The sequence below is a fragment of the Roseovarius sp. genome, assembly GCF_030373445.1.
Taxonomy (GTDB): domain Bacteria; phylum Pseudomonadota; class Alphaproteobacteria; order Rhodobacterales; family Rhodobacteraceae; genus Roseovarius.
The window spans coordinates 285,996-450,483 of record NZ_JAUCYU010000003.1; the positions used below are offsets into that span (position 1 = coordinate 285,996).

Genomic DNA, 164,488 nt, shown 5'->3' on the forward strand with positions numbered 1-164,488 from the left:
CCCGGTGTGCGCAAGATCGGGTCTTCGGGCATCGCCTATGGCTGCGAGGTGGCGATACAGGACGAGGCCGGGAAAGCCATGGCGGCGGAGGCCGAGGGCGAGATCGTGGTGCGGGGGCCGAACGTGATGCTTGGGTATTTGAAGAACCCGGAGGCCACGGCGGAGAGTTTCCGGGGCGACTGGTTCCGGACGGGCGATTTGGCCCGGATGGATGGGGAGGGGTATGTCTTCGTCACCGGGCGGCTGAAGGAGCTGATCATCAAGGGCGGCGAGAACATCGCCCCGCGCGAGGTGGACGAGGCGCTTTATGCGCATCCCGACGTTGTGGAGGCGGCGGCGTTTGCCCGGCGCTGTGCAAAATATGGCGAGACGGTGGAGGCGGCGGTTGCCGTGCGGGAGGGATCGACGCTGGGGGCGGAAGAGCTGCTGGAGCTGTGCCGCGGGAAGCTGGGGGCGTTCAAGACGCCGGATGCGATTCACTTCCTCGACGAGCTGCCGAAGGGGCCGTCGGGGAAGATCCAGAGGCTGAAGCTGGCGGATATCCTGGGGCTGTAGGGGGCCGCGCCGTGGCGCCCCCCTGGCCGGCTCAAGGCCGGGGCGGCATGACGCAGGAGGCGTCGGACTGGCCCGGGTGATGCGGCGTGCCTTCGTCCCAGGGCAGGAAGACCATGGCGTCGGGGATGCCGAGATCCTGGAGTTGCCAGGGCGTGCCGCCACGGAATTCGAGATGGCCGCGGCCGATGATGCCGATGACGAGCGGCGCGTCGTCCTGGGCGGCGCGGTCGGCGATGCGGCAGGCGAAGGCGCGGTCCCAAGTCTGCTGGGCGCGGACGAACCGGTCGAAGGCGGGGTCTTCGGAGGACTTGGCCTGACGGTCGGGGCGGGCGCCGCCGGTGACCTCGAACAGGTAGCGGCGGTAATCGGGCGAGGCGTCGCGGGACGGGGTGAGGCCTTCGCGGGCCTCCTCGCCGATCTCGTCCCAGCCGAGCTTGCCCACTTCGCTGACCAGCCCGCGGCGGCAGTTGAGGCCGATCATCTCGGTTCCGGTGTCGCGGCAGAAGCGGAAGATCGGCAGGTATAGCTCGGGCGGGAAATTCCAGACCTCGCCCCATTCGGCGCGCTCGAGGAAAGTCTCGTCGTCGAGCTGGCCTGCCACCCATTCCGCCAGCACCGGGTTGAGCCGGGCCGGGAACATCTCGAAGCCCAGCACGACCGGGCGGCCATGGGCCAGCAGCGCTGCCGAGACGTGCATCTGCCAGCGGTGGATATCGGCGCGGTCATGGGTTTCGCCAAGCAGGACCGCCGGGGCACGGGAGGCCCGGGCGATCAGGTCGGCATAGGCCAGCGGCGTGCCGGTGCCGGGTTCGAACCAGTCACCCGCCTTCATGCCGGGGTTACCCGCAGGCCGGTGGGCGCGCCATCCGTGTCGAGGGCGCGGTGGCCGTCGGCATCGGTTTCCCAGCCCGCGACGCTGCCGCCGGCGAGGTGGAGGTGGAAGCCCTTGGTCATCACGTTGATATATCCGCCCATCGGAACGATCTTCTCGATCGTACCCTGCCAGTTTTGGGCGAGGCCGGAAAGCTCGGCGGTGATGGTGACGGGCTGGGCGCTTTCCTGCAGCTTTTCGAGGAGGGCGAGGCCGGGGTCGGCAGGGTCGATCTCGGCCGGTTCGGCGGTGTCGTCGCGGGGCGCGGGCGGATTGGCGGGCAGCGCGGTGCGGGCAAGGCCGTCGAGTGCTGTTTCCATGGGTGCGGCCCCTTCGAGCCCGGTGACGGAGAAGATGCGGTCGCCCGAGGCGTCGAGGAATTCAAGCCGGGGGTAGAGCTTGTCGCGCATGATCGTGCTGATGTCGAGCACGACAGAGGCGAAGGCGTCGGCCGGCAGGTCGGCGGACTGTTCGGGGCCGGTGATCCGGATGCGGCCGCCTTCGACGGTGACGCTGTCGACCGTGCCGAGCCGTTCATGCATGAAATTGTCGAGACGGATGGCGAGCATAACCCTGTCCATCGCCGGCAGGCGTTGCAGGATGGCGGCGGGGTCGGCCCCGTCGAGGCGCCAGCGGCCCATGGCGGTTTCAACGGTGTCTTGCGCGGTTTGGGTCATGCGGTGTTCCTTTGTTGGGTTTGGTCCTGATGCGGCAGGCCGATCTGCCACATCGAATAGGGGGCGAGCGGGAACGGATCCCGGTGCGAGACGCAGAGGATCGCGGTGTCGGGAAGCGAGCGGTTGATCAGCGACAGGATCTCGGCCTCGGCGGTGGCATCGAGGCTGCTGGTGGCCTCGTCAAGCGCGACCCAGTCGGGGCGGAGCAGCAGCACGCGGGCCAGGGCGAGGCGCTGGCGTTCGCCCATCGACAGCCCTTCGAGCGCGCCGGGGCCGTCATCGTCAAGGGTCGGCAGGCGGTGTTCGAGGCCAAGCTGGGTCAGAACCTGGCGGATGCGATCCGGCGGGAAATCGGCGGGATCCTCGGGGTAGCAGGCGGCGGCGGCGAGCCCCTCGCCGAAGAGGTGCGGTTTCTGCGGCAGGTAGAGGATTCGGTTCGCGGGGCGGTCGATCTGGCCCTCACCATAGGGCCAGACGCCCGAGATGGCCGCGAGCAGCGTGCTTTTCCCCTGCCCCGAGGCACCGGCGATCCAGACCCGTTCGCCGGGGTGGATGGTGCGGTCGGGCACGGGGAAGAGCGCCCTGCCCTGCGGCGTGACCAGGCGCAGGCTGCGCACGTGCAGCGCGTCGTCGGAGGCGGTGGTGCGGATGATGTCGCGGGCCGCGCCGGGCATCGGCGGCGGCCGGTCGGCGCTGGCGAAGAGGTCGTCGAGCCGTTCGGCGACGGCGGCGAACTCGGCCAGGTCGCGGTAGGAGAAGATGAACCAGCTGAGCGTCTGCGTCACGCGGCCGAAGGCGCTGGAAAGCTGCATCAGCCCGCCCAGCGTGACCGCGCCGGCGAAATAGGCGGGCAGCGAGAAGAAGAGCGGGATGCGCAGGATCGACTGGTAATAGGGCCGGGTGAAGAGGCCGAGGATGAACTCGCGCCCGATGAGGCGATACCAGTTGTGGCGGATGCCGTCGAAGCGCTGTGCGAGGCGGCGGCGCTCGGCCGGCTCGCCCGCGGATTGCGCGACCTCGCCGGCGTTGTCGCGCAGTTGCACGAGCGCGTAGCGGAAATCGGCCTCGCGCCGTTCCTGCCGGAAGACGAGCGATTTCAGCGGGCGGCCCATCAGGTGGGTGAAGAGGCTGGAGACCGCCACGTAGAGGAAGGCCAGCCAGACGAGGTAATGGGGAATGGCGAATTCGCGCCCGAAGACCGGCAGGCGCAGGACGAAGTCGGAGAGGTTCCAGAGGATCACCACGTAGGAGACCAGCGCCACGATGCGGCCGATCAGGTCGAGCGTTTCCTGTAGCAGAAGCTCGATGTAGAGGCGGCAATCCTGGGCGATCCGCTGGTCGGGGTTGTCGACGGACTTGGGCGAGAGGCCCGGGCGCAGGTGCCAGTAGGCGTGCCCGTTCGTCCATGCATCGAGGGCGCGGTCGGTGAGTTGCGCCCGCCAGAGCAGGAGCAGCCGCTTGCGGATGTAGTCGCCCAGCAGGAAGATCATGGACGACAGGAGGACAATGGCGCCGAAGACCCAGAGCTCGCGGATCGCGGCGGCCGCGTCGAGGTTTTCCAGCGCGTCGTAGAACCGCTTGTACCAGGCGATCATCTGCACATCGACCCAGATGTCGGCAAATTGCAGGCCGAGCACCGAACCGAACATGGTGAGCCCGACCCAGGCCCGCGGCCCGGAGGCCGCGAGGCGGGTCAGGCGATAGATGCGCTGGAATACGGCGCGCATCTAGAAGGTCTTGTCGAAGCTGACCATGAAGGTCCGGCCCGGCCCGGTCTGCAGCTCGATCGGGTTGGTGTTTGCCACCGAGGTGCTGGCCGTCATCCCGTAGGTGGCGGCGTTGGGCACGAAGTAGCGCTTGTCGAACACGTTCTGCACGCCGAACTTGATGAAGCCGTTATCGACGACCTCCCACTTGGCGTAGAGATCGAGCAGCGCGTAGCCGTCCGGTTTGAAGTCGGTCGGACTTTCGGTTTCCTGCACGTCCGCGGCGAAGGTGGCCACGCCTTCGAGGGTGAGGTTGCGCGACGGGATCTCGTGCGTGAGCGCCACGGTCGCGGTGAGCGGCGGCAGGGTGTGCGGCGTCTCGACCGCCGTGGGCGAGACCTTCTGCCGGCCCTTCTGCCACGCGGCGGAGACATCTACGCCGGTGCGGTCGGTGAATTGCCACGCGCCCGACGCCTCGATGCCCCAGATGTCGACCTTGGAGATGTTGCGGTAGGTGTAGTCGCTGGTGCCCGGCGGGTTGTAGAAGCTCTGGATGAAGTCGTCATACTGCGCGTAGAAGCCGTTGATGGCGAAGAAACCGAGGGGCTTCTCGAAGCGGAGGCCGAGCTCGTAGCTTTTGACCTCTTCCGGGCGCAGGTTGGGCGCGGGGATCAGGTTGAAGAAGGCGCCCGGCAGCGAGGTGTAGAGCTGTTGCGCGGTGGGCATCTTGAAGCCCTCGCCGTACTTGCCCCAGACGGACCAGGTGTCGTCGAACCGGTAGATCGCGCCGAGGCTGGCGAGCAGGCGTTCCTGTTCGCGCTTGCGCGGCTCCTTGCCCGGCACCGGCATGTAGTTGGCGTCGGGGCGCGGGTCGATCTTGTAGGTGGCGAAGCGTAGGCCCGGCGTCAGCTCGAACGCGCCGCCCGCGAAGGTGACCTGGTCCTGCACGTAGATGTCGGCGCGGGTGGTGGTAGCGTTGGCGAAGTTGAAGCCGCCCGCGCGGGTGTCGGTGACCGCGCCGGTGGTCAGGTTGGTTTCGATGTCTCGGCGTTCGTAGTCGGTGCGGGCGATGTCGCCGTCGAAGCCCATGATCAGCTCGTGCTCGGTCTGGCCCAGCATGAAGTCGAACGTGGCCTGGACGTCGAGCTCGTAGAAATCCTCGGAATAGCCGAGGAAATCCCGGGTGACGATGCTGTCGCCCGAGGCCGAGGTCGAGGCCTCGAAGCCGGTGCGGGTGTAACCGTTGGGGGTGTAGGCGAAGGTGGTGCGCAGTTCCCGCATCACGCCGCCGGGGGTGAAGCTGTGTTCGATCGCGTAGCGTTCGCGGTAGAGGTCGAGGAAGCGGTCTTTCTGGTTGATGACCTCGCCCGTGGGGGCGCCGGTGATGGTGGAGGTGACCGGCCCCAGCGTCGAGAGCTGGCGGACATCGGTTTCACGGCCGGTGATGTCGGCGCTGAATTCGAAGCGGTGGTTTTCGCCGGGCGTCCAGACCAGCTTCGCCAGCGTGCGGGTGGATTCGGTGCTCATCGGGTCGAACTCGCCACAGGTGGTGGCGCCGAAACCGATGTTGCGGAAACAGCCGTAGATGCCGCCATCGTCGCGGGCATTGGTCAGTTCCGGCTCGTTGGCGGTGGCGCGCTTGATCCCGACGAGGATCGAAAGGTCGTCGGTGAAGCGCTGTCCGAAGGTGAGCGATACGTCGGTGCCGTTGTCGAAGCTGTCGAACCCGCCCTTCATGTTGAGCGCCCGGTCGCGGCCCTGGAGCAGGTCTTCGGGGTCGAGCGTTTCGAGGGCCACGAGCCCGCCCAGCGCGTCGGCGCCCCAGAGCACCGAGGCCGGGCCACGGACGATCTCGGCCTGCTTGGTGAAGCTGAAATCGAGGTAGTCGCGGGTGCCGTCGATGATACGTTCGGGCACGCGCGAGCCGTCGACCTGCATGGCCACGCGGTTGCCGCCGACACCGCGGATGACGAAGCCGCCGAAGGTGCTGAACGGGTCGGTGCCGGTGGTCTGGCGCGGGGCGGTGACGCCGGGCACGTTGCGGACCAGCTCTTCCATGTCGGTGATGTGGCGGTCGTCGATCTCGTCGTCGTCGATGACAGTAACGTTGGCGGGCACGTCGAGCACCTGCCCCCCGGCCCTGTCGGTGTTCAGCGTGATGGTGCCGAGTTCGATATGGCCGTCCTGCGCGGAGACCAGCGAGGCCGGGCATACGCCCAGCAGGAAGCACGCCGCAAGGCGCACCGTGACTTTCAATGGCTTGGACATGATCCATCCCCCAAGTGCGTTTCTCGTTCGATAGCGGGCGCACGGAGGGGCTGGCTTGAATTATGGGTATCGCCTTACTTAATCTGATAATTTAAGTCAACTTAATCCGGCGCCGACGAACCGGGATTCGTGAACGCGCCGTACCCGGCCCCGAAACAGGGGTCAGGTCCGGGCCGGGGCGCCTTGTTTTTCGGCATTTTCGGGTGGCGGGGGCGGCGCGCGGGATGTCGGCCGGCACGGTCTCGCCCCCTTGTTCGGACCGGTTCAGAAATTCACCCGGTCGCCGCCCTTGAGCGCGAGCATCTCGCGCGCCTCGTCGGGGGTGGCGACCTGAAGGCCGAGCCCCTCGACCAGGCGGCGCGCCTTCTCGACCTGCTGGGCATTGGTTTCCGCCAGCTTGCCGCGTTCGATCCAGATGCTGTCTTCCAGCCCGACCCGGATGTTGCCGCCCATCGAGACGGCCTGGGTGGCGATGCGGAACTGGTCCTTGCCGGCGCCGAGGACGGACCAGCGGAAGTCGTCGCCGAACAGCCGGTCGGCGGTGCGCTTCATGTGCATCACGTCCTCGGGGTGAGTGCCGATGCCGCCGAGCAGGCCGAAGACCGACTGGATGAAGAAGGGCGGCTTCACCAGCCCGCGATCGGCGAAATGGGCGAGGTTGTAGAGATGCGAGATGTCGTAGCATTCGAACTCGAACCGGGTGCCGTTGCCGTAGCAGGTTTCGAGCACGTACTTGATATCCTTGAAGGAATTGCGGAAGACGAGGTCGCGGGAGTTCTCGAGATATTCGCGTTCCCAGTCGTGCTTGAATTCCTTGTACTTGGCCAGCAGCGGGAAGAAGCCGAAATTCATCGAGCCCATGTTGAGCGAGGCGACCTCGGGCTGCCAGTAGGCGGCGGGGGCGGCGCGTTCGTCGACCTTCATGTAGGGCGAGCCGCCGGTGGTGATGTTCACCACGGCACCGGTGGCCTGCTTGATGCGCGGCAGGAAGCCGGCGAAGGCCTCGACCGACTGGTCGGGCCTGCCGGTTTCGGGATCGCGGGCGTGCAGGTGGAGAATGGCGGCACCGGCCTCGGCGGCGCCGATGGCGGACTCGGCGATCTCGTCGGGGGTGATCGGCAGGTGCGGGGTCATGGTGGGGGTGTGGATGGCGCCGGTTATGGCGCACGAGATGATGACCTTGTCGGGGGTCGGCATGTTCAGTCTCCTCTATCCATTGTGGCGCCGGCCCCGCGGGCCGCGAACGCCGTGAATCGCCTTTCGGGCCGCGCCCGGCGGTGGGCGGATGATCCCGGATACCGCGCGGCGGCATCGAGGTCGATGGCCATGCATGCAGCGGGGATGGTCATCCGAGGGTCTCGAGGTTGCCGTCGACGGGGAAGGATTGCCCCGACAGGTTCCGCCCGGCGTCGGAAATCAGGAAAGCCACGATATCGGCCACGTCCTCGGGCGGGGTCATGCGGCGGAGCGAGATGCGCGATATGTACTCGGCCTTCATGTCGTCATGGCTCACGCCTTTCTGCGTGGCACGGTCGGCGATGACCTTTTCCATGCGCGGCCCTTCGATGATGCCGGGCAGGATGGCGTTGACGCGGATGTCATGCGGCCCGAGCTCCTTGGCGAGGCTTTGGGTGAGGCCGATGACGCCCCACTTGGCCGAGGCATAGGGCGTGCGGAAGGCATAGCCGAAGCGGCCGGCGGAGGAGGACATGTTGACGATGGCCCCGCCGCCCGCCTGCCTGAGCAGGGGCACGGCGAAATGGGCGCAGAGGAACTGGCCCGTCAGGCAGACATCGAGGCAACGGCGCCAGTCGGCGGGGGTGATCTCCTCGACCCCGCCGGTGGGGCCGGCGATGCCGGCGTTGTTGACCAGCGCGTCGAGCCCGCCGAGCGTGTCGGCGACGTGGCGGAAGAAATCTTCCATCTGCGACTCGTCGGAGACGTCGGCGGGGATGGCCAGTTCGGCGCCCAGCTCCGATTTCGCCCGGTCGAGCGCGGCCGCGTCGACATCGCAGATGACGAGACGCGCGCCTTGCGCCTTCAGTTGCCGGGCGATGCAGAGGCCGATGCCCGCCGCCCCGGCGGTGACGACGATGCGCTGGCCGGCGATGCCGGGAAGGGTCATGGTGGCGGGGGGTGGCACTGTGGTCTCCTGTGCTTGCGAGGGGTCGCCCCCGTGACGGTTATTGCCCCATCTGTCGGCGGGGCGCCTTGCCCCTGACGGTGCAGCTTATCGATGACCGGCCGCGCATCAACCCGCTTCTCCGGCCGGCACTGCGGCACTCTTTCGGGCGGGCCGGCCTGCGCATGTTTCTGCCGGAAGTTGCAGATTGCCATATTCCTTCCACATTCGGATGAGAGGCATGAGACAGTAACGATGACTCGCCGCACTCCGGCGGTGCCCGACAGAAATGGAGGACACGTGGTTCAGTACAGCCCAGTACCGGCCTTCCTGCTTGCCGCAGCGATTGCCCTGCCGATCCAGCCTGCAATGGCGGAAACCAGCGTTTCGATAGAGGTGGTCCGGGAAGTGGAGACCGCCGAGGGCGACAGGGAGCTTCAGCCGGTCGAGACCGCCGTGCCCGGCGAGCCGCTGATCTACCGCATCGAACTTGAGAATACCGATCCGGAGCCTGCCACGTCTGTCGGGTTGTCGCTGCCGCTGGACGAAAGCCTTGCCATCGACCCCGAGTCGGTCTCGGCGGGGATGGATATCGGCGTGGTCTTCTCGGCCGATGGCGGGGAGAGTTTCGCGGCATTCTCGGAGCTGTCCGTCGAAGAGGGCGGCACCGAGCGCCAGGCGCAGGCCACCGACCTTACGCATATGCGCATCGAGATAGAAGAGATCGCCGCCGAAAGCTCGGTGGCCGTCGAATACGACGCCGTCGTCCGCTGATACGGCCCGGCCCCGCGCCCGCCTGCAAACGAGCCCAGGAACCGAACATGCCATTCACTCACCTCGCCAGAGCGTTCGCCGCAGCGGCGCTTCTCTCCCTCACCGCCGGTGGCGCACTGGCCGCCGGCACCGAACCCGGCACCAGCGTGTCGAGCACCGTCAGCATCTCTTATTCGAGCGGCGGCACGACGATCACCCAGGACGATGCGGCCAGCGTCGAGTTCGTGGTCGACCGGAAGGTCGACTTCAGCTTCCAGGGGCAGGATGCGGGCGGCACCGTGCTGGCCGACCAGGGCGCCGACGAGCAGGTGATGGTGTTCCGGCTGGAGAACGAGGGCAATGACAGTTCGGGCTATGACATCGACGTGGCGAGCGCCGGGGATATCGGGCTGACCCACGACCCCGCAGGGGGTGGCGAGCCGGGGACCTACTCGGTTTATGTCGGCACCGAGTCGGAACTGGCCGCGGAGGATGCGGTCTATGACCATGACGGCACCACCACGATCGGCGACCTGCCGGCCGATGCTGTGCGCTTCGTCAAGATCGTGGCGCATGTGCCGGGCGACGTGGACGATGCGGCGACCGATACGTTCGACGTGACCGCGACGGCGCTCAACGCCGGCACCAACACCGTCACGACCGAGGTTACCGGACAGGGCCTTCAGGGCGTCGACACGATCTTCACCGATCCCGGCGAGGACGGCACGGAACAGGCGACCGAAAGCTACGTGATCCAGGCCCCGCAACTGAGCGCCGACAAGACCGCCGCCGTGGTGTCGGAGAACCTGTCGGGCGATTTCGACTGTGGCGGGGGCGCTGCCGAAGCCGGGGCCGAGGCCGCCGTGCCGGGCGCCTGCGTCGAATACGTGATCAGCGTCAGCAACGCCGAGGAGGCCAGCACCGACGCCGTCAACGTGACCATCACAGACGAGTTGCCCGAGGGCATCACCTTTGCCGGGATCGCCGCGAATACCGGGTTCGACGCGGTCAACGAGGCCAGCGGCACGGTCACGGCCGAGCTGGCCGCCCTGCCCCCCGGCGCGACCGCGAGCGTGCGCATCCGCGCAACCGTCAACTGAACCCCGCCTGACTGAACCGCCGACCAGACCGAAGAACAGCCGGAGGACCCCATGCCACGCGACACCCGCTTTCTGCTTTCGGCGGCCGCGATCCTGAGTGCCCTTGCCCAGCCCGCCCTTGCCGCCGGTGCCCCGCCGGGCGAGATCGTATCGAACAGCATGACGCTGAGCTACGACACCGGCGGCGACACGATCACGCAGGAGGAGGCCGCCGAGGCGAGCTTCACGGTGGACCAGCGGTTGTCGTTCACCTTCGCCTCGCTCGAGGATGGCGGGACGGTGAATGTCGAACCGGGCGCGGCGGCGCAGGAGATCCGGCTGATCCTGACCAACACCGGCAACGCGGCGGTGCCGTTCAACATCGATGTCGCGGCGGTGGCGGACCAGCTTGGCCTGAGCCTCGATCCGGCCGGTGGCGGCGAGGAGGGCACCTACTCGGTGTTCCTGCTGGACGCGCCCGGCGGCACGCCGGTGGCCTATGACCCGAGCGGCGTGGTCTCGACCGGGCCGATCCCGCCGGACGGGTCGCGGATCGTGGTGATCCGGGCGACCATCCCGCGCGCGGCCGGGGATGGCGCGCTGACCTCGTTCGAGGTGAGTGCCGCGCCGCTGACGCCAAATGGCAGCGGGGCGCAGGGCGCCGTGCGCGGACAGGGGCTGGGCGCGGTGGATATCGTCTATGCCGACGATGGCGAGGACGGCACCGTGCTGAGCGAGACGAGCTACCAGGTGCTGGCGCCGCAGCTGACGGCGGCGAAGGACGTGGTCGTGGTATCGGAGAACCGCTCGGGCGAGTTCTCCTGTTCCGGTGGCACGCCCGAGCCGGAGGCCGAGGCGTTCATCCCGGGCGCCTGCATCGAGTACACGATCACGCTGAGCAATGCGCCCGAGGCCAGCAGCCCGGCCACCTTCCTGCAGTTCAACGACACCCTGCCCGAGGGGGTGACCTTCGACAGCGTCGCGGTCAACAACGGGTTCGACGAGCTTGACGTCGAGGGGGCGATGATCAGCGGGGCGGTGGCCACGCTGGCGCCGGGCAGCTCGGCCTTCGTGCGGATACGCGCCACCGTGGATTGACATGCCGAGATGCCACGCACCGTTCCGGATAGCGGCGACGGCCCTTCTGTTGCTTGCGGGCGCCCCGCAGGCCCAGACGCCTGAACAGACCCCGGCCGGGGGCGAGATCACCAACCGCGCGGTGATCGAGTTCGGCACGGGCGGCATTCCCCCGATCGAGGCGGTAAGCACCATCGTGGTGGTCGCGCCCGACGTGCCGGGGGAATTGTCGGCCTACCGTGTTTCGGCCGCCGAGGCCGGTGCCGTGGAGATGGAGATCGCGGCCCCGGAGTACTCCACCACCGCCCGGGCGGATGGCCCGTTCCAGCCGGTTCCGGATGCCGCCGTGCCGGGGCCGGCAGACCCGGTCAGCAGCAGGCTGGCCAGGACCGGCCGGGTGCGCGCCGGCGAGCAGGTGTTCTTCGTGCTTGACGATCCGCTGGTCAACGGCGACCCGGGCCGGCGCGACACCGCCCTGCTGGAGGTGCAGGATTCGGTGAGCGGCGATACCGAGGTGCTGCGGATCCACGAGACCGGCCCGGACACCGGTATCTTTGCCGGGGGCCTGTGCGCCTGCCCCGACCTGGGCCGGCAGGCCGACGGGCGGCTGGCGACGCGCGCGAACTCGAGGCTGATCGCGCGCTCCTCCAACGAGCGGTTTCCCGAGCGGCGGTTCGAGAACAGTGTCACGGTCGGGCCGGTCTCGCCCACCGGGCGGGTGTTCGACAGCCGCAGCGGCACGGCGCTGGACGGGGCGCGGATCACCATCGTGAATGCCGAGACCGGGGCGGTGGCGGATGTCTATGGCGAGGACCTGGTCTCGCCCTTCCCGTCGACCGTGACCAGCGGCGGGCGGCCCAGCGACGCCTCGGGGCAGAGCTATGATTTTGCGCCGGGCGGTTACCGGTTTCCCTATGTGGAGCCCGGGCGCTACCTGTTCGTTCTGGAGCCGCCGGACGGCTACGTCGCGCCCAGCCGGCTGACGCCAGAGCAGATCGGCAACACGGTAAGCGCCGGGGCGCAGGTGACAGGGGCGTCCTACCTGGAGCCGTTCGACATCGCGCCGGGGCAGACGCTGCTGTATGACATCCCGCTCGACGGGGCGGCGATGCTGGATCTTTCGCGGACAGGCTCGACCGACGAGGCCGAGGCGGGCGAGGCGCTGCGGTTCACGGTGACGGTGGGCGCGTCGGTGCCGGGGGACACGGAGATCGACCTGGAGGACCGTCTGCCGCAGGGGCTGAACCTGGTGCGGGGGTCGTTCCGGATCGACGGGCAGCGGGCGCCGGGGCGGCTGGACATCTCGGCGGACGGGCGGGAACTGCGGGTCGAGGACCTGACGCTGTTGCAGGGCGAGCGGCGGCGCGTCACTTACCTTGCGCGGATCACGGCCGCCGCGCCCGACCGGGGCATCCTGACCTCGCGCTCGACCGCGGCGGGGGAGGATTTCGCCACGCTCTCGGCCTCGCACCGGCTGGAGATCGTGCCGGCCTTCGAGCGGGACGAGAGCGCCGTGCTGGGCCATGTGCAGGTGGGCTGTGGCCCGCCGCGCCGGGCGGAGCGGGATCTTTCGGGCATCCGGGTGATGTTGGCCAACGGGCGGTTTGCCGAAACGGATGCGCGCGGGCGGTTCACCTTTCGGGGGATCGTGCAGGGCACGCATGTGCTGGCGGTCGATCCGCTGACCCTGCCGCGCGGGTACGCGCCGGTTCTGTGCCGCAACAACACGCGGCGGGCGGGGTCGGCGGAATCGATCTTCGTCGAGACGCGGGAAGGGTTCGTGCGGAACGTGCGGTTCTACATCCGCGAGACCGGGATCGCCGAGCCGCCGGAGCCCGAGATCGCCATGCCGCCGGGGATCGAGGCCTATGACGCGGACTGGCTGGATGCGGCACCGCGGCGGGTGGGGATCGCCTTTCCGCCGGACAATCACCTGCCGCCGACGCGCAGCCTGTCGGCGGCGATCGTGCGGGGCAAGGGGCAGCGGACGGAGCTGATCCTCAACGGCGAGCCGGTGCCGGAGTTGTACCGGCGCCCGGCGATTGCCGGGGCGGATGGCGAGACATTCCTGGAAATCTGGCGCGGGGCCGAGCTGAAAGGCGGGGTAAACCGGCTGCGGCTGGTGCTGAAGGATGCGAACGGCAACGTGGTGAAGGAGGAGACGCGGCGCATCCGTTTTGCCGACACGCCCGCCGGGCTTGAGGTGGTGGAGGAGATGTCGGACCTGACGACGGACGGGCGCAGCCGGCCGAGGGTGGTGTTCCGGGCGACGGATGCGGAGGGCACGCCGCTGCATCCCGGCGCGATCGTCACGGTGTCGGTCGCCCGCCCCTTCGCCTTTGCGGCCGACGAGCGGATGCATGACGCGCGGCAGGGGGCCGAGCCGATGCAGCGGACGACCGCGACGGTGGATGCCGACGGGTATTTCCGGATGCGGCTGGCGCCGAGCCGGCGGTCGGGGCTGGCGCGGTTCGCCATCGAGGGGGCCGAGGAGCGACCCACCGCGACGGCGCGCATCTCGGCGGCAGAGCGGCCCTGGACGGTGGTTGGGCTGGCCGAGGGGACGCTGGCGGGGGACCGGGTGGCCGATGCCATGGCCGACCCCGGCGACCGGCGAATCCTGTCCTTCGGCGACGTCGCCATCGACGGGCGGGCGGCGATCTATGCCGAGGGGGTGGTGCGCGACGACTGGCTTCTGACCCTGCGATATGACAGCGCCATCGACCCCGACGAGCGGGATTTCTTCGCCGAGGATCCCGACCGCGACTACATCGTCTATGGCGACGAGAGCCGCGAGGGCGATGCCGCCAGCAGCCGGAGCCCGCTGTACTTTCACCTCGAGCGCGAGGGGGTCGACCTGCTGTACGGCGATTTCGACACCGGGGTCGGGCGTGACCGGCTGGCCGAGTATACCCGACGCCTGACCGGCGGGCGGGCGATCTTCGAGGACGAGCGGCAGCGGCTGACGCTGTTTGCCGCCGAGACCAGCCTCGGCTTTGCCGAGGACCGGTTCGCCGCCGACGGCACGTCGGGGCCGTTCGACCTGCGCCGGTCGGATATCCTGCCGAACTCGGAAACCATCGTGATCGAGACCACGGCCCGGAACGACCCGTCGCGGGTGATCAACCGGGTCGAGCTGCGTCGAGGGTCGGATTACACGATCGATTACGTGGACGGGCGGATCTTCTTTTCCGCCCCGATCCTGTCGCGCACGCCGGAGCTGGACCCCAACACCATCGTCGTGACCTACGAGACCGAAACCGACCGGAGGAGCGGGTTCATCTTGGGCGGGCGGTACGACGTGCGGGTGAACGACCGGCTGCGGGCGGGGCTGACGCTGGTGCACGAGGATGACATTGCCGATACCGATGGGGCGGGCCGGCTGGTGGGGGTCGATGCCGAGTACCGGGTGAGCGATACACTGACTTTCGGGGCCGAGGTGGCGATGTCGCAGCAGGACGCGTCGAACGTGCTGGAGGCCGGGCGCGAGGCCCATGCCGCCGAGGTGACGCTGCGCTATGACGACGGGGCAAGCGTGGTCGATGCCTATGTCCGCACGGAAAGCACCGGCTTCGGGATCGAGAATATCGTCGAGGGGCCGCAGACGATCAACAGCGCCGGGCTGACCGCCAGCGTGGTGCTGGCCGACCGCAGCGAGGTGAACGAGGACGGCGAGACCCGGACCGATATCCTGCGTTTCGAGGCGAGCGCGCGGACCGAGCACAATGTCGACACGCGCGAGACGCTGACGCTGGCCGAGGGGCTGGTGCTGCGGGAGGAGAACCGGCGGACGCGTGGCATCGGGCTGCGCTTTGCCGAGCGGCGGAACGCGCCGGATGGTCCGGACGGGCGGGTGCTGAAAGCCATTGGCCGGGCGACATACGAGAGCGAGGACGGACGGTTCCAGATGGCGGTGGGACAGGAGGTGAGCCTGTGGGAGGAAGGCGGGCTGGCCGAGGCGGACCGGGGCACGCTGACGCTGCATTACGACGTGACGGACAGGCTTTCGCTGTGGGGCACGAACGAGGTGGCGCTGGGGCGGGATTTCCGGGTGGATATCCTTGCCGCGGGCGCCGATTACGAGGTCTGGGAGGGCGCGGTACTGACGGGCGGGCTGGTCAACGCCATGACCCGTAGGAACGCGCAGACGGTGGGGCATCTGGGCCTCCGGCAGGATCTGGACATGAGCGAATATGCCACCGCCTATCTCGGCGTCGAGGCGCAGGATTCGCTGGCCGGCAACCTCGAGGATAGCGGGCCGTTGCAGCGGGCCGGGCTGACCAACCCGCGCCTGTCGGAGGGGTTCGTGGTCTATCGCGCCGGGTTCGAGCGGGTGACGGAGGCATGGAAGGCCTCGGTCGATACAGAACTGGGCTATACCGACGAGAACGACCATTTCCGCCTTCAGGCGCGGGCGACGACGCCGCTGACCGCGAACCTGTCGATCGGGGCCTATGCGAATTTCTACCGCGCGGTGCGGGAGGACGGCACGCACGAGCTGGATCACGAGGTGCGGTTCAGCTCGGCTTGGCGGCCGGACGACCGGCCGATCGTGGTGCTGGAGCAGTTCGAGGTGATCCGCGAGCGCGACGAGATCGTCGACGAGACGCGGGTGGTCAATTCGCTGCTTTACACCGAGGAGCTTGACGAGCGGAACGAGGTGACCGCGCGGCATGGGCTGAAATATATCGAGCAGTCCTTCGACGGCGAGACGGTGACGGATTTCTTGATGTTGGTCGGTGGCGAGTACCGGCATGACCTGACCGAGAAGTTCGATATCGGCCTGCATGGCGCGGCGCTGTGGTCGGCGGAGAGCGAGACCAGCGACTTCTCGGCCGGGGTTTCGGTGGGGCTGACGCCGTTCAAGAATGGCTGGCTGTCGATCGGCTACAACTTCACCGGCTTCCGCGACGAGGATTTCAGCGAGAACGGATACACCAACGAGGGGGCGTTCGTGCAGTTCCGGTTCAAGATCGACCAGGAGAATTTCAATGAGATTTTCTGAGGCGGTGCAGGGGCTGGTCCTGGTGGCGGCGCTCGCCCTGCCCGCCGGGGCGCTGGCGCAGGCCTGTGGCGCTGGGGGCGAGGCGCTGCGGGTGGACTGGTCGGGCGCGGGTTGGAAACGGGGGAGCCTGTCGGGCACTGTGGAGGCGGGCCGGGTGGATGCGACGGGCGACGGGCCGACCGAGCCGGTACAGGTCAGCGTCACCGGGTCGACCAACCGGCTGGAAAGCGGGTATCCGGCGGTCAGTTCCGAGTATACCGGCGGCCGGGGCGGCGGGCAGGAGACGCTGGCGGTGCAGGCCGATTTCGGCAGCAACAACCAGTCGGTGACCGTGACGTTCGACTTCGCCGTGCCGGTGGACGGGCTGTCCTTCGATATCTTCGACGTGGATTTCCTGCCCTACCTGGTCTTCCAAAGGGGCTATCGCGACGGTGTGACCGTCACCGGCGTCGCCGAGGATGGGGGTACGGTGACGCCCACGCTGCGCTCGCCACATGTGCCGGCGGGGCAGAACACCTCGTCGCGGGCGACGGTGTACCTGGGCGCGCCGCTGGCCGCGAACCAGGTGGTGGGCTACGGCGAGAATGCGGAGGCGGGGTCGGACGCGGGCAACGTGATGGTGCGGTTCGGCGCACCGGTGACGTCGGTGCGGGTGGAATACACGAACGGTCTCTATGCCCCCTCCCCCAACCCGCAGGCGCAGGCGATTGCCCTGTCGGATATCGATTTCTGCGTGGCGATGGCTGCCAACCTGGAGGCCACCAAGACGCAGGAGGTGATCTCGGAGACGCCGCAGGCCTGTGGCGATTTCGGATCGTCCGCCGCGGGCGGGTCGGAGGTCGCCGTTCCCGGAGCGTGCATCGAGTACCGGATCCGGGTGACGAATACCGGCGGCGGCACGGCGGATGACCTGACGCTGTCGGACGAGCTGGACGACAATCTCGTCTTTCGGGCGGCAAGGATGGAGGGGTTCGCATCCGGGGGGCCTGGGTTCGGCCTGACGATGCCGGCGGCCGGGCAAGGCTGTGGCGGGGGGCAGTGCCGGGTCAGCCTGGCCGATGCCGCCCTGCCGGCAGGCGCCACGGGCGAGGTGGTCATCCGGGCGACGGTCGAGTAGCCGCGTCAGGCGAGGAAGCCGGGAAGATCGTCCATCGCCACGACGTGGCAGTAGATCATGTTGATGATCTCGAGCTCGCGTTCGTGCAGGTCGTCGGTGGCGGCGGCGCAGGCGTCGTGGACCACCAGCACCTCGAAGCTTTCGTCGGCCAGCGAGCGGACGGTGGAACTGACGCACTGGTCGGTGAAGATGCCGGCGACGATAACGTGGCGGATGCCGATATTGTGCAGCATCAGCCGCAGGTTGGTGCCGGTGAGCGCGCTGTCGGTGGTCTTGGTGACGACGATCTCGTCGCCCTGGGGCGCGAGGGCATCGACGAGCTGGCTGTCCTCGCGGTCCTTGGGCAGGAGGAGGTAGTTGAAGCCCGGCTTCTTCTGGCTGAGCGAGCGGTCGCGGCCGTCCTGTGTCTGGCAGGCGATGCGGGCAAACATGACCTCGAGCCCTTCCTTGCGCGCCCAGCCGATGAGCCGCGCGTTGTTGGGGATGACAATGTCGTTCATCCGGTCGAAGAAGGGCTGCCAGCGGCGGGCCTCGGCGTCGTCCTCGGGCGGCTCCAGATAGGTGTTCTGGATGTCGATCACGAGGAGCGCGGTGCTGGCCGGGTCGAGGGTGATGTCATCCGGTTCCTCGGCGGTTTCGTAGTAGAAGCTGCGGAAGGCGGTTTTCCAGTTCCAGTCGCTCATTTCCGGCCCTTTCCCGGTTGGTTACGCGCCGATCTTGTCCATGTAGGCCTGGCCCAGCCGCGCGGTGGTGGCGGCGAAGCCGGGGGCCAGTTCCTGGGGTTCGGGCGCCTCGATATGGCTGCCGATCCAGGCCAGGAGGGCCATGCGGCGGAGCATGATGAAGGTGTCGATCTCGGCCTCTTCCGCCTCGCTCATTGGGCGGACGGAGCGGTAGCCGCGCACCCAGGCGTCGCGCATGGCGGGGATGCGGGGATCATCCTCGATGAAGCTGATGGCGGCGGCGAAGTCGTAGAGGAACCAGCCCCAGCCGCAATCGTCGAAGTCGATCAGTCGGGTGCCGTTGGCATCGACCAGAAGGTTGGCGAGGCGCATGTCGGCATGGATAAGGTTGAAGCGGTCGGGGGCCTTGCCGAAGGCGTCGAGCCGGTCGCAGATGGTCTTTTGCACCTTTTCGAGCACCTCGGCCACCTCGGGCGTGACCTCTGGCGCGTCGCGCCAGTCGCCCCAGGTGGCGTTGGGCCCGAAGACGGCGGCGGCATCCCATGTCAGGCGTTCGAACCCGTCGGGCTTCTGCCAGTTCAGCACGTGGTCATGGCAGCGCGCGGCGATCGTGCCCAGCTCCTCGAACCCGTCGGTCATGTCGCCGCTTTCATCCGGTTCGGAGCCTTCGACGAAATGGAAGAGCACCATGTAGCGTGGGTCGGCCAGCCCCTCGGTGCGGCCCTGCTGGATGGGGTCGCCGTTCTTGCCGACGTAATAGCCGGGCGTCGTGACCACGCCGTCACGGTCGAGTGCCTCGAGCCAGGCCAGTTCGCATTCGATGGCGCGGTGGGAGTGGTAGTTCTCGCGGTGGATGCGCAGGACGAACTTGTAGCCGCCCGGCGCTTCCACGAGGTAGGTCGCGTTCTCGGAGACGTTGATCAGCCGGGCCGTGGCGCCCTCGGGGACGTCCCACAGCGGCAGCGACTCCTGCGCCAGTTTTTCGAGATGGCGCAGCAATTCCTCCAGCGGCATGTCCGATCCTGACATCGCGATCCTCCTTCGGCTGTCGTGGTGGTCAGATTTCTTCCATCGCCTCGAGGGATTCAGGCAGGATCTGGCCGCCGTCAATGACGATCTGCTGTCCGGTGATGTAGGCGGCCTCGTCCGAGGCGAAGAACAGGGCGGCGTTGCCGATGTCTTCCACGTCGCCCAGCCGTTTGAGCGGGATCGAGGCGGCCATGGTGTCGAGGTAGTCCTGCCCGAGGTCCTGAAGCCCTTCGGTATAGATGTTGCCCGGCATGACGGCGTTGATCGTGGTGTTGTAGCGCGACAGTTCCATCGCGGCGGTCTTGATGAAACCGAGCTGGCCCGACTTGGAAGCGCCGTAATGCGACCAGCCGGGGAAGCCCGTGTGCGGCCCGGTGATCGAGGAGGTGATGACGACGCGGCCCTTGCCGGCCTTCTCGAAATGCGGGATCGCCGCCTTCACGCAGAGGAAGGAGGAGCGCAGGTTGGTGGCCATCACTTGGTCCCATTCGGAGGGGTCCATGTCGACCATCTTGGTCTGGGGGAAGGCGCCGGCATTGGCGCAGAGCACGTGCAGGCCGCCCTGGGCCTCGGCGGTGCTGTCGATCATCTTTTTCACCGAGTCCCAGTCGGAGACGTCGCAGACCTCGTAGCGCACGTCGCCCTCGATCTCGCTTGCCGCCTTCTTCAGGTCGGCCTCGTTCCGGGCGGCGAGGGTGACCTTCGCGCCCTGGCGCGCGAACACCGTGGCGATGCCGCGGCCGATGCCCTTGGAGCCGCCGGTGACGATGACGCTTTTGCCCTTGAGTGACGTAAGCATGGTTTTTCCTCCGTGTTGGTTCTTCTCTTGTTTCAGTCCTGTGCCGTCCTGGCCTCTTTGTTTGCCCGCATCAGCCAGACCACCGCGACCGCGAAGAGGATGAGCAGGAAGGAGCCGACGACCGACATGATGCCAAGCGTGGGCACCAGCGGCGAGTAGCCCGAGACCATCTTGGCATAGAGCCATTCCGGCAGGGTCGAGTCGGCCCCGGTGGTGAAGAGCGACAGCGGGAAGTTGCCCCAGCTGAGCAGGAAGGCGAAGAGGCCGGCCGAGACGATGCCGGGCATGAGCAGCGGCAGGGTGATCTCGCGCAGGACGGTGAAGGTGCCGGCGCCCATGTCGCGGGCCGCTTCCTCGAGCGCGGGGTCGAAGCTGTAGGCGCGGATGGCGACGATCAGCGTGGCGATCGGCGTGATCCAGATGAGGTGGGCGACGACGGCGGTCTTCCACGTGGGGATGATGCCCAGCGAGTTGAACCACATCAGCAGCGCCAGCCCCAGAACCGTCTGCGGGAAGAAGATGGGCAGCAGGATCAGCTTCTGGAAGGTGTTCCGGAAGCGCCATTGGTAGCGGGCGAAGGCCAGCGCGCCGAAGAAGGCGAAGACCAGCGCGATCACGGTGACGAGAAGCGCGACCGACAGCGAGGTCAGGAGCAGCTCGCTGACCGTGCTGCTTTCCAGCGCCTCGCCGTACCACTTGGTGGAATAGCGCTTGATCGGGAAGCTGAGGTAGCGCGATTGCGAGACCGAGGCGAAGCCCACCGACACCAGCGGCAGGTAGAGGAAGGCGATCATCGCGATGCCGTAGATGAACAGGACGGTGCGGGTCAGGCGGCTGGCGTTCATCAGCGTTTCCTTCCCATGATGGCGTCGAGGTCGACCTTGGAGACGCCGAACAGCGCCAGCGTGCCGATGATGACGATGAGGATCATCGAGAGCGCCGAGCCGAGCGGCCAGTTCTGGCCGAAGGTGAAGGCGGTTTCGATGTCGTCGGCGATGGCGATGACCGCCTGACCGCCGAGGATTTTCGACTCCGCCAGCGCCCCCGCCGCGAGCACGAAGCTGAGCAGGGAACCGACGACGATGCCGGGCGCGGCGAGCGGGATCTCGATCTGCCAGAGCACCTGCCAGCGGGTCGCGCCCAGGTCGTAGGCGGCTTGCCTCGTGTCATCGGGGACCATGGAGATGCCCTGTGCCAGCGGGAACAGCATGAAGGGCAGGTAGACGTAGACCAGCCCGAAGACGATAATCGGCACGCCGTAGAGCGGGCTGTCGAAACCGATGCCGGTGAGCGCGCGGAAATGCCCCTCGATCAGCCCGCCTTTCATCAGCGTGAGCACCCAGCCGAAAAGGCGGATGTTTTCCGAGACGAACAGGCTCATGACGATGGCGATGGTCAGGACCAGCGTGAAGCGCTTGAAGATCTTGGCCATGGCGTAGGCGAGCGGCCAGCAGACCACCAGCAGGATCACGGTGGAGGCCAGCGCCATGCCGAGCGACCACAGGAGCGACTTGTAGTAGCCCTGCTTGAAGAACACCGCGTAGGCCGAGAAATCGGGCGTGTTGGCCAGCGAGAAGACCTTGGGCGGCATGATAGAGAAGATCGCCACCACGACCAGCGGCGCGAGGAAGGCCAGCACCATCAGCAGGGTCACCGGCAGGGCCGACAGGAGCCCCAGTCTGCGGTCGAGGGTCTTCATGCGGCCTCGTCGATGAAATGGGTGTTGCGGGCGTTGAAGCCGACGGTGAGCTGTTCGCCCTCGGCGACGGCGCGGCGGTCCTCGCGCAGCTTCTCGACGGTGACCATGCCGGCGGCGGTTTCGATCTCGTACTGGATGCGGGAACCCAGCGCGTATTCGCCGTGCAGGGTTCCACTGAGGGTGAAGTCGTAGCTGTCGCCGTCATCGGCGAAGCGGACGTATTCGGGGCGGACCATCAGCAGGCCGCGTGCGCCCGCCGGCGCCTTGGCCAGCGTGGCGCCGGGCCGGACTGTGAGCACGTCGCTGGTGACTGTGCCGTCGCCGCCGGTGGTCACGCCGAAGAGGTTCACCTCGCCCATGAACTCGGCCACGAAGCGGCTGACCGGGGCGCCGTAGATCTCGTCGGCCTCTGAGATCTGTTCGATCCGGCCTTCCTTCATGATGGCGATGCGGTCGGACATGACCATCGCCTCTTCCAGCGAGTGGGTGATGTAGACGAAGGTCTTGCCGGTGCGGGCGTGCAGGTCTTTCAGTTCTTTCTCGAGCGTCTTGCGCAGGCGGTAGTCGAGCGCCGAGAGGGGTTCGTCGAAGAACAGGATCTCGGGGTCGAAGGCCAGCGCACGGGCCAGCGCCACGCGCTGTTTCTCTCCGCCGGAGCATTGCGAGATGCGCTTGTCGTAGTAGCTTTGCGGGAGGCGCAGGAGGTCGAGCAGTTCGAGCGCGCGGGCCTTGCGGCGGTCGGGCGCCTCCTTGCGGAGCTTGAGCGGGAACTCGATGTTCTGGCCCACGGTCATGTGCGGGAAGAGCGCCAGCGACTGGAACACCATGCAGGTCGGCCGCAGGTTGGCCGGGGTGTCGTCGATGCGCTTGTCGCGCAGGCGGATTTCGCCGTCGGTCAGGTCGTCCATGCCCACCAGCAGGCGGATCAGGGTCGACTTGCCGCTGCCCGAGGGGCCGACGATCGTGAAGAATTCGCCCTCGTTGATATCGAGGTCGATACGGTCGAGTGCGGTAAACGTTCCGAATGATTTCACGACGCCACGCAGGCGCAGGAATGGCGAGGAATCCATGCTCTACCCTTGGAAACTGGAAATTCTGGCGGATGGCCCCGGCACCAGTGGCGCCGGGACCCGCCGGATCACGACCGACGTTCTTCGGTGTAGATGTCGATCAGCGTGTCGTAGGAAGCGACGACCTGGTAGTCGAGCGAGCGCTCCATCTCCTCGGCGAGGGTGTCCATCTGGATCGCGTCCAGCTCTTCCTCGTCGAAGAGGGACATGACCGCCTCGTCGCCCATCTGGCTGACCGGGTTGTAGGTGCCCTCGGTGAAGGCGACGGCCTTGGAGATTTCCGGCTGCTGCACGAATTCGAGGAATTCCTGCGCCAGGTCGCTGGGATCCGGGTTGTTGACCAGCGAGGTCAGCTCGATCCAGACCACGCCGCCCTTGCCGTCGACCGGGCCCGAGCGGGGCGTGATGCCGCGCACGTTGGTGGCGCCGTCGTAGCGCGCCGGGGACGCGGTGTAGGTGCCGCCGGTGAAGTAGGCGTCGATCTCGCCGTTGATCAGGGCGGTGTTCATCGCCACCAGGTCGTCGGTCATCAGCTTGGCGCCGCCGAAGATCGTCTTGGCGGTTTCGCGGAACTTCTCGACATCCTCGCCCTCGATCGGCTCGAACGGGTTGAGGCCGGCGGTCAGGCACATGTGCATGACGTTCCAGTTGTCGTAGGTCAGAACGCCGTAGCGACCCTGCATGTCCGGGTCGAGGAACAGGTTCCAGCCCTGGTCTTCGGCGGTTTCCTGGCTAATGACATCGGTGTTGACCACGAAGCTGAACGGGCCATAGCGCTGGGGCATGCCGATCAGCTCGCCATCGTCGGCGAAGGACAGCTCGTAGGGCGGGTTCTTGAAGGACGGCAGCATCTTGTCGAAATACGGCATGAAGCGGTCCTTATCGAGCGGCTTGATCAGCCCCTCGGGATAGAGCCGGTCGCGCGCCCAGGGCTGGTTGACGTTGATCAGGTCCCAGACCGAGGTTTCCCCGGCGCGGAGCTTGTTGATCATGTCCGGGTCGGAGGTGCCGCTTTCGGCGCGGACGGTGGCATCGGGGTGCGCCTCGCGGAACGGGCCGAGCACCTCGTCGGAGTTGTAGCCTTCCCAGCACAGGATGTTCATGCGGTCGCTGCGGGCCGCGAAGGCGGGGCTCAGCGGGCCCGCGGCGGCGAGGCCTGCAAGGGCGGCGGAGCGGCCGACGAATTGTCTTCTGGAAAATCTGTTGGTCATTTTCAGTTACCTCCGGTTGGTTGGTTTGGTTGTTGCGCCCCGTTCAGGCGGGGCGGCCTTTTATTTTTTCTAGCGTCTGGGTGATCTTGTCTCTAGCCGTTTGCATGTCCTCAACGGTGCCGGACATGAAGATTCGCCCCGTGGCGCCCATCATTTGAACATCGTTGATCACCGCCCCGGGCGCGGCCTTCTCGGCCTCGTTGGCGGCGACGCAGGCGAAAAGCGCCGGCGTCATCTCGTAGATCAGGAGCGCCACGCCCGGCACGAGGATCGATCCGTCGCGCGAACGGTTGAGGATGATCGCGTGCTGGTCGGAGAGATCCTCGATGATGTCGTGGTAGAGGATCTTCGGCGCGAGCTGGTCGCTGGCCTTGGCGCCGATGCCCTTGAGGATCGCCTTGCCGGCGGCGTCGAGGTCCTTCATGTCGTCGGCGTGCAGCTCCAGCAGGCCGAACTGGCGCTCGGTGAAGAGGATGCCCGGCTCCATGTCGGGCGCTTCCTTGAGCGCGAGGTCGGCGATGCGGTGGATGCTGAGCGCCGGGGCGACCTCGATGATCAGCGAGTTCTGGCCGCGGAACGGCGGGTAGGCCCGCGCCCGCAGGGGGGAGGAGAGATAGGCCGCGAATTGCGGCTGCAGATCTTCGATCGGAAGATATACGCGAAGCTCTGTCATGATCCGGTCCGGTCCCCCTGCGGTGGTGCGGTTACTTGGAGACGGCCGCGGCCGAGAAATGCTTGCCGAGATCGGCATGCGGGCGCGGGATGACGTGGACCGCGGTGACTTCGCCGACCTGGCTTGCGGCTTCGGCGCCGGCTTCGGTCGCGGCCTTGACGGCGCCCACGTCGCCCTTGACGACGACGGAGACGAGACCGCCGCCGACTTCGTTGCGGGCGACGATTTCGACGTTCGCGGCCTTGACCATGGCGTCGGCCGCGGAAAGCGCGGGCACGTAGCCTTTGGTTTCGATCATTCCGATTGCGAGATTAGCCATGGGTGTGTTCCTTCATGGTTGACTGTTACTTCGTTTCGTCGATGGAGCCGATGATCAGCGCGTCCACGGGCACGGTCTGGCCCTGGAAGTAGCCGGCGGCGACCGATCCTTGGGTGACCAGCACGGTTTCGCCCGTGTCGCAGCCCAGCGGATCGAAGGCGATCAGCTTGCCGCCGCCGTCGGTCTCGACCTCGAGCAGCGCCCCGCGCGGCAGCGAGGGCACGCGGCGGGTCGACCAGACCTTTCCTGTGACACGGCCTAGTATCATGTCTTATCCCTTTCGATCCGGATGCCGCGGCGGCGCGCCTCGTCCCGCGCCAGCGGGGTGAGCCGACTGGCCGGCCCGATGCGCAGGCTGCGGGCGGAGGGGGCGAGCGCATTGATGTCGCGCTCGGTGATCAGCGATTTCTCGAGCCGGTCCGGGGCTTTGCGGGCCGGGCCGGTGACCAATGGCATGGAGGGTGCCGATGGTGTCGGCGCGGGCGTGGTCAATTCGAAGACCAGTTCGCCCCGCGCCACCCGGTCGGCGAAGCCCGGCTCGGAGGCGCGTTGCAGCAGGTCTTGAGCAAAGCGCGTCAGGTCGGCGCCCGAGGTGATGCGCACCTGTTCCGTGGCCGGCGCGCCCTGCCCCGCCTCGGCGCGCAGCGCAGCGATTTCCTCGCGCAGGATGGCGCGGATCTCGTCCCGGAGGGCTGACATCACGACGCTCCTGCATCACGTAACGCGCCTTCGGCCGCGTTTCTGGCGTTGCGCACGTCGGCCTCGGTTCCGGCCATGTAGAGCCGGCCGTTGGCGCCGATCATCCGCATGTCGATGAGCTTGACGTCGGCTTCCTTCTCGGCCTCGTTGCAGGCGAGGATGGCATAGGCCGCGGACTGGCATTCGAGCAGGTAGATGCTGTCGCCGCCCAGCACCATCGAGCCCAGCTTGTTGCGGTTCATCAGGAACGCGTGCTGGTCGTCGACATTGGTGACGAGCTTGGAGGCGAGGATCTTGGGCGGGGCCACGTCGTTCGCGGTCTTGCCCAGCGCCTCGAGGATGGCGGCGGCACCGGAATGAACCTCGGCGGTGGAGCGGGAGTGGAATTGCAGCGTGCCGAACTGGCGTTCCACCACCAGGAGGCCCGCGTGGACATCGGCGCTTTTGAGCACGGTGTCGGTCAGGGCTTCCACATCCAGTCCCGGTGCGATCTCGACAATCTGGGCGGCCATGCGCAGGCGCGGCAGGGTGCCGCGCATCCAGGTGGAGATGTAGGCCAGCGTCTGCGGCTGAAGCTGGTCGATGAAGATCGAGGCGCGAAGTTCGGTCATGCCTCGCCCCCCTTCAGGCTGCGGAGTTCTTCGAGGATCAGGCGGCGGAGTTCGTCGCGGCTGACATCGCCGGAGGATTGGGCCGGTTCGGGCGGCGGGGCGGCGGGCTTGGGGGCCGCGCGGCCGGAGGAGACGGCCGAGAGGTCGACGCCGGCGAGGTTGGCGGGCAGATCCCTAGCGTAGGCGATGCGGGTCCATTGCACGAGGTGCTGGGGCCCGAGATTCTCGCCGATGGAGGAGCGGCCGGCGAAGCCGGTGCCAATGGTGAAGGAGGGCGGCAGGTGGGTGGCGAAGCCCGCGGCGCCTTGCGAACAGGGTGCATTGACCACGACGCGGTAGACCGGGACGCCCTGGGAAAAGGCGACGAGGCGGTCGTTGTCCTCGCCATGGAAGGCGGCGGAGTGCCCTGCCCCGCGCTTCGCGGTGTGCTTGGCGAAGGTCAGCGCCTGCTGGAAATCGGTGGCCGCGGTCAGGGTCAGCACCGGGCAGAGTTTCTCGCGGAATAGGAGGTCATCCTGCCCCGGGGTGGCGACGACGGGCACCAGAACCTTGGTCGAGGGATTGACGCGCAGGCCCGCGCGTTCGGCGATCCAGGTGGCGCTTTTGCCGATGGCCTCGAGGTTGAAGCCCTTGTCGGTAAAGAGATACTCGCGCAGGCGGTCGGTGTCGGCCTCGTTGCAGACATGGGCACCCGCCGAGCGCAGGGCGCGTTCCATGTTGCCGCGGTTGGACTCGAGCGTCAGCGCCACGCTTTCGTTGGTGCAGAGCACCGAGTTGTCGAACGCCTTGCTTTCGACGAGGCAGCGGGCGGCGGCGTCGACCTTGGCGGAGGGGTCGATATAGGCGACCGCGTTGCCCGGCCCCACGCCCATCGCCGGGTTGCCCGAGGAATAGGCCGCGCGGACCATGGCGGTGCCGCCGGTGGCGAGGATGACGTTGATGCGGTCGGAACTCATGATGTCCTGCACCAGCGGGATCGAGGGATCCTCGACGCACTGGATGAGGCCCGCGGGGGCGCCCGCCGCTTCGGCCGCCTGTGCGAGGTGTTGGGCGGCGGCGGCGGAGACTTTCCTGGCCGCCGGGTGCGGGCTGAGGACGATGGCGTTGCGGCTGAGGATGGCCAGCATCGCCTTGTAATACACGGTGGCGACCGGGTTGGTGGCAGGGGCCAGCGCGAAGACCACGCCCGCCGGTTTGGGCAGCTCGATGATCTTGGCGGCCTCGTTCACGCGGGGGGTGACGAGGTCGAGGTCGCGGTAGTAGTCGAGCAGCTCGTGGGTGCAGAGCTTGTTCTTGATGGTCTTGTGTTCGACCACGCCGAAGCCGGTTTCCGACACGGCCTCGTCGGCGAATTGCGCGGCCTTGTCGTGGCCGGCTTTCGCGACCGCCTCGGCGATGGCCATCACGGCCTCGCGGCTGAAATCCTTGTAGTAGCGGGCGGCCCAGGCGGCGCGGCCCACTTTCATGCGGGCGCGGGAGAGCTCCCTGTCGGGGACCGCGAGGCGGGGGGCGTCAAACGTCGCGTGTTCGGTCATGCCGCGCGCCTCATGGTCTTGAGAAGTTGCCGGGCGCGGGGCATGGCGGCGTCGAACCGGTCCATGATTTCCTGGCAGGTGTCGACGTCGAGCACGACGCCGGGCTTGAATTGCAGCACCCGCTTGTCGAGCGAGGAGAAGATCGCCCAGACGCCGTTTTCATAAAGCGCGCGGGAGACGGCGACGGCGCCCTCGGGGTGGTCGAATTCCAGCCCCAGCACCACGCCGCGCTGGCGGACGCCGACGAAGATGTCGCTGTGGCGTTCCATCATCTCGGCCATGGCCTGCGAGAAGAACTCGGCGACGAAATGGACGTTCGAGACGACCTCGGGGCGTTGCAGCATCTCCATCACGTGATGGCCGACGAGGCAGCCGAGTTCGGCACCGCCGGAGGTGCTGATATGGGCCGCGCCGTCCTCGACCAGCCACTGGCCGCATTCCTCGGTCGTGAGGCAGGCGCTGATCGGGTAGATGCCGCCGCCCAGCCCCTTGCCGCAGACGAACATGTCGGGGGTGACGCCGTAGCCCTGCCAGCCCCACATGACGCCGGTGCGCATCAGGCCGGTCTGGACCTCGTCGGCGATGAACTTGGTGCCGTACTTGCGGCAGAGATCCTGGCAGGCCTTGAGGTAGCCGTCATCGGGCATGGGAAAGCCGTAGGTGGCGGGGATGGTTTCGACGATGAAGCCGGCGACGTCGCGGTTCTTGAGCACCTGTTCGAGCGCGTCGATGTCGTTGAAGGGGACCTGCAGGAACTCGTCGGGCTTGTCGGAGAGGAATATCTTGGAGAAGCGTTCGTCGCCGGTGGCGACGGAGAGGCCGGAATGGCCGTGATAGCCCTTGATGATGGACACGATCTTGCGCCGCTTGGTGGCGTAACGTGCTGTTTTCAGGGCAATTTCCACGGCCTCGGCGCCGCCCGACCCGAAGATCGCGTATTTCATGTGGGGCGCGGTATTGACCAGTTTCTCGGCAAAGGCCGCGCGGGCGACGGAGGGGAACCAGTGGTTGCCCATGTCGAAATAATCGAGCCCGGATTTCAGCACCTCGACCAGTTCCGGGTGGCGGTGGCCGAAATTGTAGGTGCCGCCGTTGAGGTGCAGGTCGATCAGGCGCTTACCGGACATGTCGTAGAGGAAATACCCCTCGCGACGGTCGATGACCATCGGCGTGCCGGCCTCCGTCCAGAAGCTGACCTTGCCGGGATTCCAGTATTCCGCGGCCTTTTCCAGGAGATCTTCCTTCGAGTCGAAGGAGAAGTAACCGTAGTTGAACACGCGATTCCCCTTTGCAGATCACCCGGAGATTAGCAGGAAATTAACGTGTCACAACATTTTTTGACCGACTTCGGTCATTTTATCTTAGATTTTTGAGGCAACTCCCGTATATTGCCCATGATCAACAGGGCGCACGACCGCGAAATGTCTAAGAAAACACAAAGACATGACCAGATTCTCAGCATCCTCGAGGTGAACCCCTCGATCCGGGTGGCGGAGATGGCCGACGAGCTGGGCGTGTCGAGCGAAACGGTGCGGCGCGACCTGAGCGAGTTGGACGAGACCGGGCGGATCAAGCGGACCTATGGCGGCGCCGTGCGCACCAAGACCTTCGAGCCGGCGCTGGCCGAGCGGCTGCAGCTTCACGTCAAGGCGCGTGAGCAGATCGCCCAGCGCGCGCTGGAGCGGGTGGGCGATGCCGGGAGCCTGTTCATCGGCGGCGGGGCGACGACGCTGCATTTCGCGCGGGCGTTGCGGGGGATCGACCGGCAGCTGACGGTACTGACCCCGGCCTTCAGCATCGCGACCGAGCTTTCGGTGAACCCGCTGATCCAGGTGATGTCGCTGCCCGGCGTGGTCGAGCCGCGCGAGGGGCTGGTTTACGGCGCCGAGACGATCAAGTGCATTAAGCAGTTCCGCACGCCGCTGGCGGTGACCGGCGCCTCGGGCGTCGACGAGGAAGGGATGAGCGAGGCGCTGCTGCATGCCGGTCAGGTCTACTCTGCAATGATCGAGGCGGCCGACGAGGCGCTGATCCTGGCCGATGCGTCGAAGTTCGGGCATCGGTCGCTTCAGCGGATCATCGACTGGCAGCCCGGCGTGACGCTGATCACCGACGAGCGGCCGCCGCCGCCGCTGTGGGATGCGATCCGTCAGGCCGAGGCAGATATAATCGCCGGCTGAACGATTTCTTAAGGCACAGGGAGGTGCCGCGGACGATGAGCAACAGCTACGACGCCAACCGATGGAAACGGTTCGACGACTGGGATGCGCGCCCGCTGCGGCATGACCAGTTCGCGGTGGAGGACCCGGAGAACGGGTTTTCCGCCTTTGCCGGGGCCGCCGACCCCAAGCCCGGCCTGACGGTCGGGAACGGGCGGGTCGCGTCGATGGACGGAATCCCGGCGGCCGAGTTCGACATGATCGATGCCTTCATTGCCGCCCATCACCTCGACATGGACGTGGCGGAGGAGGCGATGGCCATTCCGTCGGAGCGGCTGGCGCGGATGCTGGTGGACATGAACGTGCCGCGGGAGGAGCTGGTGCGGCTGGCGCGCGGGCTGACGCCGGCGAAGCTGGCCGAGGCGGTGGCGCAGCTTAACGCGATGGAAATCGCCTTCGCCTATTCCAAGATGCGGGCGCGGAAAACGCCGGGAAACCAGGCGCATGTGACCAATGCGAAGGATGATCCGCTGCAACTGGCGGCGGATGCGGCGGTTGCCGTGGCGCTGGGGTTCGACGAGATCGAGACGACGATGCGGGTGGCGCGGAACTCGTGGTCGAACGCGCTGGCCTGTTGCGTGGGCTCGGTCGTCGGGCGGGCGGGGACGCTGTTCCAGTGCTCGAGCGAGGAGGCCGAGGAGCTGGAGATCGGCATGGCGGGGTTCACCTCCTATGCCGAGACGGTGTCGGTTTATGGCACGGAAAGCGCCTTTGTCGACGGGGACGATACGCCGTGGTCGAAGGCGTGGCTGGCCGCGGCCTATGCGTCGCGGGGGATCAAGATGCGCTGTACCTCGGGGGCGGCGTCGGAGCTGCTGATGGGGTATCACGAGGCGAAATCGCTTCTGTATCTCGAGGCGCGGTGCCTGTGCCTGCAGCGCGGCATGGGCTCTCAAGGAACGCAGAACGGCGGGATCGACGGGGCGCCGCTGGCGTCGTCCATTCCCGGCGGGGTGCGGGAGATCTGGGCGGAGAACCTGCTGGCGGTGTGGCTGGACCTTGAATGCGCCTCGGGCAACGACGCGCGGCACTCGGAATCGGAGATGCGGGTGGCGGCGAAGGTGCTGCCCTTCCTGATCGGGGGGTCGGACCTGATCTGTTCGGGGTTCGGGAGCATTCTGAAATACGACAACTCGTTCAACCCGTCCTCTTTCAACGGCGAGGAGCTGGAGGAATTCCTTGTTCTGCAACGGGATTTCGAGGCGGATGGCGGGCTGACCCCGATCGAGGATGCCAGCGCGCTTGGCCTGCGGCGGCGGGCGGTGGATGCGCTGAGCCACGTGCTGAAGGACCTGGGGCTGGCGGAGCCGACGGAGGTGATGAAACGCTCGGTGGCGGTGGCCTCGGGGTCGAACGACACGGAAAGCTTTGCGCCGCGCGACGTGGCGGTGATCAGCGACCGGATCAGCAGCCGGGGGATCACGGTGATCGACGTGATCCGCTCGCTGTATGGTGGCGGGTTCCGGGAGGAGGCGGAGAACCTGCTTTTCCTCGTGAAACTGCGGGTGTCGGGGGATTATTTGCAGACCTCGGCGATCATCCGCGACGGGCACGTGATCAGCGCGATCAACGATCCGAACGACTATACCGGCCCCGGCACAGGCTATCGCGTGAGCGAGGCGCGGCGGGCGGAGCTGGCGGCGATCCGCAACGTGCTGGACCGCGAGGAGGTGCTGCGGCGGGAGGCGGCGAGCGAGGCCGGAGAGGCGCGCGCGGTGGAGTATCGGACGATGGGGCCGGCGGAGCGCGGCGCCGATCCGGGCGAGGTGGTGGTGGGCGTAAGCCCCGGTTTTGGCACGAAGATTTTCCGGACGCTGGCCGGGCATCCGTTGAGCGCGGTGTTGCGGGCGTTGAGGGACGGGATCGAGGCCGGTGGCGGGCGGATGCGGGTGCTGCGCATCCGGCATACGGCGGATACGTCCTTCCTGGGGCTGAGCGCGGCAAGGCTGTCGGGGTCGGGGATCGGGATCGGCATCCAGTCGAAGGGGACGGCGGTGATCCACCAGAAGGACCGGCTGCCGCATAACAACCTCGAGCTTTTCTCGAACGCGCCGGTGACGACGCTGGCGCATTACCGGGCGCTGGGGGAGAACGCGGCGGGCTATGCGAAGGGCGATATGCCGGCGCCGGTGGTGGTGCCCACGCAGGGCGAGGCGCTGGGGGCAAGGTTTCATGCGCGGGTCGCGCTGACCTATGCGATCGAGACGAAGATGTGCGAGAACAACGCCTCGCCCGAGGCGTTGGAGATCCATTTCGCGGAGGGGGCCGATGGGGGATAAACCACTAAGCGTGAAGGATTATCCGCTGGCCGAGACCTGCCCCGAGCGGGTGACGGGCCATCGTGGCAAGGCGCTGGATGCGCTGACCATCGAGGCGGTTCTGAGCGGTGAATTGCAGATGGAGGACCTGCGGATCACGGCGGAGGCGCTGCGACGACAGGCGGAGATCGCGCGGGATGCCGGGCGTGCGGCGCTGGGGCGGAATTTCGAGCGGGCGGCGGAGATGACGAAGGTGCCGCAGGCGGTGGTGATGGAGGTGTACGAGCTGCTGCGGCCGGGGCGGGCGCCGTCGAAAGACGCGCTTTTGCAGGCGGCGCAGGGGCTTCGGGAGGAGTACGGGGCGGAGGCGCTGGCCGGGCTCGTGGAGGAGGCGGCGGAGGTCTACGAGAAACGGGGGCTGTTCCGGACGCGGTATTGAGGGGCGGCGATTCGTTGGTTAACGGCGTTGTTTCGAAGGGGTTTCAACGTCGGTATCACGTCGGTATTTCGTCGGTATCGCGTCGGTTCCGGGGTCTGTGACGGCGGGGGTTGATGTATCGCCCCGCGCGCAACACGCGAGATGTGGGGGGTGGCGCAACGGGGTGGCGCAGGGTGACAGAGGTGTGAGGCGTGGCGCACGGGGCCGAGTGAGCGGGCGTTGCAATATCCGGCCCAGCACTTAGACTGCCCCGGGACCGCGCGCATGGGGGATAGGGCATGAGTGAAGCTATCGACCTCCGGCGAAATGTGGAACTGTGCCTCGAAGCCCTTGAAGCGATCGTGCCGCTGGCTGACGCTGCCGGCATTGAGACCGGTTATGACGACGCTTACGACGAGTGGGAAGAAATCGTCGAAGCGCTGTACCTGTCTTTCGTCGTCAGTCCGGTTTGCGACGGATCGCCCGACCAGGATATCCGGCAGTTTCACCGGCCCGGCTTCGAGACGGGTGGAGAGGCAAGAGCGGCGGTTCTGGTCGATGTCGACGCTCGCGCATATTTCATCTTCGACATCGCCAAGGGTGACGGCAACCGGATGCGGCTGGTTCTTCGTCCGGTGGACGGGGTGGGTGAAGGTGTTCTTGCCTGTGCCGAAGATTGCGTGAACTTTCGGGTCGGTGTGCTTGGCAAAGGTTGAACCTGGCTGAACCCCTTGCGGTGTGGCGGAGGGAGCCTTTCATCCTGACGGTGAGACGCCGCGCATCGGCGGGCCGTGGTGCGGCGAGCCGACGGGGGGTAGCTGGCACTTTATGGCTGCGGCGTACATCCATCCCTCGAGCCTGGCACTAAGGCTGCCAAATCGCCGTGCCGTCGGGGCGGCCCACCTCTCGGCGATTGCCTTGCAATCGCCTGCCGGCCAGCGGTCGATGCGCGGCGGGCTGAAGCCCTTTGTTCCGCGCGGGGGCTAGCTTCACCCCCCTGCCCTTACCCCTGATCCGTCAGCACCAGATCCGCCGCCTTCTCTGCCAGCATCACGACCGGCGCGTTGGTGTTGCCGGAGGTGAGCGTGGGGAAGACCGAGGCGTCGGCGACGCGCAGACCGTCGATGCCGTAAACCCGGAGGCGGGCGTCGACCACGTCGGTGGACGGGTCGGGCCCCATGCGGCAGGTGCTGACCGGGTGGAAGATGGTGGAGACGCGGCGGCGGATGTCGTCGATGAACTGCTCGTCGGTCTGCACCTGCGGGCCCGGCGTGATCTCGGACTCGATCAGGCGGGAAAGCGCCGGGGTTTCGGCGAAGCGGCGCATGAGCTTGGAGCCTTCGAGCATGTCCTGCACGTCGTAATCGGTGGCGAGGTAGTTGGGGAAGATGCGCGGCGCGTCGAACGGGTCGGGCGAGCGCAGGGTGATGTGGCCGCGGCTGGTGGGGCGCGTGGGCTGGGCGCCGAGGAGGAAGCCGGGGAAGGCGTCGGGGTTCATCAGGGCGCGCTTGCCGGGGACGGCCTTGGTGTAGCTGACCGGTGAGAAGAAGAGCTGCATGTTGGGTTTCGAAAGGCCCGGCCGGGTGCGGACGAAGCCGCCCGCCTGGTTGACGCCGAGCGAGAGCGGGCCGCGCCTTGTGAGGATGTAGCGGGCGCCGTGCCAGAGCTTGCCGTACCATGGCCCGAGCTGCTGGTTGAGCGTGGGCACGCGGGAGCGGAAGAGGTAGTCGATGCCGAGATGGTCCTGCAGGTGCTGGCCGACGCCTGGGCTGTCATGGACCACCTCGATGCCGTGGGATTGCAGGTCGGCGCCGGGGCCGATGCCGGAGAGCTGGAGAAGCTGGGGCGAGTTGACCGCGCCGGCGGCGACGATGACCTCGCGGCGGGCGCGGGCCTCTTTCATCGTGCCGCGCTGGCTGTAGGCGACGCCGGTGGCGCGGGTGCCGTCGAAGAGGAGCTTCGTGGCGTGGGCATGGGTTTCGACGCGCAGGTTCGGGCGGTGCCGGGCCGGGCGGATATAGGCGCGGGCGGTGGACATGCGCATGCCGTCACGGGCGGTGTTCTGGTAGGTGCCGACGCCCTCCTGCCTTGCGCCGTTGAAATCGCGATTATGGGGGAATTGCAGTTCCTCCCCCGCCTTGATGAAATCGTCGCATAGCGGGTGCAGGTCGCGATCCATGGTGCAGACATGCAGGGGACCGTCGCCGCCGCGCCATTCGTCGGCGCCGCGGTCGTTGGTCTCGGCCTTGCGGAAATAGGGCAGCACGTCGTCCCAGCCCCAGCCGGGGTTGCCCATGGCGCGCCATTCCTCGAAATCCTCGGGCTGGCCGCGGACATACACCATGGCGTTGATCGAGCTGGAGCCGCCCATCACCTTGCCGCGCGGCCAGTAGGAGACGCGGCCGCCGGTGCCGGGATCGGGTTCGGTCTGGTACATCCAGTTGACGGACTTGCGGTAGAAGGTCTTGCCGTAGCCGATCGGCATCCAGATCCAGAAGTTGAGATCGCTGCCGCCCGCTTCGAGCAGGAGGACGCTGTACTTGCCGTTTTCGCTGAGACGGTTGGCCAGCACGCAGCCCGCCGAGCCGGCGCCGACGACGATGAAGTCATGGTCTGACATGGGGTGTGCGGGCCTTCAGATATCGGGAGAGGCGCTGATGACGTAGAGCTTGCGCATGTGTTCGTGGATGACCCATTCGCCTGTCCAGCCCTGCGGCAGGATCAGCAGGTCGCCCGGGCCGATATCGCGGCTTTCGCCCTGCCCGCCCGGGCCCGAGACGGTCGCCCGGCCCGAGATGATGTGGCAGTATTCGCCCGCCGCCGTGCGGTCGGCGGTAAAGTGGCCGGGGGTGCATTCCCAGACGCCGATCTTGGTGTGCCCGTCGGCGGAGGTCCAGAGGAGGCTGGAGGCTTCCTGCTGCCCCTCGGTCAGGGTGGTGGGCTTGGCGGCGAAATCGCCGAGCGGCTGGTCGGCGAGGTTTTCGAAGGTCTTGAGGTCGATCATCGGGGGCTCCGGGGTTGAATGAAGGACGGGGCGGGAGGCCGATGCCCCCTGCCCCTTTTGGCGGTTTGGCGCGGGTTCAGGGTTTTCTCTGCTGTCCGAAGACCTGGGCCAGCACCATCATGACCGTGGTGACGAAAATCATCAGGGTCGAGATAGAGGCGATGGTCGGGTCGATCTGGTCTCGCAGGGCGTTGAACATGTTGCGGGTGAGCGTCGGGTTGTCGCCGCCGGAGATGAACATGGCCACGACCACCTCGTCGAAGGAGGTCAGGAAGGCCAGCAGCGCGCTGGTGACCACGGCGAAGCGGATCTGCGGCAGGGTGACGGTGAAGAACGCCTTCCAGCGCGGCGCGCCGAGGCTGCGGGCGGCCTGTTCCTGGCTCATGTCGTAGCCCTTGAGCGCCGAGCCGGACACGATGACGACGAGCGGCAGGGCCAGCACGGTATGGGCCAGCACGAGGCCGGTGACGGTGTAGAGGATGTTGAGCTGGACATAGGCGTAGAAGGCGCCGATGGCGACCAGCACGAGGGGCACCATCATCGGGGTGATCATCATCACGAAGGCCATCCGCACGAAGGGCACGTTGGAGGTGTGCAGCCCGTAGGCCGCGGCGACGCCCACCGGCGTGGCGACCAGCATGGTCAGGAACGCCGTCTGCAGCGAGGTGCGCATCGCCTGCATCCATTCGTCGGAGCCGAAGAAATTGTCGTACCAGCGGGTCGACCATGTCTCGGGCGGGAACTCGAGATACTGGCTGTCGGAGAAGGACATCGGCATCACGATCAGCGTGGGCAGCACCAGCAGGATCATGGTGATGACCGCGAAGACGTAGAGCCAGAGGCGCTGGCCGTGGGTGACCTGGGTTTCCGAGGCGGGGGATTTGAACCAGCTGGCCATCAGTGCCCTCCCGAGGTGATCTGGTCGAGGCGGAGGAAGCGGGAGGCGATCCAGAGGATCACGAGGGTCATGATCAGCAGGACCACGCCCATGGCGCTGGCCGCGCCCCAGTTCACGAAAAGCTCGATGTTGGAGACGATCTTCATCGACACCATGATGACCTTGCCGCCGCCCAGCACCGCAGGGGTGACGAAGAAGCCGAGGCAGAGGATGAAGACCATCAGCGCGCCGGCGAAGAGCCCGGGCGTGGTGAGCGGGAAGAACACCGTCCAGAAGGCCGTGCGGGGGTTGGCGCCGAGGTTTGAGGCGGCCTTGAGATAGTCGCGGTCGATCGCCTTCATCGCCCCGTAGACCGGCAGGATCAGGAAGGGCAGCATGATATGGACCATGCCGATCAGGGTGCCGGTCATGTTGTGGACGATCTTGAGCGGTTCGTCCCAGAGGCCGAGGTTCATGGCCCACTGGTTCACCAGCCCCTGTTTCTGCAGCAGCACAAGCCAGGCGTAGGTGCGCACCAGGAGCGAGGTCCAGAACGGCAGGAGCACCGTGATCAGGCAGAGATTGGCCAGCCGGTTGGGAAGCTGCGACATGAAATAGGCCAATGGATAGCCGATCAGGATGCAGAGGCCCGTGGTCAGCACGCTGACCTGGAAGGTGGTGATGAAGATGCGGACGTAGGATTTCCGCTTGATCATCCGCTCGTAGTTTTCCAGCGAGAATTCCCCGCTGGCGCCGATGAAGGAGACGTAGAAGAGCCAGCCCACGGGGATCACGAGGATCACGAGGATGAGCAGCATCGCCGGCGAACTGAGGCCGAAGAGGCGGAGGCGTTCGAGGCGGCCGTCGGTGCGAAGGCCGGCTTCGTTGGGGCGGAGGGCGGTGGTGGTCATGGTCAGACCTCGCGCCCGTCGATGAGCACCGTGTCCTCGGGCGCCATGGTGAGGGTGACGGTGTCGCCCACTTGCGGAAGCGAGGTGGCCCGGTCGCCGCGGACCGCGCCGCGCATGACGATCTGTTGCCCGTCCTGCAGGCGGGCGTGGAGGAGGAAGCTGTCGCCCTGGTAGACCACGTCGCTAGCGGTGGCGGTGAAGTTGTTGGCGCCCTCGACGGGCCCGGTGTCGGAGAGGAGCACGCGCTCGGGGCGGATCATCAGCTGCAGGTCGGGCGTGTCGGGCAACTCTCCGCTGTAGCGCAGGGCGGTGTCGCCGTAGTGCACGTCGGTGCCGGCCCGTTTGACCGGCAGGAAGGTGGATTCGCCGATGAAGTCGGCGACGAAGCGGTTGGCGGGCCGTTCGTAGAGGTCGCGCGGGGTGGAGAGCTGCATGATGCGGCCGTGGTTCACCACGGCGATGCGGTCGGACATGGTCAGCGCCTCGCGCTGGTCGTGGGTGACATAGACGGTCGTCATGCCGAGCTGTTCGTGGAGGTGGCGCAGTTCGATCTGCATCTGGTCGCGCAGTTTCTTGTCGAGGGCGGAAAGCGGTTCGTCCATCAACAGGATGCGCGGTTCGAAGACGATGGCGCGGGCGACGGCGACGCGCTGTTTCTGGCCGCCTGAGAGCTGGTCGATGCGGCGGTCGCCGTAGCCGCCGAGCTGGACGGTTTCGAGCGCGCGCTCGACACGTTCGGCAATCTCGGCCTTGGGGCGTTTGCGCAGGCGGAGGGGATAGCCCACGTTGCCCGCCACGGTCATGTGCGGGAAGAGCGCGTAACTCTGGAAGGTCATGCCCACGTCGCGCAGGTGGGGCGGTTTGCGGATCACCTCGTCATCGCCGAATTTCAGGCTGCCGCAATCGGGGCGGGTGAAGCCGGCGAGCACCATCAGGAGCGTCGTCTTGCCCGAGCCGGAGGGCCCCAGAAGGGTGAGGAATTCGCCGCTTTTCACCTCGAGCGAGACGTCGTCGAGCGCGTGGACCGGCCCGTAGGTCTTGGTGACGTTGCTGACGGAGATCGGCAGGGCTTCGGTGGCTTGGGTGGTCAAGGTGTCTTCCCCCGGCGTTCTGTCTGGCTGGAACGGGCGGGCGCCGCGATGGACGCCCGCCCCCTATCGGGTTTTCAGGCCGGACCTATTCGGTCAGCATTTCCTGGTACATCTCGGCCGCGATCTGTTCCCATTCAGCGTACCATTCGAGCGAGATGGGAAGCTGCTTGGCGGCGTTCTCGGGCGAGGACGGCAGGGAGGCGGCGACCTCTTCGGTGATCTCGCCGGTCTCGTAGGCGTCCTTGTTGGTCGGGCCGTAGGTGATGTATTTCGGCAGGTCGTCCTGGTATTCCGCCTTGGAAATCTCGGCGAGGAATTCCATCGCGAGATCCTTGTTCGGCGCACCCTTCGGGATGGCGAAGCAGTCATAGTCGAGCAGCGCCTGGTTGAAGGTGTAGGACACCTTGCCGCCATCCTTGGCGGCGTTGTCGAAGCGGCCGTTCCAGCCGGTGGTCATGTCGACCTCGCCATCCTTCATGAGCTGGGCGTGCTGGGCGCCCGACGACCAGTAGACGGCGATGTTGGGGCGCAGTTCGCGGATCTTGTCGAGGGCGCGCTCGATGCCTTCCTCGGAGGAGAGCACCTCGTATACCTCCTCGGGCGGGACGCCGTCGGCCATGATCGCGGGTTCGAGCGCGCCGGCCACCTGGTTGCGGTAGGCACGGGTGCCGGGGAATTTCTCGGTATCGAAGAAATCCGCCCAGTTCTGGGGGCCGTCCTCGCCGTAGGTGTTCGTGTTCCAGGCCGCCACGACCGAGAACACGTCGCCGCCGACGCAGTATTCGGAATAGAGCGACTCGTAGAAATTCGACACGTCGATCACGTCGTAGTCGAGCGGTTCGAGCAGCCCCTCGGCGCCGGCGCGGGCGGCGGAGCCGGACCCGCTGGCGACGAGGTCATAGGTGACCTGGCCGGTCGAGACCTGGAGGCGCACATCGGCCATGCCGCCGTAGGTTTCCTGTTTCACGGTGATGCCCATGGCCTCGGACGCGGGTTCGAACAGCGCCTTGCTCTGCGCCTCCTGGTAGGAGCCGCCCCACGAGGCGACGGTGATTTCCTTGTCCTGGGCCAGCGCGCTGGTCGAGGCCAGCAGCGAGACCGCGAGGGGCGCGGCGAGTGAACGTTTCATGTTGGTGTCCTCCTGTCAGAGTTGGAATTGCCGCGTTTTCCCGCGGCGGTTGCCGGTTGTTGTTGTCTTTCGCAGGCTCGGCGCGCACCGGCGAAAATCTCGGTCAGGCGTGGGCGGCCCTCCGGTATTGGCGGGTGTCCTGCCAGCGGTACCAGGCGACGGCGGCGGGCAGGAACCACGGCTTGCCGGTGTAGAGGGGGCGGGTCGGGAACGGCAGGTCGTCGAAGGCGGTGGCGCCCTCGGCGAGGCCCAGGATCCTCTGGCCGGTGCGCATGCCGAGGTAGCTGGCCATCGACACGCCGGAGCCGCAGTAGCCCATGGCGTAATGGATGCCGTCATGAGTGCCGGCATGGGCGAGCTCGTCGAAGCTGTAGGCGACGGTGCCCATCCAGGAATGGCTGATCTTGCGGTCGCGCAGTTGCGGGAAGATGCGGCACATGCTTTCGAACAGGCGCGGGCCGGAGATGTTGGGATCGGTTTCCGCCGCCGAGACGCGGCCGCCGAAGAGGATGCGTTTCCTGTCGGGCGAGGCGCGGTAGTAGTAGAGCACCTTGAACGTGTCGCTGGCGATGCGGTCGGTGGGGAAGAGCTCGTTCACGAGGGAGTCGGGCAGTTCCTCGGTGGCGATGATGTAGCTGCCGATAGGGATGACCCGGCGTTGCAGCCAGGGCGTGAGGCCGGTGGTGTAGCCGTTGGTGGCGACCACGACCTCGCGCGCCTCGACGGTGCCCTTCTCGGTGGTGACGCGGAAGCCCTTGACGTTGCGGTCGATGCCGGTGACGCGGCAATGGCCGAGGATCCGGGCGCCGGCGTCGGTGGCCAGCCGCAGCAGGCCGCGGTGGTATTTCGCGGGGTGCAGCGAGCAGTGGTTGGGGTAGACGAGGCCGCCGTAATAGGTGTCGGTGCCCAGTTCCGTCTTCTGCTCGGCGCGGGGGACGGTGAAGCACTCGATCCCTTCCTGCGCGCGCAGTGTCTCGGCGTCGCGGGCGAGGGTTTCGTAGCTGTCGGGGGAGTGGGCGGCGTGGAAGCGGCCAACCTTGCGGAAATCGCAGTCGATGCCTTCGGTCTTGACGAAGTCCTCGATCCACGAAAGGGCCGATGCCCCTTCGCCCCGGATGGCGCGGGCCTTCTGCTTGCCGTGCTTGGCGGCGAGCTTTTCCAGCGAGGGCTTGATGCTGGTGCTGATCTGGCCGCCATTGCGGGTGGAACAGCCGTAACCGGGATCGTCGGCGTCGAGCACGAGGGTGGAGCGGCCGCCGCGCGCCGTCTGGATGGCGGCGTTGAGGCCGGTATAGCCGGAGCCCACGACGACCACGTCGACGGATACCGGCAGGTCGCCGGAGAAGTCCGGCGCCGGGCCGACATCGTCGAGCCAGTAGACTTGATGGCGCGGGGCCGTCGATGTCGATGTTGCCATCGGTATCCTCCAGACGCGCGGGATGCGGCAAGCGCCGCACTGCGCGGGTTATCGTCAAAACGCTAGGGCAGGATTGGCCCGGACCTCATATCCAATTTGATAAATTGGTCAGACCAATTTGCCCCGCCATGCCGGCAGGTCGCGGATCGCCTCGATGCCGCGGTGGATGTCTTCCGGAGCGACGCTGCCGAAGCCGAATACCAGCCCGGATCTGCCGATCGGGTCAAGGCAGTAGCGCGACAGCGGCGCCAGGGTGACGCCCTTTTCGGCAGCCTGTGCCACGAGCGCCTGTTCATCGACCGCGCCGGAGATGAAGGCGGGGGTGTGGAAGCCGCTGGCGGTGTCCTGCAGCGCCACGCAGTCGGGGAGGGAATGCGCCGCCTCGACCAGCGCCTCGTAGCGGGCCTTGTAGAGGCGGCGCATCAGGCGGATGTGGGTGGCGAAATGCCCCTCGTCCATGAAATCGGCGACGATGGCCTGGGTGGCGGTGGGCGGGCCGCTGGCCCAGAACTGGAACATCCGGTCGAACACGTCGGTCATGCGTTCGGGGACCAGCACGAAGCCCAGCCGGAGCGCCGGGAAGAGCGACTTGGAGAAGGTGCCGACATAGAGCACGCGGCCGGCATTGTCGGTGCCGCGCAGCGCGGGCTGGGCGGCGCTGCCGTAGTAGAATTCGCCGTCGTAATCGTCTTCGATGATGAGCGCCTGCGCCTCTTCCGCCGCCTGCAGGAGTTCGAACCGGCGGGAGAGGGACATGACGTGGCCCAGGGGCTGCTGGTGCGAGGGGGTGACGAAGGCGAGGCGGAAATGCGGGGCCTTGGCGAGGCCGTCGGCGACGACCATGCCTTCCTCGTCGACGTCGACGGGGACCAGTTCGGCGCCTTCGGAGAGGAGCGCGTTGCGGGCGCCGGAAGCGCCGGGGTTTTCCATCCAGACGCGGTCGCCGGGGTTGAGCAGCAGGCGGCCGATGAGCGAGAAGGCGTGCTGGGCGCCGCAGGTGATGAAGATCTGTTCGTGGTGGCAGCGGATGCCCTTGAGCGCGCTGAGATGGGTGGCGATGGCGCGGCGCAGCGCCTCGAGCCCCTTGGGCTGGCCGTAGCCCATCACGTCGCTGCGGGCGCCGCGGAGGTGGCGGGCGGAGAGGCGCGACCAGTGGGCGATGGGGAAGGCATCAAGCGCCGGCAGGGCGGTGACGAAGGCGCGGGGCTCGTGCGGGAGCCATGTGCGGGTGGCGTAATCCTTCTCGGCATGGCTGATGGCATAGGAGAGGCGCGGATTGGGGCCGGAATGGACGGCGTCGGGGGGCGCCGTGGGCGGGCGCTGGTTTTCCAGCGTCTCGCTGACGAAGGTGCCGGCGCCGACGCGGGAGACCAGCATGCCTTCGGAGACCAGCCGGTCGATGGCGTCGATGACGGTGGTGCGGGAGACGCCCAGCTCGCGGGCGAGCGTGCGGGTGGCGGGGAGGCGTTCGCCGGGCGGCAGGCCGCCCGACAGCAGGATGTCGCGGAGCGCCATGTAGAGCTGGACGCTGACGGATTTGCGCGAATTGCGGTCGATCTGGATGGACGACAACAGCGCCCCGGCAGCGTGTTTCATGGGCCCTCCGGACCAATTGGTCTGGCCAACTTACCGAAATGGATATACCGGACCGGCCAATTATTTTCCAGCCTGCAATCCGACACATCAGCGCCAAGGCCCGGTTGACCCAGATGAAACTGCAAAAACTCGAGACATTCACCGACAGCTTCGTCTGTTTCGTCAAGGCCACCGCCGAGGATGGCGCCGAAGGCTGGGGACAGGTCGCGCCCTATTGCGCGGACATCACCGCGCAGGTGCTGCACCGGCAGGTGGCGCCCCACGCGCTGGGGATGGATTGCGGGGATATCGACGGGATGCTCGATATCGTGCGGGACCGGGAGCACAAGTTTCCGGGCTCGTACCTGCGGCGAGCGATGGGCGGGGTGGATACCGCGATCTGGGACATGCGGGGCAAGCGCGAGGGCAAGCCCGTCTGCGAGCTGATCGGGGGCAGCGCGGGACGCGTGCGTGCCTATGCGTCGTCGATGAAGCGGGACATCACGCCAAAGGACGAGGCGGAGCGGTTCCTGCGGCTGCGCGATGCGCACGGCTTCGATGCGTTCAAGTTCCGGATCGGGGCCGAGGTGGGCCGCGACACCGACGAGTGGGAGGGCCGGACCGAGGAGATCGTGCCGACCATCCGACGCGCGCTGGGGGACGAGGCGGCGCTGCTGGTCGATGCGAATTCCTGTTACTCGCCGGCGAAGGCGATCGAGGTGGGCAGGCTTTTGCAGGATCACGGGATCTCGCATTACGAGGAGCCCTGCCCCTATTGGGAGTTCGAGCAGACCAGGGCGGTGACCGAGGCGCTGGAGATCGATGTCTGCGGCGGCGAGCAGGATTGCATGATGGCCAACTGGAAGGGGATGGTCGACGGGCGGATCGTCGACGTTCTGCAGCCGGACGTGCTGTATATCGGCGGGATTGCCCGCACCCTGAGAGTGGCGCGGATGGCCGAGGCGGCGGGGATGCCGGTGACGCCGCATGCCGCGAACCTGTCGCTGGTGACGCTGTTCACGATGCACCTGCTGCGGGCGATTCCCTGCGCGGGCAAGTACCTGGAGTTCTCGATCGAGGGCGAGGATTACTATCCCTGGCAGGAGGGGCTGTTCCGGAACGACCCCTACGAGGTTGTGGGTGGGCACGTGACGGTGACGGAGGCGCCGGGCTGGGGGGTGGAAATCTGCCCCGACTGGCTGGACCGGGCGGCGTACCAGGTGAGCGAGGCGGGCTGAGGCCGGCCGGGCGCCCGACAGCGTTGCAACCTTGGGTTCATCCGGGCAGGGCGCGAGGCGGGTGTCGCCGCGCCCGCGCGGTGCCGATTCCGGTGCTGATTCCGGGGCCGGGAGGCGGCAGACCCCGACCTGCCGGGGGGCGAAAAGCCCGCGTTCCGGCGGTGACATGCCGATAAGTGCCTAGACAGACGGCAGGTATGTGCCAGCCTCGGCCACGTTTCGCTCAATTCCGCGGGTCCGGACGGATTTCCGTGAGATACCAGTTTTTTAGCCCCACAAAATGTGTAAACCGGACAAAAGCCTTGAGCCCGCGAGCCGTGTTCGCGACGGCTTGGAATCAGAACTGGACACTATCCCGCATGCGGACAGACCCTATCCATCTTACCCGACGTGGCGTGCTGCTTTCTTCCTCTGCCCTGATGCTCATGACCGCCGGCGGCGCGCTCTCGCAGGAGGCGACCGCCGACGAGACGGCGGAGCCGCCGGAGGATGACGGCGGCGCCTTCAGTTTCGAACGCCTTGTCGAGGAAATGCGCGCCGGCGCCCAGCGGGCGGACGAGCCGCACGCCGTCGAGAACAGCTTTCTCAACGATCTGAACTACGACGATTACCGGCTGATCCGGTTCGATCCGGAGCGGTCGCGTTTCGGGGCGATCGACCACACGCGGTTCGAGCTGCACGCGTTTCACATGGGCTGGCTGTTCAACCGGCCGGTACATCTTTTCGAGGTCGCGAACGGCCGCGTCCGGCCGATGGAGTTCGACACCGACGATTTCATCTACGACCGAACGGTGCGCGAGAAGGTGCCGGAGCACACCGCGCTTCCGGGGGTGGCCGGGTTCCGGCTGCACAACCCGATCAACCGGCCCGACATCATGGACGAGCTGATCGCGTTCCAGGGCGCATCCTATTTCCGGGCGCTTGGGCGGGGGTCGACCTATGGCCTGTCGGCGCGCGGTCTGGCGGTGAATACCGGCTCGGACGTGAAGGAGGAATTCCCGCGTTTCACCCGGTTCTGGATCAGCCGGCCCGATCCGGGCTCGGACGTGATCACGGTCTGGGCGGCGCTGGAGAGCCCGTCGCTGACCGGGGCCTACGAGTTCGTCATCTCGCCCGGGCGGGACACGACGATGGACGTGCGGGCGCGGCTGTTCTTCCGCCGGGACATCGCCCAGCTGGGCGTGGCGCCGCTGACCTCGATGTTCCTGTATGGCGACCGCAACCGGGCGAAGTTCGACGATTTCCGGCCCGCCGTGCATGACAGCGAGGGGCTGGCGATCGTGCGGGCGGACGGGCACCGGGTGTGGCGGCCGCTGTCGAACCCGCCGCGGCTGGCGTCGAGCTTCTTCAAGGAGGACACGCCGCGCAGTTTCGGCCTGTGCCAGCGCAACCGGGATTTCGACCATTACCAGGATGCCGCGGCGGTCTACGAGCGGCGCCCCTCCTGCATGGTGGAACCGATCGGCGACTGGGGCCGTGGCTCGATCCGGCTGGTGGAGATACCGTCGGACCTGGAGATCAACGACAATATCGTCGCCTTCTGGGTGCCGGCCCAGCCGGCCCGGGCGGGCGAGGAGATGACCCTGCAATACCGGCTGCACTGGGGCGACCTTCCGCCCGAGGAAAACGGCGACCTGGCCTATGTCGTGGCGTCGCGCGCGGGGGTCGGCGGCGTGTCGGGTGTGGAGAACCAGGACGGCTCGCGAAAGTTCGTCGTGGATTTTTCCGGTGGTCCGCTGGAACATTTGCCGGCCGAAGCCGTTGAGGACCTGACGGTCGTCGCGTCGGCGGTCGGGGCACGTATTACTTCGCAAGTTCTTCATCGTATCGCCGGGAACAACATGTGGCGGCTGGTGCTTGACGTGATCGGCGAGGGAGAAGTTATCGAACTTTCGGCGCATGTAGAAGGTTACGGTCAAAAACTCACGGAAACATGGCTCTTTCAATGGCTTACGGAACAATAGCGACGGATGACGCGATCCTGCACGTGGGTGCGAGCGGCGGAGAGGCGGCTGTGCCCTTCGTCGGGCGTGGCTTCCCGGACGAGGCGTGCGCGCTGCCTGCCGCGCCGCTGCCGATGCCGACCCAGACGATCGAGGCCGATGCCGGCCTGCTTCACCGGCTGCTGCGGCGGCTGAGGGGCGGCGGTGCTGTGCGGCCCTCGATGGACGTGGGCGCCTGACCCGGCGCATGGGATCGCCGCGCGGGTCCATATCCGCAATCTACGCGTTGCGGACCGGAATGATCGTCACGAGCCTGCTGTGCGGGCTCGGGGCCTTTATCCTTTTCCTGGAATTCGGTGAGGCCACGGGCCTGACTTGGATCGACGTGTTCCGCGCGGTGCTGATCCTGATCTCGACCCTGTGGCTGGCCTGGGGCGCGACGCTGGCCTTTGTCGGCATGACGTCGCGCGCGCGGCCGCCCGAGGGGGTGGAGGATGTGCCGATCCGGGGGCGGACCTGTGTGCTGATGCCGGTCTACAACGAGAACCCCGAGGAGAGCTTTTCGCGGGTGGCGGCGATGGAGGCCTCGCTCAGGGAGATCGGTGATCCGGCGGAGATCCATTTCGCCATCCTGTCGGACACGCGCGATGAGGGCATCGCCGCGCAGGAGCGGGCGGTGTTCCGGCGGATGGTCGAGGAATGCGACGGCGTCGGCCGGTTCTTCTACCGGCGGCGCGAGAAGAACACCGGCAAGAAGGCCGGCAATATCGAGGATTTCATCACCCGGTCGGGGGCGGCATATGATTATGCCGTGATCCTGGACGCGGATTCGCTGATGGAGGGGAAGACCATCCTGACGATGATCCGGCGGATGGAGGCGGAGCCGCAGCTTGGCCTGTTGCAGACGCTGCCGAAGATCATCCGGGCGGAATCGCATTTCGGGCGGGCGATGCAGTTCTCGGCCAGTTTCTTCTCGCCGGTCTTTGCCCGCGGCCTTGCCATGGTGCAGGGGCGGACAGGGCCGTTCTGGGGGCATAACGCGATCATAAACGTGCGGGCGTTCGCGCAGTCCTGCGGGCTGCCGGAACTGAAGGGCACGCCGCCCTTCGGCGGGCACGTGATGAGCCATGATTATGTCGAGGCGGCATTGCTGGCGCGGAACGGGTGGATCGTGCGGCTGGATGACGACCTTGAAGGCTCGTTCGAGGAAGGGCCGGAGAATATCGTCGACCATGCCAAGCGCGACAGGCGCTGGTGCCAGGGGAACCTGCAGCACCTGCGGATCATCAGCGCGCCCGGGCTGAAGCCCTGGTCGCGTTTCGTGTTCGCGCAAGGCGTGATGGCGTTCATCGCGCCGCTGTTCTGGATGGGGTTCATCGCCGCGTCGATCGCGGCGCCGCTGTTGGTGACCCCGCCGGATTATTTCCCCGTGCCCGGCTGGCCCTTCCCGCAATTCCCGCAATCGGCCGCGTCGATGGCGATCAGCCTTGCGATCGGGATCTTCGGGCTGCTGTTCCTGCCCAAGCTCCTGATCATGGCGCGCGCCATCCTGTCGGGCGAGGCCAAGCGGTTCGGCGGCCCGGGCCGGGTGTTCCTGTCGACGCTGGGCGAGCTGCTTCTGTCGTCGCTGACCGCGCCGGTGCTGATGATGTTCACCATCCGATCGGTGCTGGAGGTGCTGATGCGGCGCGACGGGGGCTGGCCCACGAACAACCGGGGCGATGGCATCCTGCAATGGCCCGAGGCGTTCGCCGCGTCGTGGTGGATCATCGTGACGGGCTGTGGCGGGCTGTTCGCCGCGTGGTTCCTGACGCCGGAGCTGTTCCTGTGGCTGCTGCCGGTGGGGGTGCCGATGATCCTTGCGCCGGCGCTCTTGCGCTGGGGGTCGCTGCCGTCGCTGGGCAAGCTGATGATCACGCCGGCCGAGCAGTCGCCGCAACGGGTGATCCAGCTTTACGATGCCGTTCTGGCGCGCTGGGGGGTCGATGCGCAAAGCTCGATCCCGGTGGTGCCGCTGCGCCTGCCGGAAAAGGACGGGGTGAAGGTCTGAGGCCTCAGGCGCCGCGCTGCCAGGGCGTTGTGGGGTAATCCGCCTCGCCCTGGGGTTCGTGGAAGGCGAGGATGCGGCTGACGTAATCGAGGAAATCCGTCTGTTCCTGCGCGGCCAGTGGCGAGAGCAGGTAGTGCTGGCTTTCGGTGATGCGGTCGCGGAGCCGGGCGAGCAGCTGGGCGCCGTCCTCGGTGATGTCCACCACGCGCGAGCGGCGGTCGGTTTCCTTGACCGAGCGGCGGACGAGGCCGCGCTTTTCCAGACGGCGCAACACGTCGCCGGTGGTGGAGGCGTCGAGATAGGCGAGCGCGGCGATGGCGGTCTGGTCGAGTTGCCGGTTCTGGGCGAGGATCTGCAGGATGGTGTACTGGACCGGCGTGATCTCTGCCGTCTCGAGCGTTTCGTGGAACAGCGAAATGGCCACCTGTTGCAGCCGGCGGATCATGAAGCCGGGCTGGTCGGGCAGTTTGCGGATGGTCATGCTTTGGCCATGGGCGGTTCCGGGTGTCCTGTGACGAGAGCATTCGGGCGGGGGTCTGTCAACCGTGTCAGCCGCCGAGATCGCCGGTCTGGAGCATGCCGGAGGCGAGGTAGCCGCCATCGACCGGCAGGGTTACCCCGTTGATATAGCGCGATTCTTCCGAGAGCAGGAAGAGGATGGCCGGGGTGATGTCGTCGACGCCCGCCAGCTTGCCGGTGGGGATCATCGGCAGGACGGCGGCGCGGGTGGCCTCGGTGTAAAGCTCTTCGGTCATGGCGGTGACGGTGGGGCCCGGGGCGACCGCGTTGGCGGTGACGCCCGCCCGGCCGAACTCGAGGGCGAACTGGCGGGTGAGGCCGATAATGGCGGATTTGGAGGTGCCGTAGGCCGCCCGGCCGATGCCCGCGCGGTAGCCCGAGACCGAGGAGAGGCTGACGATGCGGCCGTAGCGGCTGGCGCTCATGGCCGTGGCGGCGCGGCGGCCGCAAAGGAAGCTGCCGCGCACATTGACGTCGAGCACTTTCGAGAAGGTGTCGCCGGACATCTCGGCCATGGGGGCGACCTGGAGGATGCCGGCGCTGCTGACGAGGCCGGTGATCGGGCCGGCCCAGTCTTCGGCATTCGTGAAGGCGGCGTCGACGGAGGCCTCGTCGGTGACGTCGAGGGTGAGGCCAAGGGCCTGCCCCCCTGCCCCGGTGACCTGGGCGACGGTGGCGGCGACGCGCGCCTCGTCGATATCGGCCACTGCGACGGGCACGCCTTGAGCGGCCAGGGCGATGGCCGTGGCCTGCCCGATGCCCGACCCGCCGCCGGTGATGACGGTGACGCCTTGCTTGAAAGTGAACATGATCCGGTACCCTCGGTTGATATGCGTCAGGCCGGGACGGTCGCGTCGCGGACCATGTAGCCCTTGGTGGCGAAGGTGCCGTTTTCCTTGCGGAATTGCGACATGTAGTCGGGCCAGATGGCGGTGAGCTTGCCGCTGCGGGGGTGGAGGTACCAGCTTTGGCAGCCGCCCGCGATCCAGACCGTGCGTTCGGCGCGGTCGTGGATGGACTTGACGTAAGCGGCCTGGGCCTCGCGGTCGGGTTCGATGACCTTGTCGCCTTCGAAGAGATACTGGAGCGCGCCCCGGATGTACTCGATCTGGGTTTCGACCATGTAGATCATCGAGCCGGCGCCGAGGCCGGTGTTGGGGCCGAGCATCATGAAGAAGTTCGGGTAACCGTGCACGGTGGTGCAGGCATAGGCCTGTCCGCCGTCCTGCCACTGGTCGGAGAGGCGGCCCGTCTTGCCGTGGATGACCTCGGCGATGGGCAGCTCGGTGGCCTCGAACCCGGTGGCGAGGATCAGCATGTCGAGCGCGACATGGGTGCCGTCGGTAAGGACGACGCCGGTTTCGTCGATGCGGTCGATGCCGGTGGTCTCCAACGTCACGTTCTCGCGCTGGATGGCGGGGTAGTAGTCGTTCGAAATCAGGATGCGCTTACATCCGACGGAATAGGGCGGGGTCAGTTTCTCGCGAAGGGCGGGGTCGGCGACCTGGTCTTCGAGATGGCCGCGCGACATCTCCTCGATCTGGGCGAGGAAGGCCGGGATCTGCAGGCGCTGGGGGAAGCGGCTTTCGTTGCCCCAGAAGAGTTCCTTGCGGAAGTCCTGCAGCATCTCAGGGAAGCGGGCGAACATGCCCTTTTGCGCCTCGGAATAGGGGGCGTCGCGGCGAGGGACGATATAGGGCGCCGTGCGCTGGAAGACGGTGAGGTGGGAGACGTCGGGGGCGATTTCCGGCGCGATCTGGATCGAGGAGGCGCCGGTGCCGATGATGCCGACGCGTTTGCCGGTGTAGTCGTAGTCGTGATCCCATTGCGAGGAGTGCATCATCTTGCCGGTGAAGCTGTCGAGCCCCTCGATATCGGGCATGGCGAGGTCGGAGAGGTGGCCGGTGGCCGAAACCAGCGCGCGGGCGCGGTAGGTGCCGGTGGTGGTCTCGACCTGCCAGAGGTCTTCGGCCTCGATCCATTCGGCGCGGGTGACGGTGGTACCGAAGCGGACCTTGGGGTAGATGCCTTCGTCTTCCGCCGTGTCCTGCAGGTATTTCAGGATTTCCGGCTGCTTGGAGTAGGTGCGGCTCCAGTTCGGGTTGGGGCGGAAGGAATAGGAATAGAGGTGCGAGAAGACATCGCAGCCGGCGCCCGGGTAGTGGTTGTCGCGCCATGTGCCGCCGACGTCCTGGCCGCGTTCGAGCATCAGGTAGTCGCGGTTCCCCTCGCGTTCGAGGATGACGGCGAGGCCGAGGCCGGAGAAGCCGGTGCCGACGATCAGGACCTCGGCATCGACCTGCTGTTTCGGGGTGGTGGTCTGGATGTTCATGGGGACCTCGGGTGTGGGCTCAGGCATGGATGGGGGCGTGGACGGTGCCGGGCGCGTCGCGCTCGGGCTCGTCGATGAAGTCGCGGATCAGCATCAGCAGGTGCGAGGGGCGTTCATGGGCCACGGCGTGGCCCGACGGCACCTCGGCGAAGCGGGCATTCTCGATCGCGCCGAAGAGCAGCTTGGAATGGTAGATGGGCACCATCTGGTCCTGCGTGCAGCCGATGACGAGGGTGGGCGCGGTGATGTTGGCGACCGCGTCGGTGATGTCGACGGTGCGGTTGAAGACCATCTTGGCGTAGCGGTCGGAGCCGTCGCCGATCTTGGCGACCAGCGCGTCAACCTCGCCGGGCAGGCGCATGGTGAGGAAGGCATGGCTGAAGGCCGTCATGACCATGAAGCCGGGCATGGCGGCGCTTTTCTCCTCGTGCAGCTTGAACCAGACGTCGTAGCGCAGGTGCTGGTGGATGTCGGTCTTGATCCAGCCGGCGATGAGGGTGAGGGACTTGACGATCTCGGGCGTGGTGCCGGCGAGATGGGCGGCGATGACGGCGCCGAAAGAGCAGCCGGTCAGGTGGACCGGGCCGTCGCAGAGGGCGGCGATGACGGCGCGGGCCTGATCGGCGTAGGTGTCCGCGGTGGCGCCGTCGGTGTCGACGAAGTCGAAGGCCACGACGCGGCGGCCGTCGGCGAGCATCGGGAAGAGCGCCCAGTAGGTACTCTGGGCCGAGCCGCTGGTGCCGTGCAGGAGCACGATCGTATCCTCGCCCCGCCGGTGCGGCGCGGAATCGTAGGTGCGGATGGTGAGCCCGTCATGGGTGATCTCGCCGTCCACGACATCGGATGTAAATGCCATTCTCTCCTCCCCCGGCCGGTCTGACCGGATAATCATGAGTATACTTAGTATTATCGTAATCCGTTGCAATACCCCTTGTCAACCGGGCGTTTCGGCCGGGATCGGACGGTCGGGATTACGGGAGTGCGGGGTCGGACGGAACATGCCGGGGGCACGTGGCCCCCGGCGGTTTCACTGTCCGTCTCCTGGCCTGCCTCAGGCGATGTCGGCGGGGAGCACCGTTTCGGGCAGGTTCTGGTAGCAGACCGGCCGCAGGAAGCGGCGGATCGAGAGGGTGCCGACGGATGTGGCGCCGAAATTGGTCGAGGCCGGGTAAGGGCCGCCATGCACCATGCTGTCGGATACCTCGACGCCGGTGGGGAAGCCGTTGGCCAGAAGCCGGCCGGCCTTGCGTTCGAGGATCGGCAACAGCGCGCGCGCCGCGCCGGCATCGCCGTCATCCATGTGCAGCGTGCAGGTGAGCTGGCCGCGCAGGCTGCTGGCGACCTGCTTCATCTGGTCCATGTCGGCCACGCGGACCACAAGGCCGAGCGGGCCGAAGACCTCCTCGCCCAGTTCCTCGTTCTCGAGCCACGTGGTGCCGTCGGTCTCGTAGAGGTAGGGCGTGGCGTTGCGCTGGTCGCAGGTGGAGGTGAGCACCTCCTGCACGCCCTTGGAGGCGGCGACGCGGTCGCGCCCGTCGCGATAGGCCTTGGCGATACCGTCGGTCAGCATGACCTGCGGCCCGGTGCCGGCCAGCGCGTCCTTGGCGGCATTGGTGAAGGCGTCGGCCTCCGGCCCGTCGAGGACGATGGCGATGCCGGGGTTGGTGCAGAACTGGCCCGCGCCCATGGTGAGCGAGCCGGCCCAGCCTTCGCCGATCGAGGCGCCGCGGGCGGCGACGGCCTCGGGCAGGAGGAACATCGGGTTGACCGAGCCCAGCTCGCCGAAGAAGGGGATCGGCTCGGGGCGTTGGGCGCAAAGGTCGAAGAGGGCGCGGCCGCCGGCGAGGGAGCCGGTGAAGCCCACCGCCTTGATCAGCGGGTGCTGCACGAGGGCCTGGCCGACCTGGCGGTTGCCGCCCTGCACGAGGCTGAAGGTGCCCTTGGGCATGTTGCACTTGCCGATGGCGGCGTGGATGGCCTCGGCCACGATCTCGCCCGTGCCGGGATGGGCGCCGTGGCCTTTCACCACGACGGGGCAGCCGGCGGCGAGCGCGGCGGCGGTGTCGCCCCCGGCGGTGGAGAAGGCCAGCGGGAAGTTCGAGGCGCCGAAGACGGCGACCGGGCCGATGGGGCGCTGCATCATCCGCAGGTCGGGGCGCGGCGCGGGGGCGCTATCGGGAAGCGCCTCGTCATGGCGGCGGTCGAGGTAGTCGCCCTTGCGGATATGCTCGGCGAAGAGGCGGAGCTGGCCGGTGGTGCGGCCGCGCTCGCCCTGCAGGCGGGCCTCGGGCAGGCCGGATTCGGAGGTGCCGATCTCGGTGATCTGGTCACCGCGCGCCTCGATCTCGTCGGCGATGGTGTCGAGGAAGGCGGCGCGCTCCTCGCGGGTGGTGTAGCCGTAGGTGGTGAACGCCTCCTCGGCGGCCTTGGCGGCCTGGTCGACAAGCTGGGGGTTGCCCACCGAGAAGCTGTGTGCCTCGCCGCTGGCGGGCTCGGAGGTGAAGGTGTCATCCGTGGCGATCCACTCGCCGGCGATCAGGTGCTTGCCATGCGGTTTGAAGGTCATGCGGTGTCCTTTGGGGTTATTCGGTGGGTTGTTGTGGCGCGGCGCGGGCCGTTAGCGGCCTGTCTTCTTGCGCCACGCGTCGAATTTCTGCTGGTTCTCCTCCTTCGTGCAAGGGTAGAGCCCGATGATAGGCGCGCCACCCTCGACCTCTTCCAGCACGAAATCCTCGAAGGTTTCCATCCCCGTGCATTCCTCGGCGATCTCGTCGGCGAGGTGGGCGGGGATGACCATCACGCCGTCGCGGTCGCCCACCAGCACGTCGCCGGGGAAGACGGCCGCATCGCCGCAGGCGATCGGCACGTTGATGTCGAGCGCCTCGTGCAGGGTCAGGTTGGTGGGGGCGGAGGGGCCGGCGCAATAGGCGGGCATGGCCAGTTCGCCGATGCCGTGGGCATCGCGGAAGCCGCCGTCGGAGACGATGCCCGCCGCCCCGCGCTTGGCCAGGCGGGTGACGAGGATCGAGCCGGCAGTGGCGGCGCGGGCGTCCTTGCGGGCGTCCATCACCAGGACGTGGCCCTCGGGGCAGGTTTCGACCGCCACGCGCTGTGGGTGGTCGGCATTGCGGAAGACGGTGATCGGGTTGCGGTCTTCGCGGGCCGGGATGTAGCGCAGGGTGAAGGCGGGGCCGACCATGTTCTCGTCCTTGGGGCTCACCGGTGTGACCCCCTGGATGAACTGGTTGCGCAGGCCGCGCTTGAAGAGGGCGGTGGCGATGGAGGCGGTCGAGACCTTTTTCAGCTTGGCGCGGGTCTCGTCGGAGAGCGTGTGTTCGGTCATGGGGGGTCCTTCAGAAGATGTCGGGTTCGCCGGCGGTGCGGCCGAAATCGGATTGCAGGAAGTCGAAGTCGCAGCCCTGGTCGGCCTGGGTGACGTGTTGCAGGAACATCCAGCCGTAGCCGCGTTCGAACCTGGGTTTGGGGAGTGTGAGGGCCTTGCGGCGGGCGTCCAGTTCCGCTTCGTCGACCAGCATGTCGAGGCGGCGATTTGCCAGGTCGAGGCGCACGGTGTCGCCGGTTTTCAGGAGGGCCAGCGGCCCGCCGACGTGGCTTTCGGGCGAGACGTGCAGGACGCAGGCGCCGTAGGAGGTGCCGGACATGCGGGCATCGGAGATGCGCAGCATGTCGCGGTGGCCCTGCTTGATCAGCGCCTTGGGGATCGGCAGCATGCCCCATTCGGGGAAGCCCGGCCCGCCCTGCGGCCCGGCATTGCGCAGGACCATGACGTGATCGGGGGTGATGTCGAGGGTGTCGTCGTCGACGGCCTTCTTCATCTCGGGGTAGCTGTCGAAGACCAGCGCGGGGCCTTCGTGGTTGTAGAATTTCGGATCGCAGGCCGCAGGCTTGATGACAGCGCCGGAAGGGCAGAGATTGCCCTTGAGGACCGCCAGCGAGCCCTCGTGGTAGACCGGGTTCGAGAGCGGGCGGATGACGTCGTCATTGTAGACTTCGGCGCCATCGAGGTTCTCGCCCATGGTCTTGCCGGTGACGGTCAGTGCCGAGGTATCGAGCATCTCCTCGATCTGCTTCATCAGGGCGCGGAGGCCGCCGGCGTAGTAGAAATCCTCCATCAGGTAGTCCTTGCCCGAGGGGCGGACATTGGCGATGAGCGGCGTGGTGCGGCCCAGCGCGTCGAGGTCTTCGAGCTGCATGTCCACACCGGCACGGCGGGCCATGGCGATGAGGTGGACCACGGCATTGGTCGAGCAGCCGGTGGCCATGGCGACGATGGCCGCGTTGCGGCAGGCCGCGTCGGTGATGATGCGGTCGGGGGTGAGGTCTTCCCACACCATGTCGACGATGCGGCGGCCACAGGCCGCCGACATGCGCTGGTGCCCGCTGTCGACCGCCGGGATCGACGAGGCGCCGGGAAGGGTGAGGCCCATGGCGTCGGCGATGGCGGTCATGGTCGAGGCGGTGCCCATGGTCATGCAGGTGCCGGCCGAGCGGGCGATGCCGCCCTGCACGCCGCGCCATTCCTCGTCGGAGATGTTGCCGGCGCGGCGCTCGTCCCAGTATTTCCAGGCGTCCGAGCCGGAGCCGAGGATCTTGCCGGCGTAATTGCCGCGCAGCATCGGGCCGGCGGGCAGGTAGATCATCGGCACGCCGGCCGAGATCGCCCCCATCACCAGCCCCGGCGTGGTCTTGTCGCAGCCGCCCATCAGCACGACACCGTCGAGCGGGTGCGAGCGGATCATCTCTTCCGTCTCCATCGCCAGCATGTTGCGGTAGAGCATCGAGCTGGGCTTGGTGAAGCTTTCGTCGACCGAGAGCGAGGGCATTTCGACGCCGAAGCCGCCCGCCTGGGTGATGCCGCGTTTGACGTCCTTCACCCGGTCGCGGAAGTGGGAATGGCAGGTGTTGAGCTCGGACCAGGTATTCAGCACGCCGATCACCGGGCGGTCGCGGAAATCCTCCTCGTCGTAGCCGAGCTGCATCATCCGCGAGCGGTGGCCGAAGCTGCGCAGGTCGTCGGGGGCGAACCAGCGGGCCGAGCGCAGGGTTTGCGGGTCTTTCTTGGTCATCGGGTCACCCTGTGAAGCTGAAGCTGTACCAGATCACGGCGGCCGCGACGGCCAGCCCGACGAGGTCGGGCCAGTTGCCGAAATGGTGCGAGTCGCCGATCTCCTCGGCCGTGAAATGGGCCGCGTCGATCTCTTCGTCCTGGCGGGTCAGATCGGGGTCTTTGTCCTGTGACATGGGGACGGTCCTCCTCAATCAAGCATGTTGGGCAGCCACATCGCGATCTCCGGGATGAAGAGCACGAGGGCGAGGCCGATGGCCTGCAGCGCGATGAAGGGCAGCACGGCGACGAAGATGTCCTGAAGCTCGACGCCTTTTGGCGCCACGGATTTCAGGAAGAAGCAGGCTGGCCCAAAGGGCGGCGACAGGTAGTAGATCTGGATGTTCATGGCGAAGAGCACGCCGAACCAGACCGGGTCGAAGCCGAGATCGACCACCACCGGCGCGAAGATCGGGACGGTGATGAAGATGATCGCGATCCATTCCAGGAAGGTGCCGAGCACCATGACGATCAGCATCATCACCAGCACGATCATGATCGGCGCCATGTCGAGCCCGGTCAGCACGCCGCGCAGGAAGTCGCCCCCGCCGATGCGGTTGTAGATCCCGATCAGCGAGACCGCGCCCAGCACCAGCCAGATGATCGAGCCCACGGTCAGCACCGTCTGGCGCATGGCGTCGCGCGCCATGGTCCAGTTGAGCTCCTTGCGGATGCCGGCGACGACCAGCGCACCCACCGCACCGATGGCCGCGGCCTCGGTCACCGTGGCGATGCCGGAATAGATCACCCCCAGCACCGTGAAGATCAGCGCGGCGGGCAGGATGATGCCCTTGAGGAACTTCAGGCGCTGGAAGAACGGCAGGCCGGTTTCCGGGATGTCGTAGATTGGCGCCATCTCGGGGCGGAGCCGCACGCGCACCAGGATATAGGTGATGTAGAGCGAGGCCAGCATGATGCCGGGAATGGCGGAGGCCGCGAAGAGCTTGGTGATCGAGACCTGGGCCGCCAGCCCGTAGACGATGAGCACGACCGATGGCGGAATGAGCGTGGCGAGCGCGCCCGCGGCACAGATGATGCCGATGGAGAGCTTCTTGTCATAGCCCAGCCGCAGCATCTGCGGCAGCGCGATCAGGCCCAGCATGACGATCTCGCCGCCCATGATGCCGGACATGGCGGCCAGCAGCACGGCCACGACACAGGTCTGCACGCCGACCGAACCGCGGAAGCGGCCGCCGGCGATGGCCATCGAGTCGAAGAGTGACTTTGCGATGCCGGATCGTTCCAGCACGTTGGCCATGAAGACGAAGAACGGCACCGCGATGAGCTCGTACTTGTGCAGCACCTCGCTCACGTTGGCGGCGACGATGAAGAAGCCGGCGCGTTCGCCGAAATAGAGGATCGCCGTGACCAGCGAGACGGTCAGCGTGGTGATGCCGAGCGGCACGCCCACGGCCATCAGGCCGAGAAGTGCGACGACGATCAGGAGTGTGATCAGTTCAATGCCCACCGGTCACGTCCTTCTCGGTGTTGTGGAACCAACGGATGATGTTGGCCAGCAGTTGTGCCATGTAGAGACCGCAGCCCACGACGATCAGCACCTTGAGGTATGTCGGCTGGGGCGAGTTGAAGGCGGTGCCGGAATGTTCGGTCCGGCCCAGCACCTTGACCGCCGGCCCCCAGAGCGCCATCGCCAGCACGAGGATCGCGCCGAAGGCGATGCAGAGTTGCGCCAGCCGGAAGTAATGCCAGACCCGCGGGCTGACCAGCAGCTCCATCATGGTGATCGAGATGTGGCGGTTGCGCTGGGTGACGTAGCCCACCGACAGCACCCAGACGGTGGCGCAGAGGGTCATCGCCAGTTCGGTCGACCAGACCGTCGGGCTGTCGAAGCCGTAGCGCAGCACGACCTCGAGCGCCGAGACCGCGATGCAGGTGAAGAAGAGGGTGGAACAGGCATGGCCGATGAAGACGCTGAACCGGTCCATCACCTCGGCATAGCCCGCGAGCAGGCGTTTCATGGGGTCTCTCCCGTTGGCGTCGGAAAGCGGCGGGCGGCGTGCGTGACGCCGCCCCGGCAAGAGCGGAGATTACTCTTTGAAGAGACCGATCTCGGTCATGTAGGAGATGTGCGCGTCGAGCGCTTCCTGCGCGAGATCGGATTTCTCGGCGTAGGCTTCCCATTCCTTGCGGGCGACTTCGCGAAGCTGGTCGCGGTCTTCCTGGGCCCAGTCGATCACCTCGATATCGTCGGAGGCGTCGTCACGCTCGGCCAGTTCCTTGTCGAGCTTGGTGACCTCGTCGGCCATGGCGTACATCGCCTCGTACCACCAGGTGCGCAGCGCTTCCTGGTCCTGCTCTTCCAGCCCTTCCCAGACCTCGCGGTTCACGGTGAACTGCATGGCGGGCATGGAGTGGATGCCGGGGTAGAGCGGGTACGGCGCCACGTCGTGCAGGCCGGTCGCGTCGTTGTTCACGTAGGCCGAGGCGTCGGCGGCATCGACGATGCCCTTTTCAAGCGCGCCGAAGACTTCCGAGAAGGGGATCGCGACGGGCGAGGCACCGGCGGCCTGGAAGACGGCGGCGGCCAGCCCCTCGGGCGAGCGGATCTTCTTGCCTTCGAGGTCTTCGAAGGTGCGGATCGGTTCGCGGGCGACCAGCGCCTCGCGCGAGTACGGCCCGCAGGCCACGACCTTGACCTCGCCGCCGGTGATGGCGTCGGCGGCCTTCTGCATCATCTCCTCGCCCGGGCCTTCCTCGCAGAAGCCGATCATCTGCTGGGGCGTGTCGTAGCCCGAGATCAGGTCGCCCAGCAGGGCGAAGGCGGGTTCCTGGCCGGAGAAGTAGTTGACGGAGGTGAAATCGCCGTCGAGCGCGCCGGCGGCCACCGCCTCGGGCGTGTCGCGGGCGGGCACGACCGAGCCGTTCGGCGTGAGCACGATGGAAACGCGGCCGTCGGTCATTTCCTCGATCTTCGGCAGCCATTCTTCGGTGATGTACTTGGTCGAGAAGTCACCGGCGTTGAAAGAGGTCTGGATGTTGAGCGTGTCGGCATGGGCCAGCCCGGCCAGCATCGAAACGGACGCGGCCAGCGTGGCGGTTCTGGAAAAGGTCATTATGGTCCTCCCTGAAAATCACCGGGGGCCTCCCCCCGCGGCTGATTGATGTACTAATATATTAGTGTAATGTTGGCAAGCGAAGCTTATGTTGCCACCGACCCGGAAAAGAGGCTTAACGGAACCTGATGACCGAAACGCCTGACGTGCCTAGGAAAATTGCCGCTTCCCCTGCCCCGCCCGGCCGGCCGATCAAGCGCGGCTCGGCCAGCGCACAGATCCACGATGCGCTGCGCGACCGAATCGTCGCGCTGGAATTCGCGCCGGGCGCCTTCCTGTCACGGTCGGAAATTGCCGCCTATTACGGGGTCAGCCAGACGCCGGTGCGCGACGCGATGATGCGGCTGGAGGAGGAAGGGCTTCTGATCATCTATCCGCAGTCCAAGACGCTGGTGTCGAAGATCGACGTGGCCCATGCGCAGGAGACGCAGTTCCTGCGCCTGTCGATCGAGCTGGAGGTGACGCGGCGGCTGGCGCGGGAGAGCACTGCCAACCGGATCGGCCGGGCGCGGACCTGCCTGTCCTTGCAGCGGGCGGCGCTCGAGACCGGCGACCTTGACGAGTTCGCGCGGCTGGACCGCGAGTATCACAGCGCCCTTTACGAGGCCGCCGGCGTGGCCAACCTGTGGCAGATCGTGACCGCGCGGTCGGGCCATATCGACCGGCTGCGCAAGCTGAACCTGCCCGATCCGGGCAAGTCGACCTCGATCCTTTCGTGCCATGAACGCATCCTCGCGGCCATCGAAACCGGCGATGTGCCCGGCGTCGAGGCGGTGGTGCGCGAGCACCTGTCGGGCACGCTGTCGCAGGTGCCGAAGATCACCGAGAAATATCCGCAGTATTTCTGAAAGCGCCCAACGGGCTGGTCAGGTCGGGGTGACGCGCACCTGTATCCCCTCGCCCCCGTCGTGCCATTCCGGCCGCGACTCGATCCAGTTGGAAAACCGGGTTTGCAGCTCGTCCAGCAGCCAGACCGCCGCCGGGCCGGGGGGCTGGTCAAGCTTGTGCGCGGTATAGAGCGGGAAGCGCAGGGGCCTGCCGCGGTGAATGGCGATCCGGAGTTCGCTGAGATCGCCGTTCTCGATATGCGGCCAGGCCAGGTGGGTGGGCATCACGCACCAGCCGAAGCCGTTGAGCACGAAGTCGAGGCGGTTGAACTGGTCGATGAAGCTCCAGGTGCGTTCGCTCATGACCACGCCCCGGAAACGGCGTGTACGGTCGGTGAGGGTGAGCTGCACGTGCTCGTCAAGCTGCGCCTGCGTGATCGGCGCGCCGATGCGCGAGAGCGGGTGGCGCGAGCTGGCGACGACGGAAATCGGGACGTTGCCGAAGAATTCCATCTGCACGCCCGGCATCCCGTCGCGCGCCGGGGAATAGATCGCCAGCCCGGCATTGCCTTCCTGCAGGGATTGCTCGGGCGCGCCCAGCCCCTCGCCGTAGAGCGTGACCGAGACCGAGGGGTATTCCTCGTGAAAGGATTTCAGCGCGCCGATGAGCACGTCGTTGGGAAAGACCTGTTCGATGGCGATGCTGATCTCGGGCTCGGCCACCGTGGCGATGCTGCGGGCGCGGGCGCGCAGGGCGTCGACCCCGCCGATCACGCGGCGGGCGTCGATCAGGATCGCCTCGCCCGCGTCGGTCAGGCGGGGGAGTTTCTGGCTGCGGTCGAAAAGCTTGAGTTCCAGCGCGTCCTCGAGCGACTGGATGGATTGGCTGACGGCCGATTGCACGCGGTTGAGCTTGCGGGCGGCGGCGGAAAAGCTGCCGCATTCGGCGACGGCGGCCAGCATGTGGAGCTGGTCTATGGTGACCCGGTTCAGCATACCCGTCCTCCCTCAACGCGGCCTACCGACGGGCGCTAGTATACCAGACCATCTGGTTCTGGCCAGAAAAAGCCGTCCAAGGCATCAGGTCTCGTGATACTTATCCCTCGGTGGTGTGGACCCGTTCAGAACCCGTAGAGACGGGCGGGATTGGCCACCAGAACCGCCTCGCGCTGTGCCTCGGAGAGGCGCCAGTCGGCCAGGAGGTCGATGAGACGGGCGTCATCCGGCATGGTGTCGTCGGTCTCGGTGGGGTGCGGCCAGTCGGAACCCCAGAGCAGGCGGTCTGTGCCCTGCGCGATGAGCGCGCGGGCCAGCGGGGCGACATCCGCGTAGTCGGGCTTGCCGGCCTTCGAGATGTGGTAGGCACCCGACAGCTTGACCCAGACATTCGGCTGTGCCGCCAACCGCAGGAGGGCCTGATGGGCCGGGTGGTCGGGGGCGATACACTCGGAATACCGGCCCATGTGGTCGATCACCACGGTACAGGGCAGATCGGCGATGAGGTTTTCCCGGTCGGGCAGTTCCAACCCGTCGAGCTGGACCTGAAGGTGCCAGCCGGTGCCCTTGATCCGCGCGGCCATGACCGGCAGGTCGGACCACTCGGTCATGCTGCCCGCCATCTGGTGATAGCGCAGGCCCCGTGCACCCTTGTCCCAAAGCGCCGCGAGATCGGCGTCGGAGATGTCGGTGGGCACGGTGACGACGGCGCGGGCGCTGTCACCGATACGCGCAATGGCATCGAGGATGCAGCGGTTGTCAAAGCCGTAGGTCACCGGCTGGACGACGATCATGCGGTCGAGCCCGAGCCGGTCCTGCACGGCGCGGTAGTCTTCCGGCAGGTGGTTCGGCGGAAAGAGCCAGGCCTTGGGCGAGGCCGGGTAGCTGTCGTCGTAGAAATGCATGTGGGTGTCGCAGGCGCCGGAGGGCACGGCGATTTTCGGGCGGGATGTGTGGGTCTTGGCCATGGGCGGTCAGGCCATCACGTTTTCGGCAAAGGTCTTGCCGGTGTATTCCGTCCGGTAGATGCCCTTTTTCTGGAGGAGCGGCACGACCTGGTCGACGAAATCCTCGACGCTGCGGTTGCTGGTCGTGGGGGTGATGTTGAAGCCGTGGCAGCCGCTGGAGCGCCAGAGGGTTTCCAGCTCGTCCGCGACCTGTTCGGGCGTACCGACGAGCTGTGGCATACCGGTGGAGGCGCCGAACATGCGGGCGGCGTCGCGCACCGTGGCGTCGCCGTCGCCGGCCATGTTGGCGAGCGCCATCAGCATCCCCTGCGAGGCCTCGGTGGTGTTGTCGGCCAGGCGGGAATCCAGTTCGAGCCGGCTGAAATCGACGCCCATGGTGCCGGACATGCGGTTGAGGGCGGCGTCGATGGGGATGCGGTCGGCCATCTCCTTCTGGTGGGCTTTCGCCTCTTCCTCGGTGCCGCCCAGGACGCACTGGATGCCGAAGGTGACCTTGGGGGTGTCCTTGCGGCCCTCGGTTTCCGCCGTCTCGCCCAGCATCTTCACGAATTTCGTCATGGCCGAGGCCTGCGGCTGGATGGCGAAGACCACGTCGGCATGCTTCAGGGCGAATTTCTGGCCCCGGCCGGAGGAGCCCGCCTGGAACAGCACCGGGCGGCCCTGCGCCGATGGCAGCACGGGGGGCACGCCGCGGCAGCGGAAATAATCGCCCTTGAAGTCGATCACGTCGATCTTTTCCGGGTCGGCATAGAGCCCCTTCTCGCGGTCGGCGAGGATCGCGCCCGGCTTGATGCCGTTCCAGAGCGCATAGCAGACATCCATGTATTCGTCGGCGTGGTCATACCGCTCGTCATGCTGAAGCTGCTCGGCGCCCAGCGCACGGTGTTCGGCACGGAGGTGGCCCGAGACGATGTTCCAGCCGACACGCCCGCCGCTCATGTAGTCGAGAGTCGAGAGGCGGCGGACGGTGGTGTAGGGATGACTGCCGGAGGTGGAGAGCGTGAGGGCGAGGCCCAGGTGCTCGGTTTCGGCCAGCATCACCCCCATCAGCGCCATCGGGTCGTGGCTGGGCCAGCAGACGCCGTAGCGGACGTAGTCGTCGAGGCTGTCGCGGTACCAGTCGTAACCGCCCGGGGTGTCGGCGAAGAAGGCCGCGTCGAAGCAGCCGCGTTCCAGGGTGCGGGCAAGCCCCTTCCAGTGATCGAACGATGCCATCCCGTCAAGCCGCCCGTCTTCCGGATCGGCCCAGCTCATGGCGCTGTGGTTGATCGGGCTGTGCATGTAGAAGCCGATCAGGTGCATTTGCTCACTCATGGTGTTGGTCACCTTTCAATTCAGGAACGGTCATTCCGCGGCACGGGCGCGCGGGCCCGGTTTGCGCGCGGGCGGGTTGGCAAGGTCGAAAAGGCTGTCGGGGCCCGGGGCGGAGAGGTCGGTCCAGCCCATCATGCCCATGACGAGGCTGAGCTCCTGCCGGTAGATGTCGAAGACCTTCTCGGCCCCGGCCTGCCCGCCAGCCGCGACGCCGAACATGGCCGGGCGGCCGAAGAGCGTGGCCTTGGCGCCGAGGCAGAGCGCCTTGGCGATGTCGGAGCCGCGGCGGATGCCGCTGTCGATCAGCAGTTCCATGCCATCGCCCACGGCGTCGGCCACGAGCGGCAGCATGTCGAGCGAACCCGGAGCGGAATCGAGCTGCCGGCCACCGTGGTTCGACACGATCAGGCCGTCGGCGCCGAGGTCGCGGCAGCGGCGGGCGTCGTCGGGGTGCATCACGCCCTTGACGACCAGCGGGCCGGGCCAGGCCTTGCGCACCGACTTGAGCACCTCCCATGTCTGTTCGGGGGCGGGCGTTTCGCTTCCGTAGAGGTCGGCGACGGCGCCCGCATTCGCGTTCGGGCCGGCATAGGGCAGCCAGTTTTCCATCATCGGGATGCCGCTGTTCTGCAGGTAGCGCAGGGTCCAGGCCGGGCGGCTGAGCCCCTGCAGGATCACGCCCGGGGTCATCTTCATCGGCCGGGTGAACCCGTTGCGGAGGTTGCGTTCGCGCTTGGCCATTACGGGCGTATCGATCGTCAGGATCAGCACGCGAACATCGAGTGCGCGGGCGCGGCGGATCAGGTCGGCGGTGATCTCGGGGTTACGGGCGCCGTAGATCTGGAACCACGTGGTTTCCGGGGCGATATCCATCGCCGCCTCGATCGAGTCGCAGCTGGCGCTGGACATCAGGTACGGCAGGTCGAACTTCGCGGCGGCGCGGGCCAGCATCAGGTCGGCGCCGGGCCGGAAGAACCCGGCGATGCCCATGGGCGAGACGCCGAAGGGGCTGGAATACTCGTGGCCGAACAGGGTGACTTTCTGGCTGCGGTCCGAGACATCGACAAGGTAGCGCGGCAGAAGCTTCCAGCGGTCGAAGGCCGCGCGGTTCCGCGCGAGCGCCGCCTCGCCGTCGACGCCGCCGTCGATGAAGTCGAAGGCGATGCGCGGCAGGTAGCGGCGCGCGCAGTCGCGGACATCGTGAATGTTGATCGCCTTGTCGATGCGCATCGGTCGTGTCGCCATCCTTTCAGCGGCAATAGGAGAGTGCCGGCGCGTCCATCATGCCAGATGCTGGCCGGAGGGGATCGCGCAAAGATTTGATATTGTTCATCGATTCTCCCGACAGGTCGGGAGGGTTGCCCGCCCCGGCAAGCGGCGCCGGAGCGGGGGTGCAGGTTACTTGCCGAGCGCCTCGCGCACGTCGGCGACGGCGGCCTCGACCTCCGGTCCGCCGTCCTTGGCCCATTCGTCCCAGTAGCCGGCCCATTCGGATTCGTAGCGTTTCACGTCTTCCGGATCGGCGTCGACGATGGTCATGACCTCGCGCATTTCCGCCTCGGCCTCGTCATTGGCTTTCTTGCGGGCGGCCGCGAACTCGGCCTGGTTCTCGGTGACGGCCGCGTCGACGGCGGCGCGCATGTCCTCGGGCAGGCCGGCATAGAGGTCCTGGTTGATCAGGATGTACTCGATGCCGGTATGCGGGTCGCAGAAATAGCCCCAGTCGAGGAACTCGGTCCAGCCCGAGCCGGTGATATTGGCCGCGCCGGTGAAGACCGCATCGACCACGCCGCGATGCATCGCCTCGGGCACCTCGGCGGTGGTCAGCGTGACCGCCGCGCCGCCGTACTTGCGGATGATGTCGCCCTGTTCGGGGCTGGAGCCGCGGGCGTTCTTGCCCTTGAAGTCTTCCAGTTTCGTCAGCGGCTCGCCGCGGCCATAGGCGTTCTGCGGCCAGTTCTGGCCGGACCAGAGCAGCATCTGGCAGCCCTGCGAGTTCAGCTTCTTGTTGATATGCGGCACCAGCACGTCCATCGCGGTTTCCGCCTCGTCGGCGTTGCGGATCAGGAACGGCAGGCCGGGCAAGGCGGCGACCTTGGTGGTGCCGGCGATGAAGCCCTGGTAGGCCAGCGCCATCTCGACCTGTCCCTGCCCCAGGACGGGCACAGCCTCGGTCGCGCGGAAGGGCATCTCGCCGGCGGTGCGGACGGTGATGTCGAGCTCGCCATTGGTGCGTTCGCGGATGTCGTCGGTGAGCGCGATGTAGAGGTTTGTGAGCGAATGGCCGGGGCCGTAATAGATGGTGAAGTCCCATTTCATCGGCGCGGCGAAGGCCCGGGTTCCGGCGGCGGCCGTCACGATTCCCGCCGCGCCCATCCCCCGCAGAAGCGAGCGCCGGCTAAGTCCGTAATCTTTCATGTCTGTCCTCCCTGCTTGACATGTTACTCTTGGTTATCGTTGCGGCGCGCTGTCATCGCGCCACGGTCATCTGGTCCGGCAGCCAGAGCGCAAGGCCCGGCACGAACCACATCAGAAGCAGGAACGCGAGCATCAGGCAGACGTAGGGCAGCGCACCGCGCGCCACGTCGGCATAGGGCGTGCCCTGCCCGATCCCGTGCAATACGAAGAGGTTGAGGCCGATCGGCGGGGTGATCATGCCGATCTCGATCAGCACCACGACCATGACGCCGAACCAGATCAGGTCGAACCCGGCGGCGTTGATGATCGGGAAGAGCACCGGCAGCGTCAGCAGCATCATCGAGGCGCCGTCGATCAGGCAGCCGAGGAAGATGTAGAGCAGAACGATGGCGAGGAAGAGCACGAAGACCGGCAGGTCGAGCCCGATGACCCAGCCGGTCAGCGAGCGGCTGACGCCCGAGTAGACCAGCGCGTAGGAAAAGACCTGGGCCGCCACGACGATGACCAGCACCATGCAGGTGGTGCGGACGGCCGAGAGGTGGGCCTCCTTCACGTTCTCCCAGCTCAGGCCGCGATAAAGGGCGGCGATGATCACCGAGGCCAGCACCCCGATGGCGGCGGCCTCGGTCGCCGTGGCCCAGCCGAGGTAGATCGAGCCCATGACGAAGAAGATCAGTCCGAAGAGCGGCAGGATATCGCCCAGCGAGCGAAAGCGGTCTCCCATGCTCACCGGCTCGGTTTCCGTGGGGGCCAGGGCCGGGTTGAGCAGGCAGCGCACCCCGATATAGCCCATGAAGGCCACGGCCAGCACCAGCCCCGGCACGACACCGGCGATGAATAGCTTGGCGACCGACACCTCGACGATCGAGCAGTAGATGATCATGATGATGCTGGGTGGGATCAGGATGCCCAGGGTGCCGCCGGCCGCGAGCGAACCGAAGATCAGCCGGTCGTCATAGCCGCGTGCCTTCAGCTCGGGGATGGTGACGGTGCCGATGGTGCCCGCCGTCGCCACGCTCGAGCCGCAGGCGGCGGCGAAGACCGAGCAGGAGACGACGTTCGACTGCAGCAGCCCGCCCGGCAGGAAGCGCAGCCAGATCGCCAGCGCCGCGTAGAAGCGTTGCGCCACGCCGCAGCGCAGGATGATCGCGCCCATCACGATGAAGAGCGGCACCGGGCTGAGGGTGAAGGAGTTGATCGAGTTCCAGCTGATCGAGCCGAGCGACAGCAGGGTCTTCGCCCCGCCGGCAATGTAGAGGCCGGACATACCCGTCGTCATCAGCGCGATGGCGATCCAGACGCCCGAGGCCAGCAGCACGAAGAGCATCGCGATGATGAGGGCGGAAAAGGCGACCCAGGTCATAGCCAGTCCTCCGTTTGTTCGGCGTCCTGTCGAGCGGCGAGATCCGGCGAGAACAGCGCCGCCGCGGACCGGACCAGCGCCGAGATCATGCTGCAGGTCAGCAGCACCGACCCGATCGGCATGACCAGTTGCGGCACCCAGAGCACGGTGCGGGTGATGAAGATCGAGGTCGCGCCGCTGCGATAGGTCTGCAGGACGAAGTCGATGATGTACCAAGTGTAGACAAGCAGCGTTGCGGTGGCGATCACGGCGATCAGCAGGTTGAGCAGCGCCGCCGCCCGCCCCCGAAAGAGCCCGTGCACCAGTTCGACCCGGATGAAGCCGCCGTTGCGGAAGGTCCAGGCGAGGCCGAGGTAGACGTTGGCGGCCAGCAGGTAACCCGCGTACTCGGCCGAGACCAGGGTCGAGATGCCGGCCGTGGTGCGCAGGACCACCTCGGCACAGACGATCACGGTGATGACCACGATCGACAGGGCCGAGAGGACCAACGCCACGTTCTCGAGATGCCGCAGCCACCGGTCCGCCGAGGCGGCGGCCCCGTGTATCCTTTGCCAGCCGGAGGTCTTCTGCCCTCGGCTATCCTCTGGCATGGTCTTTGCCGTCACACCGATCCTCTTTGGTCAACCGCACCGCCGCACGCGCCGCGATCCGCTCCTCCGTCGACTGCCCGGCCGCATGTGTTCCGGTGCAGAAATCCTTGCGACGTTCCTCCGTGTCGCGGCCAAAGATGACTTTGGTTGAGAGGTTTTCTAGCATACCAACCGATCATCTGAATGATCATTGATGTGATGATTTTGATCGGTTTTCCTGATGGATTTGAACACGGGTCACACGTCGTCTCTCCCGGGAAAATGGCTGTAAATCAAAGCCCTGCACCCGGGATTCCAGTGTTTTTGGGGTCCGGCCGCGCTTTCGACCGTCTCGGCGGAAACGGTCATGCTTTGCCCTGTCCGGCCTCCTTCCACGTGCCGTCGATTTCCGTCAGACCGCAGGCCGCGACATCGCGCTCGAGCCCGAGGAGTTCGTACATGGTGGCGCCCTCGTCGAGCTTGGCGCGAAAGCCCGATTCCTTGGCCGCCCGGGCCTCGGCATTCTCGACGGCCGATTCGACGAGTTCGGGGGGAATCGCCAGCACGCCGTCATCGTCGGCCACGATCAGGTCGCCGGGGTTCACGGTCACGCCCGCCACCACGACCGGCACGTTGGCCGAGCCCGGACCGCGCTTCTCGGGATGCGAGACGGAGATCGCGGTCGAGAAGACCGGGAAGCCCATCTCGCGCACCCGGCCGGTGTCGCGCACCGCGCCGTCGACGACCGCGCCGGCTATGCCCTTGCCCTGCGCGTAATAGGTGATCATGTCGCCCCAGAGTGCGCCCTGTGCACTGCCGCCATTGGTGGCGACGATCACGTCTCTGGGCTCGGCCAGCTTCGCGGCGATGTGCAGCAGCAGGTTGTCGCCGGGATAGTTGTAGCAGGTCACGGCCTGCCCGCAGGTTTTTGCGCCCGTCCAGACTGGGCGCATGGCATGCGACAGCAAGTGCCGCCGCCCGGCGATGGCGCCCAGCCCCTCGTGCAGGTCGGCCACCGAGTTCCGGCTGGCACGTTCGATCAGGGCCCGGTCGATCCTGGGGATCTTCGCATAGGCCACCGGCGTCATCTCGTTCATGGTGTCTCCTCCCATCGCGCATCTAGTATTCCAGTAGAATACAGGCTGCGGCGAACACAGGTCAAGCGGCCAGCGCGGCGACGCTGTCGAAACCCGCCGGCCGTCAGCTGCGCGGGTCAGCGCATCTGGTCGAGGATGTAGCTTTCGGTCTGGTCACAAAGCTCGGTGAGCCGTTGCCGCACCGCCTCGGCATCGCCGTCGGCGGCGGCGCGGACAACGCGCACATGCCGGTCCAGCGCCTCGCGCAGCCCGGCGGTGCCGACCTGCGTGTGCCAGTACCGGCGGACCAGCGCGTGGACCGGCCACATCGCCTGGGTGAGGAACCGGTTCCCGCAGGCCTCCTCGACGATGGCGTCGAACTCGGCGTCATGGCGGACGTAGCTGGCAAGGTCCCCTGCCCCGGCGGCCGCTTCCATCTCGGAGGCCAGCCGCTTCATCTCGGCGCGCTGACCGTCGCTTGCGCGTTCGGTGCCGCGCAGGAGCAGGCGCATCTCGATGCCGCGGCGCATTTCCAGAAGCTGGATCTGGCTGCGCAGGTCGACCTCTGTCACGATGATCCCGCGGCGGGGCATGATCGAGACGAGGTATTCGCGTTCGAGCCGTTTCAGCGCCTCGCGCACCGGGGTGCGGCTGAGGCCCATTTCACGGCCGAGGGAATTTTCCGAGATCAGGCTTCCCGGCGGCAGGTCAAGCCGCACGATGCGGTCGAGGATGGTGGTGTAGGCCGTGGCCGCCAGCGGGTCGAGTTCGCCGGCGTCCTGTGTTTTCGGTATCTGTCGCGCCATCGGGCCTTGCCTTCGTCTTGTTCAGGCTGCCTGTATACCACTGGTGCGGCAGATTGAAAGCGACGTGGCGTCGCTGGCGGGCGGAGGGCGTCAGCCGTGATTGGACATCGAAGCCAGGCCCAGCGCGGCTTCCTGCAGCGCCTCGCCAAGGGTGGGGTGAGCGTGAATGGTGGCGGCGATATCCTCGGCCCGAAGGCCGGCTTCGATGGCGATGGCAAAGGCGGCGGCCAGTTCCGACACGCCCGGCCCGGTGGCCTGGATGCCGAGGACGACATGATCGGAGGGGCGGGCCACGATGCGCACGAACCCTTCCGTGTCGCCCAGCGTGAGGGCACGGCCGTTGGCGCGGAACTGGAAGGTGCTCGTTTCTGCATCCGGCGCCTCGGATGGCAGCAGGCCGGCGGTGACGATCTCGGGATCGGTGAAGCAGATGGCGGGGATGCAGGTCTTGTCCCAGCGTTTCGGATGCCCGGCCAGGAGGTCGGCCACCAGTTCGCCCTGCGCCATGGCACGATGGGCCAGCATCGGGCCCGGCGTCACGTCGCCGATGGCATAGACCCCGCGCATGGAGGTGCGGCACTGGTCGTCGATCTCGAGGAAGGCGCCATCCTGGCGGAGGCGCAGTTCCTCGATGCGCAGGCCGTCGAGGTTGGGCGCGCGGCCGACGGTGACGAGGGCCTTGTCGGCGGCGAGGCTCTCCTCGCCATCGGGTCCTGAGAGGGACAGCGTTTCGCCCTCCTGCGCCCAGCCTTTCACCTTCGTTTCGAGCTTCAGGGTGATCCCCAGCTCTTTGAGGCGGCGGCGGACGGGGCGGGTCAACTTGTCGTCATATTGCGGCAGGATGCGGTCGGCGGCCTCGACAATGGTCACCTTGCAGCCCAGCTTGGCGAAGGCGGTGCCCAGTTCGAGCCCGATGTAACCGGCACCGACGACCGCCAGCCGCGCGGGCAGGTCGGCCAGCGCCAGCGCGGCGGTGGAATCGAGCGTATGCGGCCCGAAAGGAAGGCCCGGCAGCTCCACGGGGCGCGACCCGGTGGCGATCACCACCTTCGCGGCGCGGATGGTGACGGGGCCGGTTTCGCTGTCGACCTCGACGGTCTTGCCATCGCGGAAATGCGCCCAGCCGGTCAGGGTTTTCACGCCGCTGTTGCCAAGAAGGCCGGTCACGCCGGAACACAGCTTGTCGACGACGGAGCCGGACCAGTCGAGCGTCTGCCCGTAGTCGAGGTTCGGCGTCGCGACGGTGACGCCGCAAAGCCCCTCGCCCGCCTGACGCGTGGCGGTGTGGTAAAGGTCGGCCGCGTGGATCAGCGCCTTCGACGGGATGCAGCCCACGTTGAGGCAGGTGCCGCCGACGCGGCGGCCCTCGACCAGCACGGTATCAAGGCCCTGCCTCGCCGCCCGCGAGGCGCAGACATAACCGCCGGGGCCGCCGCCGATGACGAGCAGGTCACAGGTCATCTCAGTCATCGCGCCACTCCATCCATAGCATTGCCGGGGTTTCCAGAAGCGCCTTCAGCTTGGCCACGAATTCCGCGGCCACCCACCCGTCGACCACCCGGTGATCGAAGCTGCAGGACAGGTTCATCACCCGCCGGGGCTGGAAGGCGTGGCCGTCCCAGACGGGGCGGACGGCGATCTTGTTGATGCCGACGATGGCCACCTCGGGGTGGTTGATGATGGGCGTGGTGGCCAGCGCGCCGAGCGGGCCCAGCGAGGTGATCGTGATGGTCGAGCCGGAGAGGTTTTCCGGCGCGATCCGGCGGGCGCGGGCGGTGTCGGAGAGGCGTCGGATGTCGCGGGCGGCTTCCCACAGGTCCATCGCCTCGGCGTGTTGCAGCACGGGGACCATCAGGCCGGTGTCGGTCTGGGTGGCGATGCCGCAATGCAGGGCGGCATGGCGGGTGACAACGCTGGCCTCGTCATCGAAATGGGCGTTGATTTCCGGGTGATCGAGCACGGCCTCGGACAGGGCGCGGATCACGAAGGGCAGCAGGGTGAGCTTGCCGCGGTTGTCGGCGAAACGAGCGTTGAGGCTGGCACGCAGGTCTTCCAGCGCGTCGACCTCGACCTCCTCGATGATCGAGAAATGCGGGATGCGCGACTTGGCCAGCGACATCCGTTCCGAGATCTTGCGGCGGACGCCGGTGATCCGGACCTCTTCGGTGGTGTCGCGGCGGCGCAGGCCGGAGCCGGGCGCGGCGGCGCCGCCGCTTTCGGCGTAGGCGTCGAGGTCTTCATGCAGGATGCGGCCGGCCGGGCCGGTGCCGCGCAACTGTCGCAGGTCGATGCCCATCTCGAGCGCGCGGCCCCGCACCGAGGGCGCGGCCAGCGGGCGGCCGGCGGCGTTGCGGGCCATGGCGGCCGAGGCGGGCTGTTGCGCGCGGCGGGCGGGCTTGGCCGGCGGTTCGGGTTGTTTCGCCGGCTTGGCAGGCGCTTCGGGCTCTGGTTCCGATTCCGGCTTCGGGGCCGGTTCCGGCGCGGGGTCTTCACGCTCCGGCGCCTGCGGCGCGGCGTCCGCGTCGGTTTCGATCCGGATCAGCTCGCTGCCCACGGCCAACACGTCACCCGCCTCGCCGCCGACCCATGTCACCCTACCGGTCGCCGCGGCGGGGATCTCGACGGTGGCCTTGTCGGTCGTCACCTCGCAGATCGGGTCGTCCTCGCGGACCTCGTCACCGACCTTGACCAGCCACTCGCTCAGTTCGGCCTCGGTGATGCCCTCGCCGATATCGGGGAGTTTGAAGCTCTGTTCGGTCATGGACTACCCCTCCAGCACCGTGGCAATGGCACGTTTCACCCGCTCGGGGCCCGGGAAGTAATCCCATTCCTGCGCATGCGGATAGGGCGTGTCCCACCCGGCCACGCGCAGGATCGGCGCCTCGAGCGCGTAGAAGCATTCCGACTGGATCAGCGCGGCAAGCTCGGCGCCGTAGCCCGAGGTGAGCGTCGCCTCGTGCAGCACGATGCAGCGCCCGGTGCGATTGACCGAGGCGGCGACGGCATCGAGGTCGAGCGGCAGCAGCGTGCGCAGGTCGATCACCTCGATATCGGCGCCGCTTTCCTCGACCGCGGCCAGCGCGACGTGGACCATGGTGCCGTAGGTCACCAGCGTTGCGGCGCTGCCGTCGCGCACGGTGCTGGCCTTGCCCAGCGGTATCTCGTAATGGCCGGGCTCCACCTCACCCTTCTCATCCTTGCTCCACGATCGCGAGGGGCGGTCGAAATGGCCGTCGAAGGGTCCGTTATACAGGCGCTTGGGCTCGAGGACGATCACCGGGTCGGGGTCGTTGATGGCGGCGAGCAGCAGGCCCTTCGCGTCGGCCGGGGTCGAGGGGACCACGGTCTTCAGCCCGGCAACATGGGTGAACAGCGCCTCGGGGCTCTGGCTGTGGGTCTGGGCGCCGAAGATGCCGCCGCCCGTGGGCATGCGGACGACCATCGGGCAGGTGAACTCCCCCGCCGAGCGGTAGCGCAGGCGCGCAGCTTCCGAGACGAGCTGGTCATAGGCGGGGTACATGTAATCGGCGAACTGGATCTCGACCACGGGTTTCAGCCCGTAGGCCGCCATGCCGATGGCAGTGCCGACGATGCCGAGCTCGCTGATCGGCGTGTCGAAGCAGCGCTCGACGCCGAAGCGCTTCTGCAGCCCCGCGGTGCAGCGGAAGACCCCGCCGAAATAGCCCACGTCCTCGCCCATCACGACGACATTTTCGTCGGCCTCCATCGCCACCTCGTGGGCGTTGCGGATGGCCTCGATCATCGACATGCGCGCCATGGTCAGTACCCCACTTCGTGACGCTGGCGGACCAGGTGCGGCGGCATTTCGGCGAAGACATCCTCGAACATGTCGCGCGGGCTGGGGCGGCGGCCGGAATGCAGCGTGCCGATCGCCTCGGCTTCCTTCTGGGCGGCGACGACCTCGTCCATGATCTCGGCCTCGGCCTGGGCGTGGCGCTCCTCGGACCATAGCCCCTTCTGGATCAGGTGCGCCTTGAGCCGGAGGATCGGGTCGCCCAGCGGCCAGGCGCTCCCCTCCTCCTTGGGGCGGTAGGCCGCCGGATCGTCGGAGGTGGAATGGCCGCCAGCGCGGTAGGTGACGTATTCGATCATCGTGGGCCCAAGGTCGCGGCGGGCACGCTCGGCGGCCCAGGCGGCGGCGGCATGGACGGCGAGATAGTCGTTGCCATCGACCCGGAGCGCCGGGATGCCGAAGCCATGGCCGCGCGCGGCGAAGGTGCCGGCGCCGCCGCGGGCGATGCCCTGGAAGGTGGAAATGGCCCACTGGTTGTTGACGATGTTGAGGATGACCGGCGGCTTGTAGGTCGAGGCGAAGACCAGCGCGCCGTGGAAATCGCTTTCCGCGGTCGAGCCGTCGCCGATCCAGCCGGCGGCGAGGCTGTTCTCGCCCTTGATCGCGGCGGCCATGGCCCAGCCGACGGCCTGCACGTATTGCGTGGCGAGGTTGCCGGAGATCGAGAAGAACCCGTGCTCGCGCGAGCTGTAGAAGACCGGAAGCTGCCGGCCGCGCACCGGGTCGCCATCGTTCGAGTAGACCTGGCACATCATCTTGGTCAGCGGATAGCCCGCCGCGATCAGCAATCCGGCCTGACGGTAGGTGGGGAAGTTCATGTCGCCGGGGCGCAGCGCCTTCTGGAAGGCGCAGGAAATCGCCTCTTCGCCCAGGTGCTGCATGTAGAAGGAGGATTTGCCCTGCCGCTGGGCCTTGAGCATCCGGGCGTCGTAGGCGCGCAGCATCATCATGTGGCGCAGCCCGTCGCGGATCGCGTCATCGTCGAGCGAGCCGGCCCAGGGGCCGACCGCCTCGCCGTCGCGGTTCAGGACGCGGATGATGGTGAAAGCCAGATCGCGCAGCTCCTCGGGGCTTTCATCCGGCTCGGGCCGCCGCACCTCGCCCGCGCGGGGCACGCGGACATGGGAGAAATCGGGCTGGTCGCCGGGGCGGATGGCCGGTTCGGGCACGTGCAGGCGGGGGGCGCGTTCCTCGGTCATGCGTTCTGTCCCGGTTCGAGATCGACGAAATTGGCGATCCGGTCGATGAAGTTGCGCGCAAGCTGCTCGGGCGGGTCGCTGAGCACGATGTCGAAGACGTAGAGGCTGCCCTCCTGCCGGTCGAAACTCATGGTGGAAAATCCGAGCCCCATGCGCCTAGCCGTGTCCATGACGCGGCTGACGGTGTTCAGGGGATCGCAGCAGTAGAACCTGGCTTCCATGGGCGGGCACCTCCTGCGGGAAGGGTACTCCGGGGCAGGAAAAAGGTGCTTTCGATTTCTGTTGGTGTACAACCGTATTCCAAAAGAATACACTACCTGGACGGACTTACGCAGTAGAGTATTTCGCAATGCCGCAGAGCCCTCAGATCGATGATATCGACCGCCGAATCCTCCGGACACTGGCCGAGGATGGGCGTGTGTCGAACGCGCGGCTGGCGCAGATCGTGGGCCTCTCGGCCAGCCCGTGCTGGCAACGGGTGAAACGGCTGGAAGATCACGGCGTGATCACCGGTTACCGGGCGATTCTCAACCAGGACAGCCTCGGCGCGCCGGAAATCGTGCTGATCGAGGTGGTGCTCGACCGGCATGACGACCAGACGCTCGAGGTGTTCGGGCGGGAGATGGAAAAGCTGCACGAGGTGCTGGAGGTTCACCTGACGACCGGCGAATACGACTATCTCATCAAGGTCGCGGTGAACGGGACGCGCGGGTACGAGGAGTTCCTGCGCAAGAAACTCTACAAGGTGCCCGGCATCCGGCATTCGCGGTCGAGCTTCGTTCTGCGCAGCCTGAAGAACGTGCAGGCCTACCTGCCGAACGAGGAATAACCTGCCTCAGGCCGTTCGGGCGACGGGGGCGTCCAGCCACGCCACCAGGTCGCAGATCCGGCCGATCTTCAGGTGGTGACGGCGGGCGAAGATCACCAGGTCGTCGAGCCGGGCCATCGTGCCGTCGGGGTTCATGATCTCGCAGATCACGCTGGCCGCGGGCCGCCCGGCAAGTTGCGCGATTTCGACCGATGCCTCGGTATGCCCCGCCCGCCGGCGCACGCCGCCATCGCGGGCACGCAGCGGGAACACATGGCCCGGCGTGACGATATCGGCGGGCCCGGCATCGGGCGCAATCGCGGCGGCGACGGTACAGGCGCGGTCCCTGGCGGATATGCCGGTGGTCACGCCATGGCGCGCCTCGATCGAGACGGTGAAGGCCGTGTCGTGACGCGACCCGCCCCGTTTCGGCATCGGCGGCAGATCGAGCCGGTCGATCATCTCGCCCGACATCGCAAGGCAGATCAGGCCGCAGCCCTGCCGCGCCATGAAGGTGATCGCCGCAGCGTCGGCGGCGTCGGCGGGGATGACCAGGTCGCCCTCGTTCTCGCGGTCTTCGTCGTCGACAAGGATGAACATCCGCCCGGCGGTGGCCTCGGCAATGATCTCGTCAGGGCCGACGATGATGTCGCGTTCCGTCTCGCGGGCCGCGTCTTGGGGCGCTGTCCGGATGGTTCGCATCATGTTCATGGGCCTGCCTTTCCTGTTGCCGTATCGAGGCGGGGCGACTCGCCTGCCCTCTCGTATTCCACTGGTATACTAGATGGAATGTCAAGCGGTCAAGGGCCGGCGATCTTGCCCCACGGCTTTGCGAGGCGCGGCTCAGGTCATCAGGCCAAGGATGTATTTCTCGTTCCGGTCGTAGAGCGCCGACAGCTCTGCCTCCACCCGTTCCGGCGCGCCGTCGGCGGCGGCCCGGATGACCTTCGCGTGCTGCACCAGCGCCTCGGGCAGCGCGGACCGGCCACGCTGAGTGTGCCAGAACCGGCGCACCAGCGCGTGCACCGGCTTCATCGCGTTGGTCAGGAACCGGTTGTCAGCCGCCTGTTCGATGATCGCGTCGAACTCGGTGTCGTGCGCGATATAGTCCGACAGGTTGCCCGAGGCGGCACAGGCTTCGGCCTGCGCCGCGATCTCTGCAATCCGGGCGCGCTGCGCCGCACTGGCCCGTTCGGCCCCACGGCGGATCAGGCGGATCTCTATCCCCCGGCGGAACTCCAGCAGGTCGAGCTGGCTTTTCAGGTCGACCTCGGTCACGACGATACCGCGCCGCGGGAGAATGGCGACAAGGTCTTCCCGCTCCAGCCGCTTGATCGCCTCGCGGATGGGCGTCCGGCTGAGACCCAACGAGGCGCCGAGAGAGTTTTCCGACAGAAGCGAGCCCGGCGGAAGCTCCAGCGTGACGATCCGTTCGCGGATGGTCGAGTAGGTGTCTCGCGACTGTTTATCCATGTCGCTGCCGTCCTCGGCAGGGGAAGCGAAGCTGTGCGCCACTCGAATATCCAATTGGCTGGGATCGGGTTCCAGCGGCTATACCATGCCGTCCATAAGCGGCCAAGCGGAGGGTGACGGCCGGACGCGCCGTTCTTGTATTCCAGCAGGATACATGCAAGCCTCCCATCGTCGCCACGCCCGGGCGGCGGATTGAGAGGGAAAGCGCATCATGAGTTTCGAGGCCACCGGTGCGGAGATCACGCAAGGCGCCTTCTGGCGGACGGTCGGCGCACGGCCCGTGGGGGCCACGGTGATCACCGCCAGCGGTGATGCCGGCCCGGCCGGGTTTCTCGGCCTCTCCTTCGCGCATGTCTCGGCCGACCCGCCGACGGTGCTGGTCTCGGCCGGGAAAAGCACCTCGGCGCTGCCCGTCATTCGGGCGGCCGGGCATTTCGCCGTCAACCTCCTGCCCGGCGGGGCGGAAGAACTGGCGCGCCTTTTCGGCGGCGGGTCGGAGATGGCGGAGCGGTTCGCCACTGGCCGATGGGCAAGCTTCGTGACCGGGGCGCCGGTACTCGACACCGCCGCGGCGGTGTTCGACTGCCACCTGCAACAGGCGGTCGAGGACGAGGGCGCGGTCATCCTGATCGGTCGCGTGGCCGGCGTGCGCACCGGCGGGGCGGGCGTGACCCTCGCCCACCAGGGCGGCTACCGCGATCTCTGACCGGGTCATGAGCTGACGTCCAGGTCGTAGATCCTTGCGGCATTCGCGAAGAACAGCTTGTGCCGCTCAGCGGCATCCAGGCCTTGCGTGACCTTCTTGAGCGCGTTCCAGAGCGTGACGTAATCACAGCTCATCGCGTCGACCGGGAAATTGCTTTCCATCATGCAGCGCCCCGTGCCGAACGCCTCGATCCCGGTCTCGACACAAGGCCGCCATGTGCGGGCCAGCGTGTCGCTGTCGGGCTTCACCTCCGCCTGATCGAAGCCGAACCCCCAGAACGGCAGGCCGAAGCCGCCGATCTTGGCCATGACGTTCGGGCGGCGGGCAAGCTCGCGGAGGCCCTTGGCCCACTCGCTGAAAACACCCTGCCTGTCGGCATCGGACATCCCCATGGCCATGGCGAAACCGAGGTGATCGAGGACGATCACCGTTTCGGGGAAGGCATCGGCAAGGTCGGCCACGTCTGCAAGCTGCGTATGGAAGACGGTGGCCTCGAAGCTCAGGCCGCGCGGCCCGAGTTCGGCAAAGCCCGCGCGGAACGCGGCGGCGTTCAGAAGATCCGGCGGCGGCGGGTTGAGGACGTAGCGGAACGGCTCCGGGCTGGGATGCGACAGGGCGACCTGCCGGACGCCGCGAAACCGGCCGCCGCCCGCCGCGACATGCGCGTCGAGCGTCTGCGCCACCGCATCGCCCCGCGCAAGGTCGGCATGGCCCACGATCCCCGCGTTGATGCGGCAGGAGCCGTAGGTGCCGCTTTCGCTCATCGCGGCGATGCCCGCGGCGAACTCGGTCTCGCCCACGGGTTTCAGCGCCTCCGGCCCCTCGGCCCGGCACATGGCCTGGCTCTCGATATAGACCGTGGCGCGGATGTCGTGCCCGGCCGAGACGTCGGCGAGATAGGCGTCGAACAGGTAGCGGCGGCCCGGCCGGTCGATCAGGTGGTGGTGGGCGTCGATGATCGGCATCTCCGGCTCGATCGCGGTTTCGGGGGTGGGTGTCCCGCTGTCGGTCATGACGCTGCCTTTCCTGCCGCAACTTCGAGGATCATGGCCGCCGCCTTCTCGCCGATCATCAGCGCGGGGGCATGCAGCGCGGCGTTGGGCATGCGCGGCATGATCGAGGTATCGGCCACGCGCAGCCCCTCGACCCCCCGCACCCGGAGGGACGGGTCGAGCACCGCGCGGTTGTCGGCGCCCATCGCGCAGGTGCCGCTCTGGTGATAGGAGGTGCCGGCATTGCGCCGGATTTCCTCGATCAGCTCGTCCCGTGTCCGAACCTGCGGGCCCGGCGCCAGCTCACGCCTGATGTAGCGGGCGATGGCCGGTTGGCGCATCACGTCGCGCATCCGCTGCACACCCGCCGCCAGCACCTCGATATCGCGCTTGTCGGTGAAATAGCCGGTGTCGATCCGCGGCGGCGCCAGCGGATCGGCAAAGCGCAGCGAGACCCGCCCGCGGCTGTGGGGCGTCCCCTGGTAGATGGTCAGCCCGAAGCCATGCTCGCGCGGCAGAAGATCGAAGATGCCCTTGCCGCCCGAGGGGGGCAGCGCAGACAGGAAGACGACCTGCATATCGGCCGCCTCGAGCGCCGGGTCGCTTTTGAAGAACCCGCCGACCGAGGCGAAGCTTTCCGCCAGCGGGCCGGTGCCCCGGGTGAGGTACTGCCACCCGGCCCGCAATGCGCCGCCCGCGGTGACATGGCTGCGGGCCGTCACCGGGTGCGAACAGGCATATTGCGGGCGGTAGCAGGGATGGTTCTGCAGGTTGCCGCCCACCTCCGGCGCATCGACCAGAACGTCGATCCCCATGTCGCGAAGATGCTCCGCCGGGCCGATGCCGGAATGCATGAGCAGCGTGGGGCTCATGATGGCGCCGCCGCAAAGCACCACCTCGCGCGAGGCGGAGAAAGTGACCGCCCTGCCCTTCCGCACCGCCTGCACGCCGGTGGCCCGGCCGTTCTTTATCGTCACGCCGGTGACCTGCGTATTGCGTATGATTGTCAGGTTCGCCCACTTGCCCGCCGGTCCGAGAAAGGCCCGCGCGGCGCTGTGGCGGCGGCCGTTGTGGATGTTCAGGTCGTAGATGCCAAGGCCTTCGCGGTGGTTGGCGTTGAGATCCTCGACCACCGGCACCCCCTCCGCGCCCGCCGCCTCGAGGAAGGCATCGCAGATCGGCAGGTCGGGCCGCGCGGGGCGCAGGTGCATCGGGCCGTCGGCGCCGTGCCATTCGCCGGCGCCGCGGGCGTTGGTTTCCGTCTTGAGGAAATACGGCTTCACCTCGTCGAAGGACCAGCCGGTGCAACCCATCCCGGCCCAGGCGTCGTATTCGCCGGAATGGCCGCGGCTGTAGACCATGCCGTTCATGCTGCCCGACCCGCCCATCACGCGGCCCTGCAGGAAGGTCAGCGGGCGGTCGTTCAGCGCCGGCACGGGCTCGGTCAGGAAGTTCCAGTTGTAGCGCGCCAGCGTGCCGGCGGCGAAGCCCAGCCCCGGCACCCGCAGAACCGGGCTGGCGTCGCGGCCGCCCGCCTCGATCAGCAGTACGCTGGCCGCGCCCCCCTCCGACAGGCGCGCGGCGACAACGCAGCCGGTGGCCCCGGCGCCCACGACGATGTAGTCGTATGCCGCGCCGGTCATCCCCCTCAGCCCCGGTTGCCGACGACGCGTTCGAGCACCCGCTGCATGGCGGCAAGATCCTCTCTCGGCACGCCCCGGAAGAGATCCTGCTCGTTGGCGCGCGTGTGTTCGACCACCGCGTTGATCCGGTCCTCCCCGGCCTCGGTCAGCCGCACCCGGCCCGCCCCGTCGATCGACAGAAGGCCCAGCGCCTCGAGCGATTCGAGGATGTTCTGGCTGGCGTTGAAATCGAGGAATATCTCGGGCAGGAGGTCATGGAGGGTGCTGTCGGGATAGGTCTGCACCGTCTTCAGAAGCCGCGCCTGCATCAGCGTCAGGCCAAGTCCCGCGGTCTTCCGGCTCTGCTCGAGCCGATGGGCGACCGCCCCGTAGGCACGCGCCAGGAGCTGCGCGAGCGGCGGTGCCCCGGCACCGTCCGGCGCGGTGGGCGGGGCATCGGTGGTCACGCGCGTCGCGGGATGGTCGGCCGCCACGGCATAGCGCCCCTTCGAGAACAGCAGCGGTTGCCGGTCGTAGCGGGCAAAACGCTCGACCTGCCCGATCAGGATCAGGTGATCGCCGCCGGTATGGGTTTCGGCCAGGCTGCATTCGAACGAGGCCGCGACGCCCGCCAGGACGGGCGCCTTGCCCGCACCCTCGCGAATTTCCAGCCCGTCGAACTTGTCCGGCCCCGAGCGCGCGAAATTCTGCGACAGGTCCATCTGGTCATCTGCCAGCACGTTCACCGTGAAATGCGTGCAATCGCGGAAGGCCGGGAAGCTCTGGCTTTCGTATTTCACCGACCACAGCACCAGCGGCGGATCGAGCGAGACGGACGCGAAGGAATTCGAGGTCATGCCATAGCACGTGCCATCGACGCAGGTGGTGATCACCGTGACGCCGGTGGCAAACTCGCCAAGGCTGCGGCGAAAGCCGCTGAGGTCGTCGCCGGGATATCCGTCTTCGACAGGCTTGGTCATTTGGGTCTCCCTGTTGGGGTTTGAGGGCGGGCGGCGCCGCTAGCGGAATGGCAGCCAGAGCACGATCTGCGGAAAGGCCACCAGAAGCCCCACGGTCAGCAGCACGATCACGACGAAGGGCAACGCCCCGAAGGCGACATCGCTCAGCGCGATGTCGCTGCGCACGGCCTTGATGGTGAAGAGGTTGATGCCCACTGGCGGCGTGATCAGCCCGACCTCGAGCAGCAGCACAAGGACGATGCCGAACCAGATCGGGTCATAGCCGAGGTTCGTCACGATCGGATGCACCACCGCCAGCGTCATCAGCATGAGCGACAGCGCGTCGACGAACATGCCAAGCACGAGGTAGACCACCACGATCACCCCGAAGATCGCCAGCGGCGGGAAGGCGAGGCCCGCCACGAACCGGCCGATCTCGATATTGATACCCCAGGTGTAGACCGCGAAGGAAAACACCTGCGCGCCGATCACGATGAACAGGATCATTCCGCTCAGCATCACCGTCTCGGTCAGCACCCGGCGCAGCATCGGCACGGACAACGCCCGCTGCCACGCCGCCGCCAAAAGCGACATCAGACAGCCCAGTGCCGCGGCCTCGGTGCTGGTGGTCCAGCCGGCGTAGATCCCGCCCAGCACGACGAGGATGATCGCCATCACCGGCAGCACGCTGTTGAGCCCCTCCGCCACGCTGACCTTGGTGATCTCCGAGCCGTGCACCCGCGGCGCCAGCGACGGGTTCAGCAGCGCCCGGACGAAGATGTAGGCGTGGAACAGCGAGACCATCAGCAGTGCCGGCAGCAGCGCCGCGATGAACAGGCTGCCGATCGATTCCTCGGCCAGCGAGCCATAGACGATCAGCGGGATGCTGGGCGGGATCAGGATGCCCAGCGTGCCCCCCGCCGCCAGCGTGCCGGTCGACATCCGCCGGTCATATTTCAGCCGCTCGAGGCTGTTGAGCGCGGCCGAGGCCACGGTCGCCGCGGTGGCCATGCTCGACCCGCTGACCGCCGAGAAGACGGCGCTGACCGAGATGTTGGCATGCAAAAGCCCCCCCGGCAGGAAGCGCAGCCAGCGGGCGACGGTTTCGTAGAACCGCTCGGCCACGCGTGAATGCTGCACGATCTGGCCCATCAGCACGAACAGCGGGATGGCGATCAGCGTCTCGCCGCTGGCCGTGTTGAACACGGTATGGGCGATGCCCGACATGTAATTGGGGTCGTAAAGCAGCGTCCAGATCACCCCGGTCGCCCCCAGCACGAGGGCAATGGGAAAGCCGAATGCCAGAAGCAGGACAACCGTGAGCCCCATGAGAACCATGACCGTCACGAGCGGTCACCCCCGGCCCGGCCGAACGCCCGGGCCTCCTCCCAAAGGATCAGCACCTCGCTCAGAAGCATCAGGACGATCCCGAACAGGATGCCGCTTTGCACGACGTACATCGGCAACCGCAGGATGCCCTGGAACCGCGCCCCGCCCTGCCAGTTCGAATGGGCAAGATCGGCGCAGTACCAGACCAGGCAGCAAAGGTAGGCGATCATCAGCACGTGCCCCGCCATGCTCAGCACCGCCCGGGCCCGGCCCGGCAGGTGCGCCACCACGAAATCGGTGGCGATATGCCCGCGCGTGCGCATCACCATCGGTAGCGCAAGGAAGATCATCCACGCCATCAACAGCCCGCCGCCCTCGCTGCCCCAGTAGAACTCGACCTGCAGCCAGCGCAGGATCACGTCCGCCAGCAGCAGCGCGAAAAGCACGATCAGCAGAGCGGCGGAGGCAAACACCCCCGCACGCTCGTGCCACCTGGCCTGTCCGGTTTCCATCGGCCCACCCGGTCCCTGCTCAGTTCAGCTCGATGCCGAAATCCGACAGGATTTCCTTGGCCTGCGGGCCCGCCTGCTCGGCCCATGCCGGGAAGACATCCTCGACCGCGATGCGGTGGAATTCGCCATAGAGCTCGGGCGACGGGTTGGTGATCGTCAGCCCCTCGTCCTTCAGCTCGGCGATCTTCTGTTCATACGCCTTGGGCATCAGCTCGCGGATCTCGGCCTCGACCTTGCCCATCTCCTCGACCAGCACGGCGCGCACCTCGTCGGGAAGCTCGTCCAGCTTTGCCTCGGCGGCCACCATGTCGAAGGACAGGAGCGTCAGGTTGGTGGTGAAGCCCGAGGTGAGAACCTCGTTCCACTTGAAGCTCACCACGGCGCCGGCGCCGGTGATCACCCCGTCGATCACCCCGCGCTGCAGCCCGGTATAGGCCTCGGCGGCGGCGATGTTGACCGGGGACGCGCCGGCGGAGGTCAGGAAATCGGCCTGAACGGGGGAAAACGCCCGCACCTTCTTGCCCTTCATGCCCTCGATATCCGTCACCTCGTCGGTGAACCATATGTTGATCGGGTCGTAGAACTGCGTCGACAGGCTGACGGCGCCGTGCTCGTCGATGATGCCCTGCTTGTACTCGCTGATGGTGGGCGTGCTCCACGCCTTCAGCGTCGCCTCCTGGAAGCCGGCCGCATCCTCGAGCTCGGCCATCACGAAGGGCAGCTCCGGCCCCGCCAGAAGCGGATAGGTCGAGGCGTTGTATGCCGGGATCCACTCGGTCATCTCGACAAGCCCGTCGCGGATGAGGGTCAGGCTGTCCGTCGCCTTGTAGGGCGTCTCGCCATAGGAGACGTACTCGATATGCAGCGCGCCATCGGTGCGCTCCTCGACGCGCTCGAAGCCTTCGATCATGATCTTGGCATAGTCATGCGCGGCATTGATCACGCCGACATAGCGCCAGTTGTAATCCGCGGCATATGCCCCGGAGGCCTGTACGAGCAGGGCGGCCCCGGCGGCCATCATGTGTAGAGTTTTCATGTCTTCCTCCCAGTGTTGCGCCGTTTGCTACCAGAGTTTTCCGGGCGGCGCGCCCGGTCGTTTCAGAAACCGAGGTTATCGCGAAGCGTGTTCCCCGGGTAATCACGGCGCACGAGGCCCCTGTCCTGTAGGATCGGTACCACGTGGTCGACGAATTCCTCGACCATGCCCGGCTTGGTGGGCGCGCTGAGGTTGAAGCCCAGCGCCCCGCTTTCGCGCCAGTAGCGTTCTATCTCGTCCGCCACCTGTTCCGGCGAGCCCACCACCTGTGGCAAACCGACCGACAGGCCCATCTGGATCGCGGCCTCGCGCACGGTGATCTTCTTGCCGGTGTCGCTGCCGATCTGGCTCAGCGCCTGCGCCATCCCTTGCGAGGCCTGCGTCGGCACCTCCTCGAGCGGCTGATCGGGGTCGAGCGTGCTGCAGTCGATGCCCAGCGGCGCCGACAGCCGGCTCAGCCCGGCATCGAGCGGGACACGTTCGCGCAGCGCCTCCAGCCGGGCTTTCGCTTCCTCCTCGGTGCTGCCAAGGACGTATTGAAGCCCGAACAGGATACCGATCGGATCGCGGCCCGCCTGTGCCGCGGCATCGTCGAACCGCTCGCGAAATTTGGTCATGGCCTTGAGATGCGGCTGGATCGCAAAGATCGCCTCGGCGTGTTTCACGGCGAATTCCATGCCGCGGCCGGACGAGCCCGCCTGGAAGATCACCGGGCGCCCCTGCGGCGACGGCAAGGTCGGCGAAACCGCCTCGCAGCGGAAATACCGACCCTCGTGATGCACCTTCTCGATCTTGTCGGGATCGGCGAGGATGCCCGCGGCTTTGTCCATCGGCAGCGCGCCGTCGCCGAAACTGTCCCACAGCTTGTAGCAGACCTCCATGAACTCGTCGGCGGCATCATAGCGCTCGGCATGGGGGACGAGTTGCTGGCCCACCGCCTTGTGCTCGGCCTGCATGTGCCCGGTGACCACGTTCCAGCCGATGCGCCCGCCGCTGAGGTAATCGAGCGTCGAGAGCCGGCGATAGGCCAAGTAGGGCGAATTGCCGGTGATCGAGAGGGTGACGCCGACCCCGAGATGCTTCGTGGCGGCGGTCATCACGGCCGCCAGCGGCATCGGGTCGTGCGTGGGCCAAACGACCCCGTATTTCAGCGGCGTTTCCGGCCCGCCCTTGTACTGGTCCGAGGCGGCCGGGGTGTCGGCAAAGAAGGCAGCATCGAAGCAGCCGCGCTCCAGCGTGCGGGCCATGTCCTGCCAGTAGGCGAAGTTGCCCATCCCGGCGAGCTGCCCGTCCTCCTCGCTGGCCCAGCTCAGCGCCGTATGGGTGATGGGCGAGTGGAAGAACATGTGAACGAGGTGGATCTCAGACATGGCCGCCCGCCTCCGGATCACGCCGCTCGGGGCCGCACGCGGGCCCATGAATTCGGTCTGCCGGCCGGTCGGGCAATGGTCCTCTCCTCCCAATTCGCGGTCGCCCCTGTGACGGTCCTGATGAAAGGTCCGGCGGGCGTGGCGATTCCATGGGTAGGCTACAACTGGTATTCCAGCTTGTATACTAGTTTTTCATTCATCTTTGTTTCGGCCATGGAAAAATCCAGCAACACACTGGCCACAAATGAAAAAGCCCCGCCAATCCCGGCGGGGCCTCTCCTAATCTCTCACGTTCTGACGGTCAGCCTTCAGCCATGGCCACCGCAGCAATTGCCCGGCAGGCCGCCGCCGGTGACGCCCGAGTGGTTGCAGCAACCGCCCTTCCACCACTCGGCCCCTTCGCCGTGGCAATACTTGCCGTCCGCCCCGGTCATCTTCATGAACAGCGGGTGGTAGTTGCGGCAGACTTCCAGCTCGGTCTTGACCCAGTGCAGCGGGTCTCGGCCATAGTGATCCCAGTAGTCGCCTTCCATGTTCAGCCCCGGCACCGCCGGATTCCAGCTCTCATCCAGCCACAGGTCGACATCGCCGTACTTGGCGCAGAGCTTGCGGATCTCCGGATCGTCCAGCGCGCCGAGGCGGCCGTTCTCGATCAGCGTCTCGTTGTCGCCTTCCCGCTCCATTGTGTAGGTCGGGAAATAGAGGTGCAGGTGCCAGTGGCCCACCGGGTGCCCGGCCCGCGCCGCGCGCCGTTCTGCCATCGACGAGATGATTGTGCCGAAACCCATGTGGATGACGCCCGAGCGCACCCGCTCGTACAGGCAGTTGACGAAGCCCGACGGGAAATCCTTGCGCGGGCGGTGCACGTGGGGGTTGGTGCCGATGGAGGCCTCCCACCAGTAGAGCAGGCCCTTGCCCGGAAACTCGGGGTATTCGAGGTGGTCGGTCTGCTCCTTCAGCTCGCGCAGCCGGTCGCCGAACTCGCCGCCCTCGTTGATCTGGGTGATCTTCGAGTTCTCGACGATCAGCTGGGTCCAGTCGCAGGGCGCGATGTGGTTGGTGGTGCCGGCGATGACGCCGTTGCCGTCTTCCTTGCCGGGCAGGAACATCCACGGCCGGCCGGTGACGTGGCCGGGCAGGTACTGCTTGCCGAAATGCTCGTTCGTGGTCCATGTCCGCCCGGTCAGCTCGGGGTCGTAGAACTCGCGCTTGCTGTCCCAGTAGCCGGCATGGTTGGTGAACTCGATATCGGTGCCTTCGGGGTCGACGATGCGGGCGCGCTTGCAGGTGCGCACGCGGTCCCATGTCCAGCGGTCGATGGCGTTCAGCACCTCGATCGGCATGGTATGCGCCGGCGAGGCCAGGATTTCCGGCGTGATGAACGGCATGCGCTGGATCTTGATGTGACGTTCGGCCAGCACCGGGCCGCCATAGCCCATCAGGATCTTGTCATAGGCCTGTTCCTTCTCGGCCTCTTCCCACCAGTCCATCCATTCCGCCAGCTCGCGGGTGCGGAACAGGTAGTAATCCACCTCGTCCGTGCCGATCCACTGGGGCACCGGGCCGCGGTCGATCTTCTTGATCTCGTACTTCACCCCGTATTTCTCGAGGATCTTCTGGCAGGCCCGGATCACCAGGTCGGAATGCCAGTTGTCGACCCGCAGAAGCACGCGCTCGCCCGGTTTCAGATCCCAGCAGGCGTTGAGCCCGTGGTTGTAGGGGCGCTGCGCCACATGCTCGAGGTAGGGCAGCAACTGGTCGGGGTCCGTCACCTCGACGAAGGGCGGGCAGCGCGGCGGTCGCGTCTCGATCAGCGGCGGGCGGTCGAAGCTGGGCACCGCCTTGGGGCGCGCGGCGATCCGCTCGCGGCCCGGCGTCGCGCCAAGCGCGTGCGGCGGGCGTTCGGCGGCGATACGGGTGAAATCCTCTGGCATCCTGGTCTTCCTTAACTCATTCCGCGGCGCTGGCCCGGATATCCATCAGCAGGAACTTCTCCTGCTGGTTCTCGATTTCCTCGAACCCAATGAAATCCTTGAAATCGCCCATGCTCATGACCGGATGCGGCAGGTCGCCGGTGTTCAGGTCGGCCATCAGCTTGGCGTAATTGTCCTGCATCGCCTGCGCGGCGGACATCAGGCCCACCAGCGGGTAAGTCGCAAGCCCCGCGATCTCGCGGATCTGGTCGGCGGTGATGTCCTTTTCCAGCCAGCCGAGGATCTGCAGCGACAGCGGCACGCCCGCCGCCTCGCGCAGTTGCTTGAGGCTGTCGAGATCGGTGAAGGTCTTGCTGATCGGCTGCACGAGATCGGCGCCCGCCTCGACATAGAGCTTCGCGCGTTCGATGGCGCCCGATACGGTGGGCGCGTCGGTGCGGGCGATGATCAGCGTGTCGGGGTTCCTGCGGGCCGACACGGCAGCGCGGATCTTGCCCGCCTGTTCATGCGCGGGCAGGATTTCCACCTGGTTCGCCACGGCGGGGCAACGCTTGGGGGCGAGCTGATCCTCGAAGATCATCGCAGCGACGCCCGCGTGCTCGAACTCCCGCACCGTGCGCATGACGTTGATGGCGTTGCCATAGCCGGTATCGGCATCGGCAATGACCGGGATGTTGACGGCGTTTGCCACGTTGCGCACCACGCCGAGGTTCTCGGTCATGGTGTAGAGCTCGACATCAGGGAAGCCGAAATTCGTGGCCGACAGCGCGAAGCCCGAGGTCATGACCGCCGGCGCCCCCGCCTTCTCGGCCAGCATGGCCGACATCGCATCGAAGCAGCCGGCCACGAACTGTGTCTCGCCCGCGCGGGCCTTGGCTGCGAAGTCTCGTTTCACGTCATCGTTAATCATGGGTCAGGCCTCCTCGCCTTCACGTGCATGCAGGTATCCGACGATTCCGCCGGCCTCCAGCATTTGCTTGTCGCTCTCGCTGAGCGGTTCGATGGGCAGTTCCGTCCCCGCCGTCAGGTTTCGCAGAACACCCGCGGCCCAATCGACCTCGATCTCGTCCCAGCGGCTGACCGCGCCGATGATGCCGGGGCAGATCACCTGCGGAAAGCCCATCGCGATCTCGCCGCGCCAGTAGCCGGGCGAGAAGCTTTCGCCGATCACGCCGCCGATGCCCAGCTTGCGCATGCCGATCATCGGCGGGTAATGCGGGTGGCCGTAGCCGAAATTGTGGTTGCCCACGAGCAGGTCGCCCGGCTGCACCTTTTCCGCAAAGTCGGGGTCGTCGGCGGCCATGCACAGCTTGGCCAGCTCGTCGGGGTCCTTGATCTTGATGTTCTTCACGCCGACGATCTGGTCGACGTCGAAATCCTCGTCCTCGAAGATCCAGGCCACGCGCCCCCTGAGGTTGGCCAGCGTCATGACGGCACCTTTTCCTTGGCCGCGGCCAGGTAGGGGCGCGGATCGGCGATCTTGCCCTCGATGGCAGAGGCCGCGACGGCCGCCGCGTTGACGATGTAGATGTCGCTGTCGGGCGACCCCATCCGCCCGCGCACGTTGAGCGTGCCGGTCGAAACCGCCTTCTGCCCCTCGCGCATCGCGCCCATGCGGCCGAAGCAGTAATCGCAGGAGGACGAGCTGATGAAGGCGCCCGCGTTGATCAGGCGGTTGAGGATCCCTTTCGAGGCCGCCTCCTCCATGATCTCCTGGCTGGTCGGGATCACGTAAAGCTGGAACCCGTCCTTGATCCGGCGGCCTTCCAGCACGTCGGCGGCCAGTGCCAGGTCCTCGACGCGACCGGAGGCGCAGGAACCGAGATAGCCCACCTGCACCTCGGTGCCCGCCACCTCGCTCAGGTCGCGGGTGTTGGCCGGGCTGGGCGGGATCACGGCGACGGGTTCGAGGTTGGTGATGTCGATCTCGTGCCGCGCGTGGTAGTTTGCGTCGGGGTCCGAGAAGAGCGGTTCGATATCCAGCTTCTGGCGCTCGCGCATGTAGGCCAGCGCCTTCTCGTCGGGGTTGTTGATGGCCGTGATGGCGCCGGTGAACATGGCCAGGCAGTTGATCGTCTGCCGCGCCTCCAGCGACATCGCCTCGATCGCCGGGCCGCCGATCTCCATCACCATGCCGCGACAGGCGCGGGGCCCGAGCTCGCGCACGATATGGTGGAACACGTCGCGCGAGGTCACGCCCATCTGCAATTCGCCGGTGATGTCGATTCGCACCGTCTCGGGCACCTGGAACTTGATCCGCTCCTTCACGAACGCCTCGAGCAGGTGGCGCCGCACGCCGATGGCCAGCGTGCCGAAGGTGCCCAGCTGCGAGATATGCCCGTCGAAATGCACCACGAAAGCGCCGGGCGTGGCATAGCCCAGCTCGGCCGCGACCTGGTGGCCGATGCCCTTGCGCTCGTAGACGGGCACGTTGTTCTTCTTGCCCCAGCTGCGGGTGCCTTCGTGCAGGTCCTCTTCCGCCGCGGTGGCGGTGGGCACCATGTGGTCGATGAACAGCGCGTAGCGGTCGGGCTCGGCCACCTTCTCGATGCCGAACTCCTCTTCCATCTGGCGGAAGATCACGTCGGTGTAGCCCGGGAAATCGTAGGCGATGACGAAATCCGGCTTGGCGAGCAATTCGTCGCCGGCCCGCGCTTCGGTTTTGCCCGACACGCGGGCGAGAATCTTTTCGGCTATGGTGAAGCCCATGCTCCGACCTCCCTTCGGATTGGCTGAGCGCAATCGTGAGCCTTCTTGGCCCACAAGTCAACTAACAACACAAATTTCATCTGGTGAAATGCTAGATGGCCAGGCCCCGCACCGCGTTGCGCATGTCGGTGACAGCGGTCTGCATTTTCTCCAGGTGGACGGCCTGCGCCGCCCCGACATAGTTCGGCGTCAGCCCGCCGGACGAGATCGCGCCAAGCAGCCGGCCGTCGTCATCCAGCAGCGGCACCGCCATGGCCGAGATCCCCTCGACGATCTCGTCATGCTTGACGATGAACCCCTTTTCGCGGGCGCGGGCGATCTCGGCGCGCAGCGTCTTTTCCTCTCCGGCCTCGAGCTTGAGCGGGCCGGACAGGATTCGCTCCTGCTCCTCTTCTGACATGTGTGCAAGCAGCACGCGCGGCCCGGTGCCCCGGTCGAACGAGCGGATTTCCCCCACGGCCCACCAGCGCACCTCGATCGCCTGCCCGCCGTTGTGACAGGCCTGGCAGAGCGCGACGTCGCCCTCGACCGTCGACAGGTAGATCGTGGTTTGCGTGTCTTTCGCCAGCTGAAGCAGCCGGTCATCCACTAGGTTGATCAAGGTCAGTGATTCGGGCACCGCCCGGGCCAGTTCCAGAAGCCCCGCCGACGCGCTGTAGAGCCCGGACGCAGGATCCTGGAACACCAGCCCCTCGTCCCTCAGCGTCACGAGAATGCGGCGGGTCGTGCCCGCGTCGAGCCCCGTCTCGCGCACGATTTCATTGAGCGCCCGGTGGGGATGCGCCCGCGAGAACGCCCTCAGGATCGCAACCGCGCGAGAGATGGATCTCACCCGCGGAAGGGTTGCGCCATGCTGCCCTCGCAACTTTACCGCGTCATTTGCCATTTTGCTCCCCTTTTCACCTGATGAAATATAAATTGACTGTTGACACAACGCAATCCTCTCGTGCGATATTCGGCACGACTGGCCGCATCGGCCTGAACAGGGAGGAATATCCATGAAACACATGATCAGGGGGCTTGTCGCCCCCGCACTCGTATCGGCAGGGCTCGTCACCGCGGCCCTGACCACGGCCGCAGAGGCGCAGACCCGCGAATTGCGATTCGCGGAATTCGGCCCGAATGCCGGCGCCCGGGCGGGCGGCCTCGTCTGGCTCGACGAGGAACTGCGCAAGCGCACCGATGGCGAGCTTGGCCTCGACATCATCTGGGGCGGCGCCCTTGTCGGCGCGTCCGGCGCGGCACAGGCCATCTCCGACGGCGTGGCCGACATGGGCTCGATCGTTCCGGTCTACGCCCCGGGCGAGCTTGTGGTCTACGAGGTCGTCGACACCGGCGAGATCGCCGACGAGTATGCAGGGATGATGGCCGCCTACGAGCTGATGACGACGCATCCCGACGCGCTGAAGGAAGCCGAGGATTTCAACGTCAAGTACTTCGGCAACTACACCACCGGCCCGACCCAGCTTCTGACGCGTGACAAGGCGGTCCGCAGCCTCGAGGATCTCGAGGGCCTCACGATCCGCACCACCGGCGCCCACGTGCCGGCGCTCGAAGCCTATGGCGCGGCCACCGTGTCGATGTCGCAGCCCAAGGTCTACGAGGCGCTGTCGAACGGCTCGGTCGACGGCTCGACCACCTATTACTACGTGGTCAACGGCTACAAGCAGTACGAGGTCGCCGACTACATGACCGAAACCGGGCTCGGCCAAACGCTGGGCTTCGGGATCATCATGAACAAGCAGACCTTCGAAAGCCTGTCGCCCGAGCACCAGGAAATCGTCGAGGAGCTTGGCCGCGACTTCACGCTGGAGATGGCGGAAATCATGGCCAACTCGCGCATCGAAACCAAGGCCAAGCTAGCCGAGGGCATCGACGGCAAGAAGGTCGAGATGATCGACGCCCCGGAAGAGATGCGCCAGGCGCTGATCGAGGAAGCCCTGAAGGACAACGTCAACTGGGTCGAGAAGGCGAACGCCAAGGGGCTCGAGGGCGAGACGATCTCGCAGGACTGGCTCGCGCTGGCCGAGAAGTACCGCAAGGAAGTCGAAGAAAACGGCTATCCCTGGGACTGATCCCGCTCCTCTAACGGCACATGGCGCCGGGCACTCGATCGAACGGGTGCCCGGCGTTTTTGAAATCCCTTCCCTCTCCGCACAGCTTTAAGGTGTCGCACCCATGACTTCCGTAGGCACGAGCGTCCGCAAGGCCCAGTCGTTGCTAGAAACCCTTGCCATGATCCTTGCGGGGATCGTCCTGCTGACGATGGGCCTGATCATCGTCGCCTCGATCCTTGGCAAGCTCCTGTTCCTCAGGCCCATTCCCGACGACCTGCTGATGGTGGGTCTTCTGAACGTGGCGGTGATCGTCCTGCCGCTGGCCTACGTGGAACGGATGCGCGGCCATATCACCGTGACCGTCACCACCGATTGGCTGGGCACGCGCGCACTGGGGGCGCTGCGGGTGTTCGGCGCGCTGGCAATGGCGGTGTTCTTCGGCGGAATCGGCATCATGGTGGCCGGGCGCATGCCGAGCGAGATTGCCAAGGGCGCCTATTACGACGGTGTGCTGCAAGTGCCGACATGGCCGATGAAAGCGGTGTTCGGCGCCGCCATCCTGCTGTTCGTCGCCCGCCTTGTCCTGAGCATGATCGACGGCGTCCATACCATCGTCACCGGTCGGGATGACGCCCCCACCGAAACCACCAACGAAGAGGTCTGACCCATGGATCCGCTTATGGTCGGCCTTGTCGCGCTTGGCATCACCATCCTGCTTCTGGCCATCCGCGTGCCCATCGCGGCCGCGCTCGGCATTTCCGCCTCGGTCGGCGTGTTCATCATCTTCTCGTGGCGCCCCGGGGCCGAGTTCATGCCGGAATACGCCTGGCGCCCCACCCTGTCGCTGATCGCGAACGGGCCCTACGACTTCCTCAAGAGCTACAGCCTTGCCACCGTGCCGCTATTCGTGCTGATGGGGCACCTGGCCTACGAGGCCGGGTTCACCACGGATGTCTACCGCGCCGCACGCCTTTGGCTCGCGAAGCTGCCGGGCGGCGTGGCGATGGCCTCGGTCGTCGGTTGCGGCGGGTTCTCGGCGATCACCGGCTCGTCGGTGGCCTGCGCGGCGGCGATGGGGCGCATCGCGATCCCGGAAATGCTGAAATTCGGCTACTCCAAGCCGCTCGCCACCGGGTCGGTCGCCATCGGCGGCACGCTGGGCTCGCTGATCCCGCCCTCGATCCTGTTCATCCTTTACGGCGTCTTCGCCGAGCAATCCATCGCCCGCCTGTTCATGGCGGCGATCGTGCCCGGCCTCCTGTCGCTGCTGGCCTACCTGATGGTGATCTTCCTGTGGGCCAAGCTCAAACCCTCCGCCGCGCCGCGCCCCGAAGAAACCATCTCGGCCCGCGACCGCTGGCAGAGCCTCGGGAACTGCTGGTCCATCGTGGCGCTGTTCGTCGTGGTGATCGGCGGCATCTACGCCGGTTTCTTCACCCCGTCCGAAGCCGCCGGCGTCGGCGCCATCTCGGCGCTGGTCCTCGGCCTCGTCCTCGGCCGGCTGAACTTCAAACGCATCGTCTCGGCCCTGCGGGAAAGCGTGTTCCAGTCATCGATGATCTTCGCCATCGCCGTGGCGGGCAAGATCTACGTCAGCTTCATCGCCCTCACCGGCCTCTCGGGCGCCATCGGCGACTGGATCGCCGCGTCGGAGGTGTCGATGGTGGCGGTGCTGCTGCTGATCGTGCTGTTCTACCTCGTGCTGGGTATGTTCCTCGACCCGATCGGGATCATCCTGCTGACCCTGCCGCTCACCATTCCGATCGTCAGCGGCTACGACCTGTCGCTGATCTGGTTCGGCGTGCTGGTGATCAAGCTGCTGGAAATCGGGCTGGTGACGCCACCCATCGGGCTGAACGTCTTCGTGATCAAGTCGATCCTGGGCGACAAGGTGCGGCTGGAATCGATCTTCGCGGGGATTTCGCTGTTCCTGATCGCCGAAGTCGTCGTGCTGGCGCTGATTGCCGCGATACCGGCGATATCGCTATGGCTGCCCTCGGTGCTCATGTAAACCTTGGCCGGCCGGCTTTCCGATGGAAACCGGCCGGCAAGATCACTGGTCGCTGCCGGATTTGAGCAGCTCCTTCGCGCGGCCCACGGTCACGTCGCCCAGCGCCGCAAGCTCGCCCGCCACCCGGTCAACCTCCATTCCGGTCGCCCCGGCAAGGATCGCGATGTTGCGCGCGTGGAGCGTCATGTGCCCCTTCTGGATCCCCTCGGTCGCCAGCGCCCGCAGCGCGGCCATGTTCTGCGCCAGCCCGACTGCCGCCGTGACCTCTGCCAGCTCGCCGGCCGAGCCAACATCCATCAGCTTGATCGCGGCCTGCGCCGAGGGGTGCGTCTTGGTCGCGCCGCCAACCAGCCCGAGCGCAAGTGGAAGCTCGATCGAGCCGACCAGCTTGCCGGAGGTCGCAACCTCCCACCGCGTCAGCGAGGAATACCGCCCCGAGCGCGCGGCATAGCTGTGGGCGCCGGCCTCGATCGCCCGCCAGTCGTTGCCGGTGGCCACGACGACCGGGTCGATACCGTTCATGATGCCCTTGTTGTGGGTCGCCGCGCGGTACGGGTCGATGATAGCCAGCGCACAGGCCTCCTCGATGCCGCGCGCCACATCGGTGCCCTTCAGCGTCGCCGTATCCAGCACCGCCGGGTCCAGTTCGACCTTGGCCCGCACCAGCCGGAGGTCGGCAAGGTTGGACAGGATCCGAAGTCGCACCGTGCCCCCCGCAATCGCCTCGACATCGGGCGCCAGCGCCTCGGCCATGGTGTTGACCGTGTTGGCCCCCATGGCGTCGCGCACGTCGACGAGGATATGCATGACGACCATCGGCCCGACCGGCGTCGACTCGAAGACATGCACTTCCACATCCCGGCATCCGCCGCCAAGCTCGACCAGCACGGGGTCGCGGGTGTTGGCCTTGTCGATCAGCCGCTGCTTCTCCTCGAGAAGCCGCTGGCGTGCGCCGAACGGGTCGGAGATCCGCAAGACCTGGATCTGCGCGCGCATGATCGGCCGGTCCGACGCGGCGGTAAACCCGCCCTGCCCCCGCGCGATCTTGGCCATGTAGGACGCCGCCGCGACGACCGAAGGCTCTTCGACGGCCATGGGAACGAGGTAATCCTTGCCGTTGACGACGAAATTCGTCGCCACCCCCATGGGCAACTCGAACTTGCCGACGACATTCTCGATCATCCCGTTGGCAAGTTGGATCGGCAGGATGTCGGCGCCCGACAATATGCGCTCATCCTCCTGGTTGAGACCGGTGGCCCGGCAAATCGCGCTCCGGCGTTCTGCGGGTTCCATGTTGCGCATTCCGTCGACGCGGGAACGCCCCTTGGCGGTGCTGGCGGGTTCGTCCATCAAATCCTCCCCTTTGCTTTCTGATACGGGAAGTGGTAGCGCGCCTTAAGGGACAGTTGGATCGCACACAACCAATGTGTACCAGTGGATTTACTGGGACACTTGAGGGAGGACACGATGAACAAGGTCGAGCGGATCGTCGACGATCTCAGCCGGGAGATCCTCTCCGGCGCCCTGCCGCCGGGGCGGCGGCTGCCGTCCATCCGGCGCGCGGCGGAAGATTTCGACGTGTCCAAGAACACCATCGTGGAAGCCTATGACCGGTTGAACGCCCAGGGGCTTCTTCACGCCGTGCACGGCTCCGGCTTCTACGTCGCCGACCATGACGAGGACCGCGAAGACACCGGCCACCAGCCCCAGCACGTGGTCGAGGCCTTCGACCGGGTCTCCCTCCTGTCGGCCCAGCTGAGCCAGGATCTGCCGGTGCGCGTCGGCGATGGCCGCCCGCCCTATTCGTGGATGCAGGATGCCCTGCCGCAAAAACTGACCGGCAACTTTCTCCGGCGATTCGAAGGCGACCAGACCGCCTATGGCAATGAGTTCGGCAACCAGCAACTGCGCGAAGTCATCGCCCAGAAATACCGCCGCGACGGGATGCCGGTCGCGACCGACCAGGTCGTGACAACCTTCGGCGCGAACAACGCGCTCGACCTGATCATCCGCCGATACCTCGAGCCCGGCGATACCGTCCTGGTCGACGATCCGGGCTATTACCCGTTGTTTGCAAAGCTGAAATTCTCGAAAATCGACATGGTGGGCGTGCCCCGCACCCCCAACGGCCCCGATGTCGACTGCCTGCGTGACCTTGCCAAGCGCGTTAAACCCAAGCTGTTCTTCACTCAGTCCCGCTGCCAGAACCCGACCGGCTCTTCGATGAACCTGCCCACCGCCCACGAGGTTCTTCAGATCGCCGTGCAGTTCGGCATCATGATCGTCGACAACGAGCCCTTCGTCGATCTGCCCGGTCAGGACGGTTACCGCCTTGCCGGGCTCGACCAGTTCAAGCAGGTCATCGCGGTCTCGACCTATTCGAAGCTCCTCTCCGCCAGCTTCCGGGTCGGCTACCTGATCGGCCCGCCGCAGATCGCCAAGGACCTGGCCGAGCTCAAGCTCATCACCTCGGTCAACAGCTCCCGTTTCTCGGAGATGCTGATCGCCGACATGATCTCGAACCGGCGCTACCAGCGTCACCTGCGGAAGATGGCCACGCGGCTTCAGCAGCAAAGGCTCGAGTTCAACACCCGTCTGGCCGACCTCGGGCTGTCGGTGTCCGATCCGAACGGGGGCGGATACTATGCCTTCCTGACGCTGCCCGCCTCGGCGGACGAGGCGCAAGTGGCCAGACAGGCCATCGCGAAAGGCATTTTCATGGCGCCCGGAAAGTTCTTTCGGGTGGATGAACAGGTTCACACTCCCGCTTTCCGGATCAACATGACGCGCGTAGACAATCCACGGTTTTACAGTTTCCTGGCCCATCTGAGCGCCGAGATGGGCGCAAAACCGTGAAACATGCAATAACCGTCAATTGCAAAAGTTATATTTTTTCATTATAATTCAAATAATTATACGAATATCGAGCGCGTGCGCACACCCGGGAGACGCGCACACCCGTCTCACCACGCAAGGAAAGTGTACGAAAAAATTTAAAGGTACAATATGGCCACGTAGGGGCGGAGTGTACCTGTATCGCTGGCCCTCTACGCCATACGACGAAACCAAGGGGAGGAAAGAATGGCTGATCACGACGGAGTTGCGCCTGATCCGGCAACACGGCAGACAGGCCCGCTGAGCGGAATAACCGTGCTCGACATCACGCGTGTCGTCGCCGGCCCGTATTGCTCGAAACTTCTGGCAGACCTGGGCGCCACGGTCATCAAGGTGGAAAACCCGTCAGACCCCGATTACGCGCGCACCTTCCCGCCCTTCGCCGGCGACACGAAGACAAGCGCGTTCTTCGCCCAGTACAATCACAACAAGAAGGGCATCACGCTCGATCTCAAGTCCGCGGAGGGGCGCGACCTTCTCCGTGCCCTCGTGCGCAAGGTCGACGTGCTGGTCGAGAACTTCCGCCCCGGCACGATGGACAAGCTCGGCGTGGGCTACGACGTGCTGGCGACGGAGAACCCGGCCCTCGTCTACACCGCCATCAGCGGCTTCGGCCGCACCGGCCCCAACGCCTCGCGCCCGGCCTTCGACAATTCCGGCCAGGCCGCCGGCGGCCTGTGGTCGATGAACGGCTATGCCGACCGGCCGCCCGTGCGCGTCGGCACCATCATCGGCGACCTTTCCGCCTCGCTCTACGCCGCCTTCGGCACCCTCGCCGCCCTGCGCGAGGCCGAACGCACCGGCCGGGGCCAGGTGGTCGACATATCCCAGCAGGATTCGATCCTCAGCCTGACCGAGAACGCCGTCATCCGCTACACGCTGGAAAACGATCTCGCCGCGCCGATGGGCAATGATCACCCCTTCGTGCGACCCTATGGCCAGTACCCCTGCAAGGACGGCTACGTGTTCTTCGGCGGCTATACCGACAAGTTCTGGGCCATCACCTGCGAGATGTTCGGCGAGCCCGGGATCGCCAGCGACCCCGCCATCGACACGATGGAAAAACGCTTCGACAAGGACACCTACGAGACCCGCGTGCGCCCGATCATCGAGACCTGGTTCAGCCGCCACACCAAGGCCGAGCTCGAGGAAATGGCAGGCGACCGCATCCCGCTCAGCGCCATCAAGACCATCGGCGAAGTCGTGGAAGACCCGCACATCGCCGAGCGCAAGATGATCATCGACGTGCCCGTCGACAGCGACATGGTGCGCATGTTCGGCAACCCCGTTCACCTGTCGGCCTACACAAGCGACACGGCGGCCCCCGCCCCTCTCGTGGGGGCCGACAACGAGGAGGTCTATGCCGCCCTTGCCGGCGTCGACGCCGGGGAGATCGCGAAGCTCAAGTCGAAAGGGGTGATCTGACGTGACCGTGCGCTACGACACCAGCGGACCCGTCGCGCAGATCACGCTCGACCGGCCGGACAAGCTGAACGCCATGACACTCGCGATGTACGACGAGCTGGGCGAGGCCTATTGCACCGCGCGCGATGACACGTCCGTGCGCGCGATCGTCCTGACCGGCGCCGGCGACCGGGCCTTTTCCGTGGGCGCCGACCTGACGGAATCGATCCCCGCCCTTGCCGAAGGCCGGTTCGACATCAGCGCCTGGGACCCGGCCCATGCCAAGGGCATCGGCCTGTGGAAACCCGTGGTCTGCGCCATCCGCGGCCTCTGCATCGGCGGCGGGTTCGAGTTCATGCTGTCCACCGACATCCGGGTCGCCGGCGAGAATGCCAGCTTCCAGCTTCCCGAGCCGCGCCACGGCATCGTGCCGGCCGGGGGCACGCTGGTGCGGCTGGTGCGCCAGGCGTCCTACGCCCACGCGATGCAGATCATGCTGATGGCCGACAAGCTTTCCGCCGCCGACCTGCACCGGATGGGCATCGTCAACGAGGTCGTGCCCGACGACCAGGTGCTGCCCCGCGCGCTCGAAATCGCGGAGGGGCTGGCGGACCTGGGCTCCGTCGCGCTCGAAACCATCAAGGAGGCGGCCCTGACCCTTCAGGCCGCCCCCCTCGAAACCGCCTTCTCGCGCGAGGCCGTTCTGGGCCAGCGCGCCTTCACGAGCGACGAGGCAAAACAGGGGCTCGCCCGGTTCGCCGCGCGCTCCGGAAACAGGGAGGCGCAGGAATGACAACGCCCAACCAATCGGCATCGAACCGGCGCGGGTTCGGCCTCGGGAACATCGCGGTCACGCAGGAACTGGTGGTCGCCGTCGCCGCGGCGATCATGTTCCTCGTGTTCTCCGCCACGCTCGACAACTTCCTGTCCTCGGCCAACCTCATCACCCTTGTCCGCAACGTCTCGGTCCTGGGCATGATGAGCCTCGGCATGGCGCTTGTCGTCATCGGGCGGGGGGTCGACCTGTCGCTCGTGGCAATCATGGCGGTGTCGATGACGCTCGCCATCGTGCTGGCCAATGGCGGGTGGTCCTTCGGGCTGGCGCTGGCCGCCGGCCTCGCCTTCTCGATCGCCATCGGCGCCGTCACCGGCTTCCTGGTGGCCTATGTCGAGATCCCGTCGATCTTCGCGACACTGGCCATCGCCGCCATCGTCTACGGGCTCGGGCGCGGCGGCATCGCCGATCTCGACGTGAACAACCTGCCGCCCGGCGTCGACTGGTTCATCTTCCTCGGCCGGGGCAGCCTTCTCGGCATTCCCGTCTCCATCTGGCTGTTCGCGGCAACGGCACTCCTGCTGCACCTGTTCCTGCGCAAGACGGGCTTCGGCCGTTTCGTCTACGCGATCGGCGACAACATCGAAACCGCCCGCATCACCGGCATTTCGGTGCGCCCGGTCCTGATGCTGAAATACATGCTTGCCGCCTTCACCGCCTTCATGGCCGGCGCCGTCACCGCCGCCTCGGTGGCCAGCATGAACATGCGGATCGTCAACTCGACGATGATCTACGACGTGCTGCTCGTGGTGGTCCTTGGCGGTATCGGCCTGACCGGCGGGCGCGGCGGCATCCGCAACGTGCTGGTCGGCACCGTGCTGATCGGCCTGCTGCTGAACGCCATGACCATCCTCGACATCTCCTACACCGTGCAGAACCTGATCAAGAGCGCCGTGCTTCTGGCCGCGCTCGTCGTCGAGGCGCTGCTCAATCCACGCGACGAACAGACATCGCAACAAGGCGACATCTGAAGAACAAGTCATCAAAGGGAGGAAAAGAAATGAAACTGTTCAAGAACATGCTGGCCCTGACGGCCGCATCGGTGATCGGCGCCACGACGGTGACGGCACAGGAAGGGATGGTCGACGAATTGCGCGAACCCGTCCTCGAGAAATTCAAGGACAAGAAAGTCGTCTTCGTGCCGATGTCGATGAGCTTCGACCTGCCCGAAGGCTGGGCCGCCGTCATGCAGAACGCGGCAGAGCTTCGGGGCTACCAGTTCGACATCCGCGACGCGAACTGGAGCACCGACACGGGCACCCGCGCCATCACCCAGGCCATCCTCGAAGAGCCGGACATCATCGTCGTCCAGAACTTCGACGTGACCTCCTACGCCCGCACGCTCAAGCGCGCCGAAGACAAGGGCATCCACGTGGTTCAGGTCAACATGCGCTCGACCTACCCCACCGACGCCTTCGTCGGCGCCGACTGGCACGGCATGGGCGAATACGCCGCCAACCGCATGGTCGAGGTCTGCGGCACCAGCCAGGGCAAGAGCGGCAAGATCGCCCTGGTCCAGGGCCCGGCGACCGCCGCGGCCAGCGTCTACCAGCTCAACGCCATCACCTCCGTGCTGAACGAGACGGACGAGATCGAGATCGTCTCCAGCCAGACCGGCGACTGGGACCAGTCCAAGGCCCGTGCCATCACCCAGACCGTCATCCAGCAGAACCCCGACCTCTGCGGCGTCATCGGCTTCTGGGACGCGATGGATACCGGCACCGGCGCCGCCATCGCGGAATCCGGCAAGGACATCTACCTGATCACCTCGGGCGGCGGCAACCAGACGGCCTGCCAGGGTCTCGAGAACGGCACTTTCGACGAGGTGATCTCCTACGACGTGCCGGGCCAGGGCCGCGACCTCAACAACGTCATCAGCATGCTTCTGCAAAGCGAGGGTGAAGCCGGGAATTTCGAGTTCGCGCTCTACACGCCGAACAAGATCATCACGCCCGACACGATGAACGAGACAAGCTGCTGGACGCTCGACCAACTGCGCGACGGCGGCTGAACGCCCCCCCGTCCGACATGACCGCGCGGTGACGGCTGCCTTACAGGCCGTCACCGCCTCCTGCCCGATACCGCCGATTACCAAAGGAGAGAACGCGTGGAAAAGATAGAGCGTCTCTACTACGCCTACTTCCCCGAAAAACTTCTGGGCGAGGTGCTCACCAAGCGGTGGAGCGACAACTTCATCCCGATCCTTGCCGCGATCCTCGTCATCGGCTTCTTCTTCCTGCGCGACCCGGGCTTCTTCTCGGTCGGCAGCGTCGTCGAAACCTCGCGCCAGCTGTCCGAGTTCGCCATCGTCGTCGTGGCGATGGGCATCGTCCTCCTGGCCGGGGGGCTCGACCTGTCGATCGGCAGCGTCTTCGCGCTGGCCAACATCGTCGCGCTGATCTGCATGAACCTGCTCGAATGGTCGGTCGGCGCGGCCTTCCTGGCCACGCTCGGCATCGGCGCGGTCTGCGGTGCGGTCAACGGCTTCCTCATCGGCTACCTGCGCATCCGCGCCTTCCTGACGACGCTCGTCACGCTCATCATCATCCGCTCGATCGTCGATATCATCCTGCTCAAATACGCCGTGCCGATCTCCTCGGCCTTTCCGGATGCCGAGTTCTGGTACTTCATCGGCGAGGGGCTTCTCTTCGGCCTGCCCTTCTCGTTCCTCGTGGCCGCGGTGATCATCGCCTTCTGGCACATCGTGCTGACGCGGATGAAGTTCGGCTGGCACATCACCGCCGTCGGCGGCGCGCGGCGCTCGGCCTACAATGCCGGGCTCAACGTCAAGCGCATCGTCTTCCTCACCTATGTCTGCTCCAGCGTGATGACCGCCACCGCCGGCTTCTTCTTCGCCGCGCGGCTGGGCAGCGCAGGCTCGGATACGGGCGTCGGCCTCGAGATCACCGCGCTCACCGCCGCGGTCCTGGGCGGCAACAGCCTGGGCGGCGGCCGCGGCTCGGTCGCGAAATCGGTCTTCGGCGCGCTCGTCGTGCTGATCCTCACCGACAGCCTCGTCCGCATCGGGGTCAGCGGCGGCGTCAGCTCCACGATCCTCGGGCTGCTGCTTCTGGCGGTGGTGGCGATCGACGTGCGCTGGCTCAAGAACCGGCACAAGATCCTCAACAAGGTCTATGTCTCGCCCACCTATTTCAAGCTGCCGGACATGCCCGAAACCGCGAAAGGCACCGACAGCCCCTATGCCATCAATGACCGGCTCCGCGAAGTGTCGCTGATCGGCAAGGGCCAGATCGAGGGGCCGGAGGACGTCATCTTCGACCGGCACGACAACCTCTACTGCCCCAACCGGCACGGCGATATCGTCCGGTTCAAGGCGCCCGACTACTCGGAATGGGAGATCTTCTCGCATATCGGCGGCCACCCGCTCGGCATGGCGTTCGACAAGCACGACAACCTCAATGTCTGCGTGGGCGGCATGGGCCTCTACCGTGTCTCGCCCGACGGCACGCCCGAGAAACTCACCGACGAGACCAACCGCACCCTCTTCTCGGTGATCGACGATTCCCGCCTGAAACTGGCCGACGATCTCGATATCGCGCCCGACGGCCGGGTCTTCTTCTCCGAAGCCACGATCCGCTACGACATGCAGGACTGGCCGCAGGACGCGCTGGAAAGCCGGGGCAACGGCCGGCTCATCTGCTACGACCCGAACACCGGCTCGACCCATACCGTGCTGCGCAACCTGCAATTCCCCAACGGCGTCTGCATGACGGGCGACGGCGAATCCTTCCTCTTCGCCGAAACCTGGGGCTGCCGGATCAACCGCTACTGGTTCGACGGCAAGAAGAAGGGCCAGTGCGAAACCGTGATCCCCGACCTGCCCGGCTATCCCGACAACATCAACAAGGCCTCCGACGGCACCTTCTGGCTGGCCCTTGTCGGCATGCGCTCGCCCGCTCTCGACGTGGCCCTGTCGATGCCGGGGATGCGCAAGCGCATGGCCAAGCGGGTCGCGCGCGATGAATGGCTCTTCCCCAACATCAACACCGGCTGCGTGCTGCGCTTCGACATCGACGGCAACGTCATCGAGTCGATGTGGGATCTGGGCGGCGTCAATCACCCGATGGTCACCTCCATGCGCGAGCACAAGGGCTACCTCTACCTCGGCGGCCTCTACAACGACCGGATCGGCCGGCTGAAGCTCGCCAACGCCGATCCCGACTGGACATCGCAAGACGACTACTGGGGGAAATCATCATGAGCCTCATGCGCCCCATCAAACAGGGCCTCGCCCGCGTACTGGGCGGCGGCGGCGGCGACTATTCCGTCACCGTGCCGGTCATGGACGGCCCCTTGAAACCCAATGACGTGATCGAGGCCACCGGCCGGATCGCCCACATCCCCGGCGGCGCCAACATCGCCGAGATCGACGGCACGCTCGTGGCCTCGCGCGGCCCCGACCTGCTGACCGTGAGCGCATCGGGCGAGGCCGCACCGCGTGGCACGTATGACGCCGACATCACCGCCCTCGCGGTCTCGGATAGGGGCGCCATCGCCCTGGGTCTCTCCGGCCGGGGCGTCGTGATCGAAAACCCCGACGGAACACGGCGCCATGTCGACAGCGCCGGCGACCGCGCCCTCACCTGCGTGACCGCCCTCGCCTTCCTGCCGGACGGCGCGCTGGCCATCACCAACGGCTCGGCCGAGTTCGCGCCCGAAGCCTGGTTTCACGACCTGATGCACCACGGCGCATCCGGCGTCGTCGCCGTTCTCGACCCCGGCGCCGACACCGCCACGCTCGTCGCGACCGGCCTGCGCTATCCCAGCGGCATCTGCCCGATCGACGGCTCCGCCGACCGGCTGGCCGTCAGCGAAGCCTGGCGCCACCGCCTTGTCGAGATCAGCCGCACCGGCCGCAAGGTCGTCGGCGACTTGACCGAGGAACTGCCGCTCTACCCCTCCCGCATCGTGCCGCTGCGCGATGGCGGCTACGCGCTCTGCAACCTGTCGGTCCGCTCGCAGCTGATCGAATTCGTCCTGCGCGAGCGCCGCTACCTCAGGCGCATGATCCGCGATGTGCCGCCCGAATTCTGGATCGCCCCCGCCCTGTCCAGCAAGCACAGCTTCAAGGAGCCGTTGCAGGCCGGCGGCGTCATCCGCCTCGGCATTCACAAGCCCTGGGCGCCCACCCGCTCCTACGGGGCCATCGTCGGCCTGACGCCCGACTTCCACCCGGCCTGGAGCGCACACAGCCGCGCCGATGGCCACCGCCACGGCGTTACCTCGCTCGTCCAGACGTCGCAGGGCCTTGTCGCGCTGGCGCAGGGCAACGGCGACCTCTTCGCGATCAGCGAGACGGGCGCCCCGCTGGCACAGGCAGAAGACACAGCGAAGGACGCATCATGACCCCGCTCGTCGAACTCAGGAACGCCACCAAGGATTTCCGCGGCATCAAGGCCTTCTCCGATGTCAACTTCTCGCTCATGCCCGGCGAGATCCACGCCGTGCTGGGCGAGAACGGCGCCGGCAAATCGACCCTCACCAAGGTCATGGCCGGCGTCCACACCCTAAGCGAGGGCGAGCTTCTGATCGACGGCAAGCCCGAGCGCCTCGAGACCCCCTCGGCGGCGCTCGCCAAGGGCATCGCCATGGTCTACCAGGAAAACAGCCTCGTGCCGTCGATGACCGTGGCCCAGAACATCTATCTCGGCCACGAGAAAACCTTCAACCGGCTGCGCGGCATCTACATCGCGGCCCAGCAATTCCTGCAATCGCTGTCCTTCCATGTCGACCCCACGGCGCTGGTCTCCTCCCTCGGGGCCGCGCAGAAACAGATGGTGGAAATCGCCCGCGCCGTGCACCAGCAGGCCCGCGTCATCATCTTCGACGAGCCGACCGCCTCGCTCACGCCGGAAGAAAAGAGGTATTTCTTCCAGCTCATCCGCAATCTCAAGAAGAACGGCGTGACGATCATCTTCATCTCCCACGCGCTCGAGGAAGCGCTGGAACTGGCCGACACGATCACCGTCCTGCGCGACGGCGAGCTGGTCGCCTCGCAGCCCGCGTCCAGCCTCGACCGCAACGGCATCATCCGCCTGATGGTCGGCCGCGAACTCTCGGGCGAAATCTACGCGGACACCACCGAGACGCGCAAGATCCGCCCCCTCGGCCGCAAGATCCTCTCGGTCGAGAACCTGTCGATGGGCGGCCTCGTGCGGAACAGCTCGTTCTCGGTCTACGAGGGGCAGGTCACCGGCATGTTCGGCCTCGTCGGCTCGGGCCGGACCGAGATGATGAAGGTCGTCGCCGGCGTCATCAAGCGCGACTTCTTCCATGGCGGCCAGGTCAGGCTCTTCGGCCGGCCGATCCGCTACCGCGTGCCCGCCCCCGCCATCCGCGACGGCATCGTCTACGTCACCGAGGAACGCAAGCAGGAAGGCTTCTTCGAGACGATGAGCATCGCCGAGAACATCCATATCGGCCAGGTCGTCAAGAACCGCGGCGGCGGCTTCCAGGTCATGTCGATGAACAGCGCCCGCGAAGCCGCGGACACGTGGCGCAACCGGCTGAACATCCGCGCCATCAACCCCGATGCCAAGGTGATCGAGCTGTCGGGGGGCAACCAGCAGAAGGTCGTGATCGCCAAGGCCCTGATCCAGAAACCCAGGCTGGTGATCTTCGACGAACCGACCCGCGGCGTCGACGTGGGCGCCATCGCCGAGATCCACGCATTCATCAAGCAACTGGCCGATGACGGGATCGGCGTCGTCGTGATTTCCTCCTACCTGCCCGAGGTCCTCGCCATATCCGACCGCATCCTGATCGCCCGCCAGGGCAAGATCGTCGAGGAGATGGAGGCCGGCACGGCGACCGAGGAAAGCATCATGTACGCCGCCGTCCACTAAGCCCGGCTCGGCCCCTCACGCCTCCGCCGTCTCGCGGCAGGGGGCCGGCCGGTAGTCGAGATAGGTTTGCCGCGTCGCGATATGGTCGGCGATGAACTTCGCGTCGTGCCACACGCCCCAGATGAACGACGATCCCCGCCGCGACAGCCACGGCAGGCCCACGAAGTAGACGCCCGGCTCCGGCGAGACCCCGCGCTGATGGCGCGGCTTGCCGCCTGTGTCGAAGGCGTCGACATCCAGCCAGCCGTAATCCAGCGTGAACCCTGTGGCCCAGATGATCGAGGTGATCCCGGCCTCGGCAAGGTCAAGCTCGCAGATCGGGTCGGTCACGCAATCCGGGTCCGGCCCGATCTCCCTTGCCGCGGGCTCTTCCGGCAGGTCCAGCCCGTTGCGCGCGACATAGGCATCCGCCTCGTCCAGCACCGACAGGTAGTTGCGGTCGCCATGATCGATATTCCCCGCAAGATCCGCCGCGAAGCGCAGCTTGCCGCCCTCGCACGCCTCCGTCCGGCCCACCAGCACCATGCCGCGCGCCGCCAGCCTGCGGAAATCCACCGTCTGCCCGCCATTGGCGCCGCTCACGGCAATCGTCACGTGCTCGGTCCCCGGCCCCGGCGTGGACAGGTCCCACTTGCCCAGCACGCCCAGCCACCAGGTGAAATCCCGCCCTCGGTAGCTGCGCGGCGGGCGGTCATGCGGACCGACCGAAAGGTAGGTCTTGCGCCCCGCGCTCAGCAGCTCGTCGGCGATCTGCGACCCCGACGACCCGGCCCCCACGACCAGAACCGCCCCCTCGGGCAGCTGCTCCGGGTTGCGATAGGCGGTGGAATGCATCTGCACCACCCCCGCCTCCTCCGGCACGATCTGCGGGATCACCGGCCGCTGGAACGGCCCCGTCGCCGCCACCACGTTCTGCGCCTCGATCACGCCGGCCGAGGTCTCCACCCGAAACCCCGGCCGCCCGTCATTGCGCCGGACATGCGTCACCTCGACCCCGCAGCGCACCGGCGCGCCAATCATCTTCGCGTAGTCCACGAAGTAATCCGCCACCTCCTCCTTGCCCGGAAAGGCATCCGGCGCCGACGCGCTGAACTCCATGCCGGGAAACCGGTCATGCCAGGCCGGCCCGTTCGCCACCAGCGAATCCCACCGCTCCGAGCGCCAGCGCTCGGCGATCCGGTGCCGTTCCAGCACGATATGGTCGATACCGTTCTTCGCCAGGTGCTCGCTCATCGCGATCCCGGCCTGCCCGCCGCCCACGACGAGCGTATTGGTTGTCTCGGGGGTCATCTCTGCGTCCTGTTCCATGTCTCGTTGACTGCGTCCTGCGCTTGAGATTAGGCCAGCGCCCTGCCTGCAAAAACCATGATCTCTCTAACCCTTGCTTGGGATAAGCCTAACACCGCCCCTTAGCTTGCGCCTAAGCCGCGATGAGGCATAGCGTGCTTTTGCAACGGCGCCCCGCGTGACAGGATCGCGCCACCGCCCGGACGCACGTAAATCGGAGAGACCCATGGCCCATACCCGCATCCGCAAGTTCAACACCAAGGACACCTACCCCGAGCAGAAGCTCGACAACGATCTCTGCCAGGCCGTGGTGACGGAAGGCGGCCGGATCGTCTGGCTGCGCGGGCAATGCCCCCAGAACCTCGACGACGCGAAGAACATCGACAGCCACGACCCGGTCGAGCAGACCCACAAGGTGATGCAGAACATCCAGCAGTTGATCGAGGAGGCCGGCGGGCGGATGGAACACCTCGTCAAGGTCGTCGTCTACATTACCGATGTCCGCCACCGCGAGGCCGTCTACCGCACCATGGGTGAATACATCAAAGGCGTGCATCCCGTCTCGACCGGGCTGGTGGTGCAGGCGCTGGCGCGGCCCGAATGGCTGGTGGAAATCGACGGCACCGCCGTGATCCCGCAGGGGGACGCATGACCTTTTCCCTCGTCGCCCGCTGCGCCGAGACGGGCATGTTCGGCGTCGCCATCTCCTCCTCCTCCCCCGCCGTCGCCGCGCGCTGTTCCTATGCCCGGGCCGGCGTGGGCGCCGTCGCCTCGCAGAACGTCACCGACCCAACCCTCGGCCCGCTGGCACTCGACCTGATGGAAGAAGGCCTCAGCGCGGCCGACGCCATCGCCGAGGTGCAGAAACGCGGCCGGTTCATCGAGTACCGGCAGGTCCTGGCGGTCGATGCGCAGGGCGGCACCGCCATCCATTCCGGCCCCAATTCCCTCGGTATCTGGACACAGGCACAAGGAACCGACGTCGCCTCGGGCGGCAACCTCTTGGCCAATGACGGCGTGCCCAACGCCATCGTCGAAGGCTTCGAGACCGCCACCGGCCACTTGGGCGACCGGCTGATCGCCGCCATGCGCGCCGGCCTCGCGGCAGGGGGCGAGGCCGGGCCGGTGCATTCCGCCGGCATGATGCTGGTCGACCGCGTGCCATGGCCGGTCGCCGACCTGCGCTGCGACTGGACCGAGGATTGCCCCGTAGAGGCCATCGCCACCGCGTGGGCCGTCTACAAACCCCAGCTCGACGCCTATATCCAGCGCGCCCTCGACCCGCGCGAGGCGCCCTCCTACGGCGTGCCGGGCGACGACTGAGCCCCGGCCCCTCCCTTCCATGTACGCCCCCCATCGCTATACTCCCGCCCCAGCGGCCCGGGTGCCCCACCCCGCCCCGGCCGCCGGAGGCGCGCGCATGCTAGGATACACGCTCAGGCAACTGGAATACTTCGTGGCGGTCGGCGAAACCGGCAGCATCGCCGCGGCGTCGGAAAAGGTGAACGTCTCCTCGCCCTCCATTTCCGCCGCCATCGCCCATCTCGAAGCCGTCTTCGGCCTGCCCCTCTTCGTCCGGCAACACGCGCAGGGCCTGTCGCTGACCTCGGGCGGGCGGCGGATGCTGGAGCAGGCCCGCACCGTGCTGCGCGAGGCCGACGCGCTGATGGACCTCTCCGGCGACATCTCCGGCCTCGTGCGCGGGCCGTTGGCCGTGGGCTGCCTGCTGACCTTCGCGCAGGTCGTCCTGCCCCCTGTCCGCCGCAGCTTTCAGGATGCCTACCCCGAGGTTCGTGTCGAACAGCACGAACTGAACCAGGCCGACATCTTCAGCTTCCTCCGCCGGGCCGAGATCGACGTGGCCCTCACCTACGATCTCGACCTGCCTGCCGACCTCACCTTCGAGCCGCTGATAGAACTGCCCCCCTACGCCATCGTCGCCGAGGATCACGTGCTGGCCGACCGCAAGACCGTCGCGGTCGAAGACCTGCTGGGCCTGCCCATGGTGCTGCTCGACCTGCCGTTCAGCGCGGAATACTTCCTGTCCTTCTTCACCCGGATCGGCGCCAAGCCGGTCATCGCCGAGCGCACCCGCGACATGGCGGTGATGCGCGGGCTGGTGGCCAACGGCTTCGGCTATTCGCTGGCCAATGTCCGCCTGCCGAGCGACGTCTCACCCGACGGCAAGCCGCTGAAATTCATTCCCTTGGAGGGCGACGCCCGCCCGATGCGGCTGGGCCTGCTGATGGCCGAGGGCGCCGGCAGCGCCAGCGTGGTGCGCGCCTTCGTCGAGCATTGCAAGGCGCGCGTCACCCCCGACCACCTGCCGGGTGTGAAGATATGAGCGTCGCGATATGACACGCACAATGGAGCATCTCGAGAGACTTGTGGCCTTCGACACGGTCAGCCACCGCAGCAACCTGGCGATCATCGACTACATCGAAGGCGTCCTGCAAACCCTCGGCCTCCGCACCACCCGCCTGCCCGATGCCAGCGGGCAGAAAGCCGGGCTCTACGCCGAAACCGGGCCGGGCGAAGGCGGCATCCTCCTGTCGGGCCATACCGACGTGGTGCCGGTCGAGGGGCAGGACTGGACGCGCGACCCCTTCCGCCTGACGCCCGAGGGCGACCGCCTCTACGGCCGCGGCACCACCGACATGAAAGGCTACCTCGCCTGCATGCTCACCGCCGCGGAACCGGCCGCCGGGCAGAACCTGCGCGAACCGCTGAAGCTCGTCTTCTCCCATGACGAGGAAATCGGCTGCGTCGGCATTCAGCAGATGGCCGACACCCTCGCCCCCCTCCTCGGCCAGCCCCGGGCCTGCATCGTGGGCGAGCCCACGCAGATGCAGATCGCCACCGGTCACAAAGGCAAGGCCGCGTGGCGCGCCACCTGCCACGGGCAGGCCGGCCATTCCGCGCTGGCGCCCGGCTTCGTCAATGCCCTGCACCTCGCGGGCGATTTCATGGCCGAACTGCGCGACCTGCAGGCATGGCTCGAACGGATCGGCGCGCGCGATCCGGGCCATGACGTCCCCTACAGCACCGTGCATGTGGGCCAGCTATCCGGCGGGCTCGCCGTCAACATGGTGCCCGACCGGGCCGAGATGCACTTCGAACTCCGCCACCTCGCCGCCGACCCGGCCGACGAGATGTCCCAACGGATCGCCGAGGCGGCAGAGCGCGTCGCCGACCGCTACAAGGGCACCTTCCCCGACGCCCGCATCGAGCTTGACCAGACCACCGCCTATCCCGGGCTCGACGTGGCCGAAGATGCCGCAGTCACCCAACTCGCCCGCGGTTTTGCACAAACTGAGCTCACGAAAGTCGCCTTCGGCACCGAGGCCGGCGTGTTCGACCGGATGGGCATCCCCACCATCGTCTGCGGGCCGGGAAATATGGCCGGCCAGGGCCACAAGGCCGACGAATACATCACCACCGCACAGCTTGACGCCTGCGACCGGATGATGGCCCGGATTGTGGGGAAAATATCCAACTAGGGTCAGGCCCCGCACCATCGGCGGGGCCCGACAAACCTTACGCCGCCGGCAGCGAGATCGCCTGCGCCGCCGCGCCGTTGCGGGCGCCGTAATGGGTCAGCACGCGCGCGGCCATCTCGGCGCCCCGCTTACCGGCCTCTTCGACCGTCCCGCCCCGCGCCAGCGCGCCGAGGAACCCGCTGGCATAGGCATCGCCCGCGCCGGTCGTGTCCACGACCTTGGTCACGGGCGCGGCGGCAATGCGGTAGACGCCAGTGGCGTCCGCCACCATCGAGCCCTCGTCATGCAGCGTCACCGCCGCCACCGGCACGTTGCCGATGGCCCAGCCCATGGCATTCTCCGGGTCTTCCGTCCCGGCCAACTGCCCGACCTCGGCCAGGTTGCCGACAAGTATATCCACGTGCCGGGTGATGAAGTTCCACATCACGTCCCGGTTGCGCTCGACACAGCCGGCATCCGACGGGGTCAGCGCGATCCGCGCGCCCGCCGCCTTGGCCTTCTGCGCCGCATCCTCGATCACCGCGGCGCCCTGCGGAGCGTCCCACAGGTAGCCCTCGATGAACAGGATATCGAGCCCCTCGGGCATCGCCTGCGCCAGGTCCGAGGGCGCCATTGTCACGGCAGCGCCAAGGTAGGTGCTCATCGTCCGCTCGCCATCCGGCGTCACCAGCACGACGCAGCGGCCGGTGCCGGTGCTGGCATCCGGCGACGGTGCCACCGGGGCGGCGATGCTCAACCCTGACATCTCCTCGCGGAAGGTCTGGCCAAGGTCGTCATCCGCGACCTTGCCCAGGTAGGTGCCCTGCACCCCGGTTTCCGACAGGTGGGCGATGGAATTGGCCACCGACCCGCCCGATTGCCGCACGCCGGGGCCGACCTCGTCGAACAGCGCCTGCGCGGCACCGGCATCGACAAGGTGCATGCCGCCGGGGGTCAGGCCGTGGCGGTCGATCACGGCGGTGTCCACCGCCGCGACCACGTCGACAATCGCGTTGCCGAGCCCCACGATATGGGGCGTCTCCTTGCTCATGTCAGCCATCCCTCAATACCTGTAATGTTCCGGCTTGTAGGGGCCGTCCTTCGGCACGCCGATATAGTCGGCCTGGTCTTCCCGAAGTTCGCTCAACTTGACCCCGATCCGCTCGAGGTGCAGCCGGGCGACCTTTTCATCCAGGTGCTTGGGCAGGATGTAGACGTTGTTGTCGTACTGCTCGCCCTTGGTCCAAAGCTCGATCTGCGCCAGAACCTGGTTGGTGAAGCTGGCCGACATCACGAAGGACGGGTGGCCCGTCGCATTGCCGAGGTTCAGCAGGCGACCTTCCGACAGAAGGATGATCCGCGCCCCGCTCGGCATCTCGATCATGTCCACCTGGTCCTTGATGTTGGTCCACTTGTGGTTCTTCAGGTTCGCCACCTGGATCTCGTTGTCGAAGTGGCCGATGTTGCCGACGATCGCCATGTCCTTCATGTCGCGCATGTGCTCGATGCGGATGACGTCCTTGTTGCCGGTCGTGGTGATGAAGATATCGGCCGATGTGACCACGTCTTCCAGCGTGACAACCTCGTAGCCATCCATCGCCGCCTGAAGCGCGCAGATCGGGTCGACCTCCGTCACCTTCACGCGGGCGCCCGCACCCGACAGCGAGGCGGCCGAGCCCTTGCCCACGTCACCATAGCCACAGACCACGGCCACCTTGCCGGCCATCATCGTGTCGGTCGCGCGGCGAATACCGTCGACGAGGCTCTCTTTACAGCCATACTTGTTGTCGAACTTCGACTTGGTCACGCTGTCATTCACGTTGATCGCCGGGAACGGCAGGTGGCCCTTCTCCATCATCTTGTAGAGGCGATGCACGCCGGTCGTGGTTTCCTCGGAAACCCCCTTGATCATGTGCCGCTGCTTGACGAACCAGCCCGGGCTTTCCTTCATCCGCTTCTTGATCTGCGCGAAGAGGTATTGCTCCTCCTCGCTCTCGGGAGACTCGATCAGGTCGGTCTCGCCCTCTTCGACGCGGGCGCCGATGAGAACGTACAGCGTCGCATCACCGCCATCATCGAGGATCATGTTCGCGCCACCCTCTTCGAACTGGAAGATCTGGTCGCAATATTCCCAGTATTCCTCGAGCGTCTCGCCCTTCACGGCGAAAACGGGCGTGCCGCCTTCCGCGATGACGGCGGCCGCGTGGTCCTGCGTCGAGAAGATATTGCAGCTCGCCCAGCGCACGTCGGCGCCCAGCGCAACCAGCGTCTCGATCAGGCAGGCCGTCTGGATCGTCATGTGCAGCGACCCGGCGATCCGCGCGCCTTTAAGCGGCTTCGCCTCGCCATACTCCTCCCGCAGGGCCATCAGCCCCGGCATCTCCGTCTCGGCGATGTCCAGCTCCCGCCGGCCAAAGCCGGCGAGGTTGATGTCGCGGATCGCGCTGTCTTCGGGTGCAAAGCTTTCCGGCTTGTTCATGTCCCGTGTCCTTTCTATTCAGTCCGTGTTCCGTCTCACTCGGCCGCGGCAGAGGCGCCAAACGTGCGCGCCAGCTCGTCGGCGAGGTCGGTGCGTTCCCAGCTGAACCCGCCGTCATCGGCCGGCACCCGCCCGAAATGGCCATAGGCCGCGGTGCGGGCATAGATCGGCTTCAGCAGGTCGAGGTGATCGCGGATGCCACGCGGCGTCAGGCGCACCATCTCGCGCAGCATCGCGGCCAGCTTCGTCTCGTCCACCCGGCCGGTGCCCAGCGTGTCGACGTAAAGCGCCACGGGCTCCGGCACGCCGATCGCATAGGCGAGCTGGATCTGGCACTTGTCAGCCAGCCCCGCGGCCACGACGTTCTTGGCCATGTAGCGCGAGATATAGGCCGCCGAGCGGTCGACTTTCGTGGGGTCCTTGCCCGAGAACGCCCCGCCGCCATGCGGTGCGGCGCCGCCATAGGTGTCGACGATGATCTTGCGGCCTGTCAGGCCCGCGTCGCCATCCGGCCCGCCGATCACGAAATTGCCCGTCGGGTTGACGATGATCTTGTCCTGCGACGGCAGGCTCCAGCCCTCCGCCTTGAAGCAATCGGTGATGTAGGGCTCGACCAGCTTGCGCACGTCGTCCTGGCTCAGCCCCTCGGCATGCTGCGTGGACACGACGACCGTGTCGATCCCCACCGGCTTGCCGTTCTGGTACTTGAGCGTCACCTGGCTCTTGGCATCCGGCCCGAAATTCGGCTGCTTGCCGGATTTCCGGTCCTCGGCCATCGTGCGCAGGATCTTGTGCGCGAACTGGATCGGCGCCGGCATCAGCTCCTCGGTTTCGTTGCAGGCGTAACCGAACATGATGCCCTGGTCGCCGGCACCTTCCTCGCCCTTGTCGCCCTCGTCGACGCCCATGGCGATATCGGCCGATTGCGCGTGCAGGCGGCAGACGATCTCGGCATCCTTCCACGAGAACCCGTGCTGGTCATAACCGATGTCCTTGATCGCATCCCGCGCGATCTGCTCGACATCCTTCAGCACGCTTTCCGGGCCGCGCACCTCGCCGGCGATGGTCACGTGGTCCGTGGTGGCCAGCGTCTCGCAGGCCACGCGCGATTGCGGATCAGCGGCGAGGTAGGCATCCAGCACCGCGTCCGAGATCCGGTCACAGACCTTGTCGGGGTGCCCTTCGGACACCGACTCGCTGGTAAAAAGCCATGACTTGTCGCTCATAATAGTCCTTTCTCCACTGTCGTGGGGTTGGGTCGCTTTTGGCAAAAAACCGAGTTTTTGCTGGGGTCAGGCGATCTTGCGATCGGCCGATGACTTGTCGGGCGTGTAGGACAGGCTGGGTTGCAGCCACGCCTCCACCTCGGCAATCTCCATGCCCTTGCGCTCGGCGTAATCGGCCACCTGGTCGGGACCAATCCGACCGATCCCGAAATAGGCCGAGTCCGGGTGGGCGAAGTACAGCCCCGACACCGCCGAGGCCGGCCACATCGCGCAGCTTTCGGTCAGCGTCACGCCGGTATGCTCGGGCGCGTTCAGCAGGTCGAACAGCGTGCGCTTCTCCGTGTGGTCAGGGTTGGCCGGATAGCCGGGCGCGGGGCGGATGCCGCGATACTGCTCGCGGATAAGCGCCTCGTTATCCAGCGCCTCGTCCGAGGCATAGCCCCACAGGCTGCGCCGCACGCGGGCATGCAGCGCCTCGGCAAAGGCCTCGGCAATCCGGTCGCCCAGCGCCTGCACCATGATCGAGTCGTAATCGTTGCCCTCTGCCTTCATCCGGTCGGAGATCTCGTGCACCTCCGGCCCGGCGGTGACGGTGAACCCGCCGACCCAGTCGTCGGTGCCCGCGGGCGCCACGAAATCGGCCAGGCACATCTGCGGCTTGCCGTTCGACTTGCTGCGCTGCTGGCGCAGCTGCGGCATCCGGGCGCTCACCGTCTTGCGGCTTTCATCCGCCCAGACCACGATGTCGTCGCCCTGCGCATTAGCGGGCCAGAGCCCGACAACACCCCGCGGGCTGAACCAATCCTCTTTCTCGATCCGGTCCAGCATCTTCTGCGCGTTGTCATACAGCTCGCGCGCGGCGGGCCCCTTGTCGGGATCCTCGAAGATCTTCGGGAACTTGCCCTTCATCTCCCACGTATTGAAGAACGGCGTCCAGTCGATGAACTCCCGCAGCTTGGCGATGCCCATGTCGTCGATCACCGTCAGGCCCGGCGTCTGCGGCGCGGGCGGGGTGTAATCCTCCCATCCGCCGTCGAACTTGTCCTTCCGCGCCTCGGCCAGCGGGGCCGTGGGCCGGTCGCCCTGCCCGCTCATGCCGTCGCGCAGCTTCTCCTGTTCCTGCGAAATCCCGGCCAGGTACTCCGGCCGCGCCGTCTTGGACAGCAGCCGCGACACCACGCCCACCGCCTTCGAGGCGTCATCCACATGGATCACCCCGTGCTCATATTCCGGCGCGATCTTCAGCGCGGTGTGCTTCTTCGAGGTGGTCGCCCCGCCAATGAGCAGCGGCAAGTCCATCCCCTGCCGCTTCATCTCGGCGGCCACGTCGACCATCCGGTCAAGCGACGGCGTGATCAGCCCGGAAAGCCCGATGATATCCGCCTTCTCCTTCTTCGCGGCGGCCAGGATATCCTCGGTCGGCACCATCACGCCAAGGTCGACCACGTCGTAATTGTTGCACTGCAACACGACGCCCACGATGTTCTTGCCGATATCGTGCACGTCGCCCTTCACGGTCGCCATCACCACCTTGCCCTTGGCCGAGGTATCGCCCGACTGGCGCTTTTCCTCTTCCATGAAGGGCAGAAGATGCGCCACGGCGGCTTTCATCACCCGGGCCGATTTCACCACCTGCGGCAGGAACATCTTGCCGTCGCCGAACAGGTCGCCGACCACGTTCATCCCGTCCATCAGCGGCCCCTCGATCACGTCGAGCGGCTTCTCGGCCCGCTGGCGGCACTCCTCGGTGTCATCCACCACGTAATCGGTGATGCCATGCACCAGCGCGTGCTCGAGCCGCTTCTCGACCTCCTGCTCGCGCCATTTCGGGTCTTCCTTCTTCGACGCCTCGCCCGAGCCCTTGTACTTGTCGGCGATGTCCAGCAGCCGCTCGGTCGCGTCGTCGCGCCGGTTCAGCAGCACGTCCTCGACCCGCTCGCGCAGCTCCTCGGGAATGTCGTCATAGACGGTGATCTGCCCGGCATTGACGATCCCCATGTTCATGCCCAGCGGGATCGCGTGGTACAGGAACGCCGAATGCATCGCCTCGCGCACGGCATTGTTGCCGCGGAAGCTGAACGACACGTTCGACAGGCCGCCCGAGACATGGCAATGCGGCATCGCCTCCTTGATCATCCGGGTCGCCTCGAAAAAGGCGTTGGCGTAATCGTTGTGCTCCTCGATCCCCGTCGCCACGGCAAAGATGTTGGGATCGAAGATGATATCCCACGGCTCGAACCCCGCCTTCTCGACCAGCAGGTCATGCGACCGCTTGCAGATCTCGAACTTGTGCTGCGCGGTCTCAGCCTGCCCGTTCTCGTCGAAGGCCATCACCACCACGGCGGCGCCATAGCGGCGCACGGTGCGGGCCTGTTCGAGAAACGCCTCCTCGCCCTCCTTCAGCGAGATGGAGTTGACCACGGCCCGCCCCTGCACGCATTTCAGCCCGGCCTCGATCACCTCGAACTTCGAGCTGTCGATCATCACCGGCACGCGGCTGATATCGGGCTCCGACGCGATCAGGTTCAGGAAGGTCTTCATCGCCTCTTCCGAGTCGAGCAGCCCCTCGTCCATGTTCACGTCGATGATCTGGGCGCCGTTCTCGACCTGCTGGCGCGCCACGTCGAGCGCGGTGGCATAATCCCCGTCCATGATCAGGTTCTTGAACTTGGCCGAGCCCGTCACATTGGTCCGCTCGCCGATATTGATGAAGCTGGAAACACCTGTGTTCATGCCGCGCCCTCCTTGGTGGCCGCGCCCTGCGCTTCGAACATCTCCAGCCCGCTCAGGCGCATCCGGCGCACCTTCTGCGGTATCTTGCGCGGGCTCTTGCCCTCGACCGCCTGCGCGATGGCGCGGATATGATCGGGCGTCGTGCCACAGCAGCCGCCGACAATGTTCACAAGACCGGAACTGGCCCACTCTTCCAGGTGCTCGGCGGTCTCCTCCGGCGTCTCGTCATAGCCGCCCATCTCGTTGGGCAGGCCCGCGTTCGGATAGGCGCTGATGCGCGTGTCGGCGACCTCGGACAGCGTGCGCACGTGCTGGCGCATCTCGCCCGCGCCCAGCGCACAGTTCAGCCCGATGGAAAACGGCCGCGCATGGCTCATCGAGACCCAGAACGCCTCGGGCGTCTGCCCGGTCAGCGTGCGGCCCGAGCGGTCGGTGATCGTGCCGGAAATCATCAGCGGCGGAATGGTGAGCCCCTCGTCCGACAGGCTGTCGATGGCGAAAAGCGCCGCCTTGGCGTTGAGCGTGTCGAAGATCGTCTCGATCAGCAGCACATCCGCGCCCGCCTCGATCAGCGCCCTCGCCGCCTCGCCATAAGCCTTTGCCAGGTCGTCGAACGTCACCCCGCGGAAGCCCGGGTCGTTCACGTCCGGCGAAATGCTGGCGGTCTGGTTCGTCGGCCCGATGGCGCCCGCCACCCAGCGGGGTTTCTCGGGCGTCGCCACCGCGTCCGCCGCCTCGCGCGCCAGCTTCACCGACTCGACATTCATCTCGACCACCAGGTCGGTCATGTCGTAATCGGCCTGGCTGATCGCGTTGGCCCCGAAGGTGTTGGTGCCAAGGATATCGGCGCCCGCCGCCAGGAAGTCATCGTGGATCTTCCGGATCATGTCCGGCTGCGTCAGCGACAGCAGCTCGTTGTTGCCGCCCACGTCGCTGGGATGGTCCTTGAACCTTTCCCCTCGATAGGTCGCCTCGTCCGGCTTTCCCTGCTGGATCATCGTGCCCATGGCCCCGTCCAGCACAAGGATACGGTCCTCGATCGCGGCTCTTATGTCGTTGGTCTTGGTCATGCGTCCTTCAATCCTTCAAGCGGCGTCTTCCGCAGGTATATCTGGTGTCAGCCCCAATGTCCTGCACACGGCCAGGGTCACCTTGGGCTGGTTGAGCGTGTAGAAGTGGAACTCCCTCACACCCTCGTCGATCAGGCGGCGGCACTGCTCGGCGGCCACGCCGGTGGCCACCATGGCGCGGGTCTCGGGCGCATCGTCAAGCCCGTCGAACATCTGGCCCAGCCAGTCGGGGATCGACGCGCCGCACCTCTCCGAGAACCGCTTAAGCCCGGCGAAGTTCGACACCGGCATGATCCCCGGCACGATCGGTGCCTCGATACCGGCCGCCCGGGCCCGGTCGATGAACCGCAGCACCGTATCGGTGTCGAAGGCATATTGCGTGATCGCCCGTGCCGCACCGTTGTCGATCTTGCGCTTGAGATGGTCAAGGTCTCCCTTCGCATCACTGGCTTCCGGATGCACCTCCGGGTAGGCCGCGACGGAAATGTCGAAATCCCCCACCCGGCGCAGCGCACCGACCAGCTCGGCGGCATCGCGATAGCCGTCCTCGGGCACCGTCTCGCCATCGGGCAGGTCCCCGCGCAGGGCGACGATCTTGCGGATACCGCTCTCCCAGAACCCCTCGGCCTGCCGGTCGATCTCGGCCCGGCTGGCACCGACACAGGTGAAGTGATGCGCCACCGGAAGGCCGGTGCGGTTGGCCACCATCTCGACCATGCGCGCGGTCCGGTCACGGGTCGTGCCGCCGGCGCCGTAGGTGACCGAGAAGTATTTCGGCTCGGCCGCGCTCAACTGCCTGACGGTGTCCTGAAGCCGGGTCACGCCGGCCTCGGTCTTGGGGGGGAAAAGCTCGAAGGATATCGACAGATCGTCGGACATGCCTGTCATGTGCGGGGTCTCCATCTCGGTGATCGGGAAGGAAGAAATCGGGCGGCGGCGGGGGTGCCGGAACACCCCCGCCCCGTCGGGTCAGTGCCGCACGGGTTTGCGGAATTGCTGGATGCCCCAGGCGAGATGCCCGTCATCCGCGGCCTTGACCCAGTTCTGCAGTCCCGTCGCCATCTTGTCGAGATACTCGGCCGAACAGCCTTTCTCGCGAAGCTGGTCGTAATGGGCCAGAAGCTCCTCGCGGACCCGGTCGTAATGCGTCCGCAGGTCGGCGACCGCCTCTTCCTGCTTGACCGTCTCGAAGCCCAGCTTCTCGGCCGTCTCGCGATAGAAGGCGGGCGAGCCCAGGCTGTTGAGCTGCAGCCGGTCATAGACGGGCTGTAACACGCCCTCGGGCACGTCGTCGGCCTGCATCGGGTCGGTAAAGATGAGGTGCCCGCCGGGCTTCAGCACGCGGAACGCCTCCGCCAGGACCTGGTCGCGCTGGTCGGAATGCAGGAACGCATCCTGGCTCCAGACCACGTCGACACTGTCGTCGGCTTCGGGCACATCCTCGAACACGCCGTGGCGGATGCCGATCTTGCCGGCCAGCCGCGCGGCCCGCACCTTGCCGAGATTGTACTCGTTCTGCGTCTCGGAAATGTTCAGGCAGACGGCCTCGCACCCGGTCTTCTTCACCAGTTGCCGCATGGCCCCGCCATAGCCGGCCCCGAGGTCCAGGACACGCGATCCCGATTTCAGCTCCGGCAGCGCCTCGATCATCGCGTCGATCGACAGGTCGCTCGCCTCGCGGATGTTCTTGGTGGTCTCGTACCGCCCGATATGCAGGTCCTCGCCACCCCAGATGGTGGAATAGAACGTGTCGGCATCGTCGCTGTCGTAATAGGTCTCGGTGATATCGCGGATATCGGCCTGCCCATCGGCGCCGTTACCACCCCAGCGCGCCACGTGCTCGGCGGATTTCTCCGCGACGTGGATGAAGAAGTCGGGCTCGTCCTCGGCATAGGTCTCCTGGAAATCGCCATAGGTGCGCACCCGCTCGAACCCGGCCTCGCGGAACAGGCGGCGCATGTAGTCCTTGCGGATCGGGCACAGGTTCAGCGTGTAGGACGCCCCGTCCGGGAAGTCATAGCGCATCCGGCACAGGCCCTCGTCGATATGCTCGGGCTCGGCGCTCACGTCGTCGCCACAGTAGTAATACTTGTGCTTGCTCGAAAACCCGTGGTCCAGCATCTCGTCATAGTTCCGCTGGTCGAGGATCAGCACGCCGTCATGCTTCAGCGCGGCATAGAACTCGGCCAGCGCGCGGCGACGGTCCTGTTCCTCGTGCAGGTGGGTAAAGGAATTGCCGAGACAGATGATCGCGTCATACTTGCCGTGGATGTCGCGGTTGAGCCAGCGCCAGTCCGCCTGCGAGGTCTTCAGGATCAGGCCCCGCGCCTGGCCGTTCTCGAACGCCTTGGCGACCATCGCGGCATTGCCATCCGACGCGGTCACGTCGAACCCCGCCTCGGTCAGCCGGACCGAGTGGAACCCGGTCCCGCAGGCCACGTCCAGCACCCGCTCCTTGCCGCGGGCCTTGAGGATATCGATGAAGAACTGGCCCTCGCTCTGCGCCCGGCCGTCCCAGTCGATCAGCTCGTCCCACTTGTCGACGAACGGGGTGACGTATTCCTTCCGGTAGTGCCCCGTCTCACGATCCTCCAGCGGGTCCTTGCTATAGGCCTGCTGGGTCATGGTCAGTTCGGCATTGCCGGCAACGTCGCTGGTCATGTGAATCTCTCCGCTATCTGGATGGCACGAGCCCCGAGGCGGGCGCTCGTCAGCCTCCCGCAATCCACCTCGTGGAAAACGGAAGCATCGCCATCGGTGTCGTTGTTTTCGCCCCGCACCTCTGGTCGGATGCAAGGCCTGTCAGCCCGCGCGGCCGGCGTGATCCGCCTCACCGCCGAGGGTCGGGATGCTTTCCTTGTCGAAGCATTTCTATTCCCGACTCGATGTGCCTAGAGTTATCACTGGCAAGGTACGACTATTCAAGGTTTGTATGCGACTTTTTCATGAAGTTTGGTACTTTGCCGCACAAACCATTAGTCTTGCCCGAAAATCCATCTGCGCAAACATTCGGCAGAGCGCGCAAAGTACAACCTAAAGATGAATTTTTTAGCAGTTCATTCGCGTAAAAGCAGCAAATCATCAAGCTAAGCATTTCGTTTCTGCTGACCTTGCGACACCCGGCCAAGACCGGGCAGGCCCCGTTCACCGTTTCGCGGCTTCTTCCGCCTCCAGCTTGCGGAAGCGGCCGACCACGGTCTCCCGCGCCACGCCGATATGATAATCCAGCGCCGCCCGCGCCTCGTCCTGGTCCCCCGACAGAAGCGCGTCGATGATCAGGTAATGGTTCCTTGCCACCAGCCCCGGCTCGTCGAACACCGTCTCGATCATCGCCGTACAGGCCTGGATTTCCGAGGCCAGCTTGTCGAACGCCGCAACGAAGCGCTTGTTGCCGCTGCTCTCCACGATCAGCCGATGAAACTGAAGGTCCACCCCGATCTGCAGGATAAGCTGGTTCTCCTCCGACATGCCCACCATGTCCTCGATCTGCGCCCGCAGCCGGTCGATGATGCCCGCCACCTTCCCCTCGCGCACCACGCGCGCGGCGGCCTCCCGCTCAATGCACAACCGCAACTCGTAAAGCGAATCGAGGTCCTCGGCATCGATCGTCCGGACAAAGAAGCCCCGATTCGCGTGCGACACCAAAAGGCCCGTGCTTTCCAGCAGCCGCGCCGCCTCGCGCACCGGCGCCCGGCTGACCCCGAACTCCCTTGCAATCACCGATTCCGCCACCCTGTCGCCGGGCTTGAGCTTTCCCGACACGATCGCGTCTGTCAGCATTCTCGCGATCTGCTGCGACAGCGCATCGCGCGCAAGGGGCTGGAACAGGGGTTCGGGCTTCGATGACATGACCCCAAATTAGCCACCCGATTGTCGTTTGTCGACAATTTCGCTTGACTCGGCGCGGGCCAGCCGATGAAGTTGCCCCATGGTGGCCGGCGGCGAAACGCTGCCGCGCCACGTGACAGCCTGCGCCGCAGACCGGGCCAACCGGCAAGGCGCGCAAGCACGAACGAAGCGGGGGCCGGCGCGCATCATCGGCGCATGGCTCTGGCCGGACGAACCGGCGCCCGCGAAACCAAAATCAGGGAGCCACAGATGAAGAACCTATTCACAGCGTCGATCCTGAGCCTCGGGCTGGCCATGCCGGCCGCCGCGCAGGATTCGGGCGGACGCCTCGACATCGTCGTACAACCCGAGCCGCCCAGCCTGATGCTGGGCCTCGTGCAGAACGGCCCCACCCAGCTGGTCGCGGGCGACATCTACGAAAGCCTTCTGCGCTACGACACCGACCTCAACCCGATGCCCTCGCTGGCCAAGTCGTGGGAAGCCTCGGATGACGGCCTGACCTACACTTTCACCCTGCATGACGGCGTGACATGGCACGATGGCGAGCCCTTCACCGCCGAAGACGTGGTCTTTTCCGTCGACACCTTCCTGCGTGAAACCCATGCCCGCCTGCGGGTGAGCCTCGAACATGTGGAGTCGGTCACGGCGCCCGACGACACCACCGTCGTCTTCAAGCTGAAGAACCCCTTCGGGCCCTTCATGGGCGTCTTCGAGGTCGGCACCATGCCGATCGTGCCCAAGCACATCTACGAAGGCACCGATTTCGCCAACAACCCGGCGAACAACACGCCCATCGGCACCGGCCCCTTCAAGTTCGAGGAATGGGAAAAGGGCAGCTACATCCACCTGGTGAAGAACGAGGATTACTACCTCGACGGCCAGCCCTACCTCGATGAGGTCTACTACCGCGTCATCCCCGACGCCGCCTCGCGCGCCGTCGCCTTTGAAAACGGCGAAGTCGACGTGCTTCCCGGCGGCTCGATCGAGAACTGGGACGTCAAGCGCCTGACCGAGATGGAAGGCGTCTGCTCCACCGGCAACGGCTGGGAATACTTCGCCCCCCACGCCATGGCCTGGATGAACAACCGCGAGGGCCCGACCTCCGACAAGCTCTTCCGCAAGGCCGTCATGTACGCGATGGACCGCGAATTCGTGAAAGACGTGATCTGGAACGGCTTCGGCACCGTCGCCACCAGCCCCGTGTCGTCCAAGACCAACTTCTACACCGACGACACGATCATGTACGACCACAACCCTGACAAGGCCAAGGAACTGCTCGAGGAAATGGGCTATGACGGCGAAACCGTCCGCATCCTGCCCCTGCCCTACGGCGAAACCTGGCAGCGCTGGGCCGAGGCGATGAAGCAGAACCTCGAAGAGGTGGGCATCAACGTCGAGATGGTCGCCACCGACGTGGCCGGCTGGAACCAGAAACAGGCCGAGTGGGACTTCGACATCGCCTTCACCTACCTCTACCAGTACGGTGACCCGGCGCTCGGCGTGGCCCGCAGCTACCTGACCTCGAACATCGCCAAGGGCAGCCCGTGGAACAACGTGGCCGGCTACGAGAACGCCGAAGTCGACGCGATGTTCGAAGAAGCCGCCGTCGCCGCCAGCGCCGAAGAGCGTCAGGAGATCTACACCGAGATCCAGAAACAGCTCGTCGACGACGTGCCCGTGGCATGGCTCCTCGAGATCGAGTTCCCGACGATCTACCGCTGCAACGTCAAGGACCTCGTGACCACCGCGATCGGCGTCAATGACGGCCTGCGCGACGCGTGGATCGAGCAATAACTCCGACAGGATCGCGGCCGGCCCCGACACGCGCGGGCCGGCCGCTTCCGGCGACCGACGTCTTCAACAAACCGGGTAGCCTGATCTCATGACACTCGCCGCCGCCATCCTCGGGCGTGCCGCCAAGGCGGCGATCACGCTCCTGCTGATCGTCATCCTCAACTTCTTCCTGATCCACGCCGCCCCCGGCGACCCGGCCATGGTCATGGCGGGCGAGGCGGGCGCCGCCGACGAACAGTTCATCCAGCAACTTCGCGAACAGTTCGGCCTCGATCAGCCCCTCTACGTGCAGTTCTGGAACTACGTCTCGGGCGTTCTCCAGCTCGACCTCGGCTATTCCTACCGCCAGCAGATGCCGGTCCTCGACCTGATCCTCGACCGCCTGCCCGCGACCCTGCTTCTCACCCTCACCGCCTTCTTCATGTCGCTCCTGCTGGGCATCGCCTTTGGCCTCGCCGCCGCCGCGCGCCAGGGCCGCATGGGCGACACCGCGATTACCTCGATGGCGCTCTTGTTCTACGCCACGCCGCTCTTCTGGGTGGCGCTGATGGCAGTGGTGCTCTTCTCGGTGAAACTCGGCTGGTTCCCCGCCTTCGGCTACGAGACCGTCGGCGCCGGCTATACCGGGCTCGACATGGTCCTCGACCGGCTCAAGCACCTCTTTCTGCCCGCCCTCACGCTCGGCCTCTTCTTCATGGCCGTCTACCTGCGCATGACCCGGTCCTCCGTGCTGGAGGTCAGCCAGATGGATTTCGTCAAGACCGCCCGCGCCAAGGGCCTCGGCGAAGGCACGATCCGCCGCCGCCACATCCTGCGCAACGCGTTACTGCCCGTCGTCACGCTCGCGGGCCTTCAGGCCGGCCAGCTCGTCGGCGGCGCGGTCCTGACCGAGACGGTCTTCGCCTGGCCCGGCATCGGCCGGCTGATGTTCGAAAGCCTCACCGCCCGCGATTACAACACCCTCCTTGGCGTCTTCCTCGTCTCGGCGGCCATGGTCATCGCCTTCAACATCATCACCGATATCGTCTATCGGCTGATCGACCCGCGGATATGAGGAGCCAGCCATGATCGACTTCCTCAAACGCTTCTCCCGCAACCGCGGCGCGCTCTTCGGGATGGTCATCCTGACCATCGTGATCCTGCTCGCGATCTTCGCCCCGCTGATCTACCCCGACAGCCCGTGGAAGATGGTCCAGCGCCCCTTCCTGCCGCCCTTTTCCACCGATGGCTTCCCGCTGGGCACCGATACTCTGGGCCGCGACGTGGCCGCCGGGCTCGTCCACGGCGCCCGCGTCTCGCTCATCGTCGGGCTGGTCTCGACCCTCGTGGCCCTGCTGATCGGCGTGCCGCTCGGCGCCTTCGCCGGCTTCTACGGCGGAATCGTCGATGACGGCGCCATGCGCTTTACCGAGTTCTTCCAAACCATCCCCAACTTCGCGCTCGCCATCGTCCTCGTCGCGATCATGGAGCCGACGCTCCCCACCATCACGCTCGCCATCGCCATCGTCAGCTGGCCCCCCGTCGCCCGCCTCGTCCGGGCCGAGGTGCTCTCCTTGCGAAAACGCGAATTCGTCGATGCCGCGCGTCTGGCAGGCCTGTCGAACATCCGCATCCTCTTCGGCCACGTCCTTCCCAACGCCATGTCGCCGATCATCGTCATGGCCTCGCTGATGGTCGCCACCGCGATCCTGCTGGAAAGCTCGCTCTCCTTCCTCGGCCTCGGCGACCCCAACATCATGAGCTGGGGCTACATGATCGGCGCCGCCCGCACCGTGATCCGCACGGCATGGTGGCTCAGCTTCATCCCCGGCGTCGCCATCCTCCTGACGGTGTTGTCGCTCAACCTCATCGGCGAGGGGCTCAACGATGCCCTGAACCCCCGGCTGGCACGGAAGGGGCGCTGATCATGACCACGCCCGTTCTCGCCATCCGCGACCTTGCGATCTCGCTCCCCCGGGGCGCCGACCGCGACTTCGCCGTCCAGAACATCGATTTCGACCTGAACTCCGGCGAGATCCTCTGCGTCGTGGGCGAATCCGGCTCGGGCAAGTCGATGACCGCCAACGCGCTCATGGGCCTCCTGCCCGACCAGGTCGAGGTCGCCCAGGGCTCCGCCGAGTTCGAAGGGCGCGACCTGCTCGCCCTGCCCGACAACGAACGCCGCAAGCTGCGCGGCGCCCGCATCGGCATGATCTTCCAGGAGCCGATGACGGCCCTCAACCCGCTCATGCGCATCGGCGACCAGATCGCCGAGGTGTTCGAGGCCCACAACCTCCACACCACCTCCGAACGCCGCCAAAAGGCGCTGGCCCTGATCCGAGAGGTCGGCCTCCCCGACCCCGAGAAGATCATCCGCGCCTATCCCTTCCAGCTGTCCGGCGGCCAGCGCCAGCGCGCCATGATCGCCATGGCCCTCGCCCTCGACCCCGCGATCCTCATCGCCGACGAGCCCACGACCGCGCTCGACGTCACCACGCAGGCCCAGATCCTCGACCTCATCAAGTCGATCCAGTCGAAACACGGCATGGCGGTGATGTTCATCACCCACGATTTCGGCGTCGTCGCGGAAATCGCCGACCGCGTGATCGTCATGCGCTACGGCGGGATCGTCGAACAGGGGCCCGCGCAAGAGGTGCTCGAAAACCCGCAGCACCCCTACACGAAGGCCCTGCTCGAGGCGATCCCCTCCGACCACGTCCCCGAACCCACGCCCATCACCGAGCAACCGGTGCTCGAGGTCCGCAACCTCCGCAAGACCTTCGTCACCTCCGGCGGCCTCTTCAAACCCAAGCGCAGCGTCACGGCGATCGACGACATCTCCTTCACCATCGCCAAGGGCGAGGTTCTGGGCATCGTCGGCGAATCCGGCTCCGGCAAATCCACCGTCGGCCGCGCCATCGTCCGGCTGGTCGAGGCCGACAGCGGCGAGATCATCCTCGACGGTAAGGACATGAATTCGCTCACGACCGAGGAACTCCGCTCGGCCCGCCGCCGCGTGCAGATGATCTTCCAGGATCCCTACGCCTCGCTCAACCCGCGCAAGAAAATCCTGCACGCGCTTTCGGAAGGGCCCATCGTGCAGGGCGTGGCAAAGGAAAGGGCCCACGCCCGCGCCCGCGAGCTGTTGGAGATCGTCGAGCTCGACGCCGGCGCCGCCGACCGCTACCCGCACGAGTTTTCCGGCGGTCAGCGCCAGCGCATCGGCATCGCCCGCGCTTTGGCGATGGATCCCGACCTGATCATCGCCGACGAGGCGGTTTCCGCCCTCGACGTCTCCATCCAGGCGCAGGTGCTCGAACTCCTCCGCGACCTGCAGACCCGCCTGCACCTGTCGCTCATGTTCATCACCCACGACATGCGCGTTGCGGCCCAGCTCTGCGACCGGGTGGCGGTGATGCAGAAGGGCCAGCTGGTCGAGATCGGCCCGGTCGCCGACGTCTTCCTGCGCCCGCAGAAGGACTACACCCGCAGCCTCCTCGCCGCCGTGCCGGGCACGGACTGGCAGATCGGCAGTGCGAAGGCGGGCTGAGGCCCGCCCTGACGTTGAGGAGCCGCGCATCGACGGGCCGTGGTACGGCGAACCAACGATGGTCGCTGCCACTTTATCCCTGCCAAGCACATACTACCCAAGAGCGTGGCACTCCGACCGCAAAATCGCCGTGCCGTGGGTACGGCCCGTAGATGCGCGGCGGGCTAAAGCCCTTTGTTCCGCGCAGGCGCTTCATGGATATGTCCGTAGTGGGCCCGGTAAAGACCCTAACCCTACCCCGCCCTCAACTCCGCCACCTGCTGCTCCACATACTGCGCCATCAGCGCCTCCGCCGAGGCGCCGAACATCCGGATCCGCCCGGTGTGCAGCAACAGCAACAAGCCCGTGGCATGGGCAAAGATATTCACCATCGACAGCCCCGCCGCCTCCTCCCCCGCGCCCATATCCCTCGCTGCCGCCGCCAGCGGCCGCAATGCCCCCTCCAGCGCCGCGTTCAGCTCGCGGTCGGTCTCCCGGTCGAGCCCGGCGGGTTTCATGCCCCCGCGAAACAGGTAGAACCCCAGGTCCAGCTCGCTCGGGTTCGCCGCGTAATACCCGAAGAACGCCATCCCGGCCGCACGAAACCGCGCCTCTGCCGTGTCGGCCCCCGTCACCGCCGCCGCCACGCTCTCCCCCAGCGACGCCAATGAACTCCGCAGCAACTCCGCGTAAATCGCCTCCTTCGACGGGAAATGGAAATACAGCGCCGCCGGCGTATACCCCGCCTTCGTCGCGATCGCCCGCAGGCTCGCCTTCTCCAGCCCGTCCTCGGCAAATGCCTCCCGCGCGGCATCCAGGATATGCTGCCGCTTGCTCTCCGCCAGCCGTCTCTGCCGTGCCGCCTTCCGATCGTCCAAGACGCGCCTCCAATTCGAACACTTGACGTAAAATCTAACAGTGTTTAATTTTTACCGCAACCCAGGCTCTCACGCCCCGGCACCCAAGGGAGGACCACCTCATGCTGATGACCGCGCAAGACTACCGCGAATCCCTTCGCGCCTATTCCCCACGCGTCTTCATCGACGGCGACCGCATCGACAGCGTCGCCGACGAACCCCGCCTCGCCCCCGGCATCAACGGCGTCGGCATCACCTACGATTTCGCCCACCGGCCCGAGTCCGAACGCCTGCTCACCGCCACCCAGTCGACCAGCGGCAAGACGGTCAACCGCATGCTCCACATCAACGAGTCGAGCGACGACCTCCTGCAAAAGCTCGAAGCCGTCCGCCTTGTCTGCAAGGTCTCCGGCTGCGCCCAGCGCTACCTCAGCCACGACGCCCTGAACGGCATCTACCAGGCCACCCACCGCACCGATGCCACCCACGGCACCGACTATGCGCAACGCTTCATGGCATACCTCCATGACGTGCAGGACCGCGACCTCACCCTCGGCGTCGCCATGACCGACGCCAAGGGCGACCGCTCCAAGCGTCCCGGCCAGCAAGCCAACCCCGATGTCTATGTCCACATCAAGGAACGCCGCGCCGACGGCATCGTCATCCGCGGCACAAAGGCCATCGTCACCGGCGCGCCCTACATGCACGAATTCCTCGTCATGCCCTGCCGCACCCATACGGCGGAAGACGCCGATTATGCCGTCTGCTGCGCCGTCCCCGTCGATGCCGAGGGCGTGACCATCGTCGCCAAACCCGCAGGCCGCCCCGGTGAAGCGGCGGCGAAATTCTCCGCCCGCTACGGCCAGTCCACCGGCGTGGTGATCTTCGACGACGTCTTCGTGCCGCATGACCGAGTCTTCCTCGCCGGCGAGACGACCGAGGGCGGCTACCTCACCACCTCCTACGCCACCCATCACCGCCATTCCTGCATCGGCGCCCGCGCGGGCTTCGGCGACCTGCTCATCGGCGCCGGCGCCATGATGGTCGACGCCAACGGCCTCGACGTCGACCGCCACGCCCATATCCGCGATGCCATGGTCGACCTGATCACCATCACCGAAAGCTTCTACGCCTGCGGCGTCGCGGCCTCGGTCTATTGCGAAAGCGACCCGGCCGGCTCGGTCATGCCAGACGCCGTCTTCTCCAACATCGGCAAGCTGCTGCTCGCCACCAAGATCTACGACATGCACCGCGTCGCCCACTACGTCTCCGGCGGCCTGATCGTCGCCCTCCCCGGCCCCGACGAGGATCACAACCCCGAAACCCGCGCCGACCTCACCGCCGTCCTCGGCGGCCGCCCCGACATCCCGGCGGAACGCCGCATGGAAATCTCCCGCATGATCGAAGACCTCACCGTCTCCAACCAGGGCAACTGGTACTCCGTCATCTCCCTCCACGGCGGCGGCTCGCCCGAAGCCATGAAGCGCGAGATCTGGCGCAACTACCCCGTCGCCGAACGGCAGGAGCTGGTCTCCGACCTGATGGACCGCGGCGTTCTGGCCGAAGGCCGCAAGGTCTCCCGCCAGCCGGGCCGCTGCTGCGCCACCGGCTGCCAGCCGCCCGAGAAAATCTCCACCACCGAAGCCGCGGAATGACCCCCATGCCCGATACCTTCACCACCCACGAAGTCCGCAACCAGGCCCGCCCCGCCACCGGGTTCAACGCCTTCACCGGCGACACCGTCCTGCGCGAGGCCATCGCCCGCGAAGCCCCCTGGGCCGCCGACAAATGCGCCGCCCTCGGCGCCATGGCGGGCGACGAACACGTGCAGGAGCTGGCCCACCTCGCCAACCGCCATGCGCCCGAGCTGAAGACCCATGACCGCTTCGGCAACCGCATCGACTGGGTCGAGTTCCACCAAAGCTGGCACGACCTCATGTCGCTGGCGTGGAAGCACGAGGTGCCCAACCTCGCCTGGCGCACCAACCAGCAGAACGGCCATTACGCCCGCGCCGTCCTCTCCTATGTCTGGAACCAGGTCGAACAGGGCACCGGCTGCCCCACCGGAATGGCCTACGCCTCCTATGCCGGGTTCGAAGCCGAACCGGCCCTCGGCATCTGGGCCGAAAAGGTCAAGGGCACCGAGTACGAGTTCAGCCGCCGCGAAGTCGCCGACAAACCCTCCGTCGTCATCGGCTACGGCATGACCGAGAAACAGGGCGGCTCCGACCTGCGCGAAACCCAGACCACGGCCCGCTTCCTCCATACCGAGGACTACCACGGCAAACCCGCCCACTGGTACGAACTGACCGGGCATAAATGGTTCTGCTCCGTCCCCCAATCCGACGGCTTCTTCACGCTCGCCAAGGTCGATGGCGGCGTGACCTGCTTCTTCCTGCCCCGCACCCTGCCCGACGGAAGCTACAACCGCTTCAACATCCAGCGGCTCAAGGACAAGGCCGGCAACCGCTCCAACGCCTCCTCCGAGGTGGAATACAACGGCACCCTCGCCATCCGCGTGGGCGAGGAGGGCAAGGGCATCCGCGAGATCCTCTCGCATTCCCACCTCACCCGGCTCGACTTCGCCATAGGCTCCGCCGGGCTCATGCGCCAGATGCTCACCCTCTCCATGACCCACACCTCCACCCGCACCGCCTTCGGCACCTCCATCGCCGACCGCCCGATGATGACCAGCGTGCTGGCCGACATGGCGGTCGAGACCGAGGCCTGCACCCTGATGGCGCTCCGCGTCGCCAAGGCCACCGACCGGCTGGCCGAGGACGCGCATGACCGCCTCCTCGCCCGTCTCGCCACGCCCGCGGCCAAGTACTTCAACTGCTCCCGCGTGCCCGCCATCGCCAACGAGGCGCTGCAATGCCACGGCGGCAACGGCTTCATCGAGGAAAACCCGATGGCCCGCCTCTACCGCGAGGCGCCGCTCAACTCGATCTGGGAAGGCACCGCCAACATGATGTGCATGGACGTCCGCCGTGCCATGCTGAAAGACCCCGCCACCATCGACGCCCTGCATGACGAGGTGGCACCGCTCAAGGGGGACGACGACCGCTTCGACGCCATGATCCGCCACACCGACGGCCTCATCGACGCGGCCCGGGAAGACGAATTCTATGCCCGCCCCATGACCGAGGCCGTCGCCCGCCTCCTGCAGGGCGCCGAGCTTCTCCGCGCCAGCACGCAGGAGGTGGCGGATACCTTCCTCACCACCCGCACCCCCGGCACGCCGGGCACATGGGGCGCGCATTTCGGCACCCTCGCCCGGCCCGTCACGCAGGCCACGGCGAAAACCATCATGGACAGGGCGATGGTCACCGACTGACCCCTCAGCCCAGTACCAGCCCGAACAACAGCACCCACCCCGTCAGGATCGAGGTCGCGACGAGGAAATACACCCCGTTCCAGCGCAGCCCCACATGGGTTGCGCTGACCCCGCCGAACGACCCGATCAGCAGCGTCGTCGCCGTGAAGGGCGAGGTCGCCCCGCTCATCGCCCAGCCCGCGGTGATCGCCGCCACCATCGCGGCCGGCGGAATGCCCAACGCCTCGGGGCTGGGAAACAGCGGCGAGATCAGCGTCACCGCCAGGATCGGGTTCATCCCGAACTGCCCCAGCACCGGCACGATCCAGACAAGGATCACCAGCACCGCCCAAGTCGGCAAGGCCTCCGGTGAAAACCCCAGCGACATCAGCAACGGCTGCAACACCGGCGCACCCACCGTGCCGATATAACCCGCCATCATCAGCAGCACGATCTCGCCCCGGTAGCCCGGCAACTCTCCGGTGACATACCCCCGCGCCCGTCCGCGCAAGCTGCCCTCCCGGCCCAGCCCGACCCGCTGGATCACCGCCCAGACCGCCGCGATCGCCGGCACCACCACCATCACCACGCCCACGACCCGGATACCGGTCAGGAAATGCGCCCCCGACACCATCCCGGCCAGCAGGAACAACAGCAACACCAGCGGCAGCATCAGGCTCCACGACCCCTCCACCTCCCGCTTCGGCGCCGGCCGGCCCAGCCGTGGCTTGAAGATCGAATCCATCGCCCATCCGGTCATCGTGATGATCACCGCCGATATCACGCCCGGCACCGCCGCCCCGGCCCAGCTCGCACCGGGGATAAGCGCCGTGGTGATCGCCAGCGAAAACGCCAGCGGCGACCAAGGCAGCGAGGCGATGAACCCCCGCTGGATCGCCAACAGCATCCGCCGCGTCCGGTGCCCCCGGATCACCGGGTCGGCCTCTGCCCGCGCCGCGTTCGATGCCAGGCTCCCCAGAAGCGAGATCGACCCGTAATTGATCAAGAGCGCAAAGAGGTGCCCGCCAATCGTCAACGCCCCGTAGCGCCGCCCCGGCGGCTGCGCGGCAAGGAACGCCCCGCCCTTCCGCAGCGCGGGCGAGGTCTCCGCCACGTTCCGCAGGGTCGACAGCGCCACGAAAAACGCCGCCACGAAGGCCGCCTTCTCCAGCCCCCGCCGCGCATGGCCCAGCCAGTCCTCCCCGGTCAGCGCCAGCCACAGCGTCAGCGCGAGGCCCACGAGGATGAACGCCTTCCGCGTCAGCCGGACATTCAAACCCAGCAGCAGCAGGACCAGAAGCGACAGCCCCTCGATGATCCCCCCCGGCACGCCTGCGCCCCATTCCCTTGCCGCGAACAGCGCCGTCAGCACGATCAGAAGCCCGGCGGCGGCACGGTCGATAAGGGGGTTCGGGGTCATCGGGCTCGGGGATGTCGCGAAAGGGGCATGACCCGCTTTAATCCCCTCGCCCGGCATCGCCAAGGGCCCGGCGCAACATCGGCGGGTTCTGCCGGAATTATGGGCATTTGCGCCGATCCGCCCTGCCGCCATTCGGCCCTGCGACCGGATCGTGCTATGCTGCACCGGCCCGCCCGCCCGAATACGTGACGGATCGTCATTTCGGACTAGTTGCAGCCCAGACCCGGACCGCAGGGAACAGCCGTTGAAGAAAACCGCCTTCTGGAAACAAGCCCTCGTCTCCGCCGTTCTCATCGGCGGCGCCGTGCTGGCATGGCAGAACCGCGACGACCTGCGCAGCCTCTGGGCCTCCGCCACCAACCCCGGCCAGCGGCAGGCCGAGGTCGAAGCCCAGGGCCCCGGCACCCCCGTCATCGTCGCCGACGTCCGGCAGGTGCAGGACGACCTCGCCTTCTCCGCCATCGGCACCGGCTTCGCCCTGCGCTCGGTCACCCTGCGCGCCCCTTCCTCGGGCGAAGTGACGGCGCTCGACATTGCCCCCGGCGCCAAGTTCGCCGCCGGCGACACGCTGATGCAGCTCGACGACACCGACGAACGCCTCGCCGTCGCCCTGGCCGAGGCCCGCCTCGAACGCGCCACCTCCGAACGCGACCGCTACCAGGCGCTGCAGGACACCGGCGCCGCCGCCACCGCCCGCTTCGAACAGGCCCAGACCGATTTCAAGGTCGCGCAGATCGAGCTCGACCAGGCCCGCGCCGACCTCGCCGACCGCACCCTGCGCGCGCCCTTCGACGGCGTCACCGGCCTCGCCTCGGTGGAAACCGGCGACCGGATCGCCACGGATGAGACCGTCTCCAGCTTCGACGACCGTAGCCGCATCCTCGTCGAGTTCGACCTCCCCGAGGCGCTGCTCGGCCGCATCGAGATCGGCCAGCCCGTCACCGCCAGCACCCCGGCGGTCGAAGACCGCAGCTTCGACGGAGAGATCACCGCCATCGACAGCCGCGTCGACGTCTCCACCCGCACCGCTCGCATCCGCGCCGCCATCGACAACGCCGCCGATGTCCTCCGCCCCGGCGCCTCCTTCAGCCTCCGGATCGACCTGCCCGGCAAGACCTACCCCGCCGTGCCCGAACTCGCCCTGCAATTCTCCCGCGGAGAGCTCAACCTCTGGCGAGTCACCGACGGCACCGCCGAACAGGTCACCGTCCGCCTCGTCCGCCGCCGCGAGGGGCTCGTTATCGTCGACGGCCCCATTGCCGAAGGCGACCACATCGTCGTCGAGGGCACCCAGCGCCTGCGCGAGGGCGCCCCCGTCAACGTCCTCAACACCGCCACGGATGGCAGCTCATGACCCCCGGCGGCCGCGGCCTCTCCGACATCAGCGTCCGCCGCCCCTACCTCGCGGCGGTGATGAGCCTTCTCATCATGATCGCCGGCATCGGCGCGCTCTGGGGCATCGAGGTGCGCGAGCTTCCCGATGTCGACCGCCCCATCGTCTCGGTCCGCGCCAACTATCCCGGCGCCTCCCCCACCACCATGGATGCTGAAGTCGCCTCGCTGGTCGAGGGCGCCGTCGCCCGCGTGGCAGGCGTCGAATCCGTCCGCACCTCCTCGGAAGAGGGCAATTTCCGCATGCGGGTCGAATTCAGCCCCTCCCGCGACCTCGCCAACGCCTCCAACGACGTGCGCGAAGCCGTCAGCCGCGTGGAAAACCGCCTCCCCGACGGGGTCGAGGATCTCTTCGTCGTCAAGTCCGAGGAAGACGCCGACCCCGTGCTCGACGTCACCGTCTGGAGCAACGAGCGCTCCATCGATGAGCTCACCCAGCTTGTCGAGGACGCCATCGCGACCGAGTTCACCGCCGTCGACGGCGTGGCCGAGGTGGTGCTCTTCGGCGACCGCCAGCGCGTCCTCCGCGTCGAGGTCAAACCCGACCGCCTCGCCGCCTTCGGCCTGTCGATCGGCGAGGTGGCCGACACGCTCGACTCGGCCCAGTTCGACGTCCCCGTGGGCAGCTTCGCCTCCGGCCCGCTCGAGGTGCTGGTTCGCGCCGACGCCACCGTCGCCGACCCCCGGCGCATCGAGGACCTGATGCTGCGCGAGGGCGTCCGCCTCGGCGACGTGGCCGATGTCTATTTCGGCCTCGCCACCCCCGACAGCGTCGCCCGCCTCAACGGCCGCCTCGTGGTCAGCCTCGGCATCGTCCGGCAGGCGCAATCGAACACCGTCCGCATCTCCGACGAGGTCAACCGCGCCATCGACCGGCTCGAAACCCGCTTCCCCGACCTCGGCTTCCAGGTCACCAGCGACGACGCCGTCTTCATCCGCGGCGCCATCGCCGAGGTGCTCAAGACCCTCGCCGCCGCCTTCTGCATCGTCATCGCCGTCATCTGGGTCTTCTTCGGCCGTTTCACCGCCACGCTCATCCCCGCCATAGCCATCCCCATCGCGCTGGTCGGCTCCGTCGCCGGTATCTGGCTGATGGGCTTCTCCATCAACCTCATCACCCTCCTCGCCCTCGTCCTCGCCACCGGCCTCGTGGTCGACGACGCCATCGTCGTCACCGAGAACATCCAGCGCCGAAGACAGGAAGGCATGGGGCCGAAAGCCGCCGCCGTCCTCGGCGCAGGGCAGGTCTTCTTCGCCGTCATTGCCACCACCCTCACCCTCGTCGCCGTCTTCGTCCCGATCTCCTTCCTCCCCAGCGACGCCGGCCGCCTCTTCACCGAGTTCGGCTTCGCGCTCGCCATCACCGTCATCATCTCCACCTTCGTGGCGCTCACCATGTGCCCGATGCTGGCCTCCCTCTCCGACAGCCTCGGCCGCTCCGGCGGGCTCTTCACCGGGCTCGGCCGCCGGCTGATGGCACTCTATGCCGCGATGATCGGCCCGATGATCCGCGCGCCCCTCGTCACCATCGTCGGCGCCGGCGTGCTCGCCGCCGGCGCCGCCCTCTTCTACGGCGAGCTGGGAGAGGAACTGGTCCCGCCGGAAGACCGCGGCATGGTTTCCGTCTGGCTCCAGGGGCCCGACGGCGCGGGCCTCGACTATACCGACCGGCAGGTCGTGAAAGTGGAAGAGATGCTGCAGCCTTTTGTGGACAACGGCGTCGCCGAGGGCCTCTATTCGATAACCGGCCGCTACGACCTCAACCGCGGCAGCATCGGCGTCCGCCTGATCCCGTGGTCCGAACGCACCACCACCCAGGCCGAGATCGAGGACGCACTCCGCGACCAGCTCGACAGCCTGCCCGGCGCCGATCCCCGCATCCGCAGCGGCAACAGCCTCGGCCTGCGCGGCGGCTCGGGCGGCGGGCTCAGCATCGCGCTGACCGGCCCCAACTACCCCGACATCGCCGCCGCCGCCGATACCTTCGCCCGCGACCTGGCCGAGGTCACCGGCCTCTCTGGCATCCGCGTTCAGTACCAGGCCACCCAGCCCCAGCTTTCCATCAGCGTCGACCGAGACCGCGCCTCCGACCTGCGCGTACCGATCTCCACCCTTTCCGGCACCCTCCGCGCCCTGATCGACGAAGACGAGATTTCCGAGCTCACCATAGATGACGAGGCCGTGCCGATCCTCCTGCAATCCGCCGCCGGCGCGGTGCGCGATCCCGCCGACCTGATGAACCTCTACGTCCGCGCCGACACGGGCGACCTCGTCCCCCTCAACCAGATCGTTTCGCTCAACGAGGAAGGCGTCGCCGCCGAGCTTGACCGCCACGCCCAGCGCCGCGCCATCGAGATCGACGCCTCCGTAGCCCCCGAGGTCACCCTCCGCGAGGTCATTGACGACGTCCGCGCCCTGTCACAGGAAGGCCTCCCCGACGGCATCGGCCTGATCTTCCTCGGCGAAGCCGCCTCGCTCGACGAAACCTCCACCGCCATGACCGCCACCTATGTCATCGCGCTCCTCGTCGTATTCCTCGTGCTGCTCGCGCAATTCGAAAGCCTCACCAGCGCCCTCGTCGTCATGACAACCGTCCCCTTCGGCGTCTGCGCCGCGATCTACGCCATGCTGCTCACCGGCACCACGATCAATATCTACAGCCAGATCGGCGTGCTGATGCTCATCGGGGTCATGGCCAAGAACGGCATCCTTCTCGTGGAATTCGCCAACCAGCTCCGCGACCAGGGCCGCTCGGTCCCCGACGCCGCCTACGAGGCCGCGCTGGCCCGCCTGCGGCCGATCGCCATGACGCTGATCTGTACGGTGATGTCCGGCCTGCCCCTGATCCTCGGCACCGGCCCGGGGGCCGAGGCGCGCGCCTCGATCGGCTGGGTCATCGTCGGCGGGCTTGGCATGGCCGCCGTCTTCACCCTGTTCCTGACCCCCGCCGCCTACGCGCTGGTCAGCAGCACCACCCGCTCCCGCGCCTCCTCCGCACAGGCGCTGGAAGAGGAACTCCGCGCCGCCGAATAACGCCTCAGCGCACCACCAGCACCGGCCGCGTCGCGTGCCTGACCACCTTGCCGACATGCGAGCCCACGAGGAAGGTCCGCAACTCGCTCGGCGGATGCGCGGCGATCACGATCACGTCCGCCGCCACGTCCTCGGCCGCCGACAGGATATGCTCCGGCACGTGCCCGTGCCCCACATGCGCCACCGCCTTCGTGCCCTCGGGCACCTCCGTCTCGACAAAGGCATCGAGATCCGCCTTCGCCCCCTGAAGCGCCTTCTCCTCGAAATCCTTCGGCAGGTAGCTGGCCACCATGGCAGAACCCACGTCATGCACGATCGCCAGAACGTGCAGCGTGCCGCCCCCGCCGCACATCTTCACGGCAAGCGGCAGGGCCTTTTCCCACGATTCCGGATGGGTCAGGTCGATGGGCAGCAGGACGTTATCGAACATCTCTCACACCTCCTCAGGCCGGTTGCGCCTGCGCCACCGGCCGCCGCCGGCGCTGCAGGACCACCACCAGCGCCAGCAGAACCAGCGCGGGAATGAACATCCAGTATTTCGACGGCTGCGACGCCGGCGCCTTCACCTCGAGGATCTCCTGGTCCCAGTCGAGCCCCGCCTTCTGCGCCACGCTGTCGAAGGTGACGTTGTCGATGATCACCTTGCCGTCATTGTCGATCCACTCGATCCCGGCGGCCAGCACGCGGTCGGCCCCGGTCTCGCCCTCGGGCACCGGGATCAGCGCGGTAAACGTCACCGGGTCGCCCACGGCGTTCATCCCGTTGACCGTCATCCGGATATCCTGCCCCACCTGCGCCTCGCCGAACGCCTGCTCGATCTGCGCGGGCGGCACGTCCTCGAAGGGCGGCACCATCATGTCCATCCAGAACCCCGGCCGGAACAGCGTGAACGCCACCAGCAACAACAGCACCGTCTCGTAAATCCGGTTCCGCGCCAGGAACCACCCCTGGGTCGCCGCCGCGAACAGAAGCATCGCCACGGTCGATACCACGAAGACGAAGATTCCCTGCGCCCAACCCACCTCGATCAGCAACAGGTCGGTGTTGAAGATGAACAGGAACGGCAGCGCCGCGGTCCGCAAGCTGTAGAAGAACGCCACCACCCCGGTCCGGATCGGGTCACCGCCCGACACCGCCGCCGCCGCGAAGGACGCCAGCCCCACGGGCGGCGTCACGTCCGCCATGATCCCGAAATAGAACACGAACAGGTGGACCGCGATCAGCGGCACGATCAGCCCGTTCTGCTGGCCGAGCGTCACGATCACCGGCGCCAGCAGCGCCGACACCACGATATAGTTCGCCGTCGTCGGCAGCCCCATGCCAAGGATCAGCGACAGGATCGCCGTCAGCACCAGGATCGCCATGATGTTCCCGCCCGACAGCACCTCGACCACGTCCGCCAGCGCCGAGCCGACGCCGGTCTGGCTGACCGCGCCCACGATCACGCCCGCCGTCGCCGTGGCGATGCCGATGCCGATCATGTTGCGCGCCCCGGCTTCCAGCCCCTCGAGCAGCTCGCGGAACCCCCGCTTCACCGCCCCGCCGAAATCGCCCTCGCCGCGGAACATCGCCTCGATCGGGCGCTGCGTGATCAGGATGAACACCATGAACGCCGCCGCCCAGAAGGCCGACAGGCCCGGCGACAACCGGTCGATCATCAACGACCAGACCAGCACCACCACCGGCAGCAGGAAGTGCAGCCCGCTGCGGATCGTCGGCCCCGGCACCGGCAGCTTGGTGACCGGCGCGTTCGGGTCCTCCATCTTCAGCCGCGCCTCGCGGCACGAGACGTAAAGCAGCCCCACGTAGACCGCCACCAGCAGCGCGAACACCACGTACCCCGCCGAGGCGCCGAACGCGGGCCGGATCCAGCCCATCCCGTAATAGACCGCGAAGGACAGCGCACAGATCGCCGCGATGGTGAACGCGAGCGAGATCAGCCAGGCCACCAGCGGCTTCGGCTCATAGGCCCGCGGCAAACCTTGCATGTTGGCCTTCATCGCCTCCAGGTGCACGATATACACCAGCGCGATGTAGGAAATCACCGCCGGCAGGAAGGCGTGTTTCACCACGTCGAAATACGGGATGCCCACGTATTCCACCATCAGGAAGGCCGCGGCCCCCATCACCGGCGGCATGATCTGCCCGTTGACAGAGCTGGCCACCTCGACCGCGCCCGCCTTTTCCGAGTTGAACCCCACCCGCTTCATCAGCGGAATGGTGAACGTGCCCGTCGTCACCACGTTGGCAATCGACGAGCCCGAGATCAGCCCCGTCATCGCCGAGGACACCACCGCCGCCTTGGCCGGCCCGCCCCGCATGTGGCCCATCAGGCTGAACGCCACCTGGATGAAGTAATTCCCGGCCCCCGCCTTGTCGAGCAGCGAGCCGAACAGCACGAACAGGAACACGAACGAGGTCGACACCCCCAGCGCGATCCCGAAAATCCCCTCCGTGGTGATCCACTGGTGGTTCACCACTTCCGACAGGTTGTTGCCCTTGTGCGCGATGATCGAGGGCATGTGCGGCCCGAGGAACGTGTAGATCAGGAAACACGACGCCACGATCATCAGCGCCGGGCCCAGCGCCCGCCGCGTGGCCTCCAGCAGCACCATGATCCCGATCACCGCGATCACGAAATCCTGCAGGATCGGCGCGCCGACCCGTTGCGCGATGCCCTCGTAGGCGAAATAGATGTAAAGCGAGGCGACGGCGCCGGCGATGGCCAACGCCCACTCCCACGGCGGCACCCGGTTCTTGGGCGAGCCCAGCAGCACGGCCCCGATCACGGCGGCACCAACGACGGGAATCCACCAGATCGGCGTGCCGTCCTTGGCGCCGTAGATGAACAGGAAGGTCAGCAGCGCCGGCACACCCACCGCCAGCACAAGCTGGAACGGGCTGCGCGCCGCCGGATAGGCGAGGAACGCCAGGAACAGCGCGAAGGCCAGGTGGAACGACCGCGCCTCGGTATCGTTGAACACGCCCCAGCCCAGCATGAAGGGCAGCGGGCTCGCGATCCACAGCTGGAACAGCGACCAGACGATCGCCACCACCATGATCAGCCTCGTGATGAAGGGCCCGGCACTGCGCCCGCCCGTGTCCGACGAGGCGACAAGCTCGTCCAGTTCCGACTGGCTCAGCCCGCCGCGGCCCGCCGCTTCCTGTTCGACGGCAGAGGCCTCGAACTGCTTGTCATCATCGGTCATCGCATGTCCCCCGTTGGTTGTCTCGCATCCCGGTCATGGCCGGCACGTCGCTTGTTATGGGCGGACCCGCCCGAAGGCGGGGCCGCAAGGGCATGTCACGAAACGCGGATCACTCGATCCAGCCGCGCTCGCGATAGTATTTCTCCGCACCGGGGTGCAGCGGCGCCGACAGGCCGGCGGCGATCATGTCTTCCTCGGCCAGGGTCTCGAAGGCCGGGTGCAGCCCCTTGAACCGGTCGAAATTCTCGAACACCGCCTGGACCACCGTGTAGACCACGTCTTCCGGCACGTCCGCCGAGGTCACGAAGGTCGCCTTCACGCCGAAGGTCTCGACATCCTCGTCGGTGCCGGCATACATGCCGCCCGGAATGGTCGCCTTGGCGTAATAGGGGTTCTCGTCGACCAGCGTATCGATCGCCTCGCCGGTCACCGGCAGGATCTTCGCCTCGACGGTCGATGTCGCCTCCTGGATCGAGCCGTTGGGGTGGCCCACGGTGTAGACGATGGCGTCAACCTTGTTGTCGCCCAGCGCCGCCGACTGCTCCGCCGGCTTCAGCTCCGAGGCCAGGACGAAATCGTCCGTCGACTTGCCCATCGCGTTCAGCACCACGTCCATCGTCGCGCGCTGCCCCGAGCCGGGGTTGCCCACGTTGACGCGCTTGCCGAACAGGTCGTCGAAGCTCTCCGCCCCGGAATCGGCACGGGCCACCACGGTGAACGGCTCGCCATGCACCGAGAAGACGGCGCGCAGCTTCTCGACCTGCTTGCCCTCGAATTCCGAGCTGCCGTTATAGGCGTGGTACTGCCAGTCCGACTGGGCCACGCCCATGTCCATGTCGCCCGCCGAGATGGCGTTGATATTGGCAATTGAGCCGCCGGTCGACGGCGCGGTGCATTTCAGGTTGTGCTCCGACGTGCCGCGGTTGACGAGACGGCAGATCGACTGGCCGACAACGTAATAGACGCCCGTCTGCCCGCCCGTGCCGATGGTGATGAACCGCTCCTGCGCCGTGGCGGCGGAAGCGGTCACTGCGAGAATCGCGGCCGTGGCCGATTTGATGAAGATATTCATGCTGTCTCCCTGGTTGCATGTCAGTTCGCCGCTCGGTCGTTCCTGGCGACTGCCTCAAGTTTACTGCCACGTTAGCAGCTTGTTGATACCGTTCAACTTTTAATCGCCTTACCCGGCAAATCAACGATTTTGCGCACAACCGCGACGAGTCGGGCCACCCCGCGGCGCCCCCGCGGTCACCCTTCCCCGGCCCCCGCCGCGGGCAGCCAGACACAGAATTCCGCCCCCCCTTCGGCAAGGTTCCGATAGGTGATCCGCCCCCCGGCCCGCTGGATCAGCGTCTGCGAAATCGACAGGCCCAGCCCCGTGCCCTCTGCCTGTTTCGTGGTGAAGAACGGGTCGAACATCTTGTCGATCAGCGTATCCGGCACCCCCGGCCCGGTATCCTGCACCGACAGCAGCGCCCCCTCGCGCCCCTCGCGCTTCTCCGCCCGCAGCCGCAGCCGGATCGTGCCCGCCGCCGTCATCGCCTGCGCCGCGTTCACCAGCAGGTTCACCACCACCTGTTGCATCTCCCCGGCCTCGATCCTGACCCGCGGCGCCTCTGCCAGGTCGGTCTCCACCTCGATCTCCGCCTTCGACAGGACGTGCTCCACCAGCACCAGGCAATCATGCACCAGCGGCCGCAGGTCCACCGCCTCCTCCGCCCCGGAAAACTCGTGCGGCCGGGCGAACTGCAACAACTTGCCGACGATCGAGTTGATCCGCGCCACCTGCCGGTCGATCAGGTCCAGCTCCACAGCCACCCCGTCCGCCCGCTCGCCCAGGCTCTCGCGCATCACGTCGAGATTGCCCTGGATCACCGCCACCGGGTTGTTGATCTCGTGCGCCACCCCCGCCGTGATCTCGCCGATCGAGGCCAGCTTCTCGCTCATCACCAGCTGCTGCCAGGTATCCTCCAGCTTCGCATTCGCATCGCGCAGCTCGGCGGTCCGCTCCTCCACCCGCTGCTCCAGCTCGTCCGCCCAGGCCCGCAGCTTCGCATCCCGGTCCTGCAACTCGTCCAGCAGGTCGTCCAGGTGCCCCGCCACCTGCCCGATCTCGTCATGCGACCGCGTCTCGCCGTTCCGCGCGTTCAGGTCTCCCTCGCCCACCCGGCGCATCGTCTGGTTCATCTTCTCCAGCGGCGCGAAAATCCCCTTCGCCATCCACAGGAACAGCGGCACCGACAACAGCAGAACCCCGCTGAACGCGGCGAATATCACCAGCACCGCCTGCCGCTTGGCCGCCGTGAACGGCGCCTCGAGGAACCCCACGTACAGCATCCCCACCGCCTCGCCGAAACTGTCGCGCAGCGGCAGGTAGCCGGATATATACCAGTCATTCACCACGAAGGCCCGGTTCAGCCATGTCCGCCCCTCGTCCAGCACCGCCTCGCGCACCACCGCCGACACCCTTGTGCCCAGCGCCCGCACATCCTCGAAAAGCCGCACGTTGGTCGACACCCGCACATCATCCAGGAACAGCGTCGCCGTCCCCTGCCGCTCGCCCCCGGTCACGGCGTTGAGGTACACCAGCGCGTTGATCGTATCGATGAACTGCAGGTTCCGGTTCAGAAGGATTCCGCCCACCAGCACCCCCTCGAACCCGTCCCGGTCGATCGGCGCGGCGGAATGCACCACCATGCCCCGGCTCTCGACCACCCGGTCCGTCGGCACGGCGGCCCGCGTCGGGATCAGGTCGATCCGTGCCTGGTCGGCCAGGTCCGCGTCGAATGCCGCCAGCTCGTCCGACCGGAAAATGTCGATCTCCGTCGCCGGCCGCCCGCCCAGCGCCGCCGCCACCACCGGCCAGCGCTCGGCGGTGGGCCCCGCCTCCCCCTCCGGCAGGATATACAGGAAATCGAGCCCCAGCCGCGCCTGCGTCTCTTCCAGGAACCGCGCCTGCGCCGCCCCCTCGGCCCCCAGCACCTCGGCGAACCGCACCGATTCCGCCACGCCCGTCAGCTCCTCGCCGGTCGTCTCCATGATCCGCGCAAGGTACTGCTCGGCAATCCGCAAATCGGATTCCACGTTCGCGATCAACACCTTGTCGTAATCCGCCGTCCACCGGGTCATCCCCAGCAGCAGCAGCATCGGCATCAGCAGCACCAGCGGCGCCAGCGCAAGGAAAAGCAGGCGTACCCGTATCGAGCGAAAGACGCCCAGCGCCCTCACTCGTCCAGCGATCCGTGGATCGCGAATTGCTCCAGCCCCGCATCCTGCGGCTCGATCACCCGGAACACCTCCCTGACCCCGGCCTCGGTCAGCTCCCGCGCCACGGTCAGAAGCGTGTTGGGCTCATGCTCCTCGCACAGCTCCGCCATGTGCCGGATCTCCTCCCGTGCCACCGGAAGCGCCGCCTCCGCCGAGGGCGCGCCGTAATAGACCACGAAATGCTCCGCCAGCGCCCGCTCCAGCACGTCGAGCTCCGCCGCCTCCACCTGCGTCACCGCCACGAACGTGACCCGCCCGAACGTCTCCAGCCCCAGCCAGCCATTCGCGAAGGCCTGCCGCGCCTTGCCGACAAGATCGCCCTCGCCCCAGTCGGAAAACTCGAACCCGCCCGGCACGCACCATTCCCCGGTGCGGGCGGGCTTGGCAAAGACATTCATGTCGCTCTCGTCGAAATGGATCGCACGCGCCAGGTTCATGGGCTCTCCTCCAGGTTTCTCGTCAGCGGGATCAGCACCGTCTCCTCGCCCTGCCGCACCAGCATGCCAAAGCTTTCGTCAAGGCCAAGGAACGTGCCGCTCACCCCGTCCACGCTCACATCCTCGCCCACGCCATGGGCCAGCCCGCGCCATTCACCATGCAGCGGCCCGGCGCCAGCATCCTCCCACTTGGCAATCCAGTTCAGCGTGTGCCTTGCCCACGCCTCAACCAACTGCCCGGCATCCACGTCGGCACAGCCTTCCACGTAAAGCGCCGTCTCCTCCGGCGTCAGCCCGGTCTCCTGTCCCGGCGGCAGAAGCGGCATCTCCCACCCCACCACCAGCCAGTCCGGCACCGCCGCGACGTCATCGCTCGACGCGAACGCCCGGAACCGGCCACAGCCCGCACCGTTCACCCTTACGCCGCCCGACCATTCCAGGTGCACCGCCACCTCCGGCGGCGCCAGCGCGCCCAGCGCGTTCTGAAACCCCACCTGGCACAGCGGCAGCATCACCATCGCCTTGGCCAAGGGAACCTCCGGCGCAAAGATCAGCGCGGCCCCCACCCGGTCCGCCGCCACCCGGTAGACGACCAGCCCGGCATCGACCCCCTGGATCGCCCGCAGAACCGCCGCCTCCGCCGGGTCGCCCGACACAGCCTCCCCCGCCATCGCGGGCGGAAAGACCAGCGTATCGAGCACGGCACTCATACCGCCCCCGCTTCCACCAGCGCCTTGGCCACGGCATGAAACGCCTGCGCCTGCGCGCTGTCCGGTTGCGTCACGACAATCGGCGCCCCCCCGTCCGAGGCCAGCCGGATCTGCAGGTCAAGCGGCACCTCCGCCAGCAACGGCACGCCAAGGCCAGCCGCCTCCTTCGCCACGCCGCCATGGCCGAACACATGCTCCTCGTGCCCGCATTCCGAGCAGATATGCGTCGACATGTTCTCGACCATGCCCAGGATCGGCACGTTCAACTGCTTGAACATGTCGATCCCCTTGCGCGCATCCAGGAGCGCCACGTCCTGCGGGGTCGACACGATCACCGCGCCATCCACCACCGCCTTCTGCGCCAGCGTCATCTGCACGTCACCGGTGCCCGGCGGCAGATCGACGATCAGCACGTCGAGCGCCCCCCACTGCACCTGCATCATCATCTGCTGCAACGCGCCCATCAGCATCGGCCCACGCCACACAACCGCCTGGTCCTCGTTGGTCATCAACCCGATCGACATCAGCGTCACACCGTGGTTCCTCAGCGGCAGGATGGTCTTCCCGTCAGGCGACGCCGGCCGCCCGGAAACCCCCATCATCCGCGGCTGAGACGGGCCATAGACATCCGCATCGAGCAAGCCAACCCGCTTGCCCTGCTGCGCCAAGGCGCAAGCAATATTCGCCGACACCGTCGACTTGCCGACCCCGCCCTTGCCCGAGGCAATGGCGATGATGTGCTCGACCCCCGGTATCCGCTCCGGCCCGGTCTGCGCGGGCTTCGACGGCTTCAGCTCCGGCGGCGCCTTCTCCACGTGGCCGGTCAGCGCGATGGCAACCTCCGTCACGCCCGCGCCCTTCAGCGCGCCTTCGGCCTTCTGCCGCACGGCCTCCCACGCCTCGGCCTCCTTCGGCGGCACCTCCATCACGAAGCGCACCGCGCCGCCCTCGCCCACCGTCAGCGCGCGCACCACGCCCGCCGACACTATATCGCCGCCGCGCGGCGCCTCGACGCCCTTCAGAAGCTCCAGAACCTCGTCCCGTGTTGCCAAGGGGATTACTCCTGACCCTTGATCTCGCCCGTCACCTCGTGGTGCAGGTCCAGCTCCTCGATGGTCACGACCGCCTTGATCGCATAGGTCTTGCCGGCCGTGTCGGCCTCCCGCATCGCCTCCTCGATCGCCTGCTGAGAGGTCACGCCGACCTGCTTCAGGAACTTCCGCATCGACATGTTGAAATCGTCGCTCATCGTCTCTCTCCATTGAACGTTGACGCCCGCACACCCCGCCCCGTAGGCTTGGGGCCATGCGATGGCTTCTGCTGATACTGGCTCTTTCGCTGGCGCCCTTCAAGGCAGCGGCGCAGGACGGGCCGGTCCGCCTCCATGCCCCGGCAGCCCTCGTCGACACCGGCCTCTTCGACTACATCCTGCCCCGCTTCACCCTCAAGCACCGGGTCCGCGTGGCCCTCGTCGATACCCCCGCCGACGCGCATATCACCCTCGGCCCCGAAGGCCGCCCGCTCTTCAACGGCCCCGCGCAACCCTGGGCCATGGACATCCGCGACCCCGATCACCCCGGCACGGCCACCCTTACCGACTGGCTGACGGGCGAGATCGGCCGCAACACCATCCTCGCCTACGCCCCCGACGGCGACGCCCTCTTCTCCGAGGCCGACACCATCGAACCCGAAACCGCCCCCGCCGACCTCTCGGGCGACCCCGCGCTCGGCCTGCGCATCTCGAAAGCCAAATGCACCCGCTGCCACGCCGTCGACGACAGCACCCGCATGGCCGGCATCGGCTCCACCCCGTCCTTCGCCGTGTTGCGCAGCCTGCCCGACTGGGAACAGCGCTTCGCCGCCTTCTACGTCCTCAACCCCCACCCCAGCTTCACCCAGATCGCCGAGGTCACGCCCCCCTTCGACGACCTGAACCCAAGCCCCATCGTGCCCATGGAAATGACCCTCGACGAGGTCGACGCCGTGCTCGCCTACGTGGCCGCGATGGACGCGGCCGACCTTGGCGCCCCCCTGCAACATCAGTGATCCCGCCGCTTCGACAGGTAATCCTCCGTCGTGCGCACCTTGGGCCGCTCGCCCGCCGCAAACGGGTTGTCCTCGGAATGGAACTGCGCGTTCACCCGGCAATCGTCGCACATCTGGATCATCCGCAGCTTGTCGCCGCCGAACATCGAATGTCCCTCCAGCTTCGCCGTGATCCGCTCCACCGTGCTCTTGACGCCGAACAGCGCCCCGCACTCGATGCAGGCAAACGGCTCCTCCTCCTTCAGCACCCGCTGTCCCAGCGCCGCATCGGTCAGGTCCAGCCGCGGCTCGTATGAAATCGCATCCTCCGGACAGACATTCGCACACAGCCCGCATTGCAGGCACGCATCCTCCTGGAACCGAAGCTCCGGCCGGTCCGGGTTGTCCCCCAGCGCCCCCGAGGGGCAGAGCGACACGCAGGACAGGCACAGCGTGCAACTGTCGTCATCCACCACGACGGCCCCATACGGCGCCCCGTCGGGCAGCGCCAGAACCTCCGTCCCGGGGTGCAGCGCCTTCGCCGCCTGCCGCGTGATCTGCCGCCGTGTCCCCATGGGCCGCACCGGCGTCGCCACCGTGCCGGGCACTTCCTCGCCATACAACGCATCGGCCATCACGTCCGGATCCGGCGTATCGATCACCGCAACCGCATCGCCACCAATCGCCCGCGCCAGCTCCACCTGCGCCCCGATCGCATCCATATCCGCGCCCTGCCCAACCAACAGCCGAACAGACGCAAACCCGGCGGCCAAGGCCGCCACCATCTCGGCATGGCCGAACGCCCCAACCTTCGGCAGCTCCATCGGCACCACGTCCGCCGGCAACCCGCGCCCATGCCGCGCGGCAAGCCGGATCATCTCCGCCCCATGCGCATCATGCACCAGCAAGCGCGGCGCCTCGCCCCCCGCCTCCAGGTAAGCCTTCGCCAGCACCTGCACCCGCCGCATCACCATATCCACCGGCGGCGCGTCATAGGAAATCGCCCCCGACGGGCAGACCGCCGAACACGCCCCGCACCCGGCGCAGACCATCGGGTCCACCGTCACATGCTCGCCGGCCGGCAGGATCGCCCCGGTCGGGCACAGGTCCAGGCACCGCGTACATCCCGTCTGCTCCGCCCGCGAATGGGCACATAGCAGCGGCTCCATCTTCACATGCAGCACCTTCTCGAAGGTCCCCACCATGTGAGAGGCCGCCATCACCGCCGCCGACACCGACGGCCCATGCCCCGGATCGGCCCTGAGATACCCCTCGCGCTTCTCATGCGACGGGAAGAGCGGCAGCTCCCCCCGCAGATCCAGCAGGATATCGCATTCCGACCGCCCGCCATCCTTCGGCGCGCTCAACCCGAAGCCCCCGCGCCCGCCCGGCTCCACCATCCGCAGCGCGTCGATCACCACCTCGAACTGCCCCAGCGCCCCCTTGGCCTGCCGCAGCCGCCCGGTCACCACGTCATAGGCCCGCGTATCCGGTACCTCCGTCCCCTCGGGCAGCAACACCGTCACGCCCAGGTGATCCTGCAACTGCTCCGCCGCCGGCAACGCCACCTCCGGCGCCCCGACGATCAGGCACAAGCCTTCCGAAATCACGTCCATCGTCTTCTCGCCCGCCGCCGGCAATTGCGCCTCGGCGATCAGGGCGGACATTTTGGGCACATTCGACGCGGGGTCATCGCTCCATCCGGCCCGGTCGCGCAGGTCCAGAACCGGGGGGGCTTCCACCCCCACCTCCTCGGCCAGCGCTTCGAACACCCGCGCCTCCTGCGTGCAGCAGAAAATCGTCTCGCCCTGCGCCATGGCCTCCGCCGCGCGGTCCAGCTGGGTGGTGCAAAGCGCCGAACAGGGGGTTTTCACCTCCAGCCCCGTCACCCGCGAAAGCGCCTCGGAATCGATGCGCTGACTCCCCTCGCAATCACATGTTATCAATGACTTGGCCATGGTGTCCTCCCTGCGTTCACCGGCGCTTGCAGACGCCCTCCAAGCGTGCCCGCACCGGTTAGCTACACATGATTCGACCACGCTCACAACCGGTTTCGGACCACGCGATTCGCCACATGCCGCCCGCCCGACGGGGTGATTCGCACCCAGTCACGCCCCGAACCGCCCGATCCCGATTCCCGACCAAAAAACTCAATTTGGACAAAAAGTCGGCCCGGCCACACCCGACCCCCGCAACCCGGACAAAATGACTTGATCGGGCAGTTTGCAGGCCACCCGGCGCAAAAACCCTTTCGCGTCAAAGCCCCGCTCGGCCATCCTGAACCAAGGGAGGACGACGTGATCTACAATCCGAACGCCTATCGATCGATGCCGGTGGGGGTGGTCATGCGCCGCGCCCCGGGGGTGACCCGGTGGGCGAAATGGCACTGGACGGCCGTCGCCGTCCTGCCCGGCGCCGGCCCCGCCGACTGGCGAGAGCTGCGGCGCGAGGGCGAGACCATCGAATACCACGCCGCCACGCCGACGCTCGAACTCCACGGCGCCGAGACCGAGGCCTACCTTCACGGCATCAGCGCCGAGATCCCCAGCCTCTACGTCGTCATGCGCGAAACCGGCACGCCCGGCCCCGTCCCCTACGAGGTGCTGCTGATCACCGCCTCCCCCTACCAGGCCCAGGATTACACCGACAGCGGCGAGGAGCTGGTCGGCAAGATCCCCATGCCCCACGGCCTCGTCGCCTGGGTCCGCGACTTCGTCGAGGAACACCACCAGGACGAGGTCTTCGTCAAGCGCAAGCGCGACCGCAAGCGCATCGACGAGGTGCAGGACGGCATCGGCGACCCGCGCATCGGCAAGCCGGGCGACGTCTACGCCTCCCCCGCCCTCAAGCGGAGGCGCGTGCAATGACCGCATCCACCGGATTCTGGACCCGCCGCAAGGCCGCCGTCGCCGCCGAGGAACAGGCCGAGACCGCCGCCCGCGACGCGGCCGAGCGACAGGCCCACGAACAGGCCCTCGCCGAGCGCCCCGATGCCGAGCTTCTGGCCGAGGCCGGCATGCCCGAGCCCGAAACCCTCACCACCGCCGAGGAGGTGCAGGACTTCCTGAAAACCGCCCTGCCCCAGCGCCTCAAGGCCCGCGCCCTCCGCCGCCTCTGGCGGCTGAACCCGGTGCTGGCCAATCTCGACGGGCTGGTCGATTACGGCGAGGATTACACCGACGCCACCCGCGTCATCGAGAACATGCAAACCGTCTACCAGGTCGGCAAGGGCATGTTCGACAAGTTCGCCGAGCCTGATCCGGAACCGGAGCCCGAGGAAGAGCCCCTGCTCGCCGAGGCAGAGGAAGAGACCCCGGAAGAAGTCGCCCCCGAAGACGAGCCCGACACCCCCTACAGCTACACCTTCACCGACACCGACGACACCGAACCGGCCCCCGCCGCCAACACGCGGCGGATGCGCTTCCGGTTCGAGACCGAGGAAACCGCATGACCGCAAACCCCGCCACCCCCCCCATTGCCGAGGAAGACCGCCTCCGCGCCGATCTCTACAACTACCTCGGCGTCCTCCTCTCCGGCCCGCCAGACGAGATGCTTCTGTCCCAGACCGCAGGCCTCTCGGGCGATGACGGCCCGCTGGGCCAGGCCATCACCACGCTCGCGCGCATGGCCAGGGTCACCAAGCCGAAAACCGTGGAAAGCGAGTTCAACAAGCTCTTCATCGGCCTCGGCCGGGGCGAGCTTCTGCCCTACGCCTCCTACTACCTCACCGGTTTCCTGAACGAAAAACCCCTCGCCCTCCTCCGGCAGGACATGTCGCGCTTGGGCCTCGCCCGCGCCGACACCGTGTTCGAGCCGGAGGACAACATCGCCAGCCTGATGGAGATGATGGGCGCCATGATCGTCGGCCGCTTCGGCACGCCGGCCCCCCTCGCCACCCAGCGCGACTTCTTCAACCGCCAGATCGCGCCCTGGGCCGGCCATTTCTTTACCGACCTCGAAGCGGCGAAGAACTCCGTCTTCTACGCCCCCGTCGGCACCGTCGGCCGCCTCTTCATGGAGATCGAGACCGAAGGCTTCCGGATGAGCGGCACCTGAACGATCCACCGTCCGGGCCGGGCCCGGGCACCCAACGGGCGGCACATCCCGCCCCCAACCCAGAGAGAGGAGGCTCTCATGAAGAAGGAAGACGGCGCCACGCGCCGCGATTTCCTCAAGCTGGCCGGCACCACGGCGCCCATCGCGGCGGTCGCTGTTGCCTCCGGCACATCGGACGCGGAAGCGGCCGAGCCCGACCTGTCATCCGACAAGATGCAGGACACCGCGCATACCCGCGCCTACTTCGCCTCGGCGAAGTTCTAAGCCAACCGCCGGCCCGCATCCCGCGGACCTGCTTAACCGACCGAAGGCGACTGGTTGCGTGACGCCCGACTGTCCAAGGTCACCGTAAGTGCCAAGCAAGCCGGGGCGGGGATGCCCGGGCGAGCAAGGGAGAGAGAAACATGCTTAGGAAAAAGACCAACGGGGTTGCGCGACGCCCCCAGCGGACTTCGATCCTGTCCGAGGTGGCGCAAACCTCGGTTGACCGCCGCGCCTTCCTGCGCGGCTCGGGTCTGGCCATCGGCGGCCTCGCCGCCGTCGCCGCAACCGGCGGCACGGTCCAGAAGGCCAACGCCGCCTCCACCGCGGCCGGCGCCGTCGACCTGCGGAAATCCGTCTGCACCCACTGCTCCGTGGGCTGCACCGTCATCGCCGAAGTGCAGGATGGCGTCTGGACCGGGCAGGAACCCGGCTGGGACAGCCCGTTCAACCTCGGCGCCCACTGCGCCAAGGGCGCCTCGGTGCGTGAACACGCCCACGGCGAACGCCGCCTCAAGTACCCGATGAAGAAAGAGGGCGGCGAGTGGAAGCGCATCTCGTGGGAAGAGGCGATCAACGAGATCGGCGACGGCATGATGTCGATCCGCGAGGAAAGCGGCCCCGACAGCGTCTACTGGCTCGGCTCCGCCAAGCACAGCAACGAACAGGCCTATCTCTTCCGCAAGTTCGCCGGCTACTGGGGCACCAACAACGTCGACCACCAGGCCCGGATCTGCCACTCCACCACCGTGGCGGGGGTTGCGAATACATGGGGCTACGGCGCCATGACCAACTCCTACAACGACATCCACAATTCCAAGGCCATCTTCATCATCGGCGGCAACCCGGCCGAGGCGCACCCCGTCTCGCTGCTCCACGTCCTGCGGGCCAAGGAACAGAACAACGCGCCGCTCATCGTCTGCGACCCGCGCTTCACGCGCACCGCGGCCCATGCCGATGAATATGTCCGCTTCCGGCCCGGCTCCGACGTGGCGCTGATCTGGGGCATCCTGTGGCACATCTTCGACAACGGCTGGGAGGACAAGGAGTTCATCCGCACCCGTGTCTGGGGCATGGACCAGATCCGCGAGGAGGTTGCCAACTGGACCCCGGAAGAGGTCGAGCGCGTCACCGGCACGCCGGGATCACAGCTCAAGCGCGTGGCCCGGACCATGGCCAACAACCGCCCCGGCACCGTGATCTGGTGCATGGGCGGCACCCAGCACACCAACGGCAACAACAACACCCGCGCCTATTGCATCCTCCAGCTCGCGCTGGGGAACATGGGCGTGTCGGGCGGCGGCACCAACATCTTCCGCGGCCACGACAACGTGCAGGGCGCCACCGACCTCGGCGTGCTCTCGCACACCCTGCCGGGCTACTATGGCCTCTCCAAGGGCGCGTGGCAGCACTGGTCGCGTGTCTGGGGCGAGGATTTCGAGTGGCTCAGCGGCCAGTTCGCCTCGATGAAGGGGTCCGACGGCAAGGACAAGAACCTGATGAACGAGACGGGCATCCCCGTGTCGCGCTGGATCGACGGTATTCTTGAAGACTCCGAGAACATGGACCAGCCCAACAACGTGCGGGCCATGGTGCTCTGGGGCCACGCCCCCAACTCCCAGACCCGCATGGTCGAGATGAAGAAGGCGATGGAGAAGCTGGACATGCTGGTCGTGATCGACCCGTATCCCACCGTCTCCGCCGTTCTCCATGACCGCACCGACGGGGTCTACCTCCTGCCGGCGGCCACCCAGTTCGAGACCTACGGCTCGGTCACCGCATCGAACCGCTCGCTCCAGTGGCGCCAGAAGGTGGTCGACCCGCTCTTCGAGTCGAAACCGGATCAGGAGATCATCGGCCTCTTCGCCAAGAAGTTCGGCTTCCATGACCGCATGTTCCGCAACATCTCGATCGAGGATGACGGCGTGACGCCCAATGTCGAGGACACGCTCCGCGAGATCAACCGCGGCATGTGGACGATCGGCTATACCGGCCAAAGCCCGGAACGGCTGAAGAAGCACATGGAGAACCAGCACACCTTCGACAAGACCACGCTCCAGGCGATCGGCGGTCCGGCCGACGGCGACTATTACGGCCTGCCATGGCCGTCATGGGGCACGCCCGAGATGAACCATCCCGGCACGCCGAACCTCTACGACATGTCGAAACCGGTGGCCGAGGGCGGCCTCACCTTCCGCGCCCGCTTCGGCGTGGAACACGAGGGCGACAACCTGCTGGCCGAGGGGGTCTTCACGCCCGGCTCGGAAATCCAGGACGGCTACCCCGAGTTCACCATGCAGATGCTGGTCGACCTCGGATGGGACGGTGACCTCACCGAAGAGGAACGCCGCTCCATGGCCGGTGTCGTGGGGCTCGACCTCGACGGCGCGGTCGGCGAAAGCGACGACGGCGACACCGACGCGGCCCAGGGCCTGACCTCCGGCGAAGGCACGCAAGGCGAAGACGAGGAGGTCGGCGAACAGGCGATGTCCCCCTTCCCCTCCGACTTCAACGAGAAGACCGCCTCGCTCAACTGGAAGACCGACCTCTCGGGCGGCATCCAGCGGGTCGCCATTGAGCACGGCTGCGCCCCCTTCGGCAACGCCAAGGCCCGCACCGTGGTCTGGACCTTCCCCGACCCGGTGCCGGTCCACCGCGAGCCGCTCTACACCAACCGCCGGGACCTGGTAGAGGATTATCCGACCTACGAGGATCGCAAGTTCTATCGTCTGCCGACGATGTACGCCTCGATCCAGAAGCAGGACTTTTCCAAGGATTATCCCATCATCCTGACCTCCGGCCGGTTGGTCGAGTACGAGGGCGGGGGCGACGAGACGCGCTCCAACCCCTGGCTCGCCGAGCTGCAACAGGACATGTTCATCGAAATCCACCCGCGCGACGCCAACAATATCGGCGTGCGGGACGGTGCACAGGTCTGGGTCGAAGGGCCCGAGGGCGGCAAGGTCCGGGTCATGGCGATGGTCACCGAACGGGTGGGCGAAGGCGTGGCCTTCATGCCCTTCCACTTCGGCGGCCACTTCCAGGGCGAAGACCTGCGGTCCAAGTATCCCGACGGCGCCGACCCCTATGTCCTCGGGGAATCCACCAACACGGCCCAGACCTACGGGTATGACAGTGTCACCCAGATGCAGGAGACCAAGGCGACTCTCTGCAAGATCATGCCAGCGTAAGGAGGAAAGAGAATGGCTAGAGCGAAGTTTCTCTGCGACGCCGAGCGCTGCATCGAATGCAACGCCTGCGTCACGGCCTGCAAGAACGAGCACGAGGTGCCGTGGGGGATCAACCGCCGCAGGGTGGTGACGATCCAGGACGGCAAACCGGGTGAACGCTCGATCTCGGTGGCCTGCATGCACTGCTCGGACGCGCCCTGCATGGCAGTCTGCCCGGTGGATTGCTTCTACCAGAACGAGGAAGGCGTGGTGCTCCACTCCAAGGACCTCTGCATCGGCTGCGGCTATTGCTTCTACGCGTGCCCCTTCGGCGCGCCGCAATACCCGCAGGCGGGCAATTTCGGGTCCCGTGGCAAGATGGACAAATGCACCTTCTGCGCCGGCGGACCGGAGGACAACAACTCCACCGCCGAGTTCCAGAAATACGGCCGCAACCGGATCGCCGAGGGCAAGCTGCCCATCTGCGCCGAGATGTGCTCGACCAAGGCGCTGCTTGCCGGTGACGGCGATGTCGTCTCGGCGATCTACCGCGAGCGCGTCGTCGCGCGCGGCTTCGGCACCGGCGCCTGGGGCTGGGGCACCGCCTACGACCAGAAGGGCGGCTGACCGAACACCCCGCCCGGCCCGCTTCACCGCGGGCCGGGCGACCCTTCCGCGCACACCCGACGTCACGGACGCATGACCCATCCGCCCCCTCGCGGATCGGTGATGCGCCCCCGGCGCAGCAACAACCGAAACGTTCCTCACGAGTTTGGAGAGACGGATGCGCTACCTTGTCCATGTCCTGCTGATCCTGATGCTGGCCCTGCCACTGGCGCCCGCCGCCATGGCACAGGACGCCGAAACCGCACAGCCCGACCGCTCCGCCACCGGCGGCGCGACCACGCTGGAAGACATCCTCGCCCGCCAGCGCGGCGAAAAGGTCGACGACAGCTACCGCTCCGGCAACACCGGCGACCCCGACAGCGCGGCCGCCATGGCCGAACAGCTCGGCACCCTCGGCGGCGCCTCCGACCCCGACCTCTGGCGCGCCCTGCGCTACAACGAAACCGACGTGAAGGTCTCGGCCGGCGGCGACGTCGCCAAGGTGCTGGTCCAGGACGGCGGCATGCGCTGGTGGACCTTCCGCGAGGGCCCGCTCGCCACCTATGGCGGCTGGCTCCTCCTCGGCACAATCGCCTTCCTCGCCGTCTTCTTCCTCCTCCGGGGCCGCATCCGCATCGACGCCGGCAAGACCGGCCACACCGTCACCCGCTTCGCCGCCTTCGAGCGCTTCTCCCACTGGCTCCTCGCCGGCTCCTTCATCCTGCTGGCGCTCACCGGCCTGCTCACCCTCTTCGGCCGCAAGTTCATCGCGCCCTATATCGGCAAGGAATTCAACGCCTCGCTCCTCACCTATTCCAAGCTCATCCACAACAACGTGGCCTGGGCCTTCATGCTGGGCCTCGTCCTCGTCTTCGTCCTCTGGGTCTGGCACAACCTGCCCAGCCGGACCGACCTGACCTGGTTCCGCCAGGCCGGCGGCATCATCGGCAAATCCCACCCGCCCGCAAAGAAGTTCAACGCCGGCCAGAAGATCATCTTCTGGTCCGTCATCGTCCTCGGCACCTCCATCGCCGTCTCCGGCCTCTCGCTGCTCTTCCCGTTCGAGCTGCAGCTCTTCGCCAAGACCTTCGGCATCATCAACGACCTCGGCCTGCCCGGCCTCTTCGGATATGACCCTCTGCCCACGGCCCTCGCCCCGCAGGAGGAGATGCAACTGGCGCAAGCCTGGCACGCCATCGTCTCCTTCGTGCTGATGGCCATCATCCTCGCCCATATCTACATCGGCTCCCTCGGGATGGAGGGCGCGTTCGATGCCATGGGCACCGGCGAGGTTGACGAGAACTGGGCCGAACAGCACCACTCCATCTGGTACGAGGAGCTGAAGGAAAAGAACGAGACCACCTCGAAACAAGCCGCGGCCCCGGCCGAGTGATGCGTCTCCTCGCCGTCGCGGCCCTGCTGGCGACCCTCTCGCCGGCCGAGGCGCAGGACTTCACGACCCTCAAGGGCCATGGCGGCCCCGTCATGGGGCTCGCCACCGCCCCCGACGGCCGCGTCGCCACCGCCAGCTTCGACAATTCCGTGGGCCTCTGGACGGGGCGCTCGCCCCGATGGCTCGAAGGCCACGACGCCGCCGTCAACGCCGTCACCTTCGGCGAAGGCACCCTCGTCTCCGGCGGCGACGACTTCACCGTCCGCCTCTGGTCCGGCACCCCCCGCATTCTCGGCACCCACAAGGGCAAGGTCACCGGCCTCGACATCTCGGGCACCACCGTCGCCTCCGCCTCCTGGGATGGCACCATCGGCCTCTGGCCCCTCGACGGCGGCGAGGCCCGCAGCCTCGACGCCCCCGCCGGCGTCAACGCCGTGGCCTTCGACACCCCCACCACCCTCTACGCCGGCACCACCGACGGCCTGCTCCTGCGTTACGACCTTGAAACCGACGCGCCCCCGATCCAGGTCGCCCGCCACGGCTTCGGCGTGAACGAAATCATCGCCACCCCCGACTGGGTCGCCTACGGCGCCGTCGACGGCGGCACCCGCATCCTCGACGCGGAAGGATCGGAAATCGCCGATTTCACCCTCGACCGCCGCCCGATCCTCTCGATGGCCTACCATCCGGAAACCAACCAGCTCGCCGTCGGCGACGGCCACGGCTACATCATGGTCGTCGACACCGCCGAGTGGCAAATCGCCCGCGATTTCCGCGCCACGCGGCAAGGGCCGGTCTGGGCGCTCGCCTTCTCCCCCGACGGCACCACCATCTGGGCCGGCGGGCTCGACGATGTCGCCTATGGCTGGCCCACCGCCCTGCTCGACGAGTTCGACCCCGGCATCACCGGCGAACGCAGCTTCCTGCGCGACGCCGACACCATGCCCAACGGCGAACGCCAGTTCATGCGCAAATGCTCGATCTGCCACGCCGTCACCCCGGGCCCCTCGCGCAAGGCCGGCCCGACGCTCCACAACGTCTTCGGACGCCCCGCCGGCACCGTGCCGGGCTATCCCTATTCCGAAACCCTGTCGGGTTCTGATATCATCTGGAACGAGACCACCATCGACGCCCTGTTCGATGAAGGCCCCGATCACTATATCCCCGGCTCGAAAATGCCGATGCAGGTGATCGCCGGCCAATCGGACCGCGACGACCTGATCGCGTGGCTCAAGACCGCCAGCAAGGAGGGCGAGAAATGAAAGCGATGTTCATTGGGTTCGCGGCGATTGCCGTCATCGGCGTGGGCGCCCATTTCGCCCTCGAGGAAAGCGGCTACACCGTCTGGCAACGCACCTCGGGCGACAGTGTCCGCCTTGACTGAGGCCCGCCACCGCATAACCCCCGAGGATTACGGCAGCGACCTCGCCGGCGCCTCGATCCTGGTGATCGACGACGAGCCGGGCATGCGCAACTTCCTCCTGAAAACGCTGGAACCCCGCGTCAAGCGGATCGAGATGGCCGCCTCCGCCGACGAGGCCTCCGCCAAGCTCGACGAGCATCATTTCGACCTCGTGATCCTCGACAATGTCATGCCCAACAAGACGGGGCTGGAATGGGTGCTCGAACAGCGGCGCCTCGGCTTTCTCGCCGACACCATCCTGATCACCGCCTATGCCGATCTCGAAACCGCCATCGCCGCCCTCCGCGCGGGCGTCAGCGATTTCGTCCTCAAACCCTTCCGCGCCAACCAGATCGTCAGCGCCGTCGCCCGAACCCTCGACCGCAAGTACCTGCGCCGCGACAACACGCTCCTGCGGCACGAGCTCAACAGCGACGCGCAATCCGGCCGCCTCCTCGGCACCTCCGACGTCATGTCCGAGGTCCGCGCCATGCTCAAGAAACTGGCCCCCCTGCCCACGCCCGTCCTCTTCACCGGCGCCAGCGGCACCGGCAAGGAACTGGCCGCCCGCCACCTCCACCAGCTTTCCGACCGCGCATCGCGCCCCTTCGTCACCATCAACTGCGCCGCCATCGCCCCCGACCACATCGCCGAGGAGCTTTTCGGCATCAACGGCCCGGGCGACGAGATGAAGCCGGGGCTCTTCCTGCTGGCCGATGGCGGCACGCTCTTCCTCGACGAGATCGCCCAGATGCCGGAACAGGCCCAGGCGGCCCTCCTCCGCGCGCTCGACGATCAGCGCGTCCGCCCCATCGGGGCCGAGCGGGAATTCCCCCTCAACCTCCGCCTGCTCTTCGCCACCAACGCCAATCTCGAGGAAGCGGTGGAACAGGGCCGCTTCCGCGCCGACCTCTACCACCGCATGAACGTGGTCCGCATCCACATGCCGCCGCTGAAGGACCGGTCAGAGGACATTACCGAACTCGCGGCCCTTTTCATCGAGCAGTTCTCCACCACCCTCGGCCTGCCCGCGCTGGAACTCTCGGCCGAAACGCTCCTGAAGATGCGCCGCTACGACTGGCCTGGCAACGTGCGCGAACTGAAGAACCTGATCGAACGCTCCGTCATCCTCGGCGAATTCCCCCCCGAATTCGACGGCGACAGCCGCGTCACCGGCGCCCGCGCCATGGAGAACCTCGACGACGTGGTGCAACGCCACATCCTGCGCATCCTCGACCTCTGCGGCGGCAACCGCGCCGAGGCCGCGCGTCGGCTCGGCGTGTCGCGCAAGACCATCGACCGGAAGGTGGCCGTCTGGGAAGGGTGAGGCGCCGCGCATCGCAGGGCCGCGGTACGGCGATCCAACGCCCGTGATGGGCACTTTATGCCCGCCAAGCACATCCGACCTAGCGACGTTGCGCCTGCCTCACCAAATCGCCGTGCCGGGGGGCGGCCCGGCGATGCGCGGCGGCGCGCCCTTGGCGCGCCTTGATTCCGCGCGAGGTGACTCTCAAAGCCGTAGCAGCGCACCACGGCCCGCCGATGCGCGGCTCCTCACCCGTTGCGCCCCACACAACATCTCGCCCGTTGCGCCCGGAACGCCACATTAACTAAGCGCCCCACAGACCCGAACACCGACGCGATACCGACAGAATACCGACGTGATACCGACGTCCCAACCCCAGCAAAACAAAGCCCTTAACCTTCGAATCAGGCGTTCCACCGCACCGTGCCCAACCCGGTCAGGTCATAGCCCCCCATATGCTCGGCCCGCGCCATCATCGCCTCCGACTGGCAGAACGTCATCAGCCGCTGCAACGGCGTATCGAACCACGCCCGCCGATGCACCAGCAGGTCGAACCGTTCCTCGATCAGCGGCACGAAGGACAGCCCGAAATCCTTGGCCAGCGTCTCCAGCCCCAGCGTCGCCTCCGCATCGCCCCGCGCCACCGCCTGCACCGCCTCGGTCTCGGTCCTCGCCACCTCGGCCAGGTCCACATCCTCCGCCCGCAGCCCCGCCTTCGCCGCCAACTGCAGGAACAGCACGTCACTCCCCGAATCCGGCTGCCGCGGCACCACCCGGCGCCCCTTCAGGTCGGCCATCTCCGCCACGCCCGACACGTCCCGGCCAAGCACCAACCCCCTGGCCCGCCTCGCAAATCTCACCAGCACGGCATTCCGCCCGCCGCAACTCCGCGCCACCGTCGGGATATTCCACTCCCGGCCCTCTTCATCCAGCAGATGCAGCCCCGCGGCCACGCCTTCCCTTGCAAGGAACCGCTTCAGCCCGTCGCTCGACCCGTCGAAATAACTCGCCAGCCCACACCGCGACTCCCGCACCGCCCAGTCCAGCAACGGATCATGACTGCCCAAAAGCACGGCGGGGCGCGGCGGTTTCGCCAGCCCCCCGTCCGAATGATCGTCAAGCCATGCCCGGATCCCGCGCTCGGGAAACAACAGCTTCCCCGTCGCCCGTGTACACGGCACCTCGCCCGAAGCCGCAAGGTCATAGACCTTGCGCTCCTTGATCCGCAACAACGCGGCCAGCTCGGGCACGGTCAGGAATTCCGGGTCGCTCATCTCGCCGCCTCAGCTTGCCCGAGGCCCATCAAACAAGCGCCCCGGCCCCCGTTAGCTACCCTGTTCAGGCGCGTTGGGGAAGAACAGTTGCTGCCCGTCCACCATGTAGGCGCCGATCGCCTCCTGCCCTTCGGCCGACACCAGCCAGTCCGCAAAGGTCTGCGCCGCCTCGACATTTACCGACGGGCACGCCTCCGGGTTGATCGGGATGACGCCATACTGGTTGAACAGGTCGTCATCCCCTTCCACGACGATCCCGTATTCCTGCTTGTTGGCAAAACTGATCCAGGTCGCCCGATCGGTCATCACGTAGGCGCCCATGCCGATCCCGGCATTGAGCGTCGCCCCCATGCCCGAACCCGTCTCGCGATACCACGCGCCCGAGCCTTCCGCCGGGTCCACGCCCGCGGCCTCCCACAGCGCCTTCTCCTTCTTGTGCGTGCCGGAATCATCGCCCCGCGAGGCAAACAGCGCCTCGCTCTCGGCGATCTGCGTCAGCGCCGCCTCGACGTCATTCATCCCCGAAACCCCCGCCGGGTCGTCCGCCGGGCCCACGATGACGAAATCGTTGTACATCAGGTCGGTCCGGCCCGTCCCGCCGCCATCCGCCACGAATTTCTCCTCCGCCGGCTTGGCATGAACAAGCAGCACGTCGCCATCGCAATTCGCCGCGTTCTTGATCGCCTGCCCGGTGCCCACGGCCACCACGTTGACCGTGATCCCCGTCTTGTCGGTGAAGATCGGCAACAGGTAATCGTAGAGCCCCGAATTGGCGGTCGAGGTGGTCGACTGCACGATGATCGCCTCGTCGGCGACAGCGGAAACAGGGGCCAGCGCCACGAGGGCGGCGGCCATCAGCGTTCTGATTTTCATGGAAACTCCTCTGGTCGATGTTAAACGACAATCCTGCCGTTCAGGTAATCCCGTGCCTCACTGGTCGCAGGCTCCGGGAAGAACTCGTCCGCCGGCACATGCTCGAGGATGCGCCCGCGATGCAGGAACACCACCTCGTCGGCCATCCGCCGCGCCTGTCCGGTGTCATGGGTCACGAGGATCACCTTCACCCCCCGCTCCCGCGCCCGCAGGATGATCCGCTCGATCGCCAGGACAGAAGCCGGGTCAAGGCTCGCGGTCGGCTCGTCCAGCAACAGAACCTCCGGCTCCGTCGCCAGCGCCCGGCCCAGCATCAGCCTTTGCGCCTCGCCGCCCGACAACTGCCGCGCCGGCTGCCGCGCCTTGTCGAGCAGGCCCACATGCTCCAGCAACCCGTTCCGCAAGCCCCGGTCCCGCCCCCGCGCCTTCAGCACGAACTCGACATTCGCCGCCACCGACCGCCGCAGCAGCACCGGCTTCTGAAACACCAGCGCCTGCCGTGCCGTCACCGCCGCGGCCGCCCGGCCATTCCACTCGATCCGCCCCGCATCCGGCGCCTTCAACCCGTGGATCAGCTTCAGAAGCTGGCTCTTGCCCGCCCCGTTCGGCCCCATGATCACGGTGCAGCCCGTCCCCTCGAGCCGCAGGTCCACACCATCCAGCACCGCCTTGCCATCCAGGCAAAGCCGCACCCCCTCAAGCTCCAGCGGCATCAGGTCCGTCTCCGTCCGCGGCACCACATCGGGAAATACAAGGTCACGCATAAACATTCCGCCTTTCCGCCGACATCCGCAGCGACTGCACCAGCGCATTCACCCCCAGCGCGATCGCCATCAGCACGATCCCCAAGGCCAGCGCCAGCGCCAGCTCCCCCTTCGAGGTCTCGAGCGCAATCGCCGTGGTCATCACCCGCGTCAGGTGGTCGATATTGCCGCCCACGATCATCACCGCGCCCACCTCGGCCACCGCCCGGCCAAAGCCTGCCAGCCCCACCGTCAGCAGCGCATAACGCCCGTCCCACAACAGCGCCTGCACGCTCTGCCACCGGCCCAGGCACAGCGAGCGGAACTGCTCGGCATACTCGGCATTCAGGTCTTCCAGGATTTGCCGCGACAGCGCCGCGACGATGGGCGTGATCAGGATGGTCTGCGCGATGATCATCGCCGTCGGCGTGTACAGAAGCCCCAGGAACCCCAGCGGCCCCGCCCGCGACAGGTTGAGATAGACCAGAAGCCCCACCACCACCGGCGGCAACCCCATCAGCGCGTTGATCGCCACCAGAACCGCGCCCCGCCCCCGGAACCGCGTCACCGCCAGCAGCGCCCCCAGCGGAAGGCCCAGCAGGCAGGCCACCGCCGTCGCCGTCAGGCTGACGCGCAGCGACAACCCGACGATCTCCAGCAGATCGCCGGTGGGCGACAGCACAAGGCCGAAAGCCAGTGCGAAGGCCTCCCCAAAATCCTGCATAATTTCCGAAACCCTCCCTGTCTCGTCAGGTCGAGTTTAGCGCCGGATATGGTCATCTCACAAGGGAAGCTTTGTATTGAAAGGGCATTGGTCAGGCCGATCCGCCGGCCAATTTGACCACACCGTTCGTTGCGTAAGGAAATTTTGCAATTATATGCAACCATCCTCCGCCCGCATCGCGAAGCGGCCGGAAATGACGCACACGCCCCCACCCTCTTGGACTCTCCCGCCCGCCGCGCAATACTGCCGGCAAACGTCCGATCCCCAGCAGGAGCCCAACGATGTCTCACGTCTTCCCGCGCCACACCCGCCTCAACCCCCCGGTCGCCGTGGGCGGCGACGGCTGCTACCTGATCGACGCCGCCGGTAAACGATATCTTGACGCTTCGGGCGGCGCCGCCGTCTCCTGCCTCGGCCACAATGATGCCGAGATCATCGCCGCCGTGAAGGCCCAGCTCGACAGCATCGCCTTCGCCCATACCGGCTTCTTCACGTCAGAGCCGGCCGAGGCGCTGGCCGACCTCCTCATCGCCAACGCCCCCGGCGACCTCGACCGCGTCTACTACGTCTCCGGCGGCTCCGAGGCGACCGAGGCCGCGATCAAGCTCGCCCGTCAATACTGGGTCGAAAAGGGCGAGCCCCAGCGCAGCCGCCTCATTTCCCGCAAGCAAAGCTACCACGGCAACACCATCGGCGCCCTGTCCGCCGGCGGCAACGAATGGCGCCGCGCGCAATTCGGCCCGCTCCTCCTCGACGTCACCCATATCGACCCCTGCTACGAATACCGCCTCCGCCACGACGGCGAGAGCCTCGAAGCCTACGGCCAGCGCGCCGCACAGGCGCTGGAAGACGAGCTCCTCCGCGTGGGCCCGGAAAACGTCATGGCCTTCATGGCCGAGCCCGTCGTCGGCGCCACCGCCGGCACGCTCGTCCCCGCGCCCGGCTATTTCAAACGCATCCGCGAGATCTGCGATCAGTACGACATCCTGCTGATCCTCGACGAGGTGATGTGCGGCATGGGCCGCACCGGCACGCTCTTCGCCTGCGAACAGGATGGCGTCGCCCCCGATATCACCTGCATCGCCAAGGGGCTCGGCGCCGGCTACCAGCCCATCGGCGCCATGCTCTGCAGCGCGAAAATCTACAAGACCATCGAAGACGGCACCGGCTTCTTCCAGCACGGCCACACCTATAACGGCCACCCCACCGCCGCCGCCGCCGGCCTCGCCGTGGTCTCCGCCATCCTCGACCGCGGCCTCCTGCCCCGCGTCCGGGCCCAGGGCGAGAAACTCGCCGACCGCCTTGCCGACCGCTTCGGCCAGCACCCCCATATCGGCGACCTGCGCGGCCGCGGCCTGTTCTACGGGATCGAAATCGTCGCCAACCGCGACACGAAAGAACCTTTCGACCCCTCCCTCGGCATCTCCGCCAAGATCAAGAAGGCCGCCTTTGCCGAAGGGCTGGTCTGCTACCCCATGTCCGGCACGATCGACGGCAAGCATGGCGACCACGTGATGCTGGCCCCGCCCTTCATCATCTCCGACGCCCAACTCGACGAGCTCACCGACAAGCTCGCAATCGCGATCGAGTTAGCAATCAATTAACCTTCCCAACCGCGACGACTTGCATTTTCTGCAATGCGGCATTGCCGGATTGCGGCTTTTGCTGCAGTGCAGAATTTCTATATGCTTCGGGTAACAAGACGAACCCCAAGAGGCACTGAAATGTACGACAAAGAAACCCACGCCCTGCTGGAAACCGCCCGCGAATACCGCGCCGCCTACATCCGCGGCCTGTTCCGCTCGCTGTTCCGCCGCTCGGCCCCGGCCTACACCAAACCGGCCCACGCCGCCTGAGGCACGGACCCCCTGATACCGACGGGATCGGCCACAGCCGACCCCGCCGGTCTCACACCTTGGCTGACGGACCTCACGCCCCGCGCACCGTTTCCGTCCCGCCGGCCAGCACACCGCTCGTCCGCAG

The 164,488-nt window shown here is 66.8% G+C and carries 142 protein-coding genes and 2 pseudogenes (1 of these 144 running past the window's edge); 53 read left to right on the forward strand and 91 right to left on the reverse strand.

The genetic code is table 11. From position 1 onward, the window contains the following. Positions 1-555 carry the final stretch of an AMP-binding protein gene (locus tag QUV18_RS07675; protein ID WP_300893024.1) on the forward strand. The gene continues 936 nt to the left of window position 1, outside the view, so 555 of the gene's 1,491 nt are visible here — the last part of the coding sequence; its start codon lies off the left edge, out of view; the stop codon is at positions 553-555. Positions 556-586: 31 nt separating this feature from the next. On the opposite strand, the gene QUV18_RS07680 is transcribed toward QUV18_RS07675, so the two are convergent. The 6 genes from QUV18_RS07680 to QUV18_RS07705 form a co-directional block, all read right to left on the reverse strand. Further along, positions 587-1,387: a ChaN family lipoprotein gene (locus tag QUV18_RS07680; protein WP_300893026.1), complete on the reverse strand. Its 801-nt coding sequence runs from the start codon at positions 1,385-1,387 to the stop codon at positions 587-589. Further along, positions 1,384-2,103, reverse strand: a complete 720-nt coding sequence (locus QUV18_RS07685; RefSeq protein WP_300893028.1) for a ChuX/HutX family heme-like substrate-binding protein — start codon at positions 2,101-2,103, stop codon at positions 1,384-1,386. Before QUV18_RS07685 ends, QUV18_RS07680 begins: the two co-directional genes overlap by 4 nt. Further along, positions 2,100-3,830, reverse strand: coding sequence for an SbmA/BacA-like family transporter (locus QUV18_RS07690; protein ID WP_300893030.1), 1,731 nt, complete (start codon positions 3,828-3,830; stop codon positions 2,100-2,102). The genes QUV18_RS07685 and QUV18_RS07690 overlap by 4 nt, the downstream gene beginning before the upstream one ends. Continuing rightward, complete coding sequence (locus tag QUV18_RS07695) at positions 3,831-6,077, reverse strand: TonB-dependent hemoglobin/transferrin/lactoferrin family receptor (RefSeq protein ID WP_300893032.1); 2,247 nt, start codon at positions 6,075-6,077, stop codon at positions 3,831-3,833. A gap of 264 nt (positions 6,078-6,341) precedes the next feature. Next, complete coding sequence (locus tag QUV18_RS07700) at positions 6,342-7,274, reverse strand: 3-keto-5-aminohexanoate cleavage protein (protein ID WP_300893034.1); 933 nt, start codon at positions 7,272-7,274, stop codon at positions 6,342-6,344. 148 nt (positions 7,275-7,422) lie between these two features. Next, positions 7,423-8,220 (reverse strand): SDR family oxidoreductase, encoded by a 798-nt coding sequence (locus QUV18_RS07705; RefSeq protein ID WP_300893035.1) that lies wholly within the window; start codon positions 8,218-8,220, stop codon positions 7,423-7,425. A 279-nt stretch (positions 8,221-8,499) separates the two neighbouring features. Here QUV18_RS07705 and QUV18_RS07710 point away from each other — a divergent pair, with 279 nt between their 5' ends. Genes QUV18_RS07710 through QUV18_RS07730 form a run of 5 tightly spaced genes read left to right on the forward strand, consistent with a single transcriptional unit; the run spans position 8,500 to position 17,230 of the window. Then, the gene (locus tag QUV18_RS07710) at positions 8,500-8,973 is read left to right on the forward strand and encodes a hypothetical protein (protein ID WP_300893036.1); all 474 of its coding nucleotides are present in this window, start codon (positions 8,500-8,502) and stop codon (positions 8,971-8,973) included. Between the two features lie 47 nt (positions 8,974-9,020). Beyond that, a complete protein-coding gene (locus QUV18_RS07715) occupies positions 9,021-10,052 on the forward strand; it encodes a hypothetical protein (RefSeq protein WP_300893037.1) in 1,032 nt (343 codons plus the stop codon). A gap of 51 nt (positions 10,053-10,103) precedes the next feature. After that, positions 10,104-11,129, forward strand: a complete 1,026-nt coding sequence (locus QUV18_RS07720) for a hypothetical protein (RefSeq protein WP_300893038.1) — start codon at positions 10,104-10,106, stop codon at positions 11,127-11,129. Between the two features lies 1 nt (position 11,130). Further along, entirely contained in the window at positions 11,131-16,113 is a 4,983-nt protein-coding gene (locus QUV18_RS07725; protein ID WP_300893039.1) for a hypothetical protein, read from the forward strand. Next, on the forward strand, positions 16,100-17,230 hold the full coding sequence (locus QUV18_RS07730; RefSeq protein ID WP_300893040.1) for a hypothetical protein: 1,131 nt from the start codon (positions 16,100-16,102) through the stop codon (positions 17,228-17,230). The genes QUV18_RS07725 and QUV18_RS07730 overlap by 14 nt, the downstream gene beginning before the upstream one ends. Positions 17,231-17,235: 5 nt before the next feature. Here QUV18_RS07730 and QUV18_RS07735 read toward each other — a convergent pair whose 3' ends face one another. The 14 genes from QUV18_RS07735 to QUV18_RS07800 all read right to left on the reverse strand — a co-directional run bounded on the left by QUV18_RS07735 (position 17,236) and on the right by QUV18_RS07800 (position 28,835). Further along, positions 17,236-17,913 (reverse strand): isochorismatase family cysteine hydrolase, encoded by a 678-nt coding sequence (locus QUV18_RS07735; protein ID WP_300893041.1) that lies wholly within the window; start codon positions 17,911-17,913, stop codon positions 17,236-17,238. 21 nt (positions 17,914-17,934) lie between these two features. Further along, positions 17,935-18,942, reverse strand: coding sequence for a phosphotransferase (locus tag QUV18_RS07740; protein ID WP_300893043.1), 1,008 nt, complete (start codon positions 18,940-18,942; stop codon positions 17,935-17,937). 28 nt (positions 18,943-18,970) lie between these two features. Continuing rightward, positions 18,971-19,741 carry a 3-oxoacyl-ACP reductase FabG gene (gene fabG, locus QUV18_RS07745; protein WP_300893044.1) on the reverse strand — a complete coding sequence of 257 codons (771 nt, stop codon included), beginning with the start codon at positions 19,739-19,741 and terminating at the stop codon, positions 18,971-18,973. 32 nt (positions 19,742-19,773) lie between these two features. Further along, positions 19,774-20,586, reverse strand: coding sequence for an ABC transporter permease (locus tag QUV18_RS07750; RefSeq protein ID WP_300893045.1), 813 nt, complete (start codon positions 20,584-20,586; stop codon positions 19,774-19,776). Beyond that, a complete protein-coding gene (locus QUV18_RS07755) occupies positions 20,586-21,440 on the reverse strand; it encodes an ABC transporter permease (protein WP_300893046.1) in 855 nt (284 codons plus the stop codon). The genes QUV18_RS07750 and QUV18_RS07755 overlap by 1 nt, the downstream gene beginning before the upstream one ends. Next, positions 21,437-22,510, reverse strand: coding sequence for an ABC transporter ATP-binding protein (locus QUV18_RS07760; protein ID WP_300893047.1), 1,074 nt, complete (start codon positions 22,508-22,510; stop codon positions 21,437-21,439). Before QUV18_RS07760 ends, QUV18_RS07755 begins: the two co-directional genes overlap by 4 nt. A gap of 68 nt (positions 22,511-22,578) precedes the next feature. Next, the gene (locus QUV18_RS07765) at positions 22,579-23,721 is read right to left on the reverse strand and encodes a PotD/PotF family extracellular solute-binding protein (protein ID WP_300893048.1); all 1,143 of its coding nucleotides are present in this window, start codon (positions 23,719-23,721) and stop codon (positions 22,579-22,581) included. A gap of 43 nt (positions 23,722-23,764) precedes the next feature. Further along, complete coding sequence (locus QUV18_RS07770) at positions 23,765-24,394, reverse strand: hypothetical protein (protein WP_300893050.1); 630 nt, start codon at positions 24,392-24,394, stop codon at positions 23,765-23,767. Between the two features lie 31 nt (positions 24,395-24,425). Then, the gene (locus QUV18_RS07775) at positions 24,426-24,713 is read right to left on the reverse strand and encodes a BMC domain-containing protein (protein WP_152491589.1); all 288 of its coding nucleotides are present in this window, start codon (positions 24,711-24,713) and stop codon (positions 24,426-24,428) included. Positions 24,714-24,738: 25 nt separating this feature from the next. Continuing rightward, positions 24,739-24,981 (reverse strand): EutN/CcmL family microcompartment protein, encoded by a 243-nt coding sequence (locus QUV18_RS07780; RefSeq protein WP_300893053.1) that lies wholly within the window; start codon positions 24,979-24,981, stop codon positions 24,739-24,741. Then, a complete protein-coding gene (locus tag QUV18_RS07785; protein WP_300893055.1) occupies positions 24,978-25,412 on the reverse strand; it encodes a hypothetical protein in 435 nt (144 codons plus the stop codon). Before QUV18_RS07785 ends, QUV18_RS07780 begins: the two co-directional genes overlap by 4 nt. Then, positions 25,412-26,023, reverse strand: a complete 612-nt coding sequence (locus QUV18_RS07790) for a BMC domain-containing protein (RefSeq protein WP_300893056.1) — start codon at positions 26,021-26,023, stop codon at positions 25,412-25,414. The genes QUV18_RS07785 and QUV18_RS07790 overlap by 1 nt, the downstream gene beginning before the upstream one ends. Continuing rightward, entirely contained in the window at positions 26,020-27,558 is a 1,539-nt protein-coding gene (locus QUV18_RS07795; protein ID WP_300893058.1) for an aldehyde dehydrogenase family protein, read from the reverse strand. Before QUV18_RS07795 ends, QUV18_RS07790 begins: the two co-directional genes overlap by 4 nt. Further along, entirely contained in the window at positions 27,555-28,835 is a 1,281-nt protein-coding gene (locus QUV18_RS07800; RefSeq protein WP_300893060.1) for an aminotransferase class III-fold pyridoxal phosphate-dependent enzyme, read from the reverse strand. The genes QUV18_RS07795 and QUV18_RS07800 overlap by 4 nt, the downstream gene beginning before the upstream one ends. Before the next feature lie 144 nt (positions 28,836-28,979). Here QUV18_RS07800 and QUV18_RS07805 point away from each other — a divergent pair, with 144 nt between their 5' ends. The 4 genes from QUV18_RS07805 (at position 28,980) to QUV18_RS07820 (ending at position 33,169) form a co-directional block, all read left to right on the forward strand. Then, positions 28,980-29,738, forward strand: a complete 759-nt coding sequence (locus tag QUV18_RS07805) for a DeoR/GlpR family DNA-binding transcription regulator (RefSeq protein ID WP_300893062.1) — start codon at positions 28,980-28,982, stop codon at positions 29,736-29,738. 35 nt (positions 29,739-29,773) lie between these two features. After that, positions 29,774-32,056 carry a propanediol/glycerol family dehydratase large subunit gene (locus QUV18_RS07810; protein WP_300893063.1) on the forward strand — a complete coding sequence of 761 codons (2,283 nt, stop codon included), beginning with the start codon at positions 29,774-29,776 and terminating at the stop codon, positions 32,054-32,056. After that, positions 32,046-32,474 (forward strand): diol dehydratase small subunit, encoded by a 429-nt coding sequence (locus QUV18_RS07815; protein WP_300893064.1) that lies wholly within the window; start codon positions 32,046-32,048, stop codon positions 32,472-32,474. Before QUV18_RS07810 ends, QUV18_RS07815 begins: the two co-directional genes overlap by 11 nt. A 278-nt stretch (positions 32,475-32,752) precedes the next feature. Further along, positions 32,753-33,169: a hypothetical protein gene (locus tag QUV18_RS07820; RefSeq protein ID WP_300893066.1), complete on the forward strand. Its 417-nt coding sequence runs from the start codon at positions 32,753-32,755 to the stop codon at positions 33,167-33,169. A 287-nt stretch (positions 33,170-33,456) separates the two neighbouring features. Here the strand turns inward: QUV18_RS07820 and QUV18_RS07825 are convergent, their stop codons facing one another. The 8 genes from QUV18_RS07825 to QUV18_RS07860 form a co-directional block, all read right to left on the reverse strand. Then, complete coding sequence (locus tag QUV18_RS07825) at positions 33,457-35,073, reverse strand: choline dehydrogenase (RefSeq protein WP_300893067.1); 1,617 nt, start codon at positions 35,071-35,073, stop codon at positions 33,457-33,459. Between the two features lie 15 nt (positions 35,074-35,088). Further along, entirely contained in the window at positions 35,089-35,457 is a 369-nt protein-coding gene (locus QUV18_RS07830) for a cupin domain-containing protein (protein ID WP_300893068.1), read from the reverse strand. 76 nt (positions 35,458-35,533) lie between these two features. Further along, positions 35,534-36,355, reverse strand: coding sequence for an ABC transporter permease (locus QUV18_RS07835; protein WP_300893069.1), 822 nt, complete (start codon positions 36,353-36,355; stop codon positions 35,534-35,536). After that, on the reverse strand, positions 36,355-37,245 hold the full coding sequence (locus tag QUV18_RS07840; protein ID WP_300893071.1) for an ABC transporter permease: 891 nt from the start codon (positions 37,243-37,245) through the stop codon (positions 36,355-36,357). The genes QUV18_RS07835 and QUV18_RS07840 overlap by 1 nt, the downstream gene beginning before the upstream one ends. A gap of 2 nt (positions 37,246-37,247) precedes the next feature. Then, on the reverse strand, positions 37,248-38,336 hold the full coding sequence (locus QUV18_RS07845) for an ABC transporter ATP-binding protein (RefSeq protein ID WP_300893072.1): 1,089 nt from the start codon (positions 38,334-38,336) through the stop codon (positions 37,248-37,250). Positions 38,337-38,421: 85 nt separating this feature from the next. Beyond that, complete coding sequence (locus tag QUV18_RS07850; protein WP_300893074.1) at positions 38,422-39,465, reverse strand: ABC transporter substrate-binding protein; 1,044 nt, start codon at positions 39,463-39,465, stop codon at positions 38,422-38,424. A 103-nt stretch (positions 39,466-39,568) separates the two neighbouring features. Next, positions 39,569-40,882, reverse strand: a complete 1,314-nt coding sequence (locus QUV18_RS07855; RefSeq protein ID WP_300893076.1) for an FAD-binding oxidoreductase — start codon at positions 40,880-40,882, stop codon at positions 39,569-39,571. 108 nt (positions 40,883-40,990) lie between these two features. Beyond that, positions 40,991-42,478 carry a PLP-dependent aminotransferase family protein gene (locus QUV18_RS07860; RefSeq protein WP_300893077.1) on the reverse strand — a complete coding sequence of 496 codons (1,488 nt, stop codon included), beginning with the start codon at positions 42,476-42,478 and terminating at the stop codon, positions 40,991-40,993. A gap of 113 nt (positions 42,479-42,591) precedes the next feature. Here QUV18_RS07860 and QUV18_RS07865 point away from each other — a divergent pair, with 113 nt between their 5' ends. The 4 genes from QUV18_RS07865 to mdoH all read left to right on the forward strand — a co-directional run bounded on the left by QUV18_RS07865 (position 42,592) and on the right by mdoH (position 47,688). After that, positions 42,592-43,695 (forward strand): mandelate racemase/muconate lactonizing enzyme family protein, encoded by a 1,104-nt coding sequence (locus QUV18_RS07865; RefSeq protein ID WP_300893078.1) that lies wholly within the window; start codon positions 42,592-42,594, stop codon positions 43,693-43,695. 359 nt (positions 43,696-44,054) lie between these two features. Continuing rightward, entirely contained in the window at positions 44,055-45,659 is a 1,605-nt protein-coding gene (locus QUV18_RS07870; RefSeq protein ID WP_300893080.1) for a glucan biosynthesis protein G, read from the forward strand. Then, positions 45,641-45,877, forward strand: a complete 237-nt coding sequence (locus QUV18_RS07875; RefSeq protein WP_300893082.1) for a hypothetical protein — start codon at positions 45,641-45,643, stop codon at positions 45,875-45,877. The genes QUV18_RS07870 and QUV18_RS07875 overlap by 19 nt, the downstream gene beginning before the upstream one ends. Before the next feature lie 8 nt (positions 45,878-45,885). Further along, a complete protein-coding gene (gene mdoH / locus QUV18_RS07880) occupies positions 45,886-47,688 on the forward strand; it encodes a glucans biosynthesis glucosyltransferase MdoH (RefSeq protein WP_300893083.1) in 1,803 nt (600 codons plus the stop codon). Between the two features lie 4 nt (positions 47,689-47,692). Here the strand turns inward: mdoH and QUV18_RS07885 are convergent, their stop codons facing one another. The 11 genes from QUV18_RS07885 to dctP (QUV18_RS07935) form a co-directional block, all read right to left on the reverse strand. Further along, entirely contained in the window at positions 47,693-48,169 is a 477-nt protein-coding gene (locus tag QUV18_RS07885) for a MarR family transcriptional regulator (RefSeq protein ID WP_300893085.1), read from the reverse strand. Between the two features lie 67 nt (positions 48,170-48,236). Then, a complete protein-coding gene (locus QUV18_RS07890; RefSeq protein ID WP_300893086.1) occupies positions 48,237-49,016 on the reverse strand; it encodes an SDR family NAD(P)-dependent oxidoreductase in 780 nt (259 codons plus the stop codon). Between the two features lie 26 nt (positions 49,017-49,042). Continuing rightward, positions 49,043-50,566, reverse strand: coding sequence for an NAD(P)/FAD-dependent oxidoreductase (locus QUV18_RS07895; RefSeq protein ID WP_300893087.1), 1,524 nt, complete (start codon positions 50,564-50,566; stop codon positions 49,043-49,045). Next, positions 50,559-51,395, reverse strand: a complete 837-nt coding sequence (locus QUV18_RS07900) for an alpha/beta hydrolase (RefSeq protein WP_300893089.1) — start codon at positions 51,393-51,395, stop codon at positions 50,559-50,561. Before QUV18_RS07900 ends, QUV18_RS07895 begins: the two co-directional genes overlap by 8 nt. A 195-nt stretch (positions 51,396-51,590) precedes the next feature. After that, positions 51,591-53,105: an aldehyde dehydrogenase (NADP(+)) gene (locus QUV18_RS07905; RefSeq protein WP_300893091.1), complete on the reverse strand. Its 1,515-nt coding sequence runs from the start codon at positions 53,103-53,105 to the stop codon at positions 51,591-51,593. Between the two features lie 51 nt (positions 53,106-53,156). Continuing rightward, positions 53,157-53,882 (reverse strand): ribonuclease activity regulator RraA, encoded by a 726-nt coding sequence (locus QUV18_RS07910; RefSeq protein ID WP_300893093.1) that lies wholly within the window; start codon positions 53,880-53,882, stop codon positions 53,157-53,159. A gap of 10 nt (positions 53,883-53,892) precedes the next feature. Then, on the reverse strand, positions 53,893-55,626 hold the full coding sequence (gene araD, locus QUV18_RS07915; RefSeq protein WP_300893094.1) for an L-arabinonate dehydratase: 1,734 nt from the start codon (positions 55,624-55,626) through the stop codon (positions 53,893-53,895). Between the two features lie 4 nt (positions 55,627-55,630). After that, positions 55,631-55,801, reverse strand: a complete 171-nt coding sequence (locus QUV18_RS07920; protein WP_300893095.1) for a hypothetical protein — start codon at positions 55,799-55,801, stop codon at positions 55,631-55,633. 14 nt (positions 55,802-55,815) lie between these two features. Then, positions 55,816-57,132, reverse strand: a complete 1,317-nt coding sequence (locus QUV18_RS07925; protein ID WP_300893096.1) for a TRAP transporter large permease subunit — start codon at positions 57,130-57,132, stop codon at positions 55,816-55,818. Beyond that, on the reverse strand, positions 57,122-57,643 hold the full coding sequence (locus QUV18_RS07930) for a TRAP transporter small permease (RefSeq protein ID WP_300893098.1): 522 nt from the start codon (positions 57,641-57,643) through the stop codon (positions 57,122-57,124). The genes QUV18_RS07925 and QUV18_RS07930 overlap by 11 nt, the downstream gene beginning before the upstream one ends. 69 nt (positions 57,644-57,712) lie before the next feature. Further along, entirely contained in the window at positions 57,713-58,738 is a 1,026-nt protein-coding gene (dctP, locus tag QUV18_RS07935; RefSeq protein WP_300893099.1) for a TRAP transporter substrate-binding protein DctP, read from the reverse strand. 128 nt (positions 58,739-58,866) lie between these two features. On the opposite strand from dctP (QUV18_RS07935), the gene QUV18_RS07940 reads away from it, so the two are divergent. Then, positions 58,867-59,586, forward strand: coding sequence for a GntR family transcriptional regulator (locus tag QUV18_RS07940; RefSeq protein WP_300893101.1), 720 nt, complete (start codon positions 58,867-58,869; stop codon positions 59,584-59,586). Positions 59,587-59,604: 18 nt separating this feature from the next. Here QUV18_RS07940 and QUV18_RS07945 read toward each other — a convergent pair whose 3' ends face one another. From QUV18_RS07945 to QUV18_RS08010, 14 genes are all read right to left on the reverse strand, one after another. Then, entirely contained in the window at positions 59,605-60,561 is a 957-nt protein-coding gene (locus tag QUV18_RS07945) for a LysR family transcriptional regulator (RefSeq protein ID WP_300893102.1), read from the reverse strand. Positions 60,562-60,686: 125 nt separating this feature from the next. Beyond that, positions 60,687-61,529, reverse strand: a complete 843-nt coding sequence (locus QUV18_RS07950) for an amidohydrolase family protein (protein WP_300893103.1) — start codon at positions 61,527-61,529, stop codon at positions 60,687-60,689. Between the two features lie 6 nt (positions 61,530-61,535). Beyond that, on the reverse strand, positions 61,536-62,843 hold the full coding sequence (locus QUV18_RS07955) for an NtaA/DmoA family FMN-dependent monooxygenase (RefSeq protein ID WP_300893105.1): 1,308 nt from the start codon (positions 62,841-62,843) through the stop codon (positions 61,536-61,538). A 30-nt stretch (positions 62,844-62,873) separates the two neighbouring features. After that, on the reverse strand, positions 62,874-64,088 hold the full coding sequence (locus QUV18_RS07960) for an alpha-hydroxy acid oxidase (RefSeq protein WP_300893107.1): 1,215 nt from the start codon (positions 64,086-64,088) through the stop codon (positions 62,874-62,876). Positions 64,089-64,241: 153 nt separating this feature from the next. After that, the gene (gene dctP, locus QUV18_RS07965) at positions 64,242-65,261 is read right to left on the reverse strand and encodes a TRAP transporter substrate-binding protein DctP (protein ID WP_300893109.1); all 1,020 of its coding nucleotides are present in this window, start codon (positions 65,259-65,261) and stop codon (positions 64,242-64,244) included. A 52-nt stretch (positions 65,262-65,313) separates the two neighbouring features. Then, positions 65,314-66,624 (reverse strand): TRAP transporter large permease, encoded by a 1,311-nt coding sequence (locus QUV18_RS07970; protein ID WP_300893110.1) that lies wholly within the window; start codon positions 66,622-66,624, stop codon positions 65,314-65,316. After that, entirely contained in the window at positions 66,621-67,214 is a 594-nt protein-coding gene (locus QUV18_RS07975; RefSeq protein WP_300893111.1) for a TRAP transporter small permease, read from the reverse strand. Before QUV18_RS07975 ends, QUV18_RS07970 begins: the two co-directional genes overlap by 4 nt. A 344-nt stretch (positions 67,215-67,558) precedes the next feature. Then, a complete protein-coding gene (locus tag QUV18_RS07980; RefSeq protein WP_300893113.1) occupies positions 67,559-68,290 on the reverse strand; it encodes a 4-carboxy-4-hydroxy-2-oxoadipate aldolase/oxaloacetate decarboxylase in 732 nt (243 codons plus the stop codon). A gap of 116 nt (positions 68,291-68,406) precedes the next feature. Beyond that, a complete protein-coding gene (locus QUV18_RS07985; protein ID WP_300893114.1) occupies positions 68,407-69,075 on the reverse strand; it encodes a GntR family transcriptional regulator in 669 nt (222 codons plus the stop codon). A 90-nt stretch (positions 69,076-69,165) separates the two neighbouring features. After that, a complete protein-coding gene (gene lpdA / locus QUV18_RS07990; RefSeq protein WP_300893116.1) occupies positions 69,166-70,545 on the reverse strand; it encodes a dihydrolipoyl dehydrogenase in 1,380 nt (459 codons plus the stop codon). Continuing rightward, positions 70,538-71,836, reverse strand: coding sequence for a dihydrolipoamide acetyltransferase family protein (locus QUV18_RS07995; protein ID WP_300893117.1), 1,299 nt, complete (start codon positions 71,834-71,836; stop codon positions 70,538-70,540). The genes lpdA and QUV18_RS07995 overlap by 8 nt, the downstream gene beginning before the upstream one ends. 3 nt (positions 71,837-71,839) lie before the next feature. Next, entirely contained in the window at positions 71,840-72,853 is a 1,014-nt protein-coding gene (locus tag QUV18_RS08000; protein ID WP_300893119.1) for an alpha-ketoacid dehydrogenase subunit beta, read from the reverse strand. A 2-nt stretch (positions 72,854-72,855) separates the two neighbouring features. Next, positions 72,856-74,088, reverse strand: coding sequence for a 3-methyl-2-oxobutanoate dehydrogenase (2-methylpropanoyl-transferring) subunit alpha (locus QUV18_RS08005; protein ID WP_300893120.1), 1,233 nt, complete (start codon positions 74,086-74,088; stop codon positions 72,856-72,858). Continuing rightward, positions 74,085-74,309 carry a hypothetical protein gene (locus tag QUV18_RS08010; protein ID WP_300893122.1) on the reverse strand — a complete coding sequence of 75 codons (225 nt, stop codon included), beginning with the start codon at positions 74,307-74,309 and terminating at the stop codon, positions 74,085-74,087. Before QUV18_RS08010 ends, QUV18_RS08005 begins: the two co-directional genes overlap by 4 nt. Positions 74,310-74,437: 128 nt before the next feature. On the opposite strand from QUV18_RS08010, the gene QUV18_RS08015 reads away from it, so the two are divergent. Then, complete coding sequence (locus QUV18_RS08015; protein WP_300893124.1) at positions 74,438-74,917, forward strand: Lrp/AsnC family transcriptional regulator; 480 nt, start codon at positions 74,438-74,440, stop codon at positions 74,915-74,917. 36 nt (positions 74,918-74,953) lie between these two features. Here the strand turns inward: QUV18_RS08015 and ribB are convergent. Further along, positions 74,954-75,598: pseudogene (ribB, locus tag QUV18_RS08020) on the reverse strand (3,4-dihydroxy-2-butanone-4-phosphate synthase); the annotation flags it as partial. A gap of 141 nt (positions 75,599-75,739) precedes the next feature. Then, positions 75,740-76,369: a GntR family transcriptional regulator gene (locus QUV18_RS08025; RefSeq protein WP_300893126.1), complete on the reverse strand. Its 630-nt coding sequence runs from the start codon at positions 76,367-76,369 to the stop codon at positions 75,740-75,742. 211 nt (positions 76,370-76,580) lie between these two features. Between QUV18_RS08025 and QUV18_RS08030 the strand changes: the two genes are divergently transcribed. After that, a complete protein-coding gene (locus QUV18_RS08030; protein WP_300893127.1) occupies positions 76,581-77,075 on the forward strand; it encodes a flavin reductase family protein in 495 nt (164 codons plus the stop codon). A gap of 5 nt (positions 77,076-77,080) precedes the next feature. Here the strand turns inward: QUV18_RS08030 and QUV18_RS08035 are convergent, their stop codons facing one another. The 12 genes from QUV18_RS08035 to QUV18_RS08090 form a co-directional block, all read right to left on the reverse strand. Next, positions 77,081-78,088: an amidohydrolase family protein gene (locus tag QUV18_RS08035; protein WP_300893128.1), complete on the reverse strand. Its 1,008-nt coding sequence runs from the start codon at positions 78,086-78,088 to the stop codon at positions 77,081-77,083. Further along, positions 78,085-79,710, reverse strand: a complete 1,626-nt coding sequence (locus QUV18_RS08040; RefSeq protein ID WP_300893131.1) for a GMC family oxidoreductase N-terminal domain-containing protein — start codon at positions 79,708-79,710, stop codon at positions 78,085-78,087. The genes QUV18_RS08035 and QUV18_RS08040 overlap by 4 nt, the downstream gene beginning before the upstream one ends. A 5-nt stretch (positions 79,711-79,715) precedes the next feature. Further along, on the reverse strand, positions 79,716-80,669 hold the full coding sequence (locus QUV18_RS08045) for a flavin reductase (RefSeq protein ID WP_300893134.1): 954 nt from the start codon (positions 80,667-80,669) through the stop codon (positions 79,716-79,718). Between the two features lie 39 nt (positions 80,670-80,708). Then, positions 80,709-81,986, reverse strand: coding sequence for a TRAP transporter large permease subunit (locus tag QUV18_RS08050; protein ID WP_300893244.1), 1,278 nt, complete (start codon positions 81,984-81,986; stop codon positions 80,709-80,711). Between the two features lie 5 nt (positions 81,987-81,991). Further along, positions 81,992-82,489, reverse strand: a complete 498-nt coding sequence (locus QUV18_RS08055) for a TRAP transporter small permease subunit (protein WP_300893136.1) — start codon at positions 82,487-82,489, stop codon at positions 81,992-81,994. Positions 82,490-82,508: 19 nt separating this feature from the next. Then, the gene (dctP, locus tag QUV18_RS08060; protein ID WP_300893137.1) at positions 82,509-83,525 is read right to left on the reverse strand and encodes a TRAP transporter substrate-binding protein DctP; all 1,017 of its coding nucleotides are present in this window, start codon (positions 83,523-83,525) and stop codon (positions 82,509-82,511) included. 62 nt (positions 83,526-83,587) lie between these two features. Continuing rightward, positions 83,588-84,895, reverse strand: coding sequence for an NtaA/DmoA family FMN-dependent monooxygenase (locus QUV18_RS08065; RefSeq protein ID WP_300893139.1), 1,308 nt, complete (start codon positions 84,893-84,895; stop codon positions 83,588-83,590). Positions 84,896-85,203: 308 nt separating this feature from the next. Then, positions 85,204-86,829, reverse strand: a complete 1,626-nt coding sequence (locus tag QUV18_RS08070; protein ID WP_300893141.1) for a hypothetical protein — start codon at positions 86,827-86,829, stop codon at positions 85,204-85,206. 16 nt (positions 86,830-86,845) lie between these two features. Next, positions 86,846-87,739, reverse strand: a complete 894-nt coding sequence (locus tag QUV18_RS08075; RefSeq protein WP_300893142.1) for an isocitrate lyase/PEP mutase family protein — start codon at positions 87,737-87,739, stop codon at positions 86,846-86,848. Between the two features lie 3 nt (positions 87,740-87,742). Beyond that, positions 87,743-88,258, reverse strand: a complete 516-nt coding sequence (locus QUV18_RS08080; protein WP_300893144.1) for a hypothetical protein — start codon at positions 88,256-88,258, stop codon at positions 87,743-87,745. Then, the gene (locus QUV18_RS08085) at positions 88,255-89,538 is read right to left on the reverse strand and encodes an aconitase family protein (protein WP_300893146.1); all 1,284 of its coding nucleotides are present in this window, start codon (positions 89,536-89,538) and stop codon (positions 88,255-88,257) included. The genes QUV18_RS08080 and QUV18_RS08085 overlap by 4 nt, the downstream gene beginning before the upstream one ends. A 91-nt stretch (positions 89,539-89,629) precedes the next feature. Then, positions 89,630-90,370 (reverse strand): IclR family transcriptional regulator, encoded by a 741-nt coding sequence (locus tag QUV18_RS08090; RefSeq protein WP_300893148.1) that lies wholly within the window; start codon positions 90,368-90,370, stop codon positions 89,630-89,632. Between the two features lie 166 nt (positions 90,371-90,536). Between QUV18_RS08090 and dctP (QUV18_RS08095) the strand changes: the two genes are divergently transcribed. The 3 genes from dctP (QUV18_RS08095) (at position 90,537) to QUV18_RS08105 (ending at position 93,606) form a co-directional block, all read left to right on the forward strand. Further along, positions 90,537-91,613, forward strand: coding sequence for a TRAP transporter substrate-binding protein DctP (gene dctP / locus QUV18_RS08095; protein WP_300893150.1), 1,077 nt, complete (start codon positions 90,537-90,539; stop codon positions 91,611-91,613). Between the two features lie 103 nt (positions 91,614-91,716). Continuing rightward, entirely contained in the window at positions 91,717-92,259 is a 543-nt protein-coding gene (locus QUV18_RS08100; protein ID WP_300893152.1) for a TRAP transporter small permease, read from the forward strand. A 3-nt stretch (positions 92,260-92,262) separates the two neighbouring features. Continuing rightward, positions 92,263-93,606 (forward strand): TRAP transporter large permease, encoded by a 1,344-nt coding sequence (locus tag QUV18_RS08105; protein WP_300893154.1) that lies wholly within the window; start codon positions 92,263-92,265, stop codon positions 93,604-93,606. Between the two features lie 42 nt (positions 93,607-93,648). Here QUV18_RS08105 and QUV18_RS08110 read toward each other — a convergent pair whose 3' ends face one another. Beyond that, a complete protein-coding gene (locus QUV18_RS08110) occupies positions 93,649-94,956 on the reverse strand; it encodes a hydroxymethylglutaryl-CoA reductase, degradative (RefSeq protein ID WP_300893156.1) in 1,308 nt (435 codons plus the stop codon). A gap of 117 nt (positions 94,957-95,073) precedes the next feature. On the opposite strand from QUV18_RS08110, the gene QUV18_RS08115 reads away from it, so the two are divergent. From QUV18_RS08115 to QUV18_RS08150, 8 genes are all read left to right on the forward strand, one after another. Next, the gene (locus QUV18_RS08115; protein ID WP_300893158.1) at positions 95,074-96,462 is read left to right on the forward strand and encodes a PLP-dependent aminotransferase family protein; all 1,389 of its coding nucleotides are present in this window, start codon (positions 95,074-95,076) and stop codon (positions 96,460-96,462) included. A 225-nt stretch (positions 96,463-96,687) separates the two neighbouring features. Further along, positions 96,688-97,926, forward strand: coding sequence for a CoA transferase (locus QUV18_RS08120; RefSeq protein WP_300893159.1), 1,239 nt, complete (start codon positions 96,688-96,690; stop codon positions 97,924-97,926). 1 nt (position 97,927) lies between these two features. Then, complete coding sequence (locus QUV18_RS08125) at positions 97,928-98,698, forward strand: enoyl-CoA hydratase/isomerase family protein (protein WP_300893161.1); 771 nt, start codon at positions 97,928-97,930, stop codon at positions 98,696-98,698. Further along, a complete protein-coding gene (locus QUV18_RS08130) occupies positions 98,695-99,711 on the forward strand; it encodes an ABC transporter permease (RefSeq protein ID WP_300893163.1) in 1,017 nt (338 codons plus the stop codon). Before QUV18_RS08125 ends, QUV18_RS08130 begins: the two co-directional genes overlap by 4 nt. Before the next feature lie 29 nt (positions 99,712-99,740). Then, on the forward strand, positions 99,741-100,751 hold the full coding sequence (locus QUV18_RS08135) for a sugar ABC transporter substrate-binding protein (protein WP_300893164.1): 1,011 nt from the start codon (positions 99,741-99,743) through the stop codon (positions 100,749-100,751). Positions 100,752-100,847: 96 nt separating this feature from the next. Then, complete coding sequence (locus tag QUV18_RS08140; protein WP_300893166.1) at positions 100,848-102,962, forward strand: SMP-30/gluconolactonase/LRE family protein; 2,115 nt, start codon at positions 100,848-100,850, stop codon at positions 102,960-102,962. Then, a complete protein-coding gene (locus QUV18_RS08145; protein WP_300893167.1) occupies positions 102,959-104,107 on the forward strand; it encodes a hypothetical protein in 1,149 nt (382 codons plus the stop codon). The genes QUV18_RS08140 and QUV18_RS08145 overlap by 4 nt, the downstream gene beginning before the upstream one ends. Continuing rightward, the gene (locus QUV18_RS08150; RefSeq protein WP_300893168.1) at positions 104,104-105,606 is read left to right on the forward strand and encodes a sugar ABC transporter ATP-binding protein; all 1,503 of its coding nucleotides are present in this window, start codon (positions 104,104-104,106) and stop codon (positions 105,604-105,606) included. The genes QUV18_RS08145 and QUV18_RS08150 overlap by 4 nt, the downstream gene beginning before the upstream one ends. A gap of 15 nt (positions 105,607-105,621) precedes the next feature. Here the strand turns inward: QUV18_RS08150 and QUV18_RS08155 are convergent, their stop codons facing one another. Continuing rightward, positions 105,622-106,896, reverse strand: coding sequence for an NAD(P)/FAD-dependent oxidoreductase (locus QUV18_RS08155; RefSeq protein WP_300893170.1), 1,275 nt, complete (start codon positions 106,894-106,896; stop codon positions 105,622-105,624). 223 nt (positions 106,897-107,119) lie between these two features. On the opposite strand from QUV18_RS08155, the gene QUV18_RS08160 reads away from it, so the two are divergent. The 4 genes from QUV18_RS08160 (at position 107,120) to argE (ending at position 110,393) form a co-directional block, all read left to right on the forward strand. After that, positions 107,120-107,545, forward strand: a complete 426-nt coding sequence (locus tag QUV18_RS08160) for a RidA family protein (RefSeq protein ID WP_300893172.1) — start codon at positions 107,120-107,122, stop codon at positions 107,543-107,545. Continuing rightward, positions 107,542-108,216, forward strand: coding sequence for a DUF1028 domain-containing protein (locus QUV18_RS08165; protein ID WP_300893174.1), 675 nt, complete (start codon positions 107,542-107,544; stop codon positions 108,214-108,216). Before QUV18_RS08160 ends, QUV18_RS08165 begins: the two co-directional genes overlap by 4 nt. 97 nt (positions 108,217-108,313) lie before the next feature. Then, entirely contained in the window at positions 108,314-109,237 is a 924-nt protein-coding gene (locus tag QUV18_RS08170) for a LysR family transcriptional regulator (protein WP_300893175.1), read from the forward strand. Between the two features lie 10 nt (positions 109,238-109,247). Further along, positions 109,248-110,393: an acetylornithine deacetylase gene (argE, locus tag QUV18_RS08175; protein ID WP_300893177.1), complete on the forward strand. Its 1,146-nt coding sequence runs from the start codon at positions 109,248-109,250 to the stop codon at positions 110,391-110,393. A 37-nt stretch (positions 110,394-110,430) separates the two neighbouring features. Here the strand turns inward: argE and QUV18_RS08180 are convergent, their stop codons facing one another. The 7 genes and pseudogenes from QUV18_RS08180 to QUV18_RS08210 all read right to left on the reverse strand — a co-directional run bounded on the left by QUV18_RS08180 (position 110,431) and on the right by QUV18_RS08210 (position 121,729). Continuing rightward, positions 110,431-111,423, reverse strand: coding sequence for an adenosine kinase (locus tag QUV18_RS08180; protein ID WP_300893179.1), 993 nt, complete (start codon positions 111,421-111,423; stop codon positions 110,431-110,433). A 12-nt stretch (positions 111,424-111,435) separates the two neighbouring features. Continuing rightward, on the reverse strand, positions 111,436-112,851 hold the full coding sequence (gene ahcY, locus QUV18_RS08185; RefSeq protein ID WP_300893180.1) for an adenosylhomocysteinase: 1,416 nt from the start codon (positions 112,849-112,851) through the stop codon (positions 111,436-111,438). Positions 112,852-112,886: 35 nt separating this feature from the next. Next, a complete protein-coding gene (metK, locus tag QUV18_RS08190) occupies positions 112,887-114,077 on the reverse strand; it encodes a methionine adenosyltransferase (RefSeq protein WP_300893182.1) in 1,191 nt (396 codons plus the stop codon). A gap of 66 nt (positions 114,078-114,143) precedes the next feature. Further along, positions 114,144-117,880, reverse strand: a pseudogene (gene metH, locus QUV18_RS08195) (methionine synthase). Positions 117,881-117,895: 15 nt separating this feature from the next. Continuing rightward, the gene (metF, locus tag QUV18_RS08200) at positions 117,896-118,759 is read right to left on the reverse strand and encodes a methylenetetrahydrofolate reductase [NAD(P)H] (RefSeq protein WP_366914627.1); all 864 of its coding nucleotides are present in this window, start codon (positions 118,757-118,759) and stop codon (positions 117,896-117,898) included. A 90-nt stretch (positions 118,760-118,849) separates the two neighbouring features. Then, entirely contained in the window at positions 118,850-120,541 is a 1,692-nt protein-coding gene (locus QUV18_RS08205; protein WP_300893186.1) for a methyltransferase domain-containing protein, read from the reverse strand. Positions 120,542-121,024: 483 nt separating this feature from the next. Beyond that, entirely contained in the window at positions 121,025-121,729 is a 705-nt protein-coding gene (locus QUV18_RS08210; protein WP_300893188.1) for a GntR family transcriptional regulator, read from the reverse strand. Positions 121,730-121,978: 249 nt separating this feature from the next. Here QUV18_RS08210 and QUV18_RS08215 point away from each other — a divergent pair, with 249 nt between their 5' ends. The 4 genes from QUV18_RS08215 (at position 121,979) to QUV18_RS08230 (ending at position 127,052) form a co-directional block, all read left to right on the forward strand. Beyond that, positions 121,979-123,523, forward strand: coding sequence for an ABC transporter substrate-binding protein (locus QUV18_RS08215; RefSeq protein ID WP_300893190.1), 1,545 nt, complete (start codon positions 121,979-121,981; stop codon positions 123,521-123,523). Positions 123,524-123,611: 88 nt separating this feature from the next. Further along, a complete protein-coding gene (locus QUV18_RS08220; RefSeq protein ID WP_300893192.1) occupies positions 123,612-124,577 on the forward strand; it encodes an ABC transporter permease in 966 nt (321 codons plus the stop codon). A gap of 10 nt (positions 124,578-124,587) precedes the next feature. After that, a complete protein-coding gene (locus QUV18_RS08225; RefSeq protein ID WP_300893194.1) occupies positions 124,588-125,427 on the forward strand; it encodes an ABC transporter permease in 840 nt (279 codons plus the stop codon). A 2-nt stretch (positions 125,428-125,429) separates the two neighbouring features. Next, complete coding sequence (locus QUV18_RS08230) at positions 125,430-127,052, forward strand: ABC transporter ATP-binding protein (RefSeq protein WP_300893196.1); 1,623 nt, start codon at positions 125,430-125,432, stop codon at positions 127,050-127,052. Between the two features lie 233 nt (positions 127,053-127,285). Here QUV18_RS08230 and QUV18_RS08235 read toward each other — a convergent pair whose 3' ends face one another. After that, positions 127,286-127,909 (reverse strand): TetR family transcriptional regulator, encoded by a 624-nt coding sequence (locus QUV18_RS08235; RefSeq protein ID WP_300893198.1) that lies wholly within the window; start codon positions 127,907-127,909, stop codon positions 127,286-127,288. 101 nt (positions 127,910-128,010) lie between these two features. On the opposite strand from QUV18_RS08235, the gene QUV18_RS08240 reads away from it, so the two are divergent. Both QUV18_RS08240 and QUV18_RS08245 read left to right on the forward strand, forming a co-directional pair. Beyond that, the gene (locus QUV18_RS08240; RefSeq protein WP_300893200.1) at positions 128,011-129,543 is read left to right on the forward strand and encodes a 4-hydroxyphenylacetate 3-hydroxylase N-terminal domain-containing protein; all 1,533 of its coding nucleotides are present in this window, start codon (positions 128,011-128,013) and stop codon (positions 129,541-129,543) included. Beyond that, a complete protein-coding gene (locus QUV18_RS08245; protein WP_300893201.1) occupies positions 129,540-131,225 on the forward strand; it encodes an acyl-CoA dehydrogenase family protein in 1,686 nt (561 codons plus the stop codon). Before QUV18_RS08240 ends, QUV18_RS08245 begins: the two co-directional genes overlap by 4 nt. A 4-nt stretch (positions 131,226-131,229) precedes the next feature. Here QUV18_RS08245 and QUV18_RS08250 read toward each other — a convergent pair whose 3' ends face one another. Continuing rightward, positions 131,230-132,624, reverse strand: a complete 1,395-nt coding sequence (locus QUV18_RS08250; RefSeq protein WP_300893203.1) for a hypothetical protein — start codon at positions 132,622-132,624, stop codon at positions 131,230-131,232. 244 nt (positions 132,625-132,868) lie between these two features. On the opposite strand from QUV18_RS08250, the gene QUV18_RS08255 reads away from it, so the two are divergent. Further along, on the forward strand, positions 132,869-133,978 hold the full coding sequence (locus QUV18_RS08255) for an efflux RND transporter periplasmic adaptor subunit (protein ID WP_300893205.1): 1,110 nt from the start codon (positions 132,869-132,871) through the stop codon (positions 133,976-133,978). Continuing rightward, positions 133,975-137,049 carry an efflux RND transporter permease subunit gene (locus QUV18_RS08260; RefSeq protein ID WP_300893207.1) on the forward strand — a complete coding sequence of 1,025 codons (3,075 nt, stop codon included), beginning with the start codon at positions 133,975-133,977 and terminating at the stop codon, positions 137,047-137,049. Before QUV18_RS08255 ends, QUV18_RS08260 begins: the two co-directional genes overlap by 4 nt. A 4-nt stretch (positions 137,050-137,053) precedes the next feature. On the opposite strand, the gene QUV18_RS08265 is transcribed toward QUV18_RS08260, so the two are convergent. The 8 genes from QUV18_RS08265 to QUV18_RS08300 all read right to left on the reverse strand — a co-directional run bounded on the left by QUV18_RS08265 (position 137,054) and on the right by QUV18_RS08300 (position 145,921). Continuing rightward, entirely contained in the window at positions 137,054-137,479 is a 426-nt protein-coding gene (locus QUV18_RS08265) for a universal stress protein (protein ID WP_300893208.1), read from the reverse strand. A 13-nt stretch (positions 137,480-137,492) separates the two neighbouring features. Then, a complete protein-coding gene (locus QUV18_RS08270) occupies positions 137,493-140,258 on the reverse strand; it encodes a TRAP transporter permease (RefSeq protein ID WP_300893209.1) in 2,766 nt (921 codons plus the stop codon). A gap of 109 nt (positions 140,259-140,367) precedes the next feature. Further along, positions 140,368-141,330, reverse strand: a complete 963-nt coding sequence (locus tag QUV18_RS08275) for a TAXI family TRAP transporter solute-binding subunit (RefSeq protein WP_300893210.1) — start codon at positions 141,328-141,330, stop codon at positions 140,368-140,370. A gap of 176 nt (positions 141,331-141,506) precedes the next feature. Then, complete coding sequence (locus QUV18_RS08280; protein ID WP_300893245.1) at positions 141,507-143,411, reverse strand: cache domain-containing protein; 1,905 nt, start codon at positions 143,409-143,411, stop codon at positions 141,507-141,509. 71 nt (positions 143,412-143,482) lie between these two features. After that, positions 143,483-143,962: a DUF6505 family protein gene (locus QUV18_RS08285; protein WP_300893211.1), complete on the reverse strand. Its 480-nt coding sequence runs from the start codon at positions 143,960-143,962 to the stop codon at positions 143,483-143,485. Then, positions 143,959-144,672 (reverse strand): biotin/lipoate--protein ligase family protein, encoded by a 714-nt coding sequence (locus tag QUV18_RS08290; RefSeq protein WP_300893213.1) that lies wholly within the window; start codon positions 144,670-144,672, stop codon positions 143,959-143,961. The genes QUV18_RS08285 and QUV18_RS08290 overlap by 4 nt, the downstream gene beginning before the upstream one ends. After that, positions 144,669-145,730, reverse strand: coding sequence for an Mrp/NBP35 family ATP-binding protein (locus QUV18_RS08295; protein WP_300893247.1), 1,062 nt, complete (start codon positions 145,728-145,730; stop codon positions 144,669-144,671). The genes QUV18_RS08290 and QUV18_RS08295 overlap by 4 nt, the downstream gene beginning before the upstream one ends. Next, positions 145,730-145,921 (reverse strand): DUF6494 family protein, encoded by a 192-nt coding sequence (locus QUV18_RS08300; protein WP_300893249.1) that lies wholly within the window; start codon positions 145,919-145,921, stop codon positions 145,730-145,732. The genes QUV18_RS08295 and QUV18_RS08300 overlap by 1 nt, the downstream gene beginning before the upstream one ends. Before the next feature lie 56 nt (positions 145,922-145,977). Between QUV18_RS08300 and QUV18_RS08305 the strand changes: the two genes are divergently transcribed. Then, positions 145,978-146,718, forward strand: coding sequence for a hypothetical protein (locus QUV18_RS08305; RefSeq protein WP_300893214.1), 741 nt, complete (start codon positions 145,978-145,980; stop codon positions 146,716-146,718). Here the strand turns inward: QUV18_RS08305 and QUV18_RS08310 are convergent. Further along, entirely contained in the window at positions 146,712-148,655 is a 1,944-nt protein-coding gene (locus tag QUV18_RS08310; RefSeq protein WP_300893216.1) for a 4Fe-4S binding protein, read from the reverse strand. The two genes, QUV18_RS08305 and QUV18_RS08310, sit on opposite strands and share 7 nt — an antisense overlap. 369 nt (positions 148,656-149,024) lie before the next feature. Between QUV18_RS08310 and QUV18_RS08315 the strand changes: the two genes are divergently transcribed. The 10 genes from QUV18_RS08315 (at position 149,025) to QUV18_RS08360 (ending at position 158,912) form a co-directional block, all read left to right on the forward strand. After that, a complete protein-coding gene (locus QUV18_RS08315) occupies positions 149,025-149,564 on the forward strand; it encodes a DUF3305 domain-containing protein (RefSeq protein ID WP_300893251.1) in 540 nt (179 codons plus the stop codon). Then, positions 149,561-150,148, forward strand: a complete 588-nt coding sequence (locus QUV18_RS08320; protein ID WP_300893217.1) for a DUF3306 domain-containing protein — start codon at positions 149,561-149,563, stop codon at positions 150,146-150,148. Before QUV18_RS08315 ends, QUV18_RS08320 begins: the two co-directional genes overlap by 4 nt. Beyond that, positions 150,145-150,753: a molecular chaperone gene (locus QUV18_RS08325; RefSeq protein WP_300893218.1), complete on the forward strand. Its 609-nt coding sequence runs from the start codon at positions 150,145-150,147 to the stop codon at positions 150,751-150,753. Before QUV18_RS08320 ends, QUV18_RS08325 begins: the two co-directional genes overlap by 4 nt. Positions 150,754-150,831: 78 nt before the next feature. After that, the gene (locus QUV18_RS08330; RefSeq protein WP_300893219.1) at positions 150,832-151,017 is read left to right on the forward strand and encodes a twin-arginine translocation signal domain-containing protein; all 186 of its coding nucleotides are present in this window, start codon (positions 150,832-150,834) and stop codon (positions 151,015-151,017) included. 140 nt (positions 151,018-151,157) lie between these two features. Further along, positions 151,158-154,205, forward strand: coding sequence for a formate dehydrogenase subunit alpha (locus tag QUV18_RS08335; RefSeq protein WP_300893221.1), 3,048 nt, complete (start codon positions 151,158-151,160; stop codon positions 154,203-154,205). Positions 154,206-154,217: 12 nt separating this feature from the next. Beyond that, positions 154,218-154,811: a formate dehydrogenase FDH3 subunit beta gene (gene fdh3B, locus QUV18_RS08340; protein WP_300893223.1), complete on the forward strand. Its 594-nt coding sequence runs from the start codon at positions 154,218-154,220 to the stop codon at positions 154,809-154,811. Positions 154,812-154,968: 157 nt separating this feature from the next. Next, positions 154,969-156,183, forward strand: a complete 1,215-nt coding sequence (locus QUV18_RS08345; RefSeq protein WP_300893224.1) for a formate dehydrogenase subunit gamma — start codon at positions 154,969-154,971, stop codon at positions 156,181-156,183. Then, complete coding sequence (locus QUV18_RS08350) at positions 156,183-157,445, forward strand: c-type cytochrome (protein WP_300893226.1); 1,263 nt, start codon at positions 156,183-156,185, stop codon at positions 157,443-157,445. Before QUV18_RS08345 ends, QUV18_RS08350 begins: the two co-directional genes overlap by 1 nt. Further along, complete coding sequence (locus QUV18_RS08355; protein WP_268874608.1) at positions 157,442-157,567, forward strand: hypothetical protein; 126 nt, start codon at positions 157,442-157,444, stop codon at positions 157,565-157,567. Before QUV18_RS08350 ends, QUV18_RS08355 begins: the two co-directional genes overlap by 4 nt. Continuing rightward, entirely contained in the window at positions 157,551-158,912 is a 1,362-nt protein-coding gene (locus QUV18_RS08360) for a sigma-54 dependent transcriptional regulator (protein WP_300893230.1), read from the forward strand. The genes QUV18_RS08355 and QUV18_RS08360 overlap by 17 nt, the downstream gene beginning before the upstream one ends. Positions 158,913-159,295: 383 nt before the next feature. On the opposite strand, the gene QUV18_RS08365 is transcribed toward QUV18_RS08360, so the two are convergent. The 4 genes from QUV18_RS08365 to QUV18_RS08380 are packed head-to-tail and all read right to left on the reverse strand — an operon-like array spanning position 159,296 to position 162,505. Next, positions 159,296-160,165 (reverse strand): helix-turn-helix transcriptional regulator, encoded by an 870-nt coding sequence (locus tag QUV18_RS08365; RefSeq protein WP_300893232.1) that lies wholly within the window; start codon positions 160,163-160,165, stop codon positions 159,296-159,298. Positions 160,166-160,216: 51 nt separating this feature from the next. Further along, on the reverse strand, positions 160,217-161,038 hold the full coding sequence (locus tag QUV18_RS08370) for a substrate-binding domain-containing protein (RefSeq protein ID WP_300893233.1): 822 nt from the start codon (positions 161,036-161,038) through the stop codon (positions 160,217-160,219). Positions 161,039-161,058: 20 nt separating this feature from the next. Further along, entirely contained in the window at positions 161,059-161,802 is a 744-nt protein-coding gene (locus tag QUV18_RS08375) for an ATP-binding cassette domain-containing protein (RefSeq protein ID WP_300893234.1), read from the reverse strand. Then, positions 161,795-162,505, reverse strand: coding sequence for an ABC transporter permease (locus QUV18_RS08380; protein WP_300893235.1), 711 nt, complete (start codon positions 162,503-162,505; stop codon positions 161,795-161,797). Before QUV18_RS08380 ends, QUV18_RS08375 begins: the two co-directional genes overlap by 8 nt. Before the next feature lie 281 nt (positions 162,506-162,786). On the opposite strand from QUV18_RS08380, the gene QUV18_RS08385 reads away from it, so the two are divergent. Together QUV18_RS08385 and QUV18_RS08390 are read left to right on the forward strand one after the other, a co-directional pair. Beyond that, positions 162,787-164,109, forward strand: a complete 1,323-nt coding sequence (locus QUV18_RS08385; RefSeq protein ID WP_300893236.1) for an aspartate aminotransferase family protein — start codon at positions 162,787-162,789, stop codon at positions 164,107-164,109. Between the two features lie 120 nt (positions 164,110-164,229). After that, complete coding sequence (locus tag QUV18_RS08390) at positions 164,230-164,361, forward strand: hypothetical protein (protein WP_300893238.1); 132 nt, start codon at positions 164,230-164,232, stop codon at positions 164,359-164,361. The last annotated feature ends 127 nt before the right edge of the window (positions 164,362-164,488 follow it).

Coding starts and splice junctions, on each gene's coding strand:
- QUV18_RS07680 (WP_300893026.1), bottom strand. CDS start 1,387: ATGAAGGCGGGTGACTGGTTCGAACCCGGCACCGGCACGCCGCTGGCC.
- QUV18_RS07685 (WP_300893028.1), bottom strand. CDS start 2,103: ATGACCCAAACCGCGCAAGACACCGTTGAAACCGCCATGGGCCGCTGG.
- QUV18_RS07690 (WP_300893030.1), bottom strand. CDS start 3,830: ATGCGCGCCGTATTCCAGCGCATCTATCGCCTGACCCGCCTCGCGGCC.
- QUV18_RS07695 (WP_300893032.1), bottom strand. CDS start 6,077: ATGTCCAAGCCATTGAAAGTCACGGTGCGCCTTGCGGCGTGCTTCCTG.
- QUV18_RS07700 (WP_300893034.1), bottom strand. CDS start 7,274: ATGCCGACCCCCGACAAGGTCATCATCTCGTGCGCCATAACCGGCGCC.
- QUV18_RS07715 (WP_300893037.1), top strand. CDS start 9,021: ATGCCATTCACTCACCTCGCCAGAGCGTTCGCCGCAGCGGCGCTTCTC.
- QUV18_RS07720 (WP_300893038.1), top strand. CDS start 10,104: ATGCCACGCGACACCCGCTTTCTGCTTTCGGCGGCCGCGATCCTGAGT.
- QUV18_RS07725 (WP_300893039.1), top strand. CDS start 11,131: ATGCCGAGATGCCACGCACCGTTCCGGATAGCGGCGACGGCCCTTCTG.
- QUV18_RS07730 (WP_300893040.1), top strand. CDS start 16,100: ATGAGATTTTCTGAGGCGGTGCAGGGGCTGGTCCTGGTGGCGGCGCTC.
- QUV18_RS07735 (WP_300893041.1), bottom strand. CDS start 17,913: ATGAGCGACTGGAACTGGAAAACCGCCTTCCGCAGCTTCTACTACGAA.
- QUV18_RS07740 (WP_300893043.1), bottom strand. CDS start 18,942: ATGTCAGGATCGGACATGCCGCTGGAGGAATTGCTGCGCCATCTCGAA.
- fabG (WP_300893044.1), bottom strand. CDS start 19,741: ATGCTTACGTCACTCAAGGGCAAAAGCGTCATCGTCACCGGCGGCTCC.
- QUV18_RS07750 (WP_300893045.1), bottom strand. CDS start 20,586: ATGAACGCCAGCCGCCTGACCCGCACCGTCCTGTTCATCTACGGCATC.
- QUV18_RS07755 (WP_300893046.1), bottom strand. CDS start 21,440: ATGAAGACCCTCGACCGCAGACTGGGGCTCCTGTCGGCCCTGCCGGTG.
- QUV18_RS07760 (WP_300893047.1), bottom strand. CDS start 22,510: ATGGATTCCTCGCCATTCCTGCGCCTGCGTGGCGTCGTGAAATCATTC.
- QUV18_RS07765 (WP_300893048.1), bottom strand. CDS start 23,721: ATGACCAACAGATTTTCCAGAAGACAATTCGTCGGCCGCTCCGCCGCC.
- QUV18_RS07770 (WP_300893050.1), bottom strand. CDS start 24,394: ATGACAGAGCTTCGCGTATATCTTCCGATCGAAGATCTGCAGCCGCAA.
- QUV18_RS07775 (WP_152491589.1), bottom strand. CDS start 24,713: ATGGCTAATCTCGCAATCGGAATGATCGAAACCAAAGGCTACGTGCCC.
- QUV18_RS07780 (WP_300893053.1), bottom strand. CDS start 24,981: ATGATACTAGGCCGTGTCACAGGAAAGGTCTGGTCGACCCGCCGCGTG.
- QUV18_RS07785 (WP_300893055.1), bottom strand. CDS start 25,412: ATGTCAGCCCTCCGGGACGAGATCCGCGCCATCCTGCGCGAGGAAATC.
- QUV18_RS07790 (WP_300893056.1), bottom strand. CDS start 26,023: ATGACCGAACTTCGCGCCTCGATCTTCATCGACCAGCTTCAGCCGCAG.
- QUV18_RS07795 (WP_300893058.1), bottom strand. CDS start 27,558: ATGACCGAACACGCGACGTTTGACGCCCCCCGCCTCGCGGTCCCCGAC.
- QUV18_RS07805 (WP_300893062.1), top strand. CDS start 28,980: ATGTCTAAGAAAACACAAAGACATGACCAGATTCTCAGCATCCTCGAG.
- QUV18_RS07810 (WP_300893063.1), top strand. CDS start 29,774: ATGAGCAACAGCTACGACGCCAACCGATGGAAACGGTTCGACGACTGG.
- QUV18_RS07815 (WP_300893064.1), top strand. CDS start 32,046: ATGGGGGATAAACCACTAAGCGTGAAGGATTATCCGCTGGCCGAGACC.
- QUV18_RS07820 (WP_300893066.1), top strand. CDS start 32,753: ATGAGTGAAGCTATCGACCTCCGGCGAAATGTGGAACTGTGCCTCGAA.
- QUV18_RS07825 (WP_300893067.1), bottom strand. CDS start 35,073: ATGTCAGACCATGACTTCATCGTCGTCGGCGCCGGCTCGGCGGGCTGC.
- QUV18_RS07830 (WP_300893068.1), bottom strand. CDS start 35,457: ATGATCGACCTCAAGACCTTCGAAAACCTCGCCGACCAGCCGCTCGGC.
- QUV18_RS07835 (WP_300893069.1), bottom strand. CDS start 36,355: ATGGCCAGCTGGTTCAAATCCCCCGCCTCGGAAACCCAGGTCACCCAC.
- QUV18_RS07840 (WP_300893071.1), bottom strand. CDS start 37,245: ATGACCACCACCGCCCTCCGCCCCAACGAAGCCGGCCTTCGCACCGAC.
- QUV18_RS07850 (WP_300893074.1), bottom strand. CDS start 39,465: ATGAAACGTTCACTCGCCGCGCCCCTCGCGGTCTCGCTGCTGGCCTCG.
- QUV18_RS07855 (WP_300893076.1), bottom strand. CDS start 40,882: ATGGCAACATCGACATCGACGGCCCCGCGCCATCAAGTCTACTGGCTC.
- QUV18_RS07860 (WP_300893077.1), bottom strand. CDS start 42,478: ATGAAACACGCTGCCGGGGCGCTGTTGTCGTCCATCCAGATCGACCGC.
- QUV18_RS07865 (WP_300893078.1), top strand. CDS start 42,592: ATGAAACTGCAAAAACTCGAGACATTCACCGACAGCTTCGTCTGTTTC.
- QUV18_RS07870 (WP_300893080.1), top strand. CDS start 44,055: ATGCGGACAGACCCTATCCATCTTACCCGACGTGGCGTGCTGCTTTCT.
- QUV18_RS07875 (WP_300893082.1), top strand. CDS start 45,641: ATGGCTTACGGAACAATAGCGACGGATGACGCGATCCTGCACGTGGGT.
- mdoH (WP_300893083.1), top strand. CDS start 45,886: ATGGGATCGCCGCGCGGGTCCATATCCGCAATCTACGCGTTGCGGACC.
- QUV18_RS07885 (WP_300893085.1), bottom strand. CDS start 48,169: ATGACCATCCGCAAACTGCCCGACCAGCCCGGCTTCATGATCCGCCGG.
- QUV18_RS07890 (WP_300893086.1), bottom strand. CDS start 49,016: ATGTTCACTTTCAAGCAAGGCGTCACCGTCATCACCGGCGGCGGGTCG.
- QUV18_RS07895 (WP_300893087.1), bottom strand. CDS start 50,566: ATGCCTGAGCCCACACCCGAGGTCCCCATGAACATCCAGACCACCACC.
- QUV18_RS07900 (WP_300893089.1), bottom strand. CDS start 51,395: ATGGCATTTACATCCGATGTCGTGGACGGCGAGATCACCCATGACGGG.
- QUV18_RS07905 (WP_300893091.1), bottom strand. CDS start 53,105: ATGACCTTCAAACCGCATGGCAAGCACCTGATCGCCGGCGAGTGGATC.
- QUV18_RS07910 (WP_300893093.1), bottom strand. CDS start 53,882: ATGACCGAACACACGCTCTCCGACGAGACCCGCGCCAAGCTGAAAAAG.
- araD (WP_300893094.1), bottom strand. CDS start 55,626: ATGACCAAGAAAGACCCGCAAACCCTGCGCTCGGCCCGCTGGTTCGCC.
- QUV18_RS07920 (WP_300893095.1), bottom strand. CDS start 55,801: ATGTCACAGGACAAAGACCCCGATCTGACCCGCCAGGACGAAGAGATC.
- QUV18_RS07930 (WP_300893098.1), bottom strand. CDS start 57,643: ATGAAACGCCTGCTCGCGGGCTATGCCGAGGTGATGGACCGGTTCAGC.
- dctP (WP_300893099.1), bottom strand. CDS start 58,738: ATGACCTTTTCCAGAACCGCCACGCTGGCCGCGTCCGTTTCGATGCTG.
- QUV18_RS07940 (WP_300893101.1), top strand. CDS start 58,867: ATGACCGAAACGCCTGACGTGCCTAGGAAAATTGCCGCTTCCCCTGCC.
- QUV18_RS07945 (WP_300893102.1), bottom strand. CDS start 60,561: ATGCTGAACCGGGTCACCATAGACCAGCTCCACATGCTGGCCGCCGTC.
- QUV18_RS07950 (WP_300893103.1), bottom strand. CDS start 61,529: ATGGCCAAGACCCACACATCCCGCCCGAAAATCGCCGTGCCCTCCGGC.
- QUV18_RS07955 (WP_300893105.1), bottom strand. CDS start 62,843: ATGAGTGAGCAAATGCACCTGATCGGCTTCTACATGCACAGCCCGATC.
- QUV18_RS07960 (WP_300893107.1), bottom strand. CDS start 64,088: ATGGCGACACGACCGATGCGCATCGACAAGGCGATCAACATTCACGAT.
- dctP (WP_300893109.1), bottom strand. CDS start 65,261: ATGAAAGATTACGGACTTAGCCGGCGCTCGCTTCTGCGGGGGATGGGC.
- QUV18_RS07970 (WP_300893110.1), bottom strand. CDS start 66,624: ATGACCTGGGTCGCCTTTTCCGCCCTCATCATCGCGATGCTCTTCGTG.
- QUV18_RS07975 (WP_300893111.1), bottom strand. CDS start 67,214: ATGCCAGAGGATAGCCGAGGGCAGAAGACCTCCGGCTGGCAAAGGATA.
- QUV18_RS07980 (WP_300893113.1), bottom strand. CDS start 68,290: ATGAACGAGATGACGCCGGTGGCCTATGCGAAGATCCCCAGGATCGAC.
- QUV18_RS07985 (WP_300893114.1), bottom strand. CDS start 69,075: ATGGCGCGACAGATACCGAAAACACAGGACGCCGGCGAACTCGACCCG.
- lpdA (WP_300893116.1), bottom strand. CDS start 70,545: ATGACTGAGATGACCTGTGACCTGCTCGTCATCGGCGGCGGCCCCGGC.
- QUV18_RS07995 (WP_300893117.1), bottom strand. CDS start 71,836: ATGACCGAACAGAGCTTCAAACTCCCCGATATCGGCGAGGGCATCACC.
- QUV18_RS08000 (WP_300893119.1), bottom strand. CDS start 72,853: ATGGCGCGCATGTCGATGATCGAGGCCATCCGCAACGCCCACGAGGTG.
- QUV18_RS08005 (WP_300893120.1), bottom strand. CDS start 74,088: ATGACCGAGGAACGCGCCCCCCGCCTGCACGTGCCCGAACCGGCCATC.
- QUV18_RS08010 (WP_300893122.1), bottom strand. CDS start 74,309: ATGGAAGCCAGGTTCTACTGCTGCGATCCCCTGAACACCGTCAGCCGC.
- QUV18_RS08015 (WP_300893124.1), top strand. CDS start 74,438: ATGCCGCAGAGCCCTCAGATCGATGATATCGACCGCCGAATCCTCCGG.
- QUV18_RS08025 (WP_300893126.1), bottom strand. CDS start 76,369: ATGGATAAACAGTCGCGAGACACCTACTCGACCATCCGCGAACGGATC.
- QUV18_RS08030 (WP_300893127.1), top strand. CDS start 76,581: ATGAGTTTCGAGGCCACCGGTGCGGAGATCACGCAAGGCGCCTTCTGG.
- QUV18_RS08035 (WP_300893128.1), bottom strand. CDS start 78,088: ATGACCGACAGCGGGACACCCACCCCCGAAACCGCGATCGAGCCGGAG.
- QUV18_RS08040 (WP_300893131.1), bottom strand. CDS start 79,710: ATGACCGGCGCGGCATACGACTACATCGTCGTGGGCGCCGGGGCCACC.
- QUV18_RS08045 (WP_300893134.1), bottom strand. CDS start 80,669: ATGACCAAGCCTGTCGAAGACGGATATCCCGGCGACGACCTCAGCGGC.
- QUV18_RS08050 (WP_300893244.1), bottom strand. CDS start 81,986: ATGGTTCTCATGGGGCTCACGGTTGTCCTGCTTCTGGCATTCGGCTTT.
- QUV18_RS08055 (WP_300893136.1), bottom strand. CDS start 82,489: ATGGAAACCGGACAGGCCAGGTGGCACGAGCGTGCGGGGGTGTTTGCC.
- dctP (WP_300893137.1), bottom strand. CDS start 83,525: ATGAAAACTCTACACATGATGGCCGCCGGGGCCGCCCTGCTCGTACAG.
- QUV18_RS08065 (WP_300893139.1), bottom strand. CDS start 84,895: ATGTCTGAGATCCACCTCGTTCACATGTTCTTCCACTCGCCCATCACC.
- QUV18_RS08070 (WP_300893141.1), bottom strand. CDS start 86,829: ATGCCAGAGGATTTCACCCGTATCGCCGCCGAACGCCCGCCGCACGCG.
- QUV18_RS08075 (WP_300893142.1), bottom strand. CDS start 87,739: ATGATTAACGATGACGTGAAACGAGACTTCGCAGCCAAGGCCCGCGCG.
- QUV18_RS08080 (WP_300893144.1), bottom strand. CDS start 88,258: ATGACGCTGGCCAACCTCAGGGGGCGCGTGGCCTGGATCTTCGAGGAC.
- QUV18_RS08085 (WP_300893146.1), bottom strand. CDS start 89,538: ATGGGCTTCACCATAGCCGAAAAGATTCTCGCCCGCGTGTCGGGCAAA.
- dctP (WP_300893150.1), top strand. CDS start 90,537: ATGAAACACATGATCAGGGGGCTTGTCGCCCCCGCACTCGTATCGGCA.
- QUV18_RS08100 (WP_300893152.1), top strand. CDS start 91,717: ATGACTTCCGTAGGCACGAGCGTCCGCAAGGCCCAGTCGTTGCTAGAA.
- QUV18_RS08105 (WP_300893154.1), top strand. CDS start 92,263: ATGGATCCGCTTATGGTCGGCCTTGTCGCGCTTGGCATCACCATCCTG.
- QUV18_RS08110 (WP_300893156.1), bottom strand. CDS start 94,956: ATGGACGAACCCGCCAGCACCGCCAAGGGGCGTTCCCGCGTCGACGGA.
- QUV18_RS08115 (WP_300893158.1), top strand. CDS start 95,074: ATGAACAAGGTCGAGCGGATCGTCGACGATCTCAGCCGGGAGATCCTC.
- QUV18_RS08120 (WP_300893159.1), top strand. CDS start 96,688: ATGGCTGATCACGACGGAGTTGCGCCTGATCCGGCAACACGGCAGACA.
- QUV18_RS08130 (WP_300893163.1), top strand. CDS start 98,695: ATGACAACGCCCAACCAATCGGCATCGAACCGGCGCGGGTTCGGCCTC.
- QUV18_RS08135 (WP_300893164.1), top strand. CDS start 99,741: ATGAAACTGTTCAAGAACATGCTGGCCCTGACGGCCGCATCGGTGATC.
- QUV18_RS08145 (WP_300893167.1), top strand. CDS start 102,959: ATGAGCCTCATGCGCCCCATCAAACAGGGCCTCGCCCGCGTACTGGGC.
- QUV18_RS08150 (WP_300893168.1), top strand. CDS start 104,104: ATGACCCCGCTCGTCGAACTCAGGAACGCCACCAAGGATTTCCGCGGC.
- QUV18_RS08155 (WP_300893170.1), bottom strand. CDS start 106,896: ATGACCCCCGAGACAACCAATACGCTCGTCGTGGGCGGCGGGCAGGCC.
- QUV18_RS08160 (WP_300893172.1), top strand. CDS start 107,120: ATGGCCCATACCCGCATCCGCAAGTTCAACACCAAGGACACCTACCCC.
- QUV18_RS08165 (WP_300893174.1), top strand. CDS start 107,542: ATGACCTTTTCCCTCGTCGCCCGCTGCGCCGAGACGGGCATGTTCGGC.
- QUV18_RS08170 (WP_300893175.1), top strand. CDS start 108,314: ATGCTAGGATACACGCTCAGGCAACTGGAATACTTCGTGGCGGTCGGC.
- argE (WP_300893177.1), top strand. CDS start 109,248: ATGACACGCACAATGGAGCATCTCGAGAGACTTGTGGCCTTCGACACG.
- QUV18_RS08180 (WP_300893179.1), bottom strand. CDS start 111,423: ATGAGCAAGGAGACGCCCCATATCGTGGGGCTCGGCAACGCGATTGTC.
- ahcY (WP_300893180.1), bottom strand. CDS start 112,851: ATGAACAAGCCGGAAAGCTTTGCACCCGAAGACAGCGCGATCCGCGAC.
- metK (WP_300893182.1), bottom strand. CDS start 114,077: ATGAGCGACAAGTCATGGCTTTTTACCAGCGAGTCGGTGTCCGAAGGG.
- metF (WP_366914627.1), bottom strand. CDS start 118,759: ATGTCCGACGATCTGTCGATATCCTTCGAGCTTTTCCCCCCCAAGACC.
- QUV18_RS08205 (WP_300893186.1), bottom strand. CDS start 120,541: ATGACCAGCGACGTTGCCGGCAATGCCGAACTGACCATGACCCAGCAG.
- QUV18_RS08210 (WP_300893188.1), bottom strand. CDS start 121,729: ATGTCATCGAAGCCCGAACCCCTGTTCCAGCCCCTTGCGCGCGATGCG.
- QUV18_RS08215 (WP_300893190.1), top strand. CDS start 121,979: ATGAAGAACCTATTCACAGCGTCGATCCTGAGCCTCGGGCTGGCCATG.
- QUV18_RS08220 (WP_300893192.1), top strand. CDS start 123,612: ATGACACTCGCCGCCGCCATCCTCGGGCGTGCCGCCAAGGCGGCGATC.
- QUV18_RS08225 (WP_300893194.1), top strand. CDS start 124,588: ATGATCGACTTCCTCAAACGCTTCTCCCGCAACCGCGGCGCGCTCTTC.
- QUV18_RS08230 (WP_300893196.1), top strand. CDS start 125,430: ATGACCACGCCCGTTCTCGCCATCCGCGACCTTGCGATCTCGCTCCCC.
- QUV18_RS08240 (WP_300893200.1), top strand. CDS start 128,011: ATGCTGATGACCGCGCAAGACTACCGCGAATCCCTTCGCGCCTATTCC.
- QUV18_RS08245 (WP_300893201.1), top strand. CDS start 129,540: ATGACCCCCATGCCCGATACCTTCACCACCCACGAAGTCCGCAACCAG.
- QUV18_RS08250 (WP_300893203.1), bottom strand. CDS start 132,624: ATGACCCCGAACCCCCTTATCGACCGTGCCGCCGCCGGGCTTCTGATC.
- QUV18_RS08260 (WP_300893207.1), top strand. CDS start 133,975: ATGACCCCCGGCGGCCGCGGCCTCTCCGACATCAGCGTCCGCCGCCCC.
- QUV18_RS08265 (WP_300893208.1), bottom strand. CDS start 137,479: ATGTTCGATAACGTCCTGCTGCCCATCGACCTGACCCATCCGGAATCG.
- QUV18_RS08270 (WP_300893209.1), bottom strand. CDS start 140,258: ATGACCGATGATGACAAGCAGTTCGAGGCCTCTGCCGTCGAACAGGAA.
- QUV18_RS08275 (WP_300893210.1), bottom strand. CDS start 141,330: ATGAATATCTTCATCAAATCGGCCACGGCCGCGATTCTCGCAGTGACC.
- QUV18_RS08280 (WP_300893245.1), bottom strand. CDS start 143,411: ATGCCGATGCTGCTGCTGCTGGGGATGACCCGGTGGACGGCGGATTAC.
- QUV18_RS08285 (WP_300893211.1), bottom strand. CDS start 143,962: ATGAACCTGGCGCGTGCGATCCATTTCGACGAGAGCGACATGAATGTC.
- QUV18_RS08290 (WP_300893213.1), bottom strand. CDS start 144,672: ATGAGTGCCGTGCTCGATACGCTGGTCTTTCCGCCCGCGATGGCGGGG.
- QUV18_RS08300 (WP_300893249.1), bottom strand. CDS start 145,921: ATGAGCGACGATTTCAACATGTCGATGCGGAAGTTCCTGAAGCAGGTC.
- QUV18_RS08305 (WP_300893214.1), top strand. CDS start 145,978: ATGCGATGGCTTCTGCTGATACTGGCTCTTTCGCTGGCGCCCTTCAAG.
- QUV18_RS08310 (WP_300893216.1), bottom strand. CDS start 148,655: ATGGCCAAGTCATTGATAACATGTGATTGCGAGGGGAGTCAGCGCATC.
- QUV18_RS08315 (WP_300893251.1), top strand. CDS start 149,025: ATGCCGGTGGGGGTGGTCATGCGCCGCGCCCCGGGGGTGACCCGGTGG.
- QUV18_RS08320 (WP_300893217.1), top strand. CDS start 149,561: ATGACCGCATCCACCGGATTCTGGACCCGCCGCAAGGCCGCCGTCGCC.
- QUV18_RS08325 (WP_300893218.1), top strand. CDS start 150,145: ATGACCGCAAACCCCGCCACCCCCCCCATTGCCGAGGAAGACCGCCTC.
- QUV18_RS08330 (WP_300893219.1), top strand. CDS start 150,832: ATGAAGAAGGAAGACGGCGCCACGCGCCGCGATTTCCTCAAGCTGGCC.
- QUV18_RS08335 (WP_300893221.1), top strand. CDS start 151,158: ATGCTTAGGAAAAAGACCAACGGGGTTGCGCGACGCCCCCAGCGGACT.
- fdh3B (WP_300893223.1), top strand. CDS start 154,218: ATGGCTAGAGCGAAGTTTCTCTGCGACGCCGAGCGCTGCATCGAATGC.
- QUV18_RS08345 (WP_300893224.1), top strand. CDS start 154,969: ATGCGCTACCTTGTCCATGTCCTGCTGATCCTGATGCTGGCCCTGCCA.
- QUV18_RS08350 (WP_300893226.1), top strand. CDS start 156,183: ATGCGTCTCCTCGCCGTCGCGGCCCTGCTGGCGACCCTCTCGCCGGCC.
- QUV18_RS08355 (WP_268874608.1), top strand. CDS start 157,442: ATGAAAGCGATGTTCATTGGGTTCGCGGCGATTGCCGTCATCGGCGTG.
- QUV18_RS08365 (WP_300893232.1), bottom strand. CDS start 160,165: ATGAGCGACCCGGAATTCCTGACCGTGCCCGAGCTGGCCGCGTTGTTG.
- QUV18_RS08370 (WP_300893233.1), bottom strand. CDS start 161,038: ATGAAAATCAGAACGCTGATGGCCGCCGCCCTCGTGGCGCTGGCCCCT.
- QUV18_RS08375 (WP_300893234.1), bottom strand. CDS start 161,802: ATGCGTGACCTTGTATTTCCCGATGTGGTGCCGCGGACGGAGACGGAC.
- QUV18_RS08380 (WP_300893235.1), bottom strand. CDS start 162,505: ATGCAGGATTTTGGGGAGGCCTTCGCACTGGCTTTCGGCCTTGTGCTG.
- QUV18_RS08385 (WP_300893236.1), top strand. CDS start 162,787: ATGTCTCACGTCTTCCCGCGCCACACCCGCCTCAACCCCCCGGTCGCC.
- QUV18_RS08390 (WP_300893238.1), top strand. CDS start 164,230: ATGTACGACAAAGAAACCCACGCCCTGCTGGAAACCGCCCGCGAATAC.